A 230,686-nucleotide genomic window follows, 5' to 3' on the forward strand; every position below is an offset into this window, starting at 1 on the left:
AAGGTTAAGGAGAGGGGTTAGCGTAAGCGAAGCTCTGAACTGAAGCCCCAGTAAACGGCGGCCGTAACTATAACGGTCCTAAGGTAGCGAAATTCCTTGTCGGGTAAGTTCCGACCCGCACGAAAGGTGTAACGATTTGGGCACTGTCTCAACCAGAGACTCGGTGAAATTATAGTACCTGTGAAGATGCAGGTTACCCGCGACAGGACGGAAAGACCCCGTGGAGCTTTACTGTAGCCTGATATTGAATTTTGGTACAGTTTGTACAGGATAGGCGGGAGCCATTGAAACCGGAGCGCTAGCTTCGGTGGAGGCGCTGGTGGGATACCGCCCTGACTGTATTGAAATTCTAACCTACGGGTCTTATCGACCCGGGAGACAGTGTCAGGTGGGCAGTTTGACTGGGGCGGTCGCCTCCTAAAGTGTAACGGAGGCGCCCAAAGGTTCCCTCAGAATGGTTGGAAATCATTCGTAGAGTGCAAAGGCATAAGGGAGCTTGACTGCGAGACCTACAAGTCGAGCAGGGACGAAAGTCGGGCTTAGTGATCCGGTGGTTCCGCATGGAAGGGCCATCGCTCAACGGATAAAAGCTACCCCGGGGATAACAGGCTTATCTCCCCCAAGAGTCCACATCGACGGGGAGGTTTGGCACCTCGATGTCGGCTCATCGCATCCTGGGGCTGTAGTCGGTCCCAAGGGTTGGGCTGTTCGCCCATTAAAGCGGTACGCGAGCTGGGTTCAGAACGTCGTGAGACAGTTCGGTCCCTATCCGTCGTGGGCGTAGGAAATTTGAGAGGAGCTGTCCTTAGTACGAGAGGACCGGGATGGACGCACCGCTGGTGTACCAGTTGTTCTGCCAAGGGCATAGCTGGGTAGCTATGTGCGGAAGGGATAAGTGCTGAAAGCATCTAAGCATGAAGCCCCCCTCAAGATGAGATTTCCCATAGCGTAAGCTAGTAAGATCCCTGAAAGATGATCAGGTTGATAGGTTCGAGGTGGAAGCATGGTGACATGTGGAGCTGACGAATACTAATAGATCGAGGACTTAACCATATAATATGTAGCAAATGTTATCTAGTTTTGAAAGAATATAAAAAACTTGTTGACTTTCGAGGTCAAATGAGTTAAAATGATTCTTGTCTTAAATGAATACAGTCTGGTAATGATGGCAGAGAGGTCACACCCGTTCCCATACCGAACACGGAAGTTAAGCTCTCTAGCGCCGATGGTAGTTGGGACCTTGTCCCTGTGAGAGTAGGACGTTGCCAGGCAAAATGGAGGATTAGCTCAGCTGGGAGAGCACCTGCCTTACAAGCAGGGGGTCGGCGGTTCGATCCCGTCATCCTCCACCATATATGTCGGAGGGGTAGCGAAGTGGCTAAACGCGGCGGACTGTAAATCCGCTCCTTCGGGTTCGGCAGTTCGAATCTGCCCCCCTCCACCATTCTTAATTAATGGGCTATAGCCAAGCGGTAAGGCAACGGACTTTGACTCCGTCATGCGCTGGTTCGAATCCAGCTAGCCCAGCCATTAAGAGCCATTAGCTCAGTTGGTAGAGCATCTGACTTTTAATCAGAGGGTCGAAGGTTCGAGTCCTTCATGGCTCACCATTTTAATGAAATATGCGGGTGTGGCGGAATTGGCAGACGCACTAGACTTAGGATCTAGCGCCTTTGGCGTGGGGGTTCGACTCCCTTCACCCGCACTTTTAATAAAATAACTCATACATGTCTTGCGGAAGTAGTTCAGTGGTAGAATACAACCTTGCCAAGGTTGGGGTCGCGGGTTCGAATCCCGTCTTCCGCTCCAATTTTCAATATGACATGCCGGGGTGGCGGAACAGGCAGACGCACAGGACTTAAAATCCTGCGGTGGGTGACCACCGTGCGGGTTCGACCCCCGCCCTCGGCACCATATGCGCCCGTAGCTCAATTGGATAGAGCGTTTGACTACGGATCAAGAGGTTAGGGGTTCGACTCCTCTCGGGCGCGCTTTTATTAACGGGAAGTGGCTCAGCTTGGTAGAGCACCTGGTTTGGGACCAGGGGGTCGCAGGTTCAAATCCTGTCTTCCCGATATTCCCAAAAAACATGGGGCCTTAGCTCAGCTGGGAGAGCGCCTGCCTTGCACGCAGGAGGTCAGCGGTTCGATCCCGCTAGGCTCCACTTTATTTAATATATGTCTCGGAGGTATACCCAAGTTCGGCTGAAGGGATCGGTCTTGAAAACCGACAGGCGGTGAGAATCGCGCGGGGGTTCGAATCCCTCTACCTCCTCCATTTTTTCTTTAATGGCTTAGACATATAATAATAAAATATTTATTTTTTCCTTCATGGAGGTATACCCAAGTTCGGCTGAAGGGATCGGTCTTGAAAACCGACAGGCGGCGAGAGTCGCGCGGGGGTTCGAATCCCTCTACCTCCTCCATTTTTAAAACTTTATATTGTCGCGGGGTGGAGCAGCACGGTAGCTCGTCGGGCTCATAACCCGAAGGTCGCAGGTTCAAATCCTGTCCCCGCAACCAAATGGTCCCGTGGTGTAGTGGTTAACATGCCTGCCTGTCACGCAGGAGATCGCCGGTTCGACCCCGGTCGGGACCGCCATTTATGTTGGCTCGGTAGCTCAGTCGGTAGAGCAGAGGACTGAAAATCCTCGTGTCGGCGGTTCGATTCCGTCCCGAGCCACCATTTTTTTTATGCCGGCTTAGCTCAATTGGTAGAGCAACTGACTTGTAATCAGTAGGTTGGGGGTTCAAGTCCTCTAGCCGGCATCATTTAGGGGCATAGTTTAAAGGTAGAACTGAGGTCTCCAAAACCTCCAGTGTGGGTTCGATTCCTACTGCCCCTGTAAAGTATATGGGCCTATAGCTCAGCTGGTTAGAGCGCACGCCTGATAAGCGTGAGGTCGATGGTTCGAGTCCATTTAGGCCCACCATATATTATTCCGCAGTAGCTCAGTGGTAGAGCTATCGGCTGTTAACCGATCGGTCGTAGGTTCGAGTCCTACCTGCGGAGCCATGGCCCGTTGGTCAAGTGGTTAAGACACCGCCCTTTCACGGCGGTAACACGGGTTCGAATCCCGTACGGGTCATACCAAAAAGAGTCAGCATTATGCTGGCTCTTTTTTATTTTGTTAATCCTTTTTATTACGTTACTTTCCAGAAATAAATAAAGGAATTTTGGAAAAGCTATGGTATGTATAAAAAGGAGGAAATCATAATGACACGAGTGAGAGACTTAATGAGTACCCATATTGTACATTGTACACCGCTAGACAATGTATATGAGGCAGCTGTAAAAATGAAGGAAGAATCGATTGGATTAATTCCTGTTGTTGAAAATGAGCAAGTTGTTGGGCTTGTTACTGATCGTGATTTAGTCGTTCGAGGGATTGCTGAAAAACATCCTGGATCTAATAAGATTACAAATGTAATGACAACAAATATTATCTCAGTTTCTCCAAATGATTCTATTGAAAAAGCTACAGAGCTAATGGCACAGCATCAAATTAGACGATTACCAGTAGTTGATAGTGGTCAACTTATTGGCATGTTAGCACTAGGAGATTTAGCTATAAGGGAATCAGCAGATGATCAAGCTGGATTTGCCTTGAGCGAAATCTCAGAGCGTACAGAGTAAATTGAAACTTTCATTAACCGAGAGTTTAATGGTCACTCATAAAGAGCTAAATTATATATAAATTTCAGATACATTATTCTAGTATATATGGATTAAACTAATATGTTAGCGTGATGTATCTGAGACATTATATAATAAGTATGTGGTTAATAATTTCGACATTTTTTTAAAATTTGTTATTCTTAATTTTTAATAAGAGAAAAGATGATATACTGATAGATATAAGTATTATGAGAGATTTTGAATATAACAATATTAATTTTTAGTGGTGCGATAATAAATTAATATTTCCTACATAGATGAAAAGGGAAGGGGAATTATATGAAGGCTGTACAGGGCGATCCAAATTGGAATTTGGTTACAGATACATATATAGAACCAAATAATTTCGCTGAATTATTTTCTTTGCTTGTACCTTGTCACCCAAAAGGTGAGGGGAAAGAACGAACTATATTAGTATGGAAAGAGAAAGAATTTTATAAAGAAGAAAATTTAGCGGCATTTATCGTATATGGCATGAATAAAGCAAAGAAATTACCGCAGTTTCATAAAGATGAAATTCCAACTTTAGTGCGTATTCTTCGCTTATGCCAAGAGATTGGTTGGTATGAAGAGGCAAATGATTTTATGATAGCGCAAGGATTAGCTGAGTTTGTTCATACTTCATTGGAATATGAAACATGGGATCTTTTGACGCAATCAGTTGCTTTAAATTATTTAATTATTAAATATCGTATAGGTGAATTGACAGATAGGGATATTGAAATTTGGGATAGAGTTAAATTTAATGAGAAGTGTATAACCGATTGTAAACATTTATTATCTCATAAAGAAGTATTGGAATTTACATTCTTTTATATGTGCAAGAGAGCGAAATCATTATCAAAAGAGCAATTAAATAGTGATATGATGAGTTTAGCAATGTATTGTAATACTTTTGTATATGATTTGTATACACATGATTTATTACGGAAATATCGTAAGTGTACAGATTTCCTATCATATTATGGACCTAGTCAGGCAGTTTTAGCATGTCAAAGAGCTGTATTATCTCAAATTTCCGATCGCTTAGACCCATTAAAGACAACGCATGTAGATGATTATTTATATGTGATGAAAGAAATGATGGAGCATATGACGATAGGAGTAATGGATCGATATGGTCATTTTATTGGAAAGCTACTATCTTATGTGCCATTTTTCGAAATGATACAAGTTCCACAGCATGCATATTATTGTGAAGAATTACTGTATATTTGTAAGGGCATTGAATATAAAGAAGAAACACTACGCAATTATATATTTATACAATTACATGATTGTTTACCATCATTTTTTAGGCTATTTCTTAAAAATAAGCGTTACGCAACGATTCATGATATTCTTTTCTATTGGTGCGATGACGAACAACGAATGAGCTTAGAGAAAAAATATAATCTGAGCTTTATTTATGAAAAATATGCTTGTGGATAAACAATATTTTCGATATGAAAAATTAATATAAATTAAAAAGGATCTCCAGTTTATGTGAGATCCTTTTTTGTTAGTAAAACAAGGAGAAAGTGATTAAGACAAGAAACAACATTCCATATAGGAGAAGTTGTGCAGTATAACTTCCTTGTATACCAAAAAAAGTATTGGCTTTCTTATACAAATGCAATATGTATTTTATTGGAGCATCTTTGAAAGATTGGTACACAGTGTCTCCTCTTTCTAAGCTTCTTGTTTTTGTTTTTGGTTATAAGGGACATTAATATATCTAGCTACAAATAATAAAACAGCCATAAAGAATACTGGAAATACAGTAGATAAATAAAAGCCATTACTAATTATATTTGTTATGAGAGCACTCAAAAGAAAAATAGCATTATAAATATGGGCAATTTTTTGTTTTAGTTGCACTTGAAATGATTCCATCATAATTTCTAATGCAACAAAAGCAATAATAATAGATAAAAATACAATGTTTGTATTGTAAATGATTAAACAACAGATTAAACCTAAAAAGGCTACGTATTCAATTATAAGAGGTATATTGCGTGGCATACAATTTACCTAACTAAATATGGCAGTGGATTTACTGCATTTGTTTTTTCAAAATTCCATTCTCCATTATGTAATTCAAAATGAAGATGTTGCCCGTATGAATGACCTGTGTTTCCCATATGACCTATTAATTGTCCAGTCTGTACTTGATCACCAGCTTGTACAGTGCGATCCTTCATATGAGCATAAACAGTTGTATATAATTTCCCATTGATTTGATGCGCAATGAAAACAACATTGCCATAGCTAGCTGAATAATAAGATTTCACAACTTTACCTGCAGCAGCAGCTTGGATAGAGACGTTTCCTGGAGCGGCAATATCTATACCATAATGCATTTGTTCCCAGCGTATATCAAAGGTTGAGCTAATTCTTCCTTGAGCGGGGAATTTGAAAGCAGCTGGAATTGATGAAGGCTGATCTGTTTTAGCTTGTGGTTGATTTTGTACTACATAGTGTTTTGCTACATATCCGTATCCTGTGCCAAAACGAATTTTATACCAAGTACCTACAGTTTCTACTACTTGTACTTGAGTACCGTTTTGTAATGAACCGAGTAGAGCGCTACTTGTACTAGCGGTGCTACGTACATTTAGATTAGGTGTTGCAACAGTATATTTTGTATTATTTTGAACGGTGATTCCTTTTACTAAGGGTTGTGAACCATTAGAGATGAATGCTTTTTGTACGTAACCTGTTTGGCCATTATGTGATATTTTATACCATTCGCCTTGATCTTCTTGAACGGTAATAAACTTACCATTTGGTAATACATCTAAAATGGAAGATTCTAAATTAGGTTCAGAGCGAACGTTTAATGCATTAGCATTAACGATGTATTGATCATTAGATTGAAGTTTGTTTTTTAGTAAAATAGCATCTTTTTGTACATAACCTACTTTATTATGAACAGATACTTTATACCAACCATTAGTTGTTTCAATGATGTTCACTTTTGTATTAAAGCGAATTGTATCAATTGATGTGCTTTTTACGTTATCTTCTGTATGTAATGCTACTTGATCGACTTTGACATACCCAGTTTTAATATTAGATAATTGTTCAGCGTTTGCTTTTTGTACATTTGTTTCACCCATAGAAGGAAGTAAAGAAGCAATCGCTACAGTAGTTGCTGTTAAAGCAGTAGCTTTCATATTCATGGAATAGAGACCTCCTCTAGTTGTATAGTTGTAATTTTATTATAGTATAAAGATATAATATAGTGGGGGTATTCACATAAATGTAATATGAAATCAATATAAAAATAAATTTTTTGAGGATAATGATTCCTTTTTATACAATTAATTGGGGTTTTATTTTCTAAAATAGAATGTATGTATTGTATAATTTTGATATTATGTTGATAATTAAGAAAATTAAAAAAGTTGATGATGTCTTATTAGGGTGTTATACTGACAGTGATAATTTTATAGTTTGCTAGGAGAGCTGGTGTTGCCAGCTGAGAGTAGGCCGTAAGCCTTTGATCCTTTTTATTACCTGATCTAGATTATGCTAGCGTAGGGAAGCAATTCGGACACTAACAATGAGTCCCCGTTTCTTTGCGTATAGAAACGGGGCTTTTTTATTTGAAAATTTCATATTGAAACCACTAGGGGTGCTTGACTTGCTGAGAGAGGAATAATCCTTAACCCTTACAACACCTGATCTAGGTAATACTAGCGAAGGGAAGTGGAACATCGAATAAATGTATAACTTTATTTGCTGTAACCACTTCTTATATATAGAAGTGGTTTTTTATTTAGATACATATATTGAAAGGGGATAGAGAAATGAAATTTTGCGATAGATTATTAGAAACTGTGCAACCGGTTTGGGAGATGAGTCATAATCATCCGTTTGTAGTGGGTATGGGAGATGGCACGTTAGAAAAAGATAAATTCCAGTATTATATTATTCAAGATTATTTATATCTGCTAGATTATGCAAAGTTATATGCGATTGGTGTTGTAAAAGCAACGAATCCACAAGTAATGGGAAAGTTCGCTGAACAAATTGATGGTATATTAAATGGCGAAATGACAATCCATAAACAATATGCAAAAAGACTTGGAATTTCTATAGAGGAGATAGAGTCTGCGAAACCATCTGCTAAAAATTTAGCTTATACAAATTACATGATGTCTGTATCTCAAAATGGCACACTTGCGGAATTAATAGCAGCGCTTCTTCCATGTATGTGGAGCTATTGGGAAATTGGAAAGCGTTTAAATGATATTCCTGGAGCAAGAGATCATGAGTTTTTTGGTGAGTGGATTCAAGGATATAGTTCGGAAGAATACGGTAATCTTTGTATTTGGTTAATAGATTTATTAAATGAAATGGCAGTTGGAAAGTCTGAGAAAGAACTAGAAAGATTAGAGGAGATCTTCTTATATTCCAGTCGATTTGAATATTTATTCTGGGATATGTCCTATCGTAAGGAGATGTGGGGATTTGAGGAGCAAGAACATACTACAGTTTCATAATGTTTCTTTTCATTACGATGAGAAACCAATCATCCATGAATTAAATGCTTCTATATATGAGAAAGAGTTTGTCAGTATTATCGGACCGAGTGGATGTGGAAAAAGTACTTTATTTCGCCTTATTACAGGTCTAGAAAAGGTAAGTACTGGACAGATAGAATTGACAGAAACAAAGAACCATCCTGTAGGATATATGCCGCAAAAAGATATGCTTTTGCCGTGGAGAACAATTATTGAGAATGCTGCCCTGCCGCTAGAGTGCCAAGGTGTACAGAAGAAAGAAGCAGAAGTAAAGGCAAAGGAACTGTTACATAAATTTGGTTTGCAAGGGTATGAGCAAAAATATCCGAAAGATTTATCTGGTGGGATGAGACAACGTGTATCTTTTATTCGAACTTTATTAACAGGCGGGGAGATATTGCTGTTAGATGAACCATTTAGTGCGTTGGATGCTTTAACGAAGACCTCTTTGCAAGAATGGTTGTTTGAACAATGGCAAGAGTGGGAAAAAACAATTTTATTCATTACTCATGATGTTGAAGAAGCGTTATTTCTTTCAAACAGAGTTTTAGTAGTGGAACAGCAGCCGATAACGACTTTGACTGAGCGGACTGTACCGCTTGATCATAACAGAACACGAAAAGATTTATATAAACCGGAAGTATTAGCGCTGAAAGATGAGCTTCTTAGTATGTTACAAAGGCAGGTACTTGTGTGATGAACCGATTGAAAGAATTAGTTCCTGCTATTACACTTTCTAGTATTTTACTAGCTGTGTGGGAAATAGGAGCAAGAATTGTAGATGAGATGTACATTTTACCGTCACCGTCTGCGATTGTAATGAAGATATGGAAACTAAAAGACATATTATTTACAGTTCATTTACCTGCAACGTTATACGTCGTTTTAATAGGTGTTGTTATCTCTATCGTATTAGGTGTAGGGCTAGCGATGTTAATGAATGCGAGTACATGGATGGAAAGAGCATTTTATCCATTATTAGTTGCTTCACAAACGATTCCAATTACTGCGCTTGCTCCGCTATTTGTTTTATGGTTTGGATATACAATTTGGAGTAAGGTTGTTGTCACAGTTTTAATTACGTTTTTCCCAATTGCGGTCAATACGTATGATGGACTGCGTAGTACGAAAAAAGAATGGGAGGAGCTCTTAGTTACATATGGAGCAACAAAAAGAGATATTTTTCTTAAATTAAAGTTGCCGTCTGCTCTTCCTTATTTTTTCTCAGCTTTAAAAATTGCAGTTCCGCTTAGTGTTATCGGAGCAGCAATTGGAGAATGGCTCGGTGCACAAGCTGGGCTTGGATATTTCAGTAAGAGAATGATGACGCAGTTAGATGGAGCTGGCGTATTTGCACCTATTGTATTGTTATCATTATTAGCTATTTTCTTCGTCGTAATTATTTCCATATTAGAAAAGAAATTCATTAGTTGGAGGAAGCATTCATGAAATTTTTAAAGCGCATCTTTGTGTTTACATTATTAATTGCAATAATTGCAGGATGTTCGAGTAATTCAGCATCAGATAAAAGTAAAAAAGAGAAAGAAATAACAGTCATGTTAGATTGGTATCCAAATGCGGTACATAGCTTTATCTATGCAGCAATTGAAAAAGGATACTTTAAAGAAGAAGGTGTAAAGGTAAATATTAAATTCCCTTCTAATCCGACTGATCCATTAACGCTAGCAGCAGCAGGGAAGGTGACAGTTGGCTTGTATTATCAGCCAGATGTTGTTATGGCGAGAGCGAATGAGCAAATTCCAGTGAAATCAATTGGGGCTGTCGTACGTTCACCATTAAATCATGTTGTATCACTGAAATCAGCGGGCATTCAATCACCGAAAGATTTAGAAGGAAAAACAGTAGGATACTCTGGAACACCATTAAGTGAGATGTATTTAAAAACGATGGTAAAAGAAGCTGGTGGTAATCCTGATACAGTGAAAGTAGTAGATGTTGGCTTTGATTTAGTACCAGCATTAATTACGAAGAAAGTAGATGCGGTAACAGGGGCATACATTAACCATGAAGTACCTGTTATGCGTCATGAAGGCCATGAACCAGCGTACTTTAATCCAGCTGATTACGGAGTACCAAACTATCATGAGCTTGTGTTTGTAACAGGTGATAAAACGTTGAAAAAAGATAAAGAGGCGTTGCAAGCTTTCTTACGTGGTACGAAAAAAGGCTATGATTTCATGAAGAAAAACCCAGATGAAGCATTGAATATTTTATTAAATCATCAAGAAAAAGAAAACTTCCCACTTGTGCCAGAAGTTGAAAAGGAAAGTATGAAAATTTTATTAGAGAAGATGGAAACGAAAGATGAGCCATTCTTATCAGATTCAAAAGAATCTTGGGAGAAACAAAATAAGTGGCTGAAGGACAAAGGAATGACGAAAGAAACCGTCCCAGCCGATGAATTATTCGAAAATATTTTAAAGTAGGCGAATGAATATGAAAAATGAGCTCCATGTAATCTCAAATGGCCATATGCCATTCGAAGAGTTAGTGAATGTAGCGATGCAAATTGAGAGTGAGATTGATTATTTGCATATTCGTGAGCGTGAGAAGAGTACGAAGGAATTATATGAAGGTGTGGAAAGTCTATTAATGGAGGGCTTTCCAGCTTCTAAAATTGTCATAAACGATCGAATTGATATTGCAATTTTATTAAATATTCCTCGTGTTCAACTAGGATATCGAAGTACAGATGTAAAGTCAGTGAAAGAAAAGTTTTCGTATTTGCATGTCGGTTATTCTGTGCATTCGCTAGATGAAGCAATAGTAGCTTTTAAAAATGGAGCGGATTCACTCGTTTATGGCCATGTATTTCCGACAGATTGTAAAAAAGGTGTGCCAGCGAGAGGGCTTGAAGAAATTTCAGACATTGCAAGGTGTTTATCTATACCGATTACAGCAATTGGAGGAATTACCCCAGAAAACACAGTGGATGTTCTTACTAACGGTGTAAGCGGTATAGCAGTTATGTCTGGAATTGTAAGTAGTAGTAACCCGTATAGCAAAGCGAAATCTTATAAGGAATCAATAAGAAAGTGGGCGGAAAAACATGTGTGAGAAGTATGATGTAGCGATTATTGGTGGTGGTGTAATTGGTAGTTCAGTTGCACATTTTCTAGCAGAAAGAGGACATAAAGTAGCGATTGTGGAGAAGCAAAGTATTGCATCGGAAGCTTCAAAAGCAGCTGCTGGTTTACTTGGTGTTCAGGCAGAATGGGATGCGTATAATCCGCTATTTGAACTTGCTAGAGAAAGCCGAGCTATATTTCCACAACTTGCAGCAGTTTTACGTGAAAAGACGGGTGTTGATATTGGATATGAAGAAAAAGGAATTTATCGTATTGCTCAAAATGAAGATGAGAAGGAAAGAATTCTTCACATTATGGATTGGCAGCAGAAAACAGGTGAAGATTCTTATTTTCTAACGGGAGACCATGTGCGGGAAAAAGAGCCATATCTATCCGAATCTATTATAGGAGCAGTATATTATCCGAAAGACGGTCATGTTATTGCACCAGAGCTTACGAAAGCATTCGCACATTCTGCAGCGATTTCCGGTGCTGATATATATGAACAGACAGAAGTATTTGATATCCGTATTGAAAATAATAAAGTGACTGGAGTTATTACAAGTGAAGGTATTGTCACATGTGAGAAAGTCGTTATTGCAGGAGGTTCATGGAGCACGAAGTTACTCAGTTATTTTCACCGCGATTGGGGTACATATCCAGTTAAAGGAGAAGTGGTTGCGGTAAGAAGTAGAAAACAACTTTTAAAAGCACCTATTTTTCAAGAAAGATTTTACATTACTCCAAAGCGCGGTGGACGTTACGTAATTGGGGCAACAATGAAGCCACATACGTTCAATAAAACTGTGCAGCCAGAAAGTATAACTTCTATATTAGAGCGTGCTTATACAATATTGCCAGCTTTAAAAGAAGCAGAATGGGAAAGCACGTGGGCAGGATTAAGACCACAATCGAATCATGAAGCTCCTTATATGGGAGAGCATGAAGAAATAAAAGGTTTATATGCTTGCACGGGCCATTATCGAAACGGTATTTTATTAAGTCCTATTTCTGGCCAATATATGGCTGATTTAATAGAAGGAAAGCAAGAGAATCATTTGCTAGATTCATTGCTTTCTAGAAGAGTTTAGAAAGGGGATGGAAGTTTGAATTTAAAAATTAATGGTAACCAAATTGAAGTGCCAGCGAGTGTAAAAACAGTAGCTGAGCTACTTACACATTTAGAGCTAGATAACAGAATTGTTGTAGTAGAGCGTAATAAAGATATTTTACAAAAAGATGATCATACAGATACATCTGTTTTTGATGGAGACCAAATTGAGATTGTAACTTTCGTAGGAGGCGGTTGATTATGTTAAACATTGGACCATTTTCATTTCATTCTAGACTTTTATTAGGAACAGGTAAATTCCCTGATTTTGACGTACAGCAAAAGGCAATTGACGTTTCTGAAGCTGAAATTTTAACGTTTGCAGTACGTCGTATGGATATCTTTGATGCAAAGCAACCTAATTTATTAGAGAAACTTGATGTGAAAAAATATACGTTATTACCAAATACAGCAGGAGCAAAAAACGCTGAAGAGGCTGTTCGTATTGCAAAATTAGCAAAAGCTTCTGGGCTTTGTGACATGATAAAGGTAGAAGTTATTGGTGATGATAGAACGTTATTACCTGATCCGGTAGAAACATTAAAGGCATCTGAAATGTTACTGGAAGAAGGATTTATCGTACTTCCGTATACATCTGATGATGTTGTATTAGCACGTAAATTACAAGAGCTTGGCGTGCATGCGATTATGCCAGGAGCATCTCCAATCGGATCAGGACTTGGTATTGTAAATCCATTAAATTTGAGCTTCATTATTGAACAAGCGACAGTACCAGTTATCGTTGATGCCGGTATTGGTAGCCCAGCTGATGCGGCATTTGCAATGGAATTAGGAGCAGATGGCGTGTTATTAAATACAGCTGTATCAGGAGCAAAAGATCCTATTAAAATGGCACAAGCAATGAAATTAAGTATTGAAGCAGGCCGTTTAGGATTTGAAGCAGGTCGCATTGCACGTAAGCGTTGTGCAACTGCAAGTAGTCCTTTAGAAGGAATGAGCGTAGTTGAATAATCGATATTCTCGCCAAGAACTATTTTCTCCAATTGGAGAAGAAGGACAGCAAAAGATAAGAGAAAAGCATGTGCTTATTATCGGTGCAGGTGCATTAGGTAGTGCAAATGCAGAGATGTTTGTAAGAGCAGGTGTTGGCAAGATAACAATTGTTGACCGTGATTATGTAGATTGGAGTAATTTACAAAGACAACAATTGTATGCAGAGAGCGACGTAAAGAATAATCTTCCAAAAGCTATAGCGGCTAAAAAACGTTTAGAAGAGATTAATAGTGATGTAACAATAGAAGCTCTCGTTCAAGATGTAACAGCTGAAGAGCTAGAAGAACTTGTTATAAATGTTGATGTAATTATTGATGCGACTGATAATTTCGAAACGCGCTTTATTGTAAATGATATATCACAAAAATATTCTATTCCATGGATTTACGGTGCATGTGTAGGTAGTTACGGTCTTTCTTACACAATCCTTCCTAGTAAAACACCATGTTTATCATGTTTATTACAGTCGATTCCGCTTGGCGGGGCAACATGTGATACAGCGGGTATTATATCACCTGCTGTATCTCTTGTCGTTTCTCATCAAGTAACAGAAGCTCTTAAACTGTTAGTAGAAGATTACGAATCACTTCGAGATGGGCTTGTATCGTTTGATATGTGGAAGAATGAGTATTCATGTATGAATGTGCAAAAACTTCGCCAGCATAATTGTCCTTCATGCGGAGAGAATGCATTATATCCGTATTTAAATAAAGAAAACACATCAAAAACAGCAGTTTTATGCGGGCGAAATACAGTTCAAATTAGACCACCTCATAAAGATGAAATGAATTTTGAACAATATAAAGAGTTGTTGGAAGGTCGTGTAAATGATTTAAATATAAATCCATATTTACTATCATTTTCTGTTGAAGACAAGAGGTTAGTAGCCTTTAAAGATGGCCGTGTGCTCGTACATGGAACGAAAGATATAAGCGAAGCAAAAACGATTTATCATCGCTATTTTGGATAGAAAAGGATGAGTGGGATGAAAGTGAATAAAGCTTTAACAATTGCAGGGTCTGATAGCGGCGGCGGTGCTGGAATTCAGGCAGATTTAAAAACATTCCAAGAGCTTGGTGTATACGGAATGACGGCTATTACGGCAATTACTGCTCAAAACACGCTTGGCGTTCAAGGGGTATATCCTGTTCCATTAGAAGGTATTACAGAACAGCTGAATTCAATTGGTACGGATGTAACACCAGATGCAGTGAAACTAGGAATGTTATTTAGTAGTGAAATAATTCAAATTGTTGCAGAACAAATTAAAAAGTTTGGCTGGAATAATATTGTGCTAGATCCCGTTATGATTGCAAAAGGCGGTGCATCATTATTACAGCAAGAAGCAGTTCAAGCATTAAAAGAATATTTATTACCAGTAGCAACTGTTATAACACCGAATGTTCCAGAAGCAGAAGTGTTAACTGGGGTGGAGATTCATAATGTTGAAGATAGTAAGGAAGCTGCAAAAGTATTGCACAAATTAGGTGCTAAATATGTGCTTATGAAGGGCGGACATGCAGAATATCAAGGGAATGAAGTAATTGATTTCCTCTTTGATGGAGAAGAATTTATTGAGTTTAGAAGCGAGCGAATTCCTTCAAAGCAAACGCATGGAAGTGGGTGTACATTTGCTTCAGCGGTTACAGCAGGACTTGCGAAAGGATACTCAATTGAAGATGCTGTTCAAGAAGCAAAACGATTTATTAGTATAGCAATTGAAGAGCCATTGAATATTGGTAGTGGTCATGGACCGACGAATCATTTTGCGTATAAAGTGAATAGAACGCGTGTATAGATAAGTGAAAAGCCAGTTTTATAACTGGCTTTTTTTCTGTTTACTTTTTCAAAATACAGGAGTAATATATCAGCCAGAATACATTTTTTTGTAAACGCTGAGTCCAATTATATGGAGCGGAGGAACCAATTTGTGCAGTGTCACTAGGGGTGAATCTTTCAAGTTTGAAAGTAGGGCTACTCTCAAAGTCCGAATCCGACAGCTAACTTCGTAAGCGTCTTGAGAGAGGACGGTGCCATGATGGATACATCACTTCATCGATCTGATTAGTATAGGGGAATATCAATCTATGTTTGATTTCTTTTATACTAAGGAGGATGAGGTACATGGAACTAACACTTATTTGTGTTGGAGAAGAAAGTAAGGTAAATAGTTTAAGAGATTTAGTATCATTTCAACATGAGTTAATTATTTTTACAGCAAATGAAGAGATAGCGGCTGAAGTTAGGAATTGTGGGTTTGATTGGACTTATAGTTGTAGTAAGGAGCAGGACTTTACTAGTATTTGTGAGTGTATTAAGAAGGTGATTTTACTAGGGGATGAGCTTCCAATCGTTAGTTTTTTCACAGAACACATTCGCTTTTCTTTTCAAGCACCTATTACTGTTGTTACAAGGAATAAACGATATCCAGCGAGGCTCTATGAAACCATTGGAGCTAAGTTTGTCGTGTTTACAAATTGTGATAATATTTCTTTTTTATTTTTTGAATAGGGCGGGGGAAGAAATGATGAAGGTACTATTACTTGGAGATATAGCAAATCGTTGGGCAGTATCGGTAGAGCGAGTTCAAGAATTGGTTCAGATCGATCCCCTTTTTCCAGGGCCGTATATTATATTACCATCAAAAGATGCTTTGTATTTAGAGGTAGATATTACCGAGTATGAGCAGCTACATGCAGAATTGACACAAGTTTATATTCGCGGGAGAAATTTACGTGCATTTTTACGAGGAGAATAAAGGTTGAATAAAAAAGAGCGAATGCTGAGTGCAACAAGCTATGCACTTCATGTCATTCGCTTTTTTTATTTCATATTTAAAAGGTCATTTTTAAGAAAAGAAAAGAGAAATAAAGAAAATAGATGAAATAACAGTAATAATCTTCAATGTAAGCGTTTAAATGAATGTAAATATTATTATTTTCAGTAATTTACCCCTTTACAAGTGAAATATAGAGGAGTATATTTACTCTCATAAATCATTCATAAAATTTCCAAAAAAACCTAAAATCGCTGAGTTCCAGAAATGGAGCGGGGGAACCAATTTTGTGCATCGTCACTTGGGGTGAATCTTTCAGTTTTGAAAGTAGGGCTACTCTTTAGGCCCGAATCCGACAGCTAACCTCGTAAGCGTTTAGAGAGGAGGTTTACTTTTTGTTGTTCATTTTTTGAACACTGAGTAGAGCTCAGTGTTCTTTTTTAATATTTAAATGGTAAATTTTAACAAAAAGAGAGGGATAGTTATGTTAGATGTTGTAATGGTCGGGATTTTTATTTTATTAGTTGCATCGATGGCAAGTCTTGCAAGTTGGTCAGATAAAGTTGTGAAAGAAGGAAAGCAATCATGATGATTGTCTTATCGGTTATTGTCGCAGCAATTACAGTGTATTTAGTGTATGCATTATTAAATCCAGAGAAGTTTTAATTAGGGGGAATCATTCATTATGATTTGGGTTGCAGTCATTATTACAATGCTCTTGTTTATTTTAGTAGCAAAGCCAACGGGGATTTATTTAGAAAAAGCTTTTCAAGGTAGCAAAACATTAGATAAAGTATTCGGGCCTTTTGAAAAACTTATTTTTAAAATTACGGGTGTAAAAGCATACAATCAAACGTGGAAACAGTACGCATTATCATTAGTTTTATTAAATGGATTTATGATCGTTGTCGTATACTTCATTTTCAGATTACAAGGTGTGCTGCCGCTAAATCCAGCACATATTGAAGGGATGGAGCCTACGCTCGCTTTTAATACAGCGATTAGTTTTATGGCTGATACAAATTTACAGCATTATAGCGGTGAAAATGGTTTATCCTATTTATCACAATTAATCGGGATTACATTTTTAATGTTTGCGGCACCAGCAACGACATTAGCGCTCGTTATGGCTTTTATAAGAGGACTTGCTGGAAAAGAACTTGGTAACTTTTTCGTTGATTTTACGAGAGCGTTAACGAGAGTGTTTCTTCCTATTGCATTTATTGCGGCACTAGTTTTTGTCGCACTTGGCGTACCACAAACGTTAGATGGGGCGGTTACAGCACAAACGATTGAAGGTGCAAAGCAAAGTATTTTACGTGGACCTGTTGCATCATTCGTTTCCATTAAGGAACTTGGAAATAACGGCGGTGGATTTTTCGGAGCAAATTCTACGCATCCTTTCGAAAATCCAGGACAAATGAGTAATATTTTGCAAATGATGCTTATGATGTTATTACCAACAGCACTTCCATTTACGTACGGACGAATGGTCGGAAATAAAAAACAAGGCCGCATCCTTTTCGTGTCACTATTTATGGTATTTTTACTAGGGTTTATAACGATTACGACATCTGAACTAAACGGGAACCCGGCATTAAATGGAATGGGTATCGAACATGTACAAGGAAGTACAGAAGGGAAAGAAGTACGATTTGGAACAGTATTTTCTTCACTATACGCAACGGTAACGACAGCTGCTGAAACAGGCGCTGTTAATACGATGCATGATACGTTAACACCAATTGGCGGTTTAGTTCCGCTTGTAAATATGATGTTAAATACTGTGTATGGCGGCGTTGGAGCAGGTTTTGTAAACATTATTATGTATGCAATTATCGCGGTGTTTATATCTGGGTTAATGGTTGGACGGACACCAGAGTTTTTAGGTAAAAAGATTGAAGGTAAGGAAATGAAATTAATCGCGGTCACGATTTTATTTCATCCATTGCTCATTTTAGGATTTTCGGCATTAGCTCTTTCAACAAATTTAGGGACGGATGCTATTTCTCATTCCGGTTTCCACGGTTTGACGCAAGTGGTATATGAATATACATCGTCAGCTGCGAATAACGGATCTGGATTTGAAGGATTAGGAGATAATACACCGTTTTGGAATATTACGACTGGTTTAGTTATGTTTTTAGGACGTTACTTCAGTTTAATTACGATGCTAGCTGTGGCAGCTTCATTGAAAGAAAAAACGGTAGTGCCAGAAACAGTCGGAACGTTCCGTACAGATAATAGTTTATTTGGTGGCATCTTCATCGGAACAATTGTAATTGTCGGTGCATTAACATTCTTCCCGATGTTAGTACTCGGTCCAATTGCAGAATTTCTTACATTGAAGTAATGGAGGGTAAATGATGAGACCGGTAGTAGTAAAAGAAAAACAATTAAATGAGTCACAAATACATGCTGTAGAAGATGAAGTTAGACAAGCGAAAACGATGGATCGTGATATCGTAACACATGCGATGAAGCAATCCGTTGCGAAATTGAATCCGAAAGTCATGATAAAGAATCCGATTATGTTCGTTGTGGAAATTGGATTTATCATTACGTTCATTTTATCTTTTCTTCCAAGCAGTTCTAGTAGTATACCAGGATGGTTTAATATAACAGTTTCTCTCATTCTATTATTTACAGTTTTATTTGCGAATTTTGCAGAAGCATTAGCAGAAGGTCGTGGTAAAGCGCAAGCCGATTCTTTAAAGCAGTCGAAGAAAGATGTGTTTGCAAATGTAGTAAAAGAAAATGGAGACATTGTCCAAGTTTCAGCAACTGATCTTAGAAAAGGTGACGTTGTTATCGTAAAACAAGGAGAAATGATTCCAAGTGATGGCGAAGTAATCAAAGGATTAGCATCTGTAGATGAATCTGCAATTACAGGTGAATCAGCTCCTGTTATAAAAGAAGCAGGCGGTGATTTTTGTTCCGTAACAGGTGGAACGATGGTCGTAAGTGATGAAATTACAATTGTCATTACGAGTAATCCTGGTGAATCATTTATCGATAAAATGATTTCTTTAGTAGAAGGAGCTGCTCGTCAAAAAACGCCGAATGAGATTGCTTTAAATACAGTATTAACGAGCTTAACTCTTATTTTCTTAATCGTCGTTGTGACGTTGCCGATTTTTACAAATTATTTAGGTTTTCAAATTGATACTGCTGTACTTGTAGCGTTGTTAGTATGTTTAATTCCAACGACAATTGGTGGTTTGCTATCAGCGATTGGTATTGCGGGGATGGATCGGGTGACAAAATTTAACGTGCTAGCGATGTCAGGGAAAGCAGTAGAAGCTGCGGGCGATATTAATACAATTATTTTAGATAAAACAGGTACAATTACTTTTGGGAACCGAATGGCTCATACATTATTGCCTGTAGGAAATGAAACGATTGAGCAAGTTGGAAAGTGGGCCGCTATTAGTTCTGTTTTAGATGAAACACCAGAAGGTCGATCTGTTATCGAGTATGTGCAGGGAAAATCTATATCATATAATAGAGAACTTGCAGAACAAGGTGAGTTTGTTCCGTTTAAAGCAGAAACGAGAATGAGTGGTGTTGATTTACAGGACGGAACGAAAGTGAGAAAAGGTGCTGTCGGTAGCGTGATTGAATGGGTTCAGTCACAAGGTGGAACAATTCCGAAAGATGTAAATCAAAAAGCAGATTTCATTTCAAAAGAGGGCGGAACACCACTTGTAGTTGCAGTGAATAATCGTATTTACGGTTTAATCTATTTAAAAGATACAGTAAAACCTGGTATGCGTGAACGTTTTGAACAGTTACGTCAAATGGGGATTAAAACGGTTATGTGTACAGGGGATAACCCATTAACAGCAGCAACCATTGCAAAAGAAGCAGGAGTAGATGAATTCGTTGCCGAGTGTAAACCGGAAGATAAAATTGCTGTCATTAAAGCAGAGCAAGATAAAGGGAAACTTGTAGCGATGACAGGTGATGGTACAAATGATGCTCCAGCATTAGCGCAGGCGGACGTTGGATTAGCGATGAACAGTGGTACGACAGCAGCGAAAGAAGCGGCAAACATGATTGATCTAGACTCGAATCCAACGAAAATTATTGAGGTTGTAGGAATCGGTAAGCAATTGTTAATGACGCGAGGTGCTTTAACGACGTTTAGTATTGCGAATGATATAGCAAAATATTTTGCAATCATTCCAGCAATGTTTACACTTGCGATTCCGCAAATGGAGGCATTGAACATTATGAAATTAACATCACCACTGTCAGCGATTTTATCAGCATTAATATTTAACGCTGTTATTATTCCATTACTCATTCCGTTAGCGATGAAAGGTATTGCATATAAACCGATGAGTTCTAATGCATTGCTTAGCCGAAACTTACTTATTTATGGGCTTGGCGGAGTTATCGTTCCGTTCATTGGAATTAAAGTAATTGATATAATTGTCGGCTTGTTCATATAAGGAAGAGGGGAAAAAGATGGAGAAGAAACAAAGTATACTATCACCAATTATCCGTATTACTTTTACATTTCTAGTGTTGTGCGGACTTGTATACCCGCTTATTGTTACTGGTATTGCACAAGCCGTGATGAAGGATAATGCGGATGGAAGTCTAATATATAATGATAAAAATGAAGTGATTGGTTCTAAATTAATCGGGCAAAACTTCACGGATCCACGTTATTTTCAAGGGCGTGTTTCTAGTATTGAATATAAGGCTGAAGCATCTGGTTCAAATAACTATGCACCATCTAATCCAGATTTAGAGAAACGAGTAGAGAAAAGTATTGAAGAGTGGAAGAAACAAAATCCGAGCGTTCCAGTTACAGAAGTACCGATAGATTTAGTGACAAATTCAGGTTCAGGGCTTGATCCTGATATTAGTCCGAAGGCAGCTTCTGTGCAGGTGGATCGCATATCGAAATTAACGAATATTCCGAAAGAAAAACTTAATCAATTGATTAAAGATCAAACAGAAGGTGCTGCGCTTGGTTTATTTGGAGAGACCCGCGTAAACGTCTTAAAGCTAAATTTGGCATTACAGGAATTAATGAAATAGTAACAGTGCTACCTCAATCTAACGGATTGAGGTAGCGTTGTTTCGAATGAAAGGTAGTGTTTATTGTGTATGCAGATGATTATGAACCGAAGTTTCAAAGGCGAACGCCAGAGGAATATTTAGAATATATTCGTCAGCAAAATCGCGGAAAGTTAAAGTTATATGTAGGAGCAGCTCCAGGCGTAGGAAAAAGTTATAAAATGCTCTTTGATGCAAGGGAAATGAAAAAAGATGGAATTGATATTGTAATTGGTTTAATTGAAACGCATGGAAGAAAAGAGACGGAAGAAGCAATTGCTGATTTAGAAAAAGTTCCTTTGAAAGAAATACAGTATAAAGGAAAGGTATTTTATGAGCTTGATGTGGAAGGAATAAAAAAACGCGCGCCGCAAGTAGTCGTAGTGGATGAACTTGCGCATAGTAATGTTCCTGGTTCTAAGCATAAAAAACGTTATATGGATGTGCAGGAATTGTTAGAGGCTGGTATATCGGTATTATCAGCTTTTAATATTCAACATTTAGAAAGTGTTCATGATATTGTAGCTCAAATTACGAATGTAAAAGTAAGAGAACGAGTTCCAGATTTTATTTTACAAAAAGCAAATGAAATTCAGCTCGTTGATGCAACACCGGAAGTACTTCGGAAGAGGTTAATAGACGGAAAGATATATAAAGAAGAAAAAATTCAGCAAAGCTTACAAAATTTCTTTACGCTTAATAATTTAGGAGCACTTAGGGAATTATCACTTCGCGAGGTGGCCGATGATATGGACGAGAAAATTAGCCAAACAGTAATAGAACCAATTGGCGTAAAAGAAAAAATTCTTGTTTGTGTACAATACAGTTCAACAGCGGAGAAATTAATAAGACGGGGATGGCGCATGGCTGATCGGTTAAATGCTGAATTGTATGTATTAAATGTTGAAAGAGAAAATATAGACTCTCTTTCAGCTGGTAAAAAACAAACAATTGAAGAGTGGAAGACGCTCACGAATCAATTTGATGCGAGTTTTGTATTAGAAGAAGCAAAGGGAAGAAAGCCAGCGGATGTTATTATTGAAGTCGCGAAAAGATTGCAAGTAACACAAATTTTACTTGGGCAATCAGCGAGAACGCGGTGGGAAGAAATTCGAAAAGGTTCTATTGTAAATGAAATTATGAGACAAACAAAGTATATTGATATTCATATTGTTGCGGATCAAAGAGGGTAAAATAGAGCCGACCTTTTTTGGGGCTCTATTTTGCTTTTTGTACAGAATGAAAACTTAGCATTTTCATTGTATATAAGATTACAAGTAAAAATATAATTGCGCCTAGGAAGAAAATCCAAAAGTAATTTTGGTTAAATAAAAGAAATCCACCTATAAGTGGCCCTGTGCCCATACCAAGATAGCGGATGAAGTTGTACATACCGATAGCTGTTGCGCGTTCTTGTACGAATTCTTCTGTTAATAAAGTAGTGTGAGTTGGCATAGAAAGTCCCATACTAAAACCGTACAAAGATGTAACGATAATGATGAATGGGATATTGATGTTATATGTGAAAGAGAATAAAACGACACATATAATATTGAAGAAACTCGTAATAAATAAAGCTTGCTTTGTTGTGAGGCGTTTTTGCAAAAACTTGTAGCAAAAACTTCCTAGCATGATAGAAAGAGACATTGGTACAAACATAAGACCAATTTTATTTACAGTTAAATGAAATGAATTTGTTAAAATACTCGGTAAAAAAACGAGAAAGCAAAAGTAAATACAAAATTGAATGAAGCCAATAAGAGTAATAGAAAATCCAGTTTTATTTTTTAAGATAAGAGAGTAATTCTTTTGTGCTTTAGATTGTTTAATTATATTTGGCTTTGTTTCTGGGAGTAGTGAAATGTTTATAATTAATAAGATAATGCCAAGTGTAGATAAAAAGAGAAATACAGATAAGTGACCATTTATACTGCCAAGATAACCACCTATGAGAGGAGCCATTGCAGGTGCGAGGGCAAGTAACATTTGGTATAGGCTCATCGCTTCTCCGCGTTCTTTTCCTTCAAATAAATCGCCGATAATCGTTGCTGAAACTACAGGTATAGCCGCTATTCCTATAGCTTGAACAGCTCTAAAAAAGAGAAATAAATAAATGTTTGCCGAAAAAGCACATCCGATTGAACCAATTGTACTAATGACTAAACTAGGGATAAGGACAGATTTTCTCCCTTTTGTATCAATTAAAGGTCCATATACGAGCTGCATAATTGCAAGAACGAATGTGAAAAGTGAAACTGTTACATTTACAAGATAAAGAGAAGTGTGAAAAGAATTTTGAATCATCGGTAAGATAGGTGTGTAAATATTTTGAGCGAAGGAACCGAGTAAGGCACTAATACAGACAACATATAAAATGAAAGTTAGTTTAGATTTTTTCATCTTGTTAACCTCCTTGTGTTTTAGTTTCCTTGGAAACTAAATTTATTTTAACATGATTTTCTTACTTGTAAAGATGAAAAAATGGTTTTAAAATGGTATATAGTTAAATTGTTTCTTTGGAAACTTAGGAGGCGAACGGATTGAAGCATGCAACGAAGCAAATGGAAATACTGTCGGACATTCGTACACTTTTGCATAAAAAAGAAGAACATTTAAAACGACAAAATGAGAAGTTTCTTCGTGAGACAGGCGTAAGTAGTATGTCTTTATCTGAGTTACATGTAATCGAATGTATCGGAAAAAATGGTTTGATGAATGTAACGGCAATTACGACAGAAATGGGCATGACGAAGGGAGCAATCTCTAAAATTTGTACAAAGTTGTTTCAAAAGCAATTCGTTGAGAAGATGCAAATGTTAGATAATCAAAAAGAAATCTTCTTCAGCTTAACGGAGAGTGGGAATGAAATATATAAAGCTCATGAAAAATTGCATAAGCTAGCTGAAGAAAAGTGGTTGTTACTTTTAGATGGATATACGAAAGAAGAGCAAGACTTTATTCAAAGGTTTATAAAGGATGTCTCCGGTCATTTGGAAATATAATTGGAAGAAAAAACTCCTTTTTCTCAAGTCTTTTAAATATAATTTCTGAAAGAACTCATATATAATAGAAAAAGATACTTAACATGGTGAATAATTAAAGAGTCAATATATATAGAGGAGAGAGTAACATGCTTGAAAATACGGGGTTAGTATTAGAAGGCGGCGGTATGCGTGGTGTATACACGGGCGGAATATTAGAATACTTTATGGAACAAGATTTATATTTTCCATATGTAATCGGTGTATCAGCTGGTGCTTGTCATGCAGCGTCGTATCTTTCCAGACAAAGAAATAGAAATAAAACGGTCAATATTGATTATGCATCACATCCGAAATATTTATCGTATAAAAACTTATGGAGAAAACGTCAGCTATTTGATATGGATTTCATTTTTCACGAAATCCCAGAAAAGCATGTGCCGTTTGATTTTGAAACATACTTTAATAGCCCGGAACGTTTCCTTGTAGGAACGACGGATTGTGAAACAGGGCAATCAGTTTATTTTGAAAAAGAAGGCACGAATGATGATGCGCTAAATTTATTACAAGCGTCTAGTTCATTGCCTTTCATTGCACCAGTAGTAAATTATCGTGGTAAGCAACTGTTAGATGGCGGGATTTCTGATCCAATTCCAGTTCGTAAAGCACAGGAAGATGGATTTAAAAAATCAGTCGTAATTTTAACGAGAAATCATGGTTACGCAAAGAAAAAATCAAGATTTGGGTGGATTGCTGCGAAAGCTTATAAAAAATATCCGAACCTTGTGAACACGATGCTAAATCGTTATGAAGTGTATAATGAAACACTTCACTATATTGAAAAAGAAGAACAAGCTGGGAATTTATTTGTTATTCGTCCAGAAGTACCGCTTCAAGTAGATCGTATGGAAAAAGATACAGCAAAACTACAAAATCTATATGAGCAAGGCTATGAAGATGCAAAGAGACAATTTGCAGATTTGCAGGCGTTCTTGCAAAAATAAATATTAGGCTGTGGAGAAGAATTTCTCTGCAGCCTTTTTATATTGCTACTTATACGTTACTTTTTAAAAATGTATGAATGTTTAAGTGTTTAAAGAGTTTGTAAAACATAGAGGTGTCTTATTGAGGAGAATTTACTTGAGAGGTATTATGACGATGTAGCGCTACAAAACTATTTAATTTATAAGGTGATTATTAATGAAAGGAAAAGTTTTTTCAATTACGACTTTAGTATTATTAGCAACATCAATCTCAACAAGTGCATTCTATCCAACTCTAAGCGGTAACCTACTATCTTATAGAGCTCAAACTACTACGAATCAAAATGCATCTCGTTGTTCAGTAGCAATTTCTTTTATTAAATCAAATGGAAATAATTCATATATTGAAAGCGCTTCAGACAAATTAGGATCCCATGAATCTGGAAGAGTATTAAACGCAACTGTGAGTAATGGTGCATATAACGCCTTTGGTGCAAAAGGACTATACTCTGAGCATTATGCTAATGAAAATAATGACTATCAAGAAGATACACACAAAGGTACTTTTGATAGTAATGGTAACTTACGATTACAGTGGTAAAAAGCATTAAACAGTTGTCTTTATAAATATTTGGATAAGGAGATGTTCATCATCTCCTTCTTATTTAAAAGGAGCACAGACATGTACCTAGCTTTTAAAAATATAAAAAGCAATAAACTGTTTTTCTTAATTCTCCTTATGTCATTTTTTATTTCTTTTCTTTCTATATCAATAGCCGCACTTTTAACAGAATCTAAACGAAACTTTATATCTGCTTTTCAAATCGGTTTTCCAGAGAAGAATCAAATTTTAACTGTTCCGATAGCGAATGCAACTGAATTGGAAGAGATAATTCCTTTCATACAAGATATTTTTGTTAAAAGTGATATTTATGTAGAGCATTTAAAAGCATTAAATAGTTCAGGGGCAACAAAGATTATAGCTGTGAACTTAAAAGATGATTATTATTGGAAGCCATATATTTCTGAAGGACAATATTTTCATCGTGAAAATGTAAACAATATGGTTGTTGGCGATCAAACGAATGTAGAGGAGTTATATGAATTTGATGATACATATAAAAAAATAGGAACTATATCAAGAAAAGACAGTGACGTCGGTGTAGCAGGTATATACGTTCCACTTCAAAACTTACCTACTATATCTAAAAAAGGTATTATCGCGAGTAAACAATTACAATTAACAGTTGTTAATCCTACATCATCTATTCATAACGAAATAAAAAAGTTTATGGATAGGAGTAAAGAAGTGCTTTCGGGAGATGTTCAAATACTGAATGAACGAGATCTTCAGGAACTACATGTGACACATATAGATCCAGCAAATAAGTATTATTATAAATTCATTCTTGTTGCAATTGTTTCTGGCATTTCTGCGGTTTTATTTTGGATTTATAAAAAAGAAAGAGAGATTTCATTAAAAAAAGCAGTAGGTGCTTCTAATATATCTATTTACTGCGAACTATATATTCAAATTTTGTTTATTTCTCTAGTGGCGATGCTGTTGGTTTTTCTGGTGTTAGAAATGTTTTCTGGAACAATTCATACGTATTTTCAGACATACTTATTAAAACCGTTAACACCATATGTATTGGTATGTAATATTGTTTTTATAATTTTTCTTACAATGTTTGTTACTGTAATTCCAATCAAGCACATTATAAATATATATCCCGGAAAACATTTAAGAACGTAGGAGGTCTTCATGTTTTTTATATTTGATTCTATACGGTCTGTGAAAAAACGGTTATTACCAAGTTTGATTATAGTAATTTCTTTAATTATTGCATTTTCTTCAGCAATAGAATTTGTTAGTAATCTTTCGGGATATCGAAAAATGATGACGGTAGCAAATAATTTATCGACTCATAAAAATTTTTATGAACTTTATGCGACGCAAGATATAACATTGTTTAGCGAAGAAAAAGCAAAAAATGATTATCAACATTTCATGCAAGGGTTATCTAATACGATACCAATAACAAATAAAACAAATTATTTGTTCCGTAACTATTCACTTAGTTTAAAAAAAGAAAATGGAACGATAAAGACTCTTATTGTTGATAAAGATATTAATAAGTACTTTCATATACGAATTTCACAAGGCAGATATTTTGAGGAATCGGAATTTCATAAATCAGTATTTGATATTAGACCTGTTATATTAGGGGCTAATTATATAGAAAAGGTATCTATTGGTGATGTTATACCATCTGGAAAAATGAAGCTAAAAGTAATTGGCTTTTTAGAAAAAAAATTCACCATTTACATATCCTCGAAGTGGTGAAATATCGGATAATCGTATTACATTATTAGATGACATGGCGATTTTACCAATTGGAACAGAAGAAATAGAGTTCTATAGTGTAGAACTTTTATACAATGGGTTAATTATAGAAACAAAGGAGCAGATAAATATAAATGAATTTCAAAAGAAAGTATTAAAGGTAACGGAAGGTAAGGGTTATTCGTATTATGTTACAAATCCGAATAAATTGTTAGAAAATGAAAAACAAGGTATTGATAATATGTCATACCCCTTATTATTAAGCGGTACAGTCTTATTTTTTTCATTTCTATCTATTGTATTGACATCAATGGCAGCACTTTATATGGAACGTAAAAATATTTCTATTAAATCAGCGTTAGGTGCAAGCACTTTTCAAATATGTCTTCCATTTATTATTGAGTATATGTTGCTATTCGTTTTAGCGATATGTATAGGAATAATGTATTTTCAATGGGAGAATAGCGGAGTAATTGAAATTCAGAAAGGGCTAGAAAATAGTATAGTATCTTTCTTTGGAACGTTAAAAGTCTCTATAGAATCATTGGTTGTTATAGGTGCTTTATCACTTGTAATGATCCTCGTTATATATGCAATCATTTATTTCAATGTACTAAAAATAAAAAATACATATATGAAAGAGGTGTTATAGATGATTCAGCTCGCAAATGTGGCTAAGGGCTTTGGAAAGAATAATTTTAGTGCTTTAAAAGATATTAATCTTACAATAGAAAAAGGCGAAATGATAGCCATTATGGCCCCCTCTGGTTCGGGGAAGTCTACTCTCCTTAACATTATTGGCTTAATCGATACCCCCTCTGCTGGAAAGTATTTTTTAGATGGAATGGATACGAGTACATTAAAGCAAAACTATCATAAGTATAGAAACACGGAAGTTGGATTTGTGTTTCAAAACTTTTCGCTACTCGATGATTATACGATTATTGAAAATGTAATGCTTCCACTTGTATATAGAAGAATTTCTCATAAGAAACGTATGCAAATATCAAAAGAAATGCTGAAAATGGTAGGGCTTGAGAGGCATATTAACAAATATCCTTACGAGTTATCAGGAGGAGAACAGCAAAGAACAGCAATAGCAAGGGCTTTAGCACAAGATACAAAAATTATACTTGCTGATGAACCGACTGGTGCTCTTGATCAAGAAAATGGGGAAAAAATTATGAGTATTTTACAAGAGATTAATAAAGAAGGAAAAACAGTGCTAGTTGTTACACATGATCAAAAGGTAGCTGCATATTGTCAGAGGACGATAAGGTTACTTGATGGTTGTATGGTATAATATGGATAATGTTATGTGAAGAGGTGATACATATGGAAAATGTATATAAAGGACTTAGGCATACCGGATTTACTGCAATGCTTATTTTTGGAGGGGTATTTCTACTTCGCTGGCTCATACATGATGAGATGCTACTGGATCAGCTTATTGGATTTAGTGTAGGAATGGTAATGGTTGTTTCGTCAGTTTCCATTCAAAAGTATAGTAAAGAATTACAGATGAATGAGAAATATTAATAATTTTTAATTGCTGTTATCTTTTTCATAGTTTAGGAATAGTGGAGGCTTTCGTGTGATTTTCTTATTTGTAGTATATTTTGTTTTCATTATGACGTTGGTAATTACGTTTCTTCTTTCACAAAAGTCATATAAGAAGCCTATTATTAAATATATACCAACGTTAGTATTGTTTATTTTGGCTTTCATTTCTTCTGCTATGTTTGTATTGAATAATGGAATGGGAGAGCTGATGATATCGGTCTCTTTAGGGGTTGCAGCGATAGTGAACGGTCTTTTACTTCTTGTTTTGAAAGTAGTTCGTGTGATTGTTGCAAAGGGAAAGTAGAGCATCGAATTCGATGCTCTACTTTTTATTTACGCTTCTTTTTAATAAATGAAAAGGCTAAAGCTGTAATTAAAATGCTGCCTTTAATAATATCTTGTGCATAATAAGGGACGTTCATCATTGTGAGTCCATTTAATATAATTCCAATTAATACCGAGCCGAGGAATGTTCCGACTATATTTGGTTTCTTGGCACCGAACATTGCGTAACCGATATAGGCAGCTGCGACTGCATCCATTAATAATGGAGCACCAGCTGAAACTTGTCCTGTTCCAACGCGGCTGCATAGAATAATGCCGCCAATAGAAGCTAGTAAACCACTAATCATATAAGCATATACACGGTAACGATCAGTAGGAATACCGGCTAATCTAGCAGCTTCTCGATTCCCACCAGTCATATAAAAGAAACGACCGTACGTTGTTTTTTCTAAAAATAGATGTGCAATTAAAACGACAGTAAGCATGATAATGACAGGGACTGGAATTCCTAAGACGGAACCTTGACCGAGAAATAAAAAAGATGGAATAAAATGTCCTGTTGCACCGGACATTCCTTCATAAATTGAAGATCCTTTTGAAAATGTTAAGTGTAGTCCATTGACGATATACATGATACTTAATGTAGCTAGTAAATCAGGTAGTTTAATTCGGATAACGAGTAGTGCATTTAATAATCCAACTAATAATCCGCAAAGAATAGGAACAAGGAGTGTAACTAATAGTTCTTGTCGATATAAAACGAGACAAGAAGCAGCTGCAATTGTTGCTAAACTAGCGGTAGAGCCGACTGATAAATCAAACCCATCTACAATCAATGTAAAGGTAACGCCGATTGCAAGTAACGTTACGATGGAGATAGAACGTAAAATATCACTAATATTGTTATATGTTAAAAAAGAGTCATTGACGATAGAGAAAAAAATTGTAACACCTATAATAATAGCAATTGTACTAAATTGATAAAAAAGATGAGTAGGTAAATATAGTTTCTTAGTTTTCGTTTTATGAACGAGATTCAATGGAATAGCTCCCTTCAGATAAATGTAAAAGCTGTTCAGGAGATAGTTCGCTTGGTAAGTATTCACCTACAAATTCTCCGTTTGCCAGTATAAGAATGCGATCAGCGATATGCAACGCTTCATCTTGTTCTCCTGTGAAATAAATTACGGAACTTCCGTTTTCTGTAATGTTGCGAATGAATTGAAAAATGTCTTGTTTCGCAGCGATGTCTACACCTTTAGTTGGCTCGTCTAAAAGAAATAGATTAGGTTTGAATCCACTCCACTTTGCAATTGAGACTTTTTGTTGGTTTCCACCGCTAAGTGAATGAATAAGTGCCTTTGGGTCATTTGGTGAAATACCGAAAGAAGAAATTGCTGTAGTAGCATCATTTAATTCGGTTTGTTTTCGTTTCCAACCTGATTGATGTAAATTTGTGTGACTTATAATATCTTCCGAAAGAAATACGCCTTGTTTTCTTCTTTCTTCTGGTACAAGTGCGATTTTCGCTTTAATCGCATCTCGTGGTGTTTTAATCGTTAGTTTTTGACCGGCTATTTCTGCGTGATAAGTATGAAGAGCACCAAATAACGTTTCAGCAAGTGTTGTTTTTCCACTTCCAATTAATCCGTATATCACAACAGTTTCTCCTTTTCGTATTGTAAGAGAAAGGGGAGAATGACCTTCGTGTAATAGAAGCTCTTGTACTTTAAATAGTTCCTCGCTCCCGGTTTTTGGTGCTGTATTAATAGGAAGTGTAAGTTGTTTTCCAGTCATCGCTTCCACAATTTGTTGATCTGTAATCGTTGTAATGGTTTCAGAAAGGGCAACTTGACCGTTATGTAATACAGTTACATCATCCGCGAAATTTCGAATCTCTGATAAACGATGAGAAACTAAAAGGATGCCAATTCCTTTTGATGTTAAATCTTTTAATAGTTTCCCAAAGGTTTCAACTTCTTTTGGTCCAAGAGAAGAAGTAGGTTCATCTAATAAAAGGTAATTTGTATTGTTAGATAAAGCTCTTGCGATAAGAAGTAATTGTTTTTCATGTAATGAACAGTTTGAAACATCTTCCGAAACATTTAAATTTACCTGTACAGTTTGCAAATGTTGTTTAGCAAGTGCGACTAATTTGGACTTTGAAAATAGTACTTTATTTTGCATTGCTAAATGATCGATTAGTACATTTTCTAATACAGATAATCCGGGAATAAGTCCGTGATCTACTTCTTGTGTTACGAAAGAAATGCCATGCTTTTTTGCATCGCGCGGTGAAGTAAAGGAAACAGACTGAGTATCAATTTTTATATCGCCAACAACTGGTTGAATTTCACCAGTTGCTATTTTTAGTAAAGTACTTTTTCCTGCACCGTTCATGCCTAGTAAAGCGTGTACTTTTCCTTTTTGAATATGAATAGAAACATCTTCTAGAACAGGTGTAGCGACATGATAAGAATGTGTAATGTTTTGAAGAGAGAACGTCATCATTTTTTCTCCTTCTCTAATTTTTTCATCCAAGGGGAATATGCATCTTTTGAGTCTCCCCAACCGTTTATATATTTTGATAACTGATCCATTGTTATATTTTCTTTTGGTAAACTATTTTTCTTTACTAAATAAGGTTCTAGTGAATAAATATCTGGCGTTTGTTCACCAGCAATTTTTTTGTATAAAAATCGTACTTGAACCTTACCTACTTCAGCTGGATCAGTTGCAGCTGTAGCAGTCCAAGGTGAGTTTTCTTTTTGCATGAGTTGTAAATCCTCATTACTTAAGTCAATGCCATATACTTTTATATCTGTACGACCAGCTTGTTCAAGTGCTTTAACAGTCCCTTTAGCAAACTCATCCCACGAAGCGAAAATAGCTTGTAAATCGCCTTTTTTCGGATATTTCTTTAGTAAAGCTTCTACTTGTGTTTGTGTATCGAGTGGCGTGTTATTACTAGCAGTACCGAATCTTGCGATTTCTTTTATATTTGGATACCGTTTATAAAAAGCATCAATGATAACATTGCGACGTTCCATTGGAGCAAATCCGCCGACCCATACAACTGCGATATTTCCTTGTCCATTCAAATCTTCCGCTAATGTTTTTAATGATTTCCATGCAAGACTATAGTCATCTTGATCAATAATTGTCACACCTGGCAAGCGTAGATCGTTATCGAACGCAACTACGGGAATGTTCGCTTGTAACGCTTTTTCTACTCCAGGTTTTAGTGCTTCAGAACGGCCATGATCAATTAAAATACCATCCACTTTTGAATTAATAGCAGTATCTAAATTTGCAGCCATTTTTGCTAAATCGTTATCAGAATTGTAGACTTGTACACTGCCGCCAAATAGCTCAACTTGTTTTTTGACACCCTCAATATATTGAGAGGAAAAAGTTCCGATGGACATTTGCATAATTAATGCGATTTTTAATGGCTTCTTCATTTGGCTTGGAATTTCTGTTTGTAATTGATTTTCTACCGTTGTAGTCGCCTTTCTCACAGTTTGTTGCTTTTGTGAAGAGATAGTATCTTGTTCATTTGTACAAGCTGCTAATGTAAATAAGAGAAAAATAAGTACGATGGAACATAATTTTTTCATAAAAAAATCCCTCCTAAACTAAAAAGAGAGAGGAGGGAGTGAAAATAAAAAACGCCTTTTCATATAGAAAAGACGCCTTATCATATTACTCTTATCTTTCAACACAATGTGTTGTAAGAATTAGCACCGTGCCCATAAATGGGTCGGTTGCCGGGCTTCGTAGGGCTCATCCCTCCACCTGCTCTTGATAAGACATCCGATATTTAACTATTTTGAATTATTCCACAAACGAATGGTATTGTCAAACAGTATTTATAAAAAAATCCCTCAGGAAGAGGGATTTTAATGTGGTAAGAATATCAATTGATAAGCAAACAAAATTCCAAATACATATACAAGTGGGTGAACAGCACGGAATTTACCTTTTGCCACTTTCATAAGTGGGTATGAAATAAATCCAAGTGCGATACCTGTTGCGATACTTGATGTAAGTGGCATGCTTAAGATTACTAAGAATGCTGGGAATGCTTCATCAAATGCGTCCCAATCGATGTGGCGAACTGAACCCATCATAAGACTACCAACGATAATTAATGAGGGTGCAGTAATAGCTGATACACCAGAAACAGCACTTACTAATGGGCCGAAGAATGCTGCTAGTGCGAATAGAACCGCTACTGTAACAGTTGTTAAACCAGTACGACCACCAGCTGCAACACCAGCAGATGATTCAATGTAAGCTGTTGATGGTGTCGTTCCGAACATAGAACCAATAGTTGCTGAGAATGAGTCAGATAGAAGAGCTCGTCCTGCTTTTGGAAGCTTTCCGTCTTTCATAAATCCACCTTGTTGTGCAACGCCAAGTAATGTACCTGTTGTATCGAATAGTGTAACAAGGAAGAATGAGAATACAACGCCGTATAATCCGTAGTTAATTACGTCAGATACAGCAGTAATTGGATTTGAAACGATAATTCCTTCTGGTAAACCAGGCATTGATGTAACACCGTTTGAGAATGATAATTGTCCCGTGAAGAAAGCGATAATACCAGTTAATAGCATCCCGATAAATAGTGCGCCATTTACATTTAAAGACATAAGGACAATTGTAATTCCAAGTCCAGCTAATGCTAGTAGTACTGGAGCAGAGTGAAGATCACCAAGTCCAACTAAGTTTGCATCATTTTTTGTAACGATACCTGTTAAACGTAAACCGATAAAGGCGATAAATAGCCCGATACCAGCAGTAATTGCATGTTTTAAGTTTTCAGGAATTGCTTCCATTAATTTTGTACGGAAAGATGTAAATGATAGCAAAATTAAAATCATACCTGCTACGAATACAGCAGAGAATGCAATTGCGAAAGTCATGCCTTCATGCGCTTTTACAACAGAGTAAGAGAAGTAAGCATTTAATCCCATACCTGGCGCGATTGCGATTGGTAAGTTTGTAAAGATTGCCATAAATAATGTTCCGACAACAGCAGCGATAATTGTTGCTGTAAATGCTTGTTCAAATGGAACACCTGCATCTCCAAGGATAACAGGGTTTACGACAATGATATATGCCATTGTTAAGAAGGTAATAATACCTGCCATAATTTCAGTTTTAATAGAAGTTTTATGTTTTGAAAGGTTAAACATATAAACATCCTTTCTGTTTACGAATAATTTTCACAACAGTTATATATAATATTCGTTTTTTATCTATTTTGCAATAGTTTTGCATAAAAAGTTTATAACAATTCATATTTTGTGTCTTAAATTCGAATATTAATCGTAAAACGATGTGTGAATTTCAGCTTTTTATTGTGCACATGCTAAGGAAAAGGAGTTGAAAGCAGCTATGCCACAGCAAAAAAACTTTATAACAATGCCTACGCAACATCAAAATAAGCAGCCAGGTATTGAATCATTAATGAGCCCCCTTCCGCAGTTTGAAGATGCAAACTATAAAGGAAGTGAAAAGTTAAAAGGGAAGAATGTGTTAATTACGGGAGGAGATAGCGGAATTGGACGAGCAGTTTCCATCGCTTTTGCAAAAGAGGGAGCAAATGTTGCGATTGCTTATTTAGATGAGGAAGAAGATGCAAATGAGACGAAACAACGTGTTGAAAAAGAAGGTGTAAAGTGTGTATTGTTGCTGGGGGATTTGAGTAATGAACAGCATTGTAAAGATATTGTGGAAGAAACCGCCCGGCAGTTAGGTAGTTTAAATATTTTAGTGAATAACGTTGCACAGCAATATCCGCAGCAAGGGCTAGAGTATATTACAGCAGAACAGCTAGAAAAAACATTTCGTATTAATATTTTTTCTTATTTTCACGTTACGAAAGCAGCCCTTTCTCATTTGAAGAAAGGGGATGTCATTATAAATACGGCATCTATCGTTGCATATGAAGGAAATGAAACGTTAATTGATTATTCCGCAACGAAAGGAGCAATCGTAGCTTTTACAAGATCACTTTCTCAATCGTTAGTGCAAAAAGGGATTCGGGTAAATGGTGTTGCACCAGGCCCGATTTGGACACCGCTTATTCCATCGAGCTTTGATGAGAAGAAAGTCTCTCAGTTTGGGAGCAATGTCCCGATGCAACGGCCTGGTCAACCATATGAATTAGCGCCGGCATACGTATACTTGGCATCTGGTGATTCATCCTATGTTACTGGGCAAATGATACATGTAAATGGGGGCGTTATTGTAAATGGATAGTTTTCATTTATAAGAGCAAAGTAATGTTAATTCCACTTATTATAGGGAGCGCTAGGGGGGATATAGCTGAAAAAGTTATGTTTCATCATACTATTATTTTTCATCCTACCGGTTAGTGCTTTTGCTAATACAGATCATTTAATATTAGTAAATCTTACGACGAACCAGTTGTCTTTTTTTGAAAATGGAAATTACACAAAAACATTTCCAGTAACGACTGGAAGAGATCGTACACCTACGCCTGAAGGTAATTTTTGTATTATAACTAAATTTAAAAATAAAGAATACCATCGAAAAAAAATACCTGGGGGTGCACCGAATAACCCTCTTGGTACGAGGTGGCTTGGACTAGATAAGAATGAATATGCAATTCACGGGACGAACCGGGAATGGACGATTGGAAGTAGGGAATCAAATGGCTGTATTCGTATGCATGACAGGGATATACAATGGTTATATGACCGAGTACAATTACAAACAAAAGTAATCATTTCTCGTTTTCATACGAGCCCCGAATATGAAGCGAATAAACTTGGTTATCGCGTTGTGAGCTGGAATGGTCGAAAAATAGAAAAAGAACAAATTGGAGTACTTACGTTAGTAGACCGCGCGGATATATATTGGCAAGAACCAAATGGACAGTTAACGAAAGTGAAAACGGTATTGCCAAATGAAAGATATCCAGTGTACTCAAAACGAAAAGATGGAATATATTATATAGGAAACAATTCGTATATTATAGATGAAACAGGAGAGAAAGTTCGTTACGAGCAAATTCCTTCTTCGATTTTAAGTAATATATATAAACGGAAATACAATGTTCCGTAATGGCTACCGTATTATAGACGGTAGCTTATTTATACTTGGAGTTTAACTGCAACTATTGTATTTTGCTGAATATAATACAGTACAGATAGGGGGCGGTTATATTATGAAAAGTGAATTTGCGTTTAAAGTTTTCTTAGTAACGACCTGTTTATTTATCGTGTATTTATATGCGTTTCTCGTCTTTTCTTTTTATGTTCCATATGTTGATTTAATATTATTCTTCGGATTTATTTGGGCGTTTGTGAAAGCGAGGGAAGGAGAGAAGAGTATATATCGGCGCATTACCCTATGCGGGACGGCCGTTCTCGTTATTTTGTACTTTTTTATTATGCATGATTTTTGGAGAGGAATGTAAAAAAAGCATACGATTAATCGTATGCTTTTATATCTGTTAATGATGGAAGAGAGGCAATTGCACCGTAATTTGTACATGTGATAGCGCCTACTTTATTTGCAAAGGAGATAAATGCTGTTAAGTCTTTGAAATGATACGAAAGTGTATGTTCACTTTGGGCAATCTGATATAACATTGCTCCAACGAAAGCGTCACCAGCACCAGTTGTATCGACTTGTTGAATGGAAATAGAAGAGACAATAGTTTGACCTTCATTTGTCGCAAGAAGGGTACCGTCTTTTCCAAGTGTAATAGCTACTACTTTTGCGCCATAATTTAATAATTTGAGTGCAGCTTGTTGTAAATCACTCTCTTTAGAGAGCATAGTAGCTTCCTCTTGACTTACTTTTACGAAGTGTGCATGTTTTATAAAGGTTAGACAATCTTGAGAGAATTGTTCTGTATTTGTAATGAGTGCACTTCGATAATTTGGATCAAAAGAAATGAAATGGCCTTTATCTTTCGCATATTGTAACAACTGAAAATACGTTTCTTTTAATGGGCTTGATAGTAAAGCTGTCGCTGAACCGAAATGTATTAAATCATTCGTTTGTATTTTTGATAAATCAATGCTATTGAATTGATATTCACCATCTGCACCACGCATAAAAGTAAAATCACGTTCGCCATCTTGATCGATGGATACGAATGCAAGTGTTGTTTGTTTATCTTTTATGAGCATGGATGTATCGACTTGCGCACGCTGTAAAGTTTGTTCAAGAAACTCACCAAATGGGTCGTTTCCTACTTGCCCCATAAATGTAGCGTGTCCACCTAATTTTGTAATCGCAGCAGCAACGTTAGCGGGTGCTCCACCAGCTTTTTTTTCGAAATCTGAACCGTTTACTAAAGAAACATTAGTATTTCGGCACACAAAATCAATTAATAGTTCACCTATACAAAAGACATTTCTCATACAATCCCTCTTTTCAGCTTATATTGTGTGATGGTAAAGTTTAGTTTTGCATCTGAAAAGATTGCGATATGATGTTTCATGTCTTTTCGAGGAAAAACTCGGGACGTAAAGACTGTTGAACCATCGTATAAGAAAATTTCCACGATGCTTTTATCTACAAATATTTGTAGTTCTATCGTATCTTGAATATCGATTTTTTTACAGCGTTCAAATCCATATTCTCCGCCAAATTGATGGTAGAAGTTGCCCCTGTCTATAGAAATAGTACCTTGTTCCCGATTAAATGTAATGGGGAAACATTCCTCCTCATTGTGGAAGAGAGAAAGACCAAAACGTTTTGCATCTTCTGTTTTAAGTGTAACAATTAATTCATAGGAGTCTTCATCATCAAGCGTTGATAATACATTTAATCCAGCTGTTATATCTCCTGAAATGTCTTTTTTTGTTGTTCGTAGTTTTGTTAATTCTGAAACTGGTTTTTGTTTTAAGATGTTATCTTCTAATGTTAATTCACGTGGAAGTGTTAGGCAATGAGCCCACATATAATCATCAGAAGGATATGTGATTTCACTTGATCCTGCCCAAGCAAACAATAGGCGACGACTAGTAGAGTCTTCTAAAGTTTGAGGGGCATAAAAATCGAACCCTTTATCAGCTTCGTAATAGGAATCAACATGGAAATATAAATTTTTAATATCGAAATGGCCTATAGCATAAACGACATTGTATACATTGTGAAAGTTTTCTCCGTCTTTTTCAATTCCTTGCGGTGAAAAGAGAAGTACATCTTTCCCTGATAATTGGAAGTAATCGGGGCATTCCCACATAAATCCGAATTCTTTTAAGTTTGTTGTAATTTCGCCTTGGAAATGCCAATTGTATAGGTCTTGTGATTTGTATAGTAATAGAGTTCCTGTTTTATTTTCACGTTGGGCACCGAGTAACATATAGTACATATCATTATGTTTCCAGACTTTTGGATCACGTACATGTTTTGTATATCCGTCAGGAATTATATCAATAACAGGATTATTACTATATTTCATCATCGTATATTGTGAATCCATTGTTGCCATACATTGTTTTGCATCACGGGAATCATCAGGCTTTTTTATATTCCCTGTATAAAGTAGATGAAGAAGGCCATCTTTTACGATAGCACTACCAGAATATGCACCGTGTGATTCATAGCTTTCAGTAGGGATGATGGCTACAGGCATACGCTCCCAGTTAATAAGGTCTTTTGACCTCACATGCCCCCAATGCTTCATTCCATGAATGGGACCAAATGGATACCACTGATAAAAAACGTGATATTCATCATTGTAGTATGATACACCGTTAGGATCATTCATTAATCCAAATGGTGGGTGGATATGATAAATTGGTTTCCATGAATCTTGGTTTGCAATTTCATATAAAGAATGTAATTCGTCTTTATTAGATTGCAGTATTGTTTTATATTTTGACATAGGTTTTCACCCCGTTATTATTTACTTTCTTTATATAAAATGAATGTGGCAACAAAAGCAGTGATAACTGCCATAGCGAAACCAATTATATAGTGAATCATGTTCATCATGCCAAGAGGTGCAACAATTGTAAGCATCGGAATACCTGTTAAACCGTATGCATTAGCCGCTACTTGCATCCAAACAACGTAAGCGCCTCCAATTGCGCCGCCAATAGCTGCTGCAATAAATGGTTTACCAAGTTTTAAATTGACACCAAAAATAGCTGGTTCTGTAATTCCTAAAAATGCTGAAGCTGCTGCTGGAATTGCAATTTCTTTCGTTTTTTTGTTTTTTGTTTTGAAATAGACAGCTAAAGTAGCACCGCCCTGTGCAACGTTCGCCATTGACCAAATAGGGAGTAAGAAATTGACACCGATATCTTTATTTGCGAGTAAGCCCGCTTCAATAGCGTGGAAGCTATGATGTAAGCCAGTAAGAACAATTGTTGAATACAACCCACCGAATATAAGTCCAGCTACTGGTCCTGCAAATTGATAAATTGTATTTAAAAGGTACGTAATGCCGTCACCGATTTTATATCCAATTGGTCCGATAATAATAAGTGATAAAAAGCCAGTTATAATAATTGTTAAGAATGGTGTAACTAATAAATCTAAAGAGTTCGGAACACGTTTTCGAAGTTCTTTTTCAATTGTACTCATAACATATACACATAATAAAATAGGTAAAACAGTACCTTGATAGCCAATCATATCAATATCCATACCAAGGAAATGTAAAACTGTGGGTTTTGCATTTGAAAGAGTCCAAGGATTTGTTAAGCTTGGGTGAGTTAATATACCACCAACAACTGCACCTAAGAAAATGTTTCCACCAAATTCTTTAGCGGCACTAACTCCAATTAAAATGGGTAAAATGATGAAAGCTGCACTTGAGAACATATCAAGTAATTGGATAAGTGAGTGATCTCCAGGAACTAATTTAAACGCTTTCAACATTCCGAGTAGACCCATAAGTAAACCGCTTGCAACGATAGCTGGAATAATTGGAACAAAAATATTAGATAGTGTCTTTGCTAGGCGGGCGATAGGATTCATTTTTTTCTTAGGTATATCGTTTGATGTTGTAGAATCTAGTTCGGCTATTCCAATTAGTTTTGAGAATTCATCATATACTTTGTTTACTATGCCAGTTCCAAAAATAATTTGATATTGCTCGGTCGTTGCAAAAGCACCTTTTACTCCATCGATGTTTTCGATTTCTGCAGCGTTTATTTTCGTATCATCCTTTAATATAAGACGAAGGCGAGTCGCGCAATGTGTGGCACGAACAATGTTTTCCTTTCCACCAATATTCTGTATTACTTGAGTTGCAATTTGTTTCATATCCATAAAAATTCCCCCTTACTATAAATTCTCTTTTATGGAACCGGTTCCGTAATAAGTTAAAATAAAAAACAGGGAAATGATGTTGAAAATCCTGTTTTTAAAATGTGGAACCGGTTTTAATTTTATTATAGAGTGCCTTTATATTTTGTCAACGCTTTCTTGGATTTTTAATGTATAACGGGAGTGTAATATTTTTGGTATAGTTTTGTTTTCAACAAGCTGTGAAAGAGAAGTGGCAGCAAGCTTTCCAGCATACTCATAGTCAAACGCAATTGTCGTTAAACTAGGGTGTACCATTTCTGAAATATCATATCCACCGAATCCTGTTACAGAAATATCACCTGGTACAGAAAGAGAGTGGGAGTGAATGACTTTCATTGCGCCAAGAGCGATGTTATCTGTAGCACATACGATAAGAGTTGGGCGATTATTATCTAAAATATGTTGTACTTGTTTCATGGCATCTTCTATGCGGAAAGTTGTTTCGTAATATGAAACGTTGCAAGTCGGTTCTAAATTTTCAATTGCTTTTTGAAAACCATTTTTTCGATTTATTCCAACAGAAATATCATCTTTTTCTATCCCTAAATAGGCAATATGTCGATGGCCTTGCGATAAAACGTATGCCCCTAACTCATAAGCTGCATCATAATCATCGTGAACGAGGCAATATTGATCTTTATATTCTTGCCCGACGAATAAAATAGGGATGTTTGAATTAGCCATAATTTTTTGATGTTCATTCGTCAATGTTTTTGTTAATAAAATAATGCCAGCTACCTTTTGTTTTATAAAGTTTTCAATTGCTTGTATTTCAGTTCCGGTTGTTTGATTTGCATTTGCTACAAGCATTTGATAGTTATTTTCCTGTAATGTTTTATCGATCCCGATAAGTGTTTTCATTGTAGCGAAGGAGTCTAATCGGGGGATGATGACACCAATTAAATTTGTTGTTTTTGCTTTTAAACTTTGAGCAAATGTATTGGGAGAGAAATTTGTTTCTTGAATAATACCTTCGATTTTAAGTTTTGTTTTATCACTTACATATCCGCCGTTTAAGTAACGAGAGACTGTGCTTTTTGCAACTCCAGCCAATTTGGCGATATCTGCAATTGTTTTAGCCATAGTATTTCACCTTCGTATTCATAAAAATGTTAACTTTATTATAGGGAGAATTAGAGATGACGTAAACAAGAAGAGGGAAAGAAAAAACCACCTCACGTATATGAGGTGGAATAATTGTTAATATCTAGGCTTAAATGTATGACAACAAGTCTCTACACTCGTTGCTACAGAACTTTCTAGCGTCTCGTTTGTTAAAACAGCAGCTGTATATGAATCATTTTCAGTTTGACCAGTTTCATCTGCATCAGGCTGAACGATGATCGCACTTGCTTGACAAAAGTTACCTTGTCCCCAAAAAGAACAGTTGGAAACAGAACATCTTACTTCTGGCATAAAACCCCCTCCTTATACATTAGTGTGGGATTTTACGCCCATTTCATGTGTAGAAGGAGTTTCCTTTTCTAATTACTTTTTCGTTTGTTCAAGCCATTCTTTTAATTTGTCTTTCGGCTGTTCACCGCTAATACGGCTCACTTCTTTGCCATCTTTAAAATGAATGATTGTTGGTGTACCTTGAATTTTATATTCATCCCAAGGAGCATCTAATTTTTCAATATCCATAACTTTCATATCAACGTTCAAGTCTTTAGCCATTGGCACTACGACAGGAGATAATTTTTGGCAATGAACGCAAGATGTTTGATAAAAGTATACTGTTTCTTCTTTTTTCTCTTTTAAGTTCTTTTGAAGATCTGAAAGAGAAATTTTATTTGTGTAGTAGTCAGGACCATCTGTTTGACTACCAGTAGCATTATCAATTTTTTGGCTAGTTGAAGCGTTTTTTTCTTCCATTTGTGTTACAGCGAAAATTGCCGCAAACAAGGCGATAATAATACCACCAAATATAAGCATTTTTTTCATTCTTTCATCTCCTTATTTGTTTTTGATGACAATAAAGCTACAAACAGCGATTGTAATAAAGCCGATAAGTGCTAAAAACGGGATTGTCACAAAACCGAACCAGTTTATGTATTCTCCCGTACATGGTACACGTCCACAAGCTGCCCCAGCAGCTGAAAATGCTGCGACTTTTTGAATTGCATAGTGATATAAAGAAATACAAGCACCAATAGTTGCGATTGGTAAAGAATAACTTGCAATGCGATAATCTTTCTTTGCTACAGCGATACCAAGCCATAAAACGAATGGATACATAAAAATACGTTGATACCAACAAAGAACACAAGGCTCAAATTTCATGATTTCGGAAAAGTACAGACTTCCTAGTGTAGCGATAAAAGAAGCTCCCCATGCGGTAAGTAAAGCATATTCTTGCTTTTTTTCTCGTCCCATATTTTATACCTCTCTTATAATAGTTACATACTAAATTATAGTATGAAGTAGTATGGAAAAGAAAGAAAAAATATGTTTATCAATAAAAGTTTTATAAGGAGAAACTTTTATTGATATAAACATTTTAAAAAAGCGCCATTCTCCGGAAGAGAATAGCGCTATATTTTACATTTGAATTTGTTCTACTTCTTCTACATGCGACTTTTGGGATGCGTGGTCAATATATTGAAATAGGAGCTGCAATTGTTTATCAACTTCTGGAAGTTCTTTACTGTATTGATAAGCGTGTAAAAAATGCTCAATACGTTTAGAAAATAATTGATCGTTCGTTTGAACCATGAGAACGAGTAATTTATCCCAATTACAGCAATACGTGTAATAGAGAGCTTTATCATAGTCGTTATATGTTTGCACTGTGTACCCTCCTTACCGAGAGTTATATATAGTGTGTGATAAGTAAGGGGAAATACACTTGAAAGAATTTGTTAAGAAAAAAAGTGAATGAAAAGAAAAAACGAGGAGTTTCCTCGTTTTTTAAGCTTTTGGCATTGGCGTAGGTGTTGGTTTGCCATAGCCTTCTTTGTATTTATTATCGATATAGTTACGAATTTCAAGCGTTGATTTTCCTTTTTGTTTCATGGAAGCAGATTCAACTGCGATTTCTAGGCAATTGACGCAAGTCGTTGCATGGGAGTCCCAAACAACTTCACCATTCTTTTTAATTTCACGAATAAAGCAGTTTTTATTATTTTTATGTCCTACACTTTCACCGCAACCACAATAGCATGGAATCCAATCTAATAGTTCTGCATTTTGTCCAGCGACAGTGTAGATATCTTTCATTTGTGGATCAAGCTTGTCTAGGAAGGTAGGAAGTGTGTCGACTCCTTTTGTTTTCTCTTGAATGTCAGCTTGCTGAGTGTGCGATGCGTGGTCATGTTCTTCTTTTTTTGATTCAGAAGATTTTTGGTCATTTGTACTAGTACTTCCGCATCCAGCAAGAATTAAGCTTAGTACTGCAAGTAAAGAAAATACATACTTTTTCATTCGCTTGTCCCCTTTACAAATGTATTAATCAAATTGTATCAGACTAAGGGACACCTAGGGAGAAGTTTTTTTTGAACGATTTTTGAAGTACCATCTTAGTGAATGAAACAAAAATAAAATTGGGATATAAGCGTATACAATATATAAACCCGCTTGAGATAGTACGGTATTTAATGTGTTGATACTTTCACGGTTTGTGAAAAGTAGAGAAGCTGAAAATATGATGAAAATAAAAAACGGTAATGTAAATTTAAATGAAATATGAAAGGAACGCTTCATCGTTTGACATGATGACCAAATGGTTAAGCAGAGGTTTGGTAAAATAATTAAAAACCAAACGAAAATAATAATATATTCAAAGCGCTGGATAAAAGGAACTTTAATTATTTTTAACATCGTTAAAGTAGGCCAAATAGTACGGTTTAATTGTCCCTCGCTGTAATACATAAAAGATACGATAGCTAAAACTACATAAATTAAGGTGCTAAAAGCAATTCCAGCATGGGCCCATCGCTTTAAAGATTTTCCTTTTTCAATAAAGGGATAAAAGATAAGAATTGTTTCAAACCCCAGAAATTCCAATGCGGATTGTTTTGCAGATATAAGCATGTCAAAAGGTGAATGTGTAAAAATAGGTAAAATATTACGAAAATGAGCATATTTCATTGGATAGATTAAAAAGAATACAACGAAAATAGGAAGAACAATACCCCAAAAACATATCCCTGTCACAGAACGGAAGCCACCTTTTATAATGTAGTAAGTGACTAATAAAAACATAAGCGTAAGTTTCCATAACTTAATGGTAGGGAAAATCCAAACTTGTATCACTTCCATATACGTACGAAGAACCGTAAGGCAAAATAATAAGCAATAAAGAGTGAAAATTACAGAAAATATAGAGCCAACCCATTTTCCAAAGGTTGTTGTATGAATGCTAATTAAATCTCCGTCTTTTTCAAGCATTTTTAACATACAAAACAGCACAATATGAGTTGCAATTCCCGCAATAATAAGAGAAATCCAGGCATCATAACCAGCGTTTTTTAAAATTACACGTTGATATCCGAGAATTCCTATACCAATCTGGAGAGAATGCAATAAAATAAATGCAAAATATGGAGAGACTGTCTTTGTTTTATTCATTGTATTCATTGCTTATTTCACCTCACTATTCTCCGATTCCAGATTGTACAATATTAAGATCTAAATTTACATCCACCGCTACATTTTTATACATATTTCGAATTTGTGTTATATTCCATTTTCTCGTATGGCTTCTAATTTCATCTCGTATTCCTAAAGGATCAATTTCCTTTTCTTGAAATTGTTTTATTAGATCTTCACAGTCTTTTTCAACATTTCGTTCAATTTGTTTTTTTATATAGTTGATATTTGTTTCTTTTCTTAAATCAATCCAATTAGGAGAGTTTTTAATTAATCCATTTAATTTTAAATGGATTTTTACTTTTGGTATGTCGCCAGTTTGATCTATATTATACTTATTTTCCCCAGCTAAGTTTTGTATAACAACCATACCTTTATGTTTATCCTTTTTTATCGCTGCTTCGTAACGTCCATTTTTCGTAGGATTAATAAGTAATTTTGCTAAAACAGAATGTCTTTTATCCGTATACATGACGACTTTATCGCCTTTTAAAAAGGCAAGCCCTTTGACAGCGACAGAATGATTATCGTCCATTTTAATATAAGGAACATAGGCATCACATACGGAAGAGTAATAATTATATAAAAAAGTGTTTAATTCGGTTTGTGGAATGTTTTCATTTCTTATATTTTGTTCGAGTAAGTCAGCAATATATAAAGACCCATTTTTTTTTCCGTAATTTAAAAGCTCTTCAGCTGATCCATCTACAATTGCTAGTTGTACATCACGCCCGATATTTGGGTCACGTTGTAAGTTAGTAATAATCTCTCCCATTCCGCGTTCTCCTAGAGCTTTTCCAAATAGTACGACACGCATTTGACCTACAACGACATTGTGAGGAGATTTTGCATTTAATCGTGAAGCGATTGTCTCAAGTGAACGGGCAGATGTTGATTGCGTTTCTGGTTTAGACTTTACACCATGTGTGTACTCTGGGAATAGAATAGTTCCTTGGAATCTTTTCTTTTTTGTGATGTCAAATCCAGCGATATGAATAATACGCTGCGTATCCACTATATAGGTTTGTGTACAGCCAGTTTGTAAAATGAAGAAGATAATGATAATAAGGTGCAATAAAAATTTTTTCATTCATTCTCACCATCACGTTTTTGCTTCGCTTTGTTTGGATTATAGCGCCATTTTGATTTTGGTCTAAGAAAAGAAGGTCTTTGAGCTGTTTGACTAAATGGTAATCGAAGAAAACCTTCTGCTGTACCTAAACCACGAAATGGATATAAAGGTAATAAATAAGGTGATCCAAGTGATTTTAATTTAATTAAATGAGCTAAAATAAATACAAATCCGACAATAAGACCTAATCCTCCGAATGCACCGGCTAAAAGAATAAGTGGAAAGCGTAATAACCGGATAGTAGAAGACATCTTTACGGTCGGTGTTGTGAAAGATGCAAGAGCGGATAAAGCAACTGCAATTAATAAAATTGTACTAGTCAAAGCTGCCTCCACGGATGCTTGGCCAATTACAATCCCCCCAACAATACCAATCGTTTGTCCGACTTTTGTCGGTAAACGCGCTCCAGCTTCACGAAGCAATTCAATTGTAATTTCTAAAAAGAGTGCTTCTAGAATGGGAGGGAAAGGTACGTTAGCTCTCGAGAAAATAATAGGACCTAGTAAATCAGCTGGAATCATTTGATAATGATATGTTAAAGCCGCTGTATAAATAGCGGAGGAAAAAAGAGAAAATATAGCTCCGAAAAAACGAATAATACGAAAGAACGATCCAATCATCCACGGTAAATAATAATCTTCTGGTGAAATGAAAAAATCCAGTAACGTGGTTGGTCCTGATAAAGCATATGGAGAGCCATCTGTTAAAATTAAAACTTCCCCGTTAATTAATGCAAATACAGCTCGATCTAATCGTTCTGTAGGTAATAGAACTGGAAAAGGTGAATTGCTATTATCACTAATAAATTGCTCAATCATAGTTGAATCAAACGGGACATCAAAGTCAATGTCTTCTAGCCGTTGTATTGCGGTGTTGATAAATTGTTCATTTGTAATTCCTTCTATATAAGCAACTGCTACTTTCGTTTTTGACATAGATCCGACGGTAACTTCTTTAAAAATGAGTTGCTCCGTTACGATATTTCGGCGTAATAAGTGGATATTTGTATCAAGGTTTTCAACGAAACCGATTTTAGGCCCGATTACGCTATACTCATTTTCTGTATCGTTATATAATCGTGTTCCTAAAACAGTACTTTCGGCACGAATTAAAGCATATTGATCAGGATTCGAATTGTTTTTTAAGCGTATTAAAATATATCCACCTAATAATTTCTCACGAATATCATCAATAGAAGGGGAGGTAATAATGTCTTCAATAGAGACGATATTACATAAATCAGAGATGTTTTGGATTTGTTCCGATTCCTTTTTTAGAGGAGTTAAAATGAATTGTTTAATAATAAGTGCTTCCACGACAGATTTATAATAAAACAAGCACAATGTTTCATTTTCAAGTACGTTATGAGAAACAAAGTCGCTTGATTCTTTCATGGTTTGTATAAATTCTGGAATAGAACAAAGTGTTTTTGTATTAGTCTTTTTTGATTTTTTAGATGATAAACCGAACATTTTCTCACCCCTAACTTACATCATTTACTTGTGTTAGTTTTTGGGAAAGACGGGAATTTATACTTAAAAATTGAAAGTTCATAAAGAAAAGGAAGAGTGGTGAATGCCTCTTCCTTTTTAGCATTTTAATTTGTTTTTTGTTCTTTAATAGACTTCACTAATTTCATCATTTCCGCTCGTATATCTTCTCTTTTTACATTTAATTTTTCGGCAATTTGTTTAATGTCCATTCCATCTTTTTTCATCTTTAATACATCATCAAGAGGAGTATTGCTTTTTTGAGAGATGATTGTTAACACAGTAAGATGACGCAATTTGATGTTATATTCTTTCATTTTTTGCTTTAGCTGATCCGGTGTGGATTTTTGCATAGTTGCTAACTGTTGTAGCAGTGCTTGCTTTGTTTCTTTATTCATATGATGCTTTTTCAGCTTACTTGGATCTATACCGAAATGCTCGGCTGTTTTCTCCCAAGATTTATTTTGCTTATAGTAAGCTAAAACATCTTTTATTTCTTTATTACTAATTCTTGCAATATGAGCAGCTTTCCAAATTTCATGTTTGTTATAGCCGAGTTTTTCTAGCGATTGCATTTCTTCTTCTGAAATTGGGTTATGGTGATGCAGTGTTACTTCTTTTGGCGTGGCAGCGGATATAGGGAAGGTGGATATCCCGCATAATAATGCTGCCATAGTCATACAAACAGCAATTTTTTTGTACATGTAAACTCCTCCTAGATGGATAATGTAGAAAACTGTACACATATCATTTCCATAAAATGTGAAATACTTGTGAACAAGTTAAGTTTTTTTATTCACAGCATGGAATGACGTTTTTAGAAGTTTTCCAACATAAAACATTGATTAATAGTAAAAAACTAAGGTATAATCGAAATTGAAAATCAATATCAATACTAATGATAAACTTATACATATAGATAAAAATAAGGGAGAGATAAATATGACTACATATACTTCCATCGCTAATGTGATTAAAGAAAGACGCTCTGTTCGTACATTTACAGACAAAGCAGTAGAAAAAGATTTATTAATTGAACTATTAAACGACGCAACATGGGCACCAAATCATAAGCACCGTGAACCATGGAATTGTAAACTATACATCGGAGAAGGCCGCAAGAAATTAGTAGATGCGGTATTAAACTCTTTCACGGAAGAAGAAAGAGCGAAACGCGGTAAAATTTTATCAGATCGTTTCTTAAGCACGCCTGCACAAATCGTTGTATATATAAATGAAGATCCACGTCAAATTCAACGTGATGAAGATTACGCTGCAACATGTGCATTTATGCAAAACTTCCAACTTCTTGCTTGGGAACGTGGATTAGGTTGCGTTTGGAAATCAGGCGGATTAAACTACAATCCATTATTTATAGAAGGAATCGGTTTAACAAGAGGCCAACGTATCGTTGGAATTCTTCATATCGGCTATTTCGATAAAGCACCAGAAGGAAAAGCTCGTACTCCGATTACGGAGAAGATGGAGATTATCGAAGGTTAATAGATGAGACATTCTCGTTTTTGCGGGGGTGTCTTTTTATTATGCAATCAATCCTCATGAAAGCTTGTTTTTCATCATACACTTTCTTAAGGGAAAGTGTAAGGAGGGAAAATAATGAGAGCAAGTGATGATAAAGCACTGCAATATGCGATTGCGGAAATTACGGAAATTGCGACTGGATTTGGGCTTGATTTTTATCCGATGCGTTATGAAATATGTCCAGCGGAAATTATTTATACATTTGGTGCATATGGGATGCCGACAAGGTTTTCACATTGGAGTTTTGGAAAACAATTTTTCAGAATGAAATTACAATACGATTTAGGACTTAGTAAAATATACGAACTCGTTATTAACTCTGATCCATGTTACGCCTTTTTATTAGATACGAACTCTTTAATTCAAAACAAATTAATTGTAGCGCACGTTTTAGCACACTGTGATTTCTTCAAAAATAATATTCGTTTTTCAAATACGAAGCGAGATATGGTAGAGAGTATGGCGGCAACAGCGGACCGTGTGAAAGCGTATGAGCATAAGTACGGAAAGGCAGAGGTAGAAACATTTTTAGATGCCGTACTTGCCATTCAAGAGCATATTGATCCGTCGCTTATGCGTCCGAAGCTCGCATGGAGTATTGATGATTTAGAAGATGAAGAAGTAGAAAAGAAAAAGGTGTCGCAATACGATGATTTATGGAATTTAGATAATCGCAATAAAAAGCAGGAACGTTCTAATGTGCGTAAAAAGAAGAAAATTCCACCACAACCAGAGAAAGATTTACTGCTCTTTATTGAAGAATATAGCCGTGAGTTAGAAGATTGGCAGCGTGATATATTAACGATGATGCGCGAAGAAATGTTATATTTTTGGCCACAGCTTGAAACGAAAATCATGAACGAAGGCTGGGCATCCTACTGGCATCAACGCATACTTCGTGAAATGGACTTAACCTCTGATGAAGCAATTGAATTTGCGAAATTAAATGCAGGTGTTGTACAGCCATCAAAAACAAGTATTAATCCATACTACCTCGGTATTAAAATCTTTGAAGATATTGAAGAACGGTACAATAATCCGACTGAAGAAATGAAACGACGAGGCGTAAAACCAGGATCTGGTCGTGACAAAATGTTTGAAGTACGCGAAATTGAATGGGACGTATCGTTCCTAAGAAACTACTTAAATAAAGATCTTGTTATGCGAGAAGATATGTACTTATTCCAGCGCCAAGGAAAAGAATATAAAGTCATAGATAAAGAATGGGAGAATGTGCGTGATCAACTCGTAAATATGCGGACAAATGGTGGGTTCCCGTACTTAGTAGTAGAAGATGGAGACTACTTAAAGAACGGAGAATTATACATTAAACATAGTTACGAAGGAATCGAGCTCGATTTAAAATACTTAGAAAAAGTATTACCATATCTTCATCAGCTATGGGGAAGAACGGTGCATATGGAGTCGATTGTGGAGAGTAAGGGCGTTGTGTTTTCTTATGATGGGAAGATGGTGCATCGGAAGTATGTCTGAGGGGAAGAACGGACATAGGATACTGTGTCCGTTCTTTTTATTTGGAACAAAGTTAAATATGCTATTCTTGAAAAAAGGGAGTTACATAGAGAAATGGAGTGATTTAAATGAGCAAAGTAGGGATATGTAAGGTGGATATTACGCCGCCTGTAGGTATTGATTTTGTCGGATATCATAGAGAGACAGGCATAAATAATGTTGAAGAACGTATTTACGGGACAGTTTTTGTATTTGAAAAAGATGAAATGAAGACTGTGTTTATAAGTATTGATAATATTGGGATGCTAGTAGAAGATACGAATATGATTCGTGAGCGAGTAGCAAGTAGGCTTCATGTGCCATTTGAGCGAATAACGGTTGTTTATACTCATACGCATTCCGGTCCAGAGACAGTCGGTGATAATCCGCTAGTGCAGTCGTATAAAACGATTTTAGTAAATAATGTAGTGCATGGTGCTATTACTGCGAATAACAACTTGAAGCTATGTGAAGTTGGCTGGGGTGTTACGACAGGTGATATTGGGGTAAATCGAAGAGAGAGAACATGTGATGGAAGAGCGAAGATGGGAACAAATATAGATGGTGTTGTAGATAAGCGAATTGGTATGTTAGCAATAAGAGATGCTGAAACGAAGGAGTTATCTGGGATTTTAGTATTTTGTACTGCGCATCCTAATGTTTTAAAAGGTGATAGTGATGAATTATCAGCGGATTATCCTGGAATGACGAGAGAGATTTTAGAGCAGATAGTGAACTGCCCTGTTATTATCGTTCAAGGTGCCGCTGGAAATGTGAATGCGAAGTACCGCGGTTCAAGTGAAGCGTTAAAACAAATGGCCTATTTACTTAGTGGACATGTATTAATGATGTTGCCAACAGTTACATATAGCTCAATTGTAAATTTAAGGACAGTTTCGAGTATGATGCAAATGAAGTTGAAGGATATTCCTGAATTTGATGAGATACGAAGCATGGCTCGATTAGCCGAGAAGCAGTGGGGCGTGAATACGGATGAATGGCTTACTATCGTTTTAGAGAAATATGAGCAAGGTATTCGGCGGTTAAGTATTGATTTAGAAGTGCAGTTATTTCAAGTTAATGATGGTATGTTTTCAGGTTTACCGATGGAACCTTTTTCGGAAACGGCATTAGAAGTGAAAGAGAATCTTCAAAATGAATTAGCTTTCTTTGGTGGATATACGAATGGATATATTGGTTATTTACCAACGAAGGAAGAATTCTTATATGGTGGGTATGAAGTGGAATTAAGCCCTGTTGTGTATGGACCGGTTACGAATTTATTGATACCATCGGAGGAGAATACTGCGGAGTTGGTTGTGAAGAGAGTTATGGAATTATATAACGCGTAAAAAATATATTTAGTAGAATAAAATTTAAAGAAATTAATGATTTTTAATACATCTGTAGAAAACGAATCCATTTTGAAGAAGATGAATCAAAATGGATTCGTTTTTTGTTTACCAGACAGGTCGTATATTTGATGATAATTTCTCTGTATTTTCTTTAGTAACGAATGTTGTTAAATCCTCTTTCAGTATTTGCATTCGTTCTATACCTATGTTTTCAATCCATCGCTGTTCTATTTCAGCTACTATTTCTTCTTTTACTTTCATTACTGACAAACCACGTTCGGTTAAAACGATGATTTTACCTCTTTTATCAGTAGGATGTGTTTTGCGTGTAACATAGCCATTACTCTCAAGAGAATCCACCATTTTACTTACAGCTTGTTTGGAAATCCCCAAATACTCAGCTAGCTCTATACCAGTTGCCCCATTAGGAAGGATGCGTTTGAACATAAAACCATGTGCTGGCCTAATATCTTCAAATCCTAATTCACTTAATTTGTCATGTAGCTCAGTGATTAATGTGCTAAATGATAATGATAAAAGCGATGTAAGATCTAACTCGTTAAATGTTTGATCCATGTATATAACCTCCGCGCTTGTAGTCAATTAAGTTGACTATGTGTAATGCCTATTGTACTATACATAATATAGTCAATCAAATTGACTATATTATGTCGGTAGAACAAATAATGATTTATATAATATAGAATCAATGGAGGTTTCACATGGTTAATATCGTGAAAATTAGAGGGAGTGTATTTGCACCGTATGCATCGCTGGAACCTATTAAGGACCCTGCAACAGGAAGAGTGTTTGAATATGCTGGAGATGCACGTGAGTTTACACCACAAGCTGTGAACACAAAGCGTTCAAGGTTAGAACAAGAAGTGAATATTGATTTTTATAAAAGAGAAATTTTCACATATGCAGATGCTTGTATCGTCACCGTGAAGATTACAAATTCAGATGGCTCAATTGAGTATCAAAAGGGAGAAACAAGTACAGAAAACATTGTATGTACAAATATTGTATGGAGTGAAGGTGAAGTTTCATTTGAAATGAGAGCAAGTGCAAGTAATCCTTTAAACGCAGCAGCACCTGCAGCTGATTATTTTTTGACTATACGAGCTAATGAAAGTGGCACTGTGAATATTGAAGGTGTACATGATGGTTTCCCTTGCTATGAATTTTATAAACAAGTAGATTTTGGTTCGTTTGAATTGATATACACACATGATTTCAGAAAAACGGATGATACCCCAGCAGCACTAGCTGGAGAGATGGAATATAGCTTTAAAACGACAGTCTAAACATAAATATAGCGCTATTTTTTAGAAGGAAATAGAAAAGTAAAAGAGAAATCTATTGGTTTTAGGATTGAAATTATGGTCTGTTTTATTTAATAAGCATTCAGCATCTAAAATAAAATTATAGGGGTGTTTCTTATGACTAATATCGTGAAAATTAGAGCCAGTGTATTTATTCCAATGTCTTGGACTGAGGCTAAGAAGGATATGGAAACAGAAAAAGTAATTCAATTCGAAGGTGATTCACGTGAATTCACACCGTATGCGGTAAATGCGATGCGCTCTAGAGTTGAGCAAGAGGTAGTAGTTGATTTCTATAAAGAAGAAGTGTTTTCATATGCGAACACGGGTATTACGACCGAGAAGATTACAAGTCCAGATGGTTCTGTGAGTAAAAGAACAGGGAAAGCAAGTACAGAAAATATTGTGTGCACTGATATCACATGGAATTCTGAAGGTGTGCAATTCAAAATGAGTGCGAGTGCAAGTAATCCATTAAATGTATATGCACCTCCTGTGGATTATGTATTAAATGTATGTGTGAAACAGGATGGTAGTATTGATATTCAAGGGGAGCATGATGGATTCCCTTGTTTTGAATTTTATAAGCAAGTAGATTTCGGTTCATTTGAAAAAATATATACACATGATTTTAGAGAAACTGGTGATACAGCGGCAGCCCTAGGCGGGAACATGGAGTATAGTTTTACAAAGAGATTATAGGAAGTATGATAATAGAACGATGGATTGATTCATTCGTAAAGAACTTGGAAATATCTAAGTTCTTTTTTTGTTTCAAATTTGTGAAAGACATATTGATTGAAATTAAATTTTTTATAATTTATTATATACCCGTACAGGTATAGGTTTTATATGTGTGATATATGAGGGAATTAAATAATAAATAGTATGGAGGTTTGACATATGTCTAGAAAAATTGTTGTAGTAGGCGGAGTTGCTGGCGGGGCATCAGTAGCTGCAAGGCTTCGTCGTTTAAGTGAGGAAGATGAAATTATTATGTTTGAACGCGGTGAATACATTTCGTTCGCAAACTGTGGATTGCCATATTATATTGGCGGTGTCATTACAGAAAGACAAAAGTTATTAGTACAAACTGTTGAAAGGATGTCAAAACGTTTTAATTTAGATATACGTGTATTGAGTGAAGTTGTAAAGATTAATAAAGAAGAGAAAACAATTACGATAAAGAATGTAACTACAGATGAAACATATAACGAGGAATATGATGTTTTGATTCTTTCACCAGGGGCGAAACCAATTGTTCCACCTATTCCGGGCATTGAAGAAGCGAAGGCGTTGTTTACGTTACGAAATGTACCTGATACAGATCGTATAAAAGCGTATATTGATGAGAAGAAACCACGTCATGCGACGGTTATTGGTGGAGGATTTATTGGAGTGGAAATGGTTGAGAATTTAAGAGAACGCGGGATTGAGGTTACTCTTGTAGAGATGGCAAATCAAGTGATGCCACCAATTGATTACGAAATGGCGGCATATGTACATGAGCATATGAAGGTGCACAATGTTGAGCTTGTTTTTGAAGATAGTGTAGATGCGTTAGAAGAGAATGGGACTGTTGTACGTTTAAAAAGTGGCTCAGTTATAAAAACAGATATGATTATTTTAGCAATTGGTGTACAACCAGAGAGTAGTTTAGCGAAAGATGCAGGATTAGCATTAGGAGTTAGAGGAACGATAAAGGTAAATGAGAAATTTCAAACATCTGACCCATATGTATATGCAATTGGTGATGCGATTGAAGTGAAAGATTTTGTTACAGAAACAGAAACGATGATTCCTTTAGCGTGGCCCGCTAATCGTCAAGGTCGCATGTTAGCAGATATTATTCATGGTCATACGGATTCTTTATATAAAGGTACGATGGGAACTTCTGTGGCTAAAGTTTTTGATTTAACAGTTGCTTCGACTGGAGTAAATGAGAAAATATTAAAACGATTAAATATACCCTATGAGGTAGTACATGTACAGGCAAATTCTCATGCGGGATACTATCCGAATGCTACGCCAGTGCTAATAAAATTAATCTTTAATAAAGAAAGCGGAAAAATTTACGGAGCACAGGCTTTAGGGCGTGACGGGGTAGATAAGCGTATAGATGTTATCGCGACGGCAATGAAGGCAAACTTAACTGTAATCGATTTACCGGATTTAGAATTATCATATGCCCCGCCGTATTCTTCTGCAAAAGATCCAGTAAACATGGTGGGGTATGCTGCAAGTAATATAGTAGATGGTTTTGTGGAAACGGTACAATGGCATGAAATAGATCGTATTGTTGACAATGGTGGATATCTTATAGATGTTCGGGAGCCCAATGAACTAAAACAAGGAATGATTAAAGGCTCTATTAATATTCCGTTAGATGAATTACGTGATAGATTGGATGAAGTGCCAATGGACAAAGAAATATATATCACTTGTCAACTTGGTATGAGAGGGTATGTTGCAGCGCGTATGTTAATGGAAAAGGGATATAAGGTAAAGAATGTAGATGGTGGTTTTAAATTGTATGGGACAGTATTGCCAGAACGTGTTGTATATTGATATTTTTCATTTTCTATTTCAAGATTTAGTGGAAGATGAAAACCTATAGATTAAGGTTTTACTTTTTGTTTTGCGAACATATAAGGCGAAAAATAAAAATAGGGGTTCACAAAATACCCTATAGGGTATAATATATTGTCATAGGTTATAAATAGTGACATAATGGTAATGAGGTGATTATAGGATGGAATATAATCAAGATATGAAAAATAGATTGAAACGTATTGAAGGTCAAGTTCGTGGTGTGCTTCGTATGATGGAAGAAGGAAAAGATTGCCGAGAGGTTATTACACAGTTAACGGCATCTCGTTCTGCACTTGATCGTACAATTGGACTCGTTGTTGGAACGAATTTAGAGCAATGTTTGCGTGAACAGTTTGAAAGTGGAAATGGTTCAAATGAAGAGTTAATTAAAGAAGCTGTTCAATTACTTGTAAAAAGCCGATAATCTGTCAAACGTAAGTGTTGACAGATTTTCAAAAACGTTTTAATATACCCCTACAGGTATATGTATATGAATTGTGGAGGAATCGATTATGAGTATAAAAGTGGATATGAGTTTAGATTGTAAAGGTTTGGCTTGTCCGATGCCTATTGTGAAAACGAAGAAGGCGATAGAAGGATTGGCACCAGGGCAAGTGATTGAAGTTAAGGCAACAGATAAAGGATCTACGGTAGATATAAAAAGTTGGGCGAGTAAAGTAGGACATCAATATATCGGGACGAAACACGAGGGTGATGTATTGGTGCATTATGTTAGGAAAGCAAACGAGCATGAAGTGAATGAAGTTGTGAAATATCCACATACAATTACGAATGCAGAATTACAGTCTATATTGTCTCATGGAGAAGAGAGCATTGTATTAGATGTTCGCGAAGCAGCGGAATTTGCTTTTGGCCATATTCCATCCGCCATTTCGATACCATTAGGTGAATTAGACAGCGCAGTGTTAGATGAGACGAAGCAAATTTATGTTATTTGTCGAACTGGTAACCGCAGTGATGTGGCTTGCCAAATGTTGAAAGAGAAAGGTTTTTCAAATGTGAAAAATGTCATTCCTGGTATGTTAGGGTGGCAAGGAAATGTGGAGAAATAAAATTTTTTAAACAAAAATATACCTATGGGGGTAATTAAATGGACATTAAGATGTTACAAGCAAAAGATGTTGCAGAGAAAGTTTTATTCGGAGAGTTATTCATTTTAGATGTTCGTAATGAGACGGATTATGAAGATTGGAAAATTGAAGGGAAGCAAGTTTCTTCTATTAATAAACCTTATTTTGATTTGTTAGATGGTGTAGATCATATTGTAAGTGAATTACCTAAAGATAAAGATGTTTTAGTAGTATGTGCAAAAGAAGGGTCTTCTATATTTGTGGCAGAGCAATTAATAGAGGCTGGATTAGAAAATATTTATTATTTATCTGGTGGTATGAAGGCTTGGAGTGAATATGTAAAGCCTATAAAAGTGGGAGATTTAAAAGATGGCGGAAGTATGTATCAGTTTAACCGTCTTGGAAAAGGTTGTTTATCATATATGGTTATTTCAAACGGTGAAGCAGCAGTTATTGATGCAGTAAGAACAGCCGAGGCATATGAAGAATTTGCGAAAGAGCATGCTGTTACGATTACGAATGTAATGGATACACATTTACATGCAGACCATATTTCCGGAGGACGTAAGTTAGCGGAAAAGGTAGGTGGTACGTATTGGTTACCACCAAAAGATGCAGAGGAAGTTGTCTTCTCATACGAACCGCTTGTTGAAGGATCTGTTATTACGGTGGGGGGTACTAAAATTGTAATTGACGCATTATACTCACCAGGGCATACGATTGGAAGTACGTCATTCATTGTAGATGATTCTTATTTATTATCAGGCGATATTTTATTTGTAGATTCAATTGGGCGTCCTGATCTTGCTGGTAAGGCTGAAGATTGGGTGAGTGATTTACGTAATACTTTGTATAGCCGATATAAAGAGCTATCTCAAAATTTAGTTGTGTTACCGGCTCATTATTCAAAAATAAGTGAAATGAACGAAAGTGGTATTGTTAGTGCAAAATTAAAAGATTTATTTGAGCATAATGCAGGGTTAAATATTGAGGATGAGGGAGAGTTCCGTAAAGTTGTAACAGAAAACTTACCACCTCAGCCAAATGCATATGAAGAAATTCGTCAAACGAATATGGGGAAAATTCACCCAAGCGTGGATAAAGAGCGTGAAATGGAGATTGGTCCAAATCGTTGTGCAGTGCACGAATAATGAAATAAATAAAAAATGGAGGAATTGATGATGAATATAAAACAAGTATTAGATGCGAAAGGTTTAGCATGTCCAATGCCGATTGTAAGAACAAAGAGAGCAATGGATACTTTGCAAACTGGAGAAGTGTTAGAAATACATGTAACGGATAAAGGGTCAGTTAAGGATATTCCAGCGTGGGCAAATAAATGTGGCCATGACATCGTAAAGCTTGAAGAAGAAGGCGATGTGCTGAAGTTTTGGATTAGGAAGGCGTAGTGAAGCAATAGTTTTGTAAATATAGAGAGGTTGGTTATATGAACACAATATTAAGTACGCTTTTCATTGTACTTGCTGCATGGTTTGTTATTTCACGATTTTTACCAGTGAAAGGTGTTCAAAATATAAATGGCAAAGAATTGAAAAGTATAGTGGGGAAAAAGGGGAAGTATTTTATTGATGTCCGTACAGTAGGTGAATATAGAGGGAATCATATGAAAGGCTTTCAAAATATCCCCCTAAATGATCTAGCAAGTAAGGCGAATCAATTAGATAAGAATAAGGAAGTAATCGTTATTTGCCAAAGTGGAATGAGAAGTAAGCAAGCAGCAAAGGTATTGAAAAAACTAGGGTTTCAGCAAGTAATAAACGTTTCAGGCGGGATGAATAGTTTGTGAGGAGGAAATTTAAAATGAAAGAAATGACTACAAAAGAATTAGAAGAGAAATTGTTGCGTAAAGAAGTGGTAAATATTGTGGATGTACGTGAAGTAGAAGAAGTAGCTGAAGGGAAAATTCCAGAAGCATGTAATATTCCACTAGGACTATTAGAGTTTCGTATGCATGAATTAAATAAAAATCAGGAATATATTATCGTTTGTCGTTCAGGCGGGAGAAGTGCAAGAGCTGTTCAATTTTTAGAAAGTTACGGTTTTCAAGTAATCAATGTGGTAGGTGGTATGTTAGCTTGGGAAGGAAAAGTAGAATAGGGAGAAACAATTTTTTATAAATAAAAAAATACCCCTATAGGTAATTGGAGGGAGAACAATATGGAACAACAGAAGAAAACAACAATCGTTTTATTTAGCGGAGATTACGATAAAGCAATGGCTGCTTATATTATTGCAAATGGTGCAGCAGCGTATGATCAAGAGGTAACTATTTTTCATACTTTCTGGGGATTAAATGCTTTAAGGAAAGATGAATATGTGAATGTAAAGAAAACATTTATAGAAAAAGTATTTGGAAGAATGATGCCACGCGGTGCTGATAAGATGGGGTTATCCAAAATGAATTTTGCTGGTATGGGACCAAAGATGATTAAAGGCATTATGAAAAAACATAACACAATGCCTTTGCCAGATTTAATTGATTTGGCAAAAGAACAGGGGATTAAACTTGTAGCTTGTCAAATGACAGTAGATTTATTAGGGTTAAAAGAGGAAGAGATTATGGAAGGCGTAGAGTTTGCAGGTGTAGGGGCATATTTAGCAGATGCTTCGGATGGGAATGTAAACTTATTCATTTAATCACCTTCTTTTTAGAAGGAGGGGGATGTAAGGTGAGTGGAGTATTATTACTTTTTATAATTGGGTTTATAGGATCGTTTATATCAGGAATGGTTGGAATTGGCGGTGCAATTATTAATTATCCGATGATCTTATATATTCCAGTATTGTTAGGATTTACTGGCTATACGTCACATGAAGTGAGCGGTATTACAGCGGTACAAGTATTCTTTGCAACTTTTGCAGGCGCCTGGGCATACCGGAAAAGTACTGATATGAATAAAATGTTAGTTGTGTATATGGGAGCTAGTATATTAATAGGAAGTTTTATAGGAAGTTTTAGTGCAAATCTATTAGATGAACACGCTGTAAATGTTGTTTATACAGTATTGGCGACCATTGCAGCTATGATGATGTTTGTACCGAAGAAAAATAATAGTGGAGCAGTTAAGTATAATAAATGGTTAGCAAGTGTGTTAGCGTTTATTGTAGGAGGTGTTTCGGGCATTATTGGAGCTGGAGGTGCGTTTCTTTTAGTTCCTATTATGCTAGTTATTTTAAAATTACCATTGCGCATGACGATAGCGACATCTATCGCTATTACGTTTATTTCCTCAGTAGGGATTACGACTGGAAAAGTGATTACTGGACAAGTAGTTATCATTCCAGCTCTAATTATTGCGGTTGCAAGTATATTTGCTGCGCCACTTGGAGCGCGAGTCGGGAAGAGGATAAATCAAAAAGTACTACAATATATGTTATCGATTTTAATTGTCGGCACTGCTGTTAAGATGTGGATTGATATGATATTGAAATAAAAGGATGGCGCTGCTTGCAGCCCATCCTTTTATTTATGCCCAAATAACTTTCATTAAGTTTTTATATTCGTCATTCGCTAATTTATATAGCATTCTCGTATGTTCAAAGACAAGTGCTGGATTAAAGTTTGGTTCTGAGAATGCAAGAGATGTTGAAATATCAATTGCATTTTGCTTATTTAATGTGAATTTTGCAAAGCGATAAGATGTATTTAATTCATTGATGACATGTAAAATATCATTTGTTGATGTTGCATCAGGTACGTGAGCAACATTGAAGCAGTATATATCCACCGTAGGATGTTCGTTTTGGAAAGCAGCGATAAGTTGAATCTTTGCGCCAGCTTCAGTCTCTAATCCTACTGAAAAATGAACAGAGCCATCATTTTCATCTATATTTTCTTCCATGTATATATCGTTGGATTTTAAGTAGTCTTTAAAATCTGAGATGTTATGTTTTACTGCAGCTTTCATATGTATGAGCCCCCTGATAATTGGAATAGATTGCTACTATTTATTATAATTTAAAAATATTAAAAAAGATAGTTAGAAAGTTCTGATTTTTAATTCTGAAGAAATAAAAAGAAGCCGTACTCTACCTCCATAGAGTACGGCTTCTTTACTATTCATTGTCGTTAGACGATGTTTCTGTATCTTCACTGCTATTTTTGTTCTTATTTTTCACTTCATTGTTACTTGATTCGCGTTCACTTGAATTTTCAGACTTAGATTCTTTTGTCTTTTTCGAATCAGAGTCTGAGTCAGACTTTGTATATGCAGGTAGCCCAAGATGAGTACGAAGTTCATTTGTAACATTAGCTAATTCTTTTTTATCTGGATTGTAGTAGTAAGTTCGACCACCACCAGCAGATTTGCTACATGTATCGTCACCTTTTGCCATATAGCAATCATCACCTTGGATTTGTAATTTCTCAATTTCCGAATCCGATCCATATTTATAGAATGAAAGCATATCATCAAATGTTAAGTTTGTAACGAATTGTCCGTTAATATCATCAATGATGTTGCCAACTTTTGTTACAGAACCAACACTTGTTAGTTTCTTTAAAATAGCCTCGATAACGAGTTGTTGACGTTGTCCACGCATTGCATCGCTATCGATGTGTCTTGTTCTAGCAAGAGCAAGAGCTTCTTCGCCATTTAACTTTTGAACACCTTTTTCTAGATGAATTGCCTCAGCATTATCATTGCTATCTTGCTCAGTAAATTCAACTGGTACATCAACTTCAACACCGCCCAAGTCATCGACGATTTTTATAAATGATTTAAAGTTAAATTTCACAAAATAATCGACAGGAACATTCATTAATTTTTCAACTGCATCAATGCTTGCTTGTGGTCCACCATTTTTTCCGTTTTTAGCAGAACCGAATGCATGAGCGTGTGTAATTTTATCTTTTTTCTTTTCTATTGGGATATAAGTATATGTGTCACGTGGGATACTTAATAGTTTAACAGTTTTGCTATCTTTATTAAATGTTGCAAGTAAAAGCGCATCTGTTCTTATAGCTTCACCATATTCTTTTCCTCGGACATCGCTTTCATCAACACCCATTATTAAAACAGAGACGTTATTTGTAATAGGTTTTACAGCTTTATCTCGTAAATCAGATTTATCACCGCGTGCTAAATCGTGTGCGGCATTTCGAACAGCAGAAGATGCTTTATTTACTAAAAACCAAGTATAACCGCCGCCTATTAATAAAACGAATAGTATAGCGCTTATAATAATTTTTATTTTTTTCTTATTTTTTTTCGGTTTATTGCGTGTATTTTCTTGCAAAGATGGGTTTTGCTCCATTTCCTGTACTCCTTCATTTGGATTGAAATACGACACTCATATCCACTTATTATAATGAAATTTAGCGAAAAAAAACATTACAAAACATTTACATTTCGTAAAAATTCAATATATTTATAAAAAGTCAGATTTTCTATATTATCTTTTTTAGATGTAGAATAAGTATAAGTTGTTTTAGTAGAAATGAAAATATGTATTGTGAGAAAGTGATAGAGAAGTAAGATTTGTTGAAATATAGCCAAGAAGAAATGAGTAAGCTTACTTATTTCTTCTATATAATAAAGAAGAATTTGACGGATAAAGGAGAGAGCATAATGAATCATACATCATTCCGAGCAATCGTTGTGAACGAAACGGAAAATCATCAGTTTGTAAGAAAAGTTGTTGAGAGAGAAGTAAGTAGTTTACCTGAGGGAGACGTATTCATACAAGTTCATTATTCTTCATTAAATTATAAAGATGCTCTTTCAGCTACTGGTAATAAGGGTGTTACGAGAACATATCCTCATACGCCAGGAATTGATGCTGCAGGAGTGGTTGTGAGTAGTGAAGATGCTACCATTAAAGCAGGAGATCAAGTTATTGTAACGGGATATGACTTAGGTATGAATACCTCTGGTGGTTTCGGAGAATATATTCGCGTGCCATCATCTTGGGTCGTGCCTTTACCGGAAGGAATGTCATTAAAGGAAAGTATGATGTATGGGACAGCAGGTTTTACTGCGGCTTTGTCGGTATATAAGCTTATTGGAGCAGGAGTCAAGCCTAGTATGGGAGATGTTTTAGTAACGGGTGCTACAGGCGGCGTAGGGAGTGTAGCTGTTAGTATATTAAGTAAGCTAGGGTTTAACGTAGTAGGAGCGACAGGAAAAATGGAAGAGGAAGATATGCTGCTACGTCTAGGAGCGAAAAAGGTGATTCATCGCGCGGAATTGAATGATGAATCAGGAAGACCGATGTTAAAAGGGATATACGCGGGAGTTATCGATACTGTAGGTGGACATATGCTAGAAACAGCTTTAAAAACAGTAAAGTATGGTGGTTGTGTAACGACATGCGGTAATGTGGCAGGCCAGGAACTACAAACAACGGTATATCCGTTTATTTTACGAGGTATAAGCCTTTTAGGGATAGATTCCGTGCAATGCCCAGTAGATGTGAGAAGAGATGTTTGGACGCTTTTAGCGAAAGAATGGGGAAATAAAGAGTTACTATCTTATACAGAAGAATGTACATTAGAAGAATTAGAGAAGAAGTTTGCACTTATATTGCAAGGAAAGTTAAAAGGAAGGACAGTTGTTAAAATATAATGAAAAAAGAGACGCTTAAGTTAGCGTCTCTTTCTTATTATAATGATTGTTTTAGATTAATTTTTCCTTGTTCACCTAAAACACCGTCAGCGATATTTACAGCGTGATCACCAATGCGCTCTAAGTTACTTACCATATCGACGAAGATGATACTTGCATCACCTGAACAGCTGCGTTCGTTTAGACGTAATACGTGACGTTTACGAAGAACACGTTCCATTTGGTCGATTTTGCGTTCTTTGGCAATAACAGTTTGAGCTAGTTCAGTATCGAAGTTTGTTAAAGCTTCAACTGAGTCTTGCAGTGTTGAAATTGTTAACTCAAGCATTTCGTTTAATTCAGCTAATGCTTCATCTGATAGTGAAACACGGTTTGAAATTTGGAAATCTACAAGTTCTACAAGATTTTCTACATGATCACCGACACGTTCAATATCTCCAACAACACCTGCTAAAACAGAATGTTTTTCAGAATCCGTAGGTGAAAGTGGCTTTTCTGATAGTAAAACTAAATACTCGGTAATTTTTTTATCTAAATTGTTAATAGCTCCTTCTAATTGAGTAGCCATGTTTGCGTGTTTTTTGTCTTGTGTATTTAAAAATTGATTTGCTTCTTTTAATCCATGTAATGAGAACTCAGCCATACGGATAATCTCTTTTTGAGCTTCAGTTAAAGCGATGGCTGGAGATTGTTCAATAAAGATTGGATTTAAATGTTGTGGTTTGAAGTCAATCGCTGCATCTTCACCACGAATAATTTTTGTTACAATCCATGCTAACACTGCAATGAACGGGAATTGAATGATTGTATTTGTTACGTTAAATGTTCCGTGTGCAAATGCAATAGTCATTTCTGGATTCAAGTTTAATGATGTTTGGAAATATTGAATTAAACTTGTAAATGGTATTAATAAAATTGTAAAGATAATTGTACCGATAATATTAAAGATAACGTGAACTAATGCTGCACGTCTTGCTGCAATTGAAGTACCGATTGCTGCTAATACAGCTGTAATTGTTGTACCGATGTTATCACCGAATAATACAGGAAGAGCTGCTTGTAAATCGATTGCACCTTGACCGAATAGTTCTTGTAAAATACCGATTGTTGCACTTGAACTTTGTACAATTAAAGTAAAGACTGTACCGACAACAATTCCTAAAATTGGATTATCACTCATGCTCACTGTTAATTCTTGGAATGATTCTAAAGAACGAAGAGGTTTCATACCTGCGCTCATTAATTCTAAACCGAAGAATAACATACCAAAACCGAATACAACTTGACCTACAGAATGTACTTTTTTATTTTTAAAGAAGAATAGTAAGATTGCTCCAACTGCCATAACTGGGAGAGCATATTCTCCGATTTTAATTCCGATAATAAATGCAGTAACTGTCGTACCGATGTTTGCACCCATAATAACACCGATTGCTTGTCTTAATGTCATAAATCCGGCACTTACAAGTCCGACTGTTAAAGCGGTTGTTCCTGAACTGGATTGGATTAATACAGTAACTAACATACCTGCTAGTACACCCATAAGTGGGTTTGTTGTAAAACGATCTAGAATATCGCGAAGACGATCTCCAGCTGCTTGTTGCAGTCCATCGCCCATGTATTTAATCCCGAATAAGAAAATACCTAATCCACCAATGAACTGGAAGATCATATCTTGAACATTATATTCCACGCATTCCACTCCTTAAATTTCATGTACGATGTAATTATTAACTGAACCTTGAGTCACTGTAAACGGTTTGCTAGTAAAATTTACACTAAATTTACAAAGGGAATAAAAGTTTACAATCCCTTAAAGAAACAACTGCATTTCATTGGTTTTTATCTTGTATAAATCTTAATTTTGTAAAGAAATCACACTTTTTAGAATAATGTTGTTCAGTCGAATATCAAGGAAAGCGTATGCAAGTTCATCGTATATTTTTTGATGAACGTTAAAAAAATATGTAGGGAAATGCATGTAGTTTTAGAACAGCAAAATGAGGGAAAACAATTCTTTTAACATGATAAAAAAGCCACTGAATTATCCAGCAGCTTTTTCCGTGTTTTTATCGCCATGCTTTTGTTTTCTTATGCTTGTAATGTAAATGAAGAGAAAAGCAATAAGTAATAGAGAGGAGTAACGATATACAGTTGCATAGTTTGTAAAGTGAGCAATAAATCCAAAGATAATCGCTCCAGCGCCGATTCCAAGGTCAAATGCGGAGAAGAATGTAGCAGTTGCTACGCCGCGTCGATGCGGTGCTACGCGGTCAATCATCCATGCTTGTAGTGCAGGTTGGATCGCTCCAAAACCACTTCCGTAACATGCTGCAGCAATAATTAAGCTCGGAATTGTCGTCGTATACGACAATAAAATAATACCTGTAAACGTTATAATAACTCCCGGAATGATGACGAATGTATGGCCTTTCGCATCATATAGCTTTCCAGAGAATGGACGTGTCACAGCGATTGCTAGTGCGTTACATAAAAAGAAGAGACTAATATCAGCTATGCCGACTTCTGTAGCAAATAGTGTGATAAAACTTCCGATTCCTCCGTACATTAATGTAATACATAATATTAATAATGAAGGAAGTAAAGCTTTACGCTCAATAAATCCATCGAGAAAAGTACTAGATGATTGTTGTGGAGGCTGTTTCGTTTTTTGGATTTGAAGTAGTTTCGTTAATATTAATGAAACAATTGTGCACGATAATGCACATAAAAAAAGAATTGTGAAGTTATATGTTTGCATAAGCCATAGTCCGATAAGTGGACCGAGGGCCATTGCAAGTGTTCCAGAAAGACCAAAATATCCCATGCCTTCTCCGCGGCGAGCTGAGGGAATTAAATCAGAAACGACAGTTCCATATGTAGTCGTTGTAATGCCGAAACCAGCTCCGTGCAAAATACGAACAGCAAGCAAGAGAAAAATAGTTGAGGCGAAAAGGTAACTGCCCATAGCGAGTAAACAGATAGCAGTACCGATCATTAAAATGATTTTTTTATTGAATTTTTGCAAGGCGTTCCCAGTTAGCGGTCTAACAAAAAGTGCCGCAACGGTAAACATGCCGACAACAAATCCGATATTTGAACTTGTGCCACCAATTTCTTTCACATAAACAGGTAAGGTTGGAATTAACATTTGAAACCCTAAAAACATACATAAGTTTGCAAAAATTAAAGCAACAAACTCTTTTGTCCATAACGGTTCTCGTTTTACGAGTATTGCTTCTCCCATATATTCATCCCCTATATAAAATTTTCTCTTTTCTTTCGAGTATATGTATTGGCCAATGCAACAGTCAAGGAAGGTGTCTTGAAAACGGATAACAATTTTTAAGGTGAAAAACTGACAAATTTGTGTAAAGGCTACACAACTATGAAAAAAAGATGTAAAGTATAGATGTATAGACTTGTAGGTGTTAAGAATGATAGAAATTGTTTTTTCTTTAAAGAAAGCGGATTCAAAGGAGTAGTGAACAAGAAGGGGATATATACTTTTTCACTACATATATTTGAAAAGGTTTACAATATGATGAAGAAAGAGGCGTGTACATATGAGACGATTAGGTATTTCTATTTATCCAGAACATTCAACAGTAGAGAAAGATAAGGAGTATTTAACATTAGCAAGTAAATATGGGTTTACACGTGTGTTCACATGTTTATTATCTGTGGATGGAGAAAAAGAGAAAATTATTGAAGAATTTAAAGAAACGATCTCACATGCGAATGCATTAGGGTTCCAAGTATTAGTGGATATTAGTCCATCTGTTTTTGAACAATTAGGTATTTCGTATAATGATTTATCATTCTTCCATGAATTGGGTGCGTACGGTATTCGTTTAGATGTTGGTTTTTCAGGATTAGAAGAATCAATTATGACTTATAATCCGTATGGTTTGAAAATTGAGATTAATATGAGCAATGGTACGAAGTATGTAGATAACATTATGAGTCATAGACCAAATCGTGAAAATTTAATTGGTTGTCATAATTTTTATCCGCATCGTTATTCAGGGTTATCATACGATCATTTCATTAAATGCTCGAAACAATTTAAAGATTACGGTATGAGAACGGCTGCTTTTATTTCATCATTTGATGCAACATATGGACCTTGGCCAGTAACAGAAGGGTTATGTACATTAGAGCAGCATCGTGAATTACCGATGACAACACAGGCGAAACATTTATTCGCGACGGAATTAATTGATGATGTTATTATTGCAAACGCATATGCGTCAGAAGAAGAATTACAAGCACTAGGTGCATTAAATAAAGAGAAACAAACATTTGATATAGAAATATATGATACAACGACAGAACTAGAAAGAATTATCGTATTAAACGAACCACATTTTTATCGCGGAGATGTATCTGAATATATGATTCGTTCTACACAAAGTCGTGTGAAATATAAAAAAGAAGAGTTTAAACCTCATAATACGCGTGAAATTAAGCGTGGGGATTTATTAATTGATAATGAACAATATGGTCAGTATAAAGGCGAATTACAAATTGCATTAAAAGATATGGTGAATACAGGAAAAACAAATGTAGTTGGTCGAATTGTAGAAGAAGAGATTTTCTTACTAGACTATTTACAAGCATGGGATAAATTCGGATTTACATTAAAGAAATAGAGAGAATATAAAGGGGAAAAACTACTGATTTCAGCAGCTTTTCCCCCTTTATATATAAAGAGCGAGAGGAAGAGCTATGACAAAGGTGCATCAGCGATTAATTTCTATTTTAGAGGAATTTTTAGAAGAGAAATCGATGTTAAATCGAGCTTTTTTAGCGGGCCGTTTACATGTATCGACGAAGACGATTCAAAAGGATATAAAATTATTAAATGATATATTGGAAGAAAACGGAGCGAAAATCGAATCGCAAAGAGGGACTGGGTACGAATTAGAAATTATACAAAAGAAGAAATTTGAAGACTTTTGTGTGAGTCTATTTCAAAAACAGACGGAAAAGATCCCAACTTCTTATGAAGAAAGAATAGCGTACATTCTGCAGCGTGTTTTAATGACAGAGGGATATGTGAAGCTTTCAGAATTAGCGGAAGAGATGTATGTGAGCAAATCAACGGTCAATTTAATTATGAAAGATGTTACAGATATATGTGGTCGCTATAAATTACAAATTGAGAAGAGACCGTATTATGGTATACGTATTGTTGGAGAGGAATTTAATATTCGTTCTTGTTTATCACAATATGGTTTACCGCGTTATGACCATACTCCGTTTCATGAGCAATTTGAGCAGACGGAGACATATTTATCGCTACCGCATATATCACTCATTCGTTCAATTATATTAAAGTATATTGAAGGCGGAACAATATATTTATCTGATATAGAAATTGATAATTTAGTCATTCATATTGCAATCGCATTAAAGCGTTGTCAAAGTCAACATTATATGAAAGGACTGCATGCGGAGCAATCAGAACTTATAATAAAGAAAGAATATACAATTGCGAAGCAGATTTTAGGAGATTTAGAGAAAGCGTTAAAATTTTCATTTCCAGAAGAAGAAGTATTATATGTGACGATGCATTTATTAAGTACTGCTGTTACAACGAGAAATCGCTATGAAAATATAGAAGAGCTATTAGGGAAAGATATATATGCATTTATGCAACATATTCTTTTTAAAGTAGCGGAAGAACGGAATCTTATTTTTTATTATGATGAAGAATTATTATTTGGATTTGGTATTCATTTAAAAACGTTATTAAATCGTTTGAAGTATAAGTTAAATACGAGAAATCCTCTTTTGGCAGAAGTGAAAAAGAATTATCCGTATGCTTTTGAAATTGCGGTTCTCGTTGGAGATATCATTGGTGAATATACGGGTGAATCGATCCCTGAAAGTGAAATTGGTTATATTGCAATTCACTTCGGTGGAGCTATGAGCCGTTTGCAGGAGCAAAATCAAAAGAAAAGATGCTTATTAGTTTGTGCGACTGGTCAAGGAAGTGCCCAACTATTAAAATATAAAATTTTATCACAGTTCCGAGATAAATTAGAGATTGTAGGTATTACAGGCTATTATCAATTGAAAGTAGAAGATCTTTATAAAGAAAAAATAGATTGTATTATTAGTACGATTCATATACCGAGTGGCTTGCCTGTTCCAGTTATAAAAGTGAATTCAATATTTGATGATAAAGAGATTAAATCGATTGGTCAGCGGTTGTTTACGCATGTGAATACTAGTGTGCAGCCTTATATTAAGGAAGATTTAATCTTTTTAAATTATAGTGCTTCTACGAAAGAGGATGTTATTCAGTTTTTATGTGAGAAAGCTGCTGAGAAACGCTATGTACCAGAAAACTTTTATGCTTCTGTTATGGAAAGAGAAAATACGTCTCCGACAGCGGTTGGGAATTCAGTTGCAATCCCGCATCCGATGCAGTTATTAAGTGAGGAAACTTTTTTGATGTTTTGCACACTTGAAAAGGCTGTTGATTGGGGAGATAAAAAAGTACAAGTAATTATTTTATTTAGTGTAAAGCGCAATAATAATGAAGATTTGCAAAGGCTTTATGATTTTTTATATGATATTATGTCTAGTCAAACTACGATAGAGAAACTTACTCAGACCGAGGTAATTGAAGATTTTCAAGAGATTTTATTATCATTTTGAAAAAGTATATAAAAACTTCCGTTACATAACGGAAGTTTTTTATGTTTAATTGTATGCGTTTTCATAATAAGATGGAAATATAGAAAACATATAGCTTGGGGGAATTTAAAATGGCTGATATGCAAACTCCATTTGCGTTAATTTTACATGGTGGCAATGCGAGAAGTGCGGCGCTTGAAGCAATTGCTTTTGCAAGACAAGGAGATTTCGGGAATGCCGGTGAAAAGATGAAACTTGCTAGTGAGGAAATTTCAGCAGCGCATCGTATTCAAACGGATTTAATTCAAGAAGAGGCAAGAGGAAATCATGCAGAAATTAGTTTACTGTTGGTGCACGCACAAGATCATTTAATGAATGCAATTACAGTGAAAGAACTGGCTGAAGAATTTATTGCTCTTCATAAACGAGTAGAAGAGAAAGTGACCGTATAAGATGTACATTTTATTATGTTGTGCAGCAGGTATGTCAACGAGTATGGTCGTAAGAAAAATGCAAGAAGAGGCAAAGAAACAGGGGAAGAATTATAAAATTAAGGCAGTTGATTCAGAACTAGTGAAGCTTGAAATTAAGGAAGCCGATGTCGTTTTAATTGGCCCACAGGTGAAATATTTATTTCCAGCTGTAGAGTTTCTTGCAAATTCATACAATATACCAGTTGCGATTATAGACCAACGAGATTATGGCATGTGTGATGGTTTGAAGGTGCTTAAGCAAGCAGAACAATTAGCTTTAGCATAATTATATCTTTTTAAATATAAACATTATAATGTTATAAAGTTTGTTTCGTTCTTTTATAGTAGAGAGAAAGAGGAGGGCTATTGATGAATGGGTTTATGAGTTTTATGGAACAAAAGATTATGCCAACAACGCAAAAGATTGCAGGACAACGACATTTATTAGCAATTCGAAACGGGGTTATTTCTACATTACCGTTAACGATCGTCGGATCATTTTTTGTTATCTTTTTAAATTTACCAATTGATGCATATATGGAATGGATCGCACCGTTTCGCCATATTTTAGATATTCCATTCCGATTTACAGTAGGACTAATGGCGTTATACGCAGCGTTTGGTGTAGGGGCTTCGCTCGCGAACTTTTATCAGCTCAATCAGTTAAGTGCAGGGTTATTATCTGTACTCGCCTTTTTACTAGCATCAGTTGAACCAATTCAAATTACGAAAGCTGTACCAGGTGTTATTGATGCAGGGAGATATATTTCAGTAGGAACATTAAGTGCAACGTCTTTATTCGGCGCAATTGTTACAGCATTAATTGCAGTAGAAATTTATCATTTTATGATTAAGCATAATATCTCGATTAAATTACCAGATAGTGTACCACCAGCAGTTTCGAATTCGTTTGCAGCATTAATTCCAACATTAGCAGTTATTCTTTTATTCTGGGGCATTCGCTACGGTTTGAAATTTGATGTGAATACAACGATCACATATTTAATCGCACCATTAAAATCAGTATTAGTAGGAAATAATTTATTCGGTGGTTTATTAACAGTATTCTTAATCGTGTTTTTCTGGTCATTCGGTATACATGGACCAGCGATTTTAGGACCAATTATTCGTCCGATGTGGGATTCAGCAATTCTTGAAAATATGGAAGTATTCACGGCTACAGGAAATGCACATCAGTTACCAAACTTATTTACAGAGCAATTTATTCAATGGTTCGTATGGATTGGCGGATCAGGCTCAACGTTAGCTTTAGTAATTATGTTTATGTTCTCTAAATCTAAGTTCCTAAAAGAGTTAGGTAGATTATCATTCGTACCAGGTTTATTCAATATTAACGAACCAATTATTTTTGGGGCACCGATTGTAATGAACCCAATTCTAATTATTCCGTTCGTTATTACACCGTTAGTGACAACGACAGTATCATATTTTGCAGTTGTTTCAGGTATGATTCCACTTATGATGGCGAAACTGCCATTTACGATGTTAGCACCAATTGCAGCGGTAATTAGTACGGACTGGACAATTATGGCTGGTGTACTTGTACTTGTTAACTTTGTCATCTCATTCGTTATTTACTATCCATTCTTCAAAATGTATGAGAAACAACAATTAGCAGGAGAGGAGAAAACAGAATGCTCGGAGCAATTATCATCTTAATTACATTCGTGGTCGGACAGTGTATTGCCCATTATTCGAAATGGGTACAAAGTAAATCTTTATTAGTGTTACTACTAGTATCAGTTTTATTTATCGGTTGTTCAATGGGTGCATATGTAATGTTAGGATTGCAATCACCGTACGTAATTATTGTACCGACAATTTTATGTGCAACGTGTTTATCTGCAAAATATAGATTTACGAGCATGGCATTAATACAACGTGTGAAGGAGATGCAAAAGCATGGAGCGTAAATTAGGAATTTCACTTTATCCAGAACATTCAACGAAAGAAAAAGATATGGCTTATATTTCCGCAGCGGCACGACACGGTTTCTCAAGAATATTTACTTGTTTGTTATCTGTGAATCGTCCGAAAGAAGAAATTGTAGCTGAATTTAAAGAGATTATCAATCACGCAAAAGATAACAATATGGAAGTTATTTTAGATGTAGCTCCAGCTGTGTTTGATCAGCTTGGTATTAGTTATAGCGATCTATCATTTTTCGCAGAATTAGGCGCAGACGGTATTCGTTTAGATGTAGGTTTTGACGGATTAACGGAAGCGAAAATGACGAATAATCCGTACGGTTTAAAAATTGAGTTAAATGTAAGTAACGATATTGCGTACTTAGAAAATATTCTTTCGCATCAAGCGAATAAATCAGCTTTAATTGGTTGCCATAATTTTTATCCGCAAAAATTCACTGGTCTTCCATACGATTATTTCATTCGCTGTAGTGAACGCTTTAAAAAGCATGGTATTCGCAGTGCAGCCTTTATTACATCACATGTCGCAAACATCGGTCCATGGGATATTAACGATGGATTATGTACATTAGAAGAGCATCGTAATTTACCAATTGAAGTACAAGCGAAGCATTTATGGGCAACAGGGTTAATTGATGATGTCATTATCGGAAATGCTTATGCGAGTGAGGAAGAGTTAGAGAAACTAGGAAACTTAAATCGCTACATGTTACAGCTAAAAGTGCACTTTGTAGACGAAGCGACTGAAGTAGAGAAGAGAGCTACGCTGCAAGAATTACACGTAAGGCGCGGCGACATAACAGAGTATATGGTACGTTCTACAGAAGTACGTAAAAAGTACAAAGATTATGACTTCCCAGTGCGTGAAAGTGTGCTGCAGGAAAGAGGGCAAGTTGTAATTGGAAACAATTCATTTGGTAAGTATAAAGGTGAACTGCAAATCATTCTGAAAGAAATGCCGATAGATGAACGGAAAAATATTGTCGGTACAATTGCAGAAGAGGAGTTATTCTTACTAGATTATGTAGGAGCTTGGACGCAGTTTACTTGTGTGGAATAGGGAAGAGAAGGAGAGGATGCTGTGACATCCTCTTTTTTCTGTTGAAATAGTAATCTATCGTATATAGAATGCAAAGAGATAGACTTAATTTGGACGGGAGAGAAGGAGATGGAAGAGTATATAGATGATTTATTAAGGCGGATGGCTGATGAGGAAACAGAGATTTGGCATCGTGCGTATGATGAAGCAAAAGCGTTAAATGACTTATTAACTTTTCCTTATTTACAGCAGAAGGTAATCAAAGCAAAAAAGGTATCTATGAAGAAAGATATTTATTATTTAATGACGAAACTCGCCATCAATACGAAGGAAATCTATATTGCTGATTATCTTATAGATCGTTTGGAATGTGAACAAAGCCCGACTTTGTTAAGTGAACTGCTTAGTAATATTTATACATTGCCAGAAATAAGTAGTACAAATAAAATCATTCCGTATATTTATCATAAAAACGATAGTGTTCGTTATTGGGCAGTTGCTTCCTTAAAGTTATATAAATCGTTAGAAGCGGAAAGTGCGTTGCTAAAGTTGTTGGATACTGAAGAAAATAAAGATGAGATTACACATATTTGTTATACATTGTTTGAGATTGGAACGAAGCAATCGATTCTGCCGTTAACAAAGCTTTTATATAGTAATAGTGCCTATGTTCGTTCAACCGTTATTGAGGTTTTAGCAAAAATAGGGGGATCGGACTTACAAATAGTTTATATTGAAGCTTTACATGATAGAAATGTTATGGTGAAATATGAAGCTGTTCGAGCTATTTATACGTATGGCGACGAAATGGCAATGAGAGCAATTTGCGAACGTGTGAATAAAATTGTTGCTAGAAGACGTAAAAATGAAGTAGAGCCTACGGATGAAGCAGAGATTATCATTGCTCTTCGTTTCTTACATAAGCTTGCTAATCATGAAGAAGTTTTAAAGATATTTGATAAGGTATACAAAAAACGTGGAAACTTGTTTATGTCGGAGAGGGAGTGGCTTCGAGACAATATTGCTTACTTTCAAGAGAAAGAAAGAATGTAATAATTATAGAAAAGGAGCCAGTCTCAACGATGAGACTGGCTCTTTTTTATAACTAGTTTAATACTTTAACTGTAACTGTTTTACGTCCCCAGCTACTTGATGAACCTTTATCTGGCATTAAAACGTCGATTTTATTACCTTTAATAGCTCCACCAGTATCACCAGCGATTGCTACTCCGTAACCTTCAACCCATACTTTTGAACCTAATGGAATGACACTTGGATCAACTGCAATTAGTTTCATGTTTGGATTAGCTGTTAAGTTGTGGCCTAAAGCTGATTTTACTTGGTCGCCTGCTTTATAACCATTTTCAAGTGGATCTGCTGTGTAAGCTGTTGCTACAACACGTAACTCACGAGAAGATGATGGTGTACTTGTTTCAGTTTCTTTTGCAACAGGTTGTTGTGTAGCTGGTTTTTGAGCTTTAGCCGCTTCTTGAGCCTTAGCCGCTTCTTGAGCCTTAGCCGCTTCTTGAGCCTTAGCCGCTTCACGAGCTTCTTGAGCCTTAGCTGCTTCACGAGCTTCAGCTGCCTCTTGAGCTTTAGCTGCTTCACGAGCTTTAGCTGCTTCTTGAGCCTTAGCCGCTGCTTGAGCTTCAGCATCTGCTTGAGCTTTAGCTGCTTCACGAGCTTTAGCTGCCTCTTGAGCTTTAACTTCTGCTTGAGCTTCAGCATCTGCCTGAGCTTTAGCTGCTTCTTGAGCCTTAGCTGCTTCACGAGCTTTAGCCGCTTCTTGAGCTTTAACTTCTGCTTGAGCTTCAGCTGCTTCGCGAGCTTTAGTTGCTTCCACTGCTTTAGCTTTTGCTTGAGTTTCAGCTACTTCCTGAGCTTTAGCTGCTTCACGAACTTTAGCTGTATCTTGAACTGTAGTCGTTTTTTCAACTTTAGCTACTGGTTGAACTTTAACTGGTGCTTTACCTGTTAAGTAAGGAACATGAACATAAGCTGTTTTTCCGTTATATTCAAATTGAATCCAATCATTTTGTACTTGGTGTGTTGTTTCAATTACATCATCTTTTTTCAACTTACCAAGAATCTCTGAGTCTGTGTTTGCCCCAGCACGTACGTTTAATACGTTTGCTGTTACGTAGTAAGTGTCTTTTGTATAGTCAGCGCTTATGAAAGCTTCTTTACCGCTATTCAATTGAACTTTTGACCAACCATTTTCTGTATGTAAAACATTTACTTTATATCCATCTAATAATTTTCCTACAACTTTTGATTCAGTAGTTGGGTTTTCTCGTACGTTTAGTACGTCAGTCGTTACGATTGTTTCTGCTTTAGCAGATGTTGTGAAAATCCCAAGACCAAAAACCGCTGCTGTTGCTATACCCATAAATTTTTTCATAATAGCCTCCATTGCATTTGTTTTCGTTGACCTCATTATAGCAACCATTATTTTCTTATTTGCGAAAAACATAAAATTACAAAGCTTTCGTAACGGGGCATTAATATTCTGTAACAATTCCATAAATATCCTGATAGCGCTTCCTTGTTGTTTTTTGGCGTATTAGGGCATATGAAACACAAAATGAGTAGTATTTCAATTACTGTAACGTTAATAATGTTACAGTAATATTTCTTGATGATATCTATAGCGTTACAAAAATAGCTTATTTTACTGTTTGAATGGAAATTTAGTTATGAAACGATAATCTTTTTAGGCGTGAAAATATATAAATGAGGTGAAATTTAATAAAATATCGATATAATTGTTACAAAATCAGTCGAAGTATGGAAAAAATTACGCCTTGATTTTCGTCTGTTACATAGTATTTTTGCAATAATAGAATTAGATAATAGCCTTAGTACCTATAAATAATGAAGAGTATTAGAATGGTAGTTGTAACGTGAAACATATATAATAGAAGAAACTCAATTTAGTAGATAAATAAAAAACGCAGGAGTGTAAACTCCTACGTTTTTGTTTATTCATATCGTAAACATTCAATTGGATCCAGTTTGGCAGCTTTGTTAGCTGGTAGTAAACCGAATAGTATACCGATTAACATAGATAGGGCAACGGAGATAAGTCCTAGTTTTAGTGAAACGACAAGTGGCCATCCTGCAAACATTGCGACAATCCATGCGAAGAAGATTCCAAGCATAAATCCGACAAAACCACCTAATGCTGTTAAAATGCAAGCTTCGATTAAGAATTGCATTAATACTTTACCACGTGTTGCACCTAATGCTTTACGAATACCAATTTCGCGTGTACGCTCTGTTACAGATACTAGCATAATGTTCATTACACCAATACCACCTACAAGTAAGGAAATAGCGGCAATACCACCGAATACACTTTTTAATATACCTGTGAAGCTATCAATTTCTTTTAAGAATTCTTGTGGATCTGGTACTTCAAATTTACCTGAATGCTCTGGTTTTTTTGCTTCATTTAATGATTTTACAACTGCTTCTTGAACAGTTTCCTTATCTTGACCAGGAGCAATTTTTACCGTTACAGAATCGTAGTTGTTTTTCCCGAATAGTACAGGCCAGTTTTCTGCTGAAATGACACCTTCTTTAAATGTCATGCCACCCATCATTGCTTTTATTGAATATACGCCAACTACTTTGTATGGTGTACCTTTTATATCTACATATAAGTTTGGTTCCCATGAAGAATATAATTTATCAAAAGCATCTGTATTTAATACAATTGTGTGTTCAGGTCTGTCTAAATCAGCTGCTGTTAAAAATCTGCCGTGCTCAAGTTTGAATTTAGATGTATCTTCAAAATAATCACCTTTTGCACCGGTAATATCAAGATCTAATTCTTTTTTTCCTGCATATACTTTTTCTTTTCCTTTTACATCTGGATAAACTTCTTGCACACCAGAAATTTTGGATATACTTTCATACATGCTTGAGGAAATTTTGCCGTCCATATCTGAGTAATCTTCTGTCTTATAATTTACAGAAAACTGATCTTTTTTTTCATTCCCGATTTGTTCGCGGAACTTTGCATTTGTTCCATCCCCAATCGAGATAATGGTAATGATGGCACTAACCCCAATAATAATACCTAACATCGTTAAGATAGAACGCATTTTATGAGCAAAGATAGAGGAAAGGGCCATGCGTATATTTTCACTCGTATTCAAAATTAACCTCTCCAATCTTGGACGATATTTCCGTCACGAATTACAATTTGACGTGCTGCAGCTTCCCCGATTTCACGGTCATGGGTAATCATAATGATTGTTGAGCCTTGTTTATTTAATTCGTAAAAGAGGTCCATAATTTGTGTACTTGTTTTCGTATCAAGTGCTCCTGTCGGTTCATCGGCTAAAATGAATTTTGGGTTATTTACGATTGCACGTGCAACAGCGACACGCTGCTTTTGTCCACCTGATAATTCGTTCGGTAAGTGAGTAGCGCGATCAGCTAAACCGACTTTTGTTAAAGCAGCTAATGAGCGCTCGCGTCTTTCTTTTTTATCGACTCCAGCGTAAATAAGAGGTAGTTCTACATTTTGAAGCGCTGTAAGTCTCGGTAATAACATGAAGTTTTGGAATACGAATCCGATCTCTTTATTACGTACGTGTGCAAGTTCTGTTTCAGACATGTTTGAAATATTTTGACCGGCTAGTTCGTACGTACCTGTCGTCGGTTTATCTAAGCAACCGATAATGTTCATTAATGTTGATTTACCAGAACCAGAAGGTCCCATAATTGAAGTGAATTCTCCTTGGTTCAGTGTTACGTCAATTCCGTGTAATATTTGAACGGACTCTGCACCATTTTGGAAGGATTTCGTGATGCCTTTTAAGTTAATCACTGGGCGACAACCTCCATACCATCTTTTAAGTCTTTTTCAGGTTTAGAGATAATTTCCTCTCCTTTTTTCACTCCAGAAACTTTTGCTTCGCTATCAGTCTCGAATTCAACAGTAACTGCTTGTTCTTTCGCCTTACCGTCTTTTACAACGAAGACAACATTTTTGTCACCTTTTTTCACGATACTGCTTTTCGGAACAATTGTACCAGTTGCTTCGCCAGATTTACTTGTTACGTAAACGTGGAAGCCGTTTTGTAATTCGTCACTATTATCTAATGTGACAGTGAATTGATAGTTAGAAACAGTTTTATTTTCATCCATGCTCTTTAATGGTGTAGAACCGATTTCTGTTACTTTTCCTGTCCAAGTCTTACCAGCGACAGTTTTTGATGAAACAGTTACTTCTTGCCCAACTTTCATACTAGCAAGCTCATATTCAGAAATTTGACCTTTTACTTTAAATTGACCAGCGTGACGAAGAGTAATTCCGCTCATACCTGTTTTTTCGTCAGCAGTTTTTACGATATCATCAATTACGCCATCAGCAGGACTTGTTACAGAAAGATTGTTTACTTTCTCTTTTGCTGCTTTAATCATTTCATCAGCTTTTTCAACTTCAAACTTTTTCATTTCAATTTGTGATTCTAATTGCCCAACTTCGGCTTCTGATGCTTTTAATGCTTCAGCAGGAAGGCCTGCATTTTTATCTTTTTGTAATTTTTGTTTCGCTACATCAATTTGTTTTTGGAGCAACGTTACTTCTTTTTGTGCGATTTTCTTTTGCATTTCTGCTTCTGTTACACCTTGTTTCGCAGTCGGATCATTGTATTTAAATAGAAGCTGACCTTTTTTCACTTCATCGCCTTTTTTCACAGCTAATTCATATGTTCCTTTTGTTGGATCGAATGAAATAGTTTCAATTCCATTTGGAATAACTTCGCCACCAAATTTTTGCGCGTTTTGGATTTGTTTTTCGGTTACTTTATATCCGCTATATGCCATTGCTACATCTGAACCGCCACCAGCAAATGCAAAGTATGATCCAGCTGCAATTCCGATTGCTACTACACTAGTAATTAACACTTTATTTTTCTTCTTCATCTATTTATCACCTTTTCGTTCGTTTTAGTATCTACATTAAGTATAGAAGAGGTAAAGAATCTGACAAATCGTTTTAGCTTACAATAACCTTACAGTTTTGTAAGGTATGAATATGTAAATGTAAGGTAGAGGTTGTCCTAGTGTAAGCAAATGAATTGACTCGTCGTTTCTTTCTTACAATAATATTGTATGGAGGAAAGGAGGAAGGAAGATGGAAGCTTATTTTAGCGCACACCCATTAAAACCATTTATTCCATACTCAAGGCAACATGCCCTTATATTATTTATTATGTTGGTGGGGATATTTTTTCTGTATCAATACCAAGATGTATTACGTCAAAGTGAGTGGAATATAACGGTTCGATATGCAATTGCATTTTTATTTATAGGTAGTGAAATTGGGCTTCATATGTGGGAGTGGAAAGCGGGGATTTTTGAGCTAGCTACTTCATTACCGTTTGAATTATGTACGATTAGTTTATTATTAGCGTCGATTATGATCGTAACGAAAAGTTACCGCATATATGAGATTGTATTTTTCACGGGAATTATTGGTGCATCACAAGCTATTTTAACGCCAAACTTGCAGTATGCTTTTCCGCATTTTCGTTTCATTGAATATTTTATCGCGCATATATTGCTCATTTGGGCACCACTCTTTATGACTTGGGTGGAAGGCTATAGACCGACCTTGCAATCTATTAAGCGTACGATGATATTTTTAAACATATTGATTCCGCTTGTTTCGTTTGTGAATTATAAAACAGGCGGTAATTATATGTTTTTAGCTCATAAGCCAGAAACAGCTTCATTACTCGATATGTTAGGACCGCATCCTTACTATATTATTTCATTAGAACTCGCAGCGCTTATTGGGTGTTTTATTTTGTATATGCCGTTTGCAAAAAGAGAAAGGCATGCGCATAAAGAATCACTAGGATCATAACCTAGTGATTTTTTATGATTGAATATTTACAATTCAGAAAATTAAGAATAAAATTAGAGAGTAAAATATAAAGAGAGAGAAGGGAAAACGTGGTCAAAAAAGTTTTTCTGAATGGGATGGAAGTGACAATTCAATTTATTATTTCGATTTTGGGGATTATTATGTTAGGGGCTCTGCCGAAATTGTTTTATGGATTTAAGCTGGATGTATCAAAGTACATACAGAGTTTAAAAGAAGTGTTTGTGAACTTAATGGATATTTCCAATTTGCAATATGTGAAAGGTAAATTTTTATTTCCGCAGCTGTTCGTCCATTATAAAGAAACGATTATTATTTTTTTAGCTGCTTTTTTTATTTCATTATTTGTAGCATTTTGTATTGTTTATGTAATTATGAGTAGTTCACCGCGTATACAACATCGAATTAAATCATTTCTTATCTTCCTAGAATCTATTCCAGATATCCTTCTTATTTTAGTATCACAAATTTTAGTTATATGGTTTTTTAAACAAACAGGTTTTTTACCTTTTCAAATTGCTTCAATTGGAGGCGAGTCAATTAGAGGATTGCCGATACTTTGTTTGAGCATCCCGACTACGATTATGTTTGTAAAAATGGTCGTGCTTCGTTTTGAAAATGAACTAGAAAAAGATTATGTACTATTTGCTAAGGCGAAAGGGCTGGGGCGCTTTCATATTTTAAATCGTCATATTTTACGAAATGTGTTGCTTAGTACATTATTCTTTGCGAAAACGAATATCTTTTTTATGTTATCTAATTTATATATTATAGAATGGATTTTTAATACGGGTGGTATTTTTATGTTTTTGAAATCTTATTTTGGTATTAGAGTTGAGGTTTTCATCGTTAGTGTGCTTCTTATATATATTCCGATTTTTATTTTATTTAAATTGTTTCATTATCTCATTCCGGCTGCGATGAAGGAGAGATTATAATATGTGGACGTATATAAAACGTGATAAAAGATTTTGGATAAGCATTGGGTTTCTTCTCCTATTAGTTCTTTTGAGCATCGGAAATACGTTATGGAATGATGGACATATTAGACAAGTTACATTGCAATATGATGCGGATGAAAATCCACAAGTGCCACCGTTTTCACCTTCATTACAATTTTTACTCGGGACAGATCGGAAAGGATACGACCTTTTACATTTAGTTATTGAAGGCGCGAAGTGGACGATTGGTATATCTATTTTAATTGCGGCACTTAGAATGGTAATAGGTGTGTTTTTCGGTGTCGTACTCGGAACGTATATAAAAAGAGGGTTTTCAAAAATTGAGGCTTTCTTTGATAGTTTTACAGTTATTCCGACAGTTATGATTGCGTATTTTTTTCTTCAATTTGCAAATGCATTTGGAAGCGGGGAGGAAACAACAACCTTTTTTGAAAGGGCTTCGTTTCAAGTTGTCTTACTTGTAATGCTTGTAATGCCAGTTATTGCACTGTATGTTGCGAAGGAAGTTCGTAAATTGCGAACGGAGGAATTTGTTGATGCCGCACGCATATTAGGTGGATCGAGAAGACATATTGTTATAAAGCATCTTTTCCCGCACCTTTATATGACGTTTATACTTGTATTTTTTCAGCAGTTTACGCAGACTCTTACTATTTTACTGCACTTAGGGTTACTAGAAATATTCTTTGGCGGAACGGTTAAGTTTTTAGGACCGATAGAAGAAATAGAATCTTACACACATGAATGGTCAGGGCTAATTGGAGTCTATTTTAGATCTTTAACAGTGCATCCATGGATTCCTCTCGTCCCAATTACATTTTTCGGGCTTACCATTTTTTCAGGAAATATGATTGTAAAAAGTCTAGAAGAGGCGATGTTGAAAGTTCGATTAGGGGGAGAGATAAAGAAGGAAGTTGTAGAAGAGGAACAATCTGCTGTACAGTCAAAGGAAGAGTTGTTTACGTTTAAACATACGATGTGAAGAGAAAAAGAAGCAAGCATGGATTTCATGCTTGCTTCTTTTTACTTTGCAGAAACTTCACCTTCAGCTTCTGTTTGCGGAATAAAGTATCCGATTATACCACCAATTATTGCTGGAACGATCCAGCCGATTCCTAAGTTATAAAAAGGAATCGTGTGTACGATATTAGCGATAAAACTTGGTATCATTCCCACATTATCAAGTGCATGAATACAGCTAATAATGAATGCTGCGATCATTGCTCCGATGTAGACAGAAGGTTTACGTTTCGTATATTTATCGATAAATGATACGAAAATTAAAATGATTGTAATTGGGTACAAAATAATTAATACAGGTAGTGTGATTTTAATTAATAAGCTTAATCCTAAGTTTGAAATAACGAAACTAAAGATACAAACGTATAGTACGAGCTTTTTGTAAGAAACATTTGTTAATACTGTTGCGAAATAGTTGGCGAATGCACTTACAACACCAATTGCTGTTGTTAAACAAGCGAAGATAATGGCGATACTTAATAAAACATTACCGCTTGTCCCAAAGAATTGGTACATAACAGTTGCTAATAGTTGACCACCGTTCTCGAATTGTCCCAAGTTTCCGTTTGAAGCTCCGATATAACCGAGTAAGAAGTAAACAATTGTTAAGAATAGAGCAGCGATACTTCCGCAAATGATTGTATATTTCGCGATAGATTTCTTCTCTTGTATACCGTTTTGACGAATTGCATTTACAACAATTGTTGATAGTACGAGAGCGCCAATTGCATCTAACGTTAAAAATCCTTCAAGAAATCCTTTGAAAAACGGGATGTCTTTATAGTCACCGATAGGCTCTGCAAACGTTCCTGGTGAAAGAATCGCTTTTGTTGCCATAATTGCAATAATTACAAGTAAAATTGGCGTTAATATTTTACCGATATGATCTACTAGCTTGGATGGATTTAATGATAAGAAGTAAACGACTGTAAAGAAAATCGCACTAAAAACTAACATAGAATACCATTGATCTGGGAAAAGTGGTGCAATCCCAATTTCATAAGATACAGATCCAGTTCGTGGAATAACAAATAGTGGGCCGATTGAAAGATAAATAATGATAGCGAATACTGCTGCGAATTTTGGATGAACACGGCTCGCTAAAGTGTTAAAACTACCACCAGCAAGGGCAACAGCAACGATAGCAAGTAAAGATAAACCGACGTCTGTAATAATAAACCCTGTAATGGAAACCCACATATTTTCTCCGGAAGAAAGGCCAAGAAGGGGCGGGAAAATCATATTACCAGCACCGAAGAAAACTGCGAAGAGTAATAAACTAATCGAAAGTATTTGCGCTGGTTTCAAAGTTGTACGCATATAAAGAAAATCCTCCTAATGAGTATTTTTGTCGAAAATTCAAATAATTTGTCGAGTAACTGTTATTATTTTAAAGGTCTGATGACTAGAAAGCAATAGGGAATTTTGAAAAAATTAAAAAATAATGCATTAAATCGAATAAATATACTATTTGTATGTTTAATAGGAAGGATTTAACTTTTAACGTAAAAAAAACACATATCGCTAGGATACGTGTATTAAAAATATATTTTTCTATCGCGTTCTTCTTTTAAAATTTCAACCGCTTCTCGGAAACGTTGTGAATGGACAATTTCTCGTTCGCGTAAAAAGCGTAAACTGTCATTTATGTCGGGATCGTCAGATTGGTTGATAAGCCATTGATATGTGGCACGCGCTTTTTCTTCAGCCGCAATATCTTCGTATAGGTCGGCAATTGGATCACCTTTAGCTTGTATATAGGTTGCAGTAAATGGAACACCAGCTGCGTTATGGTAATGAAGTGCGCTGTCATGATCGACGTAATGAGGGTCGAGACCAGCTGCCTTCATCTGTTCAGGAGTCGCATCTTTTGTCAGCTTATAAACCATCGTAGCAATCATTTCAAGATGCGCAAATTCTTCTGTACCAATATCGGTAAGGAGGCCAATGACTTTATCCGGGATTGTATAACGCTGATTTAAGTAACGTAGTGCAGCAGCTAATTCTCCATCTGCACCACCGTATTGCTCAATTAATAATTTTGCAAGTGCTGGATTACAAGTTCCTACTTTAACAGGGTATTGTAATTTTTTTTCATAAATCCACATAGTTTCTCTCCTTTATATTTGCCATGGCCAAGGACCTTTGCTCCATTCCCAAGGGGCATTAGAATAGCTATTTCCATACTGTTGAAGCGGTCCATATTTTTCTTCCATCTGTTGTTTTAATACTCTTCGTTTATAGGAAAAATCATTAAATTGGTTAATAGCTGCTGTATCGTCTGGGTGGGTGTCTAAGTAAAGGGTTAGTTCAACTAATACAAAGTCTAATTCTTGGAGATTCTCTAAAAGTCGATAATACTCTTCTGGTAGTGGCTGGTTCACGTCAGTAGTCACCGCCCTTTTTTATAAGGATTTTCGTAATAATCATAAAAGATAGGCCATAAGGTTCCTTTTTGTAGTGCTTCTTTCGGTGAGAATTGTGGTAAATTTGGCGGTTGAAAACCTAAATATAAATTAGGAGGGGTAGAGTAATATTTTTTACCAATAGGAGGACAAGGATCTTGAGGACTATGATATGGCACATATGATTTCATATATTTATCCATTAATAAACCTCCCTATATTCTTCATCACTACGTATTGTATTCAGACATAATAGGCCTTTATGACACATATAAAAAAGTAATAGGTACGGGGGGAATGAATGTGGAGAATGTGAAACAATTCATTGTATTGGAAGTGAAAAACTTAAAGGAAACTTTGTATTTTTATGAAGGGATTTTAGGAATCAAGCCTAGTTTAGAAAGACCCCAATTAGATGTAACAGGGGTTTGGTATGATGCTGATTCAATGAGAGTTAGTTTTGTAATGAATCGTAGTTTGGGTGGGCGTGAGAAGAGTGTTACGGATTCGGTTGATGTACTAATGTTTTCAATTTCTAACATAGAGAACTTAAAGAAGAGGTTAGTGTTTTATAAAATTGCATATACAGAAAACAAAAGTGAGAAGAGTATTGTAGTACAAGACCCAGATGGATATAAAATTCAAGTGATAGAGAAGGACGAATAAACGGAGGGGATTTAGTGGAGAGGAATTATGAAGAAAGTGCATTGTTTGAGCATCAATTTTGGCTAAAGGTGCTTACTGATCATTCGCAATTTTTACTTGATGCATTAGCTCCGAAGGAAAAAGAGGATATAAAAAAGGCCACTTATTTTGTTGAAACATTTACGAATCTGTTAAATAAAGTTCGTAATGTGAATCTCATTGCGTTTTCAAAAGAGGCAGAACGAGCCGCAAAGGAAATACGAACGTTTAAATTAAGTATTATACAGAAACAACTCGAGGGAAAAATCACTATTCATTTTACGCCAACTTTCATCAATCATATGGTAAACGAAGTAGAAGAGTATATAACAGTGTTAGAATTTTTAAATAAAGGAGAAGTTCCGCCTGTTTTTCATGAATTACATTATCATCTCGTTTGGTTAACGGATGCGGCTGGCCATGCAGGGTCTATTTCTGGTGGATTAGATCTTGTTGAAAAAAGATTAAAAGAGAAAAGCGAAGAATTTACGAAGCACTTTGAACAATTTTATTTAAAGGCAGTTGAAATGACGGGGTATTTACGGACAGAGCTTCATCATTTTCCTGCATTAAAGAAGTTTACAAAAGATGTTTCACTTGAGTTAAAATTATTTTCGCATTTTCTCCATGAGGTCGAAGAGCTGGAGTTATCGAATGAAATATTAAGTGCATTATCTGCTAGAATGGCGGATCATATGGCAAGAGAAGAATGTTATTACTTATTAAAATTAGCACAATCGTCTGGACTTGAGATGCCAAAATGTAATCCGCTTTAAAGAAAAAAGAGGTCAATTTTATTTGGCCTCTTTTTCTGCTTTATTTTCTCTTTTTATTTTTGCTTGTTCAATACTTGCCTGTAATGTCTCCATAATATTGATGATGTTTGGAGTTGGAGAGATTGTTTCGGTTTTTTCCTGTTGTTCAATTTTGTTTTCGATTAGTTCGGTAAGGGCTTCTTTATACTCATCTGTATACATCTCTTGTTCAAAAGGATTTGTAAGATGGTGGATTAAATTGATTGCTGCTGTGAGTTCTTGTTTTTGAATCGGATAATTTTCGTTACTTGGTAAGTTAGGTGTATTTGTTATATCGCGAATTTCATTAGGGTAGTGAATAGTTTGTAATATAAGCCCATCTTCAAAGTTACGGATAATAGCTAAATGTTGTTTTTTTCTAATGGAAATATGGATAAGACCAAGTTTATTCGTACGTTCAAGTGCTTCTTTTAATAATAAATATGATTTTTCATGTCCTGAGGTAGGGCCTATAAAATAAGAACGATCGTAGAGAACAGAATCAATTTCGTTATTTTGGATAAAAGATATAATACGAATAGATCTTGGTTCGTGAGCTTTTTGCAACTCAGCTAATTCTTTTTCATCCATAATAATGTACTTATGAGGTGCGTATTCATAGGCTTTTACAATATCTTTATCATCAATTTCTTCATCCGTACAATCAGGAGCAAATTTTTTATATTTAATAGGTGTTAAGCATTCTTTATGAAGACTTAAAAACTTTATATCGTTTTCTTCTACGGCACTGTATAGTTTGATTCCTATATTTAATAGTCCAAGTGAAAGGGCACCTTTCCATACGGTATGCAAATGAAGCCTCTCCTTTCATTCAAAAATGATTATGTATATTATGAGATAGTAAGAAATTTCCTATACGTTTTTTGTTTTTACGGAATGTTAAGCAGGAGGATGTGGGATATAAAATATATTGACAAGCCCTCCAAAATATTTTAATGTGATTGTATAAAATTGTGTATATAAAGGGGAGTAACTTATTACAGTAAAGTCGTCATTACAGGGAGAAACCCTCGGCTTTATTGGCAACGTTTCGTTGTTAGTGAGACCTTTACCAGCAATGGTAAAGGCCCCTTATTGTCTTTTTTAGGACCCTTACCATGTTTGGTAGGGGCCTTTTTGTATACAAAGAGAGGAGATATAAAAATGAAAAAACTTATTAGTAGATTAAGAGTTGTATTTCATGTTCGCCGATTTGTTCCATTCCTATTTGACTTTTTCACTTCAAAAGAGGTTTCAATAAAGAAGAAAATTTTATCTATTGCGTTTTTAGTTGGTTATGTTGCGATGCCGCTCGATTTAATTCCAGACTTCTTACCGTTTATCGGTATTTTAGATGATATTGGAATTGTATTATTTATTTTGAACCGAATTGTAAAAATGGCGCCAGTTCAATTACAAGAAAAGCATAACGTAAACGTAGGATAGGAGTTGGGGTAGAAAATATGGAGCAAATTATTTTAGATATAATCGAGTTTTTAAAGCAATTTTCTTATTTTGGAGTTGTGTTAGCATTAACGTTTGAATTTATTCCAGCAGAAGTAGTTTTGCCCATGGTTGGTTATTGGGTGTACGAGGGAGATATGAATTTTTGGCTTGCTGTATTAGCCGGAACCCTCGGCGGAACGACAGGACCTTTAACGTTATATGCACTCGGTTATTACGGTGGTCGTCCTCTATTAATAAAATACGGGAAATACTTCTTCATTAAAGAAGAACAAATTCAAAAAGCAGATGATTTCTTTGAGAAATATGGACCGGTTGTAGCATTTGTTGGACGCTTTGTGCCAGGAGTTCGAACGCTTATTTCTGTTCCATGTGGTATGGCGAAAATGAACATATGGAAATTTAGTATATATACATTTGTAGCAATGTTCCCGTTAACAACTTTGTATGTTTATTTTGGAATGAAATTAGGTCCACATTGGGAAAAAGCAGCGGATGTTGTTGGGCAATATATGTTACCGATATTAGGAGGCGTTATTCTTATCGTTGCTAGTATCTTTGTCTATAAATATATGAAAAAAAGAAACAAAACAGAATCTATCTAGTCACATGAATATTTTTTGAAAATAGATGAATAGTACAGGCAAAAGACTCTGGGGGACATACACATATAGGGAATATAAAAGAGAGAGGGGAAACAACTATGTCTTGTGAGTGCTCAGGGTCAGCATTAACTTGTTGTCCAGATAAAAATTATGTGCAAGATAAAGTGTGTAGTCCGTGGTCTGCTACTGTAGTTGCAACAGCAATTGATAATGTTCTCTATACAAATAATATTAACCAAAACGTAATTGGTACTGGTTTTGTTAAATATGATGTTGGACCAGGCCCAATTACTGTAGAGGTACTTGATTCTGCTGGGGGTACAATTGATACACAAACATTAAACCCAGGAACGAGTATTGCTTTTACGTATCGCCGCTTTGATAGTATACAAGTTGTGTTACCTGCAACACCTGCTGGAACGTATCAGGGAGAATTTTGTATTACAACACGTTATCCACTTTCATAGCAGAATAGGAGAGGATCGAAATGGGAATGAGAAGTTCCAGTTTGTCTTGTTGTTCTAATAAAACACTTGTGCAAGACCAAGTATGTACAGACTGGTCTATTACAGGTGCTGGTACTCAAATTGTATATACAAATAATATCACGCAAGAAGTATATGGTTCAGGTTACGTGAAGTATGATGTAGGTGCCAACCCGATTACAGTTGATTTTTTAGTAGGTGCAACAGTGGTTGATACAATTACTGTACAACCACAAAGTAGTGGTACTTTCACTGTCCGATATTTTACTACTGTCCGAATTACTACGACAGGAACGACTGTTAATCAAGGAGAGTTTTGTATTACAGTACGTTATCCAATCTCATAAAAAGCATACCGTGAACGGTATGCTTTTTATATTAAGGAAATAATGAAATTGGTATTCTATAAGCAACATGTAAATTCGCAACAGTACTTGCCTTCTAAATATAGTGAAGGATTACTTGTTATATTGATAATATTGATCGACTGTAGGTCTTTTCCTGTGTACGATATTGTATTACCAGGAAACACAGTGAAAATATTGGTTACTGTTCCAACGATTTGAATTGTAATTGCTTCGTTGCTGCTAGTACTATTGTAAACCGAGACAGTACCTGATATAAGTAGTATCCCATCACTTTGCCATAGTATCATTAATTGTGATACATCTTTGGCAGAGGAGATGGTGTTATTAGTTATGAGGAAATTCCCTGCAAATTCATTTGTTACTCGCTCGCAATTTGGATTTGGAGGAGGGGGCGGTGGACAAGGGTCTGGACAAATAATAGATAAAGGAGCGAAACAGCCGATATTTTTTTTATTCTTCAATACAACCCCTCCTTTTAAGTTGTCTTTTATTACTATTAAATGTAAAAGCATGGCCGATGTGTTAAAAAAAGAAGGAAATATTAAAAATTAAGATTGTCTAATAGGCTTAAACCTTAACTTATCATTAGTGTTATAGAAAAGATTATATGTGAATAGTCATAGGAAAAGAATGATCAGACTCTTTTAGACAAAAGGTGGTTGTATAAAATAGTACGAGTAATGTTGGACTTAATTTCTAATTAACTGTATATTTACAAAAATCTAATAAATTTCATTTGTTATTTAAACGACATTAACATGTATTAGATAAAATAGCCCTTGTAATGAATCAATTATTATGAGGAGGATTCACGTGGACAGAAATGCTTTAAGAAAAGTAAAAGGCCTTATTGGATTATTAATGGTTTTTGTATTAGCATTCGTATCATTTCCATGGAGTACATCAGTCAAGGCGGAAGAGAAAAAGCAAGAAAAGGCATCAAGTGAGAAGAAGATAGTTTTTCCAGTTGTAAGTGATGTGCATATTAAAAACAGTGGAACAGATGATACGTTTCGCTGGAAAAGAGCGATTGAACAGTTTAATACACTAGCACCAAAGCAAGATGCATTTGTTATTGTAGGTGATTTCACAGATGCAGGATCAGTGCAGCAATATGATCGTTTCATGCAAGTGTATAATGAAAATGCAAATAAAGATGCCGTGAGAATGAATTCTCTTGGTAACCATGATTATTGGAACGGTTTATCTGTAGAGGGCGCACAGAAGCGTTTCTTAGAAAAAACAGGTATGGAATCAATTTATTATCATAAAGTGGTAAAAGGTTATCACTTCCTTGTTATGTCTCCAGAGAATGGAACAACTCATGGCTATTATTCGGACAAGCAAATTAATTGGTTAAAAGAAGAAATGGCAAAAGCGCAAAAAGATGATCCAGAAAAACCGATTTTTGTATTTTTACATCAACACATTAAAGAGACAGTATACGGTAGTCATGAATGGGGAACACAAGATAGCGCAAAAATTAATGCAGTATTAAAAGAATACCCACAAGTTATTACGTTTTCAGGTCATTCACATTATCCATTAGATGATCCGAGATCGATACATCAAAAAGACTTTACATCAGTTGGTACATCTTCAGTAAGTTATATGGAAGTTGAAGGTGGTAAAGTACAAGGGAATATCCCGCCAGGAGCTAGTACGTTAAGCCAAGGTTTATTAGTAGAAGTAGATGATAAAGAAGTAACGATTAATCGTCGTGATTTCCATACGAATTCTTGGACAGGCGAGCCTTGGAAAATTAAATTACCAGCAAAGAAAGACACATTTACACATGTAGAAGATCGTGATAAAGAAAAGCCATACTTTGCTAAGGATGCAAAGCTTGCTGTATCAAATGTAACAGAAAATGCAGCAACAGTAACATTCCCACAAGCGTTGGACAACCTTCTTGTTCATTCTTACCGTGTACAAGCTAGAGATAAGCAAACGGGAGAAATAAAGAATAAATTGTTAGCATTCTCAGAGTTTTATCGTGATCCAGTGCCGAAAGATCTTACGTTCACGCTTGCAGGGTTAGATGGCGGGAAAACATATACACTTGAAGTCGTTGCAATTGATTCGTTTGGTAATGAAAGTGTGCAGCCGTTAACGGCAGAAATTACTACGAAAAAAGATGATATTGATCCGAATGTAAAAGTGCCAAAGGCTGATGTTTTTGATGTGAATTTTGCAGATGGTACATTTAAAGACAATTCACCATTTGGAACAAAAGGTGATGTGAAGGGCAATGTGACTATTGAATATGATAAAGCATTGAAAAAGAATGTTATGAAGTTAAACGGACAATCTAATACATTTGGATACCTTCCATTTTCAGCAGCACAAAAAGAGAAAGTAGCAAATACATTTACGTTAGAAACGGTATTTTCAATGAATCAAATCCGTGGACAAGGTATTTTGCAAAATACAGAGAGCGGTGGAATTGGATTTGAGTCTACAGGAAGCGGCTATGTTGAATTATGGGCTCACATTGGCGGCAGTTATAAACGTGTTGGAGTTCAATTAGAAGCAAACAAAACATATCACTTAACAGGAACGTATAACGGAAGTGAAGTAGCTATTTATGTCGATGGTAAAAAAGTAAATAGCCAACCAGCTACAGGAAAAGTGTATCATCCAAATGTACCATTTGCACTTGGAGCTGATCCTGATAGTAACGGCAATGGTGGTATTCCGTTAAACGGTAAAATCGCGCTTGCGAAATTATATAGTAAAGCGTTAAGTTCTTCAGAAGTATTAGCAGCGTACAATGAGTTTTCTAACCGTACGAAATTAGAGCAAGTGAACGCGTTATATGAAGAGCTTGGAAAAGGGAAAGAAGTGTTAGCTGGTACGTATGAGTTTGGTGATAAGCCAGGTCAATATTCAAAGGAAGCATTTCAAGAACTAGAGAAAAGCTATAATAATGCAAAACAAGTGTTTGAAAATGTAGGGAGCACGGGAGAGCAAATCGTTCAAACATATAACGAATTAAAAACAGCTAATGTAACATTTGTACAATCTAAAGTAGTAGAACAACCGAAAACACCGAAAGAAAAATTACAAATCAATATTGAATCTGCAAAAGTAGTAGTGAAAAAAGCGCAAGATGCAAATGTAACGGACGGTTCAGTGAAAGCACTGAGTCAAAAAATTACAGTGGCCGAAGCTGTAGTGAAAGATGTAAAAGTAAAAGATACACAGATAGAAACAATGAATCGTACATTAGAGTATACGATTTCACTTGTTGAAAAAAGCATAAACAAATAAGAGAGAAGAAAAGAAGCTTATCATGATAGGCTTCTTTTTTGTTATACTAAAATTAGTATAGAATGAAGGAGCGAATAATTTGGAACAGAAAAAGCTAAAAAGAATTCTTGAATATGTATGGATCGCGGTTGTGCTCCTTGTAGGATATTATTTCTTAAAAGAAAAAAGTATATGGGTTTTATTTTTAATGACGTTTTTATTAGCGGGTTTAGGCACGTTATTTATTAATTTCTTCTTTGATAGTTTAAATGCCTGGAAGAATAAAAAGAAGGGAACGAAGTAAAGGAGGGAATATATGCAAAAGTGGAAGCTCATATATCAGGTGATTATTTTCCTATTGCTTGTAGGTATTGGAATTGTGAAATACGCAACGCCAATAGGAAATTGGGCATGGTTTACAGCTTGCATCGGCATATTTTTCATTTTACAGTCGTTAACGAAAAAATATAATAGTACAGAAAAATAGCTCGCCGCTAAAACGGCGAGCTATTTTGTTATGCTTTTTTCTTTTCATCATTTGTTTTTTCAATAGCTAAATGACTATGTTTCCTAGAGTAGAAGAAATAGAAGCATAAGCCGACTATAAGCCAAACTGCAAAGCTAATCCATGTTGTTTTAGACAAATTGATCATTAAATATAAGCAGCAAAGAATCGCGACAACTGGTAATACAGGTACGAAAGGTGTACGGAATCCACGTTTTAAATCAGGGTGTGTTTTTCGTAAAATAAGTACTGCGCAGCAAACGAATGTAAAGGCTGTTAACGTACCGATGTTTACTAAATTCGCTAGCAAATGTAAGTCTAAAAGGCCTGCTAATAAAGCAGCAACAACGCCAGTAATCCACGTATTTAATAAAGGGATTTTTACTTTTTTATTTACACGTGCTAACGCTTTTGGAAGTAAACCGTCACGGCTCATCGCATACGAAACGCGAACTTGTCCATACATAACGACTAAGAGAACGGTTGTCATTCCAGTCATCGCTCCAACAGCGAGTAGTCCTGCAATTGTATCCTCACCAACGAAATGCAATGCAAATGCAACTGGATCAGAAACGTCTAATTGCGTATAAGGAACCATACCTGTTAAAACGAAAGATACGATCATATATAAAACAGTACAAATAAGAAGAGAACCGATAATACCAATTGGTAAGTCACGCTGCGGTTTTTTCGTTTCTTCTGCAGCTGTTGCGATTGCATCAAATCCTAAGAAGGCGAAGAACACAGTGGCAGCCCCAGTAATAATACCGTCGTATCCGAATGGGATGAACGGTGTCCAGTTTTCAGGTTTTACATATTTTGCACCTGCTACGATAAAAGCGATAATAACGGCTAACTTAATAAGAACCATAATATTATTAATGCGTGCGCTTTCGCGTATACCAAAACTTAAAAGGCCCGTAATAAGAAGTAAAATACAGACAGCAGGTAAATCGATGAGACCACCTTTTCCTACGCCGGGGGCCGAGGCGATTATGGCGGGCAGGTGTATATTGAACCCTTGTAGTAATGATTGCAAATAACCAGACCAACCGACAGCTACTGCTGCAACGGCAAGTAAATATTCGAGCATTAAACACCATCCGACGATGAAGGCGACGACTTCTCCGACTGTCATGTATGCGTAAGTATACACACTTCCTGAGACAGGAATAGAAGAAGCAAATTCAGCGTAACAAAAGGCTACACAAGCACAAGTAAATGCAGCAATAAGGAATGATAGCATAATACCAGGACCAGAATGTTTTGCTGCAACAATACCTGTTAATACAAAGATCCCTGTCCCAATTACGGCGCCGATTCCTAAAAATGTTAAATCGAGTGCAGTTAATGTTCTAGCTAGCTGCTTTGGTGATTCAGTACTAAGCGCTTTTTTTCGTAATAATGACTTCACTTTGGACTCTCCCCCCGTTTTTTCATTTCCATAACTGCGACTATAGTATGAGTCCATTAAAAAAGAGTAAGTAAGGAAGTGGAGGTGCAGTTATGGTATGTAGTTTTTTAAAATTGCTGGATTAATCTTAATATAATTCAGAATATTTTGTCAAATAAAAATATGACAAATAAAATGCGGATCAATAGGGGAAACTACTTGCAGAAATGGACGGGGGTTAACGACCCACTGATTAAAGTTAAAGTAGGAGCAGATGCTATGTTATTTTATTTTGAACTTGTCGTCATTTTACTTTGTACGAAATTAGCTGGTGACATTAGTGTAAGACTTGGTCAGCCTTCTGTACTTGGTAAGTTAATTGTCGGTATTATTATCGGTCCGGCTGTACTTGGTATTATTAATAGTTCTGAACTGATTGATGAATTGAGTGAGATTGGTGTTTTGTTACTTATGTTTATGGCGGGACTTGAAACAGATTTAGAAGAGTTAAATCGGAATTTGAAATCGTCGTTTGCAGTAGCGGCCGGTGGAATTATTTTTCCTTTCATCGGTGGTTATGTAACAGGATTGCTGTTTGGATTAATACAATCCCATGCCATTTTTTTAGGGTTATTACTTTGCGCAACATCGGTTAGTATTACGGTGCAGACGCTACGTGATCTAGGAAAAATGAATACGAGAGAAAGTACAACAATTTTAGGTGCTGCCGTATTTGATGATGTCATTGTCGTTATTTTATTAGCATTTGTAATGAGTTTTTTAGGAACACAAGATGTGAATATAACACTTGTCATTGTAAAGAAAATTATTTTCTTTGTAAGTATTGTTTTTATTGCTTGGAAAGTCGTTCCTTGGATTATGAAAATGCTTGTCCCGCTTCGTGTAACAGAAGCGTTAATTAGCGCGGCTCTTATTATTTGTTTCTCTTTTTCTTATTACAGTGAAATGATGGGAATTGCAGGCATTATTGGAGCATTTGCAGCAGGAATTGCTATTTCTCAAACAGAATATAAGCATGAAGTGGAACATAAAATTGAACCGATTGCTTATGCAATATTTGTTCCAGTATTCTTCGTAAGTATCGGAATGGAAATTACATTTCAAGGCATTGGAAGTCAGCTTTGGTTCATTATTATTATGACTCTCGTTGCGATTTTCACAAAGTTAATCGGATCCGGCTTAGGCGCAAGACTGACAGGATTTAATCGCCAATCTTCTATCAGTATTGGTGCGGGGATGGTATCACGTGGTGAAGTAGCGCTTATCATCGCAGCAAATGGACTTACGGCGAATTTATTAGCGAAAGAAAATTTCACAGCGATTGTTATTGTTGTTATATTGACGACGATTATCACACCGCCACTTTTGAAGAAATATTTTGTATAGACAGGAAGGGCTTATCTGATGTAGGTAAGCTCTTTTTTTATTCCCAAAAGCAATGATCATATAGCATGAAGGGTTTGTAATTATGGTAAAATCTATGTATGTGATATGACAAGGAGAGGGAAGTGTGAAGATTACGAAGGAGAAGGTTATCGGTGTAATCGTACTTATTGCAGTATGTATACCATTTACTGCATGGAAAGAATCAAAAGTGAAAGATTTTCCGGTTTCTATTTTTTCGGAAGAAGCAGATGGTGAGTACGGTCAGAAGCTGAAATATACTGCTTTTTTACCTGATGTTGCGATTTGGATGAACGGTTGGGAAAAGAAGTGGACAGAGGGGGAAAGAACTGTTTATCAAAAAGGGAATCGCATTGTAAATGTGTTTCATCCTCCTGGCGATGATGGTTATTACCTTCTTGAAGCAAGAGAAAATAAGTGAACGCAACCGTAAGAAGTGGAGGTTAAATAGTGAAAGCTTCAACATTACTATTTAAAATTGAAAGTAATATGGATCAATTTTCACCAGCTGAGAAGAAGGTTGCCATGTACATAATGGAGAATGCAGAGATTGTACCGAATTTAACGACGAAAGAAGTGTCAACGAATGCAGGCGCAAGTGAAGCGAGTGTCGTTCGCTTTTGTAAATCGATTGGAATCGGAAGTTTTAAAGCATTTAAGATAGCACTCGTTCGTGAATTAACGATTGCTGATTATAATATTAACGATTTTTCAGTGATGAATACAGAAGATGGACCGTATGATTTATTTAATAAAGTTACTTATGTGAATAAAGCTGCAATTGAGGCGAGTGTTACTGCGATAGATAAGAAGGAACTTGAGAAAGCAGCGGATCGTATCGTCCATGCGGGCAAAATTATATTTTACGGCGTAGGTGGATCAGCTACGCCAGCGATGGATGGGGCGTATAAATTTACACGGCTCGGATTTACAGCGATGATGCTATCTGATTTTCATATGATGTTGCCGCTTGTGACGAATTTAAAAGAAGGCGATATATTTGTTGCGATTTCAACATCTGGTCGAACGAGAGATGTGCTTGAAATGGCGCAGTATGCAAAGAGACAAGGTGCAACTGTTATTGGAATTACGAAATTAGATCAATCATCACCCCTATATAAAGAAGCGGATATTCGCCTTTGTATGCCAGATGTAGAACAAGATCATCGTATTGCGAGTATTGCTTCGAGAATGACACAATTGAATATGATCGATGCTTTATATGTTATTACTTTCAATCGAATTGGTAATAAAGTATTGGATCAATTTATGGAGACGCGAGAAGAAGCGTTGCGGTTACGGAAGTTAAAGTAGAAGAAAAGATGAGGAGACTCATCTTTTTTATTATCTTTGACACAAATATGTCATGTTGTGAAATTTTATTTCATAAAATAAGAAAGGGTTATTGATTTTTAGTTTCTTAAAGTTATAATAAAAGTGTGAAATATAATTTCAAAGAGGGTGGAAATATGTTAGAAAATTTATCGACAGAACATCGTAATGAGAAAACAATGAATCTGGATGAAATGAGCATAAAAGAAGTATTGCAAAGTATGAATGAAGAAGATCGAACTGTTGCGTTAGCAGTTGAAAAAGAGATAGAACAAATTGAAAAGGTTGTACAGACTGTTATTAAATCTTTTGAAGAAGAGGGACGCTTAATTTACATTGGTGCTGGTACGAGTGGTCGTTTAGGTATCCTAGATGCAGTGGAATGTCCGCCGACATTTGGCACGAATGATAAAATGGTGCAAGGATTTATAGCAGGTGGATTGAAAGCGTTTACTAAGGCGGTGGAAGGTGCCGAAGATCGCGAAGAGTTAGCAGAAGAAGATTTAAAAAGTATTGGATTAAATGAGAAAGATACAGTGATTGGAATTGCTGCCAGTGGCAGAACTCCTTACGTAATTGGCGGCTTGAAATACGCACAGAGCGTAGGAGCGAGTACAGCGAGTATTTCTTGTAATAAAAATGCTGAAATAAGTAAATATGCAAATTTAAATGTGGAAGTAGAAACAGGTGCAGAAATATTAACAGGATCAACGCGTTTAAAAGCTGGTACAGCACAAAAATTAGTGCTGAATATGATTTCAACAGCTTCGATGATTGGTGTAGGAAAAGTATATAAAAACTTAATGGTAGATGTTCAATCCACAAATGAAAAGTTAGTAGAACGGTCAAAACGAATTATTGTGGAAGCAACAGGCGCTAGTTATGAAGTAGCGGCAGAGTATTATGAAAAGGCAGAACGTAACGTAAAAGCTGCCATTGTTATGGTGTTGTTGCAGTGTGAGTATGGGGAAGCACTGGAGAAACTAAAATACGCAAAAGGGTTTGTGAAGAAAGCACTATAAAGTAATAGGGAGGGGGATTCTATTATGAAGAAAGAAGAGAGAATGGCCAAGGAAATTTCGGAGCAACTTGGTGGAATAAAAAATATTCGTAGTATTGCTCATTGTATGACGAGACTACGTTTAACGCTTCATGATGAAAGTAAAGTAAATATGGACCTTTTGAAAAAAGTTGAAGGCGTTATGGGTGTTATAGAAGATGAGACGCTTCAAGTTGTCGTTGGTCCAGGAACAGTAAATAAAGTAGCAGCAGAAATGGAAGGTTTGACAGGACTACGAATTGGTGAGGTAGCAGATCATCACCTTGAAGATATTGGGCAAGAGATGAAATCAGAGATTAAGAAGAAAAATAATACACCGGTGAAAAACTTTTTACGAAAAATAGGAAGTATTTTCATCCCATTAATTCCGGGGCTTGTTGCGTCAGGAATTATAAACGGGGTTGCTAACTTTGCGAAAAATGCTGGTGCTGATCCAAATGCAACGTGGTTACAAATGTTACTACTCATTGGCGGCGGTATCTTTATATTCTTAGGAATTTTAGTCGGCTGGAATACAGCGAAAGAATTTGGCGGGACACCGGTTCTTGGGGCAATTGCTGGTATTTTAATTTTCAACCCGGCGATGGCAAACGTAAAATTGTTTGGTGAAGCATTAGTGCCCGGACGGGGCGGATTGTTTGCAGTTATTTTTGCAGCATGGCTTATGGTTGTAGTGGAAAGACAAGTTCGAAAAGCAGTGCCAAACGCAGTTGATATTATCGTGACACCACTCATTACTGTATTAGTTGTAAGTATCGTAACGATGTTAGCCATTCAGCCATTAGCAGGTTTCTTATCAGATGGTATTACGAGCGGAATTAATGCTATTTTAAATATTGGCGGAGCATTTGCTGGCGCAGTACTTGCGGGAACATTTTTACCTCTCGTTATGGTCGGATTGCATCACGGTTTAACACCAATTCATATGGAATTTATTAATCAAACACACGTAACACCTTTATTACCAGTGCTCGCAATGGCTGGTGCTGGCCAAGTGGGCGCAGCAATTGCGATTTATGTGAAAACAAAAAACAAACGACTTCGAAATGTAATTAAAGGTGGATTGCCAGTTGGCTTTTTAGGAATTGGTGAGCCGTTATTATACGGGGTGACATTACCACTTGGGAAACCGTTTATTACTGCTTGTTTAGGAGCGGCTGTCGGTGGTGCATTCCAAGCAGTTATGCAAACAGCTTCTCTTGGAATTGGCGTATCAGGGCTATCTTTAATTCCGTTAATTGCTGACAATAAATATTTACTCTATTTCTTAGGTTTAGTAATTGCATATGCTTTCGGATTTATCTTTACGTACTTCTTCGGATTTAAAGAAGAAATGGCAGAAAACATATAGAGAAAGGGATTCCTTTCTCTTTTTCTATTAATAGAAAGGGAGATTTATATGATCGGAGTTTCCATTTATCTTTCAAAAGAACGAGTAGAGAAACAAGAAGAGTGGCTAAAAGTAGCGAAGGAAAATGGGTTTACATCTATTTTTACATCACTGCACATTCCAGAAGATGATCCAAATACGTATAAAGAGTTAATTCAAATATTAGGGAAACAAGCTCTTGCACATGAAATGGAGTTAATGGTTGATGTTTCTCCAAAATCGTTACATCATTTAGGGCTAACATATGAAAATGTGGAAGAACTATTGGACTGGGGCATTACCGGTTTAAGAATGGATTACGGCATTGCGCCAAAAGAAATTGCAAGCGTATCTCATAAGATGGAAGTAGCTTTAAATGCGAGTACGATTACAAAGCCATTTTGGAAAGAATTACTTGCAGAACATATAAGAGTAGAGAATGTAGAAGCGTGGCATAATTTTTATCCACGTCCAGAGACGGGACTAGCAAAGTCCTTCTTACAAAAACAAAATCAATATTTACAGGAGTGCGGAATAAAAACGATGGCATTTATTCCAGGAGATGCGGAAAAACGTGGTCCGTTATATGAAGGTTTACCAACGTTAGAAAAACATCGCAATATGCGCCCGCTTGAAGCGTACTTAGAACTTGTTCAAGATTGTGGTGTTGATAAAGTATTGATTGGAGATATAAGCGCAAGTTTGGAAAGTATGCAAGAAGTAGCTAGTGCAAGTAGAGGGATTATTCCATTGCGTTACAAATCATTTATAACTGATAAAGAAGTATTAAAAGTGGTAGAGCAAGTGCATACAAATAGACTAGATCCGGCTCGTGATGTTATTCGATCTGTAGAATCAAGGGAAGGAAATAGAGTGGTTTTACAGCCGATGCATACAATTGTAAGAAAGAAAGGCAGCATTACAATTGATAATGAATTGTACGGTAGATATGCAGGGGAGATGCAAGTTGCTACACATGATTTACTTGTAGATGAGAAAGTGAATGTTGTTGGAATAGTTGTGGAAGAGGATGTTTCTTTACTGCCTTATATTGGCGCTGGAAAAATGTTTCAACTTTTTCTATGCGATAGAATAAAAGCTTGAATTAGCGCTATTTTGTAGGAAAACATTATCCGTAAAACGGATAATGTTTTTTGTTTTCTTTAAAAAAGTATTTGACGAATGAAATAAAATACCGTATTGTTTTGACTTGTAAATAAAAGTTCACCATAACAAAACAAAAAGGAGAGTTCAAAATGAATCAATATATTGGGAATTTAATTATTCGTATCGTGTTAGGAGTTACGTTCTTTGCACACGGTTTAGCAAAGTTTCAATCAGGTATCGATAATGTAGCAGGATGGTTTACAAGCATCGGTTTACCAGGTGGCCTTGCATACGGCGTAGCAACTGTAGAATTAGTTGGTGGTATATTATTAATTATCGGTTTAGGTGTACGATATGTAGGATTGTTATTCGCTCTTATTTTAGCTGGAGCTATCGTAAAGGTAAATGGAGCAGCAGGTTTATTAGGAGATGGAAAGAATCCAGGATATGAATTAGATCTTGCATTATTATCAATGGGTGCGTATTTATTCGTAGTAAAAGCAGAAGGATATGTAGATCGTTTCTTAAAAGAGAAAGTAATGAAAACGAAGTAAATTTTATTTATAAATGTTGACTTGAAGAAGTATTGTAACTATAATGATTACAACAAATAGATTAAGAGTAAAACAATTTAAATATTTTTTTACACAAGATGTAACTGTATAGGTTACATCTTGTGTAAAAATAAATAAACGGGAGGAAGTAATATGCCTAAATCAAATTTAGAAATTATTCAAAGCACGTATGAAGGATCAGCGTCTTCGAATGCAAAGCATTTAGCAGAAGCCTTCTCTGAAAAAGTGGAATGGACAGAGGCAGAAGGTTTCCCGTACGGCGGAACATATAAAGGCGTAGAAGCTATAATGGAAAATGTATTTAGCCGTTTAGGATCAGACTGGGATGATTATAAAGCAAGTGTAAATACATATCATGAAGTAAACGGAAAAGATGTAATTGTTGCTGAAGGTATGTATTCTGGAGTTTATAAAGAAACAGGAAAATCATTTGAAGCAGAATTTGTTCATGTATGGCAGCTTGAAAATGGAAAAATCGTGAAGTTTAAGCAGTATGTAGATAGTCATATTGTTAGGGAAGCGATGAAGAGCTAATGCTTTTTAAATGGATTGTAGGTACATGTATTACCATTATGGTAATCATCTCTTCTATAGTTGGCGGAAAGAAATTGCTTGCATATGTGGAAAAAGAAAATACAAATATTCAAACCGAGCGAGCGGCAAACGAAAAAGAGAAAAAAGCTGCAGAAGAAGCCCCGCAAATTAGTGAAGGTGAAATTATTTCTACTATGCATAAAATGGTGCACCAAAAGGTAAAATCCTCTGAAAAATGGGGATTTGTAGAGATGACAAAAAAGGAAATTTCTAATGTAAAAAGAGATATTGAAAATAGTACAGGTTTTCAATATAAAATGAAGTTATTTTCTATTATAAATAGATGGGAAAAAGGAGATTTTTCTCAAACTGTTGAGGAGCATAACTTTTTATGGAGCCTTCAAGGTGGAGATACTGGCAAGGCGACGGAACGTTTATCGCCAGAAGAGGAAAAGCAGTATATAAAAGAAATGAAGAGAAAATAAAAACATCGCCAACCCAGATGACGATGTTTTTTCATTAAGAATGTTTTCGCATTAAAGGTCTAACAGGCTGAACGGCAACAGTTTTAAAATGAGAAAATAAATAACATCCTGTTACAACGACAATTGTCCCTAAAATTTGTATCCACGTTAATTCTTCTCCGAGGAATATGAATGCTAAAATGGCTGTGAAAATTGGATTGAAGTTTAGAAAAATACCTGATGTAGTTGCGCCTAATTTTTGTACACCAATATTCCAAAATACCATACAAAGAACTGTCGAAATAAGCCCAGTATATAAAAGTGATGTGATGAAAGAAGTATTTATATTTGAAACAGTGAAGCTACCTATGTTAAACGGTAGTAATAAAATAACGCCGAAAATACCAGAGTACAACGTTGCCATAAGTGGTGTAGTTGTTTTTGTTGCCCATTTACTACAAACAGAATAGATTCCCCAAATACAAACTGCTGCAATCATCCATAAATCGCCGCTATTAAAATGTAGTGAAAATAAAAGCGAGAAATCACCTTTTAATAGGACGAGGATAACCCCGAAGAATGAAAGAATCATGGATAGGATTTGAAGTGTATTTACTTTTTCTTTTAGAAATAATACTGAAAATAATGCGATTGAAATTGCATTCAATGTAGAGATAAGACCTACATTCGTAGCGGATGTTTTTTCTAATGCTAAAAATTGAAAGATGTTAAAAAGAGCGACCCCTGAAATTCCCATCAATATTAAAGGAAGTATTGCGGTACGTGGTGGAAGGATTTTCTTTTCTTTAAACCATACCATCGGTAATAAACAAACAATCGCAATCATCCATCTTAAATTTGTCAGTGTCATCGGCGATGCATGATCGACGAGTGATTTTCCAACGACAAAATTTCCTCCCCATAATAAGCTCGTTAGTAATAGTAAAAAGACGTAAAAATAAGGCATGCTAAAATCCCCTTTTTTGTAATCAATACGAATTGTAAATAATTTTAGCATTTTTCTTTATTGTGTAATATATTCTTTTGTATAATGGTGAAAACTCGATAAAATCTTTAGTTATGAATGATATTTACGGAATGATATTCAGTTTTTTGTAAGGTATAAGGTGTTTTTTCGAATAATCATCGGTAAGAAAAAAGGGGGAATTGTAATGGAGTCGTCTGTTATTAAAGTGTTGGATGATTTGGATGTACAAATTTTAGATATATTGCAGAAGGAGTCACAAGTAAGTAATGCAGAGCTGGCACGTCGCGTTAATTTATCACCGGCTGCGATGCATGCAAGAATAAAAAGATTGGATGGGGAAGGTTTCATCGATAAGCAAGTTGCGATTTTAAATCAAGAAAAGCTTGGGTTTGATTTATTATGTTTTATTTTTATGAGTACAAATATTCATCAATTTGACAAGCTGGAAGTGTTGGAGAAAGAATTAGAATCGATGCCGGAAGTGTTAGAATGTCACTGTTTAACAGGAGAGTACGATTATTTATTAAAGGTTGCAAATCGTGATCGTAAAGAACTAGAGCAGTTTATTAGAAAGTTGAATAAGCTTGGTATTACAAGGATACAGACAAGTTTAGCACTTCGTGAAATTAAATATTCGACGGTATTGCCGATACGAAATGAGGAACCGAGCATCGATTAGATTGCTTGGTTTTTTGTTTGTATAAATTGATTGACGAGGAGAAAAGAGAGATGTATTATTATATAAAATTATGAATTAAAATTCATTTTGAGTTATAAATATTAATATTGAGGGGCAAGGGGATGTAATATGAAAATCTGTAATGCGGTGACGAGTGATGTGAAAGAAATTTATAGTCTTATTGAGGTTTATGCAAAAGAGGGAGTTGTTTTACCACGTTCTCTTTTGTCTCTTTATCAATATTTGCAATGTTTATATGTTATGAAAGAAGATGAGAGAATTGTTGGAGTTGCTGGATTGCATGTATTAGGAGAAGATCTTGCAGAAATACGATCGTTAGTAGTTTCGCATACATATGCAGGGAAAGGGATAGGGCGTATGCTTGTAAATCATGTAATGGAGGAAGCTACGAAAATAAATGTAAGAAGAGTAATTTCCTTAACATATGAAACAGTATTTTTTCAAAAGTGTGGATTTGATTTTATAAATAAAGAAGCGTTGCCAGAGAAAGTATGGATTGATTGTAGACATTGTCCAAAGGTGGATTATTGTGATGAAGTGGCGATGGTGCGGTATGTTGGATGAAAATTTTATAGAGAAAAAGTTCCCACTATTATTTACATATATAGTGGGAACATATATTTCCATAAGAAATGGACAGGTTATTAAGAATTTGAATTCTTTTGTCTCACGGCAAAATTATAAAGTGGATCTTTAAGTTCATAGTTATACGTTAAACCGTCGACAATTCCTACAACTTTATCATTATCATAAAGGTCGAGCATAAATTGTGCCATTTGTTTTGCAGTGTGGAATTTTGGTACAACATTATCATATTGGAATTCATCAATATCAAATGAACGCTTCGCAAATTCTGTTTCAGTTGCAGCAGGAGCTAAAACTTTTGCTTGCAGTTTTGCGCCTTGTTCTTTCAGTTCGTGAGACAGCCCTTCTGTAAATGCACTTACATAGAATTTCGTAGCGCAATACGTAACAGCATCAGCAACAATTGTGTATCCGCCGCCCGATGAAATGTTAATAAGCTGTGTTCCATCAATCATTGAATAATCTCGAACGAAAAGAGAAGAGAGTATTGTTAGTGCTTCTATATTGACATGCAACATCGTCTCTATTTTATTTAAATTTTGTTCAGCAATTGAGGCGAAATTACCAAAACCTGCGTTGTTAATCCACGTTTCAATTTGAAAAGCTTGTAGGCTTTCATAAAGTTTATAAACATCTTCAGTCACAGATAAATCAGTTTTTCGAATGACAACATCCAACTCAGGATGCATTTCGTTAATTTTCAATTTTAATCCGTTTAATTCTTCTTGTCTTCGAGCTACAAGTACTAAATTTTTTCCGCGAGATGCAAATGCTAAAGCGGCTGCATAACCAATTCCGGAACTTGCGCCAGTAATAACCGTGTATTTCATATAAAATCCCCCTAAATTCAAATTCATTTATGGTTAGATTGTATTTGTTAGAGTATACTCTAAGTCAAACGTTTTTTATAAATTTGATACGGTTATAAAATATATGAGGGTAAGCATGTGAAGGGAGTTTTAGTATGTACACAATTAGCGAGGTAGCAAAATTATTAGGCGTGAGCACACATACACTACGTTATTATGAAAAGGAAAATATATTAATTGCAAATCGTGATACAAATGGAAATCGACTTTACGAAGAGTCACATATAAAGTGGTTGCAGTTTGTAATGAAATTAAAACAAACGCAAATGCCAATAGCGAAAATAAGAGAATACGCTAGATTATATACAGAAGGGGAGCATACAACAGAAGCTCGTTTACAGCTCCTAGAAGATCATAGGAAATCTATTCAGATTCAAAGAGAAAACTTAGAGGTTACAGAGAAGATGCTTGAGAATAAAATTAGTGCATACAAAAACTTATTGGAAAATAAATAGATGGTTGTTATGTGATGAAAAATGGATTTGATCTATGAGTATTTCATCATAAGTGTGCGGACAAATAAAAAAGAGCAGCTAGCAAAAGCTAACTGCTCCATTCAAGGGATCTCTCCAAGGGGGAGTGGAGAAAATATTATGTTACTAGCAGTATTGACAGATTATTGAGAAATATACAAATCAGATGAAAGAAATTTTAAATAAACTTTCGGCATTGACAGTTTTTAAAATGTTCATGTACAATATATATGAATGACATTCAGTCATTTTTATGTGCCAGGATGCAGTTAGCTTAGAAGTGGAACAAATACAATGGTAAATGAGGATGATAGTTGTTTTTATATAGTATTGATGAAAGAGTATATTTTTTTAAAACAAAATGACTGATAGTCAGTCATAAGAGGTGAGAGGTATGAAAAATAGAGCATGGTTATATGTCATATTAACATGTATCTTTGAAATTTTTTGGGTGTTTGGTTTTAATACGGCTAATACTTGGTGGCATTGGATTATTATTTTAGGAGTTATCGCTGTTGATTTTCACTTCCTTTCTAAAGCGTGTGAACATCTTGCAACAGGGACTGTATATGCTGTTTTCGCCGGAGCTGGTACGGTAGGTACTTTTTTAATGGATGTATTTCTTTTCGGCGGAAGTTTCAGTGTAGGGAAGTTATTTTTTATCGTGATGGTTGTAGCTGGCGTTATCGGTTTAAAGCTAGCTGATAATAAAGAAGAAACTGTGGAAGGAGCTGCTTAAAAATGGGTTGGTTTTTCGTATTTTGTGCTGCAATTAGTGAAATAGTCGGTGTGATAGGACTTAAAATGTATAGTAAAGATAAGACATTAGCCAATGGTGCGATTTATATAGGCGGGTTTGCTACATCCTTCGCATTCTTGTATACATCTTTCTTATTTTTACAAGTCAGTGTCGCGTATGCGGTTTGGATCGGTATTGGAACAGCAGGTGCAGTTTTATTAAACATGTTTTTGTTTGGTGAGTCGAAAAGTAAAGCGCGTATTATTAGTGTGTTTCTTATTGTATGTGGAGTGACAGGATTAAAGGCACTTTCTTAAAGATATATTGTATTTTTATCTCCTAATTGTTTATTAGGAGATTTTATTATAAAAAAATGACGTCCTCTTAGAGTTCACTATCATTGACAGTACAATCAATTATCTTATAAAATGAGTGACAGTCATTCAATATGCGTGTGAAAGGGTTTAGATGATGAATAAAAAAGAGAAAATTGTCTATGCAGCGATTGAAGTATTTCAGGAAAAGGGCGTCGAAAAAACGAAGATTTCTGATATTGTGAAATTAGCTGGCATTGCGCAAGGAACTTTCTATTTATATTTTCCTTCTAAGCTATCTGTTATGCCTGCAATAGCAGAAGTGATGGTTGAAAAGATGATACTTGCAGTGAAAGAAAAAGTACAAAAAGATGTACCTTTTTCAAATAAAGTGGCACAAGTAATCGATGCGGTGTTTCACTTTATAGAGGAATACCGTGAAATACAAGCTTTAATGTATGCGGGTCTTGCATCTACGGAACATATAAAAGAGTGGGAAGCTGTGTATGAGCCTCTTTATATGTGGTTAAGCGAATTTTTAAGTGAGGCGAAAGAAGCTGGTGAAATTCGTGATTCGGTTCACGCAGAACGAACAGCGAAGTTATTTATTGCCCTTGTTGAATCAGCAGCGGAACAAGTTTATTTATATGATCATAAAGATGATGAGCAAGTGGATTTGCAAAAGGCAGAAGTACTAGATTTTTTAACACATGCACTACATATAAAGAAGTAGTAAGATGAACCTGTCTGAAAAGGTAGGTTCATTTTTGAGGAAAACTGAATGATAGTCATTCACCTAATGCTTATGTATGTGTAGAAGGATAGAGTGAAATTCTAATGAGTGGAGGCATCTTCACTCATTACTAGCCCGCAAAGAGCAGGATAAAGAAAAAGCTTCTTGGGTATTATTTTTTGAGAGGAACTTACGGGAAGAGGTGTTAAAAAGTGAAGAAACCGATAAAAGAACAAAAGATGGTATTGGTCATTCTTTTGAGTAATATATTTATCGCTTTTCTAGGGATTGGATTAATCATTCCGGTTATGCCATCCTTTATGAATGATATGCATTTAACAGGGAAGACGATGGGCTATCTCGTTGCAGTGTTTGCAATGGCACAGCTCATTACTTCACCTATTACAGGCCGATGGGTTGATCTTTACGGTAGGAAGAAAATGATAATCATTGGATTATTTATTTTTGGTGTTTCAGAGCTTCTTTTTGGATTAGGAAAAGATGTGTGGATGCTTTATGTGGCAAGGGTATTAGGCGGAATTAGTGCTGCTTTTATTATGCCTGGTGTTACGGCATATGTTGCGGATATTACATCTATTCAGGAACGTCCAAAGGCGATGGGATACTTATCTGCGGCTATTAGTACTGGATTCATTATAGGGCCTGGAATCGGCGGATTTATTGCAGAATACGGTATACGTGTGCCGTTTTTCGTTGCAGCAGCAATTGCTTTTATAGCATGTGTGATTTCAATCTTTATTTTAAAAGAACCGTTAACGAAAGAAGAACTTGCAGAGATTTCTTCTAATACGAAAGAATCAAGTTTTATTGGTGATTTAAAGAAATCATTACATCCAATGTATGCAATTGCATTTATTATCGTATTTGTACTCGCATTCGGATTATCGGCGTATGAAACTGTGTTTAGCTTATTCTCAGATCATAAATTTGGTTTCTCGCCGAAAGATATTGCAGCAATTATTACAATCAGTTCAATCTTTGGGGTAGTTGTGCAAGTATTTATGTTTGGCAAATTGGTAGACATGTTCGGTGAGAAAGTATTAATTCAAATATGTTTAATTGTAGGTGCAGTATTAGCATTCGTCTCAACTGTAGTCTTTAATTATTGGATTGTACTTCTCGTTACTTGCTTCATTTTCTTAGCATTTGATTTACTTCGTCCAGCTTTAACGACGTTTTTATCAAAAGCAGCTGGAAAAGAGCAAGGATTCGTTGCTGGAATGAACTCGACTTATACGAGTTTAGGAAATATCGCAGGACCAGCGATGGGCGGAATATTATTTGATATGAATATTCATTATCCATATGCATTTTCAGGAGTTGTTTTAATAGTTGGTCTCGGCATTACATTTATGTGGAGAGAGAAACAGTTGGCTGAGAGTTTTGCGAAGTAATAAAACCCCTTACGACGGTAAGGGGTTTTTGTTTTATAAGCTTAATCCAAACCGTTTTAATTCAATAAAAATCCCCTCTAATTGCTTTCCTTTATCCGTTAATGTGTACTCTACACGAGGCGGAACTTCTGGATATACTTTTCTCGTTATAATGCCTTGAGACTCTAATTCTTTTAGTCGAAGCGATAATGTTTTTGGACTAATACCATTCATTGATTTTTGTAAATCACTAAAGCGTAATGTTCCTTCGATAAGAAGATCACGAATGATTAAAAACGTCCATTTTGTACGAATTACATCAAGCGTTTTAGCGATAGGACAAGGTATGCCAGGTAAACCTTTCGTTAATTCAACTGGATCTATATTGTTCATGGAACTAGCCTCCATAAAATTTTTTTGGATGAATTTGCTTTATAGTATCACAAAACTATACTTTTGGTAACTATATGAAAAAAATATCACTACTTCCATAAATGAAGTTAGTGCATATACAATAGCAATACGAAACATAAAGGATTTATATGAGGAGGTGGTGATTTCCATGGGGATAAAAAAGTTATTTGGATTCCTTAGTTTGTTTGTTATTTGTATTGTGCTTGTAGCATGTGGTGTGGAACAAAAAGGTGAAGTCCAGTTATTAAAAGAAATGCCAAGGCCAAAAGCAATGACAATTAATCCCTCACTAAGTAAAAAAGAAGCGACAGAAATGGTTCATGCGGCGCAGCGTTTTTATGCATTTTGGGATACAGGTAAGGAGGAACTTATTCCGCAGACTGTTACTGAAAAATTTTTCGATAATACATTGCCGAAAGGGCGACCACAAGGCATTGAAGGATTAAAGTTTGCAGCGCAAAATTTTCGTAAAGTTGTGCCTGATATACATTGTGAGATTGAAGACTTATTAGTTGTTGGTGATAAAGTAACAGCCCGTCTTTCTTTTACAGGAACGCATAATGGTAAGAAAATTAATTTTTTTGCAATTGATATTTTACATGTGAAAGACGGAAAGATAACGGAAGATTGGCATTTAGAAGATAATCTTACACTACAGCAGCAACTCGGCTTAATAGCCGAAGAGTAGATCATATAGGGGAGAGAAAAACGATGAAAAATATATTTATTATAAATGGACATGAAAAATACGGTACAAAGGAAGGACGATTAAATAGAACATTAGTAGATTATATGGTTACTGTATTAGGCGAGAATCATCATGTGAAAACAACAACGATTCAAGATGGTTACAATATTAAAGAAGAACAAGATAAGTTTTTATGGGCCGATGTTGTGATTTATCAAACACCGATTTATTGGTTTAGTGTTCCAGGCTTATTTAAAACGTATATGGATGAAGTGTATGAATACGGTTTGTTCTTTAAAGGTGCAGATGAATATGGAACAGGTGGTTTATTAAAAGAGAAAGAGTATATGTTCTCTACAACTTGGAATGCACCTGAAAAAGCATTTGGAGATAAGACGAAGTTCTTTGAAGGAGAAAGTTTAGAATCAGCGCTTAGTCATTTACACCGCGTGCAAAAGTTTCTCGGTATGAGTCTGTTAAAGAGTTTTGCTTGTTATGATGTGGTGAAGAATCCGGATATTGAGAAGTTTTTAGTAGACGTGAAGAATCATTTGGAAGAAGTCATTCAATAATAGTTTACATCCCTGCACATTTGTGTGGGGATATTTTTTTACGAGAATTAAATTTTAACTTTAGTATTATTTTGAAAAGTAGCACTTGAATTTTAGATAGTTAAATAATAACTAATACTTCATTTCAAAAGTCGAATGATTTTGTTGTTTTTGTATTTTCTGTAAATACACCTTTTTTAAAATTTTATTTAATGATATATTATTTTTAGATGATAATGTGGTAAAAAAATGAATATATAACAGTATTTTCAAAAAAAGTTATTGAACATATGCTCGTCATACCGTCCACTAAAATTAGTATCACTTATGACGAAAATAATTTAGAGCGTGAAGATAGAGTTTATGAACTTATTGATAAAAAATTAGAACAAAGAGGAATATTTTCTAAGTCTAAATTGCAAACATTGGGTAAAGGGTAAATATACTATCTAATAGATCAAGAATTTGATAGATACTTACTTTTATTTAAGAATGAGAAAGTGAGGAACAAAATGAAATTAGCAATTCAAACAAAAAATTTAACAAAGTCTTTTGACAATCAATCCATTGTAAGGGATTTAAACTTATCTGTTCCTGAAGGAAGTTTATATGCTTTTATTGGACCAAATGGTGCAGGAAAAACAACAACAATGCGAATGTTATTAGGATTAATTCCATTAGATAAAGGAACGATATTATTTAATGATAAAGATATCAAAGAATGGAAAGAAGAATTATTTGAAAATGTGGGGTGTTTTATTGATTCACCTACCTATTATCCTAATTTAACAGCATATGAAAATTTAGCCTATGTACAAAAAATGATTAATGAACCTTTAGATGAAATAGATAGAGTATTAAAAACTACAGGAATATATAAAGCAAAGGATAAAAAAGTGAAAGATTTTTCTTTAGGAATGAAACAAAGGCTAGGTATTTCCTTTGCTATTCTTAATAATCCTAAAATATTAATTCTGGATGAGCCGACAAATGGATTAGACCCAGAGGGAGTACACGAGATTAGACGTTTATTACTTCATTTAGTAAAAAATGAGGGGAAGACTATATTTATTTCTAGTCATAATTTAGCTGAAATTGAAATGATAGCAGATCACATAGCATTACTACATAAGGGTGGCTTACTCTATGAAGGGAAGTTAAACAGTATTATTACTTCTGGAGAATATATTGTTCATGTTGATGATACTGCTGCCACAGAAAGGGTTTTAAATACAGAGGGTATGCCTTATAGCATAGAAAAAGAAGGGGTATTCAAAGTAATAATAAATCAAGATAGTGTTCCTAGTTTAACAAGAATATTAATTAAAAATGATATAGATATTTTTGAAGTTAGTCCTAAAAAGCCAACATTAGAGGAAGTATTTTTATCTTTAACTAAACAAAAGGAGTTACTATAATAATGCAATTTATCTTTAAAAGTGTAAATAGTGAGATGAGGAAAATTGGTGGGAGAAAATTATTATTATTTTCTTTGTTTTTTTCATTATTATCAAGCTTTTTGTGTATAAGTTATTTTATTTTTAACAAGAATAATCCTGACATGTTTCAATCTACAAATCTTATAGCAATTACAGTAAACTTTAATACACTAACATTAAGCATTTTTTCTGCTTGTATGTGGTATTTTATCATTTCTTCTGAAAATAAATATGGTACTTGGGCTATTATTTATACAAAACCCATTTCAAAATTTAAGTTATTGATAGCTAAAAATATATTGTTTATACTGTTCTATTTGATCTTTGATATTTTAAATTTTTTGGTAATAGGTATCTATGCTTTTATAAATGGTTATGAAATATCCATACTGTATTTTTTAAAAATGTTGATACTTTGTACCGTTTTATCTTTAGCAATACCATATTCTCAATTGCTTTTACATTTAATAATAAAAAAGGGAGTCTTAGCGGCATCCTTGTCAGTTATTTGGATTTTCTTTAGCGTAACATATGGATTATTCCCTGCAATATTCACAAAGACATTTCCAATATTTTATGCATTGAATATAGTAAGTGACATAATGATTAAAAAAACAACTATTTTAATATATCTTGCAAGTTCTTTAATATATATTTTAGGAATTATGTTATTAACTGTGAATTTTAAATATTATACATATGAATAATAAAGGGTGAAATAAGTGGGTATATTAGGTGAGTATAAAAAAAGTCTTCATAATGGATTGTATATCCTGTTACTAGTATTTTTGTTGATACCAATAAGTTTTCAAGTTTTTCTAACTGTAGCGTCTCAATTAAAAGATGGCGTTGTCATGCATATAGCGATTCTGAGCCTTTTTTGTAGGTTGTTTTTACCTATTGCGATAGGTCTATTAGTGTCGTTTTCTTTTGTAAACGAATTTAGAAGAAAAGGATATATGTCTGCTATTTATCATGGAATCACTTTAAAAACTATATTAAGTAATAAGTTTTTGTTTTGCTTAATAATTACTTTTAGTTATTTAATATGTGCTTTAGTCATAACTAGTATACCTATAGTATTAACGGTTGATAATCTTGGGACTGTTTATCAAAGATTAATTTTTTCTATACTTTTTATGGTGATTAGTTCTTTAACTATTGTGAATCTACATTTTTTAATAAATATAATATTTTATAAAATCCCGTTACTTTCATTATTAGTAGGGGTTATAGGCGGATTGGGTAGCTTTTTTATCTCTCATACAAACTATTGGATACTATTCCCTTGGTCATATCCAATTATGAGTCTTTATTTTGAAAGCATTGAAATAAAACAATTGTCTATTGTTCTAGTTGTATATTTATTATCATTAATGATTTGCATATTTATGTTGTCAACTTTCTATAATAAAAAAACAATGAGATGGAATTAAATTTACAATGAGGCAAGGGGTTCTTATATGGCGATTAACGGGATGGTCTTTCAAGTTGCAAAAATGAACGGGGCATTAGATGTTATGCTAGGTTCATTTATTGCATCTTGGGGCATGAGTGCTCTGTACTTTATCGTTGGTATGAGCAGTATTTTATTATTTATGAAGGCGATAGGGAAAGAGAAGTATGAGGATGAGAGAAATGTTTCTCAAATTGGATGAAACTATATAAAAGCGAACCAGTTATACTGGGACTCGCTTTTTATATAATTTTTAGAACGGATCAACTTCAGCTAAATCAGGGTTAGCATTCGGATTTGTTAATAAGGTTTTCAGCTCACCTACTTCTGAGAGAGCAACGAGGATATAACCACTAATAAGAACGATGAGTCCAATGACCCGTAATGTTTGCAGTGTAATATCACGGCTATTGTTTTCGGAGTTGTCTTGGGGCGGAGAAGGTGGATTATTGTTCATAGTTAGGCTCCCATCTTTTGTATTTATATATGTGCGAAATCATTATTTAACTTATGGATAGGAATTATATAGTCATTTTCACTATATGAGAACTGCCTATGAAAAGTGATAAGGAATTTTTGGGCGAGAAAAAGGGGGAATCCAAAAGATTATTAAAACTGAACTTTTGGATTCCCCTCTTTTTATTTATCTTGCTATTTGTGGTGGTCGGATTGCCTGTAAACGACCAGTTGGTGGGGGCTAATTAATCAGTGGGGGATGAATAAAACCTCACTGATTAACTATTTTCATGTAAATAAAAGGAGGTTAGTTATCCTAATATACGCAACGATTCTTCAATAAACGCTGGGATGTCCTCTGGCTGTCTACTTGTTACTAGCTGATTTTGACATACGACAACCTCTTTGTCATGAAAGTTCCCGCCGGCATTTTTTAAATCGACTTCAATAGATTTATATCCAGTTACATCACGTCCTTCAAGTGTTTGTGCAGTGATGAGTAACTGAGGTCCATGACAAATAGCGAAAACCGGTTTTTCCGTATCCATAAATGCTTTACTAAAGCGAACGAAACGCTCATCCGCACGAAGTATATCTGGAGAAAATCCGCCTGGTATGAAGAGTGCGTCAAAGTTTTCTGGAGAAACATCATCGATACCTTTATCAATTACAATTTCACTTTTTCCTTGTTTACCGTGTACCGTTTTCCCTTTTTCTGTTTCAATAGTTGTTAATTCATATCCCTTTTGTTTAAAAGCTTCTGCTGGCTCTGTGTATTCTGTGTCCTCGAAATAATCCGTTATTAAAATAGCAATTTTTTTACTCATTCTAATCCGCTCCTTATATTATATTATCGGTTCCAGAATCGTCCTTGGGCAATGCCTTCTATAAATGACTCAATTGAAGTGTTTGTTAAGTTGTAAATTCCTGCTCCATCTAATTTGATTTTACTATTGTCTAAAGCATGAGGATCGCTAAGGACATAGGCTATCGGTTTAAAGTGTTTAAAAGTAGTTTCTGCAAATTCTAAAACAGGGGGTTGAATGACAGATTCGCTACTAAACACTAATACTGCATCAAAAAGTGCAGAGTCTGCTGTTGTATAAGTATCCGTTACTTTAATGGAATCATTAAATTGATGAATTTTATTATCTATGATGCTATAGTTCATTCGTTGTTGTACAAAAGCTTGAATCCATTCGGACAGAAGGGAGACGCTTGGGTCACCATTTAATAGAATTGCAACATTTTTGGAGTCAGCTTTAAAAATAGTGTTAGACATACTTAGTGCAGGTGATTTTGCATCTGAATTTACTTCGTGATTTTCCTTAGGTAAAGGAGTTCCAATAATGTTAGCGACTTCTTGTGCTAATTGACGATCGACGTGGTTTAGGAGAGCAATTACATTTGCCTTCACCATGTCTGATTTACACTTCCCAACTTCAAAGCAAAAAGCTTCTTTTATGTGCTGCTTTTCAATAGGGCTCATACTATTGTAGAAAAGTTTAGCCTGAGAATAAAAGTTAAGAAAGCTTTTACTGCGCCCTCTAATTTTATGCCCATCAATCTTTTCTTGATAATGTTCATATCCTCCTTGTTCGGCTTGGACGGTTGCTGGTTGATTGTTATTTAAACCATTAGGATGATAGCTTGTTTGACCGCGATGAATCTGCATTTGATGCATACCATCACGTTGATTATTATGAAAAGGACATACGGGCTGGTTAATAGGAATTTGGTGAAAATTAGGGCCTCCTAAACGAGATAATTGTGTATCTGTATAGGAGAACAATCTTCCTTGCAGGAGAGGATCATTTGAAAAATCAATACCTGGTACGACATGACCAGGGTGGAAAGCTACCTGCTCTGTTTCGGCAAAGAAGTTATCAACATTTTTGTTCAATGTCATTTTACCAACTAGTTTTACAGGAACTTCTTCTTCCGGCCATAATTTCGTTGGATCTAAAATATCAAAATCAAATGCATGCTCATCTTCTTCTGGAATTAGCTGTAATCCAAGCTCCCATTCTGGATAATCCCCTTTTTCAATTGCTTCATATAAATCTTGATGATGGAAATCAGGGTTTTTCCCAGCAATTCTTTGAGCTTCATCCCATACTAATGAATGAACCCCGAGGGTAGGTTTCCAGTGGAATTTTACGAAGTGGGCTTTTCCTTCTTTATTAATAAGTCGAAATGTATGAACCCCAAAACCTTCCATCATTCGTAAACTACGCGGAATAGCCCGGTCGCTCATCTGCCACATAACCATATGAGTAGACTCGGGATTGTGCGCAACAAAATCCCAAAATGTATCATGAGCGCTAGCTCCCTGAGGAATATCATTATGTGGTTCTGGTTTAACTGCATGGACAAAATCAGGAAATTTAATAGCATCTTGGATAAAGAATACTGGCATATTATTACCTACTAAATCATAGTTACCTTCATCTGTATAAAATTTTGTGGCAAATCCGCGCACATCTCTTACTGTGTCATTGGATCCTTTAGAGCCTTGAACGGTCGAGAACCGTACAAATACAGGTGTCTTTTTTGAAGGGTTAGTAAGAAAATCTGCTTTCGTATATGCCTCTAAAGATTCATAAAGCTGAAAATGACCATGTGCTCCAACTCCGCGGGCATGAACAATTCTTTCAGGAATTCGTTCATGATCAAAGTGGGTCATTTTCTCTCGAAAGTGGAAATCCTCCATTAAGGTTGGGCCTCTTAAGCCCATCTTTAAAGAGAATTCATCCTCGGCTATTTTTACTCCTTGGTTTGTTGTTAAAGCATGTTTGCGTTGATTATCCGTAACGTGGTGTTCCAATTGCTCCATTTTTTTATTCACAATATAGGCCCCTCCTTTACGCTGTTAATTAATAGATACCCTTTTTATTAGGACGTAAACATGTATTATGATTTTTGTATGTAAAAATCATAATTAAACCCTAAAACATCAAGGGGAAGAAAGGGAGTTTGTATAGCACTCTATGCTTAAGAAAAACAGGAGTAACATACCTAAAGTTTTTAATTAAGTATGAACGATAGGTTTAACATTAAAAAATAAAAAGGCCAAGGAGAAAATTTATTTTCTCCTTGGCTTTTAAGATAATTCTTTTCGTTAAAATGCGGAAATTCTTTGCTTCGTTTTTGGTACAATAATAAATTTGATCCAGAGTAACCCGACAATCATAATGATAAGGATATGTAAAAATTGACCTGTAGCAATGAGTATAACACTCGAAAATACAATGAGTTGAATACTTAGCAATATAAAGATTAAGTGAAGAAATTGCTTCATCCTTTCTTCAGTATGGATTGGATATAATGCTACAATAATATTTCCCGAAAAATATTTCCATAGTGAACGGAGCTGCATAGAGATCATATATAGAACGATGTAAGTGATAGAGCCTTTTACGTATATATTTGGTATGAAATATAAGGCGAAAGCACCGATCAATCCTAAGCGAATATATATACCGAAATAATCATTTCCACGTAAAAATGCTAATGTATGTAAATAGAAGAAAGTTGCTCGTTTTTTATGTAATAAAGGTTCAATCCAATTTGTAAGCCATTTTCTTTTATTTACTTGTTTATTCAGTTGCGGAACATCTGTGAAAATGCTAGCAAATTGATAAAAACGAACGTTCATTTTTTCTTCTTGCTCGATTATGTAATCCCACGGTATTCGTTTTGTAGGCTGTTTTTTCGTATATAGAAGTAGGAAAGCAAGTAGTAAGAGTAGTCCGCCCAATATGAGAACATTTGCGGAATAAAACAGCATGTAAATGATTAGGGCGTTACAAGTAATACGAATGATTAGCCATATATTTTTTTCGTGACTATCACGCCACATCCAATGTATGTACATGTTCCAGGCTTTCGTAATCATTAACACGATAAAGATTGTACATAAAAAAGGTACATTTAATTGCAATGATTGCATAGCAAGTGGAACGAGAATAAGGAACGTAAATAACAATGGGAAAAGCTGAATGATGTAATTGTATAGAAGAGATTTTTTGAAATAAGATGTTAATTTCTCTTCTAGTGCTAGTAAATAGACAGCATCAGGTTTCTGAATAAATGTACGGATAGGGCATCTCGTTATAATGAATGTAAGTACAATCGTTATAATTATTAAAGATATTCCTTTAGAAGGAGATGCTTTTAGAAACTGAGCATAATAATATGCACCAACGCATGAAATAAAGATAAAGCTATATAGTAAACCGTTAATCATACGTGCAAAGTATGTAATGATATTTTGAATATGTTGTTGGAAGCGACTGCTCCATAGCGATTCGATTGACATGTTTTTCACCTCTTTGTTCTATTATATATGTTTTACAAAAGAAAAAACGAGCAAATTGCGTTATGCAACTTGCCCGTTTTTCTTTTCGTTATTTTTTTTCTGATCACGATTCATTAATGGATAGAAAGCAAATCCGATTACGAATAAACCAATTCCGAGAAGGAACGTTTTTATATCGGATGCGCCGGTTTTAATAACCCATAGTGCGTAGCAAAGTGCGATAACTGCGACTATGCCATCTGTAATTCTTGCCCGCATTTCATTTTTATATGTTTCACCAGTTGCGACTAGTTTTAACTGGAAGATTGGTGAAACGAGATATGGAATGAGGTAGGCCAGTGTCGATACGGTAATAACGAATGTATAAGCTTCCGCAATTGTTCCTGATAATGTTGAGAATAAGAACACTTGCGACATAATGTTTGTTAATCGTAATGAATAAATTGGACTTCCTTTTTTGTTTGTTTTTGCGAAGAAGGAAGGGAAGAAACCTTCTTTTGCTGCTTGATATGGTACTTCTGAGCTTAATAAAATCCAGCCTAAAATCGAACCGAACAGGGAAGTAAGAGCAAGTAATGCCATCAGTTTCCCGCCACCGTGACCCATTGCAGCATTTAATGCATCTGCTAACGGACGTTCAGAAGCTTGTAATGTATCAACGTGAAGTACACCCATTGTTAAAATTGTAATTCCTAAGTAAATCGCAACTGTAATAAGTAATCCCGCAACTGTTGCGCGTTTTACCGTTTTTGGAGAAACAGCACGGTTTGATAAAAGAACGGCTGATTCAATTCCGATAAATGCCCAAAGCGTTGTAAGAGCAGCTAAATTTACTTGTGAAAGAAGGCCGTGTGATACACCTGATTTATCGATCATCGGTGTGTACCATTGTCCAAATTTAGAAGCTTCGAATGCAAATAAAGTAACGACGATGAATAAAAGGAATCCAGTTACTTTCGTTGTTGTTGCTAAGAAGTTTAGTTTTCCAGCTCCGCTTACACCGTTTGTTAATATAATATGAGTTCCCCAAAGTAAGATGGAACAAATCGTAAATGTAATTAGTTTTCCGACTTCTACGTTAAACGAGCCGATTGAAAATAGTAGTCGCGTATCTTTCATAATTGGGAAGAAGAGTGATAAATATCCCGCAAATGATGTAATGATGGCAACGTTACTTGCCCAGTTTGCAACCCAATATCCCCATACCATACTGAAGCCAGCCATTTTTTTCTTTTTTGGTGTTGAGAATAAAGCATATGCATGACTTTGTGGCCCTGTCGTTAAATCAGGACGACGAATTGCTAAATTACCGAAAACAAGAGCTAGCATTAAAACACCAAACCCTGTAGTTAACCAAGCTAAAGTGACACCGAGTGGGCTTGCCGTTTGTGCCAACGTACTTGGCACCATGAAAATACCAGCGCCAACCATGTTACCGACAACGAAAGCTGTTAGTACCCAAAAGCCCCATTTTTTTTGTTGCATAGAAAATACCTCCAAAGTTAGTATAACCAAGTCAAGCGAGGAGATATGTATGTCTTCCTGAGTCAGGAAGAGAAGTCCCAAACAAAACAAAAAAAGCACGTAATTTGCCGCTACATGCTTTCTATCTTATAAGAAACCCACGACATACCTCTCGATAGCTCTCCACAAACGAAACGTTTGTGACAGTTCTGCACTTATTAAATGCAGACCCAGCAAGCGTGCATGGTGGACACGACTTACTTCGGCAACCATTCCTTTCTCATTCCTTCATCAATGCCACTACATCTCCTGAAATGATACTCTTAATGATTGCAACCTCTACCTCACCGAGATACGAATGAGGATTTAAATATTAAATTAACGTCTTTAAGAGTAACAAATGTATTTTTATACGTCAATGGATATATTAATAATCAGATTATAGAGAAGAGTTTGTGATTAAAAGTAAGAGGGATTGTTATGTGATATTTGAATTTTCGTAATATAATACATGTTATTAGCGCTAGATGATTGAAAAGGGGATGAAGTAAATGTCTGTATGTCATAAACATTCAGTAATAGGTGTGCTAGATTCGGGAGTTGGGGGATTAACAGTTGCGAGCGAAATTATAAGACAATTGCCTAAAGAAAGCATTTATTATATTGGTGATAATAAGCGTTGCCCGTATGGGCCAAGAAGTGTAGAGGAGGTGCAATCTTTCGTATTTGAAATGGTTGAGTTCCTCAAACAGTTTCCATTAAAAGCGCTAGTCGTAGCATGTAATACTGCTGCAGCTGCTGCATTGAATGCGCTGCAGGAAGAACTTTCCATTCCAGTTATTGGCGTTATACATCCAGGAGCAAGAGCGGCAATTAAAGTGACAAAGAAAGGGGAAATCGGGGTAATTGGAACTGTAGGTACGATAAAATCTAATATGTATGAAAAAGCATTACACGAGCTGGATACATATTTGGAAGTGCATAGTCATGCGTGTCCGACTTTAGCTACAGTTGTAGAAAATCGATTAGAAGATATAGCATATGTCACGCAACAAGTGAAACAAGCTTTACTTCCATTAACGAAAGAAGATATAGATACGTTAATTCTTGGATGTACGCATTATCCACTTTTAGAGTCCTATATAAAAAAGGAACTAGGAGAAGATGTAACGATTATTAGTTCTGCAGAAGAAACAGCGATAGAGTTAAGTACCATTTTACAGCACAAAGGAATTTTGTCTGACAATCTGAATCCGAAGCATCGTTTTTTTACAACGGGATCTGTTTTATCATTTGAACATATTGCTGAGCGATGGCTAGGATATCAAATTTCTGTAGAATGTGTACATTTGCCTATGAAAAATGCGTGTATGCATAATTAAGATTTAGTAAATTACGTTTTTAAATAAATTAGGTTCGTTTCATAAGAAGGAAAGAATAAGCTTTTAATTGAAATGATTAAGGTCATTTTAATTAAAGGAGAGGTTTGATTATGGAATTATCAAGATCTCAATTATTTGCTTTGGAGTATATTTCAAAATATGCAGTGAACGAAAAACATGAGGCTAAAGCAACGATTAATCATATACTTAAAATGTCTAATATTACAGATGAAATATTTGAAGAGGCTGTCGCTAATTTAAAATCTCACGCAAGGATTGCTTTACACTTTCATCCAGACAGACTAGATTCGAGTAAGAAAAGTGTTGCTGAAGCACTATTTGAGCAAGGAGTATATAAAAGTCAGTTTGAAACATTGCTATCTAATGGAAGCGTATCTGCTTATCCTGGTGGTGAACGTGACCTTTGGGAAAAGAGAATATTTGGAGGGGCATATCAATTAGAAGGCGTAACGAATGATCAACGTCCAAAATACGGAGCGCTAAATTTAATGTTACATCCAGATGGGCCGGCTCCGCGTTTTGGTTCCTGTTATTTTCTCTTATCTCCAAAAGTTTCTTCGCGTTCTACATATACATATTTAGATTCGCATCAAGATCCGAAAGAAAAGGGGACTTACGAGGAGTTTGATATGATTTTAGCTGCTCTTTTGGAAGAGACATTCGTAAGAGATTTTGCAATTGGTGAAGGAAATTTGACTCCAACAATATTAATTAATCATTTACTGGCTAATCTGAAAAGGCCGTTTATAGATGTAGTAAGCAAAGAGCCAGCCCGTAATCTTAATCATTATATTGAAGCGCAGATTCATGGAGAGATTTCTCTAAAAGAAGACGTGGAAGCGCTTGTTGCAGATCCTTCATTTAAGGGTACGGATGTAGGAAGAGTTTTAGAAGAAATTTGCCTGAAGTATGCTATTGATTTGTATTGGCACATCGGTTTTGTACTTGCGGTAGACGAAGTTCCGATGGATTTTAGAGGTTCAAAAATGCCATCTTTAGCAAGACGCATTGCACGGAATCATTGTATCGATGCAAATATAATTGGCTCTGCTGTAGTGGATTTGAAACGCAATCCATTATCTTGGAGTGATCGTGGAACTTATGAAGAAGTGCTTCAGGAATTAAAATTATTATGGCATGTTTTAGTTCGATTTGGAAAACCAAATCGGAAGTAGAATGAAATACTCCATTTTTGGAAGTATTTATATAGAAAAGAAGCTGATCTATTTATAGATCAGCTTCTTTTTATAAGATTAAACTAAGTTTAATACAGTTACTTTTTCACGTGTCATAGACTCAAGGCTCTTACGAATACCTTGTGCGCCCATACCTGAACCTTTTACACCGATGAATGGGAAGTGGTCAGGGCCGCGCTCTGTGCGTCCGTTAATTTGAACAGAACCAGTTTCGATTTTGTTAGCAATTGCAAATGCTTTGTTAATGTCTTTAGTGAAGACACTTGCTTGCAGACCGAACTCTGATTTGTTAGCAATTTCAATTGCTTGTTCATCTGAAGAAATACGGATGATTGGAAGGATTGGGCCGAATGGCTCTTCCCAAGCAACTTTCATCTCTTCTGTTACGTGATCGATTAATGTTGGGTAAATTAAGTTACGCTCACGTTTGTTACCGATAACGATTGTAGCACCTTTTTCTACAGCGTCGTCAACTAAACTTTGAACGAAGTCAGCAGACTTGTCGTCGATTAATGGAACGATTGTGCTATCTTGTTCTGGAGATCCAACTGATAGTTCAGCTACTTGCGCTTTTAATAAGCTAACAAGCTCGTCCGCTACGTTTTCGTGTACAAGTACACGTTTAATAGCTGTACAACGTTGACCAGAGTAAGAGAATGCACCGCTTACGATATGGTTTGCAGCATCTTGTAAGTCAGCATCTTCACGAACGATACCAGGATCTTTACCACCAAGTTCTAATACAAGTGGAATCATTGAAGCTTTTTTCGCTAAATGTTTACCTGTGTTTGTACCACCTGTGAACGATACCATATTGATGCCTTCGTGTTCTACTAAGTAGTCACCAATTACAGAACCGCGTCCTGTAGCTACGTTTACAAGACCTTTTGGAAGGCCAGCTTTATGAAGTGCTTCAACCATTTTAATACCACTAATTGCACCTTGAGTTGCTGGTTTGAAAATAACAGCGTTACCCATAATTAATGCTGGTGCAAGTTTTGCAGCAGATAAGTTTACTGGGTAGTTAAATGGTGCGATTGCTAATACAACACCAAGTGGTGCGCGTTGGATAATCGCAAGCTTAGATTTTGTACCGCCCGGGAAGCTATCGCCCATCATGCTTTCTCCGTGCATATGTAAAGCTTCTTCGATCGTGTAACGAATGAAGTCAGCTGTACGAACAACTTCTTTCTTCGCATCTTTATATCCTTTACCGACTTCTTTCATAATGATATCGGCAATTTCATCCTGCATATTTACGAGCTCATCAGCCCATTTATATAAGTATTTTGCGCGATCTTGTAGGGAAGCTTCAGCCCATGATTTTTGAGCTTCTTTTGCAGATGCAATTGCTTCATCTACTTCTCCGCGAGTAATTGCTTGTACTTGTCCAATTACTTCGTGTAAGTATGGAGATGGAATTTCGATTGTTTCTCCTGAAGAGCTTTCTCTCCATTCTCCGTTTAAATAAAATTTGTACGTATTGCTAGTTGTCATGATTAGTCCTCCTAAAATAGCAACTTGTAAGAGTGAGTATAAGGTGATTGTAGGGGGTTTGATAACATTTTTCAAATGAAATGTTTGTGAAAACGATTTCTTATTCTTTTTTTATTTTGTATGCCCTTTCTTACAGAACATTCCCTTATTTCAAAATGGTGTATCATATATTTTTATTTAAAGTGTGAAAAAATAATTGACAGAATACTCAATAAAGTTGTAAGATTATAAATGGAAAATAAATGAAAGGGGTGTGCGTAATGATTGTAATCGTAAATGTAATGGGCTTAGCTCTGTTAAATGGCAGAAAACATTCATATCATTACGCAACCCGTACGGATATATAGGGCATCTTTGTCTTATAAGAAGCGTACGTTGCGTATATCGTAACGTACGCTTTTTATGCATTCCTGTGCATATCGTCAAGCGGCGGTATGCTTTTTTTTGTTTATTTTCCCTTGTTTAGTTCCGATAAAAAACTTTGGAAGGTGGAAAAATGTGATGAGATTGTATGGGTTACGAAATGTAAATGTGATAGGTCTGGATAGTGGATAAAGAAATGAGAGGTAAACGAGAACGAGAAGGGAGAGGTTACATTGTTATCAGTATTACTAAAGCTAAAATGGTTTTTTAGGGAGCACTGGAAGAGATATAGTATTGCCATTGGAGCTCTTTTAATTGTGAATATAGTTGAAGTGATTCCCCCGAAAGTGTTAGGGGTTACGATAGATAACATAAAAACAGGAACGTTATCGAACGAAGCTATTATACAGTCTATTCTTATTTTAATAGGGGTTACGATCGTTGGATATGGCCTTACTTTCGTATGGCAACATCAATTGTTTGGCGGTGCATTCGTACTTGAGAAAACGATGCGCTCTAAATTTATGGGGCATTTACTTAAGATGACGCCGACTTTTTATCAAAAAAATCGTACTGGTGATTTAATGGCGAGAGCGACAAATGATTTGAAAGCAATCGCTATGACAGCTGGTTTTGGTATATTAACGCTTGTGGATTCTAGTTTATATATGCTTACGATTGTCTTTATGATGGGGTTTACAATTAGTTGGGAGCTTACATTTGCAGCGCTTATTCCGCTTCCAATTATGGCGTATGCGATGAATATATATGGAAAGAAATTGCATGAAAGATTTACAGTTGCACAAGATGCGTTTGGTGATATGAACGATAAAGTGCTTGAATCAATCGCTGGTGTGCGCGTTATTCGTGCATACGTACAAGAGAATGCAGACGAGGAAAGATTTCATCATTTAGGAGATGACGTCTACGAAAAAAATATGAAGGTAGCAAAGATTGATGCATTATTCCAACCAACTGTGAAAATGCTTGTCGGTCTTAGTTATTTAATCGGCTTAGTGTACGGTGCATACCTTGTGTTCCAGTCAAAGGTGACGCTTGGTGAACTCGTTTCTTTTAACGTGTATTTAGGGATGATGATTTGGCCGATGTTTGCAATTGGGGAATTAATTAATGTTATGCAAAGAGGAAATGCTTCGCTTGACCGTGTGAATGAAACGTTAGCGTATGAGCCAGATGTAAAGAATCCGAAACATCCAAAGCTTGTGCAAGAGCCGGATTATATTCAGTTTGATGATGTGTCTTTCTCATATCCTTCATCAACTGAAGAAAATTTAAAAAAGGTTTCTTTCACATTAAAGCAAGGAGAAACGCTAGGGGTTGTCGGAAAAACAGGAAGCGGGAAAACGACGCTTGTACGTCAGCTTCTTCGCCAATATCCGCTTGGAGATGGAGATATTGCAGTTTCTGATGTGACTTTAGATAAAATGACGAATGAAAATGTACTCGGCTGGATTGGTTATGTACCGCAGGAGCATATTTTGTTCTCAAAAACAGCGCGAGAAAATATTTTATTCGGAAATAGGGAAGCGACTGAAGAAGAACTAGAGAAAGCAATTGAAATTGCTGCGTTTAAAAAGGATTTAGAGTTTTTACCAGAAGGGTTAGAAACGCTCGTTGGAGAGAAAGGTGTTTCTTTATCAGGAGGGCAAAAACAAAGGATCTCGATTGCACGAGCTGTTATTCAAAATCCAGAAATTTTAATTTTGGATGATTCTTTATCAGCTGTAGATGCTCGTACGGAAGCAGCGATCATTGAAAATATAAGAACGGAAAGAAGCGGAAAGACGACGATTATTACGACGCATCGTTTATCTGCAGTGCAACATGCGGATTGGATTCTCGTTATGGATGAAGGCGCAGTTATAGAAGAAGGTACGCATGATCAGCTTATCCAAAAGGGAGGCTGGTATGCTGAGCAGTTTGAAAGACAACAAGGTGAAAGTGAAAGTGCGGATAGTGGGGTGAAAATATGAGCGTTTCAAAACGGTTGTTTCAATACGCGATGAAAGTGAAGGGGACGATTTTTGCTGCGATGTTAATGTTATTTATTTTCGTCATCGCAGAGCTTGCTGGTCCTTTCGTCGCTAAAACGATGATTGACGATCATATCGTCGGGATAGAGAAACCTTGGTATGAAACAGAACAGAGTGAAGATGCTGTTTCGTATAATGGGGCTTTTTATAAGCGAAGTGATCGCTTTGAACAAGGCGAGAAAAAAGGAAAAGAAGTACGCGTAATGCAAGTCGGTTTTCAATATTATTTTGTACCGAATAAAGTAAATGCGGAAGGGTCACGGACTGTAAAAGGGGATATGATTACCGTTCAAAATGGTAAGGCGGTGCAAGTGTATAAAGCGAAAGCATTAACGAAAGAAGAAGTGTTTGCATTTTATAAACCAGAAATAAACCGTCTATTATTACTTGGTGGTGGCTATTTCGCTTTATTAGTAGTCGTGTCATTATTTGCATACGGAAAGCAGTTCTTCTTGCAGAAGGCAGCGAACAAAATTATTCAAATTATGAGGGAAGATGTTTTTTCTCATATTCAAACGTTGCCAATTCGGTACTTTGATCATTTACCGGCGGGGAAAATTGTTTCGCGTGTGACGAATGATACAGAGGCCATTCGTGATTTATATGTAACGGTGCTGGCAACATTCGTTTCTAGTATCATCTATATTATTGGGATATTCGCTGCGTTATTTTTATTAGATGTGAAGCTCGCTTCATTATGTTTATTAATTATCCCAATTTTAATTGTTTGGGCGATTCTTTATAGAAAATATGCGTCTGTATACAATCATAAAATGCGCTCTCGCTTATCTGATATTAACGGAACAGTGAATGAATCCATTCAAGGGATGCCAATTATTCAAGCGTTCCGTCAAGAGCGTGAAACGAAAAAAGAATTTGAAGAATTAAATGGCGATTATTTTAAGTATCAAAATAAAATTTTAAATTTAAATGCAGCAACTTCGCATAACTTAGTAGCCGTATTAAGAAATATCGCTTTCACAGGAGTAATTTGGTATTTCGGCGGTGCGTCATTAAGTGCTACAGGTATTATTTCACTTGGGGTACTGTATGCGTTCGTCGATTATTTAACACGATTATTCTCGCCAATTACGAATATGGTGAACCAGCTTGCAAACTTAGAGCAAGCGCGCGTTGCATCAGAACGTGTCTTTGAATTGTTAGAGGAAAAAGGGGAACCGGTAGAAGAAGAACGTATGCCTCGTTTAAAAGGAAATGTAAAATTTGATAATGTATCATTTTCTTATAATGGAAAAGATGAAGTGTTAAAAAATATTTCTTTTGAAGCGAAACAAGGCGAGACAGTGGCACTTGTCGGTCATACTGGATCAGGAAAAAGTTCTATCATGAATGTACTCTTTCAATTTTATGAGTTTGAAAAAGGAAAGCTTACGATTGATGGTCACGATGTAAAAGAGATGCCGAAACAAGCAACCCGTGAACATATGGGAATCGTACTGCAAGACCCGTTTCTTTTTAGCGGGACGGTCGCTTCCAATGTAAGCTTAGAAAATGAAAAAATTTCAAAAGAGCGTATCATAAAAGCATTGCATGATGTTGGTGCTGAAAGATTTGCGAATAATATAAATGAAGAAATTACAGAAAAGGGAAGTACGCTTTCCACTGGAGAACGTCAGCTTATTTCATTTGCTAGGGCGCTTGCTTTTGATCCAGCTATCTTAATTTTAGATGAAGCAACGTCTAGTATTGATACAGAAACAGAGGCGATGATTCAACAAGCACTAGAAGTTGTAAAAAAAGGAAGAACGACATTTATTATCGCTCACCGCCTTTCAACGATTAAAAGCGCAGATCAAATTATTGTGCTCGATAGAGGAACCATTTTAGAAAAAGGCTCTCATGATGAACTCATGAAAAAGCGGGGGCGTTATTACGATATGTATAAAACGCAAATGGAAGGCAATCAGAGTGCTTAATATGCATGGAGGAGAACTTGTGATTTTCACAAGTTCTTTTTTATTGATGAACATGTCGACTCTTTAGCGAATTACGACAGTTAAATAAGAAGTATTGTTTTACCTTTTTCTCCATAAATGCTATATTAAAAAATGTTACTTATTTTTTGTATGTAGCGTTATTTTTCCCTTTTGTTTGATTATGAAGAAAAAGGATAAACTAAATAAGAACATTTTCATTGAAAAATTGTTCAAGATTGCATACAATCAATATAGTTTTTAAATTCCTATCAGAATACTTGGAGGATTACTATCATGAAGAAATTATTTTCAGTGCTTGCAGTAACTACATTAGCGATCGGGATTGTAGCCGGCTGCGGTAAAGAAGAGAAAAAAGATACAGCTAGTCAAGACGCGTTACAAAAGATTAAACAAAGCGGTGAACTTGTAATTGGTACAGAAGGTACATATCCACCATTTACGTTCCACGATTCAAGCAATAAATTAACTGGATTCGATGTTGAATTAGCAGAAGAAGTTGCAAAACGTTTAGGTGTAAAACCTGTATTTAAAGAAACACAATGGGATAGCTTACTTGCTGGCCTAGATGCAAAACGTTTCGATATGGTTGCAAACGAAGTTGGTATTCGTGAAGATCGTCAAAAGAAATACGATTTCTCTAAACCATACATTTCATCTTCAGCGGCATTAGTTATCGCAAAAGATAAAGATAAGCCTGCTACATTTGCTGATGTAAAAGGGTTAAAAGGAGCACAATCTTTAACGAGTAACTATGCAGATATTGCTAAGAAAAACGGTGCAGAAATCGAAGGTGTAGAAGGATTTAGCCAAGCGGCAGAATTATTAGCTTCAGGACGCGTTGATTTTACAATTAATGATAAGTTATCAGTATTAAATTATTTAGAAACGAAAAAAGATGCAAAAATTAAAATTGTAGATACAGAAAAAGAAGCTTCACAAAGTGGATTCTTATTCCGTAAAGGTAGCGATAAGCTTGTACAAGAAGTAGATAAAGCGTTAGAAGATATGAAAAAAGACGGTACGTATGACAAAATAACGAAAAAATGGTTCGGTGAAAATGTATCTAAGTAGTGCATTAGTTTCAGATCGATTGTCTACTTGGATAGATATTATGCAGACTTCCTTCATGCCTATGCTGAAGGAAGCTGTTTTTACAACAATTCCATTAACGCTTATTACATTTATTATCGGTCTTATACTTGCGACGTTAACAGCGCTCGCACGTATTTCAGGTAGTCGTATTTTACAATGGATTGCTCGTATCTATGTATCTATCATTCGCGGAACACCACTTCTTGTACAGTTATTTATTATTTTCTATGGTCTTCCAACTCTTAATATTGAAGTTGAGCCATATACAGCAGCAGTTGTTGGATTTTCATTAAATGTCGGTGCATATGCATCTGAAATTATTCGTGCTTCTATCCTTTCCATTCCGAAAGGGCAGTGGGAAGCAGCTTATACAATTGGGATGACATATCCACAAGCATTAAAACGTGTTATTTTACCACAAGCAACGCGCGTATCAATCCCGCCGCTTTCAAATACATTTATTAGCTTAGTGAAGGATACTTCATTAGCATCGTTAATTTTAGTAACAGAAATGTTCCGAAAAGCGCAGGAAATTGCGGCGATGAACTACGAGTTTTTAATTGTTTATTTTGAAGCAGGTCTTATTTACTGGGTTATTTGTTTCTTATTATCAATCGTACAACAGATGTTAGAAAAGCGTTCAGAACGCTATACATTAAAATAATCCTTTTACAAAAGGAGTTTTTGTTTTTATGATTTCAATTCAGCACTTACAAAAAAGTTTCGGAGATAATACCGTACTAAAGCATATAGATTTAACAGTTGAGAAGGGCGAGGTTGTTGTTATTATTGGGCCGTCTGGATCTGGTAAAACGACATTCTTACGTTGTCTCAATGTATTAGAAACGCCAAACGCTGGTAATATTCGTATCGGTAATAAAGAGCTTAACTTCTCTCAAAAAGTAACGAAGAAAGATATTGTTAATCTTCGTACGCAAACAGGTATGGTATTCCAGCACCATAATTTATTCCCGCATTTAACAGCACTTCAAAATGTAATGGAAGGGCTCGTTACAGTGAAAAAGATGGGGAAAGAAGAAGCGAAGAAAAAAGCAAACTATTTCCTTGAAAAAGTTGGTTTAGCAGATAAAGTGGATTTATATCCGTTCCAATTATCAGGCGGACAACAACAGCGCGTTGGAATTGCGCGCGCACTTGCGATGGAGCCGGAAGTGTTACTATTTGATGAGCCGACGTCAGCGCTTGATCCTGAACTCGTTCAAGAAGTTCTGAAAGTAATGAAAGAACTTGCTAAAGAGGGCATGACGATGGTTATTGTAACGCACGAAATGCGTTTTGCACATCAAATTGCGAACCGTGTTATTTTCATGGATGGTGGTGTCGTTGTCGAACAAGGTACACCAGAAGAAGTATTTACAAATCCAAAAGAAGAACGCACGAAGAAGTTTTTACAAATGTTGCAATAAATTAAGGAAGGTCTCAAGGCATATGCCTTGAGACCTTTTTGCCATATATATTTATTTGTGGAATCCGCCAAGGCTTTGCTCAGCCATTGCAACTAGACGTTTTGTGATTTCTCCACCAACTGAACCGTTAGCGCGAGCCGTAGAATCTGCTCCTAATTGTACACCAAATTCTTGAGCGATTTCGTACTTCATTTGATCGATTGCAGCTGTTGCACCTGGTACTACTAATTGATTTGAAGAATTTTGGTTTGCCATAGGAATATATCCTCCTTAGAGTTATAAAAGTTTTTTTGGTTGGACTAGCTGGAGTTGAACCAGATTATCGCCCCGGTTGGCGCTAATCCATCGGTAATTAAGTTTGTACTCATAGTATGGATGTTACCTAGAAAGATATACAAAATAATAATTTGTAAATTTTGTCAAAAAAACGTATTGATTTCGTAAATTATGAAATAAGAGTAATCGTTGTATTTTTAAGAAAACAGGCCAAACTAAGGGTGATATTAAATATAATTTTTTCATTGTAGCCTGCTACTTGTAGGCTAATTATTAGCTTCTTATTTATGATTTATTGAAATAAAAATGAAATCGGTAGCAACTTCATAGTTCTATTTTTAAGTAGGGATGGAGTGGGCGCTCCTATGTCTGGATAGGTTGCTCTCTTCACTCTAAAAAAGAGAGGCTTATAAACGATAACGTATGGAGGAATCATGATGGGAATTTGCCCGCTTTGCAACGCATTAGAATCACAAACATATTCTTGTCAAAATTGCCAAAGTATACTCCAAGATTATGGGAAGTCTGTAGATTACATAGACGATTATAGTGCCTATATGGATCAAGAATTATTAAGTGCAGTAGATGGTTTAACGCATAATAATTCAAATGAATATTGCAATCATATTTTTTATTGCAGAGTATGTAACGTGGAAACTGAGGTTGTAGTAAAACTTGTGTAAATAGAAAACTTCCACCTTATTATCTAGGTGGAAGTTTTTGTTTTTGTATTTGTGAGTGAATCATAGGAGAAGGGATATGTTCGGTGTTTGATGAAGCCCCTGATTTTATTTGAGACATTTTTTCTTTTGTATCACGTAAAGAATGTTCAGTTAAGTAGACGGCATATTCGTAAAATAACTGGCGCGTCAGTTCACTTTGCTCTTTTAATTTTTTATCTTGGAATACAGTTCGCCCAGGTTTAGAGTTGGCTTCAAAGAGCCACGGATTTTCCTTTGTGTCTAAACCGATATCAAAACCGATTTCTCCAATATTTCCAGTTACTTGTTCATCGAGCGCGTAACTTATTTGTAAGGCAGTATGTTTTAATTTATTTTCAATTTGAACTTGTTTCGTTGAATCTGGAAAAAGCTCTTGTAATAATTTTGTATCACCGCCACTATTTACGTGCGTTGTTAAACTGCCTTTGCCGGCGATTTTGGCGACGATTGCACTAACTATCCAATTACCGAAATGGTTTTTATTTGTATGAATGCGGAAATCAACAGGTTGCCCATCGAAGCGAAGTAACGAAATACCTTGCTGTACGATAAACTTTTTTAAATCATGTCCTTTTAATACGTGGTTTAGAAGCGTTTCTAATGATTGATACTTTCTCAGTTTATTTTCTTCATTTTCGCGATAACGACAGTAGTAGCAATTCTCTGTTTGAGAATAAAATATTTGATGAATATTTCTACCAAAGCTCCCGTGTATTGGTTTCATGTACACTGATTTATACGTGCCAAGAAACCGTTCTACTTGTTCAAAATGCTGAAATGCTTCTGTATTTGGTAATAAGGGTTTAATTGATTCGTCTTTCGTAAGAAGTTGATGAACTTCCCATTTATTGAAAAAACCTGGGTTAAACCATGGAATGCAGTAGTCTTGTTCTAATTTTCTTTTTGCCCTGACAATTGGTTTATAATTTTCCGCTTGCCGATTCGGTAAGCGATCGTAAATGACATTTGGTAAAGGGACTTTTTTCTTTATCCATTGTTTCTCTTGAAAGAAATATCCTTCAATCGTTTCTTCTTCCCAGTGTATATGTTGAACCCCAAAGACGAATACGAACGGTCGTAATGAGAATGGTGGTGTTAACAACTCACTCAGAGCAATTGAACGATTTCCTAAAGGGGTAGAAGAATCATCGTTAAAGCCAGTTGTAAAAATGCCAATCAATGGTCCGAAAATAATTGTTTGGTTTTGTGTGAATGCATGAATAGTAGTTGATTGAGGCAGTAAAAGTTTTTCGGCAATATGTTTTCCGATAATAATTTCGCGAGTAAAGGAATAATGAATTTTCACCTCTTCACTTGCAATGTGACGTATACCGAAGGATAGGGATGTAATAGGTGGTGTAATAGAAAAAACGTAAGGTAAAGTAATGCTATTTGGATGTTCATCTGAAATGTTTAATGTATATATATGTTCTTTCAAAATAGGTTTACCTCCTTTCATTATGGTGTAAAGCGACTGAATTTAAGTGGTCCGTGAAATATCTTTTCAGCTAATGAATCACTATGACGAATGTATTGTTCGTAAGGAGGAATCGTGTTGACATACATAAGCCAAATTGCGCCTTTTTGATCCATAATTGTGGAAAGTTCTAGTTCGAATAATGAAGAATAAGACTGATCTAGTGTTTGGAATACTTCATTTATAATGTCGTGTAAAGCGTCTTGCAATAGTTGCACACCTGTACTAGATAGTACGTATTTAATTTTTGAAAATGAATGCAATGAATCATCGTCTGTTGCTGAAGGTAAAAGCTGATTAGGAAATGAACTTTTTTGTATAAATTGACCTATAACATTCCAAGTTTGTTCTTTGTTTTTTTGCAAAATAGTTCGAATGTGGAGTGGGTATGTTAATTGATTTGGTGGTTGTAGCATGGTATGCACTATGTAGCGTGATGAACGTATGTTAGATTTACACCAAGATATAAATTCATCTGTCCGCTTGATTGAAAGAGAAGTATGGTATTTTTCATTTACTGTATCGATATGAAACGTTTTATTTTTGTAAGCGACTCGATATAAGTTGTCTTTAGAATGTATATTAGTGGGGCGTATAATAATATCTTTAGATTTTAACAAAAGTTTGAAAATGTTTTGTATCGTTGCCACTTCAAATTTGGGTATATAAGGAGACAGTTTTTTATTAGTAAGAAATAAATCATGTAGTTCACTTAAGTTAATAAGTGTGTTATTTAAAAAGGTAGTGGAAGGACGGTTGTGCAAAGAGTGAATAATTGATTTTGCTTTTTCAAAGTCTGTTTCCTCGTGAAAAGAATAACGATCATATATATAAGAAGGAATAGGGAATGTTTGCTCTTTCCATTTTCCTGTATCTGTATCGTAAATAAGACCAGAAACAAGGTCTGTTTTAGAATCAATACAAAATGGCGTAAACTGGGCAACGACATTATGATAAAGCCGAGCGCGTTTAGCGATTTCGGTGTAATACGTTTGCTCATAATGAAGTTTAGAAGTTAAAAGGCCGAGAACCAACGAAATCACTCCTTTACTACTATTTGCATAATAGGCGAAGCTATATATTGCAAATACGTTTTTATACCATTATACTTTTGTCCGTATGATGATATGCTATAGTTTTGGAGAAGTGAAAGGTTGATTGTAATGAATATATGGTTAAATATGTTAACGACGACAGGACTCGGAGCAATTATTGGGGGATACACGAATCATTTAGCGATAAAAATGTTATTTCGTCCTCATCGTCCTATTTATATCGGAAAGTTTCAAGTTCCATTTACACCAGGGTTAATTCCGAAGCGTCGTGATGAACTTGCTGTTCAATTAGGAAAAATGGTTGTAGAACATTTGTTAACACCAGAAGGAATTGGAAAAAAGCTAACAAATGAAGAGTTTCAAAAAGGTTTAATTCACTGGGCGCAAGTGGAAGTGGATAAAGTAATTACGAATGAACAATCACTGCGACATATGTTAGAAAAATGGAATGTAGCGTATGTAGAAGAAGAAGCGACTCGAAAAATCGAACATGTTATTACAGAAAAAATTCATGCATTTTTAGCAGAGTATTATACATATACATGGGAACAGGCTTTACCTCATTCTGTAAATGAAAAAGTAGAGAATGCGATTCCGAATGTCTCGGCGTTTATTTTAGAGCGAGGAATTAGCTTTTTTGAAAGTGAAGAAGGGAAAGCACGTCTTTCAAAAATGATTGATGATTTCTTTGCTTCTCGCGGAACGCTACTTAACTTAGTCGGAATGTTTTTAGGAAATGTAAGTGTTGTGGATCGTGTGCAGCCAGAAGTTATTAAGTTTTTAGGGCAAGATGCTACAAAGCAGCTTTTAACTGACGTACTACAAAAAGAGTGGGAAAAGTTAAAAGGAAGAGATGTAAAAGAATTAGAAGCATTTGTAGAGAAAGAAATGATTGTAAGCTCCGTGCTGTCAGCAGTTAAAGTAGAGGAAACAGTGAGTAAGTTTTTAAATCAATCTGTTCAGCAAGTATGTGAACCAGTTCGAGAAACAATTATTGAAAAAGTGGTTCCAAGTGCAGTAACGAAAGGCTTAAAGTGGGGAACAGAAAATGTAGAGAGTATACTAAATAATCTACACCTTGCGGAAATTGTCCAGCAAGAAGTGTCTACATTCTCAACAGAAAGATTAGAAGACTTAGTTCTGTCTATTACGAAAAACGAATTGAAAATGATTACGTATTTAGGAGCGTTATTAGGCGGAATGATCGGGCTCGTACAAGGATTGTTACTATTGTTTCTTGGATAATAAGGTGAGTACATAGAAATAAAAGTGAAATTTCTTCACATCTCTTGCATAGTTTGATATGGTAAGAAGAGGTGCGTATGTAAATGCACGTAAAAGGCAGTGCGAGTGAAAAGCGCTAGCCTTCTAAAGGAGGAAAAATAAAATGACAAAGAACATTCATGATGTTGCATATGAATTACAAAAAGCAATCGCTGAAAACGAAGACTTCAAAACTTTAAAAGAGAGCTACGCAGCAGTTCAAGCTGACACAGCTTCAAAGAACTTATTCGATGAGTTCCGTACAATGCAACTTAGCCTACAACAGAAAATGATGCAAGGCCAAGAAATCACTGAAGAAGACAACCAACAAGCACAAGAAGTTGTAGCTCGCATTCAACAAGATGCTAAAATTACAAAATTAATGGAAACTGAGCAACGCCTAAACGTTGTAATCGGTGACGTTAACAAAATTATCATGAAGCCACTTGAAGAATTATATAGCGCGCAACAACAAGCGTAATAGTGGAAGACGCTCCTAGTTTAGGAGTGTCTTTTTTGTTTAGGGAATTTAATAGTTATACCACAAAAACTCCCTTTCAAAATAGCCATTTCTTATTGGTTATTTTGAAAGGGATATGTAACACATCTGTTAATTTTTTTTATTGCTGTTAATTGAAGTTTTAATATTTTTTTCGTTCAAAAACGTTTCAATCTCTTTTTGTTTCCTCCCATTTATTTTCTCAAGGCGTTTTGTAAAAGAAAAATTGGCTTTGAATAAGTTACCATCTTGGGTGAGTTTGTCTAATTCTTGATCTAGCTCTACGAAAATATCCGTAGATGATGACATAAATGCATAGATTTCTTTTGAAGGTTTTTTATAATCAGTAGGTAAATTATTATTACTAATAAACTCATGGAAATTCATATCGTTTTGTTTCGCTAAATCAATTAGTTTTTGTAAATTTTCTTGGTCAGATTCTGTGAAATTCTTATCAGAATTTGTTGAAGCGAGAGGGATAATATTTTCAGATAACTCCCAACTATAATCTATATAATTTTTTATATTTTGTTTCATTTCGTCTTCATTAATAGTTTTGTTTTTCTTTGAGGAACTAAATATATTTTCTGGAACTTTAATAGCAACATCTTTAATAGATTGTATATCGTTTTCTTCCTTAGGTTGTGCACTGTTTGAACAAGCTGATAGAAATAAAAGAGTAAGTAGCATGAGTGAATATAAAGTATATTTCTTCACTTTAATCTCCTTTTACATTCATTAGTGTCTTTGTAAAATAGCAATATTCCATTTCAAATACTTTACTAAAAGTGCATATAGATGTTTTACCATTTGATAAGATATGACGGATATGAGTAAACCGACGCAAAAAGCGATGAACACATTATAAACATCGGAATAACTGATTTGATGAAACCCTTTAAAGAATCCTAATCCTATTAATAAGATAGGTGAAATAATTAATAATGGTGTAGCAATGATAAGTGCTAGAAGAATCGGTAATAAAAAGAGTAGTACGAAAAAGGCGATAAAGATAAAGGCAAAGTTTAAAACACTTAAGCTCATAACAGAAAAAAGTGCAATTATCATATTTTTGAAGCTTCGTTTACTGTCAGCATTGCTTATTGCATAGGAAACAGTAAGTTCTTTAGCAATGGTTTTAGGATTTCCTAGCTTTTTAGAAATTTCCTCTTCAGATATTCCATCTTGTTTACCACTAATAAAATGAGTTTCGTACTCCGAGATAATATCCTCCTTTTCTGAATTAGGCATATTCCGTAGGGAAGAACTAAGTTGTTCTAAAAATTCACTCTTGTTCATAACGATCACTTTCCTTTATAAAATGATGAATTATGGCTGAAAATCCTATCTTTTTTCTAAGCAGCACACACAATCTATATCTACTTTTTGAAAGGAGATATACTAATCGTGAATAAAATTACAAATAATGGGTATTCCATTATTTACAAATATATCACTTACTATTATTCTTTGCAAGGTACTATAAATTTGTTAATAATGTGAATAGGTAGAAGTATTTTTGTACATTTTTAGAAGAGATATAAAAATGTTATTTTAAGATAAACAAAAGGTTGTAAGCGCATTCTTTAAAACTTGTCAAAATAATGTCGAATTCATATTGTTGGAAAAATAATGCATTTGTAATATAATGATAAATGATACTTCACCAGCTTAATTAACTAGGTGAAATTAAAATCTTTATTACACACATTATGAAATAAAGGGTGATTAGTTTTGAGTACAGGTGTAAAAGCAAACGACGTGAAGACAAAAACAAAGGGAGCAGATCTTGTTGTTGATTGTTTAATTAAACAAGGTGTTACACATGTTTTCGGTATTCCAGGAGCAAAGATTGACTCTGTATTTGATGTATTGCAAGAAAGAGGACCAGAGTTAATCGTTTGTCGTCATGAACAAAATGCAGCATTTATGGCAGCTGCTATTGGTAGATTAACAGGGAAACCGGGCGTATGTCTTGTAACTTCAGGACCAGGGACATCAAATTTAGCGACAGGTCTTGTTACTGCGAATGCGGAGAGTGATCCCGTTGTTGCTTTAGCTGGTGCAGTACCGCGTACGGATCGATTAAAACGTACGCATCAATCTATGGATAATGCTGCACTATTCGAACCAATCACAAAATATAGCGTAGAAGTAGAGCATCCTGATAATGTGCCAGAAGCACTTAGTAATGCATTTCGAAGTGCGACTTCCACAAATCCGGGAGCTACTTTAGTAAGTCTTCCGCAAGATGTTATGACTGCGGAAACAACTGTAGAGTCTATCGGTGCGCTTTCTAAGCCACAGCTTGGAATCGCTCCCACACATGATATTACATATGTAGTAGAAAAAATAAAATCAGCGAAATTACCAGTTATTTTACTCGGTATGAGAGCGAGCACAAATGAAGTGACGAAAGCTGTTCGTAAATTAATTGCGGATACAGAACTTCCTGTCGTTGAAACATATCAAGCAGCTGGTGCGATTTCACGTGAGTTAGAAGATCATTTCTTCGGCCGCGTTGGATTATTCCGTAACCAACCAGGTGATATTTTACTAGAAGAAGCAGACCTTGTGATTTCTATCGGTTATGATCCAATCGAGTATGATCCAAAGTTCTGGAATAAACTTGGCGACAGAACGATTATTCATCTTGACGACCATCAAGCAGATATCGACCATGATTACCAACCAGAGCGTGAATTAATTGGTGATATTGCCTTAACGGTAAATAGCATCGCGGAGAAATTACCGAAACTTGTATTAAGTACGAAATCAGAAGCGGTATTAGAACGATTACGCGCAAAATTATCAGAACAAGCAGAAGTTCCAAATCGTCCTTCAGAAGGTGTTACGCATCCACTTCAAGTGATTCGTACACTTCGTTCTTTAATTAGTGACGATACAACTGTTACATGTGACATCGGTTCCCATTCTATTTGGATGGCGAGATGTTTCCGTTCTTATGAACCACGTAGATTATTATTTAGTAACGGCATGCAAACGTTAGGTGTTGCACTTCCTTGGGCAATCGCAGCTACTTTAGTAGAACCAGGTAAAAAAGTAGTTTCCGTATCAGGTGACGGTGGTTTCTTATTCTCAGCGATGGAGTTAGAAACGGCGGTACGTTTAAATTCTCCAATCGTCCATCTTGTTTGGAGAGACGGCACATATGATATGGTTGCATTCCAACAAATGATGAAATACGGCAGAACATCAGCTACAGAGTTTGGCGATGTTGATCTTGTGAAATATGCGGAAAGTTTCGGGGCGTTAGGTCTTCGTGTTAACACGCCTGATGAATTAGAAGGTGTGTTAAAATCCGCGCTAGCAGCAGATGGTCCTGTCATTATTGATATTCCAATTGACTATCGTGACAACATTAAATTAAGCGAAAAATTATTACCAAACCAATTAAACTAATGGAGGCAGATTTGAGATGACTGTTGCGCAATTAATTGATATTGATGCGAAAAAAACGAAAACGAGTAATGAAGTATATCAAACATCTACAATGCTTGCGCTATTAGATGGTATATATGATGGTGTAATTAGCTTTGAAGATTTGAAAAAACATGGTGATTTCGGCATCGGCACATTTGATCAATTAGATGGTGAAATGATTGCATTTGATAATGAATTTTATCATTTACGTTCAGACGGTTCAGCGGAAAAAGTAGAGCCAGAAGAAACAACGCCATTTGCGACTGTAACGTTTTTTGAAAAAGAAATGAGTTATACGGTAGAGCGTCCGATGAATCGTGAAGAAGTTGAAGCGTTATTACATGAATTAATGCCAAGTAAAAACTTGTTTTACGGTATTCGAATGGACGGTACGTTCCGTGAAGTAAGGACGAGAACTGTTCCAAGGCAAGAAAAACCGTATACACCGCTCGTTGAAGTGACGAAATCACAACCAATCTTTTCATTTGAAAATACAGAAGGTACGCTTGCTGGATTTTGGACACCAGATTATGCGCAAGGTATTGGGGTAGCTGGATTCCACTTACATTACATTGATGATGAAAGAAGCGGGGGCGGACATGTTTTCGACTATGTTATAGAAAACTGTACCATCCAAATTTGTCAAAAAGCTCATATGCATTTAGCACTTCCAGAAACAGCTGATTTTATGGCGGCTGCATTATCAAGAGAAAATTTAGAGGATAATATTGCAACTGCGGAAGGTGCAGAGTAAGAGGGAAAGACTGTTCCATTTTGGAACAGTCTTCTTTTATTCGTAATGTTATTATTTGTCGATAAATCTATATTTCTTGTCGAACCGTTGATATATTGTAAGTTACGATAGATATATTTGAAAAATCGTGGATATATTGTAAGTTACGATAGATATATTCGAAAAATCGTTGATATATTGTAAGTTACGATAGATATATTTGAAAAATTGTTGATATCGCTTATTTTTTTGAAACAAACGGATGTCCCTCATAATAAAAACGCCACGGATAGTGTACAGCTTCTTCTGCATAGTCGATATTAATACGAGGTCCTGCTGTTATTTTATATTGTGATGATATGTGTTCTTCTTTTGGAACTAATTCAATATGTAACGTATCACTTTGTAACGATACACCGCGTTCTTTTAAAGTGATGCCAAGTGCACGGCATAGTTTGCCAGGACCGTTCGTTAAATTTTTGTACTGCGCTTTTGTAATTTCGGTCTTATTGTAGCGCGCTAGTTTTATTTCTTCTATTCCATCTACCGGTTCAAGAGCTCGAATGAGAACACCTTGTGGGGTGCCCACTGGCGCTGTAATAACGTTAAAGCAATGATACATACCGTAAATTAAATATACGTAAGCATGCCCTGGTGCACCAAACATAACTTCTGTGCGATCTGTCCGTCTGCCTCCATAACTATGTGCGGCCTTATCATCTGGGCCTTTATATGCTTCTACTTCTACAATGATTCCGCTTCGCTTTATTCCGTCTACAATATGAACAAGTTTTTGCCCGAGTAATTTTTTTGCGACTTCTAACGTATCGCCTTCATAAAAAGAAGGAGGTGCCTGCATTGTACTATCTCCTTTGCTAAGTGTATATGTATATAGTAAACCAAATTTTCAGTAGTAATTCTAACTCGTTCTATTTGCTACATTTATTTCATAAATTATGGATAGAGTACAACAGCGAAGAGGGGGAGTGCGACATGATTTATCGCTTACTAGCTCTTAATATAGATGGGACACTACTATACAACAATGGAAAAATTGCAAAAGGATTAAGAGAAACAATTGAATTTGTGAAAAGAAAAGATGTATACGTTACGTTATTTACGAGTCGTAATTTTCAATCCGCTCATAAAGTAGCAAAGGCGTTAAAATTAGATTCTATATTAGTGACACATGGTGGTGCTTTCGTTTCAGCAACGTTAGATAAGCCGTACGTTCAAAGAAGATTGTCTGAAGAGAAGACTTTTAACATTGTGCAAGTGTTAGAGCACTTTGATTGTAACGTACGCATTTCTCATGAACGGTTTTCGATAGGAAATCGTGAGAGAAATACACCAAACTTAATTGCGCGCACTGTATTATCAAGCGCAGATCCCTTATTTTATCCAGTTCAATTTGTAGATTCGTTAGGTGACGCGCTTCGTGACCATCCGGTAGCGGCGCCAAAAATTGATGTTCTTTTCCAAACTAAAGGTGAAAAAGAACGCGGGCTAAATACATTAAGAAAAGCGTTCCAAGATGTAGAGTATGTTGAATGTGATTCAAAACGAATAGAAATTTTACCGCAAAATGTATCAAAGTTACGCGGGTTACAATTGCTTGGAGAGCATTTAAATATTTCGCTAAATGAAATGGTTGCGATTGGAGATAGTATGGAAGATTTAGAGGTTATTGAAAACGTGGGACTTGGGGTAGCGATGGGGAACTCGCCTGTAGAATTAAAGCAAGCAGCCGATTGGATTACACGTTCAAATAGTGAAAACGGTGTAGAGTACATGATTAAAGAGCATTTCCGTAAGCAGTTCCCGCTTCCGTTTTTGAAGAATCATAAAAATACACCGAAACGATGAAAGAAAAACGTAGCTTTTTGGCTACGTTTTTTGTTGAGCTTATTAAAAGGAATGAAAACGTTTTAAAATGTGAATTGTGTATGAAATCTATACAATTCACTTGAATCCTTTAGAAAACTAATGTAAAGTGAAGGATGTTGTCAAAATAGTTACACCACATGAAATATTCTTCAGATTAATTTTATTGGGCTCCCATACGTAAAAGTATTTCCGCATGACAGTTTAGTTCACGTATTATTTCAAAAATGAATTGTAGTAATTTTATTAAGTAGTTGTAGCGTTCCTTTGTTGTATTTAAATGGATTATTTTAAGTTAATGTGAGTAAGACCTGGTACATATGAAATGTACTTCTTTTTGTGATTTTAGGAAGTTTAAAAGGGGGAATGAATTTCTTGAGGAAATCATTTAATCAAAAAATTAAAAAGTTAAGTAGTAGTTTAATAGTTGTATTACTAATATGTATGAATTTTTTAATCCATTTACCATTTAAAGCAGAGGCAGCTACAACAGAGTTAAAAGGTTTAGGTGATGTATCTTATTACAACGCCATCATTTTTGGAGATCATAGTGCAACGAGTGCTGATATTGAAGGTGCGATGGCTGTTCAGAAAAATATGAAAGCATCAAGTTATACAGTCGTAGCGGCTGCAACTGGAGCAAATAACTTAGCTGGAGTAACTTGGGTAGATGAAGGATATCCATCATTATTACTAGGCGGTCAATTTACGAAAGCGGGAGCAGGACAAGTAATTATTCAAGATGGAACAGTGGCGATGACAAAAGACGGTGATCCAGATGGCGCAATGAAAACGTCATATGACCGTATCTCTTATGAAGAGCAAGCGGAGATTGATGCTAAGTTTAAAGAATTTAGAAAAGACGTTGATGGTGTAATTGGGGATGCAAGTAAACTACACACTGATAAGCCAAAACCTAATATGAGCTTTGGAATCGGTGAAGATGTAAACAACCCTAATATTTATGTCTCTTCAGGCCAGACGGGAAAGAAAGCATTCGATGTAAAAGACGTTTTTCTTCCGAATGTAGAGAATAAAGACTTTATTGTTATTTATTCAGATGCAGAAGAAGTGAGTTTTGGTGGCGGTGCAATTTTATATGATACAAGAAATACTGGGATGGCGACGGATTTAATTAATACATCTCAAGCATACGACCCTAATTCATCTTTTACTGAGTTAGCTAGTAAGGTAATTTGGGTATTTCCTAATGCTACAAAGATAACAACTAAAGGTTATGGTGTAGTAGGTAGTGTGTTTGCACCTAATGCAGTTGTAGAAACAAAAGGTGGTTCTATTAATGGACAAGCCTATGTTGGAGGATTACACCAAAGAGATGGTTTTGAGGTTCATAACTTTAAATTTAACTGGCCAAAATGGAATAAACCAGCAGCTGAAAAAGGACATTTACAAATTAAAAAAGTTGATGAAAACGATGGAAATATTGTTTTAAAAGACGCAAAATTTGATGTTATAGACAAAGATAATAACGTTGTGGCTACTGTTACAACAAACGAAAAGGGTATTGCGGAAGTTAAAGATTTACCACTTGGTGACTATTTTGTAAAAGAAATAAATGCACCAGAAGGATATATAAAAGTTGATACACCAGTCAAAGTAACAATTGATAATACAAACGTAATTGAACTTGTTATGAAGAATACGAAAAAAGTAGAGAATGGCCAATTTAAATTATTGAAAAAAGATAGTGAATCCGGTCAACTTCTGCCAGGTGCAAAATTTGATGTTATCGATAAAGATGGGAAAGTTGTGGAAACAATTGTTACAGATGATAAAGGTGAAGCCTTATCGAAACGACTTCCAGTTGGAAGCTATACATTAAAAGAAGTAGAAGCACCGAAAGGGTATGAATTATCATCTAGTTCAGTTTCTGTTGATGTAGAGGCTAATAAAGTATTGACTGTAGATGTGGTGAATAAAAAGATTCCCGAAAAAGTAACAGGTCAATTTGAAATTGTGAAAGTAGATGCGGAAGATAAAACGAAGGTATTATCAGATGCAGAATTCGAAGTGTATAAAGAGGGTAAAAAAGTAGATACGTTACGAACAGATAAAACTGGTAAAGTAGTTTCTCAGAAATTAGAACCAGGAAAGTACACATTAAAAGAAACGAAAGCACCACAAGGATATAAATTGCTAAAAGAAGAAATTGAAGTCGTTGTGGAAGCGGACAAAGTAGTAGAAGTACAAGTAGAAAATGCAAAAGAACTAGGAAGCTTACAAGTAACCAAAAAGGATGCAGAGAGTGGAAAAGTTCTAGCAGGTGCAGAATTTAAATTGAAAAATGAAGCTGGTCAAGTAGTTGGAGAAGCGAAAACAACGAATAAAGACGGTGTTGTGAAATTCGAAAACTTAGTGCCAGGAAAGTACACGTTAGAGGAAACGAAAGCGCCGGAAGGTTATAAGGCGTTAGAAGTAACAGTAGAAGTAAACGTTGTAGCGAACGAAGTAGTAAAACAAGAAGTTATGAATGAAAAAGTAAAAGAAGAAATTACAGGTCAATTAGAAATTACAAAGGTAGATGCTAATAATACAAATAAAACATTAGCAGGCGCAGTGTTTGAAATTTGGAAAGACGGAATAAAAATCGACACATTAACAACAAATAAGAGCGGTAAAGCGACTTCTAAGAAGTTAGAACCAGGAGATTACACTTTAAAAGAAATCCAAGCGCCAGAAGGATATACTTTATCCGATAAGGAAATGAAATTTACGATTTCTAATGAAAAAATTGAAGTTGTAAAGCTTCAAATTACAAATAAAAAAGATACAGATAAAGATCCGGAAAAACCAGGTGAAGGAACAGGAAAACCAGGTGAAGGAACAGGAAAACCAGGTGAAGGAACAGGAAAACCAGGTGAAGGAACAGGAAAACCAGGTGAAGGAACAGGAAAACCAGGTGAAGGAACAGGAAAGCCGGGTGAAGGAACAGAAAAGCCGGGTGAAGGAACAGAGAAGCCAGGTGAAGGAACAGAAAAGCCAGGTGAGGGAGTAGAAAAACCTAATTTACCAGAACAAGGACAAGGTTCTTCTAATAATCAACAACTCCCAGCTACAGGACACAATACGAATTACGTTCCATTCATCGGTTTTATGCTTCTGTTACTAGGAATACGTTTAAGATTCATGGCTAAAAATAGTTAACGGATGTATAAAAGGCATCAGAGATATACAATCTCTGATGCCTTTTAAATTAATACAGATAAATATTTTAAGCTTCAATTACGCTAAGCATTCTGTTTATAAATGCAGCTGCGTGAGCACGTTGTGATGGTCCTTTTGGTACGAATTGATTCAATTCATTACCTTTTACAATTCCATATCCATACACTCTTTGTACTTCTTCTTTAGCGTAAATTAAGTTTTGGTCTACGAATGGTAGTTCAACTTGTTTTGCAAAAATACCAGCGTGTTTTAGAGAACGATCGATCATAATAACAGCTTCTTCGCGTGTAATTGTAGTATTTGGATCAAATGTATTATCACCACGTCCGCGGATTATGCCTGCGCTTGCTGCACGATTAATACCGTCTCTTAAAGATGGGTGTACTTGTTCTAAGTCTGTGAAATTAGCATTTCCACTTGGTAATTGTAAAGCACGAGTAATTAATGTAGCAAATTCAGCGCGCGTTACAAGACGTTCTGGGAAGTACTTGCCGTTCCCTTCTCCTTGCATAATGCCTCTAGCTGCTAATTGACGAATGTCTTGTTCATACCATCCACCTGTAATGTCATCAGTTACGGGATTTTTTTGGTTTTCCTTATAGTATGTTTCAGTTCCTTTTAAGAAAGCATCCCATTGTCCGCGTTGAATCATAAACGCAGGGCAGTTTTTTCCTGACCAAAATTGGTGTTTTTGGACCTTATCTAGAGAAATATTTAAGTCGTTCATTAAATAAGCTGCCAATTTACGCGCATTTTCTACCGCTTTTTCATAGTTTCCATCTTGATTAACGGCAATTTCAATTCCGATAGATTCATAGTTTCCAGTTTTATTTCCAGCATGCCATCCAACTTCATTTACTGGAAGATGTTGATAAATTTCTTTATCATCTACTGTGAAATGCCAAGATGCAGCGCGATCAGCTGTTCCGCGTGCTTGATTATCTAAGAATTTTGCATGATTCAGAGCATTAGCACCTTTCGCTGTATTAGCCGTTTCGTGAATCGTAATATATTTAGGTACCATCGGGTAACCAGGGCGAATATCGTCATTTCCTTTTGGGACAATCATTTCTTTAAATGTAACGCCATAAATAGTGTTTGTTTGTAGAGCTTCTGGCGATCTCAATAAACTATTTTTAGCAGTACGACTGTTTTTTAATAATGAAGCTTTTGTACCTTCAAATGTAGCAGAAGGTGCATAAATCCATTTTGCTGTTTCGTTTATTTGGACTTTAAACCAATTTCCAGCTTGTTCAGTAGGAGTAATGACTTGTGGCTCTAGTTTCCCTTCTTCTTTAAACGATTGGAACGGAAGTGCATGTATGGAAACTTCTTCTTTTACGATTAATTTTTGGTTAGATAGTTTATGAATCTCTTGAACTTCTAAGCTATTATCATTGTTATCTATCCATCCAGCGCCAGTTGGCGTCGTTATGTAGTAAGCATTTCCTTTTTTCTTTGTCGCCGTTACGACTTGTTCTGTAATCTCGATATTCGATTTGTTTTTTAAATCATTCGCGGTATATAATGAATGTTTTTTTGAAGTGTATAGTAGGAATTGGCCAGTAACCTCGATATCTTCTTCATGAGTACTATGCTCATTAACATGCTCTTTAATACTTTTAAAAACTTGATCCTCCGTATATACTTCGGCGGATTTTTCAGCACTCTCTGCAAATGAATAAGTAGGTGCAAGAACAGTTTGTAATGCAAGAGAGAGAGTTAAAACACTATAAAATTTCTTTTTCATATTTGTTTTTAACACATTAGATTGTGGAATCTAGTGTTAACAGTCCTCCTTTTTATATTGTATTTTCACTATGTATCGATTTTAACACTAATAAATTTTAACAAGAGAAAATCATGATGTCTATATACATGAGCAATATTCATAAAAAGAATTATTTGAAAAAATGTAAGAGAAACAGGTAAAACCTTCTGTATTGACCTGCAAACGCCCTTCAAGTAAACTAAAGAGAGTTTGCAAATGAAAAGGTGATAATGTTGTTAATTTCAATTAAAACGTTACAAGATGATCGTTTTTTACGTCCGCTACAAAATATTGGCGGCTTATTTTTTGAAGAGAGTACGATTGGATTTGAACAAGAGGAAGCAAATCTTATCGTTGATATACACATTGAAGAGAATGTGAAAGCATCTGCTCGTTTAACAGATGTTGCGACTGGAAATGTGTATGAAGAAACATTCGCAAAAGATTTATCTGCTTTTACAGATGAAAAAGAGCGTATGAAGCAAGTGAAACACGTTGTTTCTTATGTATATCTTTCTGTTCTTCAGCAGTTAACTGGTATTGAACAAAGCTGGGGGATTTTAACGGGAGTACGTCCGACGAAACTTCTTCACAAAATGCTTCAAAATGGTATGTCAAAAGAAGAAGCGCATCAAGAACTTCGTGAAAGTTATTTAATTCATGAAGAGAAAATTGAACTTCTTCAGCGCATTGTTGATTGCCAATTAGCAGTTGTTCCGGATTTATACCGTTTGAAAGAAGAAGTAAGTATTTATATCGGTATTCCGTTCTGCCCAACGAAATGTGCATATTGTACATTCCCGGCTTATGCAATTAATGGACGCCAAGGATCTGTTGATTCGTTCTTAGGTGGTTTACATTATGAAGTTCGTGAAATTGGTAAGTTTTTAAAAGAAAAAGGTGTAAAAGTTACGACGATTTATTACGGCGGCGGTACACCTACAAGTATTACAGCAGAAGAGATGGATATGCTGTATGAAGAAATGTATGAAGCGTTCCCAGATGTGAAAAATGTGCGTGAAGTAACAGTTGAGGCAGGTCGCCCAGATACAATTACGCCAGCAAAGCTAGAAGTGTTAAATAAATGGAATATTGACCGTATTAGTATTAATCCGCAGTCATACCATCAAGAGACACTAAAAGCAATTGGACGTCATCATACTGTAGAAGAAACAATTGAGAAATACCATTTAGCTCGTGAAATGGGAATGAACAATATTAATATGGACTTAATTATTGGTCTTCCTGGTGAAGGGTTAGATATCTTCAAGCATACGTTAGATGAAACAGAAAAGTTAATGCCAGAATCATTAACAGTTCATACGTTATCATTTAAACGTGCTTCTGAAATGACGCAAAACAAACGTAAATATAAAGTAGCAGGTCGCGAAGAAATTACAGCGATGATGCATGAAGCAGAAGAGTGGACGCAAAAGCATAATTACGTACCATATTACCTATATCGTCAAAAGAATATTTTAGGTAACTTAGAGAACGTTGGTTATGCAATGCCGACGCAAGAAAGTATTTACAACATTGTCATTATGGAAGAAGTACAATCAATTATCGGACTTGGTTGTGGTGCATCAAGTAAATTTGTTCACCCGAAGACGGAAGCAATTACGCACTTTGCGAATCCGAAAGATCCAAAATCATATAATGATGGCTTTGTGAAATATACAGAAGATAAACTGAAAATTTTAGAAGAGCTATTTGCATAAGAAGAAAGAGGTTGTTCCGAGTCGGAACAACCTCTTTTTTATCCTGCAGGCGGTCCGATTATATCTTATCAGTTTTTGTCGGTAAGTCGATATATTTGAAAAATCGCTGATATAAATTGAGTTGTGGTTGATATATTTCAAGTTACGGTCGATATATCTGGAAAATCGCCGATATAATTTCATTTACCGCCTAGCGGTACCGTATGTAAAACTATGTCGATAATAATCAGAAAAATTAGTCAAATCATTAGAGGACAATGTCTACTTATGGACGAAATGATAGATTTATGAAAGAGAAAAGGGGGAAATTGTTGGCATGTATATGACGATAGGGAGAATTTTTGATTTATCAGTTGGTAAGTATCCAAATAAAGAGGCGTTAGTGGAACCTGAAAAAAATATTCGCTGGACGTATAAACAGTGGGATGAACAAATAAATAAAACAGCGCACGCTCTATTAGAAGAAGGGGTAAGAAAGGGAGATACGGTATCTGTTTACTTATATAATTGCCATGAATTTGTAAACGTTTACTTAGCCTGTGCGAAAATTGGAGCGATCTTTAACCCGATTAATTTCCGCTTAAAAGCAAAAGAAGTATCTTATATTCTTCAGGACGCATCCTCGAAAGTCGTTGTCTTTGAAAAAGCAGTTGAGTCAACTGTTGCTATAATTGAAAGAGATTTTCCAAATACATCTTTTTGGTCTATAGAAAACGATAAACCTTCCTATGCAAGTTCCTACCATGAAAAAGTGAATGAAGCATCTTCTGAGAAAGTAAATATCGAAATTGATGAAATGGATTATTGTTCTATGCTGTATACGAGCGGTACGACAGGTCATCCGAAAGGCGTGTTACATCGCCATCGTGAAATGGCTGAGCATAGTATGATTTGTACGTATTTCCTAAAATATAATAGAGATAGCGTTGGGCTTGTTGTTGCACCTTTATATCACTGTGGTGAATTAAATGCCGGAATCATACCACGCATTCAAGTTGGCGGAAAGAATGTTATTTTGCATCATTTTGATACAGAAACAGTATTACATACGATTCAAGAAGAAAAGATTACGACGTTCTTTGCAGCGCCGACGATGTGGAATATGTTGTTGCAAAAAGATTTAGCTCAGTATGATTTAACGTCAATGAAAATCGGTATATATGGCGGAGCAGCAATGGCACCGGCGTTAGTGAAGGAATGTAAAGAACGTCTTTATATTGATCTTGTTCAAATATACGGAATGACAGAAATGGGGCCAGTTGTTGCATTTCTCGTAGAGGAGGATCAAATTACGAAAGCTGGTTCAGCAGGCACGCCATGTTTTAGCCATGAAGTTCGTATTGTGAAACCGAACGAGGATGCACCGGCAGAACCAGATGATGTATTACCTCCTTATGAAGTGGGAGAAATTATTTTACGCGGCCCAACTATGATGGCTGGCTATCATAATCGTGAAGAAGCGAATAAAAAATCGATGTATAAAGGATGGTATCATTCTGGTGATCTAGGCTATTTTGATAAAGACGGTTATTTATTCGTTGCTGATCGCGTTGACGATATGGTAATTAGCGGTGGCGTAAATATTTATCCTCGTGAAATTGAAGATTTCCTTCATAGTCATCCAGGTATATTAGATGTGGCGGTACTTGGTGAGCCAGATGAATTATGGGGAGAGCGTGTTGTGGCAGTTATTGTGAAGAAAGATGAAACAATAACAGAAGCTGATTTAGAAACGTATTGCAAAGAAAGTGATGAACTAGCAGATTATAAACGTCCGCGTCATTATTTATTTGTAGATGAACTCCCTCGTAATGCGAGCGGGAAGTTGCAGAAGTTTGTACTGAGGGAGTCGTTGAAAGGTGCGAAAAAATAGAAAATGCAGGATGCCCCATATCTATGGGGTATCCTGCATTTTTCTGTATTAAACAGAAGAAACAATATCTTTGTTAATTCTCATTTTTTCTTGGTGAAGGTTAATTAGCGCATTTGAAATAAGGTGGAAACACAAAGTGGATGTAATACAAAAAGAAAAGACACCCTAAGGTGCCTTTCTCCGACTTGAACCATTTCATTTCATACGAATCGGAATCTATCCGTATTACCATTACCCCTTTGTTATGAGTGTAAACACACACTATAAAGCAGAATCGTCTATATACACTAGATTGTTAGTTCACAAAAGACAAGAGATTTGAGATCAATATCGAAGTGACGCCACATCCCCTATAATAATTGATATGTTACGCCTTTTAAAAGAATCTGCTTTATAGAACGTGCCCACAAGTTATATTTTACTACATGTAATATTCATTCAGTGTATTTTTTGATGAATATGTATAATTACATAAACTGTATGAAAAAAGAGAGTATACTCTGATGTTGTGTAATAAAGATAAAGCCCGCCTATGGAATAGGGGGCTTTTCTTACTTTTTATAAATATTTATTCCAATTATATTATCAGATGAGTCTAAACGAATATAAACGTCAGCTGATAAAAGGTGTGCATTATATATTCGTTGTTTATATGTTGATATCTCGAAGCGTTTTCCATTTAATTCACATTCTAGAATAATCATATCGCCATGTTCTTTCCAATTTATTAATTTAGCAGTTGTATTCATATAAACCTCCTCTGAATCATTTTATGAAAATTAATAGAGATAGTGTGAGAAAGGAGTTTATATAACAAAAAAAGACACCTTAAGTGTCTTCTTTGATTACTATAAAAGTCGTTGAATGAAATAGGTTTCTATTTTTATTTGCGTGAAAAGCCTTCTTCATCAAGGTATTCCGCAGCTTCTGGATAAGAGTTGAATGTACCGTCTAAGTTTACACCAGCGTACACGTTCCACATGTCATCCTCTGAAATAAGAGTAAGAATATGACCATCTTCGTTCTGCCATTCTTCTTCTTTCGCAGGTTCTACAGGTGCTACTACTTCTTCTTGTGATAGAAGGTCAATTGATTTCTCAATTACTGAACGTAACTCCTCTGCTGAAAACTCACGGATGTTAACCATGCCTTTATCATCTGTTTTATAACCTTTAATACCGCTTGCATATACAAATCCATTTCCATTTGGGTGTAAATGAAATACAACGTTCTTTTTATCTAAACGACTTTCTTCAAAGTGGAAGTTTACACGTTTTAATGATACGTTCTTTCTTTCTAGTTCTGGGAAAGATTCAATAATCGATAATTTTTCTTCAAAAGTTAGCATAGTGCCTCCAAGTATATAGTAAAAGATTTAATTTGTTCATTATAGCATAGTTGCAATTGTTTCCAAAGATAAGGGGGAAACTTTTCATTGAATACGTTTACGTCACGAGAATGTAAAAAGTGAGCTAACGAATGTATCTTTTTAGGTGTACAATGGAACATGGACTTTATACAAAGGTGGTTTTTTTTATGTTTCAAAAAATAGCAAAGGAATGTTTAGCAGGATTTACTGTTGCGATTGTTGCGTTACCACTTGCGATTGCATTTGGTATTGCCGCGACAGGAACGTCTGAGGGAGCGCTTGTTGGATTGTATGGTGCGATTTTTGCAGGTTTATTCGCAGCGTTATTTGGCGGGACACCTGGGCAAGTAACAGGGCCAACTGGACCAATTACCGTTATTGCAACAGGAGTTATTGCGACGCACGGGTTAGAGGCAAGTTTTATTGCCTTTATGATGGCAGGGTTATTTCAAATTTTATTCGGTGTATGTAAGCTCGGTTCTTACGTTCGATATATTCCGTATCCTGTCGTTTCGGGATTTATGAATGGTATTGCATTAATCATTATTTTAGGCGAAATAAAGCACGTACAAAATAGTTTTTTACTTGTTGTGTTAACGATTATTGTAATGATTGTTTCTGGTAAATGGATTAAGGCGATTCCGTCTAGTTTAGTAGCACTAGTCGGTGTGACAGCTTTGCTTCCTTTATTTTCTTCCTTACTCGAAGGACTTACAGTAAAGTTACCGATTATCGGAAATCTTTCACTAAATAAAGTAATTGAAAAGATTGGAACCATTCCAGAAGCGATGCCTACGCTTCATATTCCATCTTTAAGTGGAACAGGAATAGCAGCACTTATTTTGCCAGCGCTTAGTATTGCTTTATTAGGATCGATTGACTCGTTGTTAACATCGGTCGTAATGGATAATGTGACAGGTACACGTCATAAAAGTAATAAAGAACTGGTCGGACAAGGTATCGGTAATATGATGAGCGGATTGTTTGGCGGATTAGCAGGTGCAGGTGCGACTGTAAGGTCTATCGTGAATATAAGAAGTGGCGGTAAAACGGCACTTTCGGCATGTATGCATAGTGTTATCTTATTTATTTTTATTATGGGTCTTGGTTCGGTCGTACAATATATTCCACTTGCTGTATTATCAGGTATTTTAATTTTAACTGGTATTGGAATGTTCGATTGGGGAAGCATGAAAAAGATGCATGTCGCTCCTAAAGGTGATGTCGTTGTTATGCTCGTAACGATGATTGTAACGGTGAAGTTCGATTTAATGATTGCTGTTGCATTCGGTATTATTCTTTCGTTCATCATATATATGGTGAAATGTAAAGAACGTAAAACTTCTATCGTAAAAGAAAAAGAAGAAACGTACACAATTCAAGGACCGCTCTCTTTCCTATCAGTAGATCGTATTTTCTCTACTTTACAAGATGTGAAGTCACCGGTTATTTTACGTATGAAAGATGTGCGTTATATGGATGTATCAGGAGCTATGGCCTTATTAAATTTTGTTGAGCAATCAAATAAAGTAGGAGCAAGTGTAAAGCTTGAGCAAGTACATCCGAGTATTGAAAAAACAATCGCAGTAATGGCAAGCGATGAACAGAAAGAGCAATTGAAAATCTTAAGTGTTTAGATGGTAATTAGAATATCTCACAATCTTACATAAATTATAATGTAGAGTTGTGGGATATTTTTATAATGTTTTTAGTAATATGTATCGCAGTGATAGGGAGGAAGGGCTCTTTTTGCGTAACAGAAACGGTTATAGTGTGTACATACATAATGGAAGGAATTAGAAAAAATATTGTGAAGAGACAGGCTTAAATGGGTTCTCTTTTCTATTTTGAAAAAAAAACCAAGTATTCAACCTATAATAAATTTGTTATGATAACCAATGGGATAAAGTGAATTCCTATCGTTTAAAACAATATGTTTGAGAGTATATGTATAAAAGAAAAGAGAAAAAATATGAATAAAACATTTGTAAAAGGAGCAGCAATTTTAACCATTACAACTTTTTTGTCGAAATTGCTGGGTAGTTTTTTTCAAATTCCATTACAAAATATTGCAGGAGATGAAGTGCTCGGTATTTTCCGCCTTGTTTTTCCTGTATATATGATTGCTCTTACATTATCGGTAGCCGGAGTTCCACTTGCAATTTCGAAACTAATTGCAGAGTTGAACGAAAAAAATAAGCAAAAGGAAATTGCGAAATTATTTAAATCAGCGTCAATTATTGGGATAGCATTTGGCGTTTTCGGCTGTTTAGTCATTGTATTATTTTCTATTGAAATTGCAAATATGCTTGGTGGACAAGAAACTAGAATGCCGTTGCTTATTACTTCATTAGCATTACTCATTGCGCCATACATGGCGGTGTATAGAGGGTATTTTCAAGGTTTCGGTGATATGAAACCAACAGGGGTATCACAGGTCATTGAGCAATTTGTACGTGTGTTTTTTATGTTAATAATTGCTTACATACTAGTATCATGGGATAAGAGTAATACTGTTATTACTAGTGGTGCGATGGTTGGCTCTTTTCTTGGAGTCATTAGTTCGCTTATATATTTGCGTATAAAATATAATAGAAGTCCATACTACAATAAAAGCAATTCCTATTCGCTCCGAGATTTAAGAGAAAACGGCAAAAAGATATTGCGGGTATCGATCCCAATCGCTATTGGAGCTTTATCAATGCCACTTTTAAATTTAGTAGACTCGCTTACAATACCGCATGTATTACAAGGATCATCAACAGAAATTCAAGAACAATTTGGAATATACAGTCGCGGTTTTGCATTCACGCAAATAATTGTTATTTTTGCAAGCGCAATTGTATTTCCGTTAATACCACTCTTAACTTCCGCATTGGCCAAAAGAGATATAAATTTGGCGAAAATAACAATTCAAAATACAAATCGACTAGCGCATGTTTTGACAGCACCGTTAACAATATGGTTGATGGCATTAACAGTACCGTTAAATGTCGGATTGTTCACAGATGTAAAAGGCAGTAGTATGTTAACAGTTATGATTGGCAGTTCGTATTTTACTGCGGTTATGGTATTATCAATAGGTGTTTTACAGGGCATTAACCGTTCTGCACAAGCTGCATGGATTGTTATTGGTGCGAGTTGTGTGAAAGTCGTGTTAAACATAATGTTCGTGCAGAAGTTTGGCATAGATGGAGCGGCGTATAGTACATTCATTACTTACGTATTGGTTTGTATTGTAAATCATTTGTATATTCGAAGCTATATTGCCTATTCTATTCATTTAAAAAGCTTTTTTGGTGTGCTAGCAATAGCATGTATTTTGGGACTAGGATTGTATGAACTATGTAATGTGATAAATATTACATCTTCAAGAATTATGACGTTATTATTCAGTGGTATAGCATTAAGTATTACAACCATTTTGTATGGTGTATGTGCTTTGAAATTAAAATGGATATCAATAAACAAAATACCATTTTTGAAAAGATAAATATAGAAATTTAATTTTTTATTATAATTCATATGAACTGATAAAGAGGAAACTATGTAGGGTATCAAGTGTTTAGGTAAGGAATGGGTACTAGTTTATGTTAGATGAAATAAACGGTTACCTAGTTTTGGAGGAGATTTAGGGTGCGTTTAGTCTTATCAGGATATTATGGTTTTTATAATGTTGGAGACGAGGCGATTCTACAATCAATTATTGAATCGTTAAGTAAAGAGAACCCGGATATAGAACTAGTAGTACTATCAAATGATTCTAAATATACAAAGGAAATGTATGGTGTAGAATCGGTAGATCGCTGGGATATAAAAGCTGTTTATCATGCAATCAAAAACAGTGATGGAGTTATTAGCGGTGGCGGGAGCCTTCTTCAAGATCAGACAAGTACGAAGAGTATTCTATATTATACGGGTATTATGGGACTCGCTCGATTATTAAAAAAGCCGTATTATATTTATTCACAAGGAATAGGTCCAATTACAAAAGGATATAATCGTCTATTAGTAAAATGGAACTTGTCAAAAGCTTCCTATGTATCAGTTCGAGATGAGGATTCGTTTTTATATTTAAAAGAACTTGGCATAAAAAACGATATTGAAATTGTTCCAGACCCTGTTTTAACATGGAAACGGACAAAACAATCGGATTGGTTGCAAAAGCATTCGATACATGGAAAAGTAATTGCGGTTAGTGTGCGTTATTGGAATGCAAAAGAAGATTATATAAAAAAATTAGCTGCGGCATTAAAAAAATTAAAGCAAGAAGGATACCAAATTCTATTTGTTCCAATGCATGAGCCATTTGATCAAAAAGCTTCGCGTGAAGTAGTAGACTTAATGGGAGAAGAGACGTATATGCTTCCATATAAAATGGATATCGACGAGAAAATATTCATTTTATCACAATGTTCATTACTAATTGGTATGCGTCTTCATGCACTAGTTTTTTCTGCTGTAGCCAAAACTCCAATGGTCGGGATTTCATACGATCCGAAAATTGATTCGTTTTTAAGTCAAGTGAATCAGCCAGTTATAGGAAGTGTGGATGGCGAATGGAGTGCTGAATATTTATATGAAATTGCGAAAAAGCAATTAATGCAACAAGGAACTGTGCAGCAAGAGTTACAATTGACAATAGATGAGCTTCGGTTGCAAGGCAAACAGGCAACAAAGAAACTCATTGATCATATGGAAAAAGGCACTTTATTAAAAAAGTAAAGTGTCTTTTATTTTGTTTTGAATGTAATGAAAATTCTAATTAAAAAACGTTTTATTTTAATTCCTATTTATTATGCTAAAATGATTGTGATTATTATATAATCAAATTTGTGATAATAAATTCGTAGATTACGAGGAGGATAACCTTGAAGACTTTTTCAAAAGGTATAACAGCAGTGGCATTAACGGGATCATTACTTTTAACTCCTATTTCAAGTTATGCGGCAAATGATGATATTACAGGACATATGTTTGAGACGAATATGCGCTCACTTATTACTAAAGGAGTTTTAATGGGGTATGGGGACAATGTATATGCGCCTGATAAATTAGTAACAAGAGCAGAGTTTGCTACATTCATAGCAAGGGCTTTAAATTTACCGAAAGCTGATTCGAATTTCGAGGATGTGCCGAAGACTTACGGTTTATATGATGGTGTAAGTAGAGCATATGGAGCGAAAATTATTAATGGTCGTACGAACGAGACATTCTCACCAAATGATGTGATTACACGTGAAGAAATGTCGATCATGGTAAAGCGAGCGTTAGACTATAAAAATATTAAAGTAGCTGTAAGTCCGCTTACCTTTACTGACAAAGATAGTATTAACTATAAAGAGCATGTGCAAGTTATGGTGGCTACTCAAATTATTAAAGGGTATCCAGAAGATAATACATTTAGACCACATTTATCAGCTACAAGAGGGATGGCTTCAGCTATGTTGGATCGCATGCTTCAGACGATTGAAAAAAACGGAAATACCAATCCTGTAGAAACTAAGAAATATGTTGTGACAAATGTAAGAGAAAACGGAACAGAGCAAGAAGTAGAGCGCTATAATACGTATAAAGAAGCGGTTACGGCTGCTCAAAATAAAGGTATGAATGCGGTAAAATACGAGAACGAATTTTTATGGATTAAAGATGGTTTTGCAAGTGCGAAAAGAATAACTGGGCAAAACATCATTAATATTTATGATGAGAATTTAGCAACAGTATATACGTATATTCAGTATGGAACAGAATTGAAAGTGTTAGAAGTTGGCGAAGATCGTGTGAAAGTTCAACTTTCTGGTTTGACAGGTTATGTGAAGAAGAATGAAATCACTTTAATTCCTACCAATGAAATGAAACATTCGTCTTATTATGTGAAATCAGATGGATATTTATACCATAAATATTATACATATAATACAAGTTCACCTGGATATACAGAATTTAGATATGGTGTGGCACCTTCTTTCATGAAGCAAGGACAGCAAATGTATAGTGTAGATGGAAAGACATTCGGAGACGAAACTTTCTATCAATATTTCAATTATTTATCATTACGTTCGAAAACAGATTATACAGCTGAACAACTAGATAGTTATGTGAAATCGATTAAGCCAGACTCTCCATTAATTGGTTTAGGAAAGAAATTTAAAGAAGTAGAAAGCAAGTATAATGTAAATGCATTATTCTTATATTCATTAGCAATTCATGAAAGTTATTATGGAACAAGCGCTCTTGCAAAAAACAAAAATAATTTATTTGGTTTAAAAGCAACAGACGATAGCCCATATGGTAACGGGGAAGCATTTAATTCAAAAGAAGATTGTATTGAACATGCAGCAAAATTATACATGAATGAAGGATATTTAAATCCAGGACATTGGCGTTATACAGCAACATATACAGGTGATAAAGCTGCTGGTTTAAATGCGAAATATGCATCTGATGCGAACTGGGGTAAAAAAGTAGCGGGGCATATGAACCGTTTTGATTCTTATTTAGGTAAAAAAGAATACAACAAGTACAAACTTGCACGTGTGATGAATAACGTGGAAGTGAAAAAGAATCCTAGTATATCAAATGAGCGACTGTATCGTTTAAATACAAATGTAGTTGTCACAGTTACTGGTGAAGAAATAATAAATGGAAAAGCGTGGGTTAAAGTTATTTCAGATAATCCTACTGTAACAGAAGCGTATATTGCAAAAGAAAGCTTAGAGTACGTAAAACATTAATTAAATAAAAAAGAAGGTGCTACTAATATTTCGTAGCACCTTCTTTTTATTCAATTTCAAAATCAACAATGATATAAGCGAGAATAACAACGAAGAAAATGCTAACGGCTGGCGCTGTTAATACGTGGCCAGACATAAAGCCAATGCCAAGTGATAGAATGAGTGTGCTCGCTAATAGCATATACTTTACGGTCATGATTTTCTTAAAGTTTGTGATCATGCGGGTGAATAATGTAATACCAAAGTATAGAAGTGGTATTAAGTAAATAAGGAAACCGACAATGCCAAATGCGAAAAATAGGTCATGGAAGTCCATTTCAATTAATTTAATTTTATCTGTGTAGTTACCAGCGTAACCCATTCCGAATAGTTTTTGTGAAAGCGGTGCGTCTTTATAGTACTGTTTGTATGTTTTTAAGAATTTGTCGCGATCGCTGTAAATTAAACTTTTTACTTCAGAATCTGTAAGTTCACCTTTTGCATGTTTTTTTGCATCTTCTGGATCTTCTTTAATTACTTTTCCTTCTTTTCGATCTTTCTCTTCTTGTACTGATTTTTTGTATTCGTATATTTGCATGTGAATGCCCATATTTTTTGCGATAGGAGTATGCGGTGTAAGAACAATTAAACCTCCTAGTATAACAGCGGCAACAACGGTATTTACAATATGTGTGAATCCTTTTCCTTCTTTTTTACGATTTATCATGTACTCAATGAATGAGAAGAAAAGTGCTACGCCTAATGTAATAACAATTGCGCCATATCCGACTTTCGTTCCGACCATAATACTTGCATACATCGCAAGTATTGTTGGAATCCAGTAATATATTTTCGAGAAAGAAGTTGTTTTATGAATCGAATATAAGACAATGATTGGGAACATAATGGCGAAAAGAGAACTTAAATCATTTCCAGCGAAGAACCAACCTCTTGAACCGATTTTTGAGTGAGGATAGCTTGGGAAATCCGTTCCAGTTTGCATTGCGACAATCATTGTGATGCTTAAAATTAAAGTTGCATATAAGAAATATGTAATGATTTTATGAAATACATACTCTTTATTTTTTAGCTCTTTAAAGGCGATAATATATCCAAACAGTAGCACAATTGGATATACGCTCTTTAAGATAAATTTAACTTCTTCTCCAAATGAAATTGGAGATTTAACCATCATATTATTTACAAGACCGATTGCGAGTGCGATTCCGAGTAAACATAAATAGAGGATGTACTTTTTCGCATCTTGTTGTTTGTGATGAAGAAGTAGGTATCCTAATGCAAGAAGCATAAAGGCGAAACGGACTACAACTCCAACTGTTGCGCTCATGTGTAGTATATAGATTGAAAAAGATGTTAATAAATCTAAAATTGGTTGAAACACAATGAATAGCAATAGGAAATGTGGGAAGTAGTTATCCGTTTGTTTCAACTTATTAACCATATGTTCCTCCAGTTCTTCATTCCTTTATTACAACACCCAAAAGATGGGTATAAAGCCTTTTTTACATAGTAAGGCGAATGAATTTCAATATTTGTTTTTTTATCAAACTTAAGAATACACCATTTCATTGTAATGGTAAATAGATGAAAAGCATGGATAAACCGACTTTAATTTCTATATTTTTCAACGGAATTGTATGTTTTATACGGTATATGTACAAATTGCGAGATTATTAGACAGAAAATTGAGAAAAAAGAAGGATTTTTCAATGGTTCTCTATAATTATATAAGTATAATCTTTATGGAGAAAAGAGGGGTATATATAATGGAAATAACAAGTAAAACAGAATCTGTCGTTGTGAAATATGAAGGCCACGTTGCAACGGTTATGGTCAATCGCCCAGAGGTGTTAAATGCGTTGGATGAGCCGACCTTAAAAGAGTTATTACAAAAGTTAAAAGAAGTAGCGGAAAGTTCTGCGCATATCGTTGTGTTATGCGGGAACGGCCGTGGTTTTTCTGCGGGTGGGGATATTAAATCGATGCTTTCAAGTAATGATGAAAGTAAGTTTGATGGTATTATGAATACCATTTCTGAAGTTGTCGTGACATTATATACGATGCCAAAGCTTGTTATTAGTGCAATTCATGGACCAACTGCAGGTCTTGGATTAAGTATTGCGTTAACAGCTGATTATGTAATGGCGGATATATCATCTGTTATTGCAATGAACTTTATTGGAATCGCTTTAATTCCAGATGGAGGCGGTCATTTCTTCCTTCAAAAGCGCGTCGGTGAAAATATGACGAAGCAAATTATTTGGGAAGGTAAGAAATTATCAGCGACAGAAGCGCTTGATATCGGCTTAATTGATGAAGTAATCGGCGAAGATTTCCAAACGGCTGTGAAGCAGAAGATTAATGAATGGTCACAAAAGCCGATTAAAGCAATGATTCAAACGAAGCAAATTTTATGTGAAGTAAATCGTTCTAATTTAGAGCAAACATTGCAATTAGAAAAGCGTGGTCAATATGCAATGAGACAAACAGCGGATCATAAAGAAGGTATTGCTGCGTTTTTAGAGAAACGTTTACCAGCATTTAAAGGGGAATAAAGTTTGTCCATTCCTCACTGATTATTAGCTCGTTAATTCGGGATAAAGGGGAGAAAGTGCTAACACATTTTAGTATAATTGTGTTAGCACTTTTTTTTAGGAGTAATACATGAAGAAAATGATCGGTGTTATCACTATTATTTTGCTTACATATTCTGCTTTGCATAGTACACCATCTTTGGCAGTTCGGACTGCGTTATTTTTTGAGGGACATCCAAGTGTTGCATTTTCTGACGGGGTGACGAAAGAAAAAGATGTGAAAAAAGAAGCGATTCCAGATGAGTATCAAACTCTATATGGTAAGGACGAAGACTTAGAGCACTATTTCTTTCCACATGTAAGAGCACATGGATCAGGAATTGATATGTTAAGTGCATGCGTGAAGAAAAAATGGTTTTTCTATAAAGCAGAGCTCGGATGTTATTAAATATAGGAGGATGAATGATGTCAGCATATAACAAGTTAGTAAGAGATCGTGTTCCAGAGAAGATTTTAATGTCTGGAAAAACATATACAGCACAAAAATTAACAGGTCAAGCCTACATACAAGCTTTAGCGAAAATTGGAACGGAAGAAATTCGTGAATTTGCTTCTATGAAAGAACGCGAACATGCACTAGATTCTCTTGCAGATGCGCTAGAGGTTATCATTTCATTAGCACGTGCAGAAGGTGCATCGATTGAAGATGTGGAACGCCTTCGTAAGCAAAAAGAGATAGAGCGCGGTGGATTTGAAAGAGGGATTTATTTATTAGACGTTTCAGAAGAATAGTTTTATAGGAAAAGCATAGCGTTAATGAGTAACGCTATGCTTTTTTGTTGCAATGAAGCTAATAATGAAGAAGATAGCTGTTAATATCCAGCCGATTGTAATAGAAGTAGTAGTATGAATGGCATAAGAGATTTGTAAACAAAATAATGATGCTAAAAACCAAATGAGTGCAATGTGTATATATTTTTTTGATATATTCATATTTCAGGACTCCTTTTGTATACTAAAAAGAATTTTACTACAATTTAGAAAATTGAGCTATATAAGTAGAGGTTTTCTGGCGAATTTTGTATACTGAATAGTAGAGAAAATGAGGAGGAAACGACAATGGCACATCATACGAAAGAAACGATGGAACTGATTAAGGAGCTTGTCTCTATTCCGAGTCCATCTGGAAATACAGCAAAAATTATTAATTTCATTGAAAACTATGTCAGTGAGTGGAACGTAGAAACGAAACGTAATAATAAGGGAGCTCTTATTTTAACGGTAAAAGGGAAGAATGATGCGCAGCACCGCTTATTAACGGCACACGTTGATACGTTAGGTGCGATGGTGAAAGAAATTAAGCCTGATGGTCGCCTGAGTCTTTCTATGATTGGTGGATTTCGCTGGAACTCTGTAGAAGGGGAATATTGCGAAATTGAAACAGCAAGTGGCAAGACATATACAGGAACGATTTTAATGCATCAAACATCTGTACATGTATATAAAGATGCAGGTGAAGCAAAACGCGATGAGAAAAATATTGAAGTTCGTATTGATGAGCGCGTATTTTCAGCTGATGAAGTACGCGAATTAGGAATTGAAGTAGGAGACTTCGTTTCATTTGATCCGCGTGTTCAAATTACAGAGAGTGGATACATAAAATCCCGTCATTTAGATGACAAAGTAAGTGTTGCGATTTTATTAAAATTAATTAAAAGATTACAAGATGAAAACGTAACATTACCATATACGACGCATTTCTTAATTTCTAATAATGAAGAGATTGGATACGGTGGTAATTCTAACATTCCTGAAGAAACTGTTGAATACTTAGCAGTTGATATGGGAGCGTTAGGTGATGGACAAGCATCTGATGAATATACAGTATCTATTTGTGCAAAAGACTCTAGCGGCCCGTATCATTACGCACTGCGTAAAAATTTAGTAGAGCTTGCGAAAACGAATCATATTGAATATAAAGTAGATATTTATCCATACTACGGATCTGATGCATCAGCTGCGATTCGCGCGGGATTTGATGTGAAACATGCTTTAATTGGAGCGGGTATTGATTCTTCTCACGCATTTGAACGTACACATGAAAGTTCTATTGCGCATACAGAAGCATTAGTGTATGCATATGTAATGTCTAATTTAATTGAAGAATAATTTCATAGATAATAGAGAGCTGATTAAAGATATTATTTTTAATCAGCTTTTTATTTGGCGAAGCGATTAGGAGACATGTTCTAATCGCTTTTTTATCCCGCTATTTGCCGAGTAGTAAGACCCCTACCTCAAAATTCAGCGAAAGCAAAAAAGTTAGATGGGGACCGGGCTGCCCGTAAAAGCCCGATTGGTGAGGGCTGATTAAAGTTTTTTTATATACATTCATTATAAGTTATATATATGCGATTTTTGTTATAAGGCCGGAAACGTATTTACTATAGATATATAATGTTATACACTATGAAAGGAATTAATTAATAGTTAATATTTTTTAGTTAGCTTGATTAAAAAAATGTATGAATATGAAGTTTTGAGAGGAGATTTATTTTTCATGAAGTACAAAGCAATAGCCGCAGGTTTATTAGCAGCAAATTTACTAGCACATCCAATTAGTAGTTTAGCAGAAACGAAGAAATTTCCTGATGTTTCAGATAGTGCGTGGTCGAAAGACGCAATTTATTATTTAGTAGAGAGAAATGTAATTAACGGTATGCCAGATGGTAACTTTATGCCATACGGAAATTTAACACGTGCCCAGGCAGCAAAGATTATCGCAACAGCAATTGGTGCTAAAGTAGATCCAAATGCAAAGCCGTCTTATGATGATGCAAAAAATAGTTGGGCAGCTTCATTTATTGCAGCCATGGAAAAAGAGAATATTATTAAGGGACGAGAACCAGGAGTATTTGATCCTGAAGGAAAAGTAACTCGTGCTGAAATGGCAGCTATGCTTGTAAGAGCATATAATCTGAAAAGCAAAGTAACAGGACCAGTTCCTACAAAATTCGCTGATTTAGAGAATCATTGGGGTAAAGAAGAAGTTAATATTTTAGTAGAATTAAAACTTTCTTTAGGTACAGAGAATGGCTGGAAACCGAATGATTCTATTACGCGTGAACAAGCAGCTCAGCTTACTGCGCAAACAGATAAATTTAGCAAGAATAGTGATCGTCCAGTAGAAACAAAGAAAATGTACATAGATAGAAAATTCATTACATATCACGCACCATCATTAAGTTCTGGGATTAGTGCGAATCAGCATAATCCACAAACGGTAGAAATTAAAGAAGAACGAGATGGATGGATCAAAATTGCAACAAGTAACGGTGATAAATGGACACCTTTAGTAGAGAAAACAGAAGTTATTAATGAAGGATTCACTACTTATGCAGAAGCTTCTTCTTCGTCAAAAGTAATGGGAACACATAACGCACAGCAAGTAACTGTTATTGAAGAGAACGGCAGCTGGATTCGTATCCGCATGGGCGCTGGTTTCCAATGGGTTAATAAAAATCAATTAAATCCAGTGAAGCAAGGGAATTTCTTAGAAGGAAAAGCGATTATCATTGATCCAGGTCATGGTGGAGTTGATCCAGGGCATTCTGGTGTGAAAATGGATGAAAGTGCTATTGTATTAGATACATCTTTACGTGTACAAAAACTATTTGAACAAAAGACACCATTTACTGTTTTATTAACACGTAATGATGATACGCGTCCGGGAAATACTCCTGGTGAATCTTTGAAAAAACGTGTAGAATTTGCACAAGAAAATAAAGGTGATATTTTCGTAAGTATTCATGCAAACGGGTTTAATGAACAAGTAGAAGGAACAGAAACGTTCTACTACAGATCGGCAACAAATCCAAACTCAGAAGAAAGCCGTGTACTAGCAGAAAAAGTACAAAAACGTTTAGTACAAGCACTTCAATCAAATGATAGAGGTGTAAAGACAGAAAACTTCTATGTAGTGAAATACAATACAATGCCTGCTATTTTAGCTGAACTAGGTTTCATCGATGCTAAAGGTGAAGGTGAAAAACTAGCTACTGAAGAATGGAGACAACGTGCAGCGGAAGCGATTTATCAAGGCATTTTAGATTACTATGAAGAAATGGGTAACAACGTGTCTTCTTTCCGTTAATAAATAATAAGAGATTGCCATTGGCAGTCTCTTTTATTTATTAACGTTTCTCTTTATTTCCGGCATATGATATCATTTAATTTTATATACAAAAGAAAAGTATTTGAGTAATTGTAATCATAACAATTTTAAACGATAGAGGATGATAATAGATTGAATAATCATAGTAAAACACCTGCCTGTATATATACGTATGCATTTCGTGAGGAGGAGCGTGCTTTATGTTACTTGGAAATGCGCTCGTTCTTTGGAATGGAGTCCCACGTTAATATTTTAAAAAGTGATGTCAAGATTGACCCGAGTAGAAGTGCGTTTATGAAAGAGCGCGTTGAGGTTATGTATGAAGGGGACGACTTAGAAAGCATTTTAAAACAAGTGGAACAAATTGATTTGGCGGGGGCGTCGTTTAAAGTTATCTTCGTTAAAATCAATGACCTCGTTGGAGAAAATAAAATTGAATATGGAGAAAGACGTCTTATTGAACGAGACCTTGGCATGCATATTGAAGGAGAAGCGGATGTTCGTAATCCAGAGCGTGTATTCGGGATCGTTCCTCTTGGAGGACGCTGGTACTTCGGGCACTATGTAGAAAGCGAACCAGTTTGGTATCATCACATAAAAAAACCGCATAGTTATTCGACATCACTTAGCACACGTGTTGCGAGATCGGTTGCAAATATCGCTGTACCAAATCCAGAAGGAGTACGAGCAATTGACCCGTGCTGCGGTATTGGAACAGTAGTAGTAGAAGCACTTTCTATGGGGATTAACATCGTTGGTAGAGATATAAATCCACTTGTAGTTCTTGGAACGAGAAAAAACATCGCACATTTCGGATTTGAAGGAACAGTAACAAAAGGACCAATCGAGGAAATTACTGAGAACTACGACGTTGCCATTATCGATATGCCGTACGACCTATTTACGCATGCCACACCAGAAGACCAGCTCTCCATTCTTTCAAGTGCACGCCGCATCGCGAAAAAAGTAGTCGTTGTCACGATGGAAACAATGGATGACATGATCCATGAAGCAGGATTTGAAATTACAGATCGCTGTATTACAAGAAAAGGATCATTTACTAGACAAATTCTTGTTTGTGAATAAGAAAGGAAGGTCACCCGTTTGGGTGACCTTTTTCTATTGTAGTTTGATGTGTGATTGGTTGGTGGTGTAGATAGATGAATTAGCGGAATTTGTCGGTAAGTCGATATTCCATGGCGAATCGCCGATATCGTTACATTAGAATGTTACTGTTCTTTTAATTTTTCTTGTTGTGCGATTAATAAATTGCGTAATATGTGTCCGCGGTAACTTTCTAGTTTTCTTCCTTCATGATAGCGCACACCTAATTTTTTTAGTTCAGCTACGTACCAGCCCTTTGTTCCGTAATACATGGGATCACTTCCTTTTTGCTTTTGAACAGTATATGTTGGGGAGCGAAGTAACTTTACATTGAAAATAATAATGGTAAAAGGAATCCTACATGTGTGTACGAGAGGAATTGCAAAGTTATCGAGGTGTTTTATAACGTAACATCCAAGCCGTGTATAAAAAAGTAGACAGTTGTATATGAATTTGTTGAAAAAAGAATACACATTACTGAGGGGATTTGAAAAAAGTAATGCTATACGATTTGGCATGATACTTGCGTTGGAAATAGTATCAACGTATAGGGGAGAGATAGAAATGAAGGTTAGTAAAATATATACAACGATTGATGCACACGTAGCTGGGGAGCCGCTTCGAATTATTACGGGTGGTGTGCCAGAAATAAAAGGGGAAACGCAGCTGGAAAGACGCGTCTACTGCATGGAACATTTGGATTACCTTCGTGAAGTTCTGATGTATGAACCGAGGGGGCATCACGGGATGTATGGTTGTATTATTACCCCGCCTGCAAGTGCTCACGCTGATTTTGGCGTATTGTTTATGCACAATGAAGGCTGGAGTACGATGTGTGGTCACGGTATTATCGCTGTTATTACAGTTGGAATTGAAACAGGCATGTTTGAAGTAAAGGGTGAAAAACAAAAGTTCATTATTGATAGCCCAGCCGGAGAAGTTATTGCGTATGCAACATATAACGGGAGTGAAGTAGAATCTGTATCATTTGAAAATGTCCCGTCCTTTGTATACAAAAAGGACGTTCCTATTAAAATAGATAACTATGAATTTCAAGTAGATATCGCGTTTGGAGGAGCATTTTACGCTGTAGTAGATTGTAAAGAATTTGGTTTGAAAGTTGATTTCAAAGATTTATCTGCTATTCAAATGTGGGGCGGTAAAATTAAACATTATATAGAGAGCAAAATGGAAGTGAAACATCCACTTGAAGAAGGATTGAAAGGAATATACGGCGTTATCTTTTCAGATGAACCGAAAGACAAAGGTGCTACGCTACGAAATGTAACGATTTTTGCTGATGGGCAAGTAGACCGTTCTCCTTGCGGTACAGGAACTTCAGCGAGAATCGCAACTCTTTTTGAAAAAGCTACCTTGCAAAAAGGAGAAGTATTCATCCATGAATGCATTACTGATGGGAAATTCCAGGGAGAAGTATTATCCGTAACCGCAGTAGATACATATGAAGCTTTCGTTCCAAAAGTAACGGGGAATGCCTTTATTACAGGATTTCATCAGTTCGTTGTAGATCCGAGAGATGATTTGAATCGAGGATTTTTGTTAGGATAAGAGGAGGGGGTGGAAAGATATGCTTGTCATAAGCGCGAACGAACAAAGAAACTTAGTAAATATGAATGAAGTTATTGAATACGCGGCGCTTGCTTTAAAAGAATTTTCCGCAGAAAGAACGATTACACCAATAAGAGGCTCATTACCATTTGCGAACGAGCAAAATACGGCATTAATTATGCCTTCAGTAGCGGAAGGACTTGAGGCACTTGGAGTAAAAATAGTAACGGTAGTCCCGCAAAATAAACAGATAGGAAAGAAAACGATCAATGGGATTGTGATGCTATCAGACTTTCAAACGGGAGAACCGCTCGCACTTCTAGAAGGATCGTACTTAACGATGATCCGAACGGGCGCCTTATCAGGAGTAGCGACAAAATATTTAGCTCGTCATAACGCAAAAACTTTATGCATTATCGGCACGGGTGAACAAGCGAAAGGAATTGCCGAAGCAATATTTACGGTTAGAGATATCGAAAAAGTTATCTTATACAATCGCACAGAAGAAAAAGCGTATGCATTTGCGCAATATATACAAGAGAAATTTGGAAAACCAGCTTACGTTTACAGGGATCCAAATGAAGCAATACGTGAGGCAGACATTATCGTCACAACTACGAATGCATCCACACCAGTCTTCTCAGAAATCTTGCAAAAAGGCGTCCACGTAAACGCCGTCGGCTCATTCAGACCGAGCATGCAAGAACTACCCTCACATGCCATAGCTAAAGCAAACAAAGTAGTAGTCGAATCAAAAGAAGCAGCACTAGACGAAACAGGAGACCTTCAAGTTCCGATAAAAGAAGGTCTATTCAAAGCAAACGCCATTCACGCTGAACTTGGTCAAATTATAAGCGGAGAAAAAGCTGGGCGCGAAAATGATGAAGAGATTACTATTTTCAAATCAGTTGGTTTGGCGGTAGTAGATATTATCGTTGCGAAGTATTTGTATGAGAAAGCGGTGGAGCAAGGAGTAGGGAATAAGATTGAGTTTTGAGACTGCCTTTTGGTGGTCTTTTTTGTCGGGATGGGTGTGCTAGTATTTATAATTGAAGCCTTTTAATATTATGTTGAAATATATGAATTCTGCGCGGACATCAAATCATTCATTCGATTGGTATATGAAAAAAGTTGCACCTCTAATTATTAGAGATGCAACTTTTTACCATTCACGCCATTCTTCTGTTATATCTTCTTCAGGTTCTAGACCAGCTATTCGTGCTGCTGTATCGATAAATTCATAGAGATCTTCTCTTTCCATTGTTTCAATAAAATGGTCATGTTCGATATTTAATTCATTTAATTTAATAACTACCTCTTTAACAACTTGCATTACTTCGACTTCGGTTGGATTCTCTCCTAATCGCTGTAAATTGTTAATGTAAGTGTCAAGAACTGTATTTGTTGTACTTATATTTTCTTCAGTGAAAAATTCTCCATCTTCATCAGACTCAACCCATGAGGTTGTTGGTTTGTTTTTTTTCAATTCATCAAATGTCATGATAACCTCCTAAATGTGTTTTTGTCTTTAATCCCATTCTATATTTTCGGTCATATATAACAATCATTTTAGAGGTGTTTTCTGTAAGTTTCTAGTTTTTTTATTCATTTTAAGAGGCCATCTATTCGAGGTTTTTTTATTTTATCATCCTTATAAATATAGTTTATCGCAAGAATACATTAATAGATTTCAAACTTTCTAGTTTTACAAAAAAGTTTGACTTTACATACAGGTAGTGGTAATTTAAAACTTATAAGAAAACTCGGGATTAATTCCGAGTTTTCTTATGGGTATAACTAGTTTGAGGGGGCCGAAAGATGAAACAGAAGTTATTTGCATTACCATTTGTTCTAATACTACTTATTGCATTAGCGGCTTGTTCTGGGGAAAAAGATTCTTCGAAGCAAGCAGGAACTAGTAAATCAGGGACTCCGAAAGATGGAGGAACGTTAACGATTGGTGTTAGCGATAATCCAGATACGATGAATCCGCTTTATGCGAATGATCGTGTGTCATTAACTGTGCAGCAAGCTTTATATGCGCCGCTATATCATATGGAAAACGGTAAGAAAAAGTTTGTTCTTGCTGAGAGCTTTACGCCTTCAGAAGATCAATTAACTTGGACACTGAAGTTAAAAGATAATTTGAAATGGCATGATGGTAAGAAAATTACATCAGACGATATAGCATTTACATTCCAATCTATTTTGGATGAAAAGCAAAATAGCTCAAGTCGTGAAAACTTTATTTTTAAAGGAAAGCCGCTTGAGGTGAAAAAGGTAGATGAGTTAACAACTCAATTCGTTTTACCACAAGTAAGCGCATCTTTCGAAGGTGTGATGAATGATTTCTTCCCAATTCCGAAACATGTATTTGAAGGGGAAGCAGATTTAGCGAAGAGTAAGAAAAACTTACAGCCTGTAGGATCAGGGCCGTTTAAGTTTAAAGAGTATAAATCAGATGAGTACGTTGCATTAGATCGATTTGATGATTATGTAGGTGGGAAAGCTAAATTAGACTCTATCGTATACCGAGTTGTAAAAGACCGTAATACAGCAAATGTTTCACTGCAAAATGGTCAAATCAACATGAAGATGATTGAGCCACAAGACTTTAAGAAATTAGATAGCACTGGGAACTTCTCAATGGTGACATTCCCTGAAGGTAGATTATTCTACTTATCTTATAACATGAATACGGAGCTTATGAAGAAAAAAGAAGTGCGCCAAGCAATTGCACATGCGTTAGATAAGAAAGAAATGATTAACTCAGCATTCGTTTCAGGTGAATTTGCAGAACCAGCAAATTCAATCTTAACGCCAGACGCTATGTATTATGCGAAAGATATTAAAGAGTATAAGTATGATAAAAAAGAAGCGAAAGATTTATTAGCAAAAGCTGGCGTGAAAGATAAAGAAAAAGTACGCGTGATGTATGTAACGAATAATAAAATCATGGAAAGCTTAGCGCTTTATACACAACAAAAATTAAAAGAAGTTGGCTTAGAAGTTGAACTAAATGCATTAGATGCTAGTGCGGCAAGTGAAAAAGGCTTAGATAAAGAGAATAAAGAATATGACATTACATTTGGTGGTTACATAATGGGACCTGAGCCAGATTCATATAAGAGCTTATTCTTAAGTAATGCTGAATACAATTATGCCCGATATAAAAACGCTGATTTCGATAAGTTATGGGAAGAAGCTGCAGTTGAAACAGATAAAACAAAACGTGCAGAGCTATACCATAAAATTCAAGAGACAGCTAGAGAAGACGTACCTTATCTACCAATTGCGTATCCGAAAGCAGTTATTGCAGTAGATAAAAAGTTTGATGGATTAAAAGAAGCAAAAGCAATTCCTGTCACAATGTTTGAAGATCTATCTAAGATTTATGAAGTGAAATAAGAAACAGTAAAGAAGCTGGTGGAAATCAGCTTCTTTAGCTTGAGGGGGGAAGTTTGTGTATAAAGTAATTGCGAAGAGGCTTTTAAATGCAATTCCGCTTTTATTTGTTATTTCTATTATTTCTTTTCTATTAATAAAGCTAGCGCCGGGGGATCCTGTTCGAAACTTTGTAACGCCAAACATGAGTCCAATTGATGTGGAGCGTATTCGCAAAAGTTTAGGACTAGATCAACCAATTTACGTGCAGTATTTTTTATGGTTAAAAACCATTTTAACAGGGAACTTTGGTTACTCACTTCAAAATCATCGTCCTGTTTTAGATCTTATCGCAGAAAGATTACCCGCAACAATTGGATTAATGGGATCATCTTTACTCGTCTCATTCGTAATCGCAATACCACTTGGACTATTTACAGGTGTGAAAAAGAATTCATTCTTTGACCGCATTGTAAACTTTATTTCATACGTTGGTATTTCTATGCCGGTTTTCTGGTTTGCACTACTATTAGTCTACTTATTCTCTTTAAAATTGAACCTACTTCCGAGTATGGGTATGCGCACCGTAGGTAAAGATTCTGTCTGGGATATTGTGCAACACGGTATTTTACCTTGCATGGTGTTAGCGTTCCAAAACGTATCTGTTTATATGAGATATATTCGTTCAAGTACGATTCAGCAATTAGAAGAAGAATATGTACAAATTCAATATGCGTACGGCGCTTCAAAGAAAACAGTTTTATTTAATCACGTACTTCGAAATGTATTAATACCGATCATTACAATTTTCGGATTATCGATTCCAAGTTTAGTAGGCGGAGCGTTCATTACGGAAACAGTATTTTCATGGCCGGGTCTTGGTTCACTTGGGGTAAATGCTATTTTTAGATTTGATTATCCGATTATCATGGCAATTACATTACTATCATCATTCATGTTAATTCTCGGTAACTTAATTGCTGATATTTTATATGGCGTAGTAGATCCGCGCATTCGAATGAGGGGGTGATTTGGAATGAATAATAGGAGATTTCAAACGATAAAAAGTAGTTTTACGAAAAATAAGTTTGTACTAATGGGAGTTATAATACTTGCGATTTTAACGGTTGCATCAATATTCGCATTCGTATCGCCGTACGATCCTAGCAAAATGTCGATTCCAGATCGCTTACAAGAACCGAGTATGAGTCATCCTTTCGGAACGGATGATTACGGAAGAGATTACTTAACGAGAGCGTTATATGGCGGACGAGTTTCGCTTGCGGTCGGTTTCCTTGCGATGGTTGTTTCTATTACAATCGGTACTGCAGTTGGAACAATTAGCGGGTATTTTGGCGGAAAGTTAGACAACTTTTTAATGAGAGTTGTTGAAGTGCTTATGTCAATTCCATCATTCTTTTTAATGCTACTATTAAATGCGTATTTAAAACCAGGAATTACGACGTTAGTTCTTATTATCGGATTACTAACATGGATGGACACCGCCCGTATTGTAAGGGCAGAAACGTTATCTGTAAAAGAGCGTGAGTACGTTTTATACGCAAAAGTATCAGGACAAAAATCACTTATGATTATTGTAAGACATATCATTCCTAACATTTTATCAACCATTATTATCGCCGCGACATTAACGATTGCGACATCGATTTTAATGGAATCATCACTTAGTTTCTTAGGTTTAGGTATTAGAGAACCAGATTCTTCTTGGGGCAGCATGCTAAACAATGCGCAAGGATATATTGGTGAAGCTTGGTATTTAACGCTCTTCCCAGGATTCCTTATCCTTTTAACGGTACTGAGTTTTAACGTAATTGGTGAAGCATTGAAGAAAGCTTTCGCACCAAAAGGAGCCGGACATGAAAACTAAAGTGTTAAGTGAAAGGAGTGAGAAGCGTGTCTGAAAAACTACTAGAAGTGAAAAATTTAAAAACTTCTTTTTTCATAGAAAGTGGCGAAGTTGAAGCGGTTCGCGGTGTTACATTTCGCTTAAATAAAGGAGAAGTAGTCGGTATCGTTGGGGAATCTGGAAGCGGGAAGAGTGTAATGGCGAAGTCTGTTATGTCTCTCGTTACGTCACCAGGAAAAGTGAAAGAAGGGGAAATCCTTTTTCATAATGAAAACATACTTTCTAAATCTGAAAAAGAATTGCGTTCTATTAGAGGAAATCAAATTTCACTTATCTCTCAAGACCCAATGTCAGCGCTAAATCCGGTCGTAAAAATTGGGAAACAAATGACGGAAGTAATTATACGTCATCAAAAAGTGAAAAAGAAAGAAGCAGAGCAGATCGCGATCAACTTGTTAAAACAAGTTGGCCTTTCGTCAACAGAAGAAAGGGTAAAACAATATCCGCATGAACTAAGCGGTGGTATGAAGCAGCGGGTTATGATCGCAATGGCGATGTCTTGTAACCCAGACCTTCTTATTGCGGACGAACCGACGACTGCACTTGATGTAACGATACAGGCGCAAATACTAGATTTAATGAAAAACTTAAAGAACGAAACGAATATGGCGTTACTTCTTATTACGCACGACTTAGGAATCGTCGCGCAAAACTGTACGCGCGTTATCGTTATGTACGGCGGGCTTATTATGGAAGAAGGACCTGTACTTGATATTTTCCAATCGCCGAATCATCCATATACGAAAGGGCTATTAAACTCTTTGCCAAAAATAGCGAACGGCGTAAAAGAAAGGCTCGCTCCTATTCAAGGTGTAACGCCAAACTTATTAAACCCGCCACAAGGTTGCCCATTCGCAGAGCGTTGCCCGCATGCGATGGACATTTGTGAAAAAGAACGTCCGCCATATTTTGAAATCGGAAACGAAAGACGTTCCATGTGCTGGTTAAACGATAAGACAGTAGGTGATTCACATGCATGAAGAAAACTTAATTGAAGTTCGGAACTTAAAAAAGTATTTTCCTATTAAAAAAGGACTATTCGGCAGAAAAACAGAGCAATTAAAAGCAGTCGATGACTTAAGCTTTACAATTAAAAAAGGTGAAACATTCGGGTTAGTAGGAGAATCTGGCTGCGGAAAATCAACGACAGGAAGAAGTATCATTCGCTTACACGATGTCACTTCAGGTAACGTTTTATTTGACGGAAAAGATATCGCAAGTTTAAAGGAAAGTGAACTAAAAGAATATCGAAAACGAATGCAAATCATTTTCCAAGATCCATACGCATCATTAAACCCGGCAATGAACGTATTCCAAATTATTAGTGAGCCAATGAACATTCATGGATCTTATGAAAAAGAAGAACAAAAAGAAATCATATTAGACCTGCTCAAAAAGGTAGGCTTAAAAGAAGAACATTTATATCGCTACCCGCACGAATTTAGCGGGGGCCAGCGCCAGCGCATTAGCATCGCGCGCGCACTATCTGTAAAACCAGACTTTATCCTATGTGACGAACCAATCTCAGCACTAGATGTCTCAGTCCAAGCGCAAGTCGTAAACATGCTGCAAGACATTCAAGAAGAAACAGGTGTCACATATTTATTCATCGCACATGACCTATCGATGGTAAGACACATATCAGATCGAATCGGAGTCATGTACTTAGGAAACATAGTAGAAATTGCCGACAGCGAAGACTTATACACAAAACCGGCACATCCATACACACAAGCACTACTCTCATCTATGCCAGAACTAGATCCAACAAACACAGGCAAAGAACGGATCATCCTAGAGGGGGAAGTTCCAAGCCCCCTCAACTCACCGTCCGGCTGCAAATTTAGAACGCGCTGCAAATTCGCCACTGAAAAATGCGCACAGGAAGTACCGAAGATGGTTGAGATTGCGAAAGGGCATGAAGTGGCTTGTCATTTGTTTTAGAGGGAGAGCACTAGGGGGGACCTGGTGCTTTTTTCTTTTGTGTTGGGGTGTGGGATTGGTTGTAGACTAATGGTCAGTGATTGTTTATAGTTGCATTTCCTGTTATATAATTTTCCTTATTTTTCAACTATAATTGTAATGATATGTTAGATTGTATATTTTATCCTTAATATATTTAATGGAAGGGGGACTCTCTATGAAATTGCTTCGTTCATTTCTCATTTTCACTCTTGTTGTATTGTTAAGCGCATGTAATACAGCAACAAAAGTCACAAAGGTTCAAAAAAATGGCGAAACGACTTTAACAATTGGTTCTTTGCAGGGGTATTACGATGTACAAACGCTTAAAGCTGAAAAAGGAAATGTGGAAATTCCTTATGAGGCAGCAGTTGAAGAAGGTACGATTTTATTGCAAGTCACAAAAGACGATAAGGTCATTTATGAAGAAGAAGTCACTTCTCAAAAAGAAGGTTTGCTTTCTTTTGAAGCGCCAAAATCCGGATCATATGATTTAATTGTACGTGTGAAGGGTGAAGAAGAGAAAGCGAAAGGAATTCAAATACATACGAAGCTATGAAAAAACGGCAAGCGGAGTATACTCGCTTGCCGTTTCCATTTCCAGTTGGTTCTGGCATAACAAATGCTCATCAATTTCAAGAAGTGAACGTAAAGTAATTCCGAAGTATACAATATTTTACTTTCAGCGATGTAATCCCTAATAAAAGATTCAATAAATTTCATAATATAAATATTTAATTCTAATCATTAAAAATCCTACTTTTTCTTACTTTAATTGTTTCTAAAATATAAAGAAGAATACCTAAACCAAATATTTTTTCAGCATTAGAAATATTATTACCTAATTTAATAATCGGTACATTTAAGCCAAATCTTTCACTCCATTCTAAAGGCATATATCCCCTCTTGCAGTTTATTAATATACGATCATCCATTGTACGAAAAGACGTTTCGAAAAAATCAAATTCCACTTCTATCTCAGAAATTTTTATCTCTTTTTCATTCATCAAAGAACCACGTACCATTCCAAATCCTTGTATCATATTTTCTTTAAACATACCTACACAATTATAATTCGAATCATAAATAGCCCAATCATAATTTTCAACTTCACTTTGAAAATATGCAAGGATTTCTCCATCACTTGCTTCCAATCCAAAAACTTCTTTATTTTTTAAAATAGGTAATGTTGAAGAAATCATCTTTGTTCCTGCTACATATCTTCCATCAGGAGTATATAAACCTAAATGTTTATTATTGCCGGGTAATTCTAACAAAACATAAGTATCAATATCCCAAAATGTTAAATCATTTTTAATTATATTTTTTTCTAGTAAATTTCCTTTTCTTAATTGCCAAAATCCAATACTAAAAAATACAAGAGAAGCTATAATAATTAAGATTACTGGTCCCCAATTAATATTACCCCAAGTATTATACATACCAATTAATCCATAAAGAAAAAGCCCAGTTCCAATTAAACACTTCAAATTTCTCTTTTTTTATAATACTCAAATAATTCCACATAAACACCTCTATCAGTTGTTCTTAATATTTCAATTACCTTTCAAATAGGGGGCACATTACCGAAAGTGAAAAATTGTATGCTAAGGGTGTAAAAACCTATTATAGCAGGTTTTATAGACGTTATATTTACCTTTATAATAAAAGAGGACGTGGAGTAACTTGATTATTCTTAATCATTCGACAAGATACAACAATTTAAGATCATATTTTTTGCTATGATAAGTAAGAAATTTACATATCGTGTTATTGGGGGATAAAAAGAGATGTTGAAAAAATTTACTACATGTATTTTAGGTGGCGCTTTAGTATTCAATTTATCTGGTTGCGGCAATACATCCGACAAAACTTCTTCAGAATCTAAAGAAACCAATTCTAAACAAGAAGAAAAGAAAGTGCAAACAACTGATGAGGCGAAAACGAAAGAGAATACAAAGCAGAAAAATACAGAACAAACAAAAGAGAAATCAAAAATAAAAGAAAAAGAGTATGCTGTAAACAAGGATTTTCATACACCTAAATTTGATGTAACTGTAAAAAGAGTTGTAGAAAGAGATAAGGTTGGTAAAGAGAGTATAGGATTCCAAAAACCTGAAGATGGACATGTCTTTATTGTTGTAGAAGCAGAAGGGAAAAATATCACAAACGAACCGATGAAATTAGCCGTTTTACCATCAGTGGATTTAGTGGATGAAAATGATAATGCTTATCAAAGTGATGTGTTAGCAGCTAGTAGTTATGCGGTTGAAAAAGGTGAGACCTCTACTATTACTAAGGAATTAAAACCAGGGGAGGTAAAGAGACAAAATAAAGTTTACGTGATTAATAAAGAAAAATTTGATACAGGAAAGTGGTATGTAGTTGTTAACCATGAGTATAAGGAACAAATTAAATAGTGTTTATTTATGAAGAGGAGATGGCTCCTCTTTTTTTTTACAAGTTAACACAGAATTTCGTTATAATGTAGAAATTTAATGTTTTCGAAAAAAAGAATTGACTTCTATATTAGTTGTAACTAAAATGGTTACATAAAGATGTAATAAATTTAGTTACAACTAATATCTGCTAAAAATATGATTTATATATTTAATTAAGGATGGTGGTCCATACGTTGCCACCCGGTGTAGAAAGTTACTAACACATTCAAATCGATGCATATTCTAAGCTTTAGTATTTTCTGTTACGGGGCAATAAGGTGAAACGTTATCTTTTGTTAAAAACCTTGGTGGATCTTTCTTTGGAAATATTAGTTTTGGGGAAATATAGTAAGGTATCTAAAAAAGAACAAGGTATAAAAAGATGTACTTATATAAACCAAAAATTTAGTTGAGCTGGATAATAAAAAAAAGGTAGGAGATTTAAATGGAGACGAAACAAGATAACCTTATTTACGTATGGGATGCATATTGTGGATGGTGCTATGGTTTTTCAGAAAGTATTAAAGGATTTTACAAAAACCACAATGAAGTGCCATTAACGGTTTTATGTGGAGGGTTATTTTTGGATAATTTACCAATGAAACACTTCTCATATATAGAAGAAGGAAATAAAAGAATTAATCAACTTACAGGTGCTGAATTTGGTCCTTCCTATCAAAAATTGGTGGAGGAAGGGACTTTTAAAATGAATTCGAAAGATGCTGCAATTGGCTTTTCAGCTTTACGCTCATTAGCGCCAGACCGTTTATTAGAATTCACTTCGGCTATGCAAAAAGCGTTTTATTATGAGGGCCAAAGTCTGAGTGATCCTGAAACATATCGCAAGATTGCAATCGAGCATGGTTTGGACCCTGAACAAGTATTAGAACGTTTAAACGCTCAAGAAACAATAATAGATGTCCAAAATGATTTCAATAAAGTTCGACAGCTTGGTGTTAATAGCTATCCTTCATTACTTTTACAAAAGGATAATCAAATTATTCCTATGGGTGGTGGCGTAATGACGCCGGATAAAATTGAAGCACGTTTTAAAAATTTATATTAAGAAAATTTAGGATATAGTAGCAAACATGTTATCTTAAGCCACCTGACATTCATCTCCGGAATATTCGCTAGTACTATGTGTTAACTGGCGAAGGGAAATTGGATGCGTTCAAAACGTATTTAAGTGAAAATGTATCTTGGACAGAAGCTACTGGGTTTCCATATGCAGGTACTTATATAGGTCCAGATGAAGTAGTGAAAAACGTACATGAACGTCTTGGCACGGAATGGGATGACTATAGTGCTAAAGATGAAATTTATACTTTTAATAACGATACTGTTATCGTGTATGGAAAATATAGTGGAACATATAAAGCTACAGGGAAGTCATTTGTAGCAGATTTTTGTCACCTTTATAAGCTTGATGAGAACGATAAGGTTAAGAAGTTTATTCAAATTGTGGACAGTGCAACTGTTAATGAGGTATTAAGTTAGAATTAATCGTTTCTAATATGCCTTGTATAGGGGGAGGTTAGGATAAATGAAATTCCTAACATTACCTCTGACATTACATTTTGAGGAAGGTTTCTCCTTCTTCAAACTTTTTATAGAAGAAAACTTATTTAAGTAGAAGAGGTAGGTATATATGAAATTAGAGAAAAGTTTAATAGTAATAATTATTTCTGTGTTTATTTTAGGAATTGTATCGACTTTGATATTTCAAGCTTCCACCGGTAATAACAAAGGTAACTCAATTAAGAGCGAGAATGTCGCTTCTGTATTAAAAGAAGTAAAAGAAAATGAAAAGAATAAAAAGATGGTAGTTGATTTCTATAATGAAGTTTTTAACAAACATAATATCGATATTATCCCTAAATATGTTAGCGAAGATTATCAGCAACATAATCCTTTTGTTGCTGATGGACGAAAAGCCTTCATGGATTTCTTTAAGGAGGATTTTGTTAAAAATCCTAATTCCTCTGCAGAGATTAAACGTGTAGTAGCTGAAGGGGATACAGTTGCTCTTCATGTACATTCTCGTACTAATTCTCAAGATAAGGGAGTTGCTATAGTGGATATATTTCGTATCAAGGATGGAAAGATTGTCGAACACTGGGATGTAATTCAAGAGATTCCAAGTGAAGCAGCTAATGATAATACGATGTTTTAGATAGAAGATATATTTAATAATTGTTTAAATGATAGTGCTGTATAGAATTTAGAAATTTAGATAATAAGTTATCAAATTTGGAAAACATTTAAAAATAGCATATTAAATGATGGCACAAATTAATACGAAATAGCTCTTTAATAAAAAATCCTACTCATTAAAAAATGAGTAGGATTTTTTATTAAAGAATAGTGCTAATTTTGTGGTTCGGCACCATCTAAATTTGGAAACCATGAAAGTATAGGTACTCTATATCCACGTAAAGTAAAATCGTAATTTTTTCCTTCTTTTATGTTTGCTTGCAGATCCACTGAATGAAACTTCATCATAAGAAGGCTATCTTCATTAGAAATAATTTTTTCGGTTCCATTTTTTTGCTCAACCTAGTACAATCTCACCAGTTTAAAAAAGACCACCATTACTGGCAGTCCTTTTTTGGTAGTTTTAGAAATTAAATTATAACATATTAATATACAAATTATAAATATACTTTTACAAAAGATACTATAAGTTTTTTATAATTCTTGATTTCTCAATTTTCATTGCATAATGAATTTTTCTATGGGTATTAACAACTAACATTAAAATTATCAATTCACTAGATTATTAGAAAAAACTGGTTATCTATATAATTATTTGGTAAAATATAGATATAATTTAAGAGGGTAAAGTTAATATAGATCAACTAAGTAATGCTAAGAAAATGTTTTATTGCATAAAAAAAGGCTCCATTGCTGGAGCACTCAAAATAAACAAACGAATTAAAACAAGAAACAGACAATTTAACTATATAGATAAAACATAAATAAATCTATATATATGCAAAAATGCATATAAAAACTCTATTTATTGATGCTATAATAGGTTTACTCGATGATTGTTATATTTTTTTATGGTTTTTAAGCAATAAATACCTTCTTAACACCAATTGTACAAGTAAAAGAAGACATCTTAAGCGATGTCTTCTTTTCTTATATAATAACAACACAATAAAATTAAGATGGTTCAAGTGGGAGGAAGGCACCTTTGGGTGTTTTTTCTTTGTCGAATTTGCCTAATAGGGGCAGCACCACATTGCTATCAAGTTAAAAAATTTTTTCACCCAAAACAAAAAAACGAGCTGAATTCACATAAATAACTATGGAAGAAAACAAAAGCTTGGGATTAAAGAACTTGTGATGTATGATTATATTGGCTGTTTTTATTCAAAAGGATATATTAATCCTGAGTATACATTTGTATTTAATCATGAGGATATCGAAGAAATTATATTTGTAGGTTTTATAGATGAGGAAGAAGAGGCATTTGTAGGATTGCTTAATTGAATATGATCTAGAAACAGGTAATCTTCAAATTCCGATAAAACTAGCAATCTCCACGCCGAACTTGGACAAATCCTAAGCGGGGGAAAAACGGACGCGAAAATGATGAAGAGATTACTATTTTCAAATCAGTTAGTTTGGCTGTAGTAGATATTATCATTGCGAATTATTTGTATGAGAAAGTAGTGGAGCGCGGGATGGGATTGAGCTTTGAGGGACTGCCTTTTGGTGGTCTTTTTTGCATAAAATCTTGTAAAGTTAGAAAAAGTAGGATATTTAATGATTAGAATTGAATATTCATATTCTAATATTCAATAGAAAGATAAAACGTTTAAAAGTTCAGAATAATAGATTATAATATGTTTAGTAAAATTAACCAATAAATATTTTGCTCATTATGTATTAAAGGGGAAATGAAAATGGCTGGACAAATTCGTATGTCACCAGAGGAGCTTAAATCGAAAGCGGCTCGATATGGACAAGGTGCAAATCAAATTGAGGACATTTTAAGTCAACTACAAAACTTACAAAATGAATTAAGAGGAGAATGGGAAGGTCGTGCTTTCGAAGGTTTTGATCAACAGTTCAATCAATTAAAGCCAAAAGTACAAAACTTCGCACAGCTATTACAAGAAATTAATATGCAGCTTAATAAAACTGCAGAAGCTGTTGCTTCTCATGATGAAGAATTATCACGTAATTTCGGTTTGAAATAAAAATTGTCATACTCTATATAACAGGCATTTCAAATGAGCCATACAGCTTATAGTGTATGGCTCATTTGATTGCATGCCCAACTTAGCTGGACACACGTTTAAAAAGAGTGATATCAATAGGGAATTTTCATATATTTATTGGGATTTTTTTGGCATCTTCTGAAAATTAGAGAAAGGATTTGAGTGATGGGACAATTTCAAAGTAATTTTCAAACGGCACAACAAATTGCTACGCAGATGAGAACAGCTTCGAATATAATCCAAAGTGCAACAAATCGTTCTATAACAAAGGCGACGCGTACAACACTATCTGTTAATTCCAAAGCACAAGAAGCGAATCAACAAATGTTAGATTTTACGAAACAATTTTCCACTGCCTTTCAACAAGCGGTCGATAATATTCATTCAGTAGCCCAAGAGTTTGAGAGAATGGATAACGAACTTCACAACACTTTTCGCTAATGTGAAAACCTACGTAAAGGTAAAATAGTAGGAGGAATATAATGAGTCAAGATATTGAAAAACAAATCAATCAAGTAAATCAAAAGTTAAGAAGTGTATTTGAAGAACAAGACCGAAATCAATCCGCGATTCACATTCAGGAGCAAGCGGAAGCAGATTTTTATGAATGGAGAGGTCGAAACCATCGTTTGTTTGATCGAATTTTAGGAACTTGGCATGGTGATAGAGAAATGTCTCAATTTTTTATGAATACATATCAAGAGGCACAACATATTGAACGAAAAGTCACATTTGAATTAGAAAACCAAAAAGAAACGTTGCTTAAAGAAAGACGAAACCTTAGTGATTTAGAAAACGACCTTTCCTATCAACAACAACAATTAGCGAGGGAGGTCAATGCATGAGCTTAAATATGTATTTAGGAGAAGTACAAGGCCAAACTCAAAGTATGAATGCTGTATGTAACGCTACTATTCAAGGTATGGAACAAGTCATTCAGTCAATTGATGCCTTTGCAATTGATACTGTTCTACAAGGACAAACTTATAGCAGTGCAAAATCATTTTTTGTACAAACCTTTCGTCCTTTAGCGCAAGGAATCATTTATCTGTGTGAAGAGTTAATTCGCCAGAACGATGCTTTTCCAAGTCAATTTCAATCACAAGTCGCTTCCACAGATGTAATTGAACAAGAAATATTAGAACAAATTCGAGAAATTGACCGAATGAAAGCAAGTATGGAAGCTATCAGTCAAGCTATGCCAATCCCAGGTATGGACGCTATGGCGAATCTTTTTACTGTGATGAGGAAAAAACTGCAAGAAAAGCTGGATCATTTGTATCAATTCAATCAGACCTCTAGTAATAATTATAGTACAGCACTTCAATTAGCAGCTAGTATTGCTGCAGGTCTTGCGGAAGTTCAAAGTGGAAAAGGCTTTAGTCCTGCAAGTGGTACATTTAGTACGCAAGGGTTGAATATGGATTGGACGGGGCCTATTCAAAAAATTACAGCAGATAAAGCTCGTGAAGTTGATAATTTGATTAAAGAAAGAACAAAGCATGAAAGGTTGAATAAGGATTCTGAAAAAGTAGATAATAATAATAAATTTGCTACTAAATTAAATAGTATTGTCAATAAAACTAGTAGTTCGGATAATCATATTGTGTTTAAAAATTCTGGTGGATTAGGTGTAGAACCAGATAAAAAAAGTGGTGCTTTTGCTCAAGCTTTTAAATATGAAACGGATATACAGCTTCCTAAAGATATGGATACTTTTTCTAATGATTTAACATCTTTTAATAAAATTGGTGGAGAGGTTAAAGGAGCTGTTGTAGATGCTGGATTTAAAGTTGAAGATTTTACTATACATGAGCAATTGCTTAGAGCTGAAGTTAAAGCTCAGTTTGGTGGGGGAATTGGTGGAGAAGCCAAGGCTGGGGTAACTTTTAATGATCTTGGTGTAGATCATGATTTTGGAAAGGCTCATATAAAAGTAGGAAATGCTGAAGCTGGTTTTGAGGCTAAAGATGGTCATATTGGTATTGGTGCGAAAGCAGATTTAGTTAAAGGTGAAGCAGAACTTAAAGTTCCTATTCCTTTTATTGATTGGAAAGTAGTTGTTGGTGGAGAGGCAGCTTATGGTAGTATTGGTGGAGAGGCTAAATTTGGATTAATGAATGAAATTGATGTTGGTCTTGGAATAGGTCTAGGGGTAAAGTTTGGAGTAGAAAAGGATTAAATAGTTTTATTTAATTAATGTTAGGAGGATAAAGTTTGTTTTCTTTAGATGTATTTAAGAAGATTTTATTGATTTTTTGTGCTATTGCTGTTCCATCTAGTTTGTTAGCTATATGGTTTGGAGCAGATGCTACGTTTAATGAAAAAATTGTTTTATCTGTTGTATTTTGTTTAGTAATGCCATTATCTATTTTTATATTTTATAAGATTGTTTCATTTTTTTTTAAGAAATCTCATTCTTCAAAGAAATATTAATTTTTTATAATTTAGTTAGGAGGAACTTTTAATTATGGAAGATAGATATATGCCAAATTTATTTATTGGAGAAGATTTATTACCAATTGGTTCTGTGGTTCTTGTTGAAGGAATTAATCAACCTCTTATGATTTACGGTAGAAAACAGGGACAAGTGAATGAAAATAAAATGTGGGATTACGTGTCTTGTCCATATCCTCATGGGAATTTGTCTAAAGAATACAATGTATTTTTTAATCATAATCAAATTGCTAGTTTATTTTTTAAAGGTTTTGAAACAGTCGAAGAGTTAGAGTTAAGAAATAAACTAGCAAAATTTTAGTGAAAAGGTAGATTAATTATATGTTTTCAGGATTTCAATGGTTTCCTAAAAGATGGGGAAAAAGAAAAGTTTCAGAACAGTTTCATCAATCAAAGTTTGCTGATGAAGGTAAAGGTATTTTGATTACTATTTATGCTATAGATTTGTATTTTATATCTATTCCTTTAAAGGTAAAAAAATATAATTAGTTTTAATCATAAATATATTTTTTATTTGAAGGTTAGAGGATTACCCCTAAAATGTGAATTTACAATATTAATTTGTTGCTAGTCTTAAAAATGAATAACTTTAACATCAATAAAGATTTTGAGATAAGTCATACGAGATACTTGTAAACCTTAGCTGAAGTGTAAAATTAATTAAATATCTATCAATAGAATAAATCATATTGATAGATATTTAATATTGTAAATCTGCAAGTTCTTGATGTTATTTCAGTTTTTTATTAATTTCAATATATTTTAGGTTCATGAATACTTACTGGGGATATTATTAGAAATGTGTATTGAATTAAATACAAAGTGTATCTAGTATATTGTCTTTTTCTTCCTTGTTGATACCAATATATTTCAGTGTAATTTATAGGGTGCTATAATTGAGTATTTCGTGTAACATAGTGACACCTTTTATTTATAGAACCAATAGCCGAAGGTTTTGCGCATGGTGTGAGTCCCAATAGATTCGATACCAGCAAAATCTTTGGCTTTTTGAAATTTTTGATAAGCCTAGATTTTATTAATGGGTTGATCTTCTTTTCGAGAAGGGAATAATATTTCACAGAAGGTATAAAATGGGATGTTGATTTAGATGGTGATGGTGAAGATAATAGTATTAAGGATAGGGTGAAAACGGGTTCGAAAAAAGCTTGGTCAACAGTAGTGGGGTGGTTTAATTAACATGAAAAAAAATATGGATTTTAATAAAAAAGCTTTTGAATATTATATGGCTCTTTATACTGTAAATGATATAAGATCGACTATAATTACTCTTGTGATTGGGATAGCAGATATATTTGTGCTTTTACCTGCTTTTGCGAATCCTGTTCAACCGATATATATGTACATAATAGTTCCACCAGTTGCTTTTTTAAATGTATGGGCAATATGGATTGTTATAAATCCTAGGAAGCGGCAATTACAATACACTCTATTTCGTGGGGTATTTGGCATCGTATGTTCAGTAGGATTATTAGTTATAACCCAAAAGTTTGCATATGGAATGTTAGGATTACAAACTCCCATCTATTTTATTTTTTCGGTTGGTTTGTATATTTTTGCTTTGAATTATTATTATAAAAATCATATTAAAAAACTTCAGGAACCAATCAAAAAATCAAAATCATCGAAAAAAAACTCTGGTTTCGGAGTAGTGGCGTTTATAGGATTGGGTCAACTCGTTGCTAATATCAGTCTTGGTTTTGCAACACAAAAGATGGTAGCAATTGTATTAATGTGTGTATACTCCATGCTTTCATTTATTTTGTTTCATTTCATTATGGAACTCCATAGGTACTATTACTTAAGAAAGCATATAGAAGATGGGGGTAGAACACATGAAACCTTTTAAAGAGGTTTATTGAATGTTAAGTATTGTGATTTATGGAAGGAAACAAAAACTTATGGTTAAAGAACCTGTGATGTATGACTATATTGGCTGTTTTTATCCAGAAGGAGGAAAGCTGATATGCAAGCATTTAAAGTTGGAAAATTAGTTGTATTCGTTGCAATTATAATACTTCTTGTAGTTGCTATTTTATCTCCTTACAACTTATTTAAAAAGATTTATTTTATTATTGGTGTTCTTATTATTGGCGCAATTTCACTTGGTGCAAATAAATTCTTTGAACTGATACACAGTAAATTTAATAAGAAATGATATTACTTATGTGATAAAGAAATTCCCCTCTAAATCCTTAATGATTTAGAGGGGAATTTCTACAATATGATTTTACCGGATTACGTGGAACTAAATTAGTCCATCACCATATTGGTGGTGGTCAAGCTGTTGGTGTTCCGCTGCCACTACATCCTGGTTTTGGAGGGATTCATAACGCAGAAAAAGCGATTGGAGCATGGGTGAAAGATGCAGGGATTGCCCCCCATATTCTAATGCAGCACATCACCTAACACCTTGGAATGATAAAAGAGCTATTGAAGCACAAGAATTATTAAAAGAATTTGGAATACACCATGATTCTGCTGGTAATGGAGTATTTTTACCGTATAAAGTAAATGAATATGTGACTACTGAAGTGTTACATATAGGTAACCATGGTACGGATTATATGAAAGAGGTAACTAAGGTACTAAAAGAAGTTAAAGAATATGGTGGTACTCAAGCAGACGCTGTTGCAGCTTTACATGACATAAGAATACGTTTATTAGATGGCAGCTTAAAATTAAATAGCCCGAAATAATTTATGAATAGATTAAATATAAGGGAGAAGGAAAATGAAAATTTGGGAATTGAAGAGCTCATCTAATAACTATGAGTCTTTCCAACTATTAAATTATAAAAAGGATAAGAAATATTTTGAAGGAAAATTCAACTCCACTACAATTTTACTAGATTCATGGGGAGAAATATTTATAAAATGTATAGTTAGTTAAAAGTCTTTGACCAAGAGAAATAGTATGTTTTATTTTTATGATTTTCTCCCAAAAATATATGTTCATAAAACAAGTATAAGAGTATTTTAAAAAGTGTATATCATATAGATGTAAAGTGCAAAATAGTAACTTAAATTAAATACGGCAAGCATAACGCGTTGGTAAGTTTTACTGGCTCCAGCTGAAAATAAAACGCCTATAAGTGGTGCAAATAAACCAATTTTCCAAAAGATATTCGCTGATCCACCTATTTCTAATGTATGTTCATTTACTATAGTTAAAAGAGCATAAGGTACACATATTAAAGATAATATAGCCCATTTGTTCAAAGTGCCACCTCTTTTCGATGTTTTAATAGAAATAATATGAAAAGATTTTTATGATTTTGGAGGTGTATCCTACATATTTGGAATTAGGCTATAGTAAGTTATTATTTGTACTATTAATATATCCACCTATTGTTCCAGTTTCGAAATCATATTCCAATGTTTTCGTTTCATATTCAAATTTCATTACTATTACAACTTTAGTATTATCTTTCCATGAAATTTCATAGAGGTCTGAACTATTAATTATATTAAAATTAGCTACCCTTACTTTTGTTTTCTCTACAAGTTTGTTTTTTTCTTTAAAGTACATTTTTATGTATTTATCATCGGAGAGATGTCCATAAGAAATTCCCGTAATTTCTATTTGATTTGCTTGGTTGGATGACGTATTTTTTACAAGAGGTTTTTCGTTTTCTTGAAAAAACAGCCAATAAATAGGGTATAGAATAAGTATAAAAATGATACTCATACCTAGTAAAAATTTTAATATGCAACCACCAAAATCATGGTCTGCTATTTTATCATTACTTAGCCATTGGCTCATATTAGTTTCACCACTCAACTTTAGTATAATTAGATAGAAAACTTCTAAATGATTTAAATTATCACCTTGTTTAACTTTTTACTAAGAATAGAATGTTAACTACATTTATAAATTATTATCTTCATTTTGGAAATGATTTTTATGTTTCAATTGGTTTAATTTAACACGAAGTGAAACGAACCGCTAGTGTTTTCGAATGATAGCTTTACTTACTATATGTAGAAATATGTGTAAATGGTAGACAGGCTTCAAGTTTTAGTGTAAAAAATGGCTCAAGTATTATACCGCATTTCAAGGCTTGAAATGAGAGAATACTTGAACTTGGTGTATCTTATAAAGTAGGTATATATTTTTCTTAAGTTGATAGACATGAGATGTTACCACTATAATCTTCTTTTTTCGTTTCATAATGATTTATTACAAATAATACATGTCATAATCAAAAAAGAAGAGAAGTAGATTTGGATATCTTTTTTGTTATAAAGTTTAAAAACCTCTACATATAAGTAGAGGTTTTTAAATTGCATATTAGTGAATTATGCTTTTTCAAATAAACAAAGATACTAGAATACATAATTTTAACTAGACTTATTATTAACTAATTTATCCCCACCACCAAGCTCCGCCTCAATCTGCGAAGTTTTCGATGACTCATCCATACGCCAATACGTAATAAAGCTGATTGCGATACATCCAGCTACGTAGAAGTAGAATAGTGATTCCATTCCGATGCTCTTTAGCCATAAAGCGATGAACTCTGCAGTTCCGCCGAATATCGCAACTGTTAGAGCATATGGTAAACCTACGCCTAGTGCGCGAATTTCAGTTGGGAAGAGTTCTGCTTTTACAATTGCGTTAATTGATGTGTAGCCAGTAACGATAATGAGGCCGACCATCATCAGTAAGAACGCTACGATTGGTTCTGTCGTTTTTTCCATGAAGAAGAAGATTGGTGCTGTTAGTAACGTTCCGAGAATACCGAATGCCATTAATAGTGGGCGGCGTCCAATTTTATCGGATAGTAGCCCTGCAATTGGCTGAAGTACGACGAATATAAGTAGTGCGACAAAGTTAATCCAGCTTACAACTTCTTTCGGAAGGCCGACTGTGTTTACCATGAACTTTTGTAAATATGTTGTGTACGTATAAAATGCAACAGTGCCTCCTAATGTTAGGCCGACTACTGTTAATACAGCTTTCGGATGTTTCATAAGAGCGCGAACGGTTCCTGCGCTTTCGCGGTTTTTCGTTTCCATGTTTGAGAACTGTTCCGATTCATCCATCGTGCGGCGAAGCCATAATACAGCTACTGCACCCATCGCTCCAATAATGAATGGAATACGCCATCCCCAAGCTTTCATATCTGGTTCGCTTAGTAATTGCTGAAGAACAATTTGAACGCCTAACGCAACCATCTGTCCAGCAACGAGCGTTACATATTGGAAGCTTGAATAAAAACCGCGGCGTCCACTACTAGCCATTTCAGATAAATACGTTGCGGAAGTTCCGTACTCTCCGCCAAGTGATAATCCTTGAAGTAAACGAGCAAGAACTAAAATAATTGGTGCCATAATACCGATGCTTTCGTAACTAGGTGTACAGGCGATAATGAAAGAACCACCGGCCATAACCGTAATGGAAAGCGTTAATGCCGCCCGGCGTCCATGCCGATCCGCATAACGTCCCATTAATAAACTCCCAATAGGGCGCATTAAAAATCCAACTGCAAAAATAGCTGCTGTGTTCAGTAACTGACTCGTTGGATCTCCTTTAGGAAAGAACTCTGCTGAAAAATAAACGGCGAAAGCAGAGTAAACGTACCAGTCGTACCATTCAATTAAATTACCGACAGAACCTTTAAAGATATTGCCGGCGACTCGGTTAGATTTTGCTTGAGCCATACTAATTCCTCCTCTTGCTTAGTAATAAAAGGTATATATGAAAGCGCGTTCATTGTATTTGAATTGTACTGTTCTTTATTTAAAATCTCAATATTATGACAATTTTATTCTTTTTGTACTTTATGTACATGGAGAGTTTTTATAGTTGCTTCATTTTCAGTTTTGTCATAATAATAGAAAAAGGAGATTGATAGTTTTGAATATTTTATCAAAGGATATGAAGCATGAAAAAATCACCCAAAGTGTCATTACAAACGAAAATAGTAAGCTTAATTATCGCGTTAATTTTATTTGTCGTTCTCCTATTAACGGGAATATTTGTTTACATTCAGTCCGTTGATACGAAGCGCCAAGTGGAGCAACTAGCACTGCAAACGGCTAAATCTCTTTCTTTTATGCCAGCTATAAAAGATGCTTTTCAATATAACGAGCATAAAAGTACTATCCAATCCATTGCGGAACAAGTTCGTGAGCAAGCTGGTGCAGATTATGTCATTATAGAAGATCGCTTTGGGGTTATGTATTCCCATTCTAATTCGGATTTAATTGGCACAAAGAGTAACAATCCATATAACTATGAAGCACTCACTTTTGGTGGCTATTATACGCTTGAAGGAAATGGTGAAAGTGGTCCGGCTTTAATGGCGAAAGCTCCCATTATTGTTCATAACGGAGACTATGATCAAGTCGTAGGCGTTGTGACAGTAGAGTTTCTAATAAAAGGTATCGAATCTAACATATTAAGCAGAACGAAAGAAATTATACTCTTTTCCTTAGCTGTATTACTAGCTGGAATTGTGGGTGGCATTCTTTTAGCACGTAGCATTCGTAAAGATACACTCGGTTTGGAACCGAATGAAATCGCAGCGCTATACCGGGAACGAAGCGCGATACTACTATCTATAAAAGAAGGGATTATCGCCATTGATCAAAACGGTTTTATTACGATGATGAACACCTCGGCAGAAGAAATGCTTTATGTAAATGGCGATTATATGCAGCGGCACATTTCAAAAGTTTTACCAGAATTTCATATGGAGAGAGTGCTAGAAACCGATCAAGAAATCGCGTTTCAAGACAAGGTGTTTATTTTAAACATGACGCCGATACTCGAAAATAACAGTACGGTAGGCGTTGTATGTAGTTTTAGAGATAAAACAGAACTGCAAAACTTAGTGAATGCGATATCTGAGGTAAGAAAGTATTCCGAGGACTTACGCGCTCAAACACATGAATTTACAAATAAGCTGTTCGTCTTATCGGGATTACTTCAGTTAGGACATTACAAAGAAGCGATTGAATTTATTCAGCAAGAATCTAACATTCATCAAAGCCAAAATCATATTTTATTTCATCAAATTCATGATGCGAAAGTACAAGCTATTTTATTAGGAAAAATCGGAACAGCATCTGAAAAGAAAATTGATTTTCATATTGAAGGAGATAGCGCGCTTCATCCGTTACCAGACCATATAAAGGTGTCGCATCTTATTACGATCCTTGGAAACATAATTGATAATGCATTTGATGCGGTGAGTGGGCAAGAGGAGAAGAGAGTTTCCTTCTTCGTTACGGATATAGGACACGATATTGTATTTGAAGTGATAGATAGTGGGATAGGAATACCGGTAGAAAAAATTACGACCATTTTTCAAAAAGGATTTTCAACGAAAGGAACTGATCGTGGTTACGGACTAGCAAACGTAAAAGAAATGGTAGATCTACTAGAGGGAACAATTGAAATTCAAAACGAGAAAAATGGGGGAGCGATTTTTACAATTTACCTTCCGAAAACATTGAGAGAAAGTACATGACAAACAGGGGGATGGGCATATGTTGAAGGTTGCAATTGCAGAAGATGATTTCCGCGTCGCGCAAATTCAAGAAGAGTTTTTATCGAAAATAAAGAACGTAAAAGTGATTGGAAAAGCATTGAATGCGAAAGAAACGATGGAATTACTACAAAGAGAAGAAATCGATTTGCTTCTATTAGATAATTACTTACCAGATGGGATCGGAACCGACTTATTACCAAAAATCCATGCTGACTTTCCAAGCGTTGACGTCATTATGGTAACAGCGGCGAATGAAAACTATATGCTAGAAAAAGCAATTCGAAACGGCGTAAGTAACTACCTTATAAAACCGGTCACGTTAGAAAAATTTGTTCGCACAATTGAAGACTATAAAAGAAAGAAGCAACTATTACATAGTAACAATGAAGTAAATCAAGCACTCATCGATAATTTCTTCGGGACTTCGCAAACACAAGACATAAAAAACTTACCGACAGGTGTGGATCCGCTAACACTGCAAAAAGTGAAAGGGATTATAAAAGGATTTGAAGAGGGCATTACAATAGAAGAAATGGGAGAACAAATGGGGGCCTCCAGAACAACCGCAAGAAGATATTTAGAATACTTAGTAGCGACCGGCGAATGCACAGTAGAGTACACATACGGCATTATCGGACGACCAGAACGAAAATATCGAATAGGAAGAGGACTATGAAAAAACGATTATTACTATGTATATGGATCATGACAGGAGTAATAGCTGGTTGTTCCTCGGAAAAATCCCATACGAATAAAGTGAACATCGACAAATTAGAAATCGTTGCGCCAAACGTTCAAGGCGCTGGATGGGACTTAACAGCACGGGCAATGCAAAAAACACTAACAGAAGAAAAAATCTTCACAAAACCAATCACAGTCACAAACAAAGTAGGTGGCAGCGGTGACGTCGGATGGAAATATACGAAACAAAAAGGCGGTCATATACTGGCGATTAACTCAAGCTTACTCATAACGAACAACCTACTAGGCCACAGTAAACTAACATATAAAGACTTCACGCCGCTCGCGACACTCGCATCGGACTGGGAAGTCGTGGTCGTATCAAAAGACAGCACCATAGATAACGCAAACGAACTAATGAAACAACTAAAACAAGACAAGCAAAACTTCAAAATCGGCGTTGCCCCCGGCCTAGGAAACGACGATCACCTATCCTTCGTACAAGTAAGCAAAGCCTTCGGCATAAACCCTGCCGAACTACAATTCTTCGTCTACGAAAACAAAGAAAAAATCATAAACGCCCTAACGAACAAACAAATAGGCGCCGCAACCATGACCCTATCCGAAGCCGAAAAACAATACAAAGCCGGCAAAATAAAAATACTAGCCGTATCCGCACCAAAACGACTAGACCGACTACCAGAAATCCCAACGTGGAAAGAACAAGGCATAAACGTCATATTCCAGCACTGGAAAGGGATTATGGGGCCGAAAGATATGACAGAGGAAGAGGTTGCTTATTGGGATGGTGTGATTAAGAGGATGGTGGAGAGTGATAGTTGGAAGGGGATTTTGAGGGAGCGGGGTTGGGAGAGTTTTTATAAGGATAGTGGGGAGACGAGGGGGTTTTTGGAGGAGAGTGGTGGTTGGTATGGGGGGATGGTGAAATTTGGTGATTGATGAATGTTCATTTGTAAGAAATAGGATATGTGACATAAATAATGCCACATTATAAGTTATAATTTACTTATAACAATTTATTAAAATGATTATTCAGGAGAATTGATTCACAAATTTATAAACGGCGGTGTGGGGAATGGATTATAATTTTGAGATTTTATCATTGTTAGATAATTCAATTGAGTTTGAGAAGCTGCATAGTAAGTTTAATCGTTTTAACCCTTTTAAAATATTGAAGGTAGATAAGTTTGAGATTAGACATTCTAATATGATTGCTTGGCTACTTGATCCTATGGAAAATCATCACTTAGGTTCTATGTTTGTAAATAAGGTCCTTTCTAGGACGTTTGTAAAAGCGGAGAATGAGGAGTTAATTGGGCAATATAATTTTATTAAATTACATAAGCAGTCTCTTCAAGATTTGGAAGTGTTCCGCGAAGTACAAACGAAAAATAATAAACGAATTGATATTTTGGCAATATCAGAGGCGCAAAAGGTTGCTATTTTGATTGAAAATAAATATAAGTCATCTGAGTCAGATGGACAATTACAAAATTACATAAACTTTGTTAGTGAGAAATATGAAGGGTATACGATCATTCCAATTTTTTTAAGTTTAGATGGTAGCGCTCCAAGTCATAAATCGTATCTTACTTTAGATTATGGAGATATATTAAATATTCTAAAAGGGCAATTGGAGATTTATAGTGAGTATACGTCTAGTACGATAAAAGATTTCCTTTCTTACTATATTGATATATTAGAAGGAGAACTAGTTCGTGATGAAGAAGACATTGAACTAGCGTTAACAGTGTATAAGAGTCATAAGGCCGCTGTTGATTTTTTATGTTTAAATGGTAACGGAAAAGTAGTTGGAAAGTTTGTTAATAAAGAGTTGTTAAGCGCTGTAAAGAAATTGAGTGTTGAAGAAAAAGAAGATCTTCGCAAAATTTATAAGAAGTATGCTGAAACGCTTCACTTTATACATGGGGCTGGAAATAGCGTCATGAGAGAAGCATTTTTACAATTTGTAGAGAAAAATCAAATACCAGAAGATTGTTATCATGAACACATTCGCATTCCATCTTTCATTTTCGAAGAATGGAAACAACTTGATGAAATCGTTGGAGTGCCAAATCATGAATGGTGGCTAAATAATGCTCTTATAACTTGGTTCGAAAGAAAAGTAGATGGGCGTATGAAGCTTATTGTTGAAGTTGGGCCGTTGGAATACAAACAGAGATTAAAGTTATTATGCAAGTTAGAGGAAAATGGAATTACTATTAAAGAAAAATCAAAAGAAGCTGGATCCATGTATACAAGAATTTATGCTGGATATGAAAATATAAGTGATTGGGCAGATCAAGATGAAATTATCCGTGTGATGAATGATATGTATAACAATGCTGATTTTAATCAAGTGGTGGCGGCTATAGGCGATACGATAAAAGGGCTTGTATACGGAGAAGAAGATTCTTCTTCTGAAATTGTTATGGTAGAGGGTAGTCAAACAGACGCGGATACTTTAGCTAATGCTTTTCACTTATTCGTCCACGAACAAAAGTTCCAAGAAGGTTTTTACAATATTCATCACCGACTACCATCATTTATTATGCCGGAGTTTCGCAAACTAGAAGAACAATTTGGAACACCGAAATGGAATTGGTGGTTCAATAACTGTGCGATTATGTGGTTCGAACGTTTGAAAGATAATAGATTGAAGCTGACGCTAGAAATTGGACCACTAGAATCACAAAAGAGATTAATGCTATTAACAAGGCTAGAAAGTAAAGGGAGAAAAATAAGCGCAGCAGCGAAAAGGCCAGAAGCGTCGTATACAAGAATTTACACAAATACAAGTAATATAAGCAACTGGTCAGATGAACACATTGTTATACGGGCTATGAACGAGTTATTTAATGATAAGGACTGTCAAAATGTTATTCAAATGTTAACAGATATCGCTAAAGAGGAAGTTCATATTTAAAAAGAATTGCCAAGTGCAGAGAGATGTACTTGGCGATTGTTTTAACTATTTTAGATATAGTATGAAAAGGTGATTCTAATTTTTTATACTTAGATGAGGATGGATGAATAGAAACGAGGAATTATATGAGTAAATTAAGCAATTGTCTGTATATGATTGAACTTCTGCATGCAAGAGAGAAAATGAAGATTAGTGAGTTAGCAGAGTTGTTAGAAGTAAAAGAACGGATGGTCCGCATTTATCGTGATGATATTGAAATGGCAGGTATAAAGATTGAGACAACGAAAGGAAGGGATGGCTGTTACTCTCTTTCGAATACATCGTTATTTCCTATTAAAAATATGTCTCAACAAGAGCTAGATGCGTTAACATTTTCAATTCAAAAACTAGTTTCAAAAGGTAATGATATTTATGCAAAGGACGCAAAAGTAGCATTAGATAAATTGAATGCCGTTCGGAAAGTTGAAACGAATAAAGACCGTCATATATATTTTGTTCAAAGATCGAAGCCAAATAATGCTTTTTCTAATGAAAATCAAAAATATGTACAACTACAAGAAGCTTTATTTACAAGACGCAAGGTGAGAATTCAATATGAGAAACGATTTGGTGAAAGGTCAGAACGAATTATTGATCCGTACGGTTTTGTACACTACAATGAATTCTTTTATTGCCTAGCTCTGTGTAATGATAAAAAAGAAAAACGTATGTTTAAATTATCGCGAATAAAGGATATTAGAGTTTTGTATGATACATATGAAATACCCGCTGATTTCGATATTCGAGAAGAATTTCCGAAATTAGGTATCGTGAAAGAATCACTTGAAGTTGAGTTACTCATCTATCCACCATTCGCGGCATCTGTACCGGAATCCATTTGGGGAGAGAATCAAAAGATAGACCATAATGATGATGGTAGCATTCTTTTCCGGGCGACGATGAGCGGGAAAGAGTCGATTAAGAAGTGGATTTTGGGGATGGGTGCTTCGGTTAGGGTGTTGGAGCCTGGGGGCTTGAGGGAAGAGGTTATTGAGGAGGGTAGGAAATTAATTGCTTTATATGGTGGATAATTAAATTATATTTATATTAAAATATAAATAGGGAGAATTGTAATATTTTTGGAAGGATATACAGTGTAAAGTGAAGTCAATAGTACTGGTTTTGATGTTATAATGGAATAGAATGTAAAAGGATAGTAGATACATTTAATTACGATAATTATAGTTTTAGTCTATGGTCCTTGAAATTAGACTTTCCTTTATAAGTATATAAAGAATTAACAATTATATTTAAATAGAAAGGATAGAGTATATGAGCAACAAATTTTTATTTTCTTTTTTACAGTCGAAGTATAAGAAATTGGCTGATGTTGCAGAAGCGTTAGAAAAGCAGGTGTATAACGATGTTCCTTCTGCGTTATCAAAGGCGAGGCTTTTTGCGGAGAAGCTAGCAAAGTATGTAATGGAAATGGAAGATATTAATGTATATTACGAAATGAAGCATGTTGAAGTAATACATAAGTTGTATCGAGAAGGAATTTTAAATGAGGAAATGCATTTCCGATTTGAATGGATTCGCAAGATGGGTAATAAAGCGGTTCATGAAGCGAACTTTGGAAGTATAGAAGATGCATTGAAAGCTCATAAACTTACATATGACTTGGCAGTTTGGTTCATGGAGTTATATGGAGATGTTAATTTTAAAGCGCCAGCATATGCAAGTCCGAAAGCTAATGCAGAGCAGAAGGTTAATACAGACGATATTAAACAAACCGTAGCAGAAACAGTAGAGAAGAGCTTAGAAAAAACACTTGAAGCGAAGTTCCGAGAAATGCAGGAGACATTATTCAAGTTAACGCAGGAACAGCAAAAAGAGAAAGAAGTCGTGCAAGTTGTAACTGGACAAAAAGAGCAAGAACCGATTATTGAAGAAGAGATGCCTGTAAAGGAAGAAGTACAAGAACCAATTATTGAAGAAGAGATGCCTGTAAAGGAAGAAGTACAGGAGCCGGTTATTGAAGAAAAGATGCCTGCAAAGGAAGAAGTACAAGAGCTGGTTATTAAAGAAAAAACGCCTAAAAAAGCAGAGACAACTGATACGGAAATTTTAGAAGAAGATTTTGATTTAATGAGTTATTTGCAAAGTCATGATGTAGAAATCATTGATAAACGTTCTGCTGGAGGATCCCTTTGGTTAGTTGGTGGTTGGGAATTAAAAGAGGTATTAGATCCATTAAAACCACGTAAAATTTATTTCCGTTACACAGCTAAAGGTGGGCGCGTGACAAAGCGTAAGCCAGCTTGGTTTTTAATGGGGAATTATAGTGATGGTCCTAAGAAAAAGGAAAGTATTCCTAAAAAGGAAGTAGAAGAACCGAAGCAAGTCGATATGCCGAAAGAAATTGAGAAAGAGAAAGAAAAAGAAGTTGTGCAGCAAGTAGTAGAAAAAAGAGAAGTGACTGATCAGCAATTGATCGTTCCTTCTCGATTAGTTGAATTGTGTATGAATGAATATGAAGGGAGCCCAGTTTATACATTTGGCGAACATTTTCATTTAGATACTTTTGGAGAAATAAAAGAAGATCATTTACGTGATTGGTATCGAAAAGATAAACAAGCTTTTTATGATTTAGCAGTTCAGTTATGGTTTTTAGGTTGTGAGTATCAAGGGAATTTAGCGAAGCTTATAAACTTGCCTCATGAACAAGAGCGAGTATTAATCGAGATAAATACTACACGAAATGAAGCATTAAGTGAGAAACTTCCACAACATTTAACAGAGTTATTTGCTAAATTTGGTGTGCGAAACATAAAACAATTACATGGACTACCAGTGTTTGCAGTTCGCTGGCTTACAGCAGAAGCATTTGATGAATTTTTAAATTGTTTAAAGCACGAAGAGTCTGATACAGATGACGACAGTCCCAGTAGTAGCGTAGAAGAGAATACACAAAGTCAGCACGAATTTGAAGAAGAGTTACAAAATGAGGACGGATTTATAGTTTGTATGGGAACGGAATGTGTAGAAATTCCTGCTTCTATGAGAAATATTGAAATTACGCTAGAGCTGATTTCAGGGTGTAATACCCTTGTTAAACAATTGCGAAAAAATATGGGGATTCATGTAATAGGAAATCTTCCAAAAGATATACTCCCTTTACGGGAACAATTGCGTAATGTTGGCCCTAAAATGATGGAGAAATTTTTTAGTCAGTTAGGACAGATGGGGCGCCCTAAAAAAATCGAGGTTGTCGTTGAGCCAATAGGAATACAAGGAGAAGAAGTACTATTAAATGGAGAGCGAGTAGCAATTCCGCTTTCTTTACAGGAAGAATCGTTAGAATACGGAGATTTTTTAAGTTGTCCATCACTTATAGAAAAATTGCATGAGGCTGGTATTCATCAGTATAAACAACTGCCTCTCGATTTACAGGAGCTGAGAAAGTTTCAAGGTGTTGGCGATTCAGCTGTGAAGAGATTCTTACAACACTTAAAAGAAAAAGCAGAAGTTGCTGAGAAGAGAGAACAGGAAGAAAGTTTTTATGCAACAATGACGGCGGACGAGAGAGTGCAGTACGAAACAGATCAGTTAAAAGAAATGCTGCAAGAAATGATAGAAACAGGAAGTATTCATACTAAGCTGAAGATAAACGAGAAAGCTCTTGCGATTATGCGCGAACGGTATGAAGGAACATTAAATGGAAAGCGCCCAACATTAGAAGAAACAGCGCAAAATCATGATGTAACGCGTGAAAGAATCCGACAAATTGTTAAAAATTCAGTCGGAAAGATTAAAATGAAAGCGGAAGTATGGTTTCAATTATTCCGAAATAAATTAGAAGCTAACAGAAACTTTATGGAAAATGACATTTTCACAGAGAACACTTTTTACGAGTACTTAGTTTTAGAAATGTTAGAGTTAGAGGATATATACCTTTGTTTTGATAATCAATTTTTCACTACGTTAACGAAAGCTGAGTTACAAGAATTTGATAGACAAATTTCTAATATTTTCTCTGAACGATTAAAAGGGAAATTGTTAGAAGAAGAGCAATATGAGGAAATGATGGAGAATGTTGCAGTGGAATTAGAAGTGTCTCCGTTTATTGTAAGAAATACTTGTAATGAAATGATGCGCCAGACAGAGCAAAATCAATATGTATTAGCAAAAGCGAAGAAAATTGATGTAGCTGAGATTGTATTGAGACAGTTCCCGAATGGTGCTGAAGTATATAAAGAGTATGAGATGTTAAATGAGAAGGCAAATGAAATAATGCCAAATTCATTCCATGGAGAAAGAGATTTTCCTGCTATTTGTACGAGAGATGAAGCTTCAGACACAATTTATTTATGGGGTAGAGGTATTTATATTCACAGTAGCTTCGTTAAACCGAATATAGAATTAATCGAGACAATTGCAAAAGAAGCAGCTGACAAATTAGAGAAGAAGCCAGTTATTACTGTTACATATTTGTTCGATCAATATGAAGATGTACTACTAGAAAATGATGTTCCAACAGAATATGCGTTGTACACATTATTAAGACAGTATGGATCTGATCATATTGCACTACCAAAGTTCCCGAAAATTATTCAAATAGGGGACACAGGAAGTATAAGAAATGCGGATTTACTTAGTGATTTTATTAGAAGTAAAGGACATGAAGTGAGCACGAAAGAATTAAGAGATGAGTTTATAGTAAATCGTGGTTGGAAGCCGTTTACGGTGGAATTCACTTTATCTAGTACACAAGATATTATTCAGAGTAATTATGGAGAGTACACATTACTAGAATTTTATGAGCAAATGCCAGTTCATATATTTGATCCGATCATAAAGCGTATAAACGAAAAATTAGAAGAAATTCCGCAGTTTCAAATTAATGGCATATTTAAAGAGTTTGAATCATACTGCATTGCAAATGGTATTCATACAAATTACTTACTCTATTATTTACTTCGTTCCAAGTGTGACGATCATTTTATGTTGCCGCGTTACCCACACATTGTGAAGATCGGAAGCGAGTTAGAAACTGCTAGTATTAAAACTTTAGTAGAAGATTATATTCTAGAGCAAGGATACGAAGTTTCAAGGGAAGAGGTAATGGATTGGCTTGTAAATGAATTAGGGGCACGTGAAAATGCCTTCGATATTGCACTACAGCTCTCGGATCGAATTTTTTATTATACGAGAGGCCAGTATGCTGAGTATGTACACGAAATGACAATTGGATGGAATACAGAAAAGCAACTTGTGTTAAAAAATGTGGTATTAGATGTATTAGCGAGAGAACAACAAATAAATGATAAAAACTTTATCCGAGTAGAACATTGCTTATCTGAAAACCTTCCAGAGTTAGATGGAGGTTTATCTTGGACAATTGATTTATTCGCAGATTGTGTAAAACGAGATAAAGAATTCATTTTACTAGGTTCGAGAGGAACAATTATCGTACCTCGTACAAGCTCAATTCAATCAGAGACAGATTTTATCCAATATGTGTTAGTAAAAGAGTTTGGTGGATCAGCGAAAATGCGCGATGTAAAGAAAAAGTTAATGCAATACGGATTCTCGGCGGATGGAGAGTTACTATTTGAGACAGAAACGTTACTAGCCGAAGGAAAGGCTCCTTTCGTTCAAATAGGTGATGAGATTATCTCTAAGCATTTAGTGGAGGTGTAAAAATTGCAATCGGACTTAAAAGAAAAAATTGAACCGTATTTACAAAAAGAAGAAGATATAACGAAGAAAATTGTGCTGAAGACGGTAGAATTAGTGAGTACGCGTAAAAAATTATCTACACAAGCTCTAGTGAAAAAGTTAGATAGAGATATTGATAGTTTAATATAGGTGTGACATACAGGGGGTGTAAAGCATGTTAATTCAAAAAATCACCTTTCATCATTTTAGACAGTTTTACGACACGCAAAGTATTACGTTTGCAGGAGTAGATAATGAAAGGCTTGTTACAGTTATTTTAGGTGAAAACGGTCGCGGTAAAACAGGTATTTACCGCGGTCTTCTCTTCGGATTATATGGAGATATGTATTTAGATCAAGATGCTGATGGAAAAGACGATATTGTTTTAACGAATACAAAAGCATTGCAAGAAGATTATGATGGTGAGAAAAAAGGTGTTACTTGTACAGTAACAATTGATTTTCTTCATAATCAAAATGAATTTTCTATTAGTCGTTCCATATTTGCGGTGCAAAATGATAAAGGTGAAAAAATTGAGCGATTACATGCTGCTGAATTAAAGAATGTAACGAACGGAAGTATTATTACAGATAAAGAAGAAATTCAGCAGTTTGTAAATGAAATATTAGATGAACGTGTGAAAAACTATTTCTTCTTTGACGGAGAACGTATCGAGCGCCTTACAAGAGCGTCAGAACAGCAACGTAAAGAAATCGCAAAAGGTATAAAAAACTTATTAAAAATTGATGATTTACTTAAATCACAAGAAGTATTACAGGCATTAGATAAACAAGTGCTAAAAGAATTACAAAAACATTCTTCTGGTGATTATCAAAAGAAATTAAAAGAAAAACTAGAAAATGATGAAGCAAAAGAAAAAGCTAAGCTAGAACTAGAAACAACTGGCGTACAGCTAGATGAAGCTGAACAACGTTTGGATCATCTTACTACACAATTAGAGCAATTCCAAGAAGAAGCACAGAAAATTAAAGAATTAAAACAACAAGAAGAACTTCTTCAAACGAAGCAGATGGAACAGCGAGCTGCGATGCAACATTTAGTCGGTTTTAACAATACGTTATCTTTATTATTAGCGAAAGATATTCTTCATTCTGTTAAAACAAAGCTAGAGATCGTACTCGATTATCAAACAGAAAAAATGGATATCGGTTTAGAGTTCATTCAAAATTTACTGAGCGATTTAAAATGTATGTGCGGTACTGTCTTGCAAGAAGGCTCTAAAGAGTACGAATCCATTATGAGACTAGAAAAAGTTGCAATTCGTAACGTTGAAAAGAAAGCTTTTTATGAACTGCTAACAAACGTTATACAATTAATCGGTTTCCTTGAAGATAAAGAAAACGACTTAAAATATAAGCTTGATGAAGTGAGTAAAAAAGAGTACGAATTAGAAACGATTCGCCAACAAGTTGAAAGCTTAAATAAACAACTATCAGATACAGGTATTGAAGATTTAGCTACTTTAAATAAAGAGCGAAATGATGTACATAAACAACAGGTGCAGTTAGATGTGCAGATGAACCAATTGCGTGAAAACATAGAAGAGCTTGAACGTAAAGAAGAGCAATTAGAACTAGCTCTGCGCGATTTAAAAGTGAAAAGTGGCGTACACGCGAAGCTTGCTAAAAAGCAAGAAGAAACAGGAAAAGCTGTAAAAGCAATTAATCAAATGATAAAAGAATTTGAAAAGATTATTATTGCTGACTTAGAAAAAGTAACAACAAATAATCTTCAGCAGCTACTAGATGATAGCGGGAACATGAATATTCAAGAAGTAAGAATTAAAAAAGATTATTCATTAGAAGTATTAAACAGCTACGGTCACTCTTTCCTAGCGAACATTTCACAAGGACAGCGACAAGTATTATCCTTAAGCTTTATTACCGCACTAGCGCAAGTTGCAGGAGGACATGCTTCATTAGAAATGCCATTATTCATGGACACGCCGTTCGGTCGTTTATCTTCAAAACATGAATTGAACTTATTAAGCTTCTTACCAGAAGTATGTTCACAATGGATACTACTCGTAACAGATCGAGAATTTGGCGATCGGGAAAGAGCCATGTTCGTAGAAAAGGGATGCTGGGGCAAATATTACGAACTTCGCAGCGTTGAACCGAGCGTAACAAAAATTATCGAACATCCAATGTTCATCCCGCAACATTCATAAGGAGGAGGGAGTTATATGGAAGAAACAAAAACATCATTACGTGTCAAAGTACGCAAAGAGTACTTACCATTCTTTAAAGACTTACGAACAAAACATATATTTGAACAACACAGCTCCTTCTTCACACTATGTGCATGTGTAGGAGAACGACTAGGTAGAATAGATGAATCCTACAAAGGAATCGAACTATGCCAAGCCTACACATTCACAACATACGAAAAAACAATTTTACAATCACTTATCTACAACAAAACAAAACAACTAACAGAAGAAAAAGAAATGTTCGCCGAAGCAGAAAAGTATGCAGATGCTGGATTTCGATTTCTGATTGAAGGACCGTTCTCAAGCGTTGCGATCAAACTGGAGAGCGGGGAGTATTCCTTGCATTCTGGTAGAGAGGAAGAGCTGGAGAAGTTGATGGCTGGGTATGTTTTGGAGTTGGTTGAGGGGGTTCCGTTTTAAAGAGGAACAATTGTATAAAGTAACTATTGAAAGAGGAGAGTCATATGAAAGAGTATCTTCCGTATTTGCCATTAGTTATAGCTATAATTGCAGCTTCCTTGGGATATGTTACTGGTCAAAGAAGTGGGAAGATTAATCGTTTTTTTCAGCAAGTTGATATTAATCTTAAAGAAGTATGTGGACCAATGCATTTTAGCTTAAAGCGAGTGTTTGAAATTGAAGATGCGCAAAAGAGAGAGGAATATACGGACCAATTCTTTGAAGAATTTTCTACATTAAATCCAAATCTTTATAAGTTGGGGAATAAATTTATTATTGATTGGTTCATTGAAACTGAAAATCTTTATAACAAGTTCAAAAAGAGTAGGGAACTAGGGGACTGGGAAGAATGCTGGAAACAATTATATGGTCTTAAAGTCATGTTAGGGTATGAATATGAAAAAAACTTTGATTCTTTATATGGTGAGTACCGTTGGTTTCAAAGAACTTTAACAGCAAATATTTTCGTTAGAATATGGCATGAGCTCATCTATATTTTATTTCAAGCAATCCAATTTGTTGTATTTGTTGCTATGCTTTTTGTATATCTTTCTATTTGGGATTATCTCTTTATAGGTCAATTCCCTAAAGGTATGATCTCAGTATCCATTCTAATTCTTGTATGTACTATTATGCTCTATGGTCTCGTAATGATTATAGGGGCTAATATTAGTGGATTAAGAAAACAAAGAAATTCTTTTGCTAGAAAGTTAGGAAAGAGATACGCTCCAAATCTTATTGATTTTTGGGATAAAAAAGTTATACGTTCTAATAAAAATGTAGAAATTCCTGAAATGTATAAACAGCGAAAATATTAGTAAGTAAAAAAGGTCAGGGAGCTATTATTTGAAATTCATAATGGTATAGGGGAAATGGTAGTATTTGTTGCTGGCGTTTGATAATGTACGATTGATAGTTATGGATTATTGAATGCATGGATAGTAGTGAAAATTTATTTATAAAGATTTTAAAGAATGAAGAATTCAAAAACCTTATTATGGAAGATGTGAGAACCTCTTATTATGCCTGTATTGTGCGTGGTAAGGGGTTCTTTTTTATTTTGGGTAGATTCACTGAATAATCGATATCATTTTATTCATATGTTTTTTACTTGTAGATAGTTTGATAAAATAACAGTAATTGTAATTAATTGTAGCTACGGGGGATAAAGATGCTAGGTAAAATAATGATTGAATTTATTAAAGTAAAGCACCGAATTACTCATATCATTGATAGTAAATGTAATTGGATTACGACGATAAAAAATAATGAAGTGCATGTAGAAAGAGAAATTGGAATAGAAGAAGAGTTGGATTTAGAATTTAGTGTGAATGAGGAAGAGATCCAACAATTTTGGCGAGATTTAATAAATGTTCAATTAGTTAATGTTAACGATTTTGTACGACAAGAGGAACGGAATGCTTTTCTTATATCGCTATTTGCAGAATTACCTTTTGTAAAGGTAACAAAAATTAATGGAGAAAGAGCTATTGCGTTTGAGGGCTTCCAAACAGATAAGCTGTCAAGTGAAAAATATGATAAAGTCATACTCTTTTTAGAAGAGATAATGAATGGTACATATAATCCAAGTACGTTACGTGAACAAACGGATGAGAATTTATATAGAGTAAAATCGAATGCACGCCAAGATTTGAGATTATTGGGATTTTTGAACGAATCTCATGAAATGAATCAGCTTTTATTAAGTGAATATGTTCAATCGGAAGATAAGAATGCTTATATAGCACAGCTAGTTTTAAGGCAGGAATATTTCCGTCATGCTTTATTTGTTCTTGGATTGTTAGAGAAATATTCAAAGGGTGAAAAGAAAGAAGCTCTAGTTGATTTTGGAATGACAATTGTCCGAAATTCAATAGGAGATAATTTGATGGTTGAATCTGTAGCGAAGCGGCGAACAAATAATCTACTAGATTGGCTTGAACAAGTAGGACTAATTAATGATGAATGGATTCCTGTTGAACAATATGCAAAAGACGATGAAGAAAAGGGCGGTAGTATGAACAGTAATTTACGTGAAAAGTTTTTAACGGTTCTGAATGAGTATTTACAGGCAAGAACAGAAAGATTTGCGGGTCATAAAATGGGATCGTTTGTTAGGAATGAAATGACAACGGAAATAACGAGATTACCATTTATTGATCATAGTCAGTATGTTGTTACAGGGTCAGTTGGACAAGGGAATTGGGCTGCTGTTCCATGGCTTGCGATTATGAATAAAGATATTACGACATCTACGCAGAGAGGTTATTATATCGTTTATTTGTTTAGTGAAGATATGGAGCAATTATATTTAACGCTGGCGCAAGGTGTGACAGAAACAACTAAAGAAGAGATGCAGAAAATTAAAGAAGAGATTCGCGAGCAAATACATATGTCCCAAAAGGTGAAGAAAGATGACGAAATCTTCCTAGGGACAAGCTCAAAAGCGAAAGGATATGCGAATTCAACAGCGGCTTATATTGCGTATGATGTTAATAAAATGCCAAGTGAAAAAGAGTTAGTAGAGGATCTAGAAGAAATGCTTCGCTATTATGAGGGATTCATAGTCTATAAAAAGGAAGGAACGAAGTATGAAATGATCTATGAGAGGAAAGAAGTGTATTTAGATCAGCAATCAATTATCGATCATGTGTCTTCTTATATTCAAAGTAAAGGTTTCTTTTATGAGAAAAAAGATCTTATTAATTTCTTTCTTTCATTAAAGACGAAGCCATTTGTAATTTTATCAGGTATTTCGGGCACAGGGAAAACGAAAATTGTTCAGTGGTTTGCGGAAAGTTTAGGGGCTACGGAAGAGAATGGACAATTTACGCTTATTCCGGTTCGACCTGATTGGAGTGATAGCTCTGATTTACTCGGTTATGTGAATCTTCAAGGAGAGTTTCAAGAAAGACCGTTAATTAAAGTTCTTGAAAATGCAGATGCAAATCCAAATAGGCCTTATTTTGTAGTATTGGACGAGATGAACTTAGCCCGAGTGGAATACTATTTTAGTGATTTCTTAAGTGTAATTGAGAGTCGTAAATGGAAAGGTGGAAAAATTGTTACGTCACCAGTACTTCCAGAATCAATTACGAATAAGCACATTACTATCCCATCAAATGTATATATTATCGGAACGGTAAACATGGACGAAACGACCCATCCGTTAAGTAAGAAAGTATTAGATCGTGCGAATACAATTGAGTTTAATACCGTTAACTTAGATTATTTTAATTTCTTAATGGATGTAGAAGAGAAGGAAGCTGAAATTGCTTCAAATCGCTCTTTAGAAACCGAATATCTTCATTTAAAAGAATGTTTTAAAGAAAACGAAGATCTTGTGAGAAATATATCGAGCGTTTTAATAGAAATAAATAAAACACTTGAATCAGTTGGAGCTCAAGTTGGATATCGTATACGAGATGAAATTTGTTTCTATATGGCATATAACGAGCAAGGAAAGTTATTATCGTTTGATGAAGCATTTGATTATCAAATATATCAAAAGATTTTACCACGTCTTGCAGGGAGCGATGGAAGAACAGAAGAGGTATTGAAGCAGTTGTATGTATTATGTGCAAATGAAGAATATGATAGTGGCAATAGTGACGCTTCATATGCTAAGTATCCTCGTTCCGCTAACAAGCTGTCTCATATGTTAAGGAGGTTCGAGTATGATGGTTTCACCTCTTTCTGGATCTAATAATGAGATAGAGCTAGTTAAGATTGAAACAGAAGAGCTATCATTGACGATTAAGGGAAATCCTTATCATGAAAAATACGAGAGTTTAAAAGAATATCATCCTATGAACGCGGATGAAATGATGTATTTTCATGTGGATGGGAAGGCAGAAGCCGTTTCTGTATTTGATGCGAGATTGCAGAGGCTAGATGAATGGAACGAACACCCGCCAATTTTTTTTGAAAATAGAAGTTATCAGCTTGTTGTTGTTCCAAAAAATAACAAGCAGCTCTCTTTTTATCATGAACATCCGGGGTTTCGAAAACAAGTTAGTTCCATTCAAATGGGATCACTACATGTGTTAATGGGAAATCTTTCATTTCCAAATGAAGTAGGAAATACAACGTTTGAAATTAAAAATGATCAAGATACTTTATTAACTATAACATTTGAAGTTTTCCCGGCAAAACTTGATTATAAGGATGATTACAGAGCCTTACTAGATGAAGTAAATGATGAAATTTATAATTTAGCGTTTCATTTACTAAAGAGAACTTACTTAGGAGCATCTGCAATTTATGCTACAAATCCATCGAAGAGTGAATTCTACCGTATTTTAAATGATTCCTTTGATCGATTTATGAAGTCGATCTCTCATATTAAAAGGCAACCGCATCATACGCTTATGACTAGGCATCAACTTGTACGAGGCGAAAAAATTCGTAAATTGGATTCTGTCGGAATGAACTATTTGCGAAAGCGACCACACTTATTGCAAGGAGAAAACAGTATACCGACTAAGGGAATTACAGCTTATAAGGAAGTGTCTTATGATACGTTAGAAAATCGATTTGTTAAATGGATGATTCAAAGAGTTGTACATAAAATAGATGATTTACTTAAGGCATTAGAGCCGAAGTCTAGATATACACGTGGTGTAACTGATGAAGATTTGCTAGAGCGTGTAAAAAATATGAAGTATCGAATGAAAAATGAATTGAACGATCCATTTTGGAGAGGAATCGGAAAATTAGATCGCTCAGTCTTTTCACTCGTTATCCAGATGGCTGCAGGCTATAGAGATGCGTATCAAATCTTCTTAATGCTATCGCGAGGTTTAACATTACGAGGACAAATTTTCAAAATGTCGGTAAAAGATGTCGCAAGGTTATACGAGTATTGGACGTATTTAAAGCTTGGACAAATTTTATCGAAAAAATATATACCGCTCCATCAAGATGTTATCCAAGTTAAACAAGACGGTTTATATGTAACGCTCGATGAAAGTAAAACTGCAAAAAGAGCGTTTAAGCATCCAGTCACTGGTGAAGTAATAGAACTGTATTTCCAGAAAAGAAACGGTAGACTGCCAACAGTTACACAAAAACCAGATACGATGCTCGCTATTGAGAAAAAGGGAAAGAACTATCAATATCAATACATTTTTGATGCAAAATACCGAATTGATTTTGCTGAAAGGTCTCATTATAAAAAGAAGTATGGTACTCCTGGTCCAATGGAAGAAGACATTAATACAATGCACCGCTACAGAGATGCATTAGTTGTGGAACAAGATGGACCTTTTGAGCGGACAGCTTACGGAGCGTACGTATTATTCCCATGGAACCAAGAGGAAGCGTACGAGAACCATCCATTTTATAAAAGTATCGAAAAAGTAAATATCGGTGGCTTTCCATTCTTACCAAACGCAACAAGACTAGTCGAACAATTTCTAGATCATCTCATTGAAAAAAGCCCAGAAGAAATTATAAAAGAAGGTATTCTCCCAAGAGGGACAAAAGAAGAATGGTATTTATCACTAGAAGAAAAAGTATTAGTGGGCAGCGTGAAAACTGAAAGTGACTATGAAACATATAGAAAAGAAGGCTTATATCAGATATCAGTCACACAGTTAAAACCAGGATGGCAAGAAGCGAAGTACATAGCATTATATGCACCGAAAAAATGGTACGGAGAAAAAGGTGGAATTCAATACGTAGCTAAAATCAAGCACATTCAAATGCAACAAAACGATGAGTATGTACATTTCGAACTAGAGCCATGGAAAAAACTAGACCACCTCATCCGCCCAGTAGGATATGGCATTCAAACATACACCATAACAACTATGTCGTTATTAAAAGAAGTACAAGAACTTCCAGAACTATTCATGAAATCAAAAGAAGAACGAATTCTTTGGAAAACACTGCGTCGTTTTACGAAGCAAGTTAAGGTTGAGTTGGATCATAACAACTTAGATGAGGCTTCTTCTATTAAGAGTTATTATGTGCAGGATGTTCAGATTTGGGTTGATTATGAGAATGAGGTTGTTATGGTGGGGAGAGATGGGCGATTGAAGGAAGTTCCTTTGGAGTTGGTTGTTGGTAGGGGTTCGGTGTTGTTTAAGGCGGTTTTGTGGGAGCTAGATAAGTAGTAAATAGATTTCAATTTATTTTATAAGATCGTGAATAAGGCTTAGAACTTTAAAAATAAAAGGGATGGTTATTGAAATGAGAAATGAATTTTTATTAAAAGACGTTGATGAGGTCTATAGTTTTGGAGTCGAGGGAGACATGTATGATTTGGGTAAGGTTAATTTTACTGTTGCGAAAAAATTAATAGGTCTTATGGAACGTTTAAATCGATTAGAAAAAGAAAATAAAATAATAATTATCATGCGTGGATTTTCTTTTAGAGATCGCAGTAATAGGTTTTCTTTAGCTGACCATGAATATTTTAAGGAAAGTGAATTAAATAAATTTTTTATTGTTGGACAAAAAGGTGCTGATTATCTGCGAGAGCAAGAACAGGAAAAACGGCAATTGTATACGCATAATATGCAAAACAGAGATCAATTGGCAGAAGAAATAAACAATTTGTATGAAGAAGCTACTCAAATTTTAAGAGAAAAACAAGGGGAGCAAGTTAATGGTCAAATAGACCCTAAATTCAACGTAACAACTTCAGATGTTCCCTTATCTCAACTACAATACAATAAATTGTTTTTAACTGCATTTTTACATAATGTAGGTAGAAGGTGGTCGGGGAAGCCTTCTAGTCCGTTGCTTTCTGCGACTTATGGTAACGAAAAAAAAGAAACTGCAAAGAGATTTGCTACTAATGCGAGAGGACAGGGACCTCGAAATAACGGATTTATTCTTTTGGGTTATATTCCTATTGATAATAGGGGATTTGAGAAGTTAACAAATGATTTAAATCGAGAGCTGGAAGATTTAGGTGTGTTGTGGTACGAGGATGCGCATACTGAAGTTATGTTATTGGATGGTATTATGCCACATCGTATAATTGGTTTATTTGAAATAGATATGCATTTAAATGAAACCTTTATTTTAAATCCTTGGTTAAGAGAGATGTTTTTGGAGAATAGAAAATTTTATTATAAACGTGGTATTGAAATTGATCAAAAGAGATTTGATGAATATGCACGAGATTTGGGGTATGCAGCATATGTGAGGGAAATTGATGGAGAAAGGCATAATAGGACGTTTGGGGAGGAAAATTATCACACTATCGTAGCGTTTGAATAGGGTTAATAGATAGGAGAGGTGCCCGTGATAAATTTGAATTAGTAAGAAATACTTATGAAAAATAAAATAATCAAGGAGTGGAGTCTGAAAATGAAAATAGTAAATGTAATAGTGTTTTCAAAAAATATTGTTGGTAACGCACGAGTTTTTTAATTATCGTGACCATATATTTAATTGTAAATTTTTTGATATAATATATACAATACGTATATAAGTGATAGAGGAGATTATAAAATGGCTAAAAAGAAACAAATAAAGGAAATCAGTATTGAAGAAAGCCTTTGGAATGCTGCTAATAAATTGCGTGGTTCAGTTGAGGCATCAGAGTACAAACACGTTGTATTAGGACTAATATTTTTAAAGTTCGCTAGTGACAAGTTTGAAGAACGTAGAGAAACATTGGTTTTTGAACATAAAGAAAAATATTTAGATATGGTAGAATTTTACACCATGAAAAATGTGTTTTACTTACCTGAAGTTTCTCGATGGAGCTTTTTGGTAGAGAATGCAAAACAAGAAGATATTGCTCTAAAAATTGATACTGCACTTTCAACCTTAGAAAAAAATAATCCATCTCTTAAAGGGGCTTTGCCCGATAATTATTATTCTCGATTGGGTCTTGATGTAAGTAAACTTGCAGCTTTAATTGACACAATTAATAATATCGAGACTCTAAAAGATAAACAACAAGATATTGTGGGACGTGTGTATGAATATTTTCTTAGCAAATTTGCATTAGCAGAAGGAAAAGGTAAGGGGGAATTCTATACTCCTAAAAGCATTGTAAATCTTATTACAGAGATGATTGAACCGTACAAAGGTAAAATTTATGACCCTGCTTGTGGATCTGGTGGTATGTTCGTTCAGTCTGTAAAGTTTATTGAAGCACATTACGGAAATACAAAAGATATTTCTATTTATGGACAAGAATACACTGCTACTACTTATAAACTGGCGAAGATGAACCTTGCTATAAGAGGGATTTCTGCTAACCTTGGCGATATGCCTGAGAATACCTTTTTTAAAGACCAACACAAGGATTTGAAAGCAGATTTCATAATGGCAAACCCTCCATTTAACCAAAAGCAATGGAGAGCAGATAATGAATTGACAGACGACCCTCGTTGGGCAGGCTATGATGTACCGCCTAAAGGAAATGCCAATTATGCTTGGATTTTAAATATCGTTTCTAAGTTATCTGAGAATGGTGTGGCTGGATTTTTATTGGCGAATGGTGCATTGAGCAGTGGTGGTGATGAATATAAAATACGAAGAAAGTTAATTGAAAACGATTTAGTAGAAGCTATTTTAGTATTACCACCAAATATGTTTTATACAACTGATATAAGCGTTACGCTTTGGATACTAAATAAAAATAAAAAAGCCCGTACGATAGAACAAAACGGAAAATTGATAAAATATCGCGACCGTGTAAACGAAATTCTGTTTATGGATTTAAGAAAAATAGGTATTCCATTTGAGAAAAAGTATATTCAGTTTTCAGAGGATGATATTGCAAAGATCTATGGAACTTATCATAATTGGCAACAAGACGATTTTGCAGAAAACTATCAAAATATCGCAGAATTTTGTTATAGTGCAACGTTTGAAGAAGTTGCACAAAAAGATTTCTCGTTAGTACCAAGTAAATATGTTAAATTTCTTAACCGTGATGAGAATATTAATTTTGATGGGAAGATGGTAGCATTACAAACTGAATTTATCGACATTCTGAAAGCAGAGGAGAAATCTAGAAAAGATTTACTAGCTATTTTTAAGGAGTTAGGTTATGAAATCAAATTATAAGCGAATTGGGGATTACATCCAAGAAGTCAATGTTCGAAACACTAACCTTAATGTAAGTAATTTGTTGGGGATAAATATTGATAAATTTTTTATGCCTTCAGTAGCGAATACAGTAGGCACAGATATGACTAAATATAAAATTGTCAAGAATGGACAATTTGCTTGTAATAGAATGCACGTAGGTAGGGATAAACGACTACCCGTCGCTCTATCAAAGCAAGTAGACGATATAATTGTTTCACCTGCATATAATGTATTTGAAGTTACAGATAAAGAAGCTCTTGATCCAGAATATTTAATGATGTGGTTTTTACGTGAAGAATTTGATAGAAATGCTTGGTTCTATACGGATGCAGATGTACGAGGAGGCCTAGATTGGAAAGGTTTTTGTAATATGCAACTCCCGATTCCTACAATTTCTAAGCAAAGGGCGATTGTAAAAGAATACAATGTTCTAATAGATAGAATAAACTTGAATAACCACACTATTCAGAAACTAGAAGAAACTGCCCAGGCTATTTACAAGCAATGGTTTGTTGATTTTGAATTTCCTGACGAAAATGGAAACCCCTATAAAAGTAATGGTGGACAGATGGAGTTTAATGATGAATTGGATAAAGAAATTCCAAAAGGATGGGAAGTATCTACATTAAAAGAATTTGGTAAGGTTGTTACAGGTAAAACACCATCAAGTGAGAGTCCTGAACACTTTGGGGATGAAATGCCATTTGTAACACCAGGTGATTTTAAAAAGTATAACAAATTTGTAATTGGAGCAGAACGGAATTTATCTAAGGATGGTTTTAACAGCCTAAAAAATAAAATTCTTAAAAAAGGATCTGTCATAGTAACCTGTATAGGTTCAGATATGGGGAAAGTAGTTTTATCCAGTGGAGAATGTATTACTAACCAGCAAATGAATTCAATAGTAGTAAATCAAGAGTTTTATTCAGACTATTTATACTACTATTTGAAATCAATAGTAACCGAGCTGAAAAGTATTGCAATGGGAGGCTCTACAATGCCGATAATTAGTAAATCTGAATTTGAGAGAATTAATATTATAAAACCAAAAGATGGAGTTCTTGAAAAGTTTGATAATTTATTGAAGCCGATAAATGAATATAATTTTACTAACTCAAAAATTTCAAATGCGCTTTTAGACTTGAAGGGATTATTATTGTCTAAACTTGCAACAATGGAGGATAACCAATGAAATTTACAGAAGCGTCCTTAGAACAAGCTGTTATAGAGTTATTTAAATCTGAAGATTACCAACCCAAAAATGGTATGCACATTCATAAAGAAATGAGTGATGTGCTCCTTCGTGATGATATAAAAGTGTTTTTACGCAATAGATATTCTAATGATGAAATTACAGAGAATGAAATTGAAAGTATCATCCGTCAAATGGAAGTACTACCTTCCTCTACCTTGTATGATAGCAACAAGGCCATTATCAAAATGATTTCTGACGGTTTTACTTTCAAGCGAGAAGACCGTAGCAAGAAAGATTTATTTATTCAATTGATCGATTTTAAAACTTTAAAGAATAATCTATTCAAAGTAGTCAACCAACTAGAAATACAGGGATATGAAAAACGTATTCCTGACGGTATCGTGTATGTGAACGGCTTGCCTTTGGTTGTACTAGAGTTTAAAAGTGCAATTAAAGAAAACACCACAATTAAAGATGCCTTTACACAGCTTACTGTTCGCTATCGCAGAGATATTCCCGAACTTTTTAAATATAATGCTTTTTGTGTCATTAGTGATGGCGTAAATAACAAAGTGGGTTCGCTATTTGCTCCTTATGATTTCTTTTATGCTTGGCGTAAAATAGAAGGTAACGAACCTTTGGAAAGGGACGGCATTGATTCGCTCTTCACAATGATAAAAGGTTTGTTTAATCAAAAACGTCTGCTGGATGTAGTTCGCAACTTTATATACTTTCCTGACACAAGTACTCAGGAAGGAAAGATTGTTCCTCGTTATCCACAATACTATGCTGCCAACAAATTGTTTGAAAGCATTAAACGGAATATGAAACCACATGGAACTGGTAAAGGTGGTACTTACTTTGGGGCGACAGGTTGCGGTAAGAGTTTTACAATGCTTTATCTCACAAGGCTTTTGATGCGAAGTGTACATTTACAAAGTCCAACAATTGTCTTGATAACCGACAGAACGGATTTAGATGACCAGCTTTCGGCCCAATTTACAAACGCTAAAGGTTTTATTGGTGATGACCAAGTAATAAGTGTAGAGAGCCGTGCAGAATTAAAAAACTATTTACAAAGTAGAAAAAGTGGGGGAGTATTCTTAACTACCATTCATAAGTTTAATGAAGATATCGACCTACTTACCGACAGAACAAATGTGATTTGTATTTCAGACGAAGCACACCGTTCTCAAATCAATCTCGACCAAAAAATAAAACTTACCAAAGATGGTGTAGAAAAGAAATATGGATTTGCCAAGTATTTACACGATTCTTTACCCAATGCTACATATGTAGGCTTCACAGGAACTCCAATTGACGCAACAATGGATGTTTTTGGGGAAGTTGAAGATTCCTATACAATGAAAGAATCAGTTTATGACGAAATTACAGTTAGGATTGTGTATGAAGGTAGGGCCGCGAAAGTAAATTTGAATGAAGCTAAACTGAAAGAGATTGAAGATTATTATAAAAAATGCGAAGCAGACGGCGCAAATGAACATCAGATAGAAGAAAGTAAAAGAGCTGTAACTCAAATGGACGTTATTCTTGGTGACCCTAAACGTTTGAAATTGGTGGCAAGTGACTTTGTCGAACATTATGAAAAACGAATCGAGGAAGGTGCAACCGTAAAAGGTAAAACAATGTTTGTGGCTTCCAGCCGTCCGATTGCTTACGAATTATACAAGCAGATACTTGCCTTGCGTCCACATTGGGCAGAGATTAGAGAATGTGATGAAGGAGTAGAACTTTCTGAAAAAGAAAGACAGGAAATTAAACCCATTGAAAAGATTAAAATGGTGATGACTCGAAATCGAGATGACATCAAAGATTTGTATGATTTGTTGGGTACAAAAGATTATCGTAAAGAGTTAGACAGGCAGTATAAAAACGAAAAATCAAATTTCAAGATTGCCATAGTTGTTGATATGTGGCTAACTGGTTTTGATGTGCCTTTCTTAGATACGATTTACATTGATAAACCTATACAACAACATTCCTTAATTCAAACCATATCACGAGTAAACCGTGTGTATGAAGGTAAAGAAATGGGATTAGTGGTAGATTATATTGGCATTAAGAGCAATATGAATGTGGCGTTGAAAAAATATGGTGTAGTAGGTGGAGAGAATTTTGACGGTACTGAAAAGGCTGTTGTAATTGTAAAAGATCAGTTAGATTTGCTGGCGAGGATCTTCCACAAGTTTGATAGTACTGCCTATTTTAAGGGAACATCTTTACAACAATTACAATGCTTAAACCAAGCTGCAGAATTTGCACAGCAAACTGATGAATTAGAAAAGCGGTTTATGACGATTGTAAAGAAACTTCGTTCTGCTTATAATTTGTGTTGTTCTAGTGAAGATATAAGCCAAATTGAAAGGGACTATATCCACTTTTATTTTGCTATTAAATCTATCATTCATAAACTAACTGTAGGAGAAGCACCTGATACTGCTCAGATGAATGAAAAAGTAAGACAGATGATACAGGAAGCCTTGATAAGTGAAGGTGTCGAAGAAATATTTAAGCTCGATAAAAATGATCCGAAAAATAATGCCGATTTATTCAGTGATGAATATATGGAAAAAATTGATAAAATCAAATTACCGAATACCAAGATTAAGCTCTTGCAAAAGCTATTGGCAAAGGCAATCGGTGAGTTTAAGAAGACAAATAGAATACAAGGGATAGACTTTTCAAAGAGATTAAAGAAATTAATTGAAATTTATAATGAAAGAAAAGACTTTCAAGCAATGCAAAGCGATGTGTTGGACGATGTTGCAGATCAGTTTGCAGATTTGTTTGCAGAGCTTGTAAAGGAGCGAAACTCATTCGAAGGTTTAGGAATTGATTTTGAAGAAAAAGCGTTTTACGATATCCTGAAAGCAATTTCTGAGAAATATGAATTTGAATATGCACACGATAGACTTATAAATCTCTCACAAGAGATAAAAAAAATCGTTGATCATAAATCTAAGTATACAGATTGGTCGAATCGCGATGACATTAAGGCAGAGCTAAAAGTAGATTTAATTTTAGCGTTGGCTGAAAACGGATACCCTCCTGTTCCTCGAGACGAAATATTTAAAGAAATCTTTGAACAAGCAGAGAATTTTAAAAAGTATATAGTTAATTAACTTAAAAGTATGCACTGTATTGATAATCTGCTAGTATACTCTTTATTATAAAAAGATATTCTTTTGTATTTTTTTGAAATTTGTAGATTTATTAAATGAAGAAGAAAAAATATCGATTCCAGGAATTTTGATAGATAAATATCTTGATTAAAATAGTCAGATTTCACATATTAGTATTGATATAGTGCACATAGGATAATGAAGTAAATAATGAGTGATGAAATGAAAAATTGAATGTAGTTTGTTTGGGAATAATATATTAATAGATATATGAATAAATGTAAAAATATGAAATAATAGAAGAAGCGTATAATATTAACTTTCTAAATTTAGAGGTATTAGGCAGAATTTTGAATGGTTTGAAACTTGAAAAATGTAGATGACAAGAGCTAACTCATAATTTATGAGTTAGCTTATTCGTTTAGTTGATAAGAAATGAAAGATGGAATTGAATCTGTTTATCTGGTTATAATGTTGTATGGTGATAAAGAATGTTTGAAGTTTTTTATTTTCATTAATTTATGTCTTTAATTCTTAAAACTTATTTGTAGGATTAAATATTGTTTTGCTAATTTTATATGGAGGTAATGATGAGCGAACAACAATTATATATCAAGCTAGCCGATACTATTAAAAAGATGGACAATATAGAGAGGAATGCTGACAGCTCTTTAAAAGGATACTTTTTTCAAATACACTTTACTTTAAATAAGGTGTTGTGTTTAGAGGGGAATAATATCAAAGTTTATGTTGAAAAGGTTGAAGACGTACTAGAGGATGCTTTACAAGAAGAAGGGAAGATCCGAATAATTCAGGTGAAACATCATGAAACAAAAACTTATAATTCAACATATACAGAACCGATGTTATATCTGTATAAAAGTTTTTTAATTTCTAAAATTGATAACGTATCAGATTACTTTGATTTTAACTTGGTAAAATATGATTTATCTAATGAGAGAGAAGCGGAAGAAGTTTTTCAAAGCGCGCTTAAATCTGGAAGTAAGAAGAACTTAAAAATTAAAGATGAAATCCAAAAATTAGAACAGGAAATTTCGATCGAAAAGATTCAATTATATGATGAATTTTTAAATTTATGTAGGATTACAACATCACTAGATATAGAAAATACCGTAAGTTCTAGTAAACAGTACATAAAAGAAATGTTTGCTGGTGAGGATGAGAAACTGAAACTTATTGATGATTTTTATGGTTGGGCGTGGGTGCATATAGTAGACAACCTTGATAAAAAAGACTTTTATATAACGAAGAATTTATTACGAGAATTATTTTTAGGGAAAGTTGTGAATATAAAGGAATATTTAGAAAATCAAAATTGGAAAGATATGAAAAACTCATTTGATAATATTAATATTAATTTAAGTGATATAGGACAGAATGTTGAAGAAATTAGAGGAGATATAAAAAATGTAAGAAAAGGAATAGCTACCTTAGTAAAAGAAAAAGAGAATGACGAAAATGGATTAATTTTAATATTTATTAATCAGATAATAAAAGAAATCAAAGATGAAATAGAGGATGAAGAGTATGATGACGAGTTAGAGGAAGAAGGAATAGAGTTGCTCTCTGATATATTAGTTGCTTCTTTGAATGAAATCAGAGATTTTATATTAAAGCAGATTGAAAATGATTTAGGGAAGTACTATTTTCTTTTAAGTATTGTCACTACTTCGATTGACGAAATAGATTTTCAAACTAATAAAATACAGCACTTTTATCAATGTTCAAATGATATAAAAACTTTTATTAGAAGGTTAACAAAAATATATTTTTATAAAAAATATATTGAAAAAAGCATCAAGAGGATTGGTGAAATGTTTAATTTTGTAGGAAAAGGAATATGGATGATCAGTGCAAAGGATAATTATAATATCAACTTACTAGGGGGAGAAGATTCTTCAAAGAGAAACTCATGTATTAATAGTTTAATGAAAAAGTATAGATATAATTATGATAATAATTTTCCGGACCTAATATTACTTAAAGGAAATAAACGTGGAAGTGTATCTGATTTAGATATTACTAAAGGAAGTAATCAACATATAAATTATGCCAAAAAAAGAATAGACAAGAGGGAAAGAGAAATTTTTCTTAAATGTATTAATTGTTTGGATGAAGGTGATTACAGTACTGTTAAGGATTGCACTAATATATTTAAGTTTGGATGTGAAATTAATATATGAATTTTTTTGAGGTACTTAGTTTAGAGTTTTATAATAACTCTTTTGAAAATGATTTAAGTTTATTAGAACAAAGTGAAACATTTAATTTTATTTTTACAAACAATTATGAGGTGTATTTTGTAAAATATATTGAAGAGCTTAATAGCCATGATGTGGTATGGAAAATTGAAAATGAAATATATGATTTTCAAAAGGATATACTGAGTAAAAATTCAGAGCTAGCATACAATTTAAATTTTGTTATAGTTTCAGATAAAATAAATTCTCGAACTAGAAGGATTTTAGAACAGGATAAATATACTTCAAAGAAAATAATAATTAGTACAAGTAATTTAGAAAAAGATATTGAATTATTACCTTTTAAGAAAAAGACATTTATTCAATCGAATATAGATGAAAACTTGGGAGATTTAATTAGAGTTAATTTACATAAAATGAGAGTTGGGGAAGAGATTATAGAATTTTTAGAGAAAAGTAGCATAGAAGAAACAGATATTGATGCCATATTAGAACTAGTGGGAGTGGAAAATAAAAAATGATAAATAAGGGGATAAGGCTATTAAGAGTTGAAATTAGCGGTTTCCGAGGTTATGACAGGAAAGTTGTATATAATTTTCCAAGAATAGATAGTGTATTTTTACTTTCAGGCTCAAATGGTTACGGAAAGACGAGCTTTTTTGATGCAATTGAATGGTGCTTTACAGGTGAGGTTCAAAGACTTGTAGATAATCTAGAAATTAAAAGAGATAAGAAAAATCCAACGGAACAAACAATTATTAATAATATACAAAATCGAAAAAAAAATATTTTTGCTAGTGTTAGTATTAAATTTATTCTAGAAGAAAAAGTATATGAAATAAAAAGAGTAAGTGAAAAATATGCAAAAGATTATTCTAAAGAAAATACAAAAATCTATTTAGTTTCAAATAATTCAGAGGTATTAAAAGATGAAGAATGGATAAACTCTATATTTTATGAAGGAAACTTAAAAACATATAAATTTACTGAGAAATTTGCGAATTATCATTTATGTTCACATGAAAAAAATTTAAAAATACTGCAAAAAAATAGAGAAGGCATTCATAGTATGCTTTCTATATTATTTGGGGAAAATAAATTGGATTTATATAGAAAAAACATTAAAGAAATTGTAGAAAAAGTAAAAGAAAAAACTAAGTTTAAAAATGAACAGTATGATGAAGTTCAAAATTTATTTTCAGAAATCTTAGAGGGACAGCATGAATCGGTTGGTATATTAGAGTATGTAAAAAAGTATAACGAAAACCTTCTAATTGGAGAATCGGTTATAGATCCCAAAATGCTTCTTGAGGATAATTTAGTAAAAAGGTACGAGAGACTGCAGAGTGTGAATTATTTGTTAGAGAATCAGCAAGAGTATGTAAATTACAAGGAATATTTAAGTTATTATAAGGTTAAAAGTGAGTATGACTTTTTTGTTAGTAATATAGAATCCGTGTACATAGATCTTAAAAATTTGCTAATAGAAAAAAATGTTTCATTCGATGAGTTGGAACAAAAAGAAAAGGATTTGCAAATTTTACAAAAAAAAATGATTAATTTGGGTAAAACTTTACAAGAAGATGGCAGTATTCAAGATAATGATATAGATTCTTTTCAGCATCTTTTAACAGAATATAAATATGAATTCCAAATCGTTCAATTAAAAGATTTGTTAGAGCTAGTTCTAAAGGATAATGAAAGAAAAGAAATTAAGAATAAGATAACTTTTATGAGTAATGAGAAAAAACATTTTGAAAGAGAAAATTTGAATTTCATTAATATGATATCTTATGCAGCTAAGCATTTACAAGATAGTCATGATTTTGATAAGTGCCCGCTGTGTATGCAAGTAATTACTTCTAAAAAACTTAAAGATATTATTACGGAGCAAAAAAATAGATTTTCAACATGGGATAGAGAAATAGCTCGATTAGAAAATGACTATAGAATGTTGTTAGAAAAAAGTATAGAGAATAAGAAAGATTTACAGAAAGAAATAGAGTGCGTATTAACATTTATAAAAATAGAAATAAAGAATGTCCTTATTAAGATTCAAGCTAAGCCCAAAATAGCTCAATTAGAGAAGGATTGTAAAAGTTTGAATTTGGTTTTGAGCGATTTAAATGATCATTCTATTAGAATGTATAGGGAATTGATTTTTAAAAATGTTGAGGATAGCTTGAATAAAGTTGACACGAGTAAAATTTTATTACCCTTGAAAGATATATCGGACTATATTTCCCTATACGAAAAGGAATTAAATACATATGGGAAGTTTGTTAACAACGTTAAAAGTAGTAAAGTTCAAGATAATTTATCATATTTAAAACAGATTATAAATAATAATAAGTACTTAGTAGCGAAAAATAAGCTGGAGATTTTAAAGAAGGAACTAGAGATATTAGAGAAGAAACAAAAAAATATTATTAAAATAAAAACCATGGTGAATAAAGTAGCTAACGAATTAGAACAAATGTATAAAGAGGAGCTAGAAGATCCTATTAACTATGTTTATAAAAAAATAAATAGACATAGTAATTTTTCTCGAATAAATCTTTCGTTACCGAAAAATGGAGGGAATAAAAAACTTGATACGACTGTGGGAGAGCAAGGAGAATACGTTAATCTTTCAAATATTTTAAGTTCAGGCCAGATAACAACGGTTGCCTTAAGTTTCTTTTTAGGGATTGCTTTTAGAAAGAAATTTTCAAAGTTTAATATTTATTTTTTTGATGATCCTATTCAACATTTAGATGATTTAAATGTTTTATCCTTTGTAGATTTGCTAAGAGTACACCTAAAAGAGCATGATTTTGCTAACCAAATTTTTATTTCAACTTGTAATGAAGATGTTGATAACTTAATAGTATCAAAAATGGGACATTTTGATATTGGAGTTACGAAGTTTTTATTTAGAAATTATAATGAGTTTGAGGTAGTTAACTGTTAAAGAATAATTATATATGTGTAAGGATATTGGTGGAAAATTTAATTACATTAGAATAGTAGGGAAAATAAGCACTGTTGTTTAATTCGTATAATAAAATATGAATCGAACGACGGTGTTTTCTGTGTGAACTAATTAGAATTAAAGAAGGAATTTAGTCAATGTTAAAGAGAGATTTAATAATAGAAGAAAAACCAAACGGAGGAAAAATCCCATGCCAACCTACAACAAACTAATCCGAAACAAAATCCCGCAAATAATAAAAACCAACGGAAAAACACCTACAACAAGAATCCTACCCGAAGACGAATACATAAAAGAACTCTGCAAGAAAACACAAGAAGAACTAAAAGAATACATCGAAGCAAAAACAAAACCCGATAAACTCGAAGAACTATCCGACCTACTAGAACTAATAAACGCCCTAGCCGAACACGAAGACACAACCCTAGAAGAAATCAACAACATCCGTAAAAAGAAAGCAGAAGAAAGAGGCGGCTTCTCAGATCGAGTGTTTCTAATCGAAGTAACCGATAACTAACCCCTCCTAAGCCCCTTGCAAGCCCCTACCAAGTAATAAATCACTAAGAAAAAACACAACAAAACAAAAACAACTACAAACACCGTAGTAGTAGTCAAAAAATTTTTTGAAATAACACGCCAAAAACCCGGCCCTCCCGCCTATATATATTACAAAGGGGCTTTTACATTTTGAACGGAGATGGGAGGAATTAGGATGGCGGTATATCGTAATGTGCAGGTGAATTTTTGGCAGGATGATTTTGTTTTGGATTTGACGCCGGAGGAGCGGTATTTTTATGTTTACTTATTAACTTGTTCGAAGACGACGCAGTGTGGGATTTTTCCTTTTCCGAAGCGGTTAGCTGAGATGGAGACTGGTTATAATCGGGAGACTGTTGATAAGCTTGTGCAGCGCTTTGTTGATTATGGGAAGATTCTTTATGATGCGGATACACGGGAGTTATTCGTTTTGAATTGGCTTCGTTATAATCCTGTGACGAATACGAATGTGGAGAAGTGTGTGCTTCGTGAGCTTAAGGGTGTGAAGAATAAGGAGTTTGTACATATGTTTCTTCAGAAGTGCACTGAGGAGGAGCTGAATGTTCCGATGCTTTTAGCACATTTCGGTATGCCTGATGATTTGACTGTGGATGATGTTGAGCCGATTTGTGAGGAGACAAAGGAAGAAGAGGTTGTGGAGGAAGAAACGGGAAGTCGTGTGTTTTCTTTTTATGAGCAACATTTCGGTAGTTTGTCTCCTTTTGCGGTGGAGGAACTGAGTGCGTGGATGGAAGATTTGTCAGAGGAGCTTGTGTTGAAGGCGCTTCAAATTGCGTTTGAGAATAATAAGCGGACGGTTGCTTATGTGAAGGGCATTTTGAGAGGCTGGCACGGGAAAGGGTTTACGAAAGTGTGTGAGGTTGAGGCAGATACGGCTAAGTTTCGGAAGAAGGAGTCGTCTGTTAGTACGGGGGAGACGGAGGAGTTTTTGGCGAGGTGTGAGGAGTGGGAGAAGAATGCGCCATCTGAGGAAGAGTTGCAGCGCTTTTTAGCGGAGCGCGGGTGGCGGCCATGAGTATTCAAAATGTGGAGGCGGAAAAGACGGTGTTAGGTTCTCTACTACTTGATGGAGAGCTTATTAAGGAGTGCCGTTTGACGGAGCAGTATTTTTCGATGCCGGTGCATAAGTCTATATTTCAGTTAATGAGAAAGATGGAAGGAGAGGGGCAACCGATTGACCTTGTGACGTTCACTTCTAGAGTGGATCCGAATTTTTTGAAGGGGATCGGGGGAATGGAGTATTTTATAGGGTTAATGGATGGTGTGCCTACTACTAGCAACTTCTCATATTATGAGGGGCTTGTTCGAGGTGCCTGGAAAATGTATCAGGCTGGTGTTCTTGGGCACAAGATGGGAGAGCGTCTTATTGCGGAGAAGAGTGAGAAAATTATTGGTGAGACGATTACGGCACTTTGTGAGTTAGAGGAGAAGGACTGTGTATGTGAGTTTGATTTGAAGGATGCGCTAGTTGATTTATATGAAGAGCTTCATCAAGATGCGAAAGAGATTACAGGGATTGAGACTGGTTATACGTCGCTAAATAAAATGACGTGCGGATTGCAGGAAGGTGATTTTGTCGTTCTTGGTGCGCGTCCTTCTATGGGGAAGACTGCGTTTGCGCTTAACGTTGGACTGCATGCGGCGAAGTCTGGAGCGGCGGTTGGATTGTTTTCGTTAGAGATGAGTAGTAAGCAATTGTTAAAAAGGATGGCTTCTTGTGTAGGTGAAGTGTCAGGAGGCAGGCTGAAAAATCCGAAGCATCGTTTTGCGATGGAAGATTGGGAGAAGGTAAGTAAGGCGTTTGCGGAGATTGGTGAGTTGCCACTTGAGATTTATGACAATGCAGGTGTTACGGTGCAAGATATTTGGATGCAAACTCGTAAGTTAAAGAGGAAGCATGGAGATAACAAGATTTTAATTATTGTAGATTACTTGCAGCTTATTACGGGCGATCCGAAGCATAAGGGCAATCGATTTCAGGAAATTAGTGAGATTTCGCGTAAGCTTAAGTTATTAGCACGTGAATTAAATGTTTGTGTAGTAGCGTTATCACAGTTATCTCGTTCTGTAGAGTCACGGCAAGATAAGCGTCCGCTTTTATCTGATTTAAGAGAGACCGGACAAATTGAGCAAGATGCGGATGTCATTATGCTTATGTATCGTGAAGATTATTATGATAAGGAAACGATGCAGAAAGAGATGACGGAGATTCATGTGGCGAAGCACCGGAATGGGCCTGTGGGGAGTTTTAAGCTGAGGTTTTTGAAGGAGTTTGGGCGGTTTGTGGAGATTGGATGATAAAATAGAAGAAGGCATATAAAAAGGTAAAGGAGTGGTTACGGATGACAAAAGTAGGTCGTTTATATGAACAAGAGAAGCAAGAAGAAATTGATAAAGCACTTTCGGCAGCTGGAATGCTTTTTAAAGGAATGAGTGTAGAAGAAATAGCTAAAAAATTAGATGTAACAATTGAAAAGGTAAAAGAGTGGGAGAAGCGTTTATCTCATTAATCGCCGGGGTAATGGCAGCGTCTGTATAAATTTATACAAAAATAGCCGAATATTTACTATATAATAGTCGGCTATTTTTGTACGGAGAAGTTGTTAGGTTTAATACGCAAAATTTTTTATTTGCTCTTGAATATGTTTCTTATTTCCCCATAAAGAAAGTCTTTCTCTCTGCCGTAATCCATTGCTGCAAGTCATCTTGGCTACGTCGGACAAGTCGATTTACTAACACATCATGCCATACATAATCCTCTAATAAGTATATATGAACGGGGTCATCTGTATAAAAAGCAATATTACGCTCTTCAAGTGATGGTCCATAAATCATCTCTTTAGAATCTATCGATACAATAAACCAATGTTCTGTAGACAAGGTTTCTGTATAAGGTGTTATGCGATGGGCTTCTAGATTTTTAATGGGATTTTCAACATGTAGGGTAATACCTTGTATTGTAACTTTATCAGCTACTTCAGATAGATCTTCTTTTAACGCTTCATACATCTCATCCCACATTGAAATGACAATACGTCGTTCTGCTTTTTTTATTAATGCCTGACAATAGCTAATGATTGTTTGATTGTCTTTTAAAGTAATCACTCGATTATCTGTTTTTTCTTCGGAAGTTTCTAGTTTTTTTAATGAATCACTTATTCCTTCATATGTAGACTGCCATTCTGATTGCGCCTTCTGTAAAAAGATTTCAACAGGTAGAGGTGAATAGCGAGTGGTGTCATTTATTTCTTCCTTCATGACAATTCCTTTTTCTACAAGGTTACCTAAAATCTCATAAATTCGCGCTCTTGGGACACCCGAATCCTTACTCACTTGATAGGCTGTGACAGGCCCCTGTTTAACAAGAGATACATAAGATTTAGCTTCATATTCATTGAAACCAATTTTTTTAAGCTGTTGCACTATGTAGTCCACTTTTTTCGTCCTCCGATGTTTGCTTTTATATTTCAACGTTACAATAACTATTTACATTTAGCAAATTATTAGTTACTATTCGAATAGTGACTAAAGGGGAGGCTACTAATATGGATTTTTATTTAGACCCATCTGTATTAATGATGTTGATTGTTTTTGGATTTGTAGCTGCATTTATTGATTCAGTTGTAGGTGGTGGTGGACTCATTGCTTTACCAGCTTTATTATTTACAGGACTGAATCCAGCAAGTGCAGTAGCTACGAATAAACTAGCATCGACAATGGGAAGTGCAACTAGTAATATTGTGTTTTATCGTTCTGGTAATCTTAATTTGAAATCGGCGTTTAAATTAGTTCCGCTTACTTTCATAGGTTCCATAATAGGGGCATGGACCGTTCATTTGATGAATCCAGAAGTACTGAAGCCATTGATGTTAATTATGCTTGGTGCGGTCGCTATTTATACGATATTCAAAAAGGATTGGGGTAGTATTTCCACTCATAAGAAATTGTCTGGTCGACACGTCATTATTTTTACCTTTTTTATTTTTGCTATTGGTTTTTATGATGGATTTCTAGGTCCTGGAACAGGTTCATTTTTAATGTTTTCTCTTTTATTTATTGGGTATGATTTTTTAAAAGCAGCAGGTAATGCGAAGCTTCTTAATTTAGGAAGTAATGTTGGTGCATTGTTGATGTTTATGTATGTAGGGCAAGTCAACTATGCATATGGTTTTATCATGGGGATTGCTCAAATTGCTGGAGGGATTGTTGGCTCCAAATTTGCTATAAAAAAAGGAAGCGGGTATGTTCGTGCTCTTTTCATTACAGTAACTTGTTTATTGTTAGCGAAAAATCTGTATGACTATATTCAGTAAGTAATTAAAGAACGTAGAAAAGGTCAAAGATCCCTACATAGAATATAAGAAGATACCAGGAAAAAATTCCTTTTAACATTTTTTAGATGCTACCTTATTTGAAGATAGCATCTAAAAAGAAAATCTAAGTGAAGAGAATGAAAAAAATATAAACTCATATTTTTCTATGTGAAATTTCATTTGTTTTGTTTACATAATATCTTTACAATTATTTGATAAAATAAAGTCAACTGCATATTGTGGGGGTGGGTGGTTATCCCTTCTTTCCATTTGGAAGGAAAGGGGGTGATAATATGGAGTTTTTGTTTGACCTTTTAAAAGAATTTGTAAAAGCGACTGTGCGCGAAGTTTCAGCGTATTTTTTGCGGAAGCAACTTCTGGGTAAAGACAACAAAAAACCCACTCCGCGCCGTAGGAAGCAAAAGGGTGGGTTTCGTAAAAAATAATAACGTATAATAACCACCACCCTATACGGTAGCAGTTAAGGAAGAGATGTTAGCGCATCTCTTCCTTTTATTATATGCCAATTTATTCGCTGTTACACTTATATAGTATTCTACGGAAAATATATCATATTCCTATTTTGTGGTCAATTTGATCCCGCTTTAACGGGCAGTAAGACCCCCCACCTCAAAATTCAGTGGAAGCAAAGAAGTTAGGTGGGGGTCGGGCTGTCCGTAAAAGTCCGATTGGTGAGGGCTGATTAAAGTTTCACTTTATTGCATAATTGAAAAGGTGTAGTCTTATTCCTCTTCAAACTGAAAAATATCCCGATTAATAAGTTGGTGGAGATACCTATCCATTTCAGCAGCAGAAACGCTTTTTTTATTTTTAAACCACCATGTGCTTAATGAGGTGATTGCCCCTGAATAAAACTCAATGATTAAATCATTTGGTATCGTATGGTTTTTGCAAAGTTGATTTAATGCTTCTATTTCTTGTTTTCTCGTTTCGTGACTTAAATAATGTGTACGGGTAATAAATTGTTCATCAGACATTTGCGTTTCTAATATTTTACCGAGTTCTTCATGATGTAGGAATTGTTCCATTACTTGAAATGGTTTACTTAATCGATCTGAAACCGGTATTTCAGCAATCATCTTGCCGTATCGTTTAAATCCAAATGTTAATAAAGCATCTTTATCTTCAAAGTGTTTATAAAAGGTTGTTCGGTGTACCATTGCACGGTCACATATTTGGTTAATCGTGATCGTACTATATTTCTGTTTTGATTGCGTCATTAATTCAAATAAGGAATCCCACAGTAATTTATGTGTACGTCTAATACGTAAATCAAGTTGTTTTTCATTATCATTCATCTACAATTCTCCTTTTTTGTAGATTAAATATACAGTGGTTGAAAATTGATTCTCCCTTTTTAATCTACATATGTATATTATATTACATGTGTTTAGGTATATTTAAAGTTTTTTAAGTAAGAAACAGGAGGAGAATCTGTAAATGAATATGACAACTAAGAGCCCTACAAGTGGCAAAGTTGATACTTCTAATTTGAAACATACCCCCATTTTAATTGCATTACTTTTAGGAGCAATGGTTGCATTATTAAATGAAACATTACTTGGTAATGCGTTAACGGTATTAATGAAAGAATTTGACGTAACCGCTTCAACGATTCAATGGCTTTCTACAGCTTACATGTTAGTAGTTGGGGTTTTAGTTCCAATTACAGCGTTACTTCAGCAATGGCTCACAACGAGACAAATGTTTTTGATCGCTATGGTAACGTTTTTAGTCGGTACATTAATTGCGGGATTCGCACCGACATTTTCCGTTTTATTAATTGGCCGTATCGTCCAAGCTGTAGCGACGGGGTTAATTACACCGTTATTAATGAATACGATTTTAATCATTTGTCCACCTGAAAAACGTGGTGCGACAATGGGATTAATCGCACTCGTGATGATGGCAGCTCCGGCAATTGGCCCTACATTATCTGGAGTAATTGTGGATTCATTAAATTGGCGCTGGTTATTCTATATTGTTATTCCTATCGTGATCATTTCCATTATGATTGGGATGAAGTACATTCAAAATGTTTCAGAGTTAACAAGGCCAAAAGTAGATTACCCATCTATCCTTTTATCGACATTAGGATTTGGCGGGCTTGTGTATAGCTTTAGTGCATCGGGTGATTTAGGATGGTCCGATGCAAAAGTGTATGGCACTTTAATTGTTGGGCTTATCTCATTATGTATTTTTGCCGTTCGACAATTGAAAATTGAGAATCCAATTTTAGAATTACGAGCATTTAAAGTTCCGATGTTTACATTATCAGTTGGATTAATTGTCATTGTGATGATGTCGTTATTTTCAACGATGACTTTATTACCGATGTTCCTGCAAACCGTTTTACTCGTTACAGCTTTTAAATCAGGAATTATCATGCTTCCGGGAAGTGTTATTAGCGCCATAATGGGACCAATCGCAGGTAAACTATTTGATAAATTTAGTCCGAAAGTTATTATCGTTCCCGGCATTGTCTTAGTAGGAATTGCAATGTTCTTATTTAGAGGCATTACTCCTGA

General features: G+C 35.2%; 226 protein-coding genes, 20 tRNA genes, 2 rRNA genes, 8 pseudogenes and 6 riboswitches (2 of these 262 only partly in view). Of the genes and pseudogenes, 191 read left to right on the plus strand and 65 right to left on the minus strand.

The features are described 5' to 3' along the window. From C3Y97_RS03715 to C3Y97_RS03830, 24 genes are all read left to right on the plus strand, one after another. Positions 1-1,053: ribosomal RNA gene (locus C3Y97_RS03715) — 23S ribosomal RNA — on the plus strand; it begins 1,869 nt to the left of the window's first position. 102 nt (positions 1,054-1,155) lie between these two features. Beyond that, positions 1,156-1,271 (plus strand): 5S ribosomal RNA (gene rrf / locus C3Y97_RS03720). Between the two features lie 5 nt (positions 1,272-1,276). Next, positions 1,277-1,352, plus strand: a tRNA-Val gene (locus C3Y97_RS03725). An 8-nt stretch (positions 1,353-1,360) separates the two neighbouring features. After that, positions 1,361-1,444 (plus strand) — tRNA-Tyr (locus C3Y97_RS03730). Between the two features lie 11 nt (positions 1,445-1,455). After that, positions 1,456-1,530, plus strand: a tRNA-Gln gene (locus C3Y97_RS03735). Positions 1,531-1,534: 4 nt separating this feature from the next. Continuing rightward, positions 1,535-1,610 (plus strand) — tRNA-Lys (locus tag C3Y97_RS03740). A gap of 14 nt (positions 1,611-1,624) precedes the next feature. Beyond that, positions 1,625-1,705: transfer RNA gene (locus C3Y97_RS03745), tRNA-Leu, on the plus strand. Between the two features lie 29 nt (positions 1,706-1,734). Then, a tRNA-Gly gene (locus C3Y97_RS03750) sits at positions 1,735-1,809 on the plus strand. A 16-nt stretch (positions 1,810-1,825) separates the two neighbouring features. Further along, a tRNA-Leu gene (locus C3Y97_RS03755) sits at positions 1,826-1,914 on the plus strand. 3 nt (positions 1,915-1,917) lie between these two features. Next, positions 1,918-1,991 (plus strand) — tRNA-Arg (locus C3Y97_RS03760). A 10-nt stretch (positions 1,992-2,001) separates the two neighbouring features. Beyond that, positions 2,002-2,075: transfer RNA gene (locus C3Y97_RS03765), tRNA-Pro, on the plus strand. Between the two features lie 16 nt (positions 2,076-2,091). Further along, positions 2,092-2,164: transfer RNA gene (locus C3Y97_RS03770), tRNA-Ala, on the plus strand. Between the two features lie 20 nt (positions 2,165-2,184). Further along, positions 2,185-2,277: transfer RNA gene (locus C3Y97_RS03775), tRNA-Ser, on the plus strand. A gap of 55 nt (positions 2,278-2,332) precedes the next feature. After that, positions 2,333-2,425 (plus strand) — tRNA-Ser (locus tag C3Y97_RS03780). A 20-nt stretch (positions 2,426-2,445) separates the two neighbouring features. Then, a tRNA-Met gene (locus C3Y97_RS03785) sits at positions 2,446-2,522 on the plus strand. 3 nt (positions 2,523-2,525) lie between these two features. Next, positions 2,526-2,601, plus strand: a tRNA-Asp gene (locus C3Y97_RS03790). An 8-nt stretch (positions 2,602-2,609) separates the two neighbouring features. Then, a tRNA-Phe gene (locus C3Y97_RS03795) sits at positions 2,610-2,685 on the plus strand. Between the two features lie 10 nt (positions 2,686-2,695). Further along, positions 2,696-2,768 (plus strand) — tRNA-Thr (locus C3Y97_RS03800). 6 nt (positions 2,769-2,774) lie between these two features. Next, positions 2,775-2,845 (plus strand) — tRNA-Trp (locus C3Y97_RS03805). Between the two features lie 10 nt (positions 2,846-2,855). After that, positions 2,856-2,932, plus strand: a tRNA-Ile gene (locus C3Y97_RS03810). Between the two features lie 8 nt (positions 2,933-2,940). After that, positions 2,941-3,015, plus strand: a tRNA-Asn gene (locus C3Y97_RS03815). Between the two features lies 1 nt (position 3,016). Beyond that, positions 3,017-3,088: transfer RNA gene (locus C3Y97_RS03820), tRNA-Glu, on the plus strand. A 128-nt stretch (positions 3,089-3,216) separates the two neighbouring features. Continuing rightward, positions 3,217-3,636, plus strand: a complete 420-nt coding sequence (locus C3Y97_RS03825; RefSeq protein WP_000199006.1) for a CBS domain-containing protein — start codon at positions 3,217-3,219, stop codon at positions 3,634-3,636. A gap of 321 nt (positions 3,637-3,957) precedes the next feature. Continuing rightward, on the plus strand, positions 3,958-5,109 hold the full coding sequence (locus C3Y97_RS03830; RefSeq protein ID WP_000648912.1) for a DUF3965 domain-containing protein: 1,152 nt from the start codon (positions 3,958-3,960) through the stop codon (positions 5,107-5,109). Between the two features lie 240 nt (positions 5,110-5,349). On the opposite strand, the gene C3Y97_RS03835 is transcribed toward C3Y97_RS03830, so the two are convergent. Next, complete coding sequence (locus C3Y97_RS03835; protein WP_001137823.1) at positions 5,350-5,682, minus strand: hypothetical protein; 333 nt, start codon at positions 5,680-5,682, stop codon at positions 5,350-5,352. A 5-nt stretch (positions 5,683-5,687) separates the two neighbouring features. Further along, positions 5,688-6,842, minus strand: a complete 1,155-nt coding sequence (locus tag C3Y97_RS03840; RefSeq protein WP_001056030.1) for an SH3 domain-containing protein — start codon at positions 6,840-6,842, stop codon at positions 5,688-5,690. A 269-nt stretch (positions 6,843-7,111) separates the two neighbouring features. Next, positions 7,112-7,223: riboswitch (TPP riboswitch) on the plus strand. Between the two features lie 60 nt (positions 7,224-7,283). Further along, a riboswitch (TPP riboswitch) is annotated at positions 7,284-7,387 on the plus strand. 85 nt (positions 7,388-7,472) lie between these two features. Between C3Y97_RS03840 and tenA the strand changes: the two genes are divergently transcribed. The 18 genes from tenA to kdpDN all read left to right on the plus strand — a co-directional run bounded on the left by tenA (position 7,473) and on the right by kdpDN (position 22,445). Continuing rightward, positions 7,473-8,168 carry a thiaminase II gene (tenA, locus tag C3Y97_RS03845; protein ID WP_000666827.1) on the plus strand — a complete coding sequence of 232 codons (696 nt, stop codon included), beginning with the start codon at positions 7,473-7,475 and terminating at the stop codon, positions 8,166-8,168. Continuing rightward, the gene (locus tag C3Y97_RS03850) at positions 8,137-8,886 is read left to right on the plus strand and encodes an ABC transporter ATP-binding protein (protein ID WP_001256799.1); all 750 of its coding nucleotides are present in this window, start codon (positions 8,137-8,139) and stop codon (positions 8,884-8,886) included. The genes tenA and C3Y97_RS03850 overlap by 32 nt, the downstream gene beginning before the upstream one ends. Further along, positions 8,886-9,638, plus strand: coding sequence for an ABC transporter permease (locus C3Y97_RS03855; RefSeq protein ID WP_001080855.1), 753 nt, complete (start codon positions 8,886-8,888; stop codon positions 9,636-9,638). The genes C3Y97_RS03850 and C3Y97_RS03855 overlap by 1 nt, the downstream gene beginning before the upstream one ends. After that, a complete protein-coding gene (locus C3Y97_RS03860) occupies positions 9,635-10,636 on the plus strand; it encodes an ABC transporter substrate-binding protein (RefSeq protein ID WP_000670416.1) in 1,002 nt (333 codons plus the stop codon). The genes C3Y97_RS03855 and C3Y97_RS03860 overlap by 4 nt, the downstream gene beginning before the upstream one ends. A gap of 10 nt (positions 10,637-10,646) precedes the next feature. Then, positions 10,647-11,267, plus strand: a complete 621-nt coding sequence (gene tenI, locus C3Y97_RS03865; protein WP_000787170.1) for a thiazole tautomerase TenI — start codon at positions 10,647-10,649, stop codon at positions 11,265-11,267. Continuing rightward, positions 11,260-12,369 carry a glycine oxidase ThiO gene (gene thiO / locus C3Y97_RS03870; RefSeq protein ID WP_000333314.1) on the plus strand — a complete coding sequence of 370 codons (1,110 nt, stop codon included), beginning with the start codon at positions 11,260-11,262 and terminating at the stop codon, positions 12,367-12,369. The genes tenI and thiO overlap by 8 nt, the downstream gene beginning before the upstream one ends. 15 nt (positions 12,370-12,384) lie before the next feature. Continuing rightward, on the plus strand, positions 12,385-12,588 hold the full coding sequence (gene thiS, locus C3Y97_RS03875; protein ID WP_001049502.1) for a sulfur carrier protein ThiS: 204 nt from the start codon (positions 12,385-12,387) through the stop codon (positions 12,586-12,588). Positions 12,589-12,590: 2 nt separating this feature from the next. Next, positions 12,591-13,361 carry a thiazole synthase gene (thiG, locus tag C3Y97_RS03880; RefSeq protein WP_000931981.1) on the plus strand — a complete coding sequence of 257 codons (771 nt, stop codon included), beginning with the start codon at positions 12,591-12,593 and terminating at the stop codon, positions 13,359-13,361. After that, complete coding sequence (gene thiF / locus C3Y97_RS03885) at positions 13,354-14,373, plus strand: thiazole biosynthesis adenylyltransferase ThiF (RefSeq protein WP_001065417.1); 1,020 nt, start codon at positions 13,354-13,356, stop codon at positions 14,371-14,373. The genes thiG and thiF overlap by 8 nt, the downstream gene beginning before the upstream one ends. Positions 14,374-14,388: 15 nt before the next feature. After that, positions 14,389-15,201: a bifunctional hydroxymethylpyrimidine kinase/phosphomethylpyrimidine kinase gene (gene thiD / locus C3Y97_RS03890; protein WP_000867388.1), complete on the plus strand. Its 813-nt coding sequence runs from the start codon at positions 14,389-14,391 to the stop codon at positions 15,199-15,201. A gap of 85 nt (positions 15,202-15,286) precedes the next feature. Then, a riboswitch (cyclic di-AMP (ydaO/yuaA leader) is annotated at positions 15,287-15,434 on the plus strand. Positions 15,435-15,527: 93 nt separating this feature from the next. Then, complete coding sequence (locus tag C3Y97_RS03895; protein ID WP_000424090.1) at positions 15,528-15,914, plus strand: hypothetical protein; 387 nt, start codon at positions 15,528-15,530, stop codon at positions 15,912-15,914. Positions 15,915-15,927: 13 nt separating this feature from the next. Next, entirely contained in the window at positions 15,928-16,161 is a 234-nt protein-coding gene (locus tag C3Y97_RS03900; RefSeq protein WP_001985933.1) for a hypothetical protein, read from the plus strand. 260 nt (positions 16,162-16,421) lie between these two features. Further along, positions 16,422-16,567: riboswitch (cyclic di-AMP (ydaO/yuaA leader) on the plus strand. 96 nt (positions 16,568-16,663) lie between these two features. Continuing rightward, positions 16,664-16,768, plus strand: coding sequence for a SipW-dependent-type signal peptide-containing protein (locus C3Y97_RS03905; RefSeq protein WP_000887894.1), 105 nt, complete (start codon positions 16,664-16,666; stop codon positions 16,766-16,768). Continuing rightward, positions 16,768-16,845 (plus strand): K(+)-transporting ATPase subunit F, encoded by a 78-nt coding sequence (kdpF, locus tag C3Y97_RS03910; RefSeq protein WP_223153441.1) that lies wholly within the window; start codon positions 16,768-16,770, stop codon positions 16,843-16,845. Before C3Y97_RS03905 ends, kdpF begins: the two co-directional genes overlap by 1 nt. Before the next feature lie 19 nt (positions 16,846-16,864). Next, positions 16,865-18,532, plus strand: coding sequence for a potassium-transporting ATPase subunit KdpA (kdpA, locus tag C3Y97_RS03915; protein WP_000638330.1), 1,668 nt, complete (start codon positions 16,865-16,867; stop codon positions 18,530-18,532). Positions 18,533-18,545: 13 nt separating this feature from the next. Then, positions 18,546-20,636 (plus strand): potassium-transporting ATPase subunit KdpB, encoded by a 2,091-nt coding sequence (kdpB, locus tag C3Y97_RS03920; protein ID WP_001248004.1) that lies wholly within the window; start codon positions 18,546-18,548, stop codon positions 20,634-20,636. 16 nt (positions 20,637-20,652) lie between these two features. Further along, positions 20,653-21,234 (plus strand): K(+)-transporting ATPase subunit C, encoded by a 582-nt coding sequence (gene kdpC, locus C3Y97_RS03925; protein ID WP_000412608.1) that lies wholly within the window; start codon positions 20,653-20,655, stop codon positions 21,232-21,234. Between the two features lie 56 nt (positions 21,235-21,290). Continuing rightward, positions 21,291-22,445, plus strand: coding sequence for a KdpD-like non-kinase potassium sensor (gene kdpDN / locus C3Y97_RS03930; protein WP_086408028.1), 1,155 nt, complete (start codon positions 21,291-21,293; stop codon positions 22,443-22,445). Positions 22,446-22,470: 25 nt separating this feature from the next. On the opposite strand, the gene C3Y97_RS03935 is transcribed toward kdpDN, so the two are convergent. Further along, positions 22,471-23,652, minus strand: coding sequence for an MFS transporter (locus C3Y97_RS03935; protein WP_086408027.1), 1,182 nt, complete (start codon positions 23,650-23,652; stop codon positions 22,471-22,473). A gap of 140 nt (positions 23,653-23,792) precedes the next feature. Here C3Y97_RS03935 and C3Y97_RS03940 point away from each other — a divergent pair, with 140 nt between their 5' ends. From C3Y97_RS03940 to C3Y97_RS03975, 8 genes and pseudogenes are all read left to right on the plus strand, one after another. Beyond that, a complete protein-coding gene (locus C3Y97_RS03940; RefSeq protein WP_000679680.1) occupies positions 23,793-24,254 on the plus strand; it encodes a MarR family transcriptional regulator in 462 nt (153 codons plus the stop codon). 128 nt (positions 24,255-24,382) lie between these two features. Further along, on the plus strand, positions 24,383-25,237 hold the full coding sequence (locus C3Y97_RS03945; RefSeq protein WP_000892679.1) for a patatin-like phospholipase family protein: 855 nt from the start codon (positions 24,383-24,385) through the stop codon (positions 25,235-25,237). A 196-nt stretch (positions 25,238-25,433) separates the two neighbouring features. Continuing rightward, positions 25,434-25,817, plus strand: a complete 384-nt coding sequence (locus C3Y97_RS03950; RefSeq protein WP_121868523.1) for a hypothetical protein — start codon at positions 25,434-25,436, stop codon at positions 25,815-25,817. 81 nt (positions 25,818-25,898) lie between these two features. Next, positions 25,899-26,972, plus strand: a complete 1,074-nt coding sequence (locus tag C3Y97_RS03955; RefSeq protein ID WP_000280225.1) for an ABC transporter permease — start codon at positions 25,899-25,901, stop codon at positions 26,970-26,972. Between the two features lie 9 nt (positions 26,973-26,981). After that, positions 26,982-28,215: pseudogene (locus C3Y97_RS03960) on the plus strand (ABC transporter permease). Continuing rightward, positions 28,216-28,866 (plus strand): ABC transporter ATP-binding protein, encoded by a 651-nt coding sequence (locus tag C3Y97_RS03965; protein WP_086408025.1) that lies wholly within the window; start codon positions 28,216-28,218, stop codon positions 28,864-28,866. It abuts the pseudogene before it with no gap. 8 nt (positions 28,867-28,874) lie between these two features. Beyond that, on the plus strand, positions 28,875-29,102 hold the full coding sequence (locus tag C3Y97_RS03970; RefSeq protein ID WP_002195168.1) for a hypothetical protein: 228 nt from the start codon (positions 28,875-28,877) through the stop codon (positions 29,100-29,102). Between the two features lie 55 nt (positions 29,103-29,157). After that, positions 29,158-29,430: a sugar ABC transporter ATPase gene (locus C3Y97_RS03975; protein WP_086408024.1), complete on the plus strand. Its 273-nt coding sequence runs from the start codon at positions 29,158-29,160 to the stop codon at positions 29,428-29,430. Between the two features lie 25 nt (positions 29,431-29,455). Here the strand turns inward: C3Y97_RS03975 and C3Y97_RS03980 are convergent, their stop codons facing one another. From C3Y97_RS03980 to C3Y97_RS03995, 4 genes are all read right to left on the minus strand, one after another. After that, positions 29,456-30,451, minus strand: a complete 996-nt coding sequence (locus C3Y97_RS03980) for an ABC transporter permease (protein WP_086408023.1) — start codon at positions 30,449-30,451, stop codon at positions 29,456-29,458. Beyond that, positions 30,435-31,922, minus strand: coding sequence for a sugar ABC transporter ATP-binding protein (locus C3Y97_RS03985; RefSeq protein ID WP_002164630.1), 1,488 nt, complete (start codon positions 31,920-31,922; stop codon positions 30,435-30,437). The genes C3Y97_RS03980 and C3Y97_RS03985 overlap by 17 nt, the downstream gene beginning before the upstream one ends. Next, complete coding sequence (locus tag C3Y97_RS03990; protein WP_086408022.1) at positions 31,919-33,031, minus strand: sugar ABC transporter substrate-binding protein; 1,113 nt, start codon at positions 33,029-33,031, stop codon at positions 31,919-31,921. Before C3Y97_RS03990 ends, C3Y97_RS03985 begins: the two co-directional genes overlap by 4 nt. 88 nt (positions 33,032-33,119) lie before the next feature. Continuing rightward, positions 33,120-33,225, minus strand: a riboswitch (SAM riboswitch). Between the two features lie 88 nt (positions 33,226-33,313). Beyond that, positions 33,314-34,615, minus strand: coding sequence for an NCS2 family permease (locus C3Y97_RS03995; RefSeq protein ID WP_000482713.1), 1,302 nt, complete (start codon positions 34,613-34,615; stop codon positions 33,314-33,316). A 202-nt stretch (positions 34,616-34,817) separates the two neighbouring features. On the opposite strand from C3Y97_RS03995, the gene C3Y97_RS04000 reads away from it, so the two are divergent. From C3Y97_RS04000 to C3Y97_RS04010, 3 genes are all read left to right on the plus strand, one after another. Then, positions 34,818-35,684 carry an SDR family oxidoreductase gene (locus tag C3Y97_RS04000; RefSeq protein WP_136363035.1) on the plus strand — a complete coding sequence of 289 codons (867 nt, stop codon included), beginning with the start codon at positions 34,818-34,820 and terminating at the stop codon, positions 35,682-35,684. 66 nt (positions 35,685-35,750) lie between these two features. Next, positions 35,751-36,512 carry a L,D-transpeptidase gene (locus C3Y97_RS04005; RefSeq protein ID WP_025921749.1) on the plus strand — a complete coding sequence of 254 codons (762 nt, stop codon included), beginning with the start codon at positions 35,751-35,753 and terminating at the stop codon, positions 36,510-36,512. 103 nt (positions 36,513-36,615) lie between these two features. Further along, entirely contained in the window at positions 36,616-36,867 is a 252-nt protein-coding gene (locus C3Y97_RS04010) for a hypothetical protein (RefSeq protein ID WP_000834195.1), read from the plus strand. Between the two features lie 13 nt (positions 36,868-36,880). Here the strand turns inward: C3Y97_RS04010 and C3Y97_RS04015 are convergent, their stop codons facing one another. From C3Y97_RS04015 to C3Y97_RS04075, 13 genes are all read right to left on the minus strand, one after another. Further along, the gene (locus C3Y97_RS04015; protein WP_001246640.1) at positions 36,881-37,822 is read right to left on the minus strand and encodes a carbohydrate kinase family protein; all 942 of its coding nucleotides are present in this window, start codon (positions 37,820-37,822) and stop codon (positions 36,881-36,883) included. Next, the gene (scrB, locus tag C3Y97_RS04020) at positions 37,819-39,294 is read right to left on the minus strand and encodes a beta-fructofuranosidase (protein ID WP_086408021.1); all 1,476 of its coding nucleotides are present in this window, start codon (positions 39,292-39,294) and stop codon (positions 37,819-37,821) included. Before scrB ends, C3Y97_RS04015 begins: the two co-directional genes overlap by 4 nt. Before the next feature lie 17 nt (positions 39,295-39,311). Then, positions 39,312-40,688, minus strand: coding sequence for a sucrose-specific PTS transporter subunit IIBC (locus C3Y97_RS04025; RefSeq protein WP_136363036.1), 1,377 nt, complete (start codon positions 40,686-40,688; stop codon positions 39,312-39,314). A 135-nt stretch (positions 40,689-40,823) separates the two neighbouring features. Next, positions 40,824-41,810 carry a LacI family DNA-binding transcriptional regulator gene (locus C3Y97_RS04030; protein WP_001140402.1) on the minus strand — a complete coding sequence of 329 codons (987 nt, stop codon included), beginning with the start codon at positions 41,808-41,810 and terminating at the stop codon, positions 40,824-40,826. A gap of 117 nt (positions 41,811-41,927) precedes the next feature. Further along, entirely contained in the window at positions 41,928-42,143 is a 216-nt protein-coding gene (locus tag C3Y97_RS04035) for a DUF1540 domain-containing protein (protein ID WP_001115482.1), read from the minus strand. 72 nt (positions 42,144-42,215) lie between these two features. Next, entirely contained in the window at positions 42,216-42,671 is a 456-nt protein-coding gene (locus C3Y97_RS04040; protein WP_000738435.1) for a thioredoxin family protein, read from the minus strand. Between the two features lie 12 nt (positions 42,672-42,683). Then, the gene (locus tag C3Y97_RS04045) at positions 42,684-43,103 is read right to left on the minus strand and encodes a disulfide formation protein C (RefSeq protein ID WP_000532265.1); all 420 of its coding nucleotides are present in this window, start codon (positions 43,101-43,103) and stop codon (positions 42,684-42,686) included. A gap of 165 nt (positions 43,104-43,268) precedes the next feature. Then, complete coding sequence (locus tag C3Y97_RS04050; RefSeq protein ID WP_001195459.1) at positions 43,269-43,517, minus strand: YhdB family protein; 249 nt, start codon at positions 43,515-43,517, stop codon at positions 43,269-43,271. 120 nt (positions 43,518-43,637) lie between these two features. Continuing rightward, entirely contained in the window at positions 43,638-44,150 is a 513-nt protein-coding gene (locus C3Y97_RS04055) for a PCYCGC domain-containing protein (protein WP_000761036.1), read from the minus strand. A 54-nt stretch (positions 44,151-44,204) separates the two neighbouring features. Then, on the minus strand, positions 44,205-45,305 hold the full coding sequence (locus C3Y97_RS04060) for a GerAB/ArcD/ProY family transporter (protein WP_001095038.1): 1,101 nt from the start codon (positions 45,303-45,305) through the stop codon (positions 44,205-44,207). A gap of 16 nt (positions 45,306-45,321) precedes the next feature. Then, a complete protein-coding gene (locus C3Y97_RS04065; RefSeq protein ID WP_000714133.1) occupies positions 45,322-46,407 on the minus strand; it encodes a Ger(x)C family spore germination protein in 1,086 nt (361 codons plus the stop codon). After that, on the minus strand, positions 46,404-47,921 hold the full coding sequence (locus C3Y97_RS04070) for a spore germination protein (protein WP_000467483.1): 1,518 nt from the start codon (positions 47,919-47,921) through the stop codon (positions 46,404-46,406). Before C3Y97_RS04070 ends, C3Y97_RS04065 begins: the two co-directional genes overlap by 4 nt. 125 nt (positions 47,922-48,046) lie before the next feature. Then, positions 48,047-48,643, minus strand: coding sequence for a hypothetical protein (locus C3Y97_RS04075; protein ID WP_000276964.1), 597 nt, complete (start codon positions 48,641-48,643; stop codon positions 48,047-48,049). A gap of 238 nt (positions 48,644-48,881) precedes the next feature. Between C3Y97_RS04075 and C3Y97_RS04080 the strand changes: the two genes are divergently transcribed. The 3 genes from C3Y97_RS04080 to C3Y97_RS04090 all read left to right on the plus strand — a co-directional run bounded on the left by C3Y97_RS04080 (position 48,882) and on the right by C3Y97_RS04090 (position 52,345). After that, the gene (locus C3Y97_RS04080; protein WP_000214819.1) at positions 48,882-49,442 is read left to right on the plus strand and encodes a nitroreductase family protein; all 561 of its coding nucleotides are present in this window, start codon (positions 48,882-48,884) and stop codon (positions 49,440-49,442) included. A 114-nt stretch (positions 49,443-49,556) separates the two neighbouring features. Then, positions 49,557-50,975 carry a stage V sporulation protein SpoVR gene (spoVR, locus tag C3Y97_RS04085; RefSeq protein WP_001202693.1) on the plus strand — a complete coding sequence of 473 codons (1,419 nt, stop codon included), beginning with the start codon at positions 49,557-49,559 and terminating at the stop codon, positions 50,973-50,975. Between the two features lie 107 nt (positions 50,976-51,082). Then, a complete protein-coding gene (locus C3Y97_RS04090; RefSeq protein WP_098771369.1) occupies positions 51,083-52,345 on the plus strand; it encodes a neutral/alkaline non-lysosomal ceramidase N-terminal domain-containing protein in 1,263 nt (420 codons plus the stop codon). Positions 52,346-52,453: 108 nt separating this feature from the next. Here the strand turns inward: C3Y97_RS04090 and C3Y97_RS04095 are convergent, their stop codons facing one another. Continuing rightward, complete coding sequence (locus C3Y97_RS04095) at positions 52,454-52,924, minus strand: MarR family winged helix-turn-helix transcriptional regulator (protein ID WP_000372891.1); 471 nt, start codon at positions 52,922-52,924, stop codon at positions 52,454-52,456. Between the two features lie 146 nt (positions 52,925-53,070). On the opposite strand from C3Y97_RS04095, the gene C3Y97_RS04100 reads away from it, so the two are divergent. The 11 genes from C3Y97_RS04100 (at position 53,071) to C3Y97_RS04150 (ending at position 60,811) form a co-directional block, all read left to right on the plus strand. Continuing rightward, positions 53,071-53,655: a DUF3238 domain-containing protein gene (locus tag C3Y97_RS04100; RefSeq protein WP_065212394.1), complete on the plus strand. Its 585-nt coding sequence runs from the start codon at positions 53,071-53,073 to the stop codon at positions 53,653-53,655. A gap of 135 nt (positions 53,656-53,790) precedes the next feature. Next, positions 53,791-54,375, plus strand: a complete 585-nt coding sequence (locus C3Y97_RS04105; RefSeq protein WP_000182101.1) for a DUF3238 domain-containing protein — start codon at positions 53,791-53,793, stop codon at positions 54,373-54,375. Between the two features lie 201 nt (positions 54,376-54,576). After that, positions 54,577-56,241, plus strand: a complete 1,665-nt coding sequence (gene cdr, locus C3Y97_RS04110) for a CoA-disulfide reductase (protein ID WP_017673121.1) — start codon at positions 54,577-54,579, stop codon at positions 56,239-56,241. 184 nt (positions 56,242-56,425) lie between these two features. Beyond that, positions 56,426-56,689, plus strand: a complete 264-nt coding sequence (locus tag C3Y97_RS04115) for a metal-sensitive transcriptional regulator (RefSeq protein WP_000456206.1) — start codon at positions 56,426-56,428, stop codon at positions 56,687-56,689. A gap of 88 nt (positions 56,690-56,777) precedes the next feature. Continuing rightward, complete coding sequence (locus C3Y97_RS04120; RefSeq protein WP_000023949.1) at positions 56,778-57,338, plus strand: sulfurtransferase TusA family protein; 561 nt, start codon at positions 56,778-56,780, stop codon at positions 57,336-57,338. A gap of 38 nt (positions 57,339-57,376) precedes the next feature. Continuing rightward, positions 57,377-58,507 carry an MBL fold metallo-hydrolase gene (locus tag C3Y97_RS04125; protein WP_121868520.1) on the plus strand — a complete coding sequence of 377 codons (1,131 nt, stop codon included), beginning with the start codon at positions 57,377-57,379 and terminating at the stop codon, positions 58,505-58,507. Positions 58,508-58,534: 27 nt separating this feature from the next. After that, complete coding sequence (locus C3Y97_RS04130) at positions 58,535-58,765, plus strand: sulfurtransferase TusA family protein (protein WP_002182462.1); 231 nt, start codon at positions 58,535-58,537, stop codon at positions 58,763-58,765. 38 nt (positions 58,766-58,803) lie between these two features. Beyond that, positions 58,804-59,163, plus strand: a complete 360-nt coding sequence (locus C3Y97_RS04135; RefSeq protein ID WP_001092319.1) for a rhodanese-like domain-containing protein — start codon at positions 58,804-58,806, stop codon at positions 59,161-59,163. 14 nt (positions 59,164-59,177) lie between these two features. Then, the gene (locus C3Y97_RS04140; protein WP_000661811.1) at positions 59,178-59,474 is read left to right on the plus strand and encodes a rhodanese-like domain-containing protein; all 297 of its coding nucleotides are present in this window, start codon (positions 59,178-59,180) and stop codon (positions 59,472-59,474) included. 60 nt (positions 59,475-59,534) lie between these two features. Further along, positions 59,535-60,014, plus strand: coding sequence for a DsrE/DsrF/DrsH-like family protein (locus C3Y97_RS04145; protein ID WP_000437747.1), 480 nt, complete (start codon positions 59,535-59,537; stop codon positions 60,012-60,014). A gap of 32 nt (positions 60,015-60,046) precedes the next feature. Next, positions 60,047-60,811, plus strand: a complete 765-nt coding sequence (locus tag C3Y97_RS04150) for a sulfite exporter TauE/SafE family protein (RefSeq protein ID WP_000017250.1) — start codon at positions 60,047-60,049, stop codon at positions 60,809-60,811. A 33-nt stretch (positions 60,812-60,844) separates the two neighbouring features. Here the strand turns inward: C3Y97_RS04150 and C3Y97_RS04155 are convergent, their stop codons facing one another. Both C3Y97_RS04155 and C3Y97_RS04160 read right to left on the minus strand, forming a co-directional pair. Further along, positions 60,845-61,285 carry a hypothetical protein gene (locus C3Y97_RS04155; protein WP_000642362.1) on the minus strand — a complete coding sequence of 147 codons (441 nt, stop codon included), beginning with the start codon at positions 61,283-61,285 and terminating at the stop codon, positions 60,845-60,847. 148 nt (positions 61,286-61,433) lie between these two features. After that, the gene (locus C3Y97_RS04160; protein WP_000437391.1) at positions 61,434-62,633 is read right to left on the minus strand and encodes an LCP family protein; all 1,200 of its coding nucleotides are present in this window, start codon (positions 62,631-62,633) and stop codon (positions 61,434-61,436) included. 314 nt (positions 62,634-62,947) lie between these two features. Between C3Y97_RS04160 and C3Y97_RS04165 the strand changes: the two genes are divergently transcribed. After that, the gene (locus C3Y97_RS04165; RefSeq protein ID WP_001016967.1) at positions 62,948-63,943 is read left to right on the plus strand and encodes a YhdH/YhfP family quinone oxidoreductase; all 996 of its coding nucleotides are present in this window, start codon (positions 62,948-62,950) and stop codon (positions 63,941-63,943) included. Between the two features lie 37 nt (positions 63,944-63,980). On the opposite strand, the gene C3Y97_RS04170 is transcribed toward C3Y97_RS04165, so the two are convergent. Continuing rightward, complete coding sequence (locus C3Y97_RS04170; RefSeq protein WP_000456278.1) at positions 63,981-65,636, minus strand: Na/Pi cotransporter family protein; 1,656 nt, start codon at positions 65,634-65,636, stop codon at positions 63,981-63,983. 351 nt (positions 65,637-65,987) lie between these two features. Next, complete coding sequence (locus C3Y97_RS04175; RefSeq protein WP_000503245.1) at positions 65,988-67,190, minus strand: MFS transporter; 1,203 nt, start codon at positions 67,188-67,190, stop codon at positions 65,988-65,990. Between the two features lie 319 nt (positions 67,191-67,509). Between C3Y97_RS04175 and C3Y97_RS04185 the strand changes: the two genes are divergently transcribed. The 8 genes from C3Y97_RS04185 to C3Y97_RS04220 all read left to right on the plus strand — a co-directional run bounded on the left by C3Y97_RS04185 (position 67,510) and on the right by C3Y97_RS04220 (position 75,108). After that, positions 67,510-68,598 carry a DUF871 domain-containing protein gene (locus C3Y97_RS04185; RefSeq protein ID WP_001253349.1) on the plus strand — a complete coding sequence of 363 codons (1,089 nt, stop codon included), beginning with the start codon at positions 67,510-67,512 and terminating at the stop codon, positions 68,596-68,598. Between the two features lie 76 nt (positions 68,599-68,674). Next, positions 68,675-70,615, plus strand: a complete 1,941-nt coding sequence (locus C3Y97_RS04190; protein WP_000169796.1) for a BglG family transcription antiterminator — start codon at positions 68,675-68,677, stop codon at positions 70,613-70,615. Between the two features lie 110 nt (positions 70,616-70,725). Beyond that, entirely contained in the window at positions 70,726-71,046 is a 321-nt protein-coding gene (locus C3Y97_RS04195; protein WP_000774631.1) for a PTS lactose/cellobiose transporter subunit IIA, read from the plus strand. A 1-nt stretch (position 71,047) separates the two neighbouring features. After that, on the plus strand, positions 71,048-71,353 hold the full coding sequence (locus C3Y97_RS04200; RefSeq protein ID WP_000275641.1) for a PTS sugar transporter subunit IIB: 306 nt from the start codon (positions 71,048-71,050) through the stop codon (positions 71,351-71,353). Between the two features lie 83 nt (positions 71,354-71,436). Beyond that, on the plus strand, positions 71,437-72,747 hold the full coding sequence (locus C3Y97_RS04205; RefSeq protein WP_001013053.1) for a PTS sugar transporter subunit IIC: 1,311 nt from the start codon (positions 71,437-71,439) through the stop codon (positions 72,745-72,747). Then, positions 72,723-73,001, plus strand: coding sequence for a hypothetical protein (locus tag C3Y97_RS04210; protein ID WP_000900048.1), 279 nt, complete (start codon positions 72,723-72,725; stop codon positions 72,999-73,001). The genes C3Y97_RS04205 and C3Y97_RS04210 overlap by 25 nt, the downstream gene beginning before the upstream one ends. After that, on the plus strand, positions 72,991-74,076 hold the full coding sequence (locus tag C3Y97_RS04215; protein ID WP_000440054.1) for a DUF871 domain-containing protein: 1,086 nt from the start codon (positions 72,991-72,993) through the stop codon (positions 74,074-74,076). Before C3Y97_RS04210 ends, C3Y97_RS04215 begins: the two co-directional genes overlap by 11 nt. Positions 74,077-74,184: 108 nt before the next feature. After that, positions 74,185-75,108, plus strand: coding sequence for a HEAT repeat domain-containing protein (locus tag C3Y97_RS04220; RefSeq protein ID WP_136363037.1), 924 nt, complete (start codon positions 74,185-74,187; stop codon positions 75,106-75,108). A 52-nt stretch (positions 75,109-75,160) separates the two neighbouring features. Here C3Y97_RS04220 and entC read toward each other — a convergent pair whose 3' ends face one another. From entC to C3Y97_RS04240, 4 genes are all read right to left on the minus strand, one after another. Then, on the minus strand, positions 75,161-76,579 hold the full coding sequence (entC, locus tag C3Y97_RS04225; RefSeq protein WP_136363039.1) for a cell wall-binding protein EntC: 1,419 nt from the start codon (positions 76,577-76,579) through the stop codon (positions 75,161-75,163). A gap of 457 nt (positions 76,580-77,036) precedes the next feature. Continuing rightward, the gene (locus C3Y97_RS04230) at positions 77,037-78,194 is read right to left on the minus strand and encodes an ABC transporter permease (protein WP_002197439.1); all 1,158 of its coding nucleotides are present in this window, start codon (positions 78,192-78,194) and stop codon (positions 77,037-77,039) included. A gap of 26 nt (positions 78,195-78,220) precedes the next feature. After that, entirely contained in the window at positions 78,221-78,895 is a 675-nt protein-coding gene (locus C3Y97_RS04235; RefSeq protein ID WP_000609100.1) for an ABC transporter ATP-binding protein, read from the minus strand. Then, a complete protein-coding gene (locus C3Y97_RS04240; protein WP_000728807.1) occupies positions 78,892-79,995 on the minus strand; it encodes an efflux RND transporter periplasmic adaptor subunit in 1,104 nt (367 codons plus the stop codon). Before C3Y97_RS04240 ends, C3Y97_RS04235 begins: the two co-directional genes overlap by 4 nt. Positions 79,996-80,206: 211 nt before the next feature. On the opposite strand from C3Y97_RS04240, the gene C3Y97_RS04245 reads away from it, so the two are divergent. The 3 genes from C3Y97_RS04245 (at position 80,207) to C3Y97_RS04255 (ending at position 82,903) form a co-directional block, all read left to right on the plus strand. Then, positions 80,207-80,941 (plus strand): YwaF family protein, encoded by a 735-nt coding sequence (locus tag C3Y97_RS04245; RefSeq protein ID WP_000388698.1) that lies wholly within the window; start codon positions 80,207-80,209, stop codon positions 80,939-80,941. Between the two features lie 89 nt (positions 80,942-81,030). Then, the gene (locus tag C3Y97_RS04250; protein WP_000239670.1) at positions 81,031-81,897 is read left to right on the plus strand and encodes an ABC transporter permease subunit; all 867 of its coding nucleotides are present in this window, start codon (positions 81,031-81,033) and stop codon (positions 81,895-81,897) included. 1 nt (position 81,898) lies between these two features. After that, positions 81,899-82,903: an ABC transporter permease gene (locus tag C3Y97_RS04255; protein ID WP_136363042.1), complete on the plus strand. Its 1,005-nt coding sequence runs from the start codon at positions 81,899-81,901 to the stop codon at positions 82,901-82,903. A gap of 41 nt (positions 82,904-82,944) precedes the next feature. Here C3Y97_RS04255 and brnQ2 read toward each other — a convergent pair whose 3' ends face one another. The 4 genes from brnQ2 to C3Y97_RS04275 form a co-directional block, all read right to left on the minus strand. Further along, positions 82,945-84,261 (minus strand): branched-chain amino acid transport system II carrier protein BrnQ2, encoded by a 1,317-nt coding sequence (gene brnQ2 / locus C3Y97_RS04260; protein ID WP_001260934.1) that lies wholly within the window; start codon positions 84,259-84,261, stop codon positions 82,945-82,947. 218 nt (positions 84,262-84,479) lie between these two features. Further along, positions 84,480-85,049, minus strand: coding sequence for a spore coat protein CotJC (gene cotJC / locus C3Y97_RS04265; RefSeq protein ID WP_000265278.1), 570 nt, complete (start codon positions 85,047-85,049; stop codon positions 84,480-84,482). 12 nt (positions 85,050-85,061) lie between these two features. Continuing rightward, on the minus strand, positions 85,062-85,325 hold the full coding sequence (cotJB, locus tag C3Y97_RS04270; protein ID WP_001075543.1) for a spore coat protein CotJB: 264 nt from the start codon (positions 85,323-85,325) through the stop codon (positions 85,062-85,064). Positions 85,326-85,333: 8 nt separating this feature from the next. After that, positions 85,334-85,549: a spore coat associated protein CotJA gene (locus tag C3Y97_RS04275; RefSeq protein ID WP_000362187.1), complete on the minus strand. Its 216-nt coding sequence runs from the start codon at positions 85,547-85,549 to the stop codon at positions 85,334-85,336. Positions 85,550-85,583: 34 nt separating this feature from the next. On the opposite strand from C3Y97_RS04275, the gene C3Y97_RS04280 reads away from it, so the two are divergent. Then, entirely contained in the window at positions 85,584-86,012 is a 429-nt protein-coding gene (locus C3Y97_RS04280) for a VOC family protein (RefSeq protein WP_162837398.1), read from the plus strand. A gap of 14 nt (positions 86,013-86,026) precedes the next feature. Continuing rightward, complete coding sequence (locus C3Y97_RS04285) at positions 86,027-86,806, plus strand: DUF2935 domain-containing protein (RefSeq protein WP_000440988.1); 780 nt, start codon at positions 86,027-86,029, stop codon at positions 86,804-86,806. A gap of 18 nt (positions 86,807-86,824) precedes the next feature. Here the strand turns inward: C3Y97_RS04285 and ku are convergent, their stop codons facing one another. After that, positions 86,825-87,637, minus strand: coding sequence for a non-homologous end joining protein Ku (gene ku, locus C3Y97_RS04290; protein ID WP_000557737.1), 813 nt, complete (start codon positions 87,635-87,637; stop codon positions 86,825-86,827). 351 nt (positions 87,638-87,988) lie between these two features. Here ku and C3Y97_RS04295 point away from each other — a divergent pair, with 351 nt between their 5' ends. The 4 genes from C3Y97_RS04295 (at position 87,989) to C3Y97_RS04310 (ending at position 89,725) form a co-directional block, all read left to right on the plus strand. Continuing rightward, entirely contained in the window at positions 87,989-88,270 is a 282-nt protein-coding gene (locus C3Y97_RS04295; protein ID WP_000733844.1) for a YkvA family protein, read from the plus strand. Positions 88,271-88,287: 17 nt separating this feature from the next. Beyond that, the gene (locus tag C3Y97_RS04300) at positions 88,288-88,893 is read left to right on the plus strand and encodes a DedA family protein (protein ID WP_000435017.1); all 606 of its coding nucleotides are present in this window, start codon (positions 88,288-88,290) and stop codon (positions 88,891-88,893) included. A 98-nt stretch (positions 88,894-88,991) separates the two neighbouring features. Further along, entirely contained in the window at positions 88,992-89,360 is a 369-nt protein-coding gene (locus C3Y97_RS04305; protein WP_001277537.1) for a DUF3992 domain-containing protein, read from the plus strand. A gap of 20 nt (positions 89,361-89,380) precedes the next feature. Continuing rightward, positions 89,381-89,725 carry a DUF3992 domain-containing protein gene (locus C3Y97_RS04310; protein WP_000525819.1) on the plus strand — a complete coding sequence of 115 codons (345 nt, stop codon included), beginning with the start codon at positions 89,381-89,383 and terminating at the stop codon, positions 89,723-89,725. 56 nt (positions 89,726-89,781) lie between these two features. Here C3Y97_RS04310 and C3Y97_RS04315 read toward each other — a convergent pair whose 3' ends face one another. Then, positions 89,782-90,165, minus strand: a complete 384-nt coding sequence (locus C3Y97_RS04315; RefSeq protein ID WP_240691059.1) for an S-Ena type endospore appendage — start codon at positions 90,163-90,165, stop codon at positions 89,782-89,784. Between C3Y97_RS04315 and C3Y97_RS28000 the strand changes: the two genes are divergently transcribed. The 4 genes from C3Y97_RS28000 to C3Y97_RS27690 all read left to right on the plus strand — a co-directional run bounded on the left by C3Y97_RS28000 (position 90,050) and on the right by C3Y97_RS27690 (position 93,485). Further along, a complete protein-coding gene (locus tag C3Y97_RS28000; RefSeq protein ID WP_002025365.1) occupies positions 90,050-90,298 on the plus strand; it encodes a hypothetical protein in 249 nt (82 codons plus the stop codon). The genes C3Y97_RS04315 and C3Y97_RS28000 overlap by 116 nt on opposite strands. 261 nt (positions 90,299-90,559) lie before the next feature. Continuing rightward, a complete protein-coding gene (locus C3Y97_RS04320) occupies positions 90,560-93,019 on the plus strand; it encodes a LamG-like jellyroll fold domain-containing protein (RefSeq protein WP_136363044.1) in 2,460 nt (819 codons plus the stop codon). Between the two features lie 79 nt (positions 93,020-93,098). After that, positions 93,099-93,302: a hypothetical protein gene (locus C3Y97_RS04325; protein ID WP_000435797.1), complete on the plus strand. Its 204-nt coding sequence runs from the start codon at positions 93,099-93,101 to the stop codon at positions 93,300-93,302. 12 nt (positions 93,303-93,314) lie between these two features. Continuing rightward, positions 93,315-93,485 (plus strand): hypothetical protein, encoded by a 171-nt coding sequence (locus C3Y97_RS27690; RefSeq protein ID WP_001174838.1) that lies wholly within the window; start codon positions 93,315-93,317, stop codon positions 93,483-93,485. 28 nt (positions 93,486-93,513) lie between these two features. Here C3Y97_RS27690 and bcaP read toward each other — a convergent pair whose 3' ends face one another. Beyond that, positions 93,514-94,974, minus strand: coding sequence for a branched-chain amino acid transporter BcaP (bcaP, locus tag C3Y97_RS04330; RefSeq protein WP_002040681.1), 1,461 nt, complete (start codon positions 94,972-94,974; stop codon positions 93,514-93,516). A 105-nt stretch (positions 94,975-95,079) separates the two neighbouring features. On the opposite strand from bcaP, the gene C3Y97_RS04335 reads away from it, so the two are divergent. The 9 genes from C3Y97_RS04335 to C3Y97_RS04375 all read left to right on the plus strand — a co-directional run bounded on the left by C3Y97_RS04335 (position 95,080) and on the right by C3Y97_RS04375 (position 102,783). Continuing rightward, positions 95,080-96,303 (plus strand): cation:proton antiporter, encoded by a 1,224-nt coding sequence (locus tag C3Y97_RS04335; RefSeq protein ID WP_060852387.1) that lies wholly within the window; start codon positions 95,080-95,082, stop codon positions 96,301-96,303. Positions 96,304-96,427: 124 nt separating this feature from the next. Then, complete coding sequence (locus C3Y97_RS04340; protein ID WP_000704958.1) at positions 96,428-96,742, plus strand: hypothetical protein; 315 nt, start codon at positions 96,428-96,430, stop codon at positions 96,740-96,742. Between the two features lie 29 nt (positions 96,743-96,771). Further along, on the plus strand, positions 96,772-97,635 hold the full coding sequence (locus C3Y97_RS04345) for a MurR/RpiR family transcriptional regulator (RefSeq protein ID WP_136363046.1): 864 nt from the start codon (positions 96,772-96,774) through the stop codon (positions 97,633-97,635). A gap of 155 nt (positions 97,636-97,790) precedes the next feature. Beyond that, on the plus strand, positions 97,791-98,675 hold the full coding sequence (gene murQ / locus C3Y97_RS04350; RefSeq protein ID WP_136363048.1) for an N-acetylmuramic acid 6-phosphate etherase: 885 nt from the start codon (positions 97,791-97,793) through the stop codon (positions 98,673-98,675). Between the two features lie 24 nt (positions 98,676-98,699). Next, entirely contained in the window at positions 98,700-100,064 is a 1,365-nt protein-coding gene (locus tag C3Y97_RS04355) for a PTS transporter subunit EIIC (RefSeq protein ID WP_136363049.1), read from the plus strand. A gap of 48 nt (positions 100,065-100,112) precedes the next feature. Further along, positions 100,113-101,186, plus strand: a complete 1,074-nt coding sequence (locus C3Y97_RS04360; RefSeq protein WP_136363051.1) for a DUF871 domain-containing protein — start codon at positions 100,113-100,115, stop codon at positions 101,184-101,186. Between the two features lie 152 nt (positions 101,187-101,338). Further along, positions 101,339-101,743 carry a DoxX family protein gene (locus C3Y97_RS04365; protein ID WP_001077751.1) on the plus strand — a complete coding sequence of 135 codons (405 nt, stop codon included), beginning with the start codon at positions 101,339-101,341 and terminating at the stop codon, positions 101,741-101,743. A gap of 153 nt (positions 101,744-101,896) precedes the next feature. Continuing rightward, positions 101,897-102,298, plus strand: coding sequence for a nuclear transport factor 2 family protein (locus C3Y97_RS04370; protein WP_001126699.1), 402 nt, complete (start codon positions 101,897-101,899; stop codon positions 102,296-102,298). Then, positions 102,298-102,783 carry a PRK06770 family protein gene (locus C3Y97_RS04375; RefSeq protein ID WP_098583752.1) on the plus strand — a complete coding sequence of 162 codons (486 nt, stop codon included), beginning with the start codon at positions 102,298-102,300 and terminating at the stop codon, positions 102,781-102,783. The genes C3Y97_RS04370 and C3Y97_RS04375 overlap by 1 nt, the downstream gene beginning before the upstream one ends. A gap of 34 nt (positions 102,784-102,817) precedes the next feature. Here the strand turns inward: C3Y97_RS04375 and C3Y97_RS04380 are convergent, their stop codons facing one another. Then, the gene (locus C3Y97_RS04380; RefSeq protein ID WP_001146242.1) at positions 102,818-103,729 is read right to left on the minus strand and encodes a DMT family transporter; all 912 of its coding nucleotides are present in this window, start codon (positions 103,727-103,729) and stop codon (positions 102,818-102,820) included. A gap of 205 nt (positions 103,730-103,934) precedes the next feature. On the opposite strand from C3Y97_RS04380, the gene C3Y97_RS04385 reads away from it, so the two are divergent. Both C3Y97_RS04385 and C3Y97_RS04390 read left to right on the plus strand, forming a co-directional pair. After that, positions 103,935-104,429, plus strand: coding sequence for an Lrp/AsnC family transcriptional regulator (locus tag C3Y97_RS04385; RefSeq protein ID WP_000446097.1), 495 nt, complete (start codon positions 103,935-103,937; stop codon positions 104,427-104,429). A gap of 129 nt (positions 104,430-104,558) precedes the next feature. After that, positions 104,559-105,014 (plus strand): N-acetyltransferase, encoded by a 456-nt coding sequence (locus C3Y97_RS04390; protein ID WP_000686663.1) that lies wholly within the window; start codon positions 104,559-104,561, stop codon positions 105,012-105,014. 80 nt (positions 105,015-105,094) lie between these two features. Here C3Y97_RS04390 and C3Y97_RS04395 read toward each other — a convergent pair whose 3' ends face one another. Beyond that, complete coding sequence (locus C3Y97_RS04395; RefSeq protein ID WP_071740644.1) at positions 105,095-105,865, minus strand: SDR family NAD(P)-dependent oxidoreductase; 771 nt, start codon at positions 105,863-105,865, stop codon at positions 105,095-105,097. Between the two features lie 134 nt (positions 105,866-105,999). Between C3Y97_RS04395 and C3Y97_RS04400 the strand changes: the two genes are divergently transcribed. From C3Y97_RS04400 to C3Y97_RS04420, 5 genes are all read left to right on the plus strand, one after another. After that, positions 106,000-106,359, plus strand: coding sequence for a MerR family transcriptional regulator (locus C3Y97_RS04400; protein ID WP_000288068.1), 360 nt, complete (start codon positions 106,000-106,002; stop codon positions 106,357-106,359). A gap of 412 nt (positions 106,360-106,771) precedes the next feature. Further along, entirely contained in the window at positions 106,772-107,116 is a 345-nt protein-coding gene (locus tag C3Y97_RS04405) for a DMT family transporter (RefSeq protein ID WP_000796022.1), read from the plus strand. A 2-nt stretch (positions 107,117-107,118) separates the two neighbouring features. Beyond that, positions 107,119-107,433, plus strand: a complete 315-nt coding sequence (locus tag C3Y97_RS04410) for a DMT family transporter (protein WP_000539671.1) — start codon at positions 107,119-107,121, stop codon at positions 107,431-107,433. Positions 107,434-107,584: 151 nt separating this feature from the next. Further along, complete coding sequence (locus C3Y97_RS04415) at positions 107,585-108,163, plus strand: TetR/AcrR family transcriptional regulator (protein ID WP_002025356.1); 579 nt, start codon at positions 107,585-107,587, stop codon at positions 108,161-108,163. Positions 108,164-108,375: 212 nt separating this feature from the next. After that, complete coding sequence (locus C3Y97_RS04420) at positions 108,376-109,578, plus strand: MFS transporter (protein ID WP_000742953.1); 1,203 nt, start codon at positions 108,376-108,378, stop codon at positions 109,576-109,578. Between the two features lie 33 nt (positions 109,579-109,611). On the opposite strand, the gene C3Y97_RS04425 is transcribed toward C3Y97_RS04420, so the two are convergent. Next, positions 109,612-109,950, minus strand: a complete 339-nt coding sequence (locus tag C3Y97_RS04425) for a winged helix-turn-helix transcriptional regulator (RefSeq protein WP_061113258.1) — start codon at positions 109,948-109,950, stop codon at positions 109,612-109,614. 169 nt (positions 109,951-110,119) lie between these two features. On the opposite strand from C3Y97_RS04425, the gene C3Y97_RS04430 reads away from it, so the two are divergent. The 6 genes and pseudogenes from C3Y97_RS04430 to C3Y97_RS04455 all read left to right on the plus strand — a co-directional run. After that, positions 110,120-110,659, plus strand: coding sequence for an ester cyclase (locus tag C3Y97_RS04430; protein ID WP_136363053.1), 540 nt, complete (start codon positions 110,120-110,122; stop codon positions 110,657-110,659). A 23-nt stretch (positions 110,660-110,682) separates the two neighbouring features. Beyond that, positions 110,683-111,231: an NAD(P)H-dependent oxidoreductase gene (locus C3Y97_RS04435; protein ID WP_136363056.1), complete on the plus strand. Its 549-nt coding sequence runs from the start codon at positions 110,683-110,685 to the stop codon at positions 111,229-111,231. Positions 111,232-111,722: 491 nt separating this feature from the next. After that, on the plus strand, positions 111,723-112,628 hold the full coding sequence (locus C3Y97_RS04440) for an ABC transporter ATP-binding protein (protein ID WP_000761417.1): 906 nt from the start codon (positions 111,723-111,725) through the stop codon (positions 112,626-112,628). A gap of 2 nt (positions 112,629-112,630) precedes the next feature. Beyond that, complete coding sequence (locus C3Y97_RS04445) at positions 112,631-113,356, plus strand: ABC transporter permease (protein ID WP_001159640.1); 726 nt, start codon at positions 112,631-112,633, stop codon at positions 113,354-113,356. Positions 113,357-113,371: 15 nt separating this feature from the next. After that, entirely contained in the window at positions 113,372-114,085 is a 714-nt protein-coding gene (locus C3Y97_RS04450; RefSeq protein ID WP_000511803.1) for an ABC-2 family transporter permease, read from the plus strand. Between the two features lie 6 nt (positions 114,086-114,091). Next, a pseudogene (locus C3Y97_RS04455) lies at positions 114,092-114,307 on the plus strand (MDR family MFS transporter); the annotation flags it as partial. Positions 114,308-114,358: 51 nt separating this feature from the next. Here C3Y97_RS04455 and C3Y97_RS04460 read toward each other — a convergent pair. Then, the gene (locus C3Y97_RS04460) at positions 114,359-114,562 is read right to left on the minus strand and encodes a hypothetical protein (protein WP_001063856.1); all 204 of its coding nucleotides are present in this window, start codon (positions 114,560-114,562) and stop codon (positions 114,359-114,361) included. Between the two features lie 98 nt (positions 114,563-114,660). Between C3Y97_RS04460 and C3Y97_RS27695 the strand changes: the two genes are divergently transcribed. Continuing rightward, the gene (locus C3Y97_RS27695; protein ID WP_162900581.1) at positions 114,661-114,810 is read left to right on the plus strand and encodes a hypothetical protein; all 150 of its coding nucleotides are present in this window, start codon (positions 114,661-114,663) and stop codon (positions 114,808-114,810) included. 62 nt (positions 114,811-114,872) lie between these two features. Here C3Y97_RS27695 and C3Y97_RS04465 read toward each other — a convergent pair whose 3' ends face one another. The 4 genes from C3Y97_RS04465 to C3Y97_RS04480 form a co-directional block, all read right to left on the minus strand. Beyond that, the gene (locus tag C3Y97_RS04465; RefSeq protein WP_136363058.1) at positions 114,873-115,388 is read right to left on the minus strand and encodes a type 1 glutamine amidotransferase domain-containing protein; all 516 of its coding nucleotides are present in this window, start codon (positions 115,386-115,388) and stop codon (positions 114,873-114,875) included. 23 nt (positions 115,389-115,411) lie between these two features. Further along, positions 115,412-117,409 (minus strand): catalase, encoded by a 1,998-nt coding sequence (locus C3Y97_RS04470; protein WP_136363060.1) that lies wholly within the window; start codon positions 117,407-117,409, stop codon positions 115,412-115,414. Between the two features lie 273 nt (positions 117,410-117,682). Then, entirely contained in the window at positions 117,683-118,882 is a 1,200-nt protein-coding gene (locus tag C3Y97_RS04475) for an ABC transporter permease (protein ID WP_136363062.1), read from the minus strand. 60 nt (positions 118,883-118,942) lie between these two features. Next, complete coding sequence (locus tag C3Y97_RS04480; protein WP_135277486.1) at positions 118,943-120,367, minus strand: amino acid permease; 1,425 nt, start codon at positions 120,365-120,367, stop codon at positions 118,943-118,945. Positions 120,368-120,514: 147 nt separating this feature from the next. Beyond that, positions 120,515-120,696: riboswitch (Lysine riboswitch) on the minus strand. Positions 120,697-120,897: 201 nt separating this feature from the next. Here C3Y97_RS04480 and racE point away from each other — a divergent pair. Together racE and C3Y97_RS04490 are read left to right on the plus strand one after the other, a co-directional pair. Next, the gene (racE, locus tag C3Y97_RS04485; RefSeq protein WP_136363064.1) at positions 120,898-121,728 is read left to right on the plus strand and encodes a glutamate racemase; all 831 of its coding nucleotides are present in this window, start codon (positions 120,898-120,900) and stop codon (positions 121,726-121,728) included. Positions 121,729-121,838: 110 nt separating this feature from the next. Beyond that, the gene (locus C3Y97_RS04490; RefSeq protein WP_136363065.1) at positions 121,839-122,924 is read left to right on the plus strand and encodes a DUF3626 domain-containing protein; all 1,086 of its coding nucleotides are present in this window, start codon (positions 121,839-121,841) and stop codon (positions 122,922-122,924) included. A gap of 78 nt (positions 122,925-123,002) precedes the next feature. Here the strand turns inward: C3Y97_RS04490 and gapN are convergent, their stop codons facing one another. Beyond that, positions 123,003-124,442, minus strand: a complete 1,440-nt coding sequence (gene gapN / locus C3Y97_RS04495; RefSeq protein WP_059304110.1) for an NADP-dependent glyceraldehyde-3-phosphate dehydrogenase — start codon at positions 124,440-124,442, stop codon at positions 123,003-123,005. Positions 124,443-125,038: 596 nt separating this feature from the next. Between gapN and C3Y97_RS04510 the strand changes: the two genes are divergently transcribed. The 5 genes from C3Y97_RS04510 to C3Y97_RS04535 all read left to right on the plus strand — a co-directional run bounded on the left by C3Y97_RS04510 (position 125,039) and on the right by C3Y97_RS04535 (position 131,336). After that, positions 125,039-126,799 carry an ABC transporter ATP-binding protein gene (locus tag C3Y97_RS04510; protein ID WP_000953783.1) on the plus strand — a complete coding sequence of 587 codons (1,761 nt, stop codon included), beginning with the start codon at positions 125,039-125,041 and terminating at the stop codon, positions 126,797-126,799. Next, positions 126,796-128,796 carry an ABC transporter ATP-binding protein gene (locus C3Y97_RS04515; RefSeq protein WP_000116641.1) on the plus strand — a complete coding sequence of 667 codons (2,001 nt, stop codon included), beginning with the start codon at positions 126,796-126,798 and terminating at the stop codon, positions 128,794-128,796. Before C3Y97_RS04510 ends, C3Y97_RS04515 begins: the two co-directional genes overlap by 4 nt. A gap of 294 nt (positions 128,797-129,090) precedes the next feature. Further along, positions 129,091-129,888 (plus strand): amino acid ABC transporter substrate-binding protein, encoded by a 798-nt coding sequence (locus C3Y97_RS04525; protein ID WP_000732840.1) that lies wholly within the window; start codon positions 129,091-129,093, stop codon positions 129,886-129,888. Beyond that, complete coding sequence (locus C3Y97_RS04530) at positions 129,875-130,573, plus strand: amino acid ABC transporter permease (protein WP_000281501.1); 699 nt, start codon at positions 129,875-129,877, stop codon at positions 130,571-130,573. The genes C3Y97_RS04525 and C3Y97_RS04530 overlap by 14 nt, the downstream gene beginning before the upstream one ends. Positions 130,574-130,601: 28 nt before the next feature. Next, entirely contained in the window at positions 130,602-131,336 is a 735-nt protein-coding gene (locus C3Y97_RS04535; protein WP_000623610.1) for an amino acid ABC transporter ATP-binding protein, read from the plus strand. Between the two features lie 51 nt (positions 131,337-131,387). On the opposite strand, the gene sasP is transcribed toward C3Y97_RS04535, so the two are convergent. Continuing rightward, complete coding sequence (gene sasP, locus C3Y97_RS04540; protein WP_000013338.1) at positions 131,388-131,591, minus strand: small acid-soluble spore protein, SasP family; 204 nt, start codon at positions 131,589-131,591, stop codon at positions 131,388-131,390. 458 nt (positions 131,592-132,049) lie between these two features. Here sasP and C3Y97_RS04545 point away from each other — a divergent pair, with 458 nt between their 5' ends. Further along, positions 132,050-132,295, plus strand: a complete 246-nt coding sequence (locus C3Y97_RS04545) for a hypothetical protein (protein ID WP_000510476.1) — start codon at positions 132,050-132,052, stop codon at positions 132,293-132,295. 19 nt (positions 132,296-132,314) lie between these two features. Here the strand turns inward: C3Y97_RS04545 and C3Y97_RS04550 are convergent, their stop codons facing one another. Both C3Y97_RS04550 and C3Y97_RS04555 read right to left on the minus strand, forming a co-directional pair. Next, a complete protein-coding gene (locus C3Y97_RS04550; protein WP_000658103.1) occupies positions 132,315-133,772 on the minus strand; it encodes a YheC/YheD family endospore coat-associated protein in 1,458 nt (485 codons plus the stop codon). 20 nt (positions 133,773-133,792) lie between these two features. Beyond that, positions 133,793-134,845, minus strand: coding sequence for a YheC/YheD family endospore coat-associated protein (locus tag C3Y97_RS04555; RefSeq protein WP_000242825.1), 1,053 nt, complete (start codon positions 134,843-134,845; stop codon positions 133,793-133,795). A gap of 129 nt (positions 134,846-134,974) precedes the next feature. Between C3Y97_RS04555 and C3Y97_RS04560 the strand changes: the two genes are divergently transcribed. Both C3Y97_RS04560 and C3Y97_RS04565 read left to right on the plus strand, forming a co-directional pair. Next, complete coding sequence (locus C3Y97_RS04560) at positions 134,975-136,111, plus strand: DUF445 domain-containing protein (protein WP_136363067.1); 1,137 nt, start codon at positions 134,975-134,977, stop codon at positions 136,109-136,111. A 142-nt stretch (positions 136,112-136,253) separates the two neighbouring features. Then, positions 136,254-136,610 (plus strand): YlbF/YmcA family competence regulator, encoded by a 357-nt coding sequence (locus C3Y97_RS04565; RefSeq protein ID WP_000164614.1) that lies wholly within the window; start codon positions 136,254-136,256, stop codon positions 136,608-136,610. A 129-nt stretch (positions 136,611-136,739) separates the two neighbouring features. On the opposite strand, the gene C3Y97_RS04570 is transcribed toward C3Y97_RS04565, so the two are convergent. Continuing rightward, positions 136,740-137,345, minus strand: coding sequence for an NDxxF motif lipoprotein (locus C3Y97_RS04570; RefSeq protein WP_136363069.1), 606 nt, complete (start codon positions 137,343-137,345; stop codon positions 136,740-136,742). Between the two features lie 21 nt (positions 137,346-137,366). Continuing rightward, positions 137,367-137,927: an HAAS signaling domain-containing protein gene (locus tag C3Y97_RS04575; RefSeq protein ID WP_001042974.1), complete on the minus strand. Its 561-nt coding sequence runs from the start codon at positions 137,925-137,927 to the stop codon at positions 137,367-137,369. 435 nt (positions 137,928-138,362) lie between these two features. On the opposite strand from C3Y97_RS04575, the gene alsS reads away from it, so the two are divergent. Together alsS and alsD are read left to right on the plus strand one after the other, a co-directional pair. Continuing rightward, positions 138,363-140,051 (plus strand): acetolactate synthase AlsS, encoded by a 1,689-nt coding sequence (alsS, locus tag C3Y97_RS04580; RefSeq protein ID WP_071740651.1) that lies wholly within the window; start codon positions 138,363-138,365, stop codon positions 140,049-140,051. A gap of 16 nt (positions 140,052-140,067) precedes the next feature. Beyond that, positions 140,068-140,826, plus strand: coding sequence for an alpha-acetolactate decarboxylase (gene alsD, locus C3Y97_RS04585; protein WP_000215022.1), 759 nt, complete (start codon positions 140,068-140,070; stop codon positions 140,824-140,826). A 220-nt stretch (positions 140,827-141,046) separates the two neighbouring features. Here the strand turns inward: alsD and C3Y97_RS04595 are convergent, their stop codons facing one another. After that, positions 141,047-141,664, minus strand: a complete 618-nt coding sequence (locus C3Y97_RS04595) for a DNA-3-methyladenine glycosylase (protein WP_001148797.1) — start codon at positions 141,662-141,664, stop codon at positions 141,047-141,049. A 134-nt stretch (positions 141,665-141,798) separates the two neighbouring features. Between C3Y97_RS04595 and C3Y97_RS04600 the strand changes: the two genes are divergently transcribed. Both C3Y97_RS04600 and C3Y97_RS04605 read left to right on the plus strand, forming a co-directional pair. Continuing rightward, complete coding sequence (locus C3Y97_RS04600) at positions 141,799-142,671, plus strand: Cof-type HAD-IIB family hydrolase (protein WP_000640431.1); 873 nt, start codon at positions 141,799-141,801, stop codon at positions 142,669-142,671. Positions 142,672-143,064: 393 nt separating this feature from the next. Further along, positions 143,065-145,854, plus strand: coding sequence for an MSCRAMM family protein (locus C3Y97_RS04605; protein WP_136363071.1), 2,790 nt, complete (start codon positions 143,065-143,067; stop codon positions 145,852-145,854). Between the two features lie 67 nt (positions 145,855-145,921). Here the strand turns inward: C3Y97_RS04605 and C3Y97_RS04610 are convergent, their stop codons facing one another. Beyond that, positions 145,922-147,625 carry an S-layer homology domain-containing protein gene (locus C3Y97_RS04610; protein ID WP_136363073.1) on the minus strand — a complete coding sequence of 568 codons (1,704 nt, stop codon included), beginning with the start codon at positions 147,623-147,625 and terminating at the stop codon, positions 145,922-145,924. A 251-nt stretch (positions 147,626-147,876) separates the two neighbouring features. Here C3Y97_RS04610 and C3Y97_RS04615 point away from each other — a divergent pair, with 251 nt between their 5' ends. Both C3Y97_RS04615 and C3Y97_RS04620 read left to right on the plus strand, forming a co-directional pair. Continuing rightward, on the plus strand, positions 147,877-149,367 hold the full coding sequence (locus C3Y97_RS04615; protein WP_136363075.1) for a coproporphyrinogen III oxidase: 1,491 nt from the start codon (positions 147,877-147,879) through the stop codon (positions 149,365-149,367). A 316-nt stretch (positions 149,368-149,683) separates the two neighbouring features. Then, on the plus strand, positions 149,684-151,240 hold the full coding sequence (locus C3Y97_RS04620) for a fatty acid--CoA ligase (RefSeq protein ID WP_000281991.1): 1,557 nt from the start codon (positions 149,684-149,686) through the stop codon (positions 151,238-151,240). A 551-nt stretch (positions 151,241-151,791) separates the two neighbouring features. Here the strand turns inward: C3Y97_RS04620 and C3Y97_RS04625 are convergent. Together C3Y97_RS04625 and C3Y97_RS04630 are read right to left on the minus strand one after the other, a co-directional pair. Continuing rightward, the gene (locus C3Y97_RS04625) at positions 151,792-151,989 is read right to left on the minus strand and encodes a hypothetical protein (protein ID WP_001098258.1); all 198 of its coding nucleotides are present in this window, start codon (positions 151,987-151,989) and stop codon (positions 151,792-151,794) included. A 134-nt stretch (positions 151,990-152,123) separates the two neighbouring features. Next, complete coding sequence (locus tag C3Y97_RS04630) at positions 152,124-152,588, minus strand: hypothetical protein (protein ID WP_000954998.1); 465 nt, start codon at positions 152,586-152,588, stop codon at positions 152,124-152,126. 188 nt (positions 152,589-152,776) lie between these two features. Here C3Y97_RS04630 and C3Y97_RS04635 point away from each other — a divergent pair, with 188 nt between their 5' ends. The 4 genes from C3Y97_RS04635 (at position 152,777) to C3Y97_RS04650 (ending at position 159,343) form a co-directional block, all read left to right on the plus strand. Continuing rightward, the gene (locus tag C3Y97_RS04635; RefSeq protein WP_000486653.1) at positions 152,777-154,246 is read left to right on the plus strand and encodes a SulP family inorganic anion transporter; all 1,470 of its coding nucleotides are present in this window, start codon (positions 152,777-152,779) and stop codon (positions 154,244-154,246) included. Between the two features lie 335 nt (positions 154,247-154,581). Beyond that, a complete protein-coding gene (locus C3Y97_RS04640; RefSeq protein ID WP_001044001.1) occupies positions 154,582-156,102 on the plus strand; it encodes a putative polysaccharide biosynthesis protein in 1,521 nt (506 codons plus the stop codon). A gap of 143 nt (positions 156,103-156,245) precedes the next feature. Beyond that, entirely contained in the window at positions 156,246-157,334 is a 1,089-nt protein-coding gene (csaB, locus tag C3Y97_RS04645) for a polysaccharide pyruvyl transferase CsaB (RefSeq protein ID WP_001241591.1), read from the plus strand. A 146-nt stretch (positions 157,335-157,480) separates the two neighbouring features. Continuing rightward, positions 157,481-159,343: an S-layer homology domain-containing protein gene (locus C3Y97_RS04650; protein ID WP_136363077.1), complete on the plus strand. Its 1,863-nt coding sequence runs from the start codon at positions 157,481-157,483 to the stop codon at positions 159,341-159,343. A 46-nt stretch (positions 159,344-159,389) separates the two neighbouring features. Here the strand turns inward: C3Y97_RS04650 and C3Y97_RS04655 are convergent, their stop codons facing one another. Then, entirely contained in the window at positions 159,390-160,784 is a 1,395-nt protein-coding gene (locus C3Y97_RS04655) for an O-antigen ligase family protein (protein WP_000247523.1), read from the minus strand. 301 nt (positions 160,785-161,085) lie between these two features. Between C3Y97_RS04655 and C3Y97_RS04660 the strand changes: the two genes are divergently transcribed. The 3 genes from C3Y97_RS04660 (at position 161,086) to C3Y97_RS04670 (ending at position 162,669) form a co-directional block, all read left to right on the plus strand. Next, positions 161,086-161,898: an enoyl-CoA hydratase gene (locus tag C3Y97_RS04660; RefSeq protein ID WP_001999174.1), complete on the plus strand. Its 813-nt coding sequence runs from the start codon at positions 161,086-161,088 to the stop codon at positions 161,896-161,898. Between the two features lie 109 nt (positions 161,899-162,007). Further along, positions 162,008-162,325, plus strand: a complete 318-nt coding sequence (locus tag C3Y97_RS04665; RefSeq protein WP_000738198.1) for a hypothetical protein — start codon at positions 162,008-162,010, stop codon at positions 162,323-162,325. A gap of 17 nt (positions 162,326-162,342) precedes the next feature. After that, complete coding sequence (locus tag C3Y97_RS04670) at positions 162,343-162,669, plus strand: nucleoside triphosphate pyrophosphohydrolase (RefSeq protein ID WP_001277350.1); 327 nt, start codon at positions 162,343-162,345, stop codon at positions 162,667-162,669. Positions 162,670-162,690: 21 nt separating this feature from the next. Here the strand turns inward: C3Y97_RS04670 and C3Y97_RS04675 are convergent, their stop codons facing one another. Continuing rightward, the gene (locus C3Y97_RS04675) at positions 162,691-162,870 is read right to left on the minus strand and encodes a hypothetical protein (RefSeq protein ID WP_001027083.1); all 180 of its coding nucleotides are present in this window, start codon (positions 162,868-162,870) and stop codon (positions 162,691-162,693) included. A gap of 126 nt (positions 162,871-162,996) precedes the next feature. Here C3Y97_RS04675 and C3Y97_RS04680 point away from each other — a divergent pair, with 126 nt between their 5' ends. The 3 genes from C3Y97_RS04680 to C3Y97_RS04690 all read left to right on the plus strand — a co-directional run bounded on the left by C3Y97_RS04680 (position 162,997) and on the right by C3Y97_RS04690 (position 167,137). Further along, positions 162,997-164,046, plus strand: coding sequence for a M42 family metallopeptidase (locus C3Y97_RS04680; RefSeq protein WP_000930080.1), 1,050 nt, complete (start codon positions 162,997-162,999; stop codon positions 164,044-164,046). 391 nt (positions 164,047-164,437) lie between these two features. Next, positions 164,438-166,030 carry an N-acetylmuramoyl-L-alanine amidase gene (locus C3Y97_RS04685; protein WP_000875327.1) on the plus strand — a complete coding sequence of 531 codons (1,593 nt, stop codon included), beginning with the start codon at positions 164,438-164,440 and terminating at the stop codon, positions 166,028-166,030. 153 nt (positions 166,031-166,183) lie between these two features. Continuing rightward, positions 166,184-167,137, plus strand: a complete 954-nt coding sequence (locus C3Y97_RS04690) for a TRM11 family SAM-dependent methyltransferase (protein ID WP_001059320.1) — start codon at positions 166,184-166,186, stop codon at positions 167,135-167,137. Positions 167,138-167,280: 143 nt separating this feature from the next. Here C3Y97_RS04690 and C3Y97_RS04695 read toward each other — a convergent pair whose 3' ends face one another. Beyond that, positions 167,281-167,511, minus strand: coding sequence for a YflJ family protein (locus tag C3Y97_RS04695; RefSeq protein WP_100655457.1), 231 nt, complete (start codon positions 167,509-167,511; stop codon positions 167,281-167,283). Positions 167,512-167,719: 208 nt separating this feature from the next. On the opposite strand from C3Y97_RS04695, the gene C3Y97_RS04700 reads away from it, so the two are divergent. Beyond that, entirely contained in the window at positions 167,720-168,724 is a 1,005-nt protein-coding gene (locus tag C3Y97_RS04700) for a proline racemase family protein (RefSeq protein ID WP_136363079.1), read from the plus strand. A 19-nt stretch (positions 168,725-168,743) separates the two neighbouring features. Next, positions 168,744-169,721, plus strand: coding sequence for an ornithine cyclodeaminase family protein (locus C3Y97_RS04705; RefSeq protein WP_136363081.1), 978 nt, complete (start codon positions 168,744-168,746; stop codon positions 169,719-169,721). Between the two features lie 165 nt (positions 169,722-169,886). Here the strand turns inward: C3Y97_RS04705 and C3Y97_RS04710 are convergent, their stop codons facing one another. Then, positions 169,887-170,225 (minus strand): hypothetical protein, encoded by a 339-nt coding sequence (locus C3Y97_RS04710; protein ID WP_000141769.1) that lies wholly within the window; start codon positions 170,223-170,225, stop codon positions 169,887-169,889. 317 nt (positions 170,226-170,542) lie between these two features. Here C3Y97_RS04710 and C3Y97_RS04715 point away from each other — a divergent pair, with 317 nt between their 5' ends. The 6 genes from C3Y97_RS04715 (at position 170,543) to C3Y97_RS04740 (ending at position 176,556) form a co-directional block, all read left to right on the plus strand. Continuing rightward, complete coding sequence (locus C3Y97_RS04715) at positions 170,543-172,132, plus strand: ABC transporter substrate-binding protein (RefSeq protein ID WP_136363083.1); 1,590 nt, start codon at positions 170,543-170,545, stop codon at positions 172,130-172,132. A 55-nt stretch (positions 172,133-172,187) separates the two neighbouring features. Further along, a complete protein-coding gene (locus C3Y97_RS04720) occupies positions 172,188-173,138 on the plus strand; it encodes an ABC transporter permease (protein WP_000278785.1) in 951 nt (316 codons plus the stop codon). A 6-nt stretch (positions 173,139-173,144) separates the two neighbouring features. Then, positions 173,145-173,996 (plus strand): ABC transporter permease, encoded by an 852-nt coding sequence (locus C3Y97_RS04725; protein ID WP_001065302.1) that lies wholly within the window; start codon positions 173,145-173,147, stop codon positions 173,994-173,996. A gap of 26 nt (positions 173,997-174,022) precedes the next feature. After that, a complete protein-coding gene (locus tag C3Y97_RS04730; protein WP_136363085.1) occupies positions 174,023-175,015 on the plus strand; it encodes an ABC transporter ATP-binding protein in 993 nt (330 codons plus the stop codon). After that, positions 175,008-175,979: an ABC transporter ATP-binding protein gene (locus C3Y97_RS04735; RefSeq protein ID WP_000544123.1), complete on the plus strand. Its 972-nt coding sequence runs from the start codon at positions 175,008-175,010 to the stop codon at positions 175,977-175,979. Before C3Y97_RS04730 ends, C3Y97_RS04735 begins: the two co-directional genes overlap by 8 nt. 196 nt (positions 175,980-176,175) lie before the next feature. Further along, positions 176,176-176,556, plus strand: a complete 381-nt coding sequence (locus C3Y97_RS04740) for a BA_1872 family lipoprotein (RefSeq protein ID WP_000771854.1) — start codon at positions 176,176-176,178, stop codon at positions 176,554-176,556. Between the two features lie 181 nt (positions 176,557-176,737). Here the strand turns inward: C3Y97_RS04740 and C3Y97_RS04745 are convergent. Continuing rightward, positions 176,738-177,522 (minus strand): annotated as a pseudogene (locus tag C3Y97_RS04745) (ABC transporter ATP-binding protein). A gap of 265 nt (positions 177,523-177,787) precedes the next feature. Between C3Y97_RS04745 and C3Y97_RS04750 the strand changes: the two are divergent. The 13 genes and pseudogenes from C3Y97_RS04750 to C3Y97_RS27700 all read left to right on the plus strand — a co-directional run bounded on the left by C3Y97_RS04750 (position 177,788) and on the right by C3Y97_RS27700 (position 185,619). Continuing rightward, positions 177,788-178,417, plus strand: coding sequence for a hypothetical protein (locus tag C3Y97_RS04750; RefSeq protein WP_000913402.1), 630 nt, complete (start codon positions 177,788-177,790; stop codon positions 178,415-178,417). A gap of 466 nt (positions 178,418-178,883) precedes the next feature. After that, on the plus strand, positions 178,884-179,504 hold the full coding sequence (locus tag C3Y97_RS04755; protein ID WP_136363087.1) for a DsbA family protein: 621 nt from the start codon (positions 178,884-178,886) through the stop codon (positions 179,502-179,504). A gap of 77 nt (positions 179,505-179,581) precedes the next feature. After that, positions 179,582-179,938 (plus strand): nuclear transport factor 2 family protein, encoded by a 357-nt coding sequence (locus tag C3Y97_RS04760; RefSeq protein WP_205688515.1) that lies wholly within the window; start codon positions 179,582-179,584, stop codon positions 179,936-179,938. A 151-nt stretch (positions 179,939-180,089) separates the two neighbouring features. Then, complete coding sequence (locus tag C3Y97_RS04765) at positions 180,090-180,614, plus strand: nuclear transport factor 2 family protein (RefSeq protein WP_136363091.1); 525 nt, start codon at positions 180,090-180,092, stop codon at positions 180,612-180,614. Between the two features lie 1,139 nt (positions 180,615-181,753). Next, positions 181,754-181,939 (plus strand): annotated as a pseudogene (locus C3Y97_RS04770) (DUF4176 domain-containing protein); the annotation flags it as partial. 116 nt (positions 181,940-182,055) lie between these two features. After that, positions 182,056-182,223 (plus strand): ornithine cyclodeaminase, encoded by a 168-nt coding sequence (locus C3Y97_RS28310; protein WP_333780023.1) that lies wholly within the window; start codon positions 182,056-182,058, stop codon positions 182,221-182,223. Between the two features lie 132 nt (positions 182,224-182,355). Then, positions 182,356-182,652, plus strand: coding sequence for a WXG100 family type VII secretion target (locus C3Y97_RS04780; RefSeq protein WP_000918591.1), 297 nt, complete (start codon positions 182,356-182,358; stop codon positions 182,650-182,652). A gap of 186 nt (positions 182,653-182,838) precedes the next feature. After that, positions 182,839-183,114: a TIGR04197 family type VII secretion effector gene (locus C3Y97_RS04785; RefSeq protein ID WP_000529655.1), complete on the plus strand. Its 276-nt coding sequence runs from the start codon at positions 182,839-182,841 to the stop codon at positions 183,112-183,114. A gap of 41 nt (positions 183,115-183,155) precedes the next feature. Then, positions 183,156-183,518 (plus strand): DUF3958 family protein, encoded by a 363-nt coding sequence (locus C3Y97_RS04790; protein ID WP_000076120.1) that lies wholly within the window; start codon positions 183,156-183,158, stop codon positions 183,516-183,518. Continuing rightward, the gene (locus tag C3Y97_RS04795; RefSeq protein WP_076876521.1) at positions 183,515-184,855 is read left to right on the plus strand and encodes a T7SS effector LXG polymorphic toxin; all 1,341 of its coding nucleotides are present in this window, start codon (positions 183,515-183,517) and stop codon (positions 184,853-184,855) included. Before C3Y97_RS04790 ends, C3Y97_RS04795 begins: the two co-directional genes overlap by 4 nt. Before the next feature lie 35 nt (positions 184,856-184,890). Continuing rightward, positions 184,891-185,109 (plus strand): hypothetical protein, encoded by a 219-nt coding sequence (locus C3Y97_RS04800; RefSeq protein WP_076876522.1) that lies wholly within the window; start codon positions 184,891-184,893, stop codon positions 185,107-185,109. Between the two features lie 34 nt (positions 185,110-185,143). Further along, complete coding sequence (locus C3Y97_RS04805) at positions 185,144-185,431, plus strand: DUF4176 domain-containing protein (RefSeq protein WP_076876523.1); 288 nt, start codon at positions 185,144-185,146, stop codon at positions 185,429-185,431. Between the two features lie 20 nt (positions 185,432-185,451). Further along, positions 185,452-185,619, plus strand: a complete 168-nt coding sequence (locus tag C3Y97_RS27700; RefSeq protein WP_000490954.1) for a hypothetical protein — start codon at positions 185,452-185,454, stop codon at positions 185,617-185,619. A 322-nt stretch (positions 185,620-185,941) separates the two neighbouring features. Here C3Y97_RS27700 and C3Y97_RS28010 read toward each other — a convergent pair. Then, a pseudogene (locus C3Y97_RS28010) lies at positions 185,942-186,201 on the minus strand (tyrosine-type recombinase/integrase); the annotation flags it as partial. Positions 186,202-186,328: 127 nt separating this feature from the next. Here C3Y97_RS28010 and C3Y97_RS04815 point away from each other — a divergent pair. From C3Y97_RS04815 to C3Y97_RS28425, 6 genes and pseudogenes are all read left to right on the plus strand, one after another. Then, on the plus strand, positions 186,329-186,997 hold the full coding sequence (locus C3Y97_RS04815) for a hypothetical protein (RefSeq protein WP_136363095.1): 669 nt from the start codon (positions 186,329-186,331) through the stop codon (positions 186,995-186,997). Positions 186,998-187,019: 22 nt separating this feature from the next. After that, positions 187,020-187,103: pseudogene (locus C3Y97_RS04820) on the plus strand (DUF4176 domain-containing protein); the annotation flags it as partial. An 11-nt stretch (positions 187,104-187,114) separates the two neighbouring features. Beyond that, positions 187,115-187,306, plus strand: a complete 192-nt coding sequence (locus C3Y97_RS04825) for a hypothetical protein (RefSeq protein WP_098213051.1) — start codon at positions 187,115-187,117, stop codon at positions 187,304-187,306. Positions 187,307-187,413: 107 nt separating this feature from the next. Further along, positions 187,414-187,557: pseudogene (locus C3Y97_RS28015) on the plus strand (hypothetical protein); the annotation flags it as partial. Next, entirely contained in the window at positions 187,503-187,847 is a 345-nt protein-coding gene (locus tag C3Y97_RS04830; protein WP_136363097.1) for an AHH domain-containing protein, read from the plus strand. The pseudogene C3Y97_RS28015 and the gene C3Y97_RS04830, both read left to right, overlap by 55 nt. A 34-nt stretch (positions 187,848-187,881) precedes the next feature. Further along, positions 187,882-188,031, plus strand: a pseudogene (locus C3Y97_RS28425) (imm11 family protein); the annotation flags it as partial. Positions 188,032-188,126: 95 nt separating this feature from the next. On the opposite strand, the gene C3Y97_RS04835 reads toward C3Y97_RS28425, so the two are convergent. The 3 genes from C3Y97_RS04835 to C3Y97_RS04845 form a co-directional block, all read right to left on the minus strand. Beyond that, positions 188,127-188,369, minus strand: a complete 243-nt coding sequence (locus C3Y97_RS04835; RefSeq protein ID WP_001045662.1) for a hypothetical protein — start codon at positions 188,367-188,369, stop codon at positions 188,127-188,129. 88 nt (positions 188,370-188,457) lie between these two features. Then, complete coding sequence (locus C3Y97_RS04840; RefSeq protein ID WP_000084806.1) at positions 188,458-188,913, minus strand: hypothetical protein; 456 nt, start codon at positions 188,911-188,913, stop codon at positions 188,458-188,460. A 578-nt stretch (positions 188,914-189,491) separates the two neighbouring features. Further along, on the minus strand, positions 189,492-190,814 hold the full coding sequence (locus C3Y97_RS04845; RefSeq protein WP_086692657.1) for an MFS transporter: 1,323 nt from the start codon (positions 190,812-190,814) through the stop codon (positions 189,492-189,494). A gap of 224 nt (positions 190,815-191,038) precedes the next feature. Between C3Y97_RS04845 and C3Y97_RS04850 the strand changes: the two genes are divergently transcribed. From C3Y97_RS04850 to C3Y97_RS27720, 23 genes are all read left to right on the plus strand, one after another. After that, positions 191,039-192,628, plus strand: a complete 1,590-nt coding sequence (locus C3Y97_RS04850) for an ATP-binding protein (protein ID WP_136363099.1) — start codon at positions 191,039-191,041, stop codon at positions 192,626-192,628. A gap of 19 nt (positions 192,629-192,647) precedes the next feature. Beyond that, positions 192,648-193,325 (plus strand): response regulator, encoded by a 678-nt coding sequence (locus C3Y97_RS04855; protein WP_136363101.1) that lies wholly within the window; start codon positions 192,648-192,650, stop codon positions 193,323-193,325. Further along, positions 193,322-194,290, plus strand: a complete 969-nt coding sequence (locus tag C3Y97_RS04860; RefSeq protein ID WP_136363103.1) for a tripartite tricarboxylate transporter substrate binding protein — start codon at positions 193,322-193,324, stop codon at positions 194,288-194,290. The genes C3Y97_RS04855 and C3Y97_RS04860 overlap by 4 nt, the downstream gene beginning before the upstream one ends. Positions 194,291-194,426: 136 nt before the next feature. Beyond that, positions 194,427-196,277 (plus strand): PDDEXK-like family protein, encoded by a 1,851-nt coding sequence (locus C3Y97_RS04865; RefSeq protein WP_136363105.1) that lies wholly within the window; start codon positions 194,427-194,429, stop codon positions 196,275-196,277. A gap of 125 nt (positions 196,278-196,402) precedes the next feature. Then, positions 196,403-197,347, plus strand: coding sequence for a helix-turn-helix transcriptional regulator (locus tag C3Y97_RS04870; protein WP_136363107.1), 945 nt, complete (start codon positions 196,403-196,405; stop codon positions 197,345-197,347). Between the two features lie 241 nt (positions 197,348-197,588). Next, positions 197,589-201,959: a sigma factor-like helix-turn-helix DNA-binding protein gene (locus C3Y97_RS04875; RefSeq protein WP_136363109.1), complete on the plus strand. Its 4,371-nt coding sequence runs from the start codon at positions 197,589-197,591 to the stop codon at positions 201,957-201,959. Positions 201,960-201,962: 3 nt separating this feature from the next. Then, the gene (locus tag C3Y97_RS27710) at positions 201,963-202,127 is read left to right on the plus strand and encodes a hypothetical protein (protein ID WP_001190284.1); all 165 of its coding nucleotides are present in this window, start codon (positions 201,963-201,965) and stop codon (positions 202,125-202,127) included. A 25-nt stretch (positions 202,128-202,152) separates the two neighbouring features. Next, entirely contained in the window at positions 202,153-204,168 is a 2,016-nt protein-coding gene (locus C3Y97_RS04880; RefSeq protein ID WP_136363111.1) for an AAA family ATPase, read from the plus strand. A gap of 15 nt (positions 204,169-204,183) precedes the next feature. Continuing rightward, the gene (locus tag C3Y97_RS04885; RefSeq protein WP_074554144.1) at positions 204,184-204,630 is read left to right on the plus strand and encodes a hypothetical protein; all 447 of its coding nucleotides are present in this window, start codon (positions 204,184-204,186) and stop codon (positions 204,628-204,630) included. Positions 204,631-204,674: 44 nt separating this feature from the next. Further along, on the plus strand, positions 204,675-205,487 hold the full coding sequence (locus C3Y97_RS04890; RefSeq protein WP_074554142.1) for a hypothetical protein: 813 nt from the start codon (positions 204,675-204,677) through the stop codon (positions 205,485-205,487). A gap of 353 nt (positions 205,488-205,840) precedes the next feature. After that, entirely contained in the window at positions 205,841-208,375 is a 2,535-nt protein-coding gene (locus C3Y97_RS04895) for an MrcB family domain-containing protein (protein WP_136363113.1), read from the plus strand. Then, positions 208,350-210,788 (plus strand): DUF2357 domain-containing protein, encoded by a 2,439-nt coding sequence (locus C3Y97_RS04900; RefSeq protein WP_136363730.1) that lies wholly within the window; start codon positions 208,350-208,352, stop codon positions 210,786-210,788. Before C3Y97_RS04895 ends, C3Y97_RS04900 begins: the two co-directional genes overlap by 26 nt. 76 nt (positions 210,789-210,864) lie before the next feature. Then, complete coding sequence (locus C3Y97_RS04905; RefSeq protein ID WP_136363115.1) at positions 210,865-211,902, plus strand: hypothetical protein; 1,038 nt, start codon at positions 210,865-210,867, stop codon at positions 211,900-211,902. Between the two features lie 234 nt (positions 211,903-212,136). After that, complete coding sequence (locus tag C3Y97_RS04910) at positions 212,137-213,708, plus strand: type I restriction-modification system subunit M (RefSeq protein ID WP_136363117.1); 1,572 nt, start codon at positions 212,137-212,139, stop codon at positions 213,706-213,708. Next, positions 213,692-214,924, plus strand: coding sequence for a restriction endonuclease subunit S (locus C3Y97_RS27715; protein WP_168732376.1), 1,233 nt, complete (start codon positions 213,692-213,694; stop codon positions 214,922-214,924). The genes C3Y97_RS04910 and C3Y97_RS27715 overlap by 17 nt, the downstream gene beginning before the upstream one ends. After that, positions 214,921-218,070 (plus strand): type I restriction endonuclease subunit R, encoded by a 3,150-nt coding sequence (locus C3Y97_RS04920; RefSeq protein ID WP_136363119.1) that lies wholly within the window; start codon positions 214,921-214,923, stop codon positions 218,068-218,070. Before C3Y97_RS27715 ends, C3Y97_RS04920 begins: the two co-directional genes overlap by 4 nt. A gap of 590 nt (positions 218,071-218,660) precedes the next feature. Continuing rightward, positions 218,661-220,274 (plus strand): V-type ATP synthase subunit I domain-containing protein, encoded by a 1,614-nt coding sequence (locus tag C3Y97_RS04925; protein WP_136363120.1) that lies wholly within the window; start codon positions 218,661-218,663, stop codon positions 220,272-220,274. Continuing rightward, positions 220,271-220,813: a hypothetical protein gene (locus C3Y97_RS04930; protein ID WP_136363122.1), complete on the plus strand. Its 543-nt coding sequence runs from the start codon at positions 220,271-220,273 to the stop codon at positions 220,811-220,813. Before C3Y97_RS04925 ends, C3Y97_RS04930 begins: the two co-directional genes overlap by 4 nt. Continuing rightward, complete coding sequence (locus C3Y97_RS04935) at positions 220,810-223,245, plus strand: AAA family ATPase (RefSeq protein WP_136363124.1); 2,436 nt, start codon at positions 220,810-220,812, stop codon at positions 223,243-223,245. The genes C3Y97_RS04930 and C3Y97_RS04935 overlap by 4 nt, the downstream gene beginning before the upstream one ends. Positions 223,246-223,456: 211 nt before the next feature. Further along, positions 223,457-223,783: a nucleoside triphosphate pyrophosphohydrolase gene (locus C3Y97_RS04940; protein ID WP_136363126.1), complete on the plus strand. Its 327-nt coding sequence runs from the start codon at positions 223,457-223,459 to the stop codon at positions 223,781-223,783. A 195-nt stretch (positions 223,784-223,978) separates the two neighbouring features. Further along, complete coding sequence (locus C3Y97_RS04945; protein WP_136363128.1) at positions 223,979-224,839, plus strand: DnaD domain-containing protein; 861 nt, start codon at positions 223,979-223,981, stop codon at positions 224,837-224,839. Then, the gene (gene dnaB / locus C3Y97_RS04950; RefSeq protein WP_136363130.1) at positions 224,836-226,122 is read left to right on the plus strand and encodes a replicative DNA helicase; all 1,287 of its coding nucleotides are present in this window, start codon (positions 224,836-224,838) and stop codon (positions 226,120-226,122) included. Before C3Y97_RS04945 ends, dnaB begins: the two co-directional genes overlap by 4 nt. Positions 226,123-226,166: 44 nt before the next feature. Then, positions 226,167-226,334 carry a hypothetical protein gene (locus C3Y97_RS27720; protein ID WP_000169783.1) on the plus strand — a complete coding sequence of 56 codons (168 nt, stop codon included), beginning with the start codon at positions 226,167-226,169 and terminating at the stop codon, positions 226,332-226,334. Between the two features lie 139 nt (positions 226,335-226,473). On the opposite strand, the gene C3Y97_RS04955 is transcribed toward C3Y97_RS27720, so the two are convergent. After that, positions 226,474-227,259 (minus strand): TrmB family transcriptional regulator, encoded by a 786-nt coding sequence (locus tag C3Y97_RS04955; protein ID WP_000384591.1) that lies wholly within the window; start codon positions 227,257-227,259, stop codon positions 226,474-226,476. Between the two features lie 110 nt (positions 227,260-227,369). On the opposite strand from C3Y97_RS04955, the gene C3Y97_RS04960 reads away from it, so the two are divergent. Further along, complete coding sequence (locus C3Y97_RS04960; RefSeq protein WP_136363132.1) at positions 227,370-228,137, plus strand: TSUP family transporter; 768 nt, start codon at positions 227,370-227,372, stop codon at positions 228,135-228,137. 293 nt (positions 228,138-228,430) lie between these two features. Beyond that, positions 228,431-228,583 (plus strand): hypothetical protein, encoded by a 153-nt coding sequence (locus tag C3Y97_RS27725; protein ID WP_168732377.1) that lies wholly within the window; start codon positions 228,431-228,433, stop codon positions 228,581-228,583. A gap of 297 nt (positions 228,584-228,880) precedes the next feature. Here the strand turns inward: C3Y97_RS27725 and C3Y97_RS04965 are convergent, their stop codons facing one another. After that, on the minus strand, positions 228,881-229,456 hold the full coding sequence (locus C3Y97_RS04965) for a TetR/AcrR family transcriptional regulator (RefSeq protein ID WP_000999318.1): 576 nt from the start codon (positions 229,454-229,456) through the stop codon (positions 228,881-228,883). A 142-nt stretch (positions 229,457-229,598) separates the two neighbouring features. Between C3Y97_RS04965 and C3Y97_RS04970 the strand changes: the two genes are divergently transcribed. Continuing rightward, a protein-coding gene (locus C3Y97_RS04970) for an MDR family MFS transporter (protein WP_136363133.1) crosses the window boundary here: on the plus strand, positions 229,599-230,686 show its 5' portion. Its footprint extends 388 nt past the window's final position; only the first 1,088 of its 1,476 coding nucleotides appear in the window; it begins with the start codon at positions 229,599-229,601; its stop codon lies beyond the right edge, outside the window.

The organism is Bacillus sp. DU-106 (assembly GCF_004799705.1).
In the GTDB taxonomy this organism is placed as follows: domain Bacteria; phylum Bacillota; class Bacilli; order Bacillales; family Bacillaceae_G; genus Bacillus_A; species Bacillus_A cereus.

What these genes read in the sequence shown, in the direction of transcription:
- C3Y97_RS03825 (WP_000199006.1), top strand. Translation starts at nt 3,217, where the DNA reads ATGACACGAGTGAGAGACTTAATGAGTACCCATATTGTACATTGTACA.
- C3Y97_RS03830 (WP_000648912.1), top strand. Translation starts at nt 3,958, where the DNA reads ATGAAGGCTGTACAGGGCGATCCAAATTGGAATTTGGTTACAGATACA.
- C3Y97_RS03835 (WP_001137823.1), bottom strand. Translation starts at nt 5,682, where the DNA reads ATGCCACGCAATATACCTCTTATAATTGAATACGTAGCCTTTTTAGGT.
- C3Y97_RS03840 (WP_001056030.1), bottom strand. Translation starts at nt 6,842, where the DNA reads ATGAATATGAAAGCTACTGCTTTAACAGCAACTACTGTAGCGATTGCT.
- tenA (WP_000666827.1), top strand. Translation starts at nt 7,473, where the DNA reads ATGAAATTTTGCGATAGATTATTAGAAACTGTGCAACCGGTTTGGGAG.
- C3Y97_RS03855 (WP_001080855.1), top strand. Translation starts at nt 8,886, where the DNA reads ATGAACCGATTGAAAGAATTAGTTCCTGCTATTACACTTTCTAGTATT.
- C3Y97_RS03860 (WP_000670416.1), top strand. Translation starts at nt 9,635, where the DNA reads ATGAAATTTTTAAAGCGCATCTTTGTGTTTACATTATTAATTGCAATA.
- tenI (WP_000787170.1), top strand. Translation starts at nt 10,647, where the DNA reads ATGAAAAATGAGCTCCATGTAATCTCAAATGGCCATATGCCATTCGAA.
- thiO (WP_000333314.1), top strand. Translation starts at nt 11,260, where the DNA reads ATGTGTGAGAAGTATGATGTAGCGATTATTGGTGGTGGTGTAATTGGT.
- thiG (WP_000931981.1), top strand. Translation starts at nt 12,591, where the DNA reads ATGTTAAACATTGGACCATTTTCATTTCATTCTAGACTTTTATTAGGA.
- thiD (WP_000867388.1), top strand. Translation starts at nt 14,389, where the DNA reads ATGAAAGTGAATAAAGCTTTAACAATTGCAGGGTCTGATAGCGGCGGC.
- C3Y97_RS03895 (WP_000424090.1), top strand. Translation starts at nt 15,528, where the DNA reads ATGGAACTAACACTTATTTGTGTTGGAGAAGAAAGTAAGGTAAATAGT.
- C3Y97_RS03900 (WP_001985933.1), top strand. Translation starts at nt 15,928, where the DNA reads ATGATGAAGGTACTATTACTTGGAGATATAGCAAATCGTTGGGCAGTA.
- C3Y97_RS03905 (WP_000887894.1), top strand. Translation starts at nt 16,664, where the DNA reads ATGTTAGATGTTGTAATGGTCGGGATTTTTATTTTATTAGTTGCATCG.
- kdpF (WP_223153441.1), top strand. Translation starts at nt 16,768, where the DNA reads ATGATTGTCTTATCGGTTATTGTCGCAGCAATTACAGTGTATTTAGTG.
- kdpA (WP_000638330.1), top strand. Translation starts at nt 16,865, where the DNA reads ATGATTTGGGTTGCAGTCATTATTACAATGCTCTTGTTTATTTTAGTA.
- kdpB (WP_001248004.1), top strand. Translation starts at nt 18,546, where the DNA reads ATGAGACCGGTAGTAGTAAAAGAAAAACAATTAAATGAGTCACAAATA.
- kdpC (WP_000412608.1), top strand. Translation starts at nt 20,653, where the DNA reads ATGGAGAAGAAACAAAGTATACTATCACCAATTATCCGTATTACTTTT.
- C3Y97_RS03935 (WP_086408027.1), bottom strand. Translation starts at nt 23,652, where the DNA reads ATGAAAAAATCTAAACTAACTTTCATTTTATATGTTGTCTGTATTAGT.
- C3Y97_RS03945 (WP_000892679.1), top strand. Translation starts at nt 24,383, where the DNA reads ATGCTTGAAAATACGGGGTTAGTATTAGAAGGCGGCGGTATGCGTGGT.
- C3Y97_RS03950 (WP_121868523.1), top strand. Translation starts at nt 25,434, where the DNA reads ATGAAAGGAAAAGTTTTTTCAATTACGACTTTAGTATTATTAGCAACA.
- C3Y97_RS03955 (WP_000280225.1), top strand. Translation starts at nt 25,899, where the DNA reads ATGTACCTAGCTTTTAAAAATATAAAAAGCAATAAACTGTTTTTCTTA.
- C3Y97_RS03965 (WP_086408025.1), top strand. Translation starts at nt 28,216, where the DNA reads ATGATTCAGCTCGCAAATGTGGCTAAGGGCTTTGGAAAGAATAATTTT.
- C3Y97_RS03970 (WP_002195168.1), top strand. Translation starts at nt 28,875, where the DNA reads ATGTTATGTGAAGAGGTGATACATATGGAAAATGTATATAAAGGACTT.
- C3Y97_RS03985 (WP_002164630.1), bottom strand. Translation starts at nt 31,922, where the DNA reads ATGATGACGTTCTCTCTTCAAAACATTACACATTCTTATCATGTCGCT.
- C3Y97_RS03990 (WP_086408022.1), bottom strand. Translation starts at nt 33,031, where the DNA reads ATGAAAAAATTATGTTCCATCGTACTTATTTTTCTCTTATTTACATTA.
- C3Y97_RS03995 (WP_000482713.1), bottom strand. Translation starts at nt 34,615, where the DNA reads ATGTTTAACCTTTCAAAACATAAAACTTCTATTAAAACTGAAATTATG.
- C3Y97_RS04000 (WP_136363035.1), top strand. Translation starts at nt 34,818, where the DNA reads ATGCCACAGCAAAAAAACTTTATAACAATGCCTACGCAACATCAAAAT.
- C3Y97_RS04010 (WP_000834195.1), top strand. Translation starts at nt 36,616, where the DNA reads ATGAAAAGTGAATTTGCGTTTAAAGTTTTCTTAGTAACGACCTGTTTA.
- C3Y97_RS04015 (WP_001246640.1), bottom strand. Translation starts at nt 37,822, where the DNA reads ATGAGAAATGTCTTTTGTATAGGTGAACTATTAATTGATTTTGTGTGC.
- scrB (WP_086408021.1), bottom strand. Translation starts at nt 39,294, where the DNA reads ATGTCAAAATATAAAACAATACTGCAATCTAATAAAGACGAATTACAT.
- C3Y97_RS04025 (WP_136363036.1), bottom strand. Translation starts at nt 40,688, where the DNA reads ATGGATATGAAACAAATTGCAACTCAAGTAATACAGAATATTGGTGGA.
- C3Y97_RS04030 (WP_001140402.1), bottom strand. Translation starts at nt 41,810, where the DNA reads ATGGCTAAAACAATTGCAGATATCGCCAAATTGGCTGGAGTTGCAAAA.
- C3Y97_RS04035 (WP_001115482.1), bottom strand. Translation starts at nt 42,143, where the DNA reads ATGCCAGAAGTAAGATGTTCTGTTTCCAACTGTTCTTTTTGGGGACAA.
- C3Y97_RS04040 (WP_000738435.1), bottom strand. Translation starts at nt 42,671, where the DNA reads ATGAAAAAAATGCTTATATTTGGTGGTATTATTATCGCCTTGTTTGCG.
- C3Y97_RS04045 (WP_000532265.1), bottom strand. Translation starts at nt 43,103, where the DNA reads ATGGGACGAGAAAAAAAGCAAGAATATGCTTTACTTACCGCATGGGGA.
- C3Y97_RS04055 (WP_000761036.1), bottom strand. Translation starts at nt 44,150, where the DNA reads ATGAAAAAGTATGTATTTTCTTTACTTGCAGTACTAAGCTTAATTCTT.
- C3Y97_RS04060 (WP_001095038.1), bottom strand. Translation starts at nt 45,305, where the DNA reads ATGAATACAATGAATAAAACAAAGACAGTCTCTCCATATTTTGCATTT.
- C3Y97_RS04065 (WP_000714133.1), bottom strand. Translation starts at nt 46,407, where the DNA reads ATGAAAAAATTTTTATTGCACCTTATTATCATTATCTTCTTCATTTTA.
- C3Y97_RS04070 (WP_000467483.1), bottom strand. Translation starts at nt 47,921, where the DNA reads ATGTTCGGTTTATCATCTAAAAAATCAAAAAAGACTAATACAAAAACA.
- C3Y97_RS04075 (WP_000276964.1), bottom strand. Translation starts at nt 48,643, where the DNA reads ATGTACAAAAAAATTGCTGTTTGTATGACTATGGCAGCATTATTATGC.
- C3Y97_RS04080 (WP_000214819.1), top strand. Translation starts at nt 48,882, where the DNA reads ATGACTACATATACTTCCATCGCTAATGTGATTAAAGAAAGACGCTCT.
- spoVR (WP_001202693.1), top strand. Translation starts at nt 49,557, where the DNA reads ATGAGAGCAAGTGATGATAAAGCACTGCAATATGCGATTGCGGAAATT.
- C3Y97_RS04090 (WP_098771369.1), top strand. Translation starts at nt 51,083, where the DNA reads ATGAGCAAAGTAGGGATATGTAAGGTGGATATTACGCCGCCTGTAGGT.
- C3Y97_RS04095 (WP_000372891.1), bottom strand. Translation starts at nt 52,924, where the DNA reads ATGGATCAAACATTTAACGAGTTAGATCTTACATCGCTTTTATCATTA.
- C3Y97_RS04100 (WP_065212394.1), top strand. Translation starts at nt 53,071, where the DNA reads ATGGTTAATATCGTGAAAATTAGAGGGAGTGTATTTGCACCGTATGCA.
- C3Y97_RS04105 (WP_000182101.1), top strand. Translation starts at nt 53,791, where the DNA reads ATGACTAATATCGTGAAAATTAGAGCCAGTGTATTTATTCCAATGTCT.
- cdr (WP_017673121.1), top strand. Translation starts at nt 54,577, where the DNA reads ATGTCTAGAAAAATTGTTGTAGTAGGCGGAGTTGCTGGCGGGGCATCA.
- C3Y97_RS04115 (WP_000456206.1), top strand. Translation starts at nt 56,426, where the DNA reads ATGGAATATAATCAAGATATGAAAAATAGATTGAAACGTATTGAAGGT.
- C3Y97_RS04120 (WP_000023949.1), top strand. Translation starts at nt 56,778, where the DNA reads ATGAGTATAAAAGTGGATATGAGTTTAGATTGTAAAGGTTTGGCTTGT.
- C3Y97_RS04125 (WP_121868520.1), top strand. Translation starts at nt 57,377, where the DNA reads ATGGACATTAAGATGTTACAAGCAAAAGATGTTGCAGAGAAAGTTTTA.
- C3Y97_RS04130 (WP_002182462.1), top strand. Translation starts at nt 58,535, where the DNA reads ATGATGAATATAAAACAAGTATTAGATGCGAAAGGTTTAGCATGTCCA.
- C3Y97_RS04135 (WP_001092319.1), top strand. Translation starts at nt 58,804, where the DNA reads ATGAACACAATATTAAGTACGCTTTTCATTGTACTTGCTGCATGGTTT.
- C3Y97_RS04140 (WP_000661811.1), top strand. Translation starts at nt 59,178, where the DNA reads ATGAAAGAAATGACTACAAAAGAATTAGAAGAGAAATTGTTGCGTAAA.
- C3Y97_RS04145 (WP_000437747.1), top strand. Translation starts at nt 59,535, where the DNA reads ATGGAACAACAGAAGAAAACAACAATCGTTTTATTTAGCGGAGATTAC.
- C3Y97_RS04155 (WP_000642362.1), bottom strand. Translation starts at nt 61,285, where the DNA reads ATGAAAGCTGCAGTAAAACATAACATCTCAGATTTTAAAGACTACTTA.
- C3Y97_RS04160 (WP_000437391.1), bottom strand. Translation starts at nt 62,633, where the DNA reads ATGGAGCAAAACCCATCTTTGCAAGAAAATACACGCAATAAACCGAAA.
- C3Y97_RS04165 (WP_001016967.1), top strand. Translation starts at nt 62,948, where the DNA reads ATGAATCATACATCATTCCGAGCAATCGTTGTGAACGAAACGGAAAAT.
- C3Y97_RS04175 (WP_000503245.1), bottom strand. Translation starts at nt 67,190, where the DNA reads ATGGGAGAAGCAATACTCGTAAAACGAGAACCGTTATGGACAAAAGAG.
- C3Y97_RS04185 (WP_001253349.1), top strand. Translation starts at nt 67,510, where the DNA reads ATGAGACGATTAGGTATTTCTATTTATCCAGAACATTCAACAGTAGAG.
- C3Y97_RS04190 (WP_000169796.1), top strand. Translation starts at nt 68,675, where the DNA reads ATGACAAAGGTGCATCAGCGATTAATTTCTATTTTAGAGGAATTTTTA.
- C3Y97_RS04195 (WP_000774631.1), top strand. Translation starts at nt 70,726, where the DNA reads ATGGCTGATATGCAAACTCCATTTGCGTTAATTTTACATGGTGGCAAT.
- C3Y97_RS04200 (WP_000275641.1), top strand. Translation starts at nt 71,048, where the DNA reads ATGTACATTTTATTATGTTGTGCAGCAGGTATGTCAACGAGTATGGTC.
- C3Y97_RS04205 (WP_001013053.1), top strand. Translation starts at nt 71,437, where the DNA reads ATGAATGGGTTTATGAGTTTTATGGAACAAAAGATTATGCCAACAACG.
- C3Y97_RS04210 (WP_000900048.1), top strand. Translation starts at nt 72,723, where the DNA reads ATGCTCGGAGCAATTATCATCTTAATTACATTCGTGGTCGGACAGTGT.
- C3Y97_RS04215 (WP_000440054.1), top strand. Translation starts at nt 72,991, where the DNA reads ATGGAGCGTAAATTAGGAATTTCACTTTATCCAGAACATTCAACGAAA.
- C3Y97_RS04220 (WP_136363037.1), top strand. Translation starts at nt 74,185, where the DNA reads ATGGAAGAGTATATAGATGATTTATTAAGGCGGATGGCTGATGAGGAA.
- entC (WP_136363039.1), bottom strand. Translation starts at nt 76,579, where the DNA reads ATGGAATTGTTACAGAATATTAATGCCCCGTTACGAAAGCTTTGTAAT.
- C3Y97_RS04230 (WP_002197439.1), bottom strand. Translation starts at nt 78,194, where the DNA reads ATGGCCCTTTCCTCTATCTTTGCTCATAAAATGCGTTCTATCTTAACG.
- C3Y97_RS04240 (WP_000728807.1), bottom strand. Translation starts at nt 79,995, where the DNA reads ATGAAGAAGAAAAATAAAGTGTTAATTACTAGTGTAGTAGCAATCGGA.
- C3Y97_RS04245 (WP_000388698.1), top strand. Translation starts at nt 80,207, where the DNA reads ATGGAAGCTTATTTTAGCGCACACCCATTAAAACCATTTATTCCATAC.
- C3Y97_RS04255 (WP_136363042.1), top strand. Translation starts at nt 81,899, where the DNA reads ATGTGGACGTATATAAAACGTGATAAAAGATTTTGGATAAGCATTGGG.
- brnQ2 (WP_001260934.1), bottom strand. Translation starts at nt 84,261, where the DNA reads ATGCGTACAACTTTGAAACCAGCGCAAATACTTTCGATTAGTTTATTA.
- cotJC (WP_000265278.1), bottom strand. Translation starts at nt 85,049, where the DNA reads ATGTGGATTTATGAAAAAAAATTACAATACCCTGTTAAAGTAGGAACT.
- C3Y97_RS04275 (WP_000362187.1), bottom strand. Translation starts at nt 85,549, where the DNA reads ATGGATAAATATATGAAATCATATGTGCCATATCATAGTCCTCAAGAT.
- C3Y97_RS04295 (WP_000733844.1), top strand. Translation starts at nt 87,989, where the DNA reads ATGAAAAAACTTATTAGTAGATTAAGAGTTGTATTTCATGTTCGCCGA.
- C3Y97_RS04300 (WP_000435017.1), top strand. Translation starts at nt 88,288, where the DNA reads ATGGAGCAAATTATTTTAGATATAATCGAGTTTTTAAAGCAATTTTCT.
- C3Y97_RS04305 (WP_001277537.1), top strand. Translation starts at nt 88,992, where the DNA reads ATGTCTTGTGAGTGCTCAGGGTCAGCATTAACTTGTTGTCCAGATAAA.
- C3Y97_RS04310 (WP_000525819.1), top strand. Translation starts at nt 89,381, where the DNA reads ATGGGAATGAGAAGTTCCAGTTTGTCTTGTTGTTCTAATAAAACACTT.
- C3Y97_RS27690 (WP_001174838.1), top strand. Translation starts at nt 93,315, where the DNA reads ATGCAAAAGTGGAAGCTCATATATCAGGTGATTATTTTCCTATTGCTT.
- bcaP (WP_002040681.1), bottom strand. Translation starts at nt 94,974, where the DNA reads ATGGACTCATACTATAGTCGCAGTTATGGAAATGAAAAAACGGGGGGA.
- C3Y97_RS04335 (WP_060852387.1), top strand. Translation starts at nt 95,080, where the DNA reads ATGACAAATAAAATGCGGATCAATAGGGGAAACTACTTGCAGAAATGG.
- murQ (WP_136363048.1), top strand. Translation starts at nt 97,791, where the DNA reads ATGTTAGAAAATTTATCGACAGAACATCGTAATGAGAAAACAATGAAT.
- C3Y97_RS04355 (WP_136363049.1), top strand. Translation starts at nt 98,700, where the DNA reads ATGAAGAAAGAAGAGAGAATGGCCAAGGAAATTTCGGAGCAACTTGGT.
- C3Y97_RS04360 (WP_136363051.1), top strand. Translation starts at nt 100,113, where the DNA reads ATGATCGGAGTTTCCATTTATCTTTCAAAAGAACGAGTAGAGAAACAA.
- C3Y97_RS04365 (WP_001077751.1), top strand. Translation starts at nt 101,339, where the DNA reads ATGAATCAATATATTGGGAATTTAATTATTCGTATCGTGTTAGGAGTT.
- C3Y97_RS04370 (WP_001126699.1), top strand. Translation starts at nt 101,897, where the DNA reads ATGCCTAAATCAAATTTAGAAATTATTCAAAGCACGTATGAAGGATCA.
- C3Y97_RS04375 (WP_098583752.1), top strand. Translation starts at nt 102,298, where the DNA reads ATGCTTTTTAAATGGATTGTAGGTACATGTATTACCATTATGGTAATC.
- C3Y97_RS04380 (WP_001146242.1), bottom strand. Translation starts at nt 103,729, where the DNA reads ATGCCTTATTTTTACGTCTTTTTACTATTACTAACGAGCTTATTATGG.
- C3Y97_RS04385 (WP_000446097.1), top strand. Translation starts at nt 103,935, where the DNA reads ATGGAGTCGTCTGTTATTAAAGTGTTGGATGATTTGGATGTACAAATT.
- C3Y97_RS04390 (WP_000686663.1), top strand. Translation starts at nt 104,559, where the DNA reads ATGAAAATCTGTAATGCGGTGACGAGTGATGTGAAAGAAATTTATAGT.
- C3Y97_RS04395 (WP_071740644.1), bottom strand. Translation starts at nt 105,865, where the DNA reads ATGAAATACACGGTTATTACTGGCGCAAGTTCCGGAATTGGTTATGCA.
- C3Y97_RS04400 (WP_000288068.1), top strand. Translation starts at nt 106,000, where the DNA reads ATGTACACAATTAGCGAGGTAGCAAAATTATTAGGCGTGAGCACACAT.
- C3Y97_RS04405 (WP_000796022.1), top strand. Translation starts at nt 106,772, where the DNA reads ATGAAAAATAGAGCATGGTTATATGTCATATTAACATGTATCTTTGAA.
- C3Y97_RS04410 (WP_000539671.1), top strand. Translation starts at nt 107,119, where the DNA reads ATGGGTTGGTTTTTCGTATTTTGTGCTGCAATTAGTGAAATAGTCGGT.
- C3Y97_RS04415 (WP_002025356.1), top strand. Translation starts at nt 107,585, where the DNA reads ATGATGAATAAAAAAGAGAAAATTGTCTATGCAGCGATTGAAGTATTT.
- C3Y97_RS04425 (WP_061113258.1), bottom strand. Translation starts at nt 109,950, where the DNA reads ATGAACAATATAGATCCAGTTGAATTAACGAAAGGTTTACCTGGCATA.
- C3Y97_RS04430 (WP_136363053.1), top strand. Translation starts at nt 110,120, where the DNA reads ATGGGGATAAAAAAGTTATTTGGATTCCTTAGTTTGTTTGTTATTTGT.
- C3Y97_RS04435 (WP_136363056.1), top strand. Translation starts at nt 110,683, where the DNA reads ATGAAAAATATATTTATTATAAATGGACATGAAAAATACGGTACAAAG.
- C3Y97_RS04440 (WP_000761417.1), top strand. Translation starts at nt 111,723, where the DNA reads ATGAAATTAGCAATTCAAACAAAAAATTTAACAAAGTCTTTTGACAAT.
- C3Y97_RS04445 (WP_001159640.1), top strand. Translation starts at nt 112,631, where the DNA reads ATGCAATTTATCTTTAAAAGTGTAAATAGTGAGATGAGGAAAATTGGT.
- C3Y97_RS04460 (WP_001063856.1), bottom strand. Translation starts at nt 114,562, where the DNA reads ATGAACAATAATCCACCTTCTCCGCCCCAAGACAACTCCGAAAACAAT.
- C3Y97_RS27695 (WP_162900581.1), top strand. Translation starts at nt 114,661, where the DNA reads ATGAAAAGTGATAAGGAATTTTTGGGCGAGAAAAAGGGGGAATCCAAA.
- C3Y97_RS04465 (WP_136363058.1), bottom strand. Translation starts at nt 115,388, where the DNA reads ATGAGTAAAAAAATTGCTATTTTAATAACGGATTATTTCGAGGACACA.
- C3Y97_RS04475 (WP_136363062.1), bottom strand. Translation starts at nt 118,882, where the DNA reads ATGTCAATCGAATCGCTATGGAGCAGTCGCTTCCAACAACATATTCAA.
- C3Y97_RS04480 (WP_135277486.1), bottom strand. Translation starts at nt 120,367, where the DNA reads ATGCAACAAAAAAAATGGGGCTTTTGGGTACTAACAGCTTTCGTTGTC.
- racE (WP_136363064.1), top strand. Translation starts at nt 120,898, where the DNA reads ATGTCTGTATGTCATAAACATTCAGTAATAGGTGTGCTAGATTCGGGA.
- C3Y97_RS04490 (WP_136363065.1), top strand. Translation starts at nt 121,839, where the DNA reads ATGGAATTATCAAGATCTCAATTATTTGCTTTGGAGTATATTTCAAAA.
- gapN (WP_059304110.1), bottom strand. Translation starts at nt 124,442, where the DNA reads ATGACAACTAGCAATACGTACAAATTTTATTTAAACGGAGAATGGAGA.
- C3Y97_RS04515 (WP_000116641.1), top strand. Translation starts at nt 126,796, where the DNA reads ATGAGCGTTTCAAAACGGTTGTTTCAATACGCGATGAAAGTGAAGGGG.
- C3Y97_RS04525 (WP_000732840.1), top strand. Translation starts at nt 129,091, where the DNA reads ATGAAGAAATTATTTTCAGTGCTTGCAGTAACTACATTAGCGATCGGG.
- C3Y97_RS04530 (WP_000281501.1), top strand. Translation starts at nt 129,875, where the DNA reads ATGTATCTAAGTAGTGCATTAGTTTCAGATCGATTGTCTACTTGGATA.
- C3Y97_RS04535 (WP_000623610.1), top strand. Translation starts at nt 130,602, where the DNA reads ATGATTTCAATTCAGCACTTACAAAAAAGTTTCGGAGATAATACCGTA.
- sasP (WP_000013338.1), bottom strand. Translation starts at nt 131,591, where the DNA reads ATGGCAAACCAAAATTCTTCAAATCAATTAGTAGTACCAGGTGCAACA.
- C3Y97_RS04545 (WP_000510476.1), top strand. Translation starts at nt 132,050, where the DNA reads ATGGGAATTTGCCCGCTTTGCAACGCATTAGAATCACAAACATATTCT.
- C3Y97_RS04560 (WP_136363067.1), top strand. Translation starts at nt 134,975, where the DNA reads ATGAATATATGGTTAAATATGTTAACGACGACAGGACTCGGAGCAATT.
- C3Y97_RS04565 (WP_000164614.1), top strand. Translation starts at nt 136,254, where the DNA reads ATGACAAAGAACATTCATGATGTTGCATATGAATTACAAAAAGCAATC.
- C3Y97_RS04575 (WP_001042974.1), bottom strand. Translation starts at nt 137,927, where the DNA reads ATGAACAAGAGTGAATTTTTAGAACAACTTAGTTCTTCCCTACGGAAT.
- alsD (WP_000215022.1), top strand. Translation starts at nt 140,068, where the DNA reads ATGACTGTTGCGCAATTAATTGATATTGATGCGAAAAAAACGAAAACG.
- C3Y97_RS04595 (WP_001148797.1), bottom strand. Translation starts at nt 141,664, where the DNA reads ATGCAGGCACCTCCTTCTTTTTATGAAGGCGATACGTTAGAAGTCGCA.
- C3Y97_RS04600 (WP_000640431.1), top strand. Translation starts at nt 141,799, where the DNA reads ATGATTTATCGCTTACTAGCTCTTAATATAGATGGGACACTACTATAC.
- C3Y97_RS04610 (WP_136363073.1), bottom strand. Translation starts at nt 147,625, where the DNA reads ATGAAAAAGAAATTTTATAGTGTTTTAACTCTCTCTCTTGCATTACAA.
- C3Y97_RS04615 (WP_136363075.1), top strand. Translation starts at nt 147,877, where the DNA reads ATGTTGTTAATTTCAATTAAAACGTTACAAGATGATCGTTTTTTACGT.
- C3Y97_RS04620 (WP_000281991.1), top strand. Translation starts at nt 149,684, where the DNA reads ATGTATATGACGATAGGGAGAATTTTTGATTTATCAGTTGGTAAGTAT.
- C3Y97_RS04625 (WP_001098258.1), bottom strand. Translation starts at nt 151,989, where the DNA reads ATGAATACAACTGCTAAATTAATAAATTGGAAAGAACATGGCGATATG.
- C3Y97_RS04630 (WP_000954998.1), bottom strand. Translation starts at nt 152,588, where the DNA reads ATGCTAACTTTTGAAGAAAAATTATCGATTATTGAATCTTTCCCAGAA.
- C3Y97_RS04635 (WP_000486653.1), top strand. Translation starts at nt 152,777, where the DNA reads ATGTTTCAAAAAATAGCAAAGGAATGTTTAGCAGGATTTACTGTTGCG.
- C3Y97_RS04640 (WP_001044001.1), top strand. Translation starts at nt 154,582, where the DNA reads ATGAATAAAACATTTGTAAAAGGAGCAGCAATTTTAACCATTACAACT.
- C3Y97_RS04655 (WP_000247523.1), bottom strand. Translation starts at nt 160,784, where the DNA reads ATGGTTAATAAGTTGAAACAAACGGATAACTACTTCCCACATTTCCTA.
- C3Y97_RS04660 (WP_001999174.1), top strand. Translation starts at nt 161,086, where the DNA reads ATGGAGAAAAGAGGGGTATATATAATGGAAATAACAAGTAAAACAGAA.
- C3Y97_RS04665 (WP_000738198.1), top strand. Translation starts at nt 162,008, where the DNA reads ATGAAGAAAATGATCGGTGTTATCACTATTATTTTGCTTACATATTCT.
- C3Y97_RS04670 (WP_001277350.1), top strand. Translation starts at nt 162,343, where the DNA reads ATGTCAGCATATAACAAGTTAGTAAGAGATCGTGTTCCAGAGAAGATT.
- C3Y97_RS04675 (WP_001027083.1), bottom strand. Translation starts at nt 162,870, where the DNA reads ATGAATATATCAAAAAAATATATACACATTGCACTCATTTGGTTTTTA.
- C3Y97_RS04680 (WP_000930080.1), top strand. Translation starts at nt 162,997, where the DNA reads ATGGCACATCATACGAAAGAAACGATGGAACTGATTAAGGAGCTTGTC.
- C3Y97_RS04685 (WP_000875327.1), top strand. Translation starts at nt 164,438, where the DNA reads ATGAAGTACAAAGCAATAGCCGCAGGTTTATTAGCAGCAAATTTACTA.
- C3Y97_RS04700 (WP_136363079.1), top strand. Translation starts at nt 167,720, where the DNA reads ATGAAGGTTAGTAAAATATATACAACGATTGATGCACACGTAGCTGGG.
- C3Y97_RS04705 (WP_136363081.1), top strand. Translation starts at nt 168,744, where the DNA reads ATGCTTGTCATAAGCGCGAACGAACAAAGAAACTTAGTAAATATGAAT.
- C3Y97_RS04710 (WP_000141769.1), bottom strand. Translation starts at nt 170,225, where the DNA reads ATGACATTTGATGAATTGAAAAAAAACAAACCAACAACCTCATGGGTT.
- C3Y97_RS04715 (WP_136363083.1), top strand. Translation starts at nt 170,543, where the DNA reads ATGAAACAGAAGTTATTTGCATTACCATTTGTTCTAATACTACTTATT.
- C3Y97_RS04725 (WP_001065302.1), top strand. Translation starts at nt 173,145, where the DNA reads ATGAATAATAGGAGATTTCAAACGATAAAAAGTAGTTTTACGAAAAAT.
- C3Y97_RS04735 (WP_000544123.1), top strand. Translation starts at nt 175,008, where the DNA reads ATGCATGAAGAAAACTTAATTGAAGTTCGGAACTTAAAAAAGTATTTT.
- C3Y97_RS04740 (WP_000771854.1), top strand. Translation starts at nt 176,176, where the DNA reads ATGAAATTGCTTCGTTCATTTCTCATTTTCACTCTTGTTGTATTGTTA.
- C3Y97_RS04750 (WP_000913402.1), top strand. Translation starts at nt 177,788, where the DNA reads ATGTTGAAAAAATTTACTACATGTATTTTAGGTGGCGCTTTAGTATTC.
- C3Y97_RS04755 (WP_136363087.1), top strand. Translation starts at nt 178,884, where the DNA reads ATGGAGACGAAACAAGATAACCTTATTTACGTATGGGATGCATATTGT.
- C3Y97_RS04765 (WP_136363091.1), top strand. Translation starts at nt 180,090, where the DNA reads ATGAAATTAGAGAAAAGTTTAATAGTAATAATTATTTCTGTGTTTATT.
- C3Y97_RS04780 (WP_000918591.1), top strand. Translation starts at nt 182,356, where the DNA reads ATGGCTGGACAAATTCGTATGTCACCAGAGGAGCTTAAATCGAAAGCG.
- C3Y97_RS04785 (WP_000529655.1), top strand. Translation starts at nt 182,839, where the DNA reads ATGGGACAATTTCAAAGTAATTTTCAAACGGCACAACAAATTGCTACG.
- C3Y97_RS04790 (WP_000076120.1), top strand. Translation starts at nt 183,156, where the DNA reads ATGAGTCAAGATATTGAAAAACAAATCAATCAAGTAAATCAAAAGTTA.
- C3Y97_RS04795 (WP_076876521.1), top strand. Translation starts at nt 183,515, where the DNA reads ATGAGCTTAAATATGTATTTAGGAGAAGTACAAGGCCAAACTCAAAGT.
- C3Y97_RS04805 (WP_076876523.1), top strand. Translation starts at nt 185,144, where the DNA reads ATGGAAGATAGATATATGCCAAATTTATTTATTGGAGAAGATTTATTA.
- C3Y97_RS27700 (WP_000490954.1), top strand. Translation starts at nt 185,452, where the DNA reads ATGTTTTCAGGATTTCAATGGTTTCCTAAAAGATGGGGAAAAAGAAAA.
- C3Y97_RS04815 (WP_136363095.1), top strand. Translation starts at nt 186,329, where the DNA reads ATGAAAAAAAATATGGATTTTAATAAAAAAGCTTTTGAATATTATATG.
- C3Y97_RS04825 (WP_098213051.1), top strand. Translation starts at nt 187,115, where the DNA reads ATGCAAGCATTTAAAGTTGGAAAATTAGTTGTATTCGTTGCAATTATA.
- C3Y97_RS04830 (WP_136363097.1), top strand. Translation starts at nt 187,503, where the DNA reads ATGGGTGAAAGATGCAGGGATTGCCCCCCATATTCTAATGCAGCACAT.
- C3Y97_RS04840 (WP_000084806.1), bottom strand. Translation starts at nt 188,913, where the DNA reads ATGAGCCAATGGCTAAGTAATGATAAAATAGCAGACCATGATTTTGGT.
- C3Y97_RS04845 (WP_086692657.1), bottom strand. Translation starts at nt 190,814, where the DNA reads ATGGCTCAAGCAAAATCTAACCGAGTCGCCGGCAATATCTTTAAAGGT.
- C3Y97_RS04850 (WP_136363099.1), top strand. Translation starts at nt 191,039, where the DNA reads ATGAAAAAATCACCCAAAGTGTCATTACAAACGAAAATAGTAAGCTTA.
- C3Y97_RS04855 (WP_136363101.1), top strand. Translation starts at nt 192,648, where the DNA reads ATGTTGAAGGTTGCAATTGCAGAAGATGATTTCCGCGTCGCGCAAATT.
- C3Y97_RS04860 (WP_136363103.1), top strand. Translation starts at nt 193,322, where the DNA reads ATGAAAAAACGATTATTACTATGTATATGGATCATGACAGGAGTAATA.
- C3Y97_RS04865 (WP_136363105.1), top strand. Translation starts at nt 194,427, where the DNA reads ATGGATTATAATTTTGAGATTTTATCATTGTTAGATAATTCAATTGAG.
- C3Y97_RS04870 (WP_136363107.1), top strand. Translation starts at nt 196,403, where the DNA reads ATGAGTAAATTAAGCAATTGTCTGTATATGATTGAACTTCTGCATGCA.
- C3Y97_RS04875 (WP_136363109.1), top strand. Translation starts at nt 197,589, where the DNA reads ATGAGCAACAAATTTTTATTTTCTTTTTTACAGTCGAAGTATAAGAAA.
- C3Y97_RS04880 (WP_136363111.1), top strand. Translation starts at nt 202,153, where the DNA reads ATGTTAATTCAAAAAATCACCTTTCATCATTTTAGACAGTTTTACGAC.
- C3Y97_RS04885 (WP_074554144.1), top strand. Translation starts at nt 204,184, where the DNA reads ATGGAAGAAACAAAAACATCATTACGTGTCAAAGTACGCAAAGAGTAC.
- C3Y97_RS04890 (WP_074554142.1), top strand. Translation starts at nt 204,675, where the DNA reads ATGAAAGAGTATCTTCCGTATTTGCCATTAGTTATAGCTATAATTGCA.
- C3Y97_RS04895 (WP_136363113.1), top strand. Translation starts at nt 205,841, where the DNA reads ATGCTAGGTAAAATAATGATTGAATTTATTAAAGTAAAGCACCGAATT.
- C3Y97_RS04900 (WP_136363730.1), top strand. Translation starts at nt 208,350, where the DNA reads ATGGTTTCACCTCTTTCTGGATCTAATAATGAGATAGAGCTAGTTAAG.
- C3Y97_RS04905 (WP_136363115.1), top strand. Translation starts at nt 210,865, where the DNA reads ATGAGAAATGAATTTTTATTAAAAGACGTTGATGAGGTCTATAGTTTT.
- C3Y97_RS04910 (WP_136363117.1), top strand. Translation starts at nt 212,137, where the DNA reads ATGGCTAAAAAGAAACAAATAAAGGAAATCAGTATTGAAGAAAGCCTT.
- C3Y97_RS27715 (WP_168732376.1), top strand. Translation starts at nt 213,692, where the DNA reads ATGAAATCAAATTATAAGCGAATTGGGGATTACATCCAAGAAGTCAAT.
- C3Y97_RS04920 (WP_136363119.1), top strand. Translation starts at nt 214,921, where the DNA reads ATGAAATTTACAGAAGCGTCCTTAGAACAAGCTGTTATAGAGTTATTT.
- C3Y97_RS04925 (WP_136363120.1), top strand. Translation starts at nt 218,661, where the DNA reads ATGAGCGAACAACAATTATATATCAAGCTAGCCGATACTATTAAAAAG.
- C3Y97_RS04930 (WP_136363122.1), top strand. Translation starts at nt 220,271, where the DNA reads ATGAATTTTTTTGAGGTACTTAGTTTAGAGTTTTATAATAACTCTTTT.
- C3Y97_RS04935 (WP_136363124.1), top strand. Translation starts at nt 220,810, where the DNA reads ATGATAAATAAGGGGATAAGGCTATTAAGAGTTGAAATTAGCGGTTTC.
- C3Y97_RS04940 (WP_136363126.1), top strand. Translation starts at nt 223,457, where the DNA reads ATGCCAACCTACAACAAACTAATCCGAAACAAAATCCCGCAAATAATA.
- C3Y97_RS04945 (WP_136363128.1), top strand. Translation starts at nt 223,979, where the DNA reads ATGGCGGTATATCGTAATGTGCAGGTGAATTTTTGGCAGGATGATTTT.
- dnaB (WP_136363130.1), top strand. Translation starts at nt 224,836, where the DNA reads ATGAGTATTCAAAATGTGGAGGCGGAAAAGACGGTGTTAGGTTCTCTA.
- C3Y97_RS27720 (WP_000169783.1), top strand. Translation starts at nt 226,167, where the DNA reads ATGACAAAAGTAGGTCGTTTATATGAACAAGAGAAGCAAGAAGAAATT.
- C3Y97_RS04960 (WP_136363132.1), top strand. Translation starts at nt 227,370, where the DNA reads ATGGATTTTTATTTAGACCCATCTGTATTAATGATGTTGATTGTTTTT.
- C3Y97_RS27725 (WP_168732377.1), top strand. Translation starts at nt 228,431, where the DNA reads ATGGAGTTTTTGTTTGACCTTTTAAAAGAATTTGTAAAAGCGACTGTG.
- C3Y97_RS04965 (WP_000999318.1), bottom strand. Translation starts at nt 229,456, where the DNA reads ATGAATGATAATGAAAAACAACTTGATTTACGTATTAGACGTACACAT.